Source organism: Streptomyces sp. NPDC001157 (genome assembly GCF_053598255.1).
Genome location: NZ_JBSFJW010000006.1, coordinates 113,682 through 341,743 on the forward strand (window position 1 = coordinate 113,682; position 228,062 = coordinate 341,743).

A 228,062-nucleotide genomic window follows, 5' to 3' on the forward strand; every position below is an offset into this window, starting at 1 on the left:
TCGCTGACCGCCCGGGTGGTGGGTGCGCTGTGGTGGGACCGTGAGCGGGGGGCCGAGCAGATCCCCGAACTCGTCGAGAAACGGGCCGAGTTGAGCCAGGGACGGTTCCGGGCCGGCTCCGTGAAGCTGATGCTGGACGGGGTCGCCGAGAACGGCACGGCCGCGCTGCTCGATCCCTATCTGGACAAGTGCGGCTGCGCCACCGCCAATCGCGGCAAGAGCTTCATCGACCGGGGTCAACTCCCCAAGTACGTGACCGAGTTGGATGCCCTCGGCTTCCAGTGCCACTTCCACGCGCTGGGCGACCGGGCCGTACGCGACGCCCTGGACGCCGTCGAGGCGGCGCGCTCCGCGAACGGGCCGAGCGACACCCGGCCGCATCTGGCACACCTTCAGGTCGTGCACCCCGACGACGTGGCGCGCTTCGCCCGGCTCGACGCGACGGCGAACATCCAGCCGCTCTGGGCGGCGCACGAACCGCAGATGGACGAGCTGACCATTCCCTTCCTCGGGGCCGAACGGGCCGCGTGGCAGTACCCGTTCGGTGCGCTGCTGCGCTCCGGGGCCCGGCTCGCGGCGGGCAGCGACTGGCCGGTCAGCAGCCCCGACCCGCTGCAGGGGATCCATGTCGCTGTCAACCGCGTGACGCCCGACGGCGACGACGCCCCGGTGTTCCTGCCGGGCGAACGCATCGGCCTCGCCGAGGCGTTGGCCGCGTACACCGCGGGATCGGCCCATGTGAACCATCTCGACGACACCGGCCGGATCCAGGCCGGTGCGCTCGCCGATCTGGTGGTCCTGGACCGCGACCCGTTCGACGGGCCGACCGAGGCGATCGCGCAGACGGGTGTGGCGCTGACCTATGTGGGAGGGGAGGCAGTGTACGCAGCTCATGAGGCGTAAGCAGTAACGCACATCACGGTGAGGTCACGCGTAGATCATTTAGGCTCTGGGCAGCCTCGTATCGCTTCTCGGTTCAACTTTCGGCCATAGAAGCTGAGTTCGAAGGCGCGGGTGGCCATGTCGGCCACCCGTTCGCAGGGCCGGGGGGACTCTGCATCGCCGTCTCCCGGAAGGAAGCGCATGCCTCAGGACGTCACGTTCGACCTCCCCTTCGAAACTCCCATCAGCAGACATCACGGGGTCCTCCGGACTTCCCCGAGCTGCGGCGCGCCCCAGATCCGGTGGCTGCGCCTCGCCTGACCGACCGCATGGGCGGCCGGTCGGGCCGCCGCGGAAGGCACAGAAAACTCTCGGACACGAACGGCCCACCACCACGGCCGATCGATTCATTTGTCATGTCCACAGCTTGATGGGAGACCGGTGTGAAATCCCGAGTCGCAGGTACTGTTCCGCAGGCGTCCGCCGACAGTTTGATCCCGGCGCAGCCAAGCGCACAATTCCAGCCCACGGAGGCGGCGAACGCCCTGGCCCGCCTCTTGGAGAAGCGCATCAAGGGGAGCACAGAGGAGTACCGCAGGAGCCGGAACGCCGCTCAGCAGCGGCTGGAAGACCTCGGCTCCCCGCACTCCAGTACCACGCTGCAAGTGGCGGGAGCGATCCATCTGGCGCGGCCCGCGTTCCTCCCGCCCGACGAGGAGGGCCACGCCAGGTTGCGGCACCTCGACGCCGCCCTGCGCGTGATCGAAGCAGCCTTCCCCCAGGTCGCCACCGACATAGAGATATGCCGGCTGACCTGCACGATGCTGGAAGGGGCCTGGAGGAGCCGGGCACTCACCCCGCCGCGCGAGGAGGAGCCGGCCACCGACTGCGCCTGCCCGTTGTGCCGGCGGCTGCCCACGCCCCCCGCACGCACGCTGGACGACTACCGCTGGCGGCAGAGCGCCGGTCGTCCCCTCACCGTCAAGACCTGGCCGAACCGCCGGGAACTCGACAGCGTGCTGACCGGTGGATGGTCCTGGACCCGGCAGATGAACGACCTCGAACGGGACCTCGGTCACCGCCACCGCTTCGAGGACGACATCCTCGTCTTCCACGAGTACAAGCGCGTGATCGACACCATCGACACGACGCGCCTGACCCAACACGTCGAAGAGCGGCTGGCCGAGAATTTCAGCACCAACAGCGCACGGGCCCTGGTATCCGGACTCTTCGCCGCCCACAAGCGATCCGTCGACGAGTACTGGCTCCAGCAGCACCACGCGGGCAATGTCACGCTCCCCCAGGCCAACCCGCTGAGCCAGTCCACCTACTCGGCCCTGCAGATGCTGGACTGCCTGTTCTGGCACGTCGCACCCGACACCGAACTCTGGCAGGAGGAGAACCTCGCCTCCCTGCTGCTGTGCCGCGTCATCGACGACATGGCCGACGTACGAGCCGACGCCCTCACCGGCGAGATCAGCAACTTCTGGCTCGCCGACATGCCCACCCACACCAAGGCCCTCTACGCCGCCTGCGCCATAGCCATCGTCAAGTACGGCTGCACGCCCGAGGCGCACGACCCGATGTGGAACACCTGGCTGATGACCACCACCGTCGTCTGGATGGGACTCACGGGCCGTCACGCCCTGTGGTTCGACGGCATCACCCAGGGCCTCCCCCCGGCCGAGGACTGCCCGCTGTGCGACCTGCAGCCCAACCCGTGCACCGGCATCCTCACCGACGGCACCACCCTCACCATCGCCCCGCGGCCCACCGCGCCGGCACTGAGCCCCCGGATCGCCGAGCTGTCCGCACGCTGCCGAGCCCAATCCCCCCAGGCCTGGCCCCTCTTCGACGCCGAGCTCCATGCCTTCGAGGCACTGCACGGCCCCTGGTACGGCAACATCGACACCGCATGGGAGATCTTGCGCCGCACCTACATCGCCGCCGTCGAGGCATCCGGCGCCGAGCCCTCCCCGGACCGCGCCCGGCAGGTCCAGCAGGACTCCGGCGTGGTCGGATCCGAGCAGTTCCACACCCTGCACGACCCTCGAACCGGGAGGGAGGACACCGCACTGCTCGCCTACATGTTCGGCGCCGCCCACCCGCACTTCCTCTGGAACGCCACGGGATACCGGCCCACGGCCGTCGAAGGCGACTGGCTCGACGGCTGACGCCTCGGTCCTGCTGCGGAAGCCGTGTGAGGAGACGGCGCTGCCCGGCCGGGGGTCCGGCCGGGCAGCGGGGGTGTCAGACGGAGAACTCGACCGGGAGGCTGTCCAGCCGGGACTCCCAGGTGGAGGCGGTCGAGGAGAGCTCCTCCGACGGCACGGCCAGCCGCAGGCCCGGCAGCCGGTGCAGCAGGACGTCCACGCCGATCTCGATGATGGACTGGCCGATGTTCTGCCCCGGGCACTCGTGCGGTCCGGAGCTGAACGCCAGGTGCGACTGGTTGCCCTGGACGGCGACGGCCGAGTCGGGCCGTACCTCCGGGTCGAGGTTGCCGGCGGCCAGGCCCATGACCAGCAGTTCTCCCTCCTGGATGTGATGGCCTCCGAGCTCCAGGTCGGCAGCCGCGAACCGGCCCGGCAGCACGGCCAGCGGCGGCGTGTCCCACATGACCTCCTCCACCACCGAGGAGATGTTCAGCTGCCCGCTGACCAGCCCGGACAGCCGGCCGGCGTCGGTGAGGACCAGTTGCAGGACCCGGGCCAGCAGATTGCTGGTGGTGGTGTGCGCGGCGATCAGCACCAGGCGCAGATGGCTGACGACCTCGTCGTGGTCGAGGCCGGCCGGGTGCTCAAGGAGGGCCGTGGTGAAGTCGGAGCCCGGCTCGGCCCGCTTGCGCTCGGCCAGTTCGGAGAGGATCTGCATGATCCGGCCGTTGTGCTCGAGGGCCCCCTCGCCGCCCTTGAAGACCTGGGCGCACGACTCGACCAGGCGTAGCGCGTCCGCGGCGGGCAGGCCGAGGATCCGGGTGATCACGAGCATCGGCAGGTACTCGGCGTAGTCGGCCACCAGGTCGGCGCGCCCGGTGTCGGCGAACGCGTCGATCTGCTTGTTCGCGAAGTACGTGGCGTGTCGCCGCACTCCGCGGCTGGAGGCCGCGAGCAGCCCGTCGGTGACCGCGCCCCGCAGCCGGCGGTGCGGTTCGCCGTCCTGGGAGACACAGTCGGGCCGCCAGCCGACCATCGGGATCAGGGGATGCGTCTCGGGGATGCGCCCCTCGCGCCAGTCCCGCCAGATCCGCGCGTCCCGGCTGAACTGGCGCGGGTTGTCCAGCACCCGCCGGTTGTCGCGGTAGCCGAGGACCAGCCAGGCGGGGACGTCGCCCTCCAGCAGTACCGGCGCCACCGAGCCGTGCTCCTTGCGCAGCCGCTCGTAGATGCCGTACGGGTCGGTCGACGCCTCCGGCCCGAACAGCCGGGTGAGGTCGGCCCCGTGTGCGACGGGGCACCCGCTCGGGGTGTCGGGATCGTTTAAGGGCTGGGCGTTCATCGGGACTCCATTGCGACGGCGGAGCGGGCCTTCAGATGCTGGATCAGCGTGACAAGCACGTCTCTGCTGGAGGCACGGTCGCGGGCGTCGCAGGCCACGACCGGGATGTGGTCGGCGATGTCCAGGGCGTCGCGGATCTCCTCCACCGGATACTCCTTGGAGTCGGGGAAGACGTTCAGCGCGACGACGAACGGGACGTCCTGCCGCTCCATCTCCTCGATGGCCCGGAAGCTGGAGGCCAGGCGCCGCGTGTCGACCAGGACCACCGCGCCGAGCGCGCCCTTGAACAGGCCGTTCCACAGGAACCAGAAGCGCTCCTGGCCGGGGGTGCCGAACAGGTACAGCATCAGGCTGTCGTTGAGGCTGATCTTTCCGAAGTCCAGGCTGACGGTGGTCTCCGTCTTGTCGGCGACGCCGATGAGGTGGTCGACGTCGGCGCTTGCCTGGGTGAGCGTCTCCTCGGTGGTCAACGGCTTGATGTCGCTGACCGAGCGGACCATGGTGGTCTTCCCGGTGCCGAAGCCGCCGGCGATCATCACCTTCACCGAGCGGGTGCCGCCGGCTGCCGGGCGGCCCGGATGGTCAAAGCCGTTCAAGTCCACTGAGTACCTCCTCAAGGAGCGCGAGGTCGGGCCCGCGACCGGCGCCGTGCGCCGGGATGGGGTCACGGGCTTCGACGCGGCCTGCCTCGAGCAGATCCGCCAGCAGCACCGCAAGAATGTTGAAGGGCAGTCCCAGGTGGGCGCCGAGTTCAGCCACGGACAGCGGATCGCGGCAGCGCCGGAGGATGTCCTCGTGCTCGTGCTGCATACCCGGTGCGGGGGCGGCCAGGGAGACGATGAGGGTCGCCACGTCGAGACTCGACGCCGAACCGCCCGGTCCGCTGCGCCCCCCGGTGAGGACGTAGTAGCGCTCGAGACCGGACGGGTCCGTGGGCCTGCGGGGAGCACTCATCCAGAGTGCTCCTCCAGGCGCGGAGTGGTGCCGAGGAGCTCGCCCATCCTCCGGGCCAGGTCCCTCATCTGGTGTCCGAGCAGCCCCTGGTCGAGGCCTTCGCGGGCCAGGACCCCGAGATACGTCTCCACACCGGCCCGTACGACGAAGAGGTGCCCGCCATCGACCTCGATCATCGCCAGCCGCAGCTGCCCCGCGTACCTGGGGAACTGCTCGGCGACCGGCTGGGCCAGCGCCTGCAGGCCGGCCACCACGGCCGCGAACCGGTCCACGTCGTCGGGGTCTTCGGCGCCAAAGGAGGTGATGGCCTTGCCGTCGCTGGAGGCCACGAGGGCGAAGCGGATCTCCGGGATGGACTCCACCAGATCGCGGAGCGCCCAGCTCACGTCGGTTCCCTGTTGCGTCATGTGGACTAGTCGCTCTCTTCAGTGCGGTGCTCGGTGGACGGGCGGCCGAGGGGCCCCGTGTCCTCCGTGGTGGACTCCTCGCCGGCCTCGCGGCCGGCGGTGGCAAAGGCAGCCAGGCCGGTGAACGAGGCGTCCGGCGGGACGACGGAGACCGCGGTCTCCTCCGTCCGCTCGGTGCGCTCGGCCGGCTGGTGCCGCGCCGTGGCCTCTGCCTCGTGCCGCTTGCTGCGGCGCCGGGGCAGTCCGCCGGGAGTGGTGTCCACCGCCTCGGAAGGCTCGGCCACCGGCTGGGCGGACGACGCCGCCGACACCGACGCGGCCACCGCGGGCTGGGCCGCCGGGCTCGACGCAGCGGTTGCCGCACCGGTCGTGGCAGTGGTCGCAGCAGCCGCGGGAAGCGGGCTGAAGTACTTGTGCGGAACCACGACCACCACCGAAGTACCGAGCCAGGGCGAGTCCGCGAAGGTGACGCGGATGCCGTAGCGGCGAGCGAGGGCGCCCACGACGCGCAGACCGATGTTGGCGTCCTCGGAGATTCCGCCGATGCCGGGTCCGGCCGCGATGCCGGTGAGGGCCTCCTCGGCCTCGCGCTTCTTCTCCTGGTTCAGGCCCTTGCCGGAGTCCTGGATCTCGATGCCGACACCGTTGGGCACCTCCTTGCCCGAGACGAGCACGGGCTCGCTGGGCGGCGAGTAGCGGGCAGCGTTGTCCAGCAGCTGGGCGAAGATCAGCGTGAGGTGGTCCACCAGGCCGCCGTCGACGCCGAGTTCGGGCAGATGACGGACCTCGACGCGGTGGAAGTCCTTGATCCGGCCGATACCGCCGCGCACCACGCTGAGCAGGCGCTGCGGCTCCTGCCACTGCCGGCCCGGCCGGTCCGAGCCGCCGAGCACGCCGATGCTCGCGGCGAGCGAGTCGGCGGGGCCGAGTTCCTGGTCGAGTTGCATCAGACCGCGGGCGACGGCCGGCAGCCGGCCGTGCTCACCCTGCATCTCGTGCAGCCGACCACGGAGCTTGCTGGTCAGCACATGAATGCGGTTGCCGATGCTGATCACGGCCTGCTCGGCGGTGGTGGAGCGGTTGAACTCCTCCTCGACGCCGATCAGGGCGGTGCGCAGCACCTTGCGCAGTTCGGCCTGGAGATCGGCGCTGACCTTGGCGCACTGGCCCGGCTCGGGCAGCAGGTCGTCGATGGCGTCACCGGCCCGCAGCCGCTTCAGCGCGTCGGGCAGCTGCTCGTTCGCGAGCCGGGCCACCGCGTCGTGCTGGTGGGCGAGCTGCTCCCGCCAGACCTCGGCCTGGTCGGCGAGCTGGGCCTCGTAGGACTTGGCCTGGTCGGCGAGGCGTCCCTCGAATGCCCGTGTCTGTTCGGTGAGTTGCGCCTCGTACGTCGAGCTCTGCTCCGCCAGCCGCGCCTCGTAGGCGCCGGACTGGTCGTTCAGCTGGGCCTCCAGCAGGCCGCGCTCGGCGGCGTACTTCCGCTCCAGGCCCGCGACATGCTGCTGCCACTGCTGCGAGTGCTCGGCCTGCGTGGCGCGGAAGGAGCCCTCGGTGGCGCTCAGCTGCGTGCGGGTGCGGATCAGCAGCCGGACGCACACGGCGCTCGCGGCAGTGGCCGCGACGCCCGCGACACCGGCGGCTATTCGCTCGGAGCTCATGAACGTGGCGGCAACCGTCCCGCCTCCTAAGGCCAGCGGCATCAACCACCAGCTGTACCAGGCGACAGGGGCCCGCGCCGCCGGCGGCGGAGTGGCGAGTTCCATCTGCATCCTTACAAGCAACACGAACGAACGGGGGGGTGTGCCAGGGGGGAGCGCACTGATGCATACGCACCACGGGATGACCGATCGCGATCGAGTCAACTCGCAGCGCCGCACAGGAGCTTATCGGGTTTGAACACGAAAGGATCAACCTCGAACAGCCGGTGGAAGTGAGGGTTCCGTCACTCTCAGGCAGCGGCCCACACATCGACAAATCCCTTTGTGGACCTGCGAACTTGTCAGGTGATGACAATTCACATGCCCATGCCTGTCCGCCGTTGATAAGCCCTGACGGATTACTGACGGGTATCGTCGCGGCCGTGCCGAAGAGAGCCGCTGTGCCGGTGGAGGAGCCGCGCGGTCCGTTCAACGCGTTGCCGACGGGCCTGCACCACCACCTCAGACCGTTCTTCGCCGACATCACGGAGGAGGTCGTACGGGCGATCAGAACCGAGATCCCCGAGTACGCGCGCCCCGCCGACGACACGTACATGCAGGGTGTGCACCGCGGCGTGGACCATGCGCTGCAGGGCTTCCTGGAGCGGATGGCGCAGCCGGACACGGACTGGGAGCCGGTGAAGGCGACGTATCAGCGCATCGGCCGCGGGGAGGCGGAGGAGGGGCGCAGTCTCGACTCGTTCCAGTCGGCGCTGCGGCTGGGTGCGCGGGTGACATGGCGGCGGGTGAACGCGCTGGTCGACGCGGATCTGCTGCCGCGCAATGTGCTGGCGGCCTTCGGCGAGGCGCTGTTCCTGCACCTGGACGAGATGGCGGCCGCGACGACCGCGGGCTACACGGAGGCGCGGCTGCACGCGGCCGGCGAGTTGCAGCAGCGGCGTACCCGGCTGCTCGACCTGCTCACCGCCGATCCGCCGGCCTCCGCGGAGGCCATCGCGGACCTCGCACACAGCGCACGCTGGCCGGTGCCGCGCGCGCTCGCGGTGGTGGCGATCGACCACAGCCCGCAGACGGGCGCCCAGCCGATCGTGGCGCCTGAGTTCCTCGCCCGCTTCGACGTCCAGCCCGCCGTGCTGCTCGTGCCGGATCCGGAGGGCCCCGGCCGGGCGCGGGCGGTGGCCGGGGCGCTGCACGGACGGCGGGCCGCGATGGGCCCGACGGTGGCCCTGCAGGAGGGGGCGCGGTCGCTGCGCTGGGCTTCCGAGGCGCTGGACCTGGTGCGGCGGGGCGTCCTCGCGGACACCGAAATGGTGCGCTGCCAGGACCACTTGGCCACACTGCTGCTCCTGCGCGACGACGCTCTCATCGACGCCATGACCGAGCACCGGCTGCGCCCGCTGGAGCAGGTGCGGCCGCCGCAGCGCGAGCGCCTGGCGGAGACCCTGCTCAGTTGGCTGCAGTGCGGCCACAACGCCAGCGAGGTCGCCGTCCGGCTGGCCGTGCACCCTCAGACGGTGCGCTACCGCATGCGCCAGCTGGACGAGCTGTTTCGCTCCCGACTGCACGACCCGGCGGCCCAGTTCGAGATGCAGCTGGCCCTGCGCGCCCTGGAGCTGCGCCGTGGCGCTACAGGGGCTGGCGCAGGGTGACCGTCATGGCGGTGAAGCCGCTGCGCTCGTAGAACCGGATGGCGTCCGCGTTCGCCGCGTAGGCGGTCACCTCGGCGTGCTCGGCTCCCTGCCGCCGGGCCCAGTCCAGGAACTCCTCCACCAGCCGGTCTCCGGCTCGGGCGCGCCGATGCTCGGGGCGGACGTAGATGCTGACCAGGGTCGCGGAAGTGACGGTCCGCATCGCCGTGGGCCCGGTGACGGATCCCATCAGGTGTCCGACGACCTGTCCGTCGTGCTCCACCGCGAGGACGAGTCGCGCCGGGTCCTCGAGCGCCGCGGCGAACGACTGCGCGCCTTGCTCGCGCGGCCAGTCGACGTTCACGCTGCCGTCCCGCGTACCGCCGTCCTCGGCGAACAACCCGGCGCTGGAGGCGACGAGGCCCGGTATGTCCTCGGCGCGGGCCCGTCGCACGATCACCTGTCGATCAGTCATGCGCGCAGGCTATCGGCGGGCACTGACAGTGACACTTCCTGGACACCTGTCCTGCTATATTGGACACCTGTCCAGGAAATCGAAACGAGAATGACGGAGCCCTGCAATGGAGACGGTCGCGAACGTACTGGTCGGTCTGGTGGCCGCCCTGCATGCCTACATCCTGGTGATGGAGATGTTCCTGTGGCAGAAGAAGCCCGGGCGGGCGCTGCACGGGTTCGACCGGGAGATGGCGCGGGCGACCGCGCCGATGGCCGCCAACCAGGGCCTCTACAACGGCTTTCTCGCGGCCGGCCTGGTCTGGGGCCTGATCGCGGCGGACCCGACCGGCTTCCGCGCCCAGGTGTTCTTCCTGTGCTGCGTCGTCATCGCCGGGGTCTACGGCGCCGTGACGGCCAACCGCCGCATTCTGTTCGCGCAGGCACTGCCCGGCGCGCTCGCCCTGGCCGCCGTCCTGATCGCGCAGTGACCCGCCGCGCGCCCCATGACCCGCGGGCCGCGCGCACCCGGGCGCGGCTGCGGGAGGCGCTGCTGGCGGAGTGCGCCGAGCGGCCCCTGGCAGAGGTGGGGGTGGCGGCGCTGGTGCGGCGGGCCGGGGTCGGACGGGCCACCTTCTACGTCCACTACGACGGTTTGGAGGCGCTGGCGGTCGACGCCTGTGCGGATGTCGTCCGCGAGGCCGTGGAGGCGCTGCACTCGTGGCAGGGCCGCCCGGACCCGGTGCACGCGCCGCCCGCGCTGGCCGAGTTCTTCGCCTCGCTCTCCCCGCACGCCGGCCTGTACCGCGAGTTGCTGGCCCCGGGCGGCGGCGGCCCCCTCGGCCGGGTGCTGCACCGGGACCTGCGCGCCTACAGCCTCCGCGAGCGGGAACGAGCGGGCGCCGCGGACGCACCACTGGTCGCATCGGCCGTGGCCGCCACCTTCGCGGGCGTGCTGGCCGACTGGCTGCACGGCCTGCTCGACGCCGACGCGGCCCAAATCGCCGACGAGGTCTGGCAGTTGCTGGTAGCCCTGCACGCGAGCCGGTGACGACGGCTCACGAGCGGCCCATGCCCGGAGGACTCCGTGGGGTTCTCGGCTCGGAGGCACTGACGGGGAACGTCTGCGGAACGCTCGCGTCTAGCGGGCGGCCGTCTGGAAGGTGCGCCGGTACGCCTGGGGAGAGACGCCGATCGCCGCGTGCAGGTGCTGGCGCAGGGAGGCGCCCGTCGCGAAGCCGACGTGGCCCGCGATCTGGTCGACCGACAGGTCGCTGGACTCCAGCAGATGCCGGGCGCGGGCGATGCGCTGCTGGACGATCCAGCGGCCGGGGCTGAGGCCCACCTCCTCGTTGAAGCGGCGGGCGAAGGTGCGCCGGCTCATCCGGGCGTGGGCGGCGAGGTCGGACAGGGTGAGCGGCTCGTCGAGGCGTTCGAGGATCCAGGCGCGGGTCGCGGCGGTGCTCGCGGCCCCGCTCTCCGGGACCGGCTGCTCGATGTACTGGGCCTGACCGCCGTCCCGGAACGGCGGGACCACGCAGCAGCGGGCGACGAAGTTCGCCAGCTCACTCCCGTGGTCCTTGCGCACCACGTGCAGACAGGCGTCGACGCCGGAGGCGGCTCCGGCCGAGGTGAGAATGCGCCCGGAATCGACGAAGAGTACGTCCGGGTCGAGCTCGACGTGCGGGTACAACTGCCGGAACCGCTCCGCGAGATGCCAGTGCGTGGTGGCCTTGCGCCCGTCCAGCAGTCCCGCCGCGGCGAGCACGAATGCCGCGGTGCAGATGGAGACGATGCGGGCGTCCGGGCGGATCAGGGCGAGCGCGGCGGCGACCTCGGCGGGCAGCTCGGTGGGAATGCGCGAGGTGGCCATGGAGGCGACCACCACCGTGTCGGCCGTGGCCAGGATCTCGGGGCCGTGCTCCACACCGATGGTGAAGTCGGCGCAGGAGCGCACCGGTTGGCCGTCGACGCTGCAGGTCAGCACCTCGTAGCGGCCGCCGGCGGCGCCGAAGATCCGGCTGGGGATACCCAGCTCGAAGGGGTACACGCCGTCCAGGGCCAGCACCACGACCCGCTCCACCTGCCGCTCACCAGTCATGGCACGATCTTATCGAAGGTTGGCAATCGTGCCATTTTCTTGTCGGGCGGGCCCCGGCAGGCTGGGTGACCATGAGCGATGTGAACACGATGCGAGCCATCAGCCAGGACGTCCTCGGCGGTCCCGAGGTCCTGAAGGAAGTGCAGCTGCCGCGCCCCGAGCCGCGCACCAACGAGGTGCTGGTGCGCGTGCGCGCCGCCGGCGTCAACCCGACGGACTGGAAGCACCGCGCCCTCGGCGCCTTCCTGGGCAAGCCGCCCTTCGTCCTGGGCTGGGACGTCTCCGGGGTGGTCGAGGCGGTCGGGATCGGCGTCGCCCGGTTCAAGCCCGGCGACGAGGTCTTCGGCCTGCTGTCGTACCCGTTCGGCCATGGCTCGCACGCCGAGTACGTCACCGGCGCGGCACGCTGGTTCGCGCACAAGCCGGCCTCGATCGACCACGTCCAGGCGGGCGCGCTGCCGCTGGTCTCCCTGACCGCCTGGCAGGCCCTGGTGGAGTACGCCGACGTCCAGCCGGGACAGCGCGTGCTGATCCACGCGGCGGCCGGAGGGGTCGGGCATGTGGCCGTGCAGATCGCCAAGGCGCGTGGCGCGTATGTGATCGGCACGGCGAGCGCGGGCAAGCACGACTTCCTGCGCGAGATCGGCGTGGACGAGGCGATCGACTACCGGGAGACGGACTTCACCGAGGCCGTGAAGGACGTGGACGTCGTCCTGGACACGATCGGCGGGGACACCTCGACGCGCTCGCTGCACGTGCTGCGCCCCGGCGGACTCGTGGTCTCGATCCTGCCGGTGGGCCCGAAGGAATTCACCGAGGAGGCGGAGCGGCTCGGTGTGCGTGCGCTGCGGATGCTCGTGGACGCCTCGCACTCCGGGATGACGGCGATCGCGGAGCTGGTGGATGAGGGGAAGCTGCGCCCCACGATCGCCGGTACCTTCCCGCTGGCCGATGCCGCCGAGGCACACAGGCTCGGCGACACCGGGCGGACCACGGGGAAGCTGGTCCTGACGGTCGACTGAGTCAGAACGTCAGCACGGGCTTGATCGCCTTGCCCGCGCCCATGTCCCGCACCGCCTGGTCGATGTCCGCGAACGGATAGGTGCTGATCAGGCGGTGCAACGGGAGCCGTCCCTCCTTCACCAGCCGCACCAGGGACGGGATGAACGACTGCGTCTCGGCGTCGCCCAGGGTGAGCCCGACGACCTGCTTGCCGCCCAGCAACCCGTTGACGTCCAGGGCCACTTCGCTGCCGAAGGGCGGTGCTCCCACGACGACCAGCGTGCCGCGCGCGGCGAGTGCGTCGACGCCCTGGCGCAGCACGGCGACGCTGCCGGTCGTCTCGACGACGCCGTCGGCGCCCTGGCCGCCGGTGATCACCGCGAGCGCCTCTCCGAGGTCGGCCTCGCCGACGTTGACGGTGTCGGTGGCGCCCAGCTCCTTGGCCAGGGAGAGGCGTTCGCCGACCTTGTCGACGGCGACGATCCGGGTGGCGGGGCTGAGCGCGGCGGCCATCACGGCGGAGAGGCCGACGGCTCCGGCGCCGAGGACGACGATCGTGCTGCCCGTCACCGGCTTCAGCACGTTCCAGACGGCGCCCACGCCGGTCTGCACGCCGCAGCCGAGCGGTGCGATCGACTCCAGGGGTACGTCCGCGTCGACCTTGACGAGGCTGCGCTCGTCCACCAGCGCCCGCTCGGCGAAGGAGGACTGGCCGAAGAAGTGGCCGCCGAGCGACTGCCCGTCCCGGCTGATGGTGCTGGTGCCGTCGGCGCGAACACCGCCGATCAGGTTCAGCGGCAGCCAGGTGGCGCAGTACGCGGGGTGGCCGCCGTGACAGTTGCGGCACTCCCCGCAGGAGGTGAAGGACAGCACGACGTGGTCGCCGGGCGCGACGCCGGTGACGGCCGGACCGACGGCCTCGACGATTCCGGCGCCCTCGTGGCCGAGCACGCCCGGCAGCGGGAAGGGCAGGCCGCCGCTCGCGACGCCGAGGTCGGTGTGGCACAGGCCGGCGGCCACCATGCGGACGACGGCCTCATGGGGGCCGGGCTCGTCGAGCTCGACATCGGCGAGCGTGAAGGGCGCACCGCCGGACTCGACGACAGCGGCGCGGGTGGTGATGGACATCGTACGAACTCCCTTGATGTGCAGGCGCGTTCGGGCGTGTTCGGCGTGTTCGGCCGGGCTCAGTCGAGCGAGACGACGACGGACTTGACCTTGGTGTAGGCGGCGAGGGCCTCGGGCCCGTACTCGCGGCCGAAGCCGGAGTCCTTGACGCCGCCGAAGGGCACCGCGGGGTCGAGCATGGCCCAGTCGTTGATCCAGACGATGCCGGCCTGGAGGCGGTCGGCGATGCGGTGGGCGCGGGCGAGGTTGCTGGTCTGGATTCCGGAAGCCAGGCCGTACGGAGTGGAGTTGGCGAGCTCGACGGCCTCGTCCTCGCTGCCGAAGGGCTGCACGGTCAGGACCGGGCCGAAGATCTCCTCCTGGACGACGCGGGAGTCGTTGGACAGGTCGGCGATGACGGTGGGCCGGTAGTAGTAGCCGCCGTCGAGGTCGAGCCGCTCGCCGCCGCAGACGATGCGTCCGCCCTCCTTGCGGGCGATGTCGACGTATTCCTCGACCTTCTTCAGGTGCTTCTCCCCCGCCATCGGCCCGACGACGGTCTCGGGGTCGCGCGGGTCGCCGACCGGTACGCCGGGCACGGCGTCGGCGAGGATGCCGAGCACGGTGGCGTACACCGGGCGGGAGACGAGCAGGCGCGGGCCGCCCATGCAGAACTGGCCGGTGTTGAAGACGAACGCCTTGATGATCGCGCCGACGGCCTTCTCCAGGTCGGCGTCCTCGAAGACGATGTGGGCGGCGTTGCCGCCGAGTTCCATGGTGACGGGCTTGAGGGCCTCACCTGCGGTGGCAGCCACGTGGCGGCCGATGGCGGTGGAGCCGGTGAAGGCGACCTTGTCGACTCCGCGGTGGCGCAGCAGCGCCTCGCCGGCGACCGGTCCGGTGCCGGTGACCACGTTGACGACGCCGTCCGGGACGCCCGCCTGCTGGAGCAGCTTGGCCATGTACAGGGCGCTCAGCGGGGTCTCGTCGGCCGGCTTGTGCACCACGGTGTTGCCGGCGGCGAGCGCGGGGCCGATCTTCGAGCCGGCGAGGATCAGCGGGAAGTTGAAGGGGGTGATCGCGGCGACCACGCCGATCGGCTCGCGCTTGGTGTAGGCGAGGGCGTTCATGGGGGTGTCGCGGACGGCACCGTCCAGGGAGTGGGCGAGGGCGGCGAAGTGCTCGTAGTCGTTGGCCGCGTTGGTGATGTCGACGGCGTGGCACAGCGAGATGGGCTTGCCGACGTCCAGGCTCTCCAGGCGGGCCAGTTCATCGGCGTTCTCGCGGATCAGCTCGGCGACGCGGTGCAGGATCCGGCCGCGCTCGCGGCCGCTCAGCCCGGACCAGGTGCCGCTGTCGAAGGCCTCCCGGGCGGCGCGCACGGCCGCGTCCACGTCGGCGGCGCCCGCCTCCGCGACGGTGGTGACGACCGCGCCCCGGGACGGGTCGACCACCTCGGTGCGCGCTCCGTCGGCGGCCTCGCGCCACTGGCCCCCGACAAACAGCCGTCCGGGTTCGATCTCGAAGGCGGTCATCACCACTCCTCAGCCTCATTGCCAAGATTTCAACTAACAGGATTCCTGTTGGTTCGCAGTCTCATTACAGACAGGTTTCCTGTCAATGCTCTAGGCTGAACTCATGCTCGACACCCAGGCGACCAAGACGTCCCCGTCCCTGCTCTACATGGTGAAGCAGGTGGAGCTTGTGGTGCGCTCACACCTGGACGAGCTGGTCAAGCCGTCCGGGATCACCGCGCTGCAGTACACCGCGCTCACCGTCCTGGAACGCCACGACGGACTGTCGGCCGCACAGCTCGCCCGCGACTCGTTCGTCACCGCCCAGTCCATCGCCGATCTCGTACGGTCCCTGGAGAGCCGCGGGCTGGTGCGCCGGGAGCGCAATCCGCGCAATCGGCGCGAGCTGCTGATCCTGCTGACGGATGCCGGCCGGGAGCTGCTGGAGCAGTTCGCGGCACCGGTGCGGGAGCTGGAGGAGCGGATGGTCCGGGACCTCACGGCACACCAGACCGAGCAGCTGCGCCAGGCGCTCTCCAAGGCCTGGCACGCACTGTCGTAGTCCTGCCGCACCCACTATGGAAGTGCTTCATCGCAATTCGAAGACATATGTCAATCGAACATGCTCAAATTCACTCTAACGAGGGTAACTTGCAGGGCGGAGAATCGGATTTGCGCTCACCAGGGACCCGGGGGACCTTCTGCGCTCGTACGCTCGCTGCACGATGTCACCCCGGCCCCCGGTGACCTGCAAGCCCGCAGCGGACGGAGCAGGTTGGAGGCGATGTCGTCGTGCACCAGGAGCCCGCACCGCTGACCCGGCATCTGCGTGTCCACCACGACCGGGGCCATACGGTGCTGGAGTTCCGCGGCGAGATCGACATCGCCGCGGCCATGGAGATCGCCCCCTTTCTGGACCGGGTCACGGCACGCCCCGATGTCCGCCTGGTGATCGACCTGGGGCCGGTCGACTTCTTCGACTGCTCCGGGTTACGCCTGCTCTACCGGGCCCGCGCCCGGGTCCTCGACCAGGACGGCGAGCTGCGGCTCGTGTGCACGCACCCGCTCACCCTGCGCATCATGCGGGTCACCGGACTGACCCGGCTGCTGCCCGCACACCCGACCCTGGACGCGGCCCTCGGCCAGCCCGAGGCCACGTCCGGGACGTTGTGAAGCTCCCTACTTGAGGATCTTGGTGACCTGACCCGCGCCGACCGTCCGGCCGCCCTCGCGGATGGCGAACTTCAGGCCCTCCTCCATGGCGATCGGCTGGATCAGCACCACATGGATGGCGGTGTTGTCGCCCGGCATGACCATCTCGGTGCCCTTGGGCAGAGTCACCACACCGGTGACGTCCGTGGTGCGGAAGTAGAACTGCGGGCGGTAGTTCTCGAAGAACGGCGTGTGCCGGCCGCCCTCGTCCTTGGACAGGATGTACGCCTGCCCCTCGAACTCCGTGTGCGGGGTGACCGTGCCGGGCTTGATCACGACCTGCCCGCGCTCCACGTCCTCGCGCTTGACACCCCGCAGCAACAGACCGACGTTCTCCCCGGCCCGGCCCTCGTCGAGCAGCTTGCGGAACATCTCGATGCCCGTGACGGTGGTCTTCGTCTTCTGCTCGTGGATGCCGATGATCTCGACCTCGTGGTTGACGTGCAGCACACCGCGCTCGATCCGGCCGGTGACGACCGTGCCGCGGCCGGTGATGGTGAAGACGTCCTCGATCGGCATGAGGAACGGCTTGTCCACGTCGCGCTGGGGCTCGGGGACCGCCGTGTCCACGGCGTCGAGCAGGTCCAGCACCGACTGGGTCCACTGCTCGTCGCCCTCCAGGGCCCTGAGGGCGGAGACCTTGACGACCGGGACGTCGTCGCCGGGGAACTCGTACTCGGTGAGCAGCTCGCGCACTTCCAGCTCGACGAGTTCCAGGATCTCCTCGTCGTCCACCATGTCGGTCTTGTTGAGGGCGACGACGATGTACGGCACGCCCACCTGCCGGGCCAGCAGCACATGCTCCTTCGTCTGCGGCATGGGACCGTCCGTGGCCGCGACGACCAGGATCGCGCCGTCCATCTGGGCCGCGCCGGTGATCATGTTCTTGATGTAGTCGGCGTGTCCGGGGCAGTCGACGTGCGCGTAGTGCCGGCGCTCGGTCTGATACTCGACATGGGCGATCGAGATCGTGATGCCGCGCTGCCGCTCCTCGGGCGCCTTGTCGATCTGGTCGAACGGCGTGAACGGGTTCAGGTCGGGAAACCTGTCGTGCAACACCTTGGTGATGGCCGCCGTGAGCGTCGTCTTGCCGTGGTCGATGTGACCGATGGTGCCGATGTTCACGTGCGGCTTGGTCCGCTCGAACTTCGCCTTCGCCACTGCAACCCCTCCTGAGCATCCCTGTTGATGCCGAGCGTTGCTCGCTATCTCCTGTCTATTCGCTTCGCGGCGCGTCGAACAGGGCGCTGACGGACTCCCCGTTGTGAATGCGGCGCACGGCCTCGGCGAGGGCGGGGGCGATGGACAGGACCCGCAGCTTCTCGGTGCGCTCCTCCTCCGGCACCGGCACCGTGTTGGTGCACACGATCTCCAGTACGTCGGGCTGCTCGCCGATCCGCTTGAGCGCCCCGGCCGCGAACAGCCCGTGCGTACAGGCCACCCGGATCGACCGCGGCCCCAACTCCCGCAGCCGGTCGAGCAGTTCGAGCACCGTACTGCCCTTGGCGATCTCGTCGTCCAGGATGATGACGTCCCGGTCGGTGACCTCGCCGATCACGGAGCTGATGGAGACCCGGTCGTCCGCGTACCGCTGCTTGGCGCCGGCGGCGACCTGGGCGCCGATCATCCGGGCGAAGGCGGCCGCCTCCTTGGCGTTGCCGAGGTCCGGCGAGACGACGGTCGTGCGGGACAGATCGTACTGCCGGAAGTACGCGGCCAGTTCGCGCCGGGCGTGCAGATGGTCGACCGGTACCGAGAAGAAGCCGTGCACCTGCGGCGAGTGCAGCGTCATGGCGAGGACACGGCTCGCGCCGGCCGCGACCATCAGGTCCGCGACGAGCCGACCGCCGAGGGAGATCCGGGGGGCGTCCTTCTTGTCGGAGCGGGCGTAGGAGTAGTGCGGCATGACGACGGAGATCCGCGCCGCCGACGCGCCGCGGGCCGCGTCGCACATCAGCAGCAGTTCCACGAGGTGTTCCTGGACGGGCCGCACCAGCGGCTGGATCAGGAAGACGTCCCGCTCCCGGCAGTTGGCCTGGAGCTGCACCTCCAGACAGTCGTTGGCGAACCGGCTGACCCGGGTGGGGCTGAGCGGCACACCGAGATGCGCACAGACCTCCGCGGCCAGGTCGGGGTGGGCGCTGCCGCTGAACACGGAGATGTCTCGCACGATCCGCTCCTCGCGTGATCATTCCGGGGGACGGGTTCATGCTACTGACCGCGGAAATTCGGTTGCGCCGCGCCACCGGCCGCGGGCCATGATGTGCCGGTCCGAGTCCCTCACCTCAGGAGATCCCATGCGCCGACTCCTCGGAATCAGCCAGCGCCCCCATCGGCCCACGGTTTTCGAGGACTCGACCCCGCATGCACACCCTGAACATCGGAATTCTCGCCCACGTCGACGCCGGTAAGACCAGCCTCACCGAGCGGCTGCTGTTCGACCACGGAGCGATCGACCGGCTCGGCAGCGTCGACGGCGGTGACACCCGTACGGACGACGGGGAGATCGAGCGGCAGCGCGGCATCACCATCCGCTCCGCGGTCGCCGCCTTCACCGTCGGCGACACCCAGATCAACCTCATCGACACCCCCGGGCACTCCGACTTCATCGCCGAGGTCGAGCGCGCCCTGGAAGTCCTGGACGGAGCGGTGCTGCTGCTGTCCGCCGTGGAGGGCGTGCAGGCACAGACGAGGGTGCTGATGAGGACCCTGCGGCGGCTGCGGCTGCCCACGCTCGTCTTCGTCAACAAGATCGACCGCGCGGGAGCCCGGTCCACGAGCCTGCTGGCCGACATCCGGCGCAGGCTGACGCCGTCCGTCGCACCACTCACGGACGTGACGGGCATCGGCACCGCCGGCGCCCGCGTGACCGTCCGCCCGCCCGGAGATCAGCAGCTGGCCGAGGCACTCGCCGAGGTCGACCCCGAGGTCCTCGCGGCGGTCGTCGACGGCCCCGCGCCCACGCCCGACGACCTGCGCAAGGTGCTCGCCGCGCGAACCGCCGACGGCTCGTTCCATCCTGTCTTCTTCGGCTCGGCCCTCGGCGGACAGGGCATCGCCGAACTCGTCGAGGGCCTGGTCGGGCTGATCCCGCCGGCACCTGCGGCCGACGGCAACGGCCCACGCGGCACGGTGTTCGCGGTACGCCCCGGACCGGGCGGCGAACGGACGGCGTATCTGCGGCTCTACGAGGGCGAGGTGACACCTCGTCAGCGCCTCACCCTGCTGCGGCGCGAGCCCGACGGCCGCACCACGGAGTTCCCCGGACGGGTGAACCGCCTCGACGTGATCGGCGGGACAGGACCGTCCCTCACCGCCGGGAACATCGCCGCGCTCACCGGCCTGGCAGGCGTACGGGTGGGCGACCGCCTCGGTGATCCCCCACGCTCGGACCAGACTCGCGCGGGGGGACCTCCATCCGACCGCGCACCGCAGTTCGCTCCCCCCACACTGGAAACCCTGGTGCGGGCCCGGCACCCCGAGCAGTCGGCCGCGCTCCGCACCGCCCTGCTCGCCCTCGCCGACCAGGACCCGCTGATCCACGCCCGCCCCGGATCCGCCGGCACCACCGCCCTCCTCCTGTACGGGGAGGTCCAGATGGAGGTCCTGGCGGCCACGCTCGCCCAGGACTTCGGCATCGAGGCCGACTTCGAGGCGGGCCGGGTGCGGTTCCTGGAGCGCCCGCGGGGCGTCGGCGAGGCCTCGGAGGAGATGCCCTGGCACCTCGGTACGCGCCACTGGGCGACGATCGGACTGCGGGTCGAGCCGGGGCAGCGCGGCTCGGGCGCGGTGTTCACCTACGAGACGGAACTCGGCGCACTCCCCCGCGCCTTCCACCAGGCCATCGAGGACACGGTGCACGCCACCATGGAGACCGGCCTGTGCGGCGCCCCCGTGACGGACTACCGGGTCACGCTGATCCGCTCCGGCTACTGCGCGCCGATCAGTACGGCCTCCGACTTCCGGGCGCTCACCCCGATCGTGCTGCGCCGTGCGCTGCAGCGGGCGGGGACCCGGCTGTACGAGCCGTACCACGCATTCGAAACGGAGGTCCCGCTCGACGCACTCGCCCCCGTTACGGCCCAACTCGCCTTGCACGGCGCGGAGTTCACCGGGACGACCGGCGGCTCGACGGCATGGCTGATCACGGGCGAGCTGCCGGCGCGGCGCGTACGGGAGGTCGAGCTACGGCTGCCGGGACTCACGCACGGCGAGGGGGTGTGGTGGTCTCGCCCGTCGGGTGACCGGGAGCTGCGGGCGCACTGAGGCGGGTTCGAGACGCGCGTCAACTGATCCGCCAGGGACGGAGCTTCTCGGGGTTGCGCACTGCCCAGATGCGCCTGATCCGGTCGCCCGCGATCTCGAACGAGAAAACGGTCGCGATGCTGCCGTCCTGCACCGCCACCAGGCCGGGAAGGCCGTTGACCGTGCACTCCAGGAACGTCGTGCGGTGGCCCGCCACCCGAGCGATCTCGGCGTAGGCATGTGCGATCTGCTCACCGCCCACGATCGGCTGCAGGTGGGTGACGGCCAGCCCGCCGCCGTCGGCGGTCGCGGTGGCGTCGGGATCGAGCAGGCCGATCAGGGAGTCGATGTCCTTGGCCTCCCAGGCCGTTCTGAACCGCCTGACGATGCCGGCCTGCCCGGCGCTCGGGCCCACCGGAGTCTGCGCGGTCCGGATGCGACGACGGGCGGACGAGGCCAGTTGGCGGCACGCCGCCGGAGTACGGCCGACTATCCCGGCGACCTCGCCGAAGGGGTAGCGGAACACGTCGTGCAGGACGAACGCGACGCGCTCGGCCGGTGTCATCGCATCCAGCACCACCAGGAAGGCCATCGTCACCGACTCGTCGAGGGTGACCCGGTCGACCGGGTCGACCCCATCGACACCGGAGCGGCCGGTGATCCACTCCGTGGGCTCGGGCAAAGGTTCCGGGATCCAGTCGCCCACGTACGTCTCACGCCTGGCCCGCGCCGAGCCGAGCAGGTTCAGGCAGATGCGACTGGCGACCGTCACCAGCCAGGCGCCGGGCGACTCGATGGCCTGCTGCTCCCGTGCGGACATGGCGTACCAGCGGGCGTAGGTCTCCTGCACGACGTCCTCGGCGTCGGCAAGGGACCCGAGCAGCCGATAGCCGAGGTTGATCAGCCGCCGCCGCTCGCTCATGATCGCATCGATGCCGACCTCACTCTGATCGTCGCCGGTCCCGGCTGTGGTGGTCATGGTCCGGACGTCTCCCTCGCTCGCTTCCGTGGCTCTACCCGATACGACAGGACAGCGGGCCGGAATGTGAGGCCGACGCGCCACCTCACATTCCGCAGGGCTGCGTTGTCGTACCGGCGAGGACGACAACACGATGCAGAGGGGACTTCGATGAACGACTTCCAGGCCGTCGCGGACCGCGTCGAGATCGAGGCGCTGCGCGGCGAGTTCACCGACGCGGCGATGATGCGCGACCGGCCCCGGCTGGCATCGCTGTTCACACCGGAGGGTGTCCTGCGCATGCCCAACATCCCTGTCGAGCAGGTGGGCCGCGAGGAGATCATCGCCGGGGGCGAGCGGCTGCAGAGCCAGTGGGACTTCTTCGTGCAGAACACACACCCCGGCACGATCCGACTCGACGGCGACACCGCGACCGGCCGCGCCTACATCCAGGAGATCGCGCGCACCCTCGACGGACGCCAGGGCCTGAACTACGCCGTCTACCACGACCGTTATCAGCGCACCGACGAAGGCTGGAGGTTCGCCGAGCGGGTGTACGAGGTCAGGTACCTCGACACCTCCCCGCTGGCGGGCACGGCGCCGCGCCCCGGGACGGAGCCGACGCACACCGCGGCCACCCCGGCTCCGGCCAGGTCCTTCACCGACCCGGCGTCGGCCGAGCAACTGGAGCGGGCGGCCGCCGCGCTGCGTGCAGGCGGCTTCGCCGCCGAGATCCTCGACGACGCCGCGGCCGCACGGGCCCGCATCAAGGACCTGCTCCCCGAGGGCGCCGGCGTGCTCACCGGCGCCAGCGAGACCCTCCGGCTGTCCGGCATCGACGAGGACATCAATGCCGGCGGCCGGTACGACGCCATCAGGCCGCGGGTCCTGGGCATCGACCGTGCCAGTGGCGCCGATGAGATCCGAAGGCTGGTCGCCGCCCCCGATGTCGTCGTCAACAGTGTCGCCGCGGTCACCGAGACCGGCTCGCTCGTTCTTGCCTCGGCCAGCGGCAGCCAGATCCCCGCCAACGCGGGCGGCGCCGGACGCGCGGTCTGGATCGTCGGCGCGCAGAAGGTGGTGCCCGACCTGAGCACGGCGCTGCGCCGCGTCGAGGAGCACGCCCTCCCGCTGGAGGACGCCCGTGCCCAGGCGGTGTACGGGATGCCCAGCGCGATCAACCGCCTGCTCATCCTCAACGCGGAGCCTCACCCGGGACGCGGCACCGTGCTGCTTCTCCGGGAGGCCATCGGATACTGACCCGGCTCCCTCAGGGCGTCTTCACCACGACACCGGCAGCCTCCTCGGGCTCCGTGTCATCTGGCCTTCCCGCCATTCGATCGTCGCGGGTGTGAACTCGGCGCGCAGGCCGGGGAAGCGGGCCGCGAGGCGGTGCAGGGCGAGGCCGAGTTCCAGGCGGGCGAGCCAGGCACCGAGGCAGTGGTGGGGGCCGGCGCCGAAGATCACACTGGGGGCGGTCAGCGGGGTGAACAGGTCGGGCGGGCCGGGCGGGAACACGTCGGGGTCCCGGCTGGCGGCGTTGGTCTGGACGGCGACCACGCTGCCCGCCGGGATCGTCACGCCGCCGACCTCGGTGTCCTCGACGGCGCGGCGGATGAGGCCGGGCAGCACCCGGCCCTCGCTGAGCGGGACGGCCCGCAGCAGCTGTTCGGCCGCGACGGCCGCCGCCTCCTCGTCCTCGGCGAGTCCGGGCCAGGCCTCCTGCCGGTCGGTGAGGAGGTAGACGACGATGTTGCCGAGCGCGGTCATGGTGGTCTCGTGGCCGGCGACCACCAGTCCGCACACCAGGGTCACCAGCCGCCGTTCGTCGATGTCCAGGCTGTCGCCCGCCGCCACCAGGCCGCTGACCAGGTCGTCGCCGGGGGTCTTGCGCCGCTGGGCGACCAGATCGGCGGCGAAGGCCCCGAACTCGTGCATGGCCGCGACGACTTGCTCCCGGGTGTGCGCGCCGCCGGAGAGCGCGTGGTCGGCCCAGTGCCGGATGCGCTCGCGGTCCACGTGGTCGAGTCCCATGAGCCGGGAGATGACGGAGACGGGCAGCGGGCGGGTGAAGCCCTCGATGATGTCCGCGGGACGGTCCTGTGCGGCGAAGTCGTCGAGGAGCGCTTCGACCACGGAGGCCACCCAGGGACGCCAGCGGGCGATCGCGCGGGGCGTGAACGCCCGCTGGACGGTGCCGCGCAGCCGCTGGTGGGCCTCGCCGTCCTGGTTGAGGAGCCCGTTCGGGTCGTCAAGCAGGTTCGGTACGAGGAGCAGCGGCGGCGCGTCCTCGGCGTGCAGGGAACTCCTGTTGAACCGGGGGTCCATGAGCACCTGGCGTACGTCGGCGTAACGGGTCACCAGCCACACCGGGGTACCGGTGGCGAGGGTGGCGGGGCGAGGCGGTCCGGGTTCGGGGAGGTCGATGCGGTGCATGGGGCAGAGGGGCCGGGACGTGCTGTGTGTACTCATCCGGGACTCCAGGCGCGCCGGTACGGAGAGTTCTCCACGCTAGTGCGCCCTGCGTGCCCCCGTCAGCGGTGCCATTCGGCCAACGGCCCGGTCTGACAAGGGTTTTGAGGGGCATGCGCACTGTAGGAAGGAGGGCCGTCGCCATGACGACTCCCATCAGGCGCATGTCCAGGCGCATGCCCGGCTGGGCGAAGGCGGTGAGCGCCGTCGTGCTGGTGCTCGTGGTGTTCTTCGCCGGGATCCGGCTGAGTGTGCTCCCTGGCCTCAAGGACCTGTTCGGCACCGAAACGCACGACCGCTCGGGACCCGCACTGCTCCAGTCCATCCAGGACATGAGCCGTTACGACGCCGCCTCCGGCAACTTCCAGGTCGTCGTCGACCTGGAAAAGGACACCAAGTACCTGCCCGACGCGATCCGCGGCTCCCGCACGCTGTACATCGGTGCGGGCACCGTCGACGCGTACGTCGACCTCGGCAAGGTCGGCAAGGACGACGTGACGGTCAACGGCGACCGTACGTCCGCCACGCTCCGGCTGCCGCACGCGGCGCTCGGCAAGCCGGCCCTCGACCCGGACCGTTCCTACGCCGTCTCCAAGCAGCGCGGTCTCCTCGACCGCCTCGGCGATCTGTTCTCGGACAATCCCAACAGTGAGCAGGCCGTGCAGAAGCTCGCGGTCAGGCACATCGGTGACGCGGCGAAGGACAGCGGCCTGACCCGGCGTGCCGAGACCAACACCACGGACATGCTCGACGGTCTGCTGCGTTCCCTCGGTTTCAAGGAGGTGCATGTCAGCTACGGCAGCTGATCAGCCACCCCCTGACACCCCTGGCAGGGCCAGTGCGCCGAGCAGTGCGGCTCCCACCAGGACCCAGGCCACATAGTCCCCCACGTGCCCGGACTGCAGGCGCCGCAGCGGCAGCGCCCAGTCCGGGGCGCCGAGCAGCTTCGGGCGGGTGACGGCGACGGCGGCAAGGCCCAGGGCGAACAGGGTCGAGGTCAGGCCCAGCAGCACGCCGGGCAGGGTCCACTGCGGGGTGGAGACCACCACGCCGCCGGATGCCGCCTCGCTCATTCCGTGCGCCACGAGCCGGGCGAAGCCGGGGACCACGCCGATGGCCAGCGCGGCGGCGAGCAGCACGGTGGGCACGACCGTCATCGGGCCCGGGACCCGGCTGAGGCGGCGGCCGGTCTCGGGCTGCTCGCCGGAGCCGGTCGTCTCGTACTCGCCGCGGTCGGGCGGTGTGGGCCCGAGGCCGAGGAAGACGCGGGCGGCGACCCGCAGCACCGCGCCGGCGGTCACCGCGCTCGCCGCGACGTACACGACGGTGAGGGGGCCGCCCACGGCCTCCTCCGTGACGGCCTTGCCGAGTGAGGTGCCGAACGGGGGCAGTCCGGCGAGACCGAGGGCTCCGGCGGTGTACAGGACGGCGAGCCCGTGCAGCCGTCGGGCGCGCCCGTGCAGGGCGTGTTCGTCGACGCTGCCGTACCGGTCGAGAAGGATGCCGGTGCAGGCGAACAGGGCGGCCTTCACACCGGCGTGGCCGAGCACGTACAGCGCGACCCCGTCGTCCCCCTCAGGGGTCAGCACGCCGATCCCGATGAGGAACAGGCCGGTGTGGGCCACCGTCGAATAGGCGAGCAGCCGTTTCAGGTGCCGCTGGTACCAGCACATGACGGCGCCGATCAGGGCCGTCAGCACGCCGAGCACGACTAGCACCCGCGTCAGGTCCCCGGCCGGCACCCCGCCGGGCCCGGAGAACACCGTTCCGTACACCCGCCAGACGCCGTACGTGCCGAGTTCGACCATCACGCCCGACAGCAGCATGCACACGGGCGTCGGCGCGACGGCGTGGGCGTCGGGGAGCCAGAAGTGGAAGGGCAAGGCGGCCGCCTTGACCAGCAGTCCGGTGAGGACCAGGACGAACCCGGCGAGGACGAGCGCGTCGGGCCCGCCGTGCCGGTCCAGGCCCCGCCCGATCTGAGTCAGCGCCAGTTCGCCGGTACGGGCGTACAGCAACCCGATGCCCATCAGCATGGCGTAAGCGCCGAGCGAGGTGACCACCGCGAAGGTCAGCGCGCCCTGCACGGCCTTGGCCTCCTCGACCCGGGTCCCGGTCAGTGCGTAGGCGACGACGCTCATCAGCTCGAACCAGACGAACATGTTGAACAGGTCGCCCGCGATCGCGAAGCCGCACATACCGCCCTGGAAGAGCAGCATCAGCGCGGGGAAGGAGCCCGCGTGGCGGCGGGGCGGTTCGTCGAAGTAGTGCCAGGAGTACGCCAGTGCGGCCAGGGTCAGCAGTGAGGCCAGCGCGGCCATGCCGAGGCCCGGCCCGTCGCCGGTCAGGACGATGCCGACGCTCTCGCCGTTCACGGGCTGCCAGCCGCCGACCCACTCGGTCATGGGCGGCGAGGAGTTCAGCAGCAGCACGATCGCGAGCCCGGCCGTGGCGGCGCAGACGGCGCACCCGGCGGACTCGGCGACCACCCGGGGCAGCCGGCGGCCCGCGGCGACCAGGAGGGCCGCCCCGAGCAGCGGCACGGCGACGATCAGGGGCAGCAGGTCGTTCATCAGCCGCGCAGCTCGGAGAGTTCGTCGGGGTCGACGGTGCCGTGGCGCTTGGCGATCTGCATGACGAGCGCGAGCAGCAGCGCGGTGACGGTGGCGCCGACGACGACGTCGGTGAGGGTGAGCGCCTGCACCACCGGGTCCACGACCGGCCGGGAGCCGGGCTTGACGTCGGAGAACACCGGCGCGGTGGCGCCGTCGCGGTAGCCCACGGACAGCAGCAGCACATACGTGCCCGCCTGGCACACGGACAGGCAGCCGACGGCGTGGATCAGGTTGCGGCTGGTGGCCAGGCCGTAGCAGCCGACCAGGAAGACCCAGGCGGCGACCAGGTACGGCAGGACGTCCATCACGGCTCTCATGTGCCGCTCCCCTCCTCGATCTCGACGGCCTGGTCCAGGAAGCGGGCGAGCAGCACGACGACCGCGCCGGCGACCTCCATGCCGATGGCCGCGTTCAGCAGCGGGACGGTGCCGCCGGAGGACAGCGTGTTGAAGGTGCCGTACGGCAGCGTGTTGGCGAGGAAGGCGGTGCCCCCGATCAGTCCCGCGATGCCCATGACGAGGTAGCCGGAGGCGGCGAGGGCGTCGGCGACCTCGTAGGCGCCGACCGGTCTGATGCGTTCCAGGGCCGCGTAGTCGGCGCCCAGGTACAGCAGGTGCAGGGCGGTCGCGGCGACCACTCCGCCTTGGAAGCCGCCGCCGGGGCTGAGCTGGCCGTGGGCGATGACGTACAGGCCGCTGAGCAGGGCGACGGGCAGGACGACGAGGGCGTAGCGGCGGACCGGCAGGGCGACTTCGGCGGGTTCGGGGCGGGCGCGGTGTTCGTCGCGGGTCTGGCGCAGCAGCATCACGCAGCCGAGGACGGCGGAGAACAGGATGGTCATCTCGCCGAGGGTGTCGAAGGCGCGCTGGTCGAAGTTGACGGAGGAGATGGTGTTGGCGGTCTGCCGGGCCAGGGAGGCGTGCACGGCCCGGTCTCCGTAGGGGTGGCGGTCGCCGCCGAAGTGCGGCAGGCGCAGACAGGCGGCGACGAGCAGAGCGGCCAAGCCCGCGCCGCCCGCGAGCAGCACCCACAGGCGGGCGCGGCGGCTCACCTCTCACGCTCCTTGCCCTGCGCGCGCCGCTTGACCTTGCGGACGGTGAGCATCAGCAGCAGCGGTGTCAGCGCGGAACCGACGGCCAGCTGGGAGAGCCCGACGTCGGGTGCCTGAAGCACGGTGAACAGGGCGGCGAGAACGACGCCCAGGAGCGACAGGACGAGGGCCTGGCGCATGGGGTCGCGGGTGGCCACGGCCACGGGCGCGCAGGCCGCGACCAGAAGGAGTGCCACGACGATCACCGCGTCAGCCACCGCGGACCCCCCGGAAGCCGCCGGCCAGGGCCCGCGAGGCGATGATGTTCCCGCCGATCAGCAAGGCGCCGATGACCAGGAGTTTCACCATGGCACGGCCGGGGCCGGTGGCGACGCACAGGGCGATCACGGCGGCGGCGCCGAGGCCGGCGACCGTCAGGGTCGGGCCCCAGGCGCGCGGCGGGTCCTCGGCGAGTTCCTCGGCGAGCAGCCGGGCGAAGACCAGGGTGCCGACGGGTCCGAGCAGGGCCAGGACGAGGCCGAGGTCGACGTAGGAGGGGCGGCTGTAGGCCTGCGAGAGGAGCAGCAGGCTCGGGCAGGCGAGCGCGGATGACAGGTTCTGGGCCACGACCCGGCGGCGCAGCGGACCGGTGGCCACCCCCCACAGGGCGGTGCCCAGTCCGCCGGCGAGGCCGACGGCGGCGGCGAGCGTCCAGCCGTTCACGTCCCGATCACCGCCCGTCGTGCGCCTCGCGCCACAACGGCGCCCACGCAGGAGCAGGCCGCCCCGACGACGAGTTCCAGCGTGTCGACGGTGCTGATGAGGACCAGCCACAGCAGGCCGAGCGCGATCCACCAGCCCAGCAGCTCGACCGCGGTGAACAGGGCCGTGCGCGGGGTCATGCGCCACCTCCTCGGGCTCTGTTCGCACACCGCCACGGGCGGGATGTCCGGTACCTCCGGTACGTCCGTCCCGCGGCATCCAAACATCGCGGCGGGCGCCTCGGGTGGCGGCGCGCTGGCTTCCACCGCCGGAGTGCCCCTACGGCGGGAAGGGAAACCGCGAGGCCGTCCGGGCGGAGTCGGCCGGGCGGCCGCATTCTCGGCTGCCGAACGGGTAACCGCCTTACAACGCAGGGAAGTTGAAGACTGGAGGACCTGATGGCCCGTGCAGCCTCACGAGCACGTTCAGCGTTGCGCCTGCGTACCACCAAGTCCGACGCGTCCGAGAAGCAGAAGAAGTCCGCGAAGGGGAAGAAGCCGGAGAAGGCGAGCAAGCCGGAAAGGGCGAAGAAGCCGGCGAAGCCCGGCAGCAGGTCGCAGCCCGCTCCTCGTGAACGGCATGTACTGCCCCTGCCGATCCGTCTGCTGGCGATGCTGTGCGCCTTCGGGGTCATGGTGGCGTTCGCCGTGGTGCTGGCCCGGCTGACCCTGGAGCCCTCCCCCGCCTCGGTGTCGATGGCGCACACGAACTTGCATCCGGGAAGCACGCTGCGGGCCTATCTGGATCAGCCCGCGCTGCGGGACGCGGTGAAGCAGATCGGCGGCAATGTGCTGCTGGGCGTTCCGTTCGGCATCCTGGTGCCGGTCGTCGCGCCGCGGGCGCGCGGGCTGCTGCGGGTACTGGCGCTGACCGCGGTGGTGATGCTGCTGGTGGAGTTCGCCCAGGGGGCGCTGGTCGAGGGCCGGGCCTTCGACATCGACGACGTCATCCTCAACACCACCGGCGCGCTGGTGGGTTACGTCCTGCTGGGGCGGCGGATGAGCCGGGCGGTGCACGCGCGCGAGCGGGTGCCGCGACCGGCGGCGAAGCGAACAAAGGGCACATAGCCCTACCACTCAACTCCTGGTCCGTACCAAGGTATTGACGCTCCCCTTATCTCACTCCTTAAATCAAGAGGCGACGCCTTCACCCCCCACCTCGGTCGGTGCCCCCTCCCTGTGCCCGGCCGCCGTACGGAAGGAAGTGCCGTGGCCTCCCCACGCCTGCTGCGCAGATGTCTGTTCGCCGCCCTGTCCGCCGTCCTGGTCACGTCCGCCGCGGCCGGTACGGCGCAGATGGATCCGCCCGAGTCGGCCGCCGCCGCGGTGGCGTTCTCCGACAATTTCGACGGGCCGGCCGGAGCCGCGGTCGACTCCTCGAAGTGGCAGACCGAGACCGGGGACAACGTCAACAACCACGAGCGGCAGTACTACACCTCGGGCACCAAGAACGCCGCCCTGGACGGCCAGGGCCATCTGGTGATCACGGCTCGGCGCGAGAACCCGGCCAACTACCAGTGCTGGTACGGGACTTGCCAGTACACCTCGGCGCGGCTGAACACCTCCGGGAAGTTCAACGCCCAGTACGGGCACGTCGAGGCACGGATGAAGATCCCGCGGGGGCAGGGCATGTGGCCCGCGTTCTGGATGCTCGGCACGCCCGTCAACTGGCCGGACTCGGGCGAGATCGACGTCATGGAGAACGTCGGCTACGAGCCGTCCACCGTGCACGGCACCATCCACGGCCCCGGCTACTCCGGCTCGGGCGGCATCGGCGCCGCCTACTCGCTCCCGAACGGGCAGGCCTTCGCGGACGCCTTCCACACCTTCGCCGTCGACTGGGCGCCCGACTCGATCACCTGGTCCGTGGACGGCAACGTCTACCAGCGGCGCACACCCGCCGATCTCGGCGGCAGGACCTGGGTGTTCAACAAGCCGTTCTTCCTGATCCTGAACCTGGCGGTGGGTGGCTACTGGCCCGGCGACCCGGACGGCTCCACGTCCTTTCCGCAGCAACTGGTGGTGGACTCCGTGTCGGTCACGACCAGCGACTCGGCCACCGGGGCGGCGATCAGGGGACTGGGCGGAAAGTGCGTCGACGTCGCCGGGGCGAACTCCGCCAATGGCACCCCCGTCCAGCTCTACGACTGCAACGGCACCGCCGCCCAGCAGTGGACCGCGGGCTCCGACGGCACCCTGCGCGCGCTCGGCAAGTGCCTGGACGTCACCGGCAACGGCACCGCGGACGGCTCGACCGTCCAGCTGTGGGACTGCACCGGCGGCCCGAACCAGAAGTGGACGGTCACCGGCGCGCACGACATCGTCAATCCGCAGGCCGACAAGTGCCTCGACGTGACCGGGAACGACTCGGCCAACGGCACCCGGCTGCAGATCTGGACCTGCTCGGGCGGCGCCAACCAGAAATGGACGGTCGGCTGAGCCGCCCCGTCAGTGCAGTTTCCAGGTGAACTTGTCGCCGCCGACCCAGCGCACCACGTCCGGGTCGTCCATGTCGTGCACCGTGATGCCGAAGGCGGCGGCCGCCTCCAGGACGTCGGTGACGGACTTGGCCTCGCCGATCACTTCGCCGTCGATCTCCACGATCCGGAACGGCGGAGTGCCCGGCTGCACCCGGAGCACCATGATCCGCGGATTGGAGATGTAGGGAGCTGCTTGTTCGGTCATGCAATAGAGCGTAGGACGCATCGGGCCCAGGTTGCTCGGGGGTGTCACCGCTGCAGCAGACCGAGCACGGCCGCGTCGACGGCGCCCTGCGTCGCGGGACGACCCAAAGTCCCCGTGTTCGCCCAGCCGGGTGAGCACGGGGACCCGCTCGAAGAGCTCCACGACACAGGAGTCGAGGTAGGAGGCGCGGCACACGGCGGGGGCCTCGTCGAGGGGGGGCATGCTGCGGATTGAGAGCGAGACCCGCGGCCCTGCGGAGATCGCGTTCAGCGACCCGGCCATGGGCGGCACCGAGGTCGTACGAGCCCTGCTGCGCCGCCGCGGCGGCGGGGACCGGCGCTGGTGAACCGGGAGCGGCGCTCTCGCGAGGAAGGCGATCACGGCGGCGACCTGACGGGCATGGCCTGGCCGTCCGGCGCGGACGCCGGGGCGTCCTCCTGGCGGGTCATCGCCGCGCCGCCCGCTGCCCGCGCAGGAAGGCGCCCATCAGGTCGACCTCGACGACCTAGCGCACCGTGCCGAGCTCAAGGTCGAGAAAGGGCGTCATGGTGCCCGTACCGGCGTCGTCGACCAGCATGTCGAGGCGGCCGGGCCGGTGGCAGAGCTCGTCGGCGGTACTGGCGGCAGGGACCCTCGTGAGGTCCATCCGGGCCACGGCAGCCTTGGCGGGAGCTGATGTGGGCATCGCCGGCCTCCTCATGGAGCGGTGCGGGGGAGCGGGCGGGGCACACCGTGCGGGGTGCGCGGCGCTGGGGAACCCTGGAGGAGGAGGTCGCCATGGATCCCGTCGAGGCACTGGAGCGGATCGCCTTCCTGCTGGAGCGGTCCCTGGCGCCGACGTACCGCGTCCGCGCCTTCCGTACGGCGGCCCGTGTGCTGACGTCCCTGCCCGCGGAGGAGGTGCGCGAGCGGGCGGCCGCCGGGTCGCTGGAGTCGCTCAAGGGGGTCGGTCCCAAGACCGCGCAGGTCGTCCGGGAGGCGCTGGCCGGAGAGGTGCCCGGTTATCTGCGCAAGCTGGAGGGCGAGGCGGAGGCGCCGAGCGCGGACCGGGCCGGTGCGGGGCTGCGGGCCAGGCTGCGCGGGGACTGCCATCTGCACTCCGACTGGTCGGACGGCGGCAGCCCGATCGAGGAGATGGGCCGGGCCGCGAAGGCCCTCGGGCACGAGTGGGCCGCGCTGACCGACCACTCCCCCCGGCTGACCGTGGCGCGCGGTCTGTCTCCCGAACGGCTGCGGGAACAGCTGGACGTGGTGGCGGACCTGAACTCCACGTGGGCGCCGTTCCGGCTGCTCACCGGCATCGAGTGCGACATCCTCGACGACGGCTCGCTGGACCAGGAGCCGGAGCTGCTCCAGCGGCTCGACGTGGTCGTGGTGTCGGTGCACTCCAAGCTGCGCATGGACGCCCGCTCGATGACCCGCCGCATGGTGGCCGCCGTGCGCAATCCGCACTCGGATGTGCTCGGGCACTGCACGGGCCGCCTGGTGACCGGGCGGGGGCGGCCCGAGTCGGAGTTCGACGCCGACGAGGTGTTCGCCGCGCTGGCCGAGACGGGCACCGCCCTGGAGATCAACAGCAGGCCCGAGCGGCTGGATCCCCCGCGGCGGCTGTTGCGCAGGGCGGTGGAGGCGGGAGTGCTGTTCTCGGTCGACACCGACGCGCACGCGCCCGGTCAGCTGGACTGGCAGATCCTCGGCTGTGCCCGGGCCGAGGAGTGCGGCGTGCCGGCCGGGCGCGTGGTGAACACCTGGAGCCTGGACGAACTGCTGGCCTGGACCCATTCGCGGCGCACGCCCGCAGGAGTGGCAGGTCCCTGACGTGGTACTCGGGCAAGGGAAGAGCAAGGGAGTACGCATGGAACGGGCAGCCGTGTTCGACGTCGACGGAACCCTCGTCGACACCAACCACCTGCACGTGGCGACCTGGTGGGAGGCCTTCCGGCAGGCCGGCCACAAGGTGCCCATGCACGCCATCCACCGGTCCGTCGGCCTCGGCTCCGAGGACCTGATCGCCCGGCTGCTGGGCGATCGGCGCAACACGGACCAGGACGCCGAACTCAGCGCCGCGCACAAGGCGTTGTACGGCCAGTACTTCGACCGGCTGCCCGCCTTCGAGGACGCCGGCCGGCTGCTGCGGCGCCTCGACCACGACGGCTGGGCGGTGGTGCTGGCCACCTCCGCGAGCGGATCGGAGCTCTCCGCGCTGCGCCGCGCGATCTCCGCCGACGACGCGATCACCGCCACTGCGAGCGCTGACGACGTCGAGGAGGGAAAGCCGGCCCCCGAGCCCGTCGAACACGCCCTGGAGCTGGCCGGGGTGCCCGCGGAACGGGCGGTCTTCGTCGGCGACACCGTGTGGGACATGCGCGCGGGCAGCCACGCGGGCGTGCGCTGTCTGGGACTGCTGTGCGGCAGCATCCCGCGCGCCGATCTGGAGGAGGCGGGAGCCGAGGCCGTGTACGAGGACCCTGCGCATCTGCTGTCCGCCCTGGAGAACAGCCCGCTGGCGTGAGTGAGCGCATCCGGGTGACGCAGATCACCGCCCAAGGCACCGAACCCCGGAACACCAGGCAGTAGTTCACCGTTGAACCAACCGTGGGTGCGGATGGGACAGTGTCCCCGGGCCTCACCATTCGCCCACAGGGACGATCGTTCGGCTGAAGCCCTGTGGAGCCTTTCGCCGAGAGGCGACCGCCATCCGTGCCCACCACTTGGCGAGCCCCGACCGGCCTCCCCCGTCCGGTCGGGGCTCTTTCACGTCCGCACCCGACCGCAGTGGTCCGCGCTTGACTTCGAGAGCACTCCAATCCGTAGCGTTCTCGGCATGAGCACTGGCACTGCACAGCACAAGATCGGATCCGGTTTCGGCGCCACGAGCACGGCCGACGACGTCCTTCAGGGCGTCGACCTGACCGGCAGCCTCGCCGTCGTCACCGGCGGCTACTCGGGCCTCGGCCTGGAGACCACCCGCGCGCTGACCAAGGCGGGCGCCCGGGTCGTGGTCCCGGCCCGCCGCCGCGCCACCGCCGAGGAGGCGCTGGCCGGGATCGACGGCGTGGAGGTGGACGAGCTGGACCTCGGCGACCTGGAGAGCGTGCGCGCCTTCGCCGAGCGGGTCCTCGCCTCCGGGCGGGCCATCGACATCATGATCGACAACGCCGGGATCATGGCGTGCCCCGAGACCCGGGTCGGGCCCGGCTGGGAGGCCCAGTTCGCCACCAACCACCTGGGCCACTTCGCCCTGGTCAACCGGCTGTGGCCGGCGATCGCGCCCGGCGGCGCCCGCGTCGTGTCCGTCTCCTCCCGCGCCCACCACTTCTCGGGCATGCGCTGGGACGACGTCCACTGGGCGCAGGGCTACGACAAGTGGGAGGCCTACGGACAGGCCAAGACCGCGAACGTCCTGTTCGCCGTCCACCTCGACAAGCTCGGCCGTGACGCCGGCGTGCGCGCCTTCTCCCTGCACCCCGGCGGCATCATCACCCCGCTCCAGCGGCACATCCCCAAGGAGGAGATGATCGAGCGCGGCTGGATCGACGAGGACGGCAACGTCCTCAACCCCTCGGGCTTCAAGACACCGCCGCAGGGCGCGGCCACCCAGGTGTGGGCGGCGACCTCGGCCCAGCTGGACGGCCTCGGCGGCGTCTACCTGGAGGACTGCGACATCGCCGAGCTCGCGGTCGACGGCGGGACCAGCGGCGTCAAGGAGTGGGCGATCGACCCCGAACAGGCCGCCCGGCTCTGGGAGTTGTCGGCGGAGCTGACGGGCGTGAACGCCTTCGCCTAGGAGTCACCCGGTTCCCTGGGCCCGTACAGGGCGGCGTGTGCGCCGGTGGTCAGGGCCCAGTAGCGGTCTCCGTAGGACCAGTGCCACCACTCGGTGGGGTAGTTGACGAGACCGCAGGCCGTCAGCACCCCGCCGAGCAGGGCACGGTTGGCGCGGGCCACGTCCGTGATGTCGGCGGCCGCCGTGTAGCAGGCGCCGTCGCTCTGCTCCGGGCTGGCGTTCATCTCCGTGCCCAGGTCGAGTTCGCGGCCGTCGGCGTCGGCCAGGGTCAGGTCGACGGCCGCGCCCGCACTGTGCGGAGCGATCTCGGGCGGGGAGACATAGCGGCTGGCGGCAGTGCGGATGCGGTCGGCCGACCAGTCGGGGTGTGCCGCGCGCAGTTCGTCGGCGTACTGCTCGAAGTAGCGGCGCTGGAGGTCCGGCGGCCGGTATCCCTCCACGAACAGAAGTCGCAGGCCTTCGGGGAGAAGGGCCTGCGCGGCGAGGAGGCGGTCGAGGACGCCCCGGCGCAGGAGGATCTCGGCGCCGTGGGAGTCCTTGTGCTTGCGGTCGTCGACCAGGAGCTCCTCTCGTACGTCGACGAGGGGTTCGGCGTTGTCCGACACCGGTACGGCGGCGACCCGGGCGTCGGACATCAGGATGATCTCGCTCATGTCCTGATCATCTCCCGGCGCCCGGCCCGGAGCCGCCGGGGCTCAGCCGGTCATGAACTCCCGCAGGTCGGCGGTGAGTTGCTCGGCGTGGGTGACGAACAGGCCGTGGCCCGCGTTCTCGTAGACCTTGAGGGTGGCGTCGGGTGCGAGGGCTGCGGCGCGGCGGCCGGTCGTCTCCAGGGGGGCGGAGACGTCGTGCGTGCCGTGCACGACGAGCAACGGCGGTTCGAGCTTGGCGAGTTCGGGGGCGACGTCGAGGGTGACGATCGTCTCCTGGACGGCGCTGGAGGCCCGCACGGTGGACACCAGGCAGCGGTCGCTGAGGTAGCGGACGTAGGCGGGCGAGACCTCGTTGCCCGGCCGGTGCAGGGCGAAGAAGTCGCGCAGTGCGTCGGGGTCGCTGAAGAACGCCGGCCGGTCGCGCAGGAAGGCCGCATTGCCGGCCCGCATGACCTCGGGGTCCCAGCCGTCCGGGTTGTCGGCCGTCCGGGCCACGCCCGGGGCGATGCCCGCCACGAGCGCGACGCGGTTCACCCGGCCGCTGCCGTGCCGTGTCAGACAGCGCACGATCTCCGCGCTGCCCACGGAGTGGCCGATCAAGGTCACCGCGCGCAGATCGAGGTGGTCCAGCAGGCCGTGCAGGTCGTCGGCGAGGGTGTCGAGGTCGTAGCCGTTCCACACGTCGTCGGAGCGTCCGTGCCCGCGCCTGTCCAGGCCCACGCAGCGGTAGCCCCGGGCCGCCAGGGGCAGCATCTGGAACTCCCACATCTCGGTCCCCAGGTAGGCGCTGTTGACGAAGACGGCCACGGGGCCGTCGGCCGGTCCGTAGTCGACGTAGTGCAGCTGCGCGGCGTCGGCGGGGCTGGCGAAATACGGCATGGGACGTCCTCCTGCGATCCTCTGGGGTGGGTACGTCCTCGATGGTTCCGGGGGCCGGTGCGGGCGTCGATTACCTCCGAGGTCATACGGCGGGGTCCGCGTGCCCCGCGCCCAGGCCGGGTACTCGGTCACCCCGTTCGGACCGTGCGGCCGGAAGGAGCCGAAGGTGAGCAGCGCAGTGGGCAGCAGGATCGTGGTCACGGGTGCCACCGGCAACGTCGGCACCAGCGTGGTGCGCCTCCTCTCGGAGGATGCGCAGATGGGGTCCGTGCTGGGTCTGGCCCGGCGGATTCCCGAGTGGTCACCGGCGCGGACGGAGTGGTCCGCCGTCGACCTCGCGTCCCAACAGGCGGACCTGGCAAGGGAGTTCGCGGACGCCGACGCGGTCATCCATCTGGCCTGGGCCTTCCAGCCGACGCATGATCCGGCGGCGACCTGGCGCACGAACGTGCTCGGGAGCATCCGGGTGTTCGAGGCGGTCGCGAAGGCCCGGGTTCCGACGCTCGTGCACGCGTCGTCGGTGGGTGCCTACTCTCCGGGACCGAAGGATCACGCGGTGGACGAGTCATGGCCGACGCACGGCTGGCCGGATGCCGCGTACTGCCGGGAGAAGGCCTATCTGGAGCGCGCCCTGGACACCTTCGAGCGCGATCATCCGGAGGTGCGGGTGGTCCGGATGCGGCCCGCCTTCCTCTTCAAGCGCCAGTCGGCGAGCGAGCAGCGCCGGATCTTCGGCGGCCGCTTCCTGCCGGGCCGGCTGGCACGTCCGGAGCTGCTGCCCTTCCTTCCGGACGTCCATGGCCTGCGGGTGCAGGCACTGCACACCGACGACGCGGCCAGGGCGTACGTCCTCGCGGTCGGCTCCGAGGTCCGCGGCGCGTTCAACCTGGCGGCCGAGCCCTGGGTCGACGCCGAACTGCTCGGCGAGATGATGGGCACCCGCCCGGTCCGGCTCCCCCGCGTCGCGGCCCGCTCGGCGATCGCCGCCGCCTGGGGCCTGCATCTGCTGCCCGCGTCGCCGCATCTCTTCGACGCGGTCCTGCGCCTGCCGCTGATGGACTGCACGCGCGCGCGTGCCGAACTGGGCTGGCACCCGGAGCATGCGGCGACCGAGGTCCTGGAGGAGTTCCTGCAGGGCCTGCAGCACGGCGAGGGTGCACAAACCGAGCCACTGCGGGGACGCAAGGTGGGCTGACCGGAATCCCCCGCCGAAGCGATACCCGCCGCGAAGACACCGAAGCGCGTGCACGCCCATCCCGCGAGCAGGACGAGCCCGGAGACGGCCACGCCACCGCGCCGACCCAACACAGCAAGGGAACACGGACCGAACCGCTGCCGGGACGCAGAGTGGGCTGGCCGTCCCGGAACGCGGCTACGCCTGCCCGCCGAGCCGTTCACGCTGCGGCACCACCGTGTACCTGGGATCCCGCGCCGAGGCCACGCCCGCCGCGAAGACACCGAAGCGCGTGCACGCCCATCCCGCGAGCAGGGCGAGCCCGGAGGCGGCCACGCCACCGCGCCGACCCAACACAGCAAGGGAACACGGACCGAACCGCTGCCGGGACGCAGAGTGGGCTGGCCGTCCCGGAACGCGGCTACGCCTGCCCGCCGAGCCGTTCACGCTGCGGCACCACCGTGTACCTGGGATCCCGCGCCGAGGCCACGCCCGCCGCGAAGACACCGAAGCGCGTGCACGCCGAACCCGCGAGCAGGGCGAGCCCGGAGGCGACCGCGGCGTCGCGTCGGCCGCCGAAGAGGGCGGCGGTGACCGCTCCGCCGGCGGTGAGTACCTGCGCCGTCCGGAGCAGTGTGCCCGCCCGGCCCTCCCGCCAGGTTTCGGCGACCAGGCCCAGGCGCTGCTCCGCCGCCTTCGTGGCCGCCGCGTCGGCCAGCGCCGCAAGCCCGGCGGCACACCGCGCCGGGGCGTTCTCGCTCGTGGGTCCGGCGACGAGGGCCATACCGGACGCCGCCGCGGTCGCGGACGCCGCGAAGAGGTACGGCAGCTCCCGGTGGGCGCCGTGCCAGGCCGGTACGGCCGTGTCGGCGGCCAGCACCGCGGTGTACGTGGCGACCACCGGGCCCAGCAGCGCGGCGGCGCCGGTCGCCGCGCCCCCGAGACGCGGCGCCCGGCCGGTCAGGGCGCCCGCGGCGGCCGCACCCGCCGCGGGCCCGTAGACGCCGAGCAGCCAGGAGCCCATGCTCATGGGCGAGGTCGGCTTGAACACCCGCAGCATGTTGGCGAACCGGCTCGGTTTGCCCAGGTCGTGGATCAGGGCGGCCGCCGACAGGGAGACGGAGGCCAACGAGGACACCTTCAGTGCCGTCGCGGTCTTCGTACGGCCGGTCAGGTGTGCTCCCGCCGCGAGCACCGAACCGGCCCCCGCGAGTCCGCCGAGGAAGAAGTACCCGGCGATGTCGGGGGCGGCCCAGGAGGGTGCCTTGATGACCGGGCGGCCGTAGTACGACTCGAACTCGGCCCGGGGGACGACGGGTTGCTCGCCGCGGCGGCGCCGCCGGCGTCCCGTGCGCTCGCTCGTGCTCATCGCCTGCCCCTTCCCGTCAGCGCGAAGCAGGCCGCGACGCCGCCCAGCAGGGACAGGGCCGCCGTGCCCGCGTGCTTCCACATCGCGGGCAGGTCCCGGGTGGTGACCACGGGGTCCGGTGGCAGCCCGTACACCTCGGGCTCGTCCAGGAGCAGGAAGAACGCACCGTCGCCGCCGACGCCGTCGTCCGGGTCGTGGCCGTAGAGGCGGGCGTCGGTGACGCCCGCCTCGTGCAGCTGGTCGACGCGCAGCGCGGCCCGCTCGCGCAGTTCGTCCAGCGGGCCGAACTGGATGGACTCGGTCGGGCAGGCCTTGGCGCAGGCCGGTTCCTGTCCTGCGCCAAGGCGGTCGTAGCACATCGTGCACTTGAACGCCCGTCCGTCATGCGGGCGTTGCTCGATGACGCCGTACGGGCAGGCCGGTACGCAGTAGCCGCAGCCGTTGCAGATGTCCTCCTGGACGACGACCGTGCCGAACTCGGTGCGGAAGAGCGAGCCGGTGGGGCAGACGTCGAGGCAGGCGGCGTGGGTGCAGTGCTTGCACACGTCGGAGGACATCAGCCAGCGCAGTTCGCCGTCGCCGCCGCCGACCGGTGTCTCCTGCGCGGTCGACTCGCCTTCGACCAGCGGGAGTTGAGTACGGCCCTCCGGGCGCGGCTGCTCGATGAAGGCCACGTGCCGCCAGGTCGAGGCGCCGAGCGCCTGCGTGTTGTCGTACGACATGCCCGTGAGCGACAGCCCGTCCTCCGGGATGGCGTTCCACTCCTTGCAGGCGACCTCGCAGGCCTTGCAGCCGATGCAGACGGAGGTGTCGGTGAAGAAGCCGACGCGGTCCTCGCTCACTTGCGTGCCTCCGTTCCGGTGTCCGGGGTGATGCCGGCCCGGCTGCGGTACTCGGCGACCAGCCTCGGCAGGTCCGGGCCGCGTGGGCGGCGGCCGGCGCGGATGTCCGCGGTCAGCGCCTTGTCCTCCTGGATGTGGGCGTTGGGGTCGAGGGCGATGGCCATCAGCTCGTTGGCGGCATCGCCCTTCGCGACGCCGTTCGGGCCCCAGTGGAAGGGCAGGCCGATCTGGTGGACGGTACGGCCCTGCACCCGCAGCGGCCGGATGCGGTCGGTCACCAGCACGCGCGCCTCGACCGCGTTGCGGGCGGTGACGATCGTCGCCCAGCCGCCGTTCTCCAGACCCCGTTCGCGGGCCAGCGCCGGCGAGACCTCGCAGAAGAACTCCGGTTGCAGCTCGGACAGATACTCCGACCAGCGGCTCATACCGCCCGCGGTGAAGTGCTCGGTCAGCCGGTGTGTGGTGACGACGTACGGGAAGACGTCGGCGCCCTTCTCGTCGCCGCTGGGGTGGTAGCGGTTGCCCTCGCGGGGCAGCAGTCGGCGTACCGGGTTGCGCGGGGTCGACGGGTGCAGGGCGTTGGGGAACGGCGAGTCCTGGGGCTCGTAGTGGGTGGGCAGCGGGCCGTCCTCCAGGCCCGCGGGGGTGAACAGCCAGCCCTTGCCGTCGGCCTGCATGATGAACGGGTCGTCGCCGCGCAGCGCGTCGGGGCCGACCGCGTCCTCGTCGGGCACGAAGTGCGGTGCGCGGTCGGGCACGAAGTCCGGGACGTCGCGCCCGGTCCACTTCCCCTCCTCCGGGTCCCACCAGACGTACTTCTTGCGTTCGCTCCAGGGCGTGCCGTCGGGGGCCGCGGAGGCGCGGTTGTAGAGGATGCGCCGGTTGGCGGGCCAGGCCCAGGCCCACTCGGCGGCCACCCAGTCCTGTTCCCAGTGGGGTTTCTTTCGGGCGGCCTGGTTGACGCCGTCGGCATGGACACCGCAGTAGATCCAGCAGCCGCAGCGGGTGGAGCCGTCGTCCTTCAGCTCGGTGTAGGCGCTCAGCGGGCCGCCGTCGGGCCCGTGCCCGCTGATCTCGGCGAGCACGGCGTCGGCGACGGGTTCGTCGAGATCCCCACTGACCGGGTAGTCCCACACGAGGTCGAGGACGGGCCGGTCCATGGGGTCGGTCGAGCCGGCCAGTTTCTCCTTGATACGGCGGCCCAGGTGGTACATGAACCACAGGTCGCTGCGGGCCTCGCCCTCGGGTTCCACGGCCTGGTGGTGCCACTGCACCCAGCGGTTGGTGTTGGTGAAGGAGCCGGACTTCTCGGTGTGGGCGGCGGCCGGGAAGAAGAACACCTCGGTGCCGATGTCCTCGGTGCGCAGCTCACCGGTCTCGATCTCGGGGCCGTCCTTCCACCAGGTCGCCGACTCGATGAGGGAGAAGTCCCGGACGACGAGCCAGTCCAGCTCGGCCATCCCGAGCCGCTGCAGACGGGTGTTGGCGGAGCCGACCGCCGGGTTCTCGCCGAGCAGGAAGTAGCCCTTGCAGTCGCCGTCGAGCTGGGCCATCACCGTGTCGTACGTCGAGTGGGAGCCGGTCAGCCGCGGCAGGTGGTCGAAGCAGAAGTCGTTGTCGGGGGTGGCGGCGTCGCCGTAGTAGGCCTTCAGCAGACTGACGAGGTACGCCCGCATGTCGGACCAGAAGCCCTTCACCGTGCGGGTGGTCTGGACGAAGTTGTCGAGGTTCATGTCCTCGTGGGCGTGCGGCATCGGGATGTAGCCGGGCAGCAGGTTGAACAGGGTGGGGATGTCGCTGGAGCCCTGGATGGAGGCATGGCCGCGCAGGGCCTGGATGCCGCCGCCGGTGCGGCCGATGTTGCCGAGCAGGAGTTGCAGGACACAGGCGGCGCGGATGAACTGGGCGCCGGTGGTGTGCTGGGTCCAGCCGACGGCGTAGCAGAAGGCGCCGGTGCGTTCGGGGCCGGAGTTGGCGGTCAACGCGTCGCAGACCTGCCGGAAGGTCTCGCGGGGAATGCCGCAGACCTCCTCGACCATCTCGGGGGTGTAGCGGGCGTAGTGCCGCTTGAGGATCTGGTAGACGCAGCGCGGGTGCTGGAGGGTCTCGTCGGTAGGGGCGCGGTGACCGGTGCGGGCGCCGCCGGAGCCGTGCGCCTCGGCGCCGGCGGACTTGCGGGTGCGCTCCTCGTAGAGTTCGTCGGCCTCGCCGGTCGGCTGCTGGATCTCGACGCCCTCGTACTGCCAGGTGGTCGGGTCGTAGTGCTTCTTCTCCTCGTCGAGGCCGGAGAAGACGCCGTCGAGGTCCTCGGTGTCGCGGAAGTCCTCGCCGACCAGGGTGGCGGCGTTGGTGTAGTTGAGGACGTACTCGCGGAAGTCCTTCTCCTCGGTCAGTACGTGGTTGATGATCCCGCCGAGGAAGGCGATGTCGGTGCCCGCGCGGATCGGCACATACAGGTCGGCGAGCGCGCTGGTGCGGTTGTAGCGCGGGTCGACATGGATGATGCGGGCGCCGCGCTTCTTGGCCTCCATCACCCACTGGAAGCCGACCGGGTGGCACTCGGCGAAGTTGGAGCCTTCGATGACGATGCAGTCGGAGTACTGCAGGTCCTGCATGAAGGTCGTGGCGCCGCCCCGGCCGAAGGAGGTGCCGAGGCCTGCGACGGTGGACGAGTGACAGACCCGGGCCTGGTTCTCCACCTGCACCACGCCGAGGCCGGTCAGCAGCTTCTTGATGAGGTAGTTCTCCTCGTTGTCGAGGGTGGCGCCGCCGAGGCTGGCGATGCCCAGGGTGCGGGCGGTGCGCATCCCGTCGCGCTCCCACTCCCAGGTCTCGCGCCGGGTGCGCAGGACCCGCTCGGCGACCATGTCCATGGCCGTGTCGAGGTCGAGCGACTCCCACTCCGTGCCGTGCGGGCGGCGGTAAAGCACCTGGTGCTCACGGGCGGGTCCGGTGGTCAGCTGGAGGGTCGCCGAGCCCTTGGGACACAGCCGTCCGCGGCTGACCGGCGAGGCGGGATCGCCCTCGATCTGCACGACCTTCTCGTCCCGCACATAGACCTGCTGGCCGCAGCCGACCGCGCAGTAGGGGCAGACGGACTGCACCACGCGCTCCGCGCTGTCGGTGCGGGGGCGCAGGCCTTCGGTGTACGAGGACTTCGCGGCGCTCCCCCGGCCCGTGCGGTCGGTGCCGGTGAGCTGTCGGTAGACGGGCCATCCGCGGACCCGGTCGCCGATACCCATGCTGGGCTCCTGTCACGGTCAGGCGGAGGACTCGTCCGGGTCGGGGTGCTCGGGGTGGACGGTGGCCGGACGGGGACCGTCCCGGCGCCCGGTACCGGCCTCGTCGGTGTCCGGCACCTCGTCGTCCGTCTCCTCGGCCTCCCCCTTCGGAAGCGGAATGTCCAGCGGATCCTCGCCCTCGCCGACCTGCTGGTCCGGCAGATCCCGCGGCACGGGCTCACCGCCCTGGCCTGTGTCGTGCCGGTCGGCCACGGCGCACTCCCTTCACGTCGTCGAGCGACTCGCGAGTACCTCCGCCGGTGACCTACGAAACCTCGGGGTGCGCCCCAAAAGGGGCACGGGGCTGTATCCGTATGCGGCTCCGCCGCGTGGGCGCGACAAGCCACGACGACGCCGCAGACGACACACAGCCTCCGCGGCACTCTCAGAGGCGCTCCTCCAACGCCGTCTGCCACGCCGGCACCGGCCCCTCGGGCACCGGCTCCAGCCGCCGCCCGCCGCGGGCGAAGAAGTCCGCCAGAGGCAAGATCGCCGCACCTACGGTCACCGCATCCGGCCCGAGCCGACCGAGATCGATGGTCACCTTCTCGGCCGGGTGACGCAGTGCGTACGAGGCCGCATGCCGCCGCACCGCGGGCAGGAACCGCGCCCCCAGCTGAAGCCCCGCCCACCCGCCGATGAGAATCCGCTCGGGCTGGAACAGGTTGATCAGATCGGACAGACCGGCCCCCAGATACTCGGCCGTCTCCTCCAGCACGGCCAGGGCAACCGGATCGGCCGCCCCGCCCCCGGAGGGATACGCCGCGGCGAGCATCGCCGTGAGCGCCGTCTCCTCGTCCGCCCCCTCCGGCGGCAGCCCACCCTCCTCGCGCCAGCGCTCCAGCAGGGACTCCGCCCCCGCATACGCCTCCAGACAGCCGAGCGCACCGCACCGGCAGCGGCGCCCCCTGACCCGTACGGTCAGATGACCCCACTCGACCGCCCGCCCGTGCTCCACCTCGGGCGTGACCAGACAGGCGCCGACGCCGGAGCCGAACAGCACGACGATCGCGTTGCGCGCCCCGCGCCCCGCGCCGAACCACATCTCGGCCTGGCCGAGGGTCTTGGCGCCGTTGTCGATGAAGTACCGGACCCCGTCCGGGAGTTGGGAGGTCGAGCGGAGCAGTGCCTCCAGCGGGACGGCTTCCCAGCCGATCGTCTGCCCGTGCACGACGGCACCGCGCTCCGGGGTGCGTTCGACGATGCCGGGAACACCGATGCCGACGCCCAGGAGCTGTTCGGGGCCGATGCCGGCGTCGGCGAGCACCTCGGCGATCCCGTCGCGGATGTGGCCGACGATGACCTCGACGTCGTAGCGCTGCTGTTCCAGCGGCCGCTCGGTGCGGGCGAGTTCGGTGAGAGTGAGGTCGAACAGCTCGACGCGCACCCGGGTCTCACCGACGTCGACGCCGATCATGTGGCCGGCGCCCGGCGCCACGCGCAGCAGGGTGCGGGGGCGGCCGCCGTCGGAGTCGACGCTGCCGGCCTCCTCGACCAGGCCGTCGGCGACCAGGTCGGCGACGACGTTGCTGACCGAGCCGGAGCTCAGCCCGGTCACCGGGCCGAGCTCGAAGCGGCTGAGGGGTCCGTCGAAGTAGAGCCGCTGCAGCACGACCGCGCGGTTGGCTCGCCGCAGGTCGCGTACCGTACGCCCGTTCCGCCCCGCCATGTGGTTCCTTTCGCGCCCTGTCCGACCTGCAACATACCTCCGATCGCAGGCCGGGCGCGACATTCCTCCAACCCTTAGTTCACGTTGTGAGCTAAGAGGTGGCCAGCTCCTCGATCTCTTCGAGGGCGAAGACGAGTTCCGGTGCGACCACCGCCTGGACCCAGCGTTCATGGTCCTGGTCGACCGCGCGCGGGACCGTCTCGGTGAGCATGATCAGGTAGAGGTAGGCGCGGTAGAGGGCCAGCCGCACCCGCGCCGGGACGTCGAACTCGGCCCGGCCGCCCGCCTCCCGGTATCCCGCGAGGAACGCCTCGTCCTTCTTGATGTCGCCGAGCAACGCGAGGGAGACGAAGTCCGCGAGGGGGTCGCCCCAGAACATCCGCTCCCCGTCGATGAGCCCGCCGATGCGGGGCTCCTCCCCCGCCGGACGGTCCAGCAGGATGTTCCCGTCCCACAGATCGAAGTGGACCAGTGCGGGGGTCGTGACCTCGTCGAGCGCGGGGAAGCCGGCCTGGAGTGCGGCCGCCACCTGGTCGACGGACCGGGGCAGCCGGGATCCGTAGTCCAGGGCGTCGTCCAGGACTGCCTCGATCATGGCTGCGAACGCGGTACGCCAGTCGGGGGCGAGCGGGCCGAGGGCACCGGAAGGGTAGCCGAAGGCCTCTCCGGTCACCTTGTGCAGACGGGCCACCTGGCGGCCCAACTCCCGGCGCAGCGGCGCCCGTTCGGCCTCGGTGACCGATCCGTCCCACGGCTCGCCGGGGCAGGCCGTCATGAGCAGGTGCGGTACGGCGGCGTCCTCGCCGACGGCCACGACGCGCGGCGCCGCGACCTCCGCCAGGGCGGCCGCACGGTAGAACTCCGCCTCGGCGGTCAGCAGTCCGCGCTCGTAGCGCATGCCGGGGACGGTGGACGCGGGCGGGACCTTGAGGACGTAGCGGGTTCCGTCGGTGAGGAGCAGCTCCTCGACGGTGTTGTACGTGCCCCCGCTCAACGGCCGGACCTCCACGAGGAGTTCGGGGTCGAGGCGTGCGCCCTCCAGTACCCGCCGAGCCCATTCCCACGAGTCCGCCAACGCCCCGCCCCTTCCGTCGCGTCACCCGGCGGCGTACACGTCCTCGACGTAACGCCCGCTTCCCACCAGCCCGTCGAGCCACCGCTCGGCAGCCGACTCGTCGGCGTCCGGCGTGTGCTTCCGGAACAGGGTACGGAACGCCTCCCGCACTCCCGGCGCCATTTTCGAACCGTCGCCGCAGACGTACACCCGGGCCCCGGCGCCGAGCAGCTGCCAGACCTCGTCGGCCTCGGCGGCGATGCGGTGCTGCACGAAGGTGCCCGCGGTGCTGAAGGCCGGCCGGATCGAGACGGCGCCCGCGCTCTCGGCGGTGCGCAGCTCCTCGGCGTGCAGGAAGTCCGCGTCGGGGGCGTCGCAGCCGAAGTAGCAGAGGGCGGGGGCGAGTTCGGCGCCCGTGGCGAGGGCGGCCGTGCGGTCGGCGACGGCTCCTCGGAAGGGAGCCAGACCCGTCCCCGCCGCGATCATGATCACGGGAGCGGAGTGGTCCAGTCGGAAGACCTCCCGGCACGGCTGGACCCGGGCGAGGATCGTCTCACCGGGAGCGACGGTGACCAGGTACCCCGACCCGGTCCCCCGGTACACGCCCTTGCCGGAGCGTGCGGGGGCTTCGAGCAGGGAGACCATGAGGTCGGCGTGGCCGGGATCGACGGCGGGCGAGGAGGAGATGGAGTAGTGGCGTGGCCGCAGCGGGGTCAGGATCTCCAGCAGCTGCGGCCAGTCGAGGGCGCCGCGCAGCGCGGGGTGGTCCTCGATCAGCTCGACGAGGGTGCGCGGGTCGTCGCCGGTGAGGGCGGCCAGGGCCGTGCGCTCGGGCGGGCAGGGGTTGGCGGCGGCGAGCGCGGCAAGCTGGGCGGGTGTCGGCCGCTCCTGCAACTCGACGTGGCGGGTGAGGAGTTGACGTACCGTCAGAGGCCGGTCGATGGCGAGGCCGTCGCGGCGGGGGCGGGCGGCACGGATGTCGAGGACGGTGTCGGGGTCGACGCCGAGTGCGGTGGCGGCGCGGTCGACGAGGGCCGGGGCGTTGACGGGCAGGACGGTGAGGTGGTCGGCGGTGCGGTAGGCGGTGCCGTCCGGGAGGGCGACGCGGACGAAGCGCTTGCGGCGCGCATGGCCCGGGGCGGTGAGGTCGTACGCCTCGGTGACCGTCATGGGAAGCAGCCCGTGCCGCTCGGCCAGGGCGTCCAGCGGACCGCCCGTGAGGGTGCGGACCTCGTACGCCGTGGTGGGCTCGTCGGCCACCGCGGTGGCGTCCGGGTCGCCGTACTGCGCGAGGAGGGCCGTGCGCAGGCGGGCAGTGAAGTCCCTTACGGCGCCGGTGAGATCGCCCGAGGCGTCGGCGGCGGCGCGGTCGACGAGACGGGTGGCGCCGAGTTCGGCGAGGCGGTCGTCGATGCGGGTGGGGACGTGCTGGTAGGTGGCGGCCCAGTTGCGGTCGCCGACGCCGAGGACGGCGTAGGTGACGTCCGTGAGGTCGTGGGTCTCCTCCAGCCGGGCGGCGAAGGCGGTGGCGTCGTCGGTGGGGCGGCCGTTGTAGGAGGCGGCGGTGATGACGACGGTCCGGTCGGTGGGCAGGCCGCCCGCGTAGGCGTCCAGCGGTGCGACTTCGGTCTCGCAGCCGATCTCGGCGGCCTCGTCGGCGAGCCCGGCGGCGAACTCGCGGCAGGTTCCGTAGTTGCTGCCGTGCAGGAGGAGGACGCCGGTGCCGGGGCGGACGCGAGCGGGGAGGGTGTGCGGGTCGAGGCTCTGCGGGGTCTCGGCCGGACGGGCCCCGGGGAGGACGCCGTGTTCGCGGTCGGCGGTGGTGCGCGGGGTGAGGGTCAGGGTGAAGCCCTCGGGCTTGAGGGTGAGGGTCTCCTTGACGTGCAGCGCGTAGTCGGCGTGGTCGTGCAGGCGGTAGCGGTGCACCAGCATCGCCAGCAGCATGGTCGCCTCGTGCAGCGCGAACTGCCGCCCGATGCAGGCGCGTTCGCCGGTGCCGAAGGGCTTGAAGGCATGCACCGGGCGGGCCGCCTCCGCCTCGGCAGTGAACCGGGAGGGGTCGAACAGCTCCGGGTTGTCTCCCCAGACGGGCTGGCGGTGCAGCATCGGGGCGAGCACGGTGACGGCCTGTCCGGCGCGCAGCGGGATCCGGCCGCCGAGCAGGGTGTCCTGGAGGGCGTGGCGGCTGAAGGCGGCGGCCGTGGGCCACAGCCGCAGGGCCTCGTTGAGGACCTGGCGGGTGTAGGTCAGCCTGCCGATCTCGTCGTACGTGGGCTCGGGGTCGGCCCGGTCCCCCCACAGGGCGTCGGCTTCGCGCTGGACGAGCTGGAGCGCGGTGGGGTGCTTGGCGAGGTAGTACAAAGCGAAGGACATCGCGCCGGAGGTCGTCTCGTGGCCCGCGATCAGGAAGGTGATGACCTGGTTGCGGATGTTGGCGGTGTCCAGGGTGGTGCCGTCGGCCGGGTGCGCGGCGGTGAGCATGAGGCCGAGCAGGTCCTCGGCGCCGCTCTGGTCGGTGCCCGCGCGGGAGGCGATGACCTCGTCGACGACCTGGGCGAGGTAGGCGGAGTCGTCACGGAAGGCGGCGTCGGCGGCCGAGTAGTCGCGGCCCGGGGTGCGGGCGAGCCGGGTCATGCTCCACTCCAGGCAGCGGACCATCGACTCGACGAAGGGGTGGGGTTCGTCGCGCCCGAAGGACCCGAAGTCGTAGCCGAATCCGGCGAGTCCGATGGTGTCGAGGGTCATCCGGGTCATGTCGTCCGGCACGTTCACGGGCTGCCCCTCGCGGGCGGCGCGGTCCCAGGACGCGATGAGCCGCTGGGCGACCTTGACCATCACGGGGTGGTAGGTGCGCATCGAGCCGAGCGCGAAGGCGGGCATCAGGATGTCGTGCGCCTTGGCCCAGTTGGGCTCGTCGTTGTACGCGGTGAACAGTCCGTCGGCGGTGAACTCGCGGACGTTCTCCAGCGCGGGCCCGACATGCTTGGCGAACCGGGTCTCGTCGGCGAGGTCGGCCACCAGGTCCAGGTCGCCGACGAACAGCGCGTCCCGGCCGTGCAGCCGCCGTACGAGGACCGGGCCGTGCTCGCGCATGAGGTCCATGAGCTGCTGGATGGGGGTGCGGCCGGGTCCGGTGGCGGTGATGTCGACGAGAGGGACGCCGGAGAGGGTGTCCGCGGTGTGGGGGGTCTGGGCGGTGGGGGGCATGGCGCGACAACTGCCTTTCGCGGTACGGGAGTACTGCGCTCAAGGTTGGTCGAGCGGACCCGGCCGTCCGCGCCACGGGACTACATGATCGTGTAGTCAAGAACGTGCCCGGGGGCTTGCGGAAGCCCTCAGGAGGGGTTCTCGTCCTGCGTCGGGGGTCCGGAGGGCGGAGCGGTCGTGCCCCGCGGGATCAGGCGGGTCGGCAGGACGATGTGCCGCTCGTGGTCCGCCTCGGGGTCGTTGATCAGCCGCAGGACCAGTTCGCCGGCGACCCGGCCCATCTCGGAGGGCGACTGGGCCACCGTGGTCAGGTCGAACCACTCGGCCAGCGGCTGGTCGTCGAAGCCGAGGACGGACATCGCATCGGGTACCTCGATCCTGGCCTTGCGCAGGGTCGAGATCAGGGTGGCGGCGAGCTCGTCCTGTTCGGCGAAGACCGCGGTGGGCGGCTCACGCAGGCCGAGCAGCTGCCCGAGCGCCTCGGCGACGGCACGCTTGTCCTCGGCGGGAGCGGCCACCACGAGGGAGTCGTCCACGGGAATGCCCGCCTCGGCGAGCGCCTGCCGGTAGCCGTGCAGCCTCGCATGCGAGCTGAAGGAGAAGCCGGTGGCGCCCGGGCTCTGCATGAAGGCGATGCGGCGGTGGCCCAGGTTCAGCAGGTGCCGGGTGCCGCTCAGGGCACCGGCCGCGTCGTCGACGTACACGCTGGGGCGTCCCTCGGCGTGCTGGCTGACGTAGATGACCGGCATCCCGAGGTCGTCCAGTCGTGCGCTCTCCTCCTCGGTGAGGTCGAAGCAGTGCACCAGCAGGGCGTCGGCGTTGCGGCGGGCCGGCAGCCGGGCGAAGAACGAGGCGCGTTCGGCCAGGTCGGGTATCACATAGAGGGCCAGCTCCATGTCCGCGGCGCGCAGCAGCGGGCCCAGGCTGGACAGGGCCGAGCCCATGAACCACGACTTGAGGGTGGGCACCAGCACCGCCACCACGCCGGTCCTGCCGGTCACCAGGCTGGAGGCCTGCCGGGAGACGGCGAAGTTCAGCTCGCGGGCGGCCTGTTCGACGCGGGCGCGGACGTCCGGCGAAACGCTCGACAGTCCGCGCAGCGTGCGGGAGACGGTGGATGCGGAGACCCCGGCCCGTTCGGCGACATCGGCCATCGTGGGGTGTCGTTGAGCTGCAGGCATGGGCGGACGTTAGCACAGGCGTGCACCGGCCCGGCTCAGTTTGTGACAGCGCTGTCACGGCATTACTTGCGCGTAACGCATTGACGATCCCTCTGGCTTGCTCCTAGCTTGCAAGCGTTGTCTCGTCGAGACTCATCCACTTGAGCAGATCTCATCCAAATGCCATTTGAGCTGCATGTTTCTCTCTGCAATCGCTGCCCAGGAGTGACCTTGAAGAAGAGGAAGACCAGAGCGCTGCGGCGCTCCGGTGCACTGTGCGCGGGGCTGGCCGCCGTTGCCGCGTGCGGCACCGGCGGCGGCTCCGTGTCGAGTACCGGCCGCGGCCCCATCACCTATGTCGCCGGTGCCGACAACACCGGGACCGTGCAGGCGGTGCTCGACCGGTGGAACAAGCTGCACCCGGGCGAGAAGGTCACCTTCGTCCAGCTGCCCACCGATCCCGACGCCCAGCGGCAGCAGATGATCCAGAACGCGGCGACGAGGTCGGACGCCTTCACCGTGCTGTCCCTGGATGTCGTGTGGACCTCGGAGTTCGCGGCGCACCGGTGGGTGGACCGGCTGCCCGAGGACCGCTTCCCGCTGGGCGAGATGCTGAAGCCGATCGTTGCGACCGGCATGTACCGCGGCGGCCTCTACTCCGTCCCGGCCAGCTCGGACGGCGGCATGCTGTACTACCGCACCGATCTGCTCCAGCAGGCCCGTATCGCTCAACCGCCGGTCACCTGGGCCGAGTTGAAGGCTGACTGCGCCGAGGTGCGCAGGCTGCCCGCGGCCAAGGGCGTGTCCTGCTACGCGGGCCAGTTCCAGAAGTACGAAGGCCTGACGGTGAACTTCGCCGAGGCGGTGAACTCCGCGGGTGGGGTCGTCACCGACGCCCAGGGACGCCCGCACCTCGACACCCCGCAGGCCAGGAAGGGCCTGGACTTCCTGGTCCGCTCCTTCCGGGACGGCACCATCCCCAAGGAGGCCGCCACCTACCAGGAGGAGGACGCCCGCCGCGCCTTCCAGTCCGGGAAGCTGGTCTTCGAGCGGCAGTGGCCGTACATGTATCCGCTGACGAACAAGAAGGACGGCTCCAGCAAGGTCGCAGGCAAGTTCGCCGTCGCACCGCTGCCCGGACTGAACGGGCCCGGCGCCTCCAGCCTCGGCGGCCACAACCTGGCGCTGTCCGCCTCGGCGAGGAACAAGGCGACGGCGCTGGACTTCATCCGGTTCTTCACCAGCCAGGAGACGCAGCGCTTCGCGCTGAACTACGCGCCGGCCGCTCCCACCTACCAGGCCCTGTACCAGGATCCGCGCCTCGTGAAGAAGTATCCGTACCTGCCCGTCCTGAAGCAGTCGATCCTGCACGCGGTGCCGCGGCCGCGGGTCTTCGGCTACGGCGATGTCACCGCCGCCGTCCAGCGGGAGGCGTTCGCCGCGCTGACCGGGGCCAAGAGCAGCGCGAGCGCGCTCAAGGACCTGCAGAGGGACCTGCAGCAAGAGGCGGCGGGGCAGTGAGGAGACACGACATGGTGACCACCCACAACCCGCCCGAGAGCCTCGACCGGCCGGAAGCGAAGACGCACGGACCCGCCGTCGGTCGCGCCTTCCCGGGCCGCCGCCGCACGGCCGACTCCGGCGAGGGCAGGATCGCCGCCCTCCTGGTCTCGCCGACGCTGCTGGTCCTCGCCGTCGTCGTGCTGTATCCGACGATCGTGGCGCTGAAGGACTCGTTCTACGGCACCCCGGGCCTCGACCCGAGGACCGGGTTCGTGCGCGACCATGACCCGTTCGTCGGCGCCGACAACTACACCGCGATCTTCGGGGCGGCGGGCGACCGGTTCTGGAACGCCTTCTGGAACACGACCTTCCTGACCGTCACCACGGTCGCCCTGGAGACGGTGCTCGGCATCGCGATGGCGCTGATCATGCACCGTGCGCTGCGCGGTCGGGCGGTCGTCCGCGCGTCCATCCTGGTGCCGTGGGCGATCCCCACCGCCGTCACGGGTCTGCTGTGGCGCTGGATCTTCAACAGCGACGGTGTGGCCAACGCCCTGATCGGCCGTCAGATCCTGTGGACCACCGAAGGGTTCCACGCGAAGGTCGCGGTCGTCGTGGCCGATGTGTGGAAGACGGCACCGTTCATCGGGCTGCTGGTGCTGGCCGGACTCCAGGTGATCTCCAAGGAGGTGTACGAGGCGGCCCGGATGGACGGGGCGGGCGCGCTGCGCCAGTTCTGGAGCATCACGCTGCCGCTGGTCAAGCCGGCGCTGCTGGTTGCCGTGCTGTTCCGCACGCTCGACGCGCTGCGCATGTTCGACCTGCCGTACATCCTGATCGGCGCGCAGAAGACGTCCGTGGAGACGCTGTCGATGCTCGCCCAGGACCAGGCCGCGAACGTGCGGTTCGGGCCGGCCGCCGCCTACGCGGTGATCCTCTTCGTCTATGTCTTCCTCATCGCGCTGGCGTTCGTGCGGCTGCTGGGCGCCGATGTGGTGCCGCGCCGCCACAAGGAGGTGGCCGCATGAACCCCACCACCCTGCATCCGGTCCTGCGCAGAGCACTGCTCTGGCTCGGGGTCGCCGCGGTCGTCGCCTACTGTCTGGCGCCCTTCTACTGGATGCTGGTCTCCAGCCTGCGCCGCACCTCGGACATCTTCGACAACTCCCTGTTCCCGGCGCGGATCTCGTTCGAGAACTACCGTGCCGTGCTCGACCCGTCAGAGAAGTTCACCCGTGCTCTGTTCAACAGCCTTGTCGTGGCGGGCATCACGACGGTGTGTGCACTGCTGCTGGCGACGTTCACGGCGTATGCGATGGCGCGGCTGGAGTTCCGCTTCAAACGGTTCGTGCTGACGCTCATCATCGCCACGTCGATGTTCCCGGTGGTGTCGATCGTGGTGCCGCTGCTGAAGATGTTCGTCGGCTTCGGCTGGATCAACACCTACCAGGCGATGATCGTGCCGAGCCTGTCCTTCACGCTGCCGCTCGCGGTGTGGAACCTGACGGCGTTCTTCCGGCAGATGCCCGACGAACTGGAGCACGCGGCCATGATCGACGGCTGCACCCGTGCTCAGGCCTTCCGCCGCGTCATCATTCCGCTCGCCGCACCCGGCATCTTCACCACCGCGATCATCACCTTCATCGCCGCCTGGAACGAGTTCCTCATCGCGCTGTCGATGACCAACAAGCCCGACATCCAGACCGCGCCCGTCGCGATCTCCAAGTTCGCCGGGGCGACCCAGTTCGAGACGCCGTTCGGCAGCCAGATGGCCGCGGGAGTCCTGGTCACCGTTCCGCTCGTGATCGTGGTGCTGCTGTTCCAGCGCCGCATCGTGGCCGGCCTCACGGCGGGCGCGGCCAAGTAGCCCCTACCCCACTGATGTACCCCACTGATGCACGAGGAGTACGCACCCCTATGTCCACCAGCACCGCACCTTGGTGGCGCGACGCCGTCATCTACCAGGTCTACGTCCGCAGTTTCGCCGACGGCAACGGCGACGGCGTCGGCGACATCGCGGGCATCCGCTCCCGGCTGCCGTATCTGAAGTCGCTCGGCGTGGACGCGATCTGGATCAACCCCTGGTACAAGTCGCCGATGGCTGACCACGGTTACGACGTCGCCGACTTCCGTCAGATCGATCCGCTGTTCGGCACGGTCGCCGAGGCGGAACTGCTCATCGACGAGGCACACCGGCACGGGATCCGCGTGATCCCCGACATCGTGCCCAACCACACCTCCGACCAGCACGCCTGGTTCCAGGCGGCGCTGGCTGCCGGACCGGGCAGTCCGGAGCGGGAGCGCTACGTCTTCCGGGCCGGCCGCGGGGCGGACGGCGCCGAGCCGCCCAACGACTGGGTGTCCTGCTTCGGCGGCCCGGCCTGGACCCGGCTGCCCGACGGGGAGTGGTATCTGCATCTGTTCGCCCCGGAGCAACCGGACCTCAACTGGCAACACCCGGACGTGCGGGCGGAGTTCGAGTCGATCCTGCGGTTCTGGTTCAGCCGCGGCGTGGACGGCTTCCGTATCGACGTGGCGCACGGGCTGATCAAGCATCCCGAGCTGCCCGACCTGCCGCCGCGCCCGGAAGCGGCACCCGACGGGCCGCGGCAACACCTCGACCACCCGCACTGGGACCGGGACGAGGTGCACGACATCTACCGCGCCTGGCGCCGGGTGGCCGACGAGTTCCCCGGTGACCGCTCCTTCGTCGCCGAGGCCTGGGCGGACACCCCGGAGCGGCTCGCCGCCTACGTCCGCCGCGACGGTCTGCACACGGCGTTCAACTTCGACTTCCTGATGTCCAGTTGGGACGCCAAGGACCTGCGGGCCGTCATCGACGACTCCCTCGCCATGCTCGGCGCGGTGGGCGCCCCGGCCACCTGGGTGCTGTCCAACCACGACGTGATGCGCCACCCCAGCCGCTACGGCCGCAAAGTGGTCCGGCGCTGGGTCGCCAACGAGCCCTACCGACCCGAGGGCCCCGTGGATCTGGCCCTGGGCACCCGGCGGGCCCGCGCCGCCGCCCTGCTGATGCTCGCGCTGCCCGGCGGCGCCTACATCTACCAGGGCGAGGAGCTCGGGCTGCCGGAGGTCGAGGACCTGCCCGAGTCCGTCCTCCAGGATCCGGTGTGGGAGCGCTCCGGGCACACCGACCGCGGGCGCGACGGCTGCCGGGTGCCGATCCCGTGGTCAGGGCGCAGCGCCCCGTACGGCTTCAGCCCGGAGGGCACGACGGCCCAGCCCTGGCTGCCGCAGCCGGACGCCTGGGCGGATCACAGCGTGGCCGCGCAGGACGGTGTCGAGGGCTCGATGCTGGAGCTGTACCGCGCCGCCCTGCGCCTGCGCCGCGACCACCCGGCCCTCGGCGACGGCGGCCTGAGCTGGCTCGACGCCCCGGCCGGGGTCCTCGCCCTCCGCCGCGAGCCCGGCTTCGTGTGCGTGGTGAACCTCTCGGCCGAGCCGTACCGGCTGCCCGAGCACACCTCGGTCCTGCTGGCGAGCGGCTCGACGGTGGACGGCCTGCTGGCACCGGACCACGCGGCCTGGCTCGCCACATGATTGTGTAGCGCATGCAGTGCGTGTCGCCGTCGTGCCGGGTGGCAGGAGGTTGTGGTGGAAGAGGGCCGTCGGGAGGCCGTGATGTGGCGCAACCGCGCCCTGACGCTCTTCGACCGGGTCTCCGTGCCCGTCGCGGTGTGCGATGCGTACGGCGCCGTCCTGCTGGCCAACCCGGCGATGGCGGCCGAGTGCGGTACGACTCCGGGAAGGCTGCGCGGCCGGGAGGTGCTGGAGCTGTTCCGGCCGCAGGAGGTCACGCAGGTGAAGCGGATCGCGCAGGCGCTGCGGCTGCGGCACCGGTCGCGGTATCAGGTGTCGGTGTGCTGGGAGGGGCCGGGCGGCGGCGAGCGTTTCGGGGAGCTGACCGCCGACCCGGTCAGCGACACCGTGGAGGAGACGCCCGCCCTGCTGGTGATGCTGCGGGTGCGGGGCGAGCGCGAGCCACTGGGCGAGGAGCCCGTGCGGGTCGCGCCCGTGGAGGCGCGCATCCTGGCGCTGCTCGCCGGGGGCGCCACCACCGCCAGGGCCGCCAAGGAGACCGGCCTCAGCACGGACGGCGTCACCTATCACCTGCGGCGGCTGTCGGCGCGCTGGGGCGCGTCGAACCGTACCGAACTCGTCGCGCGCGCCTATGCGCTCGGCGTCCTCACTCCCGGAGTGTGGCCGCCGGGCGCATAGGCGGTGCCCGCCCCTTCGGGTGCGCCGAAGCGGGCGAGGGTGTGCCAGACCATCTTCAGATCCTGCAGTTCGTGGCGGCCGGTGCGGGCGGCGTCGCCGATGATCCGCGGGTCGACGTGGCCGTCCTCGGCGATCCGGGCGGCCAGCTCCATGTACTCGGCCCCCCGGTAGCCGGCGTGCTCTCGCAACTCCTCCACGCTCAACCGGTAGCCGGGGTGCCACTCGACGGGGCAGGGCAGCAGACGGGCGGCGGCCTCGACGGGCGTGCCGCGGTAGCTCTCGTCCAGGACGAGGGCCTCCATGTGTGCGGCGAGGAGGACACCTCCGTGGACCTGGGCCTCGATGTAGTCGTTGAGGGCGTCCTGCTCGTCGGCCTCGGCGAGCGCGATCAGCGACATGCCGGCAGCCACCCCGAAGTCGGCCGGCTCGGCCGCACTGTCGGGGTAGCAGAAGGTGGTGCGGGCGAGGGACTCGGCGGTGAGCCGGAAGTGCGAGGAGCCGAACCGCGGGGCGGCGCCGACCACTTGGCGCCGGAAGTTCAGCGCGCCGTACACCGGCCTCTCGTGCGGGTCGGCGTCGTCGTAGGCGCCGCCGAAGATGCGGCTCTCCCAGCGCCAGCGGTCACCGCCGGGATGTGCGGTGAGCCCTCCGTTGCTGGTGCCGGTGACGAACTGCGAGTGGTAGGCGCCGTCCTGGGCCAGCGCCTGGAGGATGGGCAGCCCGCCGGTGAGCCGGTCGGGGTGGAAGTTCAGTGTGATCCGCAGGTCGGGCCCGAGGGCCGGTCCCGACGAGCGGGCGGCGACATGGCGCAGCGCCTGCCGCGCCCGCGGTGAGCCGACATTCCAGAAATCCACCCGTTCCCCTTCTCGAACCGGTGCCGAAGCACCCCGAGCTCCCCTGAGGCCCCCTCATGAGATCACTCAGAGGTCGGCCGCCGCCAACACGATTTTGTTCGAGGGGTGCGGGTAGGTGGTGGGGCCATCCGGCGGTGGCCCTCCCTCCCGGGGTGCGGACAGCCACGGGGTGAGGACGGGGGTCTTCCTCATGGATCACGGCAGGACTCGACAGCGACCATGACGACATGACGACTCAGCGGCACGGCAGGCCCTTTCGTACGGCGACGGCCGGCGCCGACCTGAGACTGTTCCTGCTGGCGGGCATCGCCACCGTGCTGCTGACACGGTGGCTCCTGGCCCGCACCGGCTATCCGAAACTCGGCGGCCACGGCACCGGTCTGCACATTGCGCACATGCTGTGGGGTGGGCTGTTGATGGCCGCCGGGCTTGTCGTGCTGCTGGTGTTCCTCGGCCGGCGCGTGCGGCTGTGGGGCGCGATGGCCGGCGGGGTGGGGTTCGGGTTGTTCATAGACGAGATCGGCAAGGTGGTCAGTGACGGTGGCGGGTATCTCTACCGGCCGGCCGCCGGGCTGATCTATCTGGCCTTCGCCGGGCTGGTGGTGGTGAGCCGGTGGCTGGTGCCGCGCGGCGGCCCGCCGGGGGCGCGGGCGCGTACGGCGCGCGCTGCCGACGTCGCCCTCTCCGGTGTCGTATCGGGGCTGACGGAGGGGCAACGCCGGTCGGCGCTACGGGCGTTGGAGGGCTCCACGCGGCCCGTGGACATGGCCTTGGTGGGGTTGCTGGAGTGCGTGGAGGGGGCGCCGGAGCGACCTCGGGTGCGCGTGCCGGATGCGGTGCGGGATCTCGTGGCCCGGGGCCGTCGGGTCGTCTCCGTGCTGTTCGCGCACCGCGTGACGCTCGGGGTGTCGCTCGGGTGGACCGTGCTGCAGGGCGCCGTGCTGCTGGTCGGGGTCGGCTGGGACCTGGCGGCCGGGCGGCTGCGGCACGAGCCTGAGTGGGGTGCGGTGACGGGGCTGGTCGTCTGCTCGGCGGTGATGCTGGGGCTGGCCGTGGCCGGGATGGCGCGGCTGCGCCGAGACCGGGTGCGAGGCCTCACGTTGCTGCGGGCCTCGCTGCTGGTGGATCTGCTGGCCGGGCAGGTCTTCGACTTCGTCGTCAACCAGTTCTCGGCGGTGACGAACTGGCTGATCGGGCTGTGTCTGCTGACGATCGTCTCGGGTGCGCTCGGCCGTGCGCGTCAGGACACCGCAGGCGACCAGTGCGGGTCGCGGCCCAGGAAGGCGAGCAGCGCCTCGGCGCTGTCGTAGCCCGGCGCGAGCTCACGCGCGGGCGCGAACACCTGGTACGCGTCCCGCAGATGATCGACGAGTCGCTCCGCCGCCGGCTGGATCCCCTCGGCGAGTTCGCCCGACAGCGGCCTGTCCTGGCCCGTGGCGACCGCGATGTCCCAGGCGTGCACGGCAGCGTCCATGGCGGCAGCCGCCGCGGCGAGCGGCACGGGCATGGGGCCCAGCGGCGTCGGTGCCTGCTCGGCGTCGGCGGGCAGGCCCGCGTAGGCGTCCGCCACCGCGCGCAGCACCTTGTCGAGCTCCGCCGCCGGATCTCCGTCGAGGGCGTCGGCGGGGTGGAACGGGTCGGAGTCCGGGCGGCCCCCGGTGATCGCGAGGCCGTAGGCCTGCTGGTCGATCCGCGCGTGGTTGAGGACCTGCCGTACCGTCCACTCGCTGCACGGCGTGGGTGCTCCCCACGCCCGCTCCGGCACTCCGGCGACCACCTCGGCGAGATAAGCGTGCGCCCGCGTGAGAACCTCGATGCCCTGGGTGTGCCCCACGATTGTTCCTCTCCTGTCACCCTTCGACCGACATGAACAATCTAGGCTGCCTTGCGGACAGTTACGGTCCTCAATGACAGGGTTCTCAAGTACACGAAAAGGACAGGAAGGGGCACGGCCCGAGGATGCTGGATGTACGTGAGTGGACGGCGTCCCTCGTGCGCTTTGTGAAGCGCCGCCGGGACCCGATGGTCGTGCAGACCCTGCGGGCGGCTGCCGCGGCGACGATCGCGTACGTCGTGGCACTGCGCCTCAGCCCCGAGCCGGCACCGCTCACCGCTCCGCTGACCGCGCTGCTGGTCGTCCAGGTCACTCTGTACGCCACTCTCACCAACGGCATTCGCCGGGTGAACTCGGTCGTGGCGGGCGTCCTCGTCGCCATCGCGTTCAGTCTTCTGGTGGGTCTGACGTGGTGGAGTCTGGCCCTGCTGATCGTGGCCTCGCTGGCGGTGGGACGGCTGGTGCGGGTCGAGGAGTACGTGCCCGAGGTGGCGATCAGCGCGATGCTGGTGCTCGGGGTGACGACCCATGGGGACACGGCCTGGGCCCGGGTGGTGGAGACACTGATCGGGGCGGTCGTCGGGTTCGGCTGCAATCTGCTGCTCGCGCCGCCCGTGTGGGTGGACGAGGCCGGCGAGTCGATCGAGGGTCTGGCCCGCCGGGTGCGGCAGCTGATGCTGCGCATGGGCGAGGAGGCCGCCGGCCGTACGCCCGTCGAGCGGGCGACGCAGCGGCTGTACGAGGCACGCCGGCTGGATCACGACATCGTCGAGGTCGACGCGGCCCTGAGGCAGGCCGAGGACAGTCTGCGGCTCAATCCCCGCGTGCGGGAGGGCCTGCTGCACCGGGTGGTGCTGCGGACGGGGCTGGACACCCTGGAGATCTGCACGGTGGTGCTGCGGGTGCTGGCACGCACTTTCACCGACCTCGCCAAGGAACGCGATCCCGAGCCGCTGTTCGCGCCGGAGACCGGGGCTGCCGTGGAGCTGCTGCTGTCGGAGATCGCCGACGCCGTGGTCAGTTTCGCGGTGCTGGTCACCAGTCACGTCAGTGCGAGCGCCGAGTCGGCGGAGTCCCGGCTGGCGGCGGAGCTGCGGCAGGCCGCGGCCACCCGCGACAAGCTGGCCCAGCTGCTGCTGGAGGAGGTCCAGCGCGACACCCGCAGCTGGCAGCTGTACGGCGCCGTGCTGACCGAGGTCAACCGCATCCTCGACGAGATGGACACCGAGCACCGCTCGCGCCGCCTCTTCGAGGAGCTGGACCGCACGTCCCGCGAGCAGGGCGAGCGGATGCCGCGGCTGACCAGGCTGCGGGAGAGCCTGCGCGACTCCGAGCGGCTGCGGGTTCCGGAGGTGCTGCGCAGGAACCCTGAGGGCGCCGAGCGTCGTTCTAGGTGACGGAGTCACCGGAGCGGCGCACGTTCCGGGGCCGGGTACAAAGGGGCGGGCGGATGACGGACACGAGCGTGCGGATCGACGGGAACACCCTGCGGTTGCCGGGCGGTGTGGCGGTGCGGTTCGTGCGCACCCTGCGGCTGCCCGAGACGGGCACCCATCCCCTGCCGCCGGGACTGGGTGAGTTCCCGGTGCGCCGAGTCGCGGACTTCCCGGACACGGTGCCCGAGCAGTGGCGTGCGCGGGGCGGTGTGATGCTGCCGGTGTATCTGCGGGAGGCGATGTGGCTGAGCTTCGGCGGGACCGTGGAGCCGGCCGCCCTGCAGGTCGGGGTCGGCAAGGTGTGTGCGGTCTCGGGGAAGCCGTGGAGCGACCGGCTGTCCCGGAAACCGCAGAACTACCTCGTGCTGCCCCGCCAGCCCTGGCTGGACGGCATCAACTCCGGGAAGGGCACCGTCCGCCAGTTCGTGGCGGTTCCGCTGGGCCTGGGGGCGACCGTCGAGGGCCAGGTCACGGGCGAGGAGACCTGGGGCGGTGTGCAGCTTCAGTCCTTCCCGCTGCGCGAGGCGAAGCTGGCCGAGTGGCGCGAGGAGGAGCGGCGCCGCTCGGAGCTACGACGCACGAGCATGTCGGCCGGGGGGTATGGGGCGGCGCTGCCCATGGCGGCGGCCGCGCCGGGCGGTCCGGTGGCGGCTCCGGCGGGCCGTGCGCGCCTCGCCGCGGCCATGGGGCTCGGCGTCGGCGGTTCGATGCGGCAGGAGGTCTACCGGGACGACCGGCCGCTCGGGGACTGGGTCGAGGAACCCGCCGGGCGGGTGTTCGTGCACCTGGTGCCCCCTCCGGAGTGGCGCCGCATCACCGGTGAGGCTCCCCCGCCGTCGCCCGTGAACCGTGCGGAGTACACCCGGGCCGGGCTGCCCTGGTACGACTACTACGACCAGGACGCGGAGGATCTCGCACCCACGGACGCGCTGGAGGGCGTGAAACCGGTCGGCGACTGGCTGGGCGACGACCACGAACCCTGGCAGGATCCGACGCCGCAGCAGGTCAAGCCGCTGAAGGACGCGCCGGGCAAGCCGGTGGAGGACGGCGACTGGTAGAACCGCGATCATTGCACCTTGCGCAACGCCTGTTGCCGTTCTTGCGGACAGCGGCCGGCACGGGTCATGGTGGCTTGTCACGAACGAGGCGAGCGACCACCTGAGGTGTGGACATGGGCAGTGGGACAGGAGCGGCGGGCGGCTCCTGGAGCAGGCGCCGCCTGGTCGGCGCGCTCGCGGGAGCGGCGGCGGTGACGGCACTGCCGGCACCCGCACCGCCCAAGAACGCGTCCGCCCACACCGCCGCACGCCCCGAGCAGGCGGCGCCCACTGCCGAGCAGCAGCCGACCACCAAGCCCTCCGCCCCGCACCCGGCCAAGAAGTCCGCCGGACCCCAGCCGCTCTACCTCGGCACCTACACCACGGTCGAGGGCGGCGGCACGGGTGTCGGCCTCGCCACGTACGACCCCGCCTCCGGCCGCATCACCGGCACCGGAACGCTGACGGACATCGTCAACCCGTCGTATCTCGCGATCCACCCGGACCGCCGCACGCTGTACATGGTGAACGAGCACGACGACGGGGCGGTGACCGCCGTACGCCTGGCCGACCGCAAGATCCTGGGCGCCCGCAGCACCGGCGGGGCGGGACCGTGCCATCTCTCCGTGCATCCGAGCGGCCGCTGGCTGCTGAGCGCCAACTACACCTCGGGCAGTGTGGCCGTGCATCCGGTCGACAAGTCGGGCGCACCGGGCGAGCGCACGGACGTGGTCACGCACTCGACTCCGGCACCCGGACCGGGCCAGCAGGGCCCGCACGCCCACCAGTTCATCACCAGCCCCGACGGCAGCCATGTGCTCGCCGTCGACCTGGGCACGGACACCGTCTACACCTACCGACTGGACGAGCGGCGGGGCACCCTCACCGAGGTCGCGCAGGCGCACACCCGGCCGGGTGCCGGTCCGCGCCACCTCACCTTCCACCCCGGCGGGCGGTACGCGTATCTGGCCAACGAGGTCGACGACACGGTCGCGGTCTGCGCGTACGAGCCCGCCACCGGGCGGCTGACGATCGGCGAACCGCAGTCCACGGGCTCGGGCCCGGGCACCAACTACCCGGCGCAGATCCTGGTGACCGCGAACGGCTCCTACGCCTATCTCGCCAACCGCGGCGACAACAGCCTGGCGCGCTATGCCGTCGAGGCGGACGGCGCCCGGCTGCGGCTGCTCGGCACGGTGCCGGTGTCGGGTGACTTCCCGCGCCAGATCGCCTTCTCTCCGGACGGGAGTCTGCTGTTCACAGCGAACCAGAAGTCCAGCACGGTCAGCGTCTTCCACGTGGACGGCAAGAGCGGTGACCTGCGGCTCGCGGGCGAGCCGTTCGTCTCACCCGTCGCCGTCTGTGCGCTGCCGCTGTAGGGTGCGCGGACACGAGGCGGCGCTCGCCCGGGTGAGCAGGGCGTGCATGCGTTCGGTGAGCTGTCCGACGTCGTCGGCTGGTGCGTGGAACGGCAGTCGTACGTCGCCGTGGGCGCGGTTGCGTTCGATGCGCAGTGTCAGTCCGTGCCGGTCGACGGCGACGGGCTGGACGCGGACCGCGCCGTGGAGACTTTCGTGGTCGACGAGCCGGCTGAGCCGCTCGACGGCGTCCGGGTGGCAGTCGGCGAGGTGGGTGAGCAGGTGCGCCTCGGCGAGGGCGAGCGGGTCGGGTTCGGCGGCGGCGAACTCGTCGAGGTCGACGGACACGGCCCCGGACGGCTGCCGGAGCACGATCCGGGTGGGCCGGAGCGCCAGGTGGCCGTCCTCGGGGAGGAAGTACCCGGCGAGCCAGAGCCGGGCGCGGATGCGGTGGCGTACCGGGACGGGAGCGACGTCGGCGAACTCCAGCACCGCATGGGGTTCTCCGCGGGGTGCGCAGATCGCGGCAGCGAGCAGGACGCTGTCCTCGGGCACCTGCAGCAGCACCCGACCGTCCTCGTCCACGCGGTGCGCGCCGACGAACTCCTCGCGACCGCCGTCCGCGGTCACCGCGCAGGACCAGGCGGCCGCGAGTACCGACCGGGCCCGTTCGGCCGCGGCAGGCGCGGCCGTCCAGTTGGGGCTGTCACCCATCCCAAACCTCCTTAGGTAAGCCTTGCCTAACCTATCGAAGATCAGGGCGCACGCCAACCATGGGGCGACCGGAGCGAGTATGCCTCAGGGTGCGATGACGCCCAGCAGCGCCCGGGCGCACAGGTCGCGCACCTGCTCCCGGGTCAGATCCGAACCGCGCAGCCACTCCAGGCAGACGGCCGTGGTGAAGGCCAGCCAGCCGCGGACGGCCAGCTGGAGGTCGGGGCGCTGCTGTGCGGCCGGACCGAGTTCGGGGTCGGCGGCGAGCGTCGCCAGGATCTGCCGTTCCTGGGCGGCCAGCGCCCGCTGGTAGACCCGGCGGATGGCCTGGTCCCCCGCCGCGTCCGCACGGTGGAAGGCGCGGAAGCCGTGGGCGTGGGCGTGGACGTACTCCAGAAACGTGTCGAGACCGGCATTGAGCTGCTCGCGCGCCGGGACACCCGGCACGGCCGCCGTCATCCGCAGCATCCGCTCGCTCTGCCGCTCGACGACCGCGGCGAAGAAGTCCCGCTTGGTCGGGAAGTAGTGGTACAGCAGCCCCCGCGACACACCGGCGATCTCGGCGACCTGCTCGATCCACACCTCGTCGTACGGGCTCTCCGAGAACAGCCGCGCCCCGACCGACAGCAGCTGCTCCCTGCGCTCCTCGGTGCTGAGCCGACGGCGCGTGCGCTCGCCCTGGTTCGCGGCCATGCCCGCACTTTACTTGACGCCGGTTCAACAGCGGGATCAGACTGGACCCGCTATTGAACCCACGTACAACAGATGCGCCGAACAGTTGCACAACCGCTCAACCTGCCGCTGATTCAAGGGAGAACGCGTCATGGCGGAGACGACGTCGGGGGCCGGACCGGAGACACAGGCCACGCTTCCCAAGGGGTTTCGGGGTGCCGAACAGGGCTGGCCCGAGCTGCACCGCATTCCGCATCCCCCGCACCGGCTCCCCCTGCTCGGCGATGTGCTCGGCGCCGACCGGCGCACGCCCGTCCAGGACTCCATGCGCTACGCGCGGCAGCTCGGACCGATCTTCCGGCGCAAGGCGTTCGGCAAGGAGTTCGTGTTCGTGTGGGGCGCCGAGCCGGCTGCCGACATGGCGGACGAGTCGCGCTTCGCCAAGCATGTCGGCCTCGGGGTCGCCAATCTCCGGCCGGTCGTCGGGGACGCGCTGTTCACGGCGTACAACCACGAGCCGAACTGGCAGCTGGCGCACGACGTCCTCGCCCCGGGCTTCAGCAGGGAGGCGATGGAGGGCTACCACCCGATGATGCTGGCGGTGGCCGAGCGGCTCACCGACCACTGGGACCGCGAGCTGACGGCGGGCCGGGCGGTGGACGTGCCCGGTGACATGACCAAACTGACGCTGGAGACGATCGCGCGCACCGGGTTCGGGCACGACTTCGGTTCCTTCGAGCGGGCCCGGCTGCATCCGTTCGTGACCGCGATGGTGGGCACACTGACGTACGCCCAGCGTCTGAACACGGTGCCCTCGCCGCTGGCACCCTTCCTGCTGCGAAGCGCCTCGCGCCGCAACGAGGCCGACATCGCGTATCTCAATCGCACGGTCGACGACCTGGTCAGGGCCCGTCGTGCATCGGGCGAGGGCGGGGACGGGGATCTGCTGGACCGGATGCTGGAGACGGCCCACCCCGGGACCGGGGAGCGGCTGTCCGCCGAGAACGTCCGCCGCCAGGTCATCACCTTCCTGGTGGCCGGCCACGAGACGACCTCGGGCGCGCTCTCCTTCGCCCTGCACTACCTCTCCCGCAACCCAGGGATCGCGGCCCGCGCCAGGGCCGAGGTGGACGCCGTCTGGGGCGATGCGGCAGTGCCCGGCTACGACCAGGTGGCCAAGCTTCGGTATGTGCGCCGGGTGCTGGACGAGGCGCTGCGGCTGTGGCCGACCGCGCCGGCCTTCGCCCGGGAGGCCCGCGAGGACACGGTGCTGGCCGGGGACCATCCGATGCGGCGGGGTGCGTGGGCGCTGGTCCTCACCGCGATGCTGCACCGCGACCCGGAGGTGTGGGGCAGCGACGCCGAGCGGTTCGACCCCGACCGCTTCGACCCGAAGGCCGTACGGTCCCGGGCCCCGCACACCTTCAAGCCGTTCGGGACGGGGGCGCGGGCGTGCATCGGGCGGCAGTTCGCGCTGCACGAGGCCACGCTGGTGCTCGGTCTGCTGCTGCGCCGCTACGACCTGCGACCCGACCCCGGCTATCAGCTGCGGGTGACCGAGAGGCTCACCCTGATGCCTGAGGGGCTGCGGCTGCACCTGGAGCGGCGCAGCGTCACCGCCCGGGTCTCCTCCGCACAGGCCCTGGACGAGGCTCCGTCAGAGCTGCGCTGTCCAGTGCACGGGGCGCGTGACTGAGTCCGGCAGCCGGGTGCCGGAACTGCCACGGGCGGCGTTGAGCTGGGGCTGGGTGAGGAAGAAGGCACCGGTCAGGTCGGCGTCGGTGAGGTCGGCGTCGCGCAGGTCGGCGCCGATCATGTCCGCGTCGCGCAGGTCGGCTCCGGTCAGGTCGGCGGCTATCAGGTAGGCGCCGCGGAGGTTGGCGCCGCGCAGGTCGGCGCCCTTGAGGCGGGCGCCCATCAGGTCGGCGCCACGGCGGTCCTTCTTGCGGCCGCGGGCCCCGGTCCCGGCACGCACCAGCTCGCTGGTCTTCAGCAGGAGGACATTGACCTCCTGCCGGTGCGCGCCCACATCCAACGCGGCCAGCTGCTCAGGGGGTCGGCGGGTGAGCTCCTCGGTTTTCGCCAGGGCTCGACGCAGATCGGCGTGGACCGGGCGGGCCGGGGGCAGGGCAAGGGCCTCGGTGAGGTACCAGAGCAGTTCGTGCAGCTGCCGTACGACCGGGAACACGTCGAACATGCGCCGGGCGTCCGCCCGCGAGCCCGTGCGCCAGTCCTGGCCGCCGAACGTGACCTGCGAGACCTTCTGGCCCGCACCGAAGCAGTCGTAGACCGTGCAGCCGCTGAAGCCCTGCTGCCGCAGGCGGGCGTGGATGCCGCAGCGGTGGTCCTCTCGCAGGTTCCGGCAGGGCGTGCCGGCCGGCTTGTCGATCGCGAAGTCGGCGGAGGCGGCGAAGGGCAGGGCGACACAGCAGAGCCCGAAGCAACGCTCGCAGTCGCCGCGCAGGTCCGCCCGGTCGGCTGTCTGATCTGGCATGACGCCAAGCCTAACGGGGTGCGACCGGCCGCTGTCGGTGGCCGTACGTACAGTCGTCCCATGGCACTTTCACGCGAAGAACGGGAAGGTTTCCTCGCTGAGCCCCATGTCGCGGCGCTGGGCGTCGCCGCCGGTGACGACCGGGGCCCGTTGGTCGTGCCGATCTGGTACGCCTACGAGCCCGGCGGTCTGCCGTGGATCCTCACCGGCGCGGACTCCCGAAAGATGAGGCTGATCAAAGCGGCGGGCCGCTTCAGCCTGATGGTCCAGCGCACGGAGCCGACCACCCGGTACGTCTCGGTCGAAGGACCGGTCGCCGAGGTGGCCGAGGGCAGCGGCGCGCTCCACCGTGAGATGGCCCGCCGCTACCTCTCGGGGACGGCACTCGACGAGTTCGTGGCCTTCGCCGAGGCCCAACTCGCCGATCACGTCGTGGTCCGTATGCGGCCCGAGCACTGGTTCACAGCGGATCTCGGCACGGCGGGATGACGAGCGGCGGCCGCCCGGGAAGCCCCCAGTACGACGGTCAGCCGGACAGCAGTGCTCGCTCCCACTGCTCCTGCCGCTCTTCGATGTATTCGGCATCCCCACGCCACGCGTCCCCGTGGCCCTCCGCCCAGAGCCTCGCCCACGGCTGATTCCCCCGGCGCGACTGCTCTCGCAGGAAGTCGTGCATGGCTCGGGTACGGCGACCCAGCATCGGTACGAGGGCGCGCCGTTCGGTCTCGTCGAGTCCGTAGGCGTCCGCGAAGAGGCGCAGGCGGGCGGCGGCGTCGGGGCTCTGCCAGTCGGGATGGGCGGACAGGGGCACGAAGCCGCGGACGGCGTAGGCGACGTCCCATAGGCGGGAGCCGGGGGCGGCCGTGTCCCAGTCGATGAAGGCCCACTCCTTCTCGCCGCCGACCACGAGGTTCCACGGCGCCAGGTCCTGGTGGGCGATGATGTCGGTGCCCTCGGCGGGAACGAGCACCTGCCAGCATGCGTCAGCCGGCGGCCTGAAGTCCTTTACGGCGTCGTGGAAATCCCGGATCAGCCGGGCCACTCGGACCAGCCCCGCTGCCGGCTCCACCAGGGCAAACCGGTCGGGCCAGATCACATCGCCCGGCACGAAAGTCAGCACCTCACGCCCCTGTTCGTCCATCCCGAGGGGGCGCGGTGCCGCACGGAAGCCGACCTCGTGCAGGTGCGTGAGCAGAGCGTGCACCGAGGGCGTCCAGGGCCCGGCAGGCCGGCGGACGGTGTCGCCGACGCGAACGACGCCGTCGCTGACGTTCCCGCCCGACAGCGGCTGTTCGTCGTCGTGCACTGATCTCTCCTGACGCTCCTGACACCGCCGACACCATATCGAGGCAACTCCCGGCGGCGCCCGACGACTTGGTCGAGGTCTACGGACGGCTGCAGGCTGCGGCGGTCATGACCCCAACCGCTTGCCCCGGTTCGGTCCGTGGTGACGTACGGCTTCGGTGTTCTCGGCCTTCTCGATCTTCTCCATGTTCCGTAGGCCCTCGACCAGCTTCGCGATCTTCGCCTGCTTCGCCTTGATGCCGCGGGCCATGAGCCGCAGGTGAGCCGACGACTCGGGCACGGTCGACTCGAGTTCCTCCAATCGCCTTCGTTCGAGGGCGAGTTCGGTCCTGAGGCGCGCTGCTCGGTCCGGCGGAGCAGGTGGGCTCTGGCCGTTGAAGATCACGTTGTACTTGGGGCGCTCGGTCCAGACGGCCTCGCGTTCGGCAGCCTCCGCGTCGGCCGGGTACTCGATCCGTATCCCGACGACCTGCGACGCCCATGGCTGCTCCCGAAGATGCGTGCGCACGCGGGTGAGGGGCGAGATCGAGATGCCGACATAAAGCAGCCCTTCCAGGCCGTACAGCCGGTACAGCGCCGTGCGGCCCGCGGTGTGCAGACTGCCCTCCTCGTCGAACAGGCCACGCAGGAACTGCGAATCGACGTCGGCCATGACGCGGCCCCCTTCGGCTCGACACGCACCGCTCGTCCATGTCCCACGCTCCCACGCGGGTGTGACAGAGGCTCAGCCACGGATCCCGCCGGAATCGGCCTGCCGGAAACCGAACCTCACCGATGAGTTTCCGGTGCTGTGGGGGTCTCCTCATTCAACGGAAAACAAGCTCGGCTATCACAGATACGAGCCCACTTCAGGCGGGAGCCAGACGGATCGAGGAGAGAGACCATGTGCAGTCACCGGCCACAATGCCCCACCGCAGACAGCCCGCACCACCACAGCGCCGTGATCGTGTCGGCCCATCCCGAACAGGGCTGGAGCCTGTTGTGCAACGGGACGATCGTGTTCGACGACACCGGCGAACTGCTGCCGGACGGGCGGGTCGTGGACCCGCACCGCACCCTTCGTCCGCTGGCCGTGGCCGCCTGACCCTCAGTCGAACGCGCCGAGGTCCAGGCGGGCGAGCCGCTCCGGGTCGGCCAGGATGTTCAGGGCCACAATCCGGCCGTCGGCGACGGTGACGCCCATCACCGACAGCGGCCGCCCCTCGGGCGCGTTGACGACGCCGATCTCCCCGTTGACCAGCACCACCCGCGCGAACTGCGCGAACTGCCGGAACAGCAGCGCCTGTTCGGCCACCGGCTTCGCGCCGCGCACCGTCTTGGAGGCGGCGGCGCCCCCGACCAGCGCACCGGAGTCGGCCCGCAGCACCACGTCGGGATGGAGCACCGCGACCAGCGCCTCGAAGTCACCGGCGCGGGCGGCCGCCATGAAGGCGTCGACGACCTGCCGCTGTCTGCCGAGGTCGGGTTCCGAGGACGGCGTGGCGCCCCGCACCCGGCGCCGGGCCCGGCTGGCCAGCTGTCTGGTCGCCGCCGAACTGCGCTCCACGATCGGCGCGATGTCGTCGAACGGCACGGCGAACATGTCGTGCAGCACGAACGCCAGCCGCTCGGCGGGTTCCAGTGTCTCCAGCACCACCAGCAGCGCCAGCCCCACCGAGTCGGCCTGCAGGACCTCCTGTTCGGGGTCGATCTGCGACAGGGGTCTGATCACGGGATCGGGCACGAACGTCTCGTCGATGGGATCCTCACGACGCGAGGCCCGGGAGCGCAGCATGTCGAGACAGACCCGTCCGACCACGGTGGTCAGCCAGCCGCCGAGGTTGTGGATCTCATCCGTGTCGCTGCGGCTCAGCTTCAGCCAGCTCTCCTGGACGGCGTCCTCCGCCTCGGCGACCGAACCGAGCATGCGGTAGGCGACCGCCTTGAGATGGCCGCGGTGTTCCTCGAACCGGTCGGCCAGTACGTCCGTGCCGTTCATGTGCTCCCCCATGTCGTCGGCTGTGCCTATCGGTTGAAGACCTCGAACGCGACCGCGGGCCGGCCCCCGAACCGCTCCCCCGTCGCCGTGGCGTGCGCCGTCAGGAATCCGCGGACGTACGTCTCCGGGTCCTCGTCGGTCAACGCCTTGATGTAGCTGCGGTGTTCGAGCAGCGAGTGCACCGCGCGCTCCAGCCCGGCGGAGGCGTCCGCCGCGTGCGTGGGCGAGGCGGAGCCTGCGACGGCGACCCAGCGGACGCCGTTCCAGGGCTCCAGGCCCTGTTCGAGGAGCTCGGGGAAGATCCACCGGTTGCCGGCGTCGCCCGCCGCGTCGAGCGTGGCGCGGCCGACGGCGACGTGGTCCGGGGTGTTCCAGGCGATGCCACCCCAGGTGTCCCGGTGGTTGAGGGTGATCACCAGCTCGGGCCGGTGCCGGCGGATCGCGGCGGCGATGTCGCGGCGCAGGGCGGTGCCGTACTCGATCACGCCGTCCTTGTGGTCGAGGAACTCCACCTGCGTCACCCCCACGACGGCCGCGCTCGCGCGCTGCTCCCGCTCGCGCTGGGGACCGCATTTCGCGGGCTCCAGGGTGTCGATGCCCGCCTCACCGCGCGTGGCCAGTACGTATGCGACCTCGCGGCCCTCGTCGGTCCAGGCGGCGACGGCCGCCGAGCACCCGTACTCGAGGTCGTCCGGGTGCGCGACGACCGCGAGGGCGCGCTGCCAGTCGGCAGGCATGGGCTGCAACTCGGTGATCTTCGGCTCGGTCATGGTCGAAGACTAATGCGTGACACCGACATCACTCCCGGTGAGTTTCATGCCTCGTCGCGTGTCAGCGCCAGCAGCCGGTCCAGCACCCGCGGCCCGCCCGCCCGTACCCCGTCGTGCTCGAACTCGTCGGTCACCCAGGTCCGCAGGCCCCGGACGGTGCGGGCGGTCTCTAGGGCGTGGGTGGTGTCGACGTACATGTCGTCATGGTAGACGGCCGCCGCGACCGGGATCTCGTTGACTACGAGGCGCGCGGGGTCGTAGAGGGGCGGCCAGTCGGTGCGGGCGGCGAGCAGGTCGGCGGTCTCGCGCAGGGGGCGCAGCGCCGGGTCGCAGTCGAACATCCAGGGGTGGACGGACTCGCCGGTGAACAGGAGCGGGCCGTCGCCCGCGAGGGTCTTGGCGGCGTCGAACTGCGGGAACTCGGCGCGGACGCGTTCGGCCGACCAGGCGGTGGGGCGCTCGTCCTGGCCGTAGATCGCCTCGTGGACGAGGGCGTAGAGGGGGTGGCTCGCATAGGACAGGAGGCCCTGGGCCTCCTCCTGGAACGCGTCGGAGAGGGCCGGGCCCAGGGGGGTGCGGACGAAGGCGTGTTCCAGGAGGTAGTGCAGGCGGTGGCTGCCCTCGCTGCCGCCGAGGACGATGCCGAGGGACTGGAAGGCCTCGGCGGTGAGGCGGTAGCCGTTCGGGAGGGTGACCTCGTGGCTGAGGAGGTGGTCGGCGATACGGCGGGCGCGTTCGACGTCCTGGGGGTAGCGGGCGTAGTGGGCGGTGACCTTGCGTTCGACGCGGGGGTAGGCGGCGCGGTAGACGTCGTCGGCGTGCGCGTGGAGGGAGGGCAGGCCGCCGGTGATCACGGCGGCGGCGAGGCCCTCGGGGGCGCTGGAGAGGTAGTGCACGGTGCAGAAGCCGCCGAAGCTCTGGCCGAGGACCGTCCAGCGGGCGCCGCCGGTGACCTGGGTGCGGATCGCCTCGCAGTCGCGGACGATCGCGTCGGCCCGGAAGTGCGCCAGGTAGTCGGCCTGTTGGGCGGGGCCGCCGCGCAGCGGGAGGGTCTGGCGGTTGGCGGGTGTGGAGTGGCCGGTGCCGCGCTGGTCGAGGAGGAGGACGCGGTACTCCTTGAGGGCGCGGCCCAGCCAGGACTGCCTGCCCACGAAGCGGTTCGCTCCGAAGCCGGGGCCGCCCTGGAGGTAGACCAGCCACGGCAGGTTCTGCTGGGCCTTGTCGCTGGCGACGACCTCACGTGCGTAGAGGTCGATCGTCTCCCCCGCCGGGTCGTCGTGGTCGAGGGGCACGGTGAAGTGGCGGTCGGTGAGGACGACGCCGGGCTGGCGGTAGGTGGCGGTCAACGGGTCTCCAGGGACGGACGGGTTTCTGGCCGCGTCCCACTTCACCACATGTTCGTCCGGCGGCGGACTCCCTGGATCATGAAAACTTACTGACCTGGCGATCAGCGGGCGGACAGGCTGGAGCGTCGTACGACAAGCTCCGGCTGGAGTACGACACGCCGATGCTCGTGTCGCTTGGTCCCGTTTTCCGCCTCCGTCTCCTCCAGCAGCAGCTCGGCGGCGAGGGCCCCCATGGTGACGGCGGGCTGGCGGACCGAGGTGAGCGGGACGGCCGCGGCGGCTGCGAACTCGATGTCGTCGTAGCCGACGATGGCGAGGTCGTCGGGGACCGTTATACCGGCCGCGTACATGGCCTGCAGGACGCCGAGGGCCAGGAGGTCGTTGGCGCAGAAGACGGCGGTGGGCCGGTCGGCGAGGCCGAGCAGGCGGGCGCCGGCGTCACGGCCGGCGGCCACATCGAGGCGTTCGGTCGGCAGTTCGCGCAGGCACTCCGGTCCGAGGCCGGCCTCGGCGAGGGCGTTCAGGGCGCCCGTGCGGCGGTCGCGCACCTGGTTCAGGCCGGGCGGGCCGCTGACGTAGGCGATGGTGCGGTGCCCGGCGTCGACGAGATGGCGCACGGCCAGGGCGCCGCCCGCCACGTCGTCGACGGAGACGGAGCACTCGGTCGTGCCCTCTGCGACCCGGTCGACGAGGACGAAGGGAATGTTGTGCCGCCGGAACGTCTCGATGTTGCGGCCGGTCGCGTCGGCGGGCGTCAGCAGCACGCCCCGCACCCGCTGCTCGGCGAAGAGCGAGAGGTACTCGGCCTCCTCGCCCGCGCTCTGGGCGCTGTTGCAGACCATGACGCCGAGCCCTGCGTCACGTGCGGCACGCTCGGCGCCGCGCGCGACATCGACGAAGAACGGGTTGCCCATGTCCAGGACGAGCAGCCCCATGATCCGGCTCCGGCCCGCGCGCAGCTGGCGCGCGGACTCGCTGCGGACGTAGCCGAGCCGGTCGATCGCGGACAGCACCCGCGCCCGGGTCTCCGTGGCGACCGTGTCCGGACGGTTGATCACGTTCGACACCGTGCCGACGGAGACTCCGGCGGCGCGGGCGACGTCCTTGATACCCACCGACTGGCTCATCGGGCAGGGACCTCCAGAGGGACGTGATTAGGCCGGAAGGCCTTCACATTACCGTCATCGTTCGGCGCATCATGCCCGGTCACACGGGCAGTGCGAAGTCGACGACGTGGAGTGCCGAGGGGGTCGTACCGCTCGACTTCTCCTGGTACATGAACGACAGGACGTTGTCCGCCCTGACCCGCAGCTCGTCGATCACGACCTCGCCGAAGGCGTTCAGGTCGCTGCCGTCGTACAGCAGCGTCCAGTCCGTGTACCCGGAGGCCTTCGAGGCGCCGGCGATCCGGCCGAAGGGGAAGATCGCGTACGCGTTGTCGTACTTGTCCAGGACCAGCTTGGTGCGCTGGCTGGAGCCCAGCGCGACGGGGATCTCGGTCTTCTGCCAGGTGCCGGAGGAGTTCTTGCGGAGGTGGAAAGCGCGGCCGCCTGCGGTGCGGTCGGCGACGTAGTCGGTGGTGCACTGGCCGAAGCGGCCGGGGACGTAGCTGATGATCGCGTGCGGGAGGCCGGAGGAGTCGGTGAACTGGCTCTCCTGGTTCATCAGCGAGTGGTCGGGGTTGAGCGAGTCGACGACCAGTCCGCTGTCCGTGACGGCCACCGTGTCGGAGCTGCCGGTGGTGCCTACGACGGTGCCGGCGTCGTTGCGCCAGGTGCGGCCGCGGTCGGTGGAGTAGACGTAGCCGGTGTCGTGATTGGTGATGCCGCCGCTGTCGCACATGACGGCGGCGTTCTGCTCACGCCAGGTGAAGAAGGAGTGCAGGCGGCCGTTCACGTCGTAGTCGATGCCGTGCAGGTACATGTTGCGGGCGGTCGAGGAGCCGTGCGAGCTGGTGTAGGTGCCCGTGGAGCTGGACCACTCCCCCAGTGCCGTCCACGTCGAACCGTCGTACTCGGCAAGGGCGTTGCGGCCGTTTCCGGAGATCCCGACCCGGTAGCTGAGCTGGAGCCTGCCCTCGGGGGTCGAGAGGAACTGCGGGTAGGTGAACTGCGAGGTGAGCGCGAGACCGTCGAGCGAGGTCTGCACCGCGCCGAAGACGGACGAGGTCCAGGACGTGGTCGCCGGGTTGTCGAGGAGCCCGGCGATCGACTTCACGTAGAAGTAGCCGTCGCTGTGGGAGTCCATGTTGAGGTGCAGGCGGCCGTCGACCTTGGAGACGCCCATGGAGATGACGTTGTGGGAGTCGCTGGTCTTGAGGACATGCGACAGCGTCACGGTCGACCAGTTGCTCCCGCCGAGCACGCGCCGACCGACCACGGCGTTGCCGGTGGAGGTGTACCAGGCCGCGTACTGGTGGTCCTTGTACGTGAACAGGCCGTTCTTCTGGAACGAGTTGTTGTTGACCAGCCCGTCGTAGGAGACGAAGAAGACGGCCTGCCCGTCGAGTTGGGTGGTGCCCTTCTTGCTGACGGAGGGGCCGGTATCGGCGGCCCGTGCGGTGCCCGGCGTTGCCACGGCCGCAAGTATGGCGGTCGCGAGCGCGGTACGTCTTCTCATGAGCGGCTCCAGCGAAGGCGAGGAGGAGATCAAGCGAGGTGGAAGACCTCGGTGAGCGGTTTCATGGCCTCGTCGGGCCGGGCGCCGTCCAGCGACTCGAAGAACGGCGCCATCTCGGCCTGCCAGCGGGCGTTGACCTCGGTGGCCTCCATGCCGGCGATCGCGGCCTCGAAGTCGTCGGTCTCCAGGTAGCCGACGAGCAGGCCGTCGTCGCGCAGGAAGAGGGAGTAGTTGTGCCAGCCGTTGGCGGAGAGCGCTTCGAGCATCTCCGGCCACACGGCGGCATGGCGTTCGCGGTACTCGGCGAGCTTGTCCTCGCGGACCTTGAGGAGGAAACAGACGCGCTGCATGAAGTACCGGCTCCCGCAGGGGTGGAAGGGGCTCAGAAGTTGAACTGGTCGATGTTCTTGGCGTTGAACACGGTCGGCTTGCCGAGGGTGATCACGCCGTCCTTGCCGATGGTGTACTCGGTGGAGCCGGCCTTGAAGGTCTCGCCCTCCTTGCCGGTGATCTGACCGGAGGCCAGCGCGACGGCGGTACGGGCGGCCAGGTCGCCGAGCTTCGCCGGGTTCCACAGCTCGAAGCCCTCGACGGTGCCGTTCTTGACGTACTTGCGCATGTCGTTCGGGGTGCCGAGGCCGGTCAGCCTGACCTTGCCCTTGTACTTGGACCCGGACAGGTACTGGGCGGCCGCCTTGATGCCCACCGTGGTCGGGGAGATGATCCCCTTCAGGTTCGGGTACTGCTGGAGCAGCCCCTGGGTCTGCTGGAAGGACTGCTGGGCGTCGTCGTTGCCGTAGGCGATCTTGACCAGCTTGATGTTCTTGTACTTCGGGTCCGCCAGCTCCTTCTTCATGAAGTCGATCCACACGTTCTGGTTCGTCGCGGTCTGCGCGGCGGACAGGATCGCGATCTCGCCCTTGTAGCCGATCTGCTGTGCCAGCAGCTGCACCTCGGTACGGCCCAGGTCCTCGGCGGAGGCCTGCGAGACGAAGGCGTTGCGGCAGTCGGGCTTGGTGTCGGAGTCGTAGGTGACGACCTTGATGTTGTTCTTCATGGCCTGCTTGAGCGCGGTGCACAGGGCGCCCGGGTCCTGCGCGGACACGGCCATCGCGTTGACCTGCTGCTGGGTGAGCGTGTTGACGTAGGAGACCTGACCGGCGGTGTCGGTGGCGCTGGAGGGGCCGACCTCCTTGTACTTGCCGCCCAGCTCGGTGAGGGCCTTCTCGCCGCCCTTGTCGGCGGAGGTGAAGTACGGGTTGTTGACCTGCTTGGGCAGGAAGCCGACGGTCAGGCCCTTCTTGAGGGCGGCGTTGGGGTCGGCCTTGGCGGTCGAGGTGGCCGCCGCGTCGTCACTCTTGGAGTTGTTCTTGGTGGTACCGCCGCACGCGGTGAGGGCGAGAGCGAGGGAGGTTCCGGCGGCGAGCGCCGCACAGGCATGGCGGAGGGACGACTTGCGCATGACGGGGTCCTTCTTACGAGAGGTGAGTGGAACGCCCCGTTAGGGGCGCGGGGAACTGCGCGACCGGCCACATCCGGCCCGCAGCCAACAAATGACCTATCCGGCGGAGCGAGCCGCCCTCGCGATGGAAATCTGGCGTGCGACTCGCGGCCCGAGCACGGAGACAACGAGCAACGCACCCGTGACGACGATCTGCGACTGCGCGGAAACATTGAGCAGACTCATCACGTTCTGCAGGGCGCCGAGCAGGAAGACTCCGGCAACCGCACCGCCGAGCGTGCCCTTGCCGCCGTCGAAGTCGATGCCGCCGAGCAACACGGCGGCGACGACGGAGAGTTCGAGACCGGTGGCGTTGTCGTAGCGGGCACTGGCGTAGTGCAGGGCCCAGAAGATCCCGGTGAGGGAGGCCATCAGCCCCGTCACGGTGAACAGGATCAACTTGTGCCGCCTGACCCGGATCCCGGCGAACCGTGCCGCCTCCTCGTTCGCGCCGATCGCGAACAGCGAGCGTCCGAACGGGGTGGCGTGCAGGACGACCACTGCGATGGCGAGCAGTGCCAGGAAGGGCAGGAAGGCCTGCGGGATGAAGGTGTTCCCGATGCGTCCGGCCGCGAAGTCCAGGTACTGGGTGGGGAAGTCGGTCACCGCGTCGGAGCCGAGCACGATCTGTGCGATGCCCCGGTAGGCGGCGAGGGTGCCGATGGTGACGGCGAGGGAGGGCAGTCCGAGCCGGGTGACGAGGAGCCCGTTGACGAGCCCGCACACCACGCCCAGCAGCAGGCACAACGGAATGATCGTCTCGATGGCCATGCCGTCGTTCCACAGCTTGCCCATCACGGCACCCGAGAGGCCGGCCGTCGAGGCGACGGACAGGTCGATCTCACCGGAGACGACCAGCAGCGTCATCGGCAGGGCGATCAGGGCGATCGGCAGGGTGTTGCCGATCAGGAACGACAGGTTCAGGGCGTTGCCGAAGCCGTCGACCGTACTGAACGACAGCAGCAACAGGACGACGAGGAGCGCGCCGACGACCGTGTCCCAGCGGACCGCGCGCGTCAGGGACTCAGGCATGGCGGGCGTTCCTCTTCTTCAGGGCGGAGGCCACGCGCAGCGCGACGACCCGGTCGACCGCGATGGCGAGGATGAGCAGGATGCCGTTGATGGCGAGCACCCACACGGAGCTGACGCCGAGGGCGGGCAGCACGCTGTTGACGGAGGTCAGCAGCAGGGCGCCCAGCGCCGCCCCGTAGACACTGCCGGAGCCGCCCGTGAAGACGACACCGCCGACCACGACCGCGCTGACGACGGTGAGTTCGTAGCCGTTGCCGGTCCCGGAGTCCACGTTGCCGAACCGGGCCAGGTACATCGCGCCGGCGAGGCCCGCGAGACCGCCGCAGAAGGTGTACGCGGCCAGGATCCGCTTGCGGACGGGGATGCCGGCGAGCCTGGCGGCCTCCGGGTTGGAGCCCAGGGCGTACAGCTCGCGGCCGCTGCCGAAGTGCTTGAGGTAGTACGCCGTCGCCACCAGCACCGCCAGGGCGATCAGCGCCAGCCACGGCACGGCGGAGAGACCGCCGGAGCCGAAGTCCACGAAGCCGCCCGGCAGGTCGGCCGCAGTGATCTGGCGGGAGCCGACCCAGATGGAGTCGACGCCGCGGATGATGTAGAGCGTGCCGAGGGTGACGACGAGTGCGGGCACCTGGCCGAGGCTGACGAGCAGGCCGTTGAGCAGGCCGAAGCCCACGCCCAGCAGCACCGCCAGCAGAATGGCGATGACCGAGTTACCGCCGCCGTGCAGATGGTCGCCGGCGGCGAAGGCGCTGATGCCGAGGGTCGAGCCGACCGACAGGTCGACGTTCCTCGTGATCACCACCAGGGACTGGCCGGTGGCGACCAGCACCAGGATGGTGGCGTTGAGGAGCAGGTCCTTGATGCCCTGCTCGGACAGGAACTCGCTGTTGCCCGCCTGCGTGATGCCGATCATCACCAGGAAGACGAGCAGGATGGCGAGTTCGCGCATCTTGAAGACGCGGTCGACGAGCCGGGTGCCGCTGGATCTGGGCACCTCGGCGACAGGGGTTTTGTCGGGGGTGGTCACCGTCATGCGGCGGCCCTCCCGGTGGCTGCGGCCATCACGGTTTCCTCGGTGGCTTCGGCGCGTGGGATCTCGGCGGTGAGGCGCCCCTCGTGCATGACGAGCACGCGGTCGGCCATGCCGAGGATCTCGGGCAGGTCGGAGGAGATCATCAGGACGGCCACGCCGTCGGCGGCCAGCTCGCTGAGCAGCCGGTGCACCTCGGCCTTGGTGCCGACGTCGATGCCGCGGGTGGGCTCGTCGACGATCAGCACCCGCGGGCCGGTGGCGAGCCACTTGGCGAGGACCACCTTCTGCTGATTGCCACCGGACAGGGTGTTGACCGTATCGGCGATCCGGGCGTATTTGACCCGGAGCTTGACGGCCCAGTCGAGTGAGCGGCTGCGTTCGGCGCCGCGGTCGACGAGGCCCGCCCTGACGGTGGTGCGCAGACCGGTCAGGCCGATATTGCGTTCGATGGACATGTCCATCACCAGGCCCTGGGCGCGCCGGTCCTCGGGGACGAGGGCCAGCCCGGCGGCCATGGCGGTGGAGGGGGCGCCGTTGGTGAGCTTGCGCCCATGGACCTCGACCTCGCCGGCGTCCCAGCGGTCGATGCCGAAGACGGCTCGGGCCACCTCCGTACGGCCCGCGCCGACAAGTCCCGCGAGGCCGACGATCTCGCCGTGCCGCACATCGAAGGAGACGTCGGTGAAGACGCCCTCGCGAGTCAACCGCCTTACGCTGAGGGCGACTTGGCCGGGCTTGACGGCCTGCTTGGGGTACAGCTCGTCGAGGTCGCGGCCGACCATGCGCCGCACGAGGTCATCCTCGGTCATGCCCTCGATCGGCTCGCTGGAGACCCAGGCGCCGTCGCGCAGGGTGGTGACCCGCCGGCAGATCTCGAAGATCTCCTCCAGTCGGTGCGAGATGAACAGCACCGCGGCGCCCTGTTCGCGCAGGGTGCGTACGACGCCGAAGAGACGGGCGACCTCACTGCCGGTGAGGGCGGCGGTCGGCTCGTCCATGATCAGGACGCGGGCTTCGAAGGAGAGGGCCTTGGCGATCTCGACGATCTGCTGGTCGGCGATGGACAGGCCGCGGGCCGGGCGGTCGGGGTCGAGCTCGACGCCGAGACGCCGCATCAGGGCCAGGGTCGCGGCGTGGGTGGCCTTGTGGTCGATACGGCCGAGGGCGCGCCGGGGCTGGCGGCCCATGAAGATGTTCTCTGCGATCGAAAGGTCGGGAAAGAGCGTGGGCTCCTGGTAGATGACGGCGATGCCGGCGTCGCGGGCGTCGCCGGGCCCGTGGAAGACGACGGGCTCACCATCGAGCAGCACCCGGCCGGCGTCGGGCCGGTGCACACCGGCAAGGGTCTTGATCAGGGTCGACTTGCCCGCGCCGTTCTCTCCGGCGAGTGCGTGCACCTCGCCGGGGAACAACTCCAGGGAGACGTCCCGCAGGGCGCGCACCGCGCCGAAGGACTTCGAGATGTCCTCGAGCGCCAGCACCGGGGCCGGACCCGTGTCGGACGGGTGGGTCATCAGGGGCTCCTCGACGACGCCGACAAGGGGCTCACGACGTCGTGAAAGGTTTCAACTTGGTTGCCGGGACGTTAGGCGCGTCGGCCATGTCACGTCAATGGGTGAGCCTCGAAAAAATTTCGAGACCCCTTCGAGAGCCAGAGGCCACGGCCGGGCCACGGGCAACAGCCTCTGCCGGAATGCTTGACACCCCCGCAGGGGGCTCTAAGCTTCCCGTCCTGAATCGATTCATCCATCGGCCGTTCCGGCCAGACGTCACAGGAGCCCTGAAGTGACCGAGCTCGCCGCGGTGAAGGCCGCGCTGAAGACCCAGGCAGTCGAGACGCCGTCGTGGGCGTACGGGAACTCGGGGACCCGGTTCAAGGTGTTCGCCCAGCAGGGCGTGCCGCGCACGCCGCAGGAGAAGCTGGCCGATGCGGCGCAGGTGCACGCGGTGACGGGTGTGGCCCCGACGGTCGCGCTGCACATTCCGTGGGACAGGGTGGAGGACTACGGTGCCCTGGCGAAGTACGCCGAGGACCAGGGCGTGAAGCTGGGTGCGATCAACTCGAACACGTTCCAGGACGACGACTACAGGCTGGGCAGCATCTGCCATCCCGATCCGGCGGTGCGGCGCAAGGCGCTGGATCATCTGCGGGAGTGCGTCGACATCATGGACGCGACGGGGTCCCGGGACCTGAAGCTGTGGTTCGCCGACGGCACCAACTATCCCGGACAGGACGACCTCCGCGCACGGCAGGACCGCCTCGCCGAAGGCCTGGCCCAGGTGTACGAGCGGCTCGGCGACAGCCAGCGCATGCTCCTGGAATACAAGCTCTTCGAGCCCGCCTTCTACGCCACCGACATCCCCGACTGGGGCACCGCCTACGCCCACTGCCTCAAACTGGGCGACAAGGCCCAGGTCGTGGTCGACACCGGACACCACGCACCCGGCACCAACATCGAGTTCATCGTCGCCACCCTGCTGCGCGAGAACAAACTCGGCGGGTTCGACTTCAACTCCCGCTTCTACGCCGACGACGACCTCATGGTCGGCGCCGCCGACCCCTTCCAGCTCTTCCGCATCATGCACGAAGTCATCCACGGCGGCGGCTACACGTCCCACGTCGCCTTCATGCTCGACCAGTGCCACAACATCGAAGCCAAGATCCCCGCCATCATCCGCTCCGTCATGAACGTCCAGGAAGCCACCGCCAAAGCACTGCTCGTCGACCGCGACGCACTCCAGGCAGCGCAGCGAGCCGGGGACGTACTCGAAGCCAACGCCGTCCTCATGGACGCCTACAACACCGACGTACGCCCGCTGCTGGCCGAGGTCCGCGAGGAGATGGGGCTCGACCCCGACCCGATCGGCGCCTACCGCCGCACCGGATGGGCCGAAAAAATCGTCGAAGAGCGGGTCGGTGGACAACAAGCCGGATGGGGAGCCTGAACACTGCCACCCATCCGCCAGAACCTGCCGTTTACAGACTGCGGGCCCGATGTGTCCGGTCACGCCCGCGCGGCGAAGCCGCAAATCAATACAACCCCACGCACCTGACAGGGCACGTCAGAGGTTCGCGAAGCGGTTCCGTGGACATGGCCCCGTGCCGTCAGGTTTCTCCCATCCCGAACGAGTCGTGGACGGACCGCACCTCTACCGCCACGACATGGAAGCCGGCACGCGTTCGGCGATCTCCCGCGCTCGTTCCGGGGTGGCGCAGTCGATCACGTAGTACGCGGTTCGTGTCGACGGAAGACGTCCGCGCGTTCGGACGAGGTACTTCATGCGACCACCTCGACAGGCGGGACCACCGACGTCGCCACCCGGACCAGTGCGGCGGTGGCCGTCGAGCAGGACTGCTGCGGCCAGGCGATCGACAGGGTGGCCGGTGGGGCGTCCGGGATCTCGCGGTAGGCGATGCCGGGGCGCGGATACCGGGTGGTGACGGATTCGGGCAGCAGGGTCACGATCTCGCCCAGTTCGACAAGGGTGAGCAGTTGGGGCAGGTCGGCGACGTCATGGCGCTCGACGATCATGTCCAGGTAGGCGGCCAGGCCGTCGAGACGGCCCGCCTCGACTCCCGGGATGGCCAGGTCGGCGAGGGTGAGGTGGTCGCGGGCGGCCAGGGGGTGGGCGGCCGGGAGGGCGGCCAGGCGGCGTTCGACGGTGACCGCTTCGCTGTCCAGGCCCGTGTGGTCGAAGGGTTCGTAGATCAGGGCCGCGTCCGCCTCGCCCTGGCGCAGCAGACGGGCCTGGTCACCCCAGCCGGACAGGCGGATCGTGACGGGGAGGGCGGCGGGCTCGGTCGCGTAGCGGGCCAGGATGGGTTCCAGCAGGCCCCCGTCGCCGTCGGCCTTGAGGGCCAGGACCAGCTTGGCGTCCTGGGCGGCCGCGCGCTGTGCCCGTCGGCCGGCCGCCTGCAGGGCGTCGAGCGCGATCCGGGCCTCCCCGAGCAGGACCGTGCCGGCGGGGGTCAGCTCGACGTTGTGGGTGGTGCGCTCGAAGAGGGTGACGCCGAGGTCGGCCTCGAGTTTGCGGATGGCGCGGGAGAGGGGCGGGGCGGAGATGCCCAGCCGTTCGGCGGCGCGGGCGAAGTTGAGTTCTTCGGCCACGGCGACGAAGTAGCGCAGTGCTCGGGATTCCACGGTCCGGCACCTCCGTTCGGTATTACCCAGAGGGTAACAAGCGGGATCCCTTCGGTCCTTCCGTCCCGCGGGGGTGCACCGCAGGATCGAAGCACGCGGTTCCCCGGTCCGTCCAGCTGGTCCTTCCAGCGGCGCGAGGGTGCCAACTGCCTTTCCAGCGAGCCCCCTTGGAGCTTTTCCATGCTTGTCATCACCACTCCCACCGGTCAGATCGGCCGCCAGGTCGTCGATGGTCTCCTCGACGGCGAGGAGCCGGTCCGTGTGATCGCGCGCGACCCCTCCCGGCTGCCTGCCCAGGTGCGCGGGCGCGTCGAGGTCGTCCAGGGGTCGCACCGTGACCTCGATGTCGTCATGGAGGCCTTCGCGGGCGCGGACGCCGTGTTCTGGGTGGTGCCGCCGGACCCGCGTGCGGAGGACGTCGAAGGCCACTACGTCGACTACACGCGTGCGGCCTGTCAGGCGATCGGGGACCGGGGCGTCAAGCGGGTCGTCGCCGTGTCGACCATGGGCCGCGGAATCGAGAAGAACGCCGGGCATCTGTCGGCGTCGCTGGCCAAGGACCGGATGCTCATGGACACCGGAGTGCACTACCGGGCACTGCAACCGCCGGCCTTCATGGAGAACCTGCTGTGGCAGGTGGCCGCGATCAGGGACCAGGGCGCGTTCCACTGGCCGCAGCCCGGCGACCGCGTCGTCGCGTCCGTCGCCACCCGGGACATCGCGGCCAAGGCCACGGAGCTCCTGCTCGACCGGTCGTGGAGCGGTCAGGAGGGTGTCCCCGTGGTCAGCCCCGACGCCCTCTCCCCCAACGGCATGGCACAGGTCCTCTCCGAGGTGCTGGGGCGGCCCGTCCGGTATCGGCAGCTGCCCCTCGACACCTACCGGGCGATGATGCTGGAGCACGGCGCGAGCGAGGCATGGGCGCAGGGCCTGGTCGACATGGCCGTGGCCCAGATCAAGGACGCCTACGACGAGGACCACCGCATCGCATCGCCCAGCCCGACCACGTTCCGCCAGTGGTGCGTGGAGGTGCTCAGGCCGGCCGTCCTGGCCTGAGCACCTCGCTCGTCCTACTCCTCCGGCTCGGCGAACGGATTCCGGATCGCGGCCGGCGGCCAGGCGGGCGCCGTATACGCCCGCCGGAAGGTACGGCGGCCCGAGCCGACCTCGAACGGCTCGTCATCACCCGGGAGTCGGACCTCGGCCCGGGTGTTCGGCGGGACGAGCACCTCCACCACGAGCGTGCCGTTCTCGATCCGCCAGCCCGCCTCGGCACGGCCGTACGGCGTGTCGTGGGCGGCCTTGGCGAAGGTGAGGTCTCCGCCGGGAACGGGTGCGATGCGCAACCTGCGCCAGCCCGGTTCGGCGGCTTCGAGGCCCGCGACCGTGCGGTGCAGCCAGTCGGCGACAGCGCCGAGGGCGTAGTGGTTGAAGGAGGTCATCTCGCCGGGGTTGATGCTCCCGTCGGGCAGCATCGAGTCCCATCGCTCCCACACGGTCGTCGCCCCCATGCTCACGGGGTACAGCCAGGACGGGCAGCCCTTCTCCAGGAGCATCCGGTACGCCAGCTGCGCTTCCCCGCCGGCGCACAGGGCGTCGCAGATCAGCGGCGTACCGGCGAATCCGGTGGCGATGCGGAAGCCCGCCTTGCGCACGATGAACGTCAACCGCTCAGCTGCGCCGAGCCGTTGACGCTCCGTCGGCAGCAGTGCGAAACACAGCGCGAGGGCGTACGCGGTCTGCGCGTCGCTCGACATCCGCCCACGCGGGGTGACGAACTCCTCGGCGAAGGCCGCCCGCACCGACCGCGCGAGCTCCTCGTACCGTACGGCGTCGTCCTTCTCCCCCAGCAGCCGCGCCGTCTCGGCGAGCACGTCGGCCGAGCGGGCGACGTACGCATTGGCGACGAGATCGCCGTCCGTACGGGCGTCTCCCGGAGCGTCCGGCGGGGCGGCCGGGTCGAGCCAGTCGCCGAGTTGGAAGTCCTGCCGCCACAGGCCGCCGCCCTCCTCGGTGAGGCGGGCAGCGGTCTCCACCCAGGCGCGCATGCTCGGGTACTGGGTGCGCAGCACCGCCAGGTCGCCGAAGCGCCGGTACAGCGTCCACGGGAGAAGCACCGCAACGTCCGCCCACACCGCGTGCGGGGTGCCGCCGAAGCCGGCGGGCAGGACGTCGGGCACGACCAGCGGGGGTGTGCCGTCTGCGCGGGCGAGTTGTTCGGCGGCCAGGTCGCGCAGCCAGCCGCCGAGCATGCCGGAACAGTCGTAGAGGAAGGAGGCGGTGGGGGCGAAGACCTGGATGTCGCCGGTCCAGCCGAGGCGTTCGTCGCGCTGGGGGCAGTCGGTGGGGATGTCGAGGAAGTTGCCGCGCATGCCCCACACGACGTTCTCGTGCAGGCGGTTGACGAGCTCGTGCGAGGACTCGAACCATCCCGTGCGCGCCATGTCGGTGTGCAGGACGACGGCTTCGACCGCGGACGGGTCCAACTCGCCGGGCCAGTTGTCGATCTCGGCGTAGCGGAACCCGTGGAAGGTGAAGCGGGGTTCGTACGTCTCCTCGCCCGCGCCGGCCAGGGTGTACGTGTCGGTGGCGGCGGCGAGACGCAGGGGCCGTACGCCGAGTTCGCCGTGCTCCAGAACTTCCGCGTGCCGCAGGGTGATGGTGTGTCCGGCCGGGCCCGAGACGCGGATACGCAGACGTCCGACCAGGTTCTGCCCGAAGTCGAGGACGGTCTTCCGGGACGGTGTGGTGAGGACGGCGGCGGGCGCCAGGGTCTGGGTGCGGCGCACGGGCGGCCCGGTGGGAGCCACCAACTGGGCCTCGGGGAGCGGGAGTTCGGAGACGGGTGACCAGTCGGAGGTGTCGTGGCCCGGTTCGGACCAGCCGGGGCGGGCCGACCGGGCGTCGTGGACCTCGCCGTCGTAGAGCTCGGAGCGCAGGATCGGGCCGGTCGTGGCGCGCCAGGCCTTGTCGGTGCCGATGGTGGTGACGGTGCCGTCGGCGTGGGTGACCTCCAGCTGGGCGAGGAGCGCGCGGCGGTCGCCGTAGAGGTTGCGCCGGCCGCCGTGGAAGCCGAGCCGGCCCGTGTACCAGCCCTCGCCGAGGAGCGCGCCGATCGCGTTGTCGCCCTCGCGCAGCAGGCCGGTGACGTCGAAGGTCTGGTAGCGCAGCCGGTGGCGGTAGGAGGTCCAGCCGGGGGCGAGCACGTGGTCGCCGACACGGTTGCCGTTGATCTCGGCCTCGTAGACGCCGTGGGCGGTGATGTGGAGCCGTGCCGACGCGACCGCCTTGGCGAGACTGAAGGTGCGGTGCAGCAGCGCCACCGAGAGCGGGGCGTCGGCGGGTTCGCGGTCGGGGGTGACGGGCCGGGCGGTCCAGTCGGTACGGGCGAGCAGTCCCGTCTCCGCCCAGGTGAGCGGCGACCAGGCGGACGGCTCGGCGTCCTCGCCCCACACCTGGACGCGCACCCCGACCCGGCTGCGGGAGGCGAGCTCCTCGCCCGGCCACTCCACCAGCACCGATTCGGCGCCGTCCACGCGGCCGGTGTCGGTCAGGACGGTGCCGCCGGCGCCGGTGATCTCCAGCCGGTACGCCTGCTGCGTCCAGCCCGGTGTGTCGGTCTCGGTGCGCCAGCTCAGGCGGGGGCGGGACTCGCCGATACCGAGCGGCTCGCGATGGTGTTCCAGGACGGGTGCGGTGACTCGCATCAGATCGCTTCCTTCGCGCGGACGGCGGATGTGGTCCCTGCGGCCGCAGCCCGCCCCTGCGGAGCGATGGTGCGAACAACCCACACACCGATCAGACCGGACACGGCCACACACGCCGTGATGATCCACAGGACGGCCGAACCGCTGGTCGCCATCAGGGTCGGAGTGGCCAGACCGGCGGCACCGCACAGGGCGCGGCTGAGGCCGTAGGTCACTCCCTGGGCGGTCGCGCGCAGTTCCTCGGGGAACGCCTCCTGAGACCAGACCTTGTAGTTGGCCTCACCGGCGAACTGGTTGACCACGTTGTAGAGGAGCAGGAAGAACACCATCGCCGCGAGCACGGCGCCTCCGGTTGCCGCGGCCACGGCGAAGGCAAGGACCTGGAGCACCGCGCAGACGTGGAACAGCCGGTCGCGCCAGGGGGTGTCGGCCAGCCGTACGAAGGCGAGCGAGCAGAGCAGTCCGATCGGGAGCCCGGCCAGGCCCATCCCCGTGGCGAGGGTCTGGGAGGCGCCGCTGACGGTGGTCAGGAAGTACGTGCCGTACTGGCCCATGGTGTTGGCGGCGAGGTTCCAGGCGAGGTAGAAGCCGCCCGTCGCGACAAGCGGGACGAGGACCGGCTTGGCACCGAGGCGGCGCAGCGCCCGTGCGTCGATGCCCTCGCCACCACCGCCGCGCTCGGCCTCTTCCATGACGGGAGAGAGCTGCATGCGGTTGCGCAGCACCCAGCCGACCAGGGCCACGACGGCGAGATGGGCGAAGAGCAGCTGAGCGGAGAGGTAGCCGAGCGTGGAGGTACCGAAGCCGATCATGATCGCGGCGGTGATGCCGACGACCCACATGGTCTGCGTCGCGCCGATCAGCCGGCCGCGTACCGAGCGCGGGGAGTGCTCGGAGACCATGGCCAGCGAGGTCGGCAGGTCGGCGCCGGCCGCGAGACCGCCGATGATCATGCCGGCGAAGAGGAACGCGCTGTTGGGGGCGAAGACCAGCAGGGCGGCGCCGACGGCGTAGACGAGGATGTCGATCCCGTACACACGCCCTCGGCCGAAGCGGTCGGCGAGGCGGCCGCCGACCAGCGAGCCCGCGGCGATGGAGAAGGTCAGCGCCGCACTCAGCGCGCCCAGACCCCAGGAGGACAGGTGGAAGCGGCTCTGCCACAGGCCCAGTGACAGGCCGGAGGAGACGATGATGCCGGAGTCCAGGTAGGAAGCCATGCCGGAGAGGACGGCCAGGCGCCACTGGGAGCGGGTCACTCGGGGTTCGGCGGGCCTGCGGGAGATGGCGTCGTTGCTCATCAAGGCGGCCTTTCGGAGGGGGAGTTCGGGGACGGAGGGCCGGTGAGCCATCAGGTGATGACACGTGTAAGCAGCCCTGAAAGGAGCCATGAAACGTTTCACGGCATCGTGAGGCCACAGGGGCGGTCCGTCAAGGGTTCCGGCAACGAAAATCTTGGCACTCGCATGAACTCGTCAGAGTGAGCGCGCCGACGCCTTGACGGCATCCCACCAGTGGGACTACTTTCGCTGAAACGATTCAAACATTGTTCAGAGGTGGTCATGCCAGACCAGTCCGCCGTGAAGGCAGCACTCGCGGCGCAGAAGATCGAGACGCCGTCGTGGGCGTACGGGAACTCGGGGACCCGGTTCAAGGTGTTCGCCCAGCAGGGCGTGCCGCGCACGCCGCAGGAGAAGCTGGCCGATGCGGCGCAGGTGCACGCGGTGACGGGTGTGGCCCCGACGGTCGCGCTGCACATTCCGTGGGACAGGGTGGAGGACTACGGTGCCCTGGCGAAGTACGCCGAGGACCAGGGCGTGAAGCTGGGTGCGATCAACTCGAACACGTTCCAGGACGACGACTACAGGCTGGGCAGCATCTGCCATCCCGATCCGGCGGTGCGGCGCAAGGCGCTGGATCATCTGCGGGAGTGCGTCGACATCATGGACGCGACGGGGTCCCGGGACCTGAAGCTGTGGTTCGCCGACGGCACCAACTATCCCGGACAGGACGACCTCCGCGCACGGCAGGACCGCCTCGCCGAAGGCCTGGCCCAGGTGTACGAGCGGCTCGGCGACAGCCAGCGCATGCTCCTGGAATACAAGCTCTTCGAGCCCGCCTTCTACGCCACCGACATCCCCGACTGGGGCACCGCCTACGCCCACTGCCTCAAACTGGGCGACAAGGCCCAGGTCGTGGTCGACACCGGACACCACGCACCCGGCACCAACATCGAGTTCATCGTCGCCACCCTGCTGCGCGAGAACAAACTCGGCGGGTTCGACTTCAACTCCCGCTTCTACGCCGACGACGACCTCATGGTCGGCGCCGCCGACCCCTTCCAGCTCTTCCGCATCATGCACGAAGTCATCCACGGCGGCGGCTACACGTCCCACGTCGCCTTCATGCTCGACCAGTGCCACAACATCGAAGCCAAGATCCCCGCCATCATCCGCTCCGTCATGAACGTCCAGGAAGCCACCGCCAAAGCACTGCTCGTCGACCGCGACGCACTCCAGGCAGCGCAGCGAGCCGGGGACGTACTCGAAGCCAACGCCGTCCTCATGGACGCCTACAACACCGACGTACGCCCGCTGCTGGCCGAGGTCCGCGAGGAGATGGGGCTCGACCCCGACCCGATCGGCGCCTACCGCCGCACCGGATGGGCCGAAAAAATCGTCGAAGAGCGGGTCGGTGGACAACAAGCCGGATGGGGAGCCTGAACACTGCCACCCATCCGCCAGAACCTGCCGTTTACAGACTGCGGGCCCGATGTGTCCGGTCACGCCCGCGCGGCGAAGCCGCAAATCAATACAACCCCACGCACCTGACAGGGCACGTATCTCCAGAAGGACTGAATGGACATGGCACCCCACCCCGAAGCCGCCGCACTGCTGGCTCGTTCCCACCGGCTCGGCTCTGATCCCCGCAATACCAACTACGCGGGAGGCAACGCCTCCGCGAAGGCCACCGACACCGACCCCGTGACCGGTGGTGACGTCGAGTTGATGTGGGTCAAGGGGTCCGGTGGTGACCTCGGCACGCTCACCGAGGCCGGGCTTGCCGTGTTGCGGCTGGATCGGTTGCGGGCGCTGAAGGGTGTCTACCCGGGTGTGGAGCGCGAGGACGAGATGGTCGCCGCGTTCGACTACTGCCTGCACGGGAAGGGGGGTGCCGCTCCCTCCATCGACACCGCGATGCACGGACTGGTGGAGGCCGAGCATGTCGATCATCTGCACCCCGATTCCGGGATCGCTCTCGCCTGTGCCGCCGACGGGGAGAAGCTGACCGCCGAGTGTTTCGGCGACACCGTCGTGTGGGTGCCGTGGCGGCGACCCGGCTTCCAGCTGGGCCTGGACATCGCCGCGGTCAAGGAGGCCAACCCCCAGGCCATCGGGTGCGTCCTCGGCGGGCACGGGATCACGGCCTGGGGCGACACCTCCGAGGAGTGCGAGCGGAACTCGCTGCACATCATCCGCACCGCCGAGGCGTTCCTGGCCGAGCGGGGGAAGGACGAGCCGTTCGGGCCGGTCATCGAGGGCTACGAGGCGCTGCCGGAGGCGGAGCGGCGGGAGCGGGCTGCGGCGCTGGCGCCGTATGTGCGGGCTGTCTCCTCTCAGGACAAGCCGCAGGTGGGGCACTTCAACGACTCCGATGCCGTCCTGGAGTTCCTGGCGCGCGCCGAGCATCCGCGGCTCGCCGCGCTCGGGACCTCCTGCCCCGACCATTTCCTGCGTACGAAGGTGCGGCCGCTCGTGCTCGACCTGCCGCCGGCCGCTCCCCTGGAGGAGGCGATCGCGCGGCTGAAGGAGCTGCACACCGAGTACCGCGAGGAGTACGCCGCCTACTACCAGCGGCACGCACTGCCCGACTCCCCCGCGATGCGCGGCGCCGACCCGGCGATCGTGCTGGTTCCCGGAGTGGGCATGTTCAGCTTCGGCAAGGACAAGCAGACCGCGCGGGTGGCCGGTGAGTTCTACGTCAACGCCATCAACGTGATGCGCGGTGCCGAGGCCGTGTCGACGTATGCGCCGATCGAGGAGTCGGAGAAGTTCCGCATCGAGTACTGGGCGCTGGAGGAGGCCAAGCTCCAGCGGATGCCGAGGCCCAAGCCGCTCGCCACGCGCATTGCGCTGGTCACGGGCGCGGGCAGCGGGATCGGGAAGGCCATCGCGCAGCGGCTGGTCGGTGAGGGCGCATGTGTCGTCGTCGCCGATCTGAACGCAAAGAACGCCGCTGCCGTGGCCGAGGAGTTGGGCGGTCCGGACAAGGCCGTCGCCGTGACGGTGGACGTGACGGACGAGGAGCAGATCGCGGCGACCTTCAGGGCGGCCGTGCTCGCCTTCGGCGGCGTCGATCTGGTGGTCAACAACGCCGGGATCTCCATCTCCAAGCCGTTGTTGGAGACTTCGGCCAGGGACTGGGACCTGCAGCACGACATCATGGCCCGGGGGTCCTTCCTCGTGTCACGGGAGGCGGCTCGGGTGATGATCGCGCAGGAGCTGGGTGGCGACATCGTCTACATCGCCTCCAAGAACGCCGTCTTCGCCGGGCCCAACAACATCGCCTACTCGGCCACCAAGGCCGACCAAGCCCATCAAGTACGGTTGCTGGCCGCCGAGTTGGGCGAGCACGGCATCCGCGTCAACGGGGTCAACCCGGACGGTGTGGTGCGCGGTTCCGGGATCTTCGCGGGCGGCTGGGGTGCGCAGCGGGCGGCCGTGTACGGGGTGCCGGAGGAGAAGCTGGGCGAGTTCTACGCCCAGCGGACCATCCTCAAGCGGGAGGTGCTGCCGGAGCATGTCGCCAACGCCGTGTTCGCGCTGACCGGCGGGGAGTTGACCCACACGACCGGGCTGCACGTGCCGGTCGACGCCGGTGTCGCGGCCGCCTTCCTGCGGTGAGCGCGCTCGTGAAGTCGTACGCCGCGATCGACCTCGGCGCGTCCAGCGGGCGTGTCATGGTCGGCCGCGTGGGCCCGGACAGCCTGGAGTTGACCGAGGCTCACCGCTTCCCCAACCGGCCCGTTCGGGTGCCCGAGGGACTGCGGTGGGACATCCTCTCCCTCTATGGGGGTGTCCTGGACGGGCTGCGGGCGGCCGGGCAGGTCGACTCCGTCGGTATCGACAGCTGGGCCGTGGACTACGGGCTGCTGGACGCGGACGGGGCGCTGCTCGGCAATCCCGTGCACTACCGGGACTCCCGTACCGAGCGCGTCGCGGAGAAGGTGTGGGCGAGCGTGCCCGCCGAGCAGCTGTATGTGGCGACCGGGTTGCAGTATGCACCCTTCAACACGCTGTATCAGCTGGTGGCGGCGCGCGAGACGGCCCAACTGGCCCATGCAGAGCGGCTGTTGCTCATCCCGGACCTGATGTCCTACTGGCTCACCGGCGAGCAGGGCACCGAGCTCACCAACGCCTCCACCACCCAGCTGATCGATCCCCGGACGCGCGACTGGTCGTCCGAGGTCGCCTCGCGGCTGGGCGTCGACCTGGGTCTGTTCGCGCCGCTGCGGCAGCCCGGGGATCCGGCGGGTGTGCTGCGGCCGGAGGTGCTGGAGGAGACCGGGCTGCGGGGTCCGGTGCCGGTGACGGCGGTCGGTTCGCACGACACGGCGTCGGCGGTGGCCGCCGTACCGGCCGGCGGCGAGCGGTTCGCGTACATCTGCACCGGGACCTGGTCGCTGGCCGGCCTCGAACTGGCGGCGCCGGTGCTGAGCGAGGAGAGCCGGGCCGCCAACTTCACCAACGAGCTGGGGCTGGACGGCACGGTCCGCTATCTGCGCAACATCATGGGGTTGTGGCTGCTCCAGGAGTGCGTACGGGCCTGGGGTGAGCCGGCTCTGGGCGAGCTGCTGCTGGAGGCGGCCAAGGTACCGGCGCTGAGGTCGCTGGTGGATGCCGGGGATGCGGCGTTCCTGGCGCCAGGGCGCATGCCGGAGCGGGTCGCCGAGGCCTGCCGTGTCTCGGGGCAGCCGGTGCCCGAATCCCCTGCGGAGATCACGCGGTGCCTCCTCGACTCGCTCGCACTGGCCCACCGCCGGGCGATCGAGGACGCCCAGCGGCTGGCCGACCACCCCGTGGACGTCGTACATGTCGTCGGCGGCGGGACGCGGAACGCGCTGTTGTGCCAGCTGACCGCCGACGCGTGCGGACTGCCGGTGGTGGCGGGTCCGACCGAGGCGGCCGCGTTGGGGAACGTGCTGGTCCAGGCCCGGGCGCACGGGCTGGTCGGCGATCTCGCGCAGGGACGGCGCCTGCTCACGCGCACCCAGCCGCTCACCCGCTACGAGCCGCGGGGCGATACCGCCCGGTGGCGTGAGGCACAGGCCCGGCTCATCGGAAGGTAAGTGGGGTCTCCCCCACGCCCCATCCCCCGGCTACTCTTCACTCATCCGATGATCGATCGCAAGGAGCCGCGATGCGTGTCGCTCTGTTCCTGACCTGTGTCAACGACACGCTCTATCCGGACACCGGGCGCGCCGTGGTGAAACTGCTGACCAGGCTGGGCGTCGAGGTCGACTTCCCGATGGCCCAGACCTGCTGCGGGCAGGCGCACTACAACACCGGGTATCGACATGAGGCGGAGCCGCTGGCCCGGCATTTCTCCGATGTCTTCGGGGAGTACGAGGCGATCGTGACGCCGTCCGGCTCGTGCGGGGCGATGGTGCGGGAGCTGTATCCGCGGATGGGTGAGCGGGCGCGGGCCGAGGGGCGCGGGGACACGCTCGCGGCGACGTTGGCTCCCGTCGTCCCGAAGACGTACGAGCTCACCGAGTTCCTGGTGGACGTGCTCGGTGTGACCGACGTCGGCGCGTACTACCCGCACCAGGTGACCTACCACCCGACCTGCCACGGACTGCGCGGTCTGGGGCTCGGCGACCGCCCGCACCGGCTGCTCCAGGCCGTGAAGGGTCTGGAGCTGGTCGAGCTGCCGGGTGCCGAGGAGTGCTGCGGGTTCGGCGGCACCTTCGCCCTGAAGAACTCCGACGTGTCGGCGGCGATGGGCGCGGACAAGGTGCGAAACGCCGAGTCGACCGGCGCGGAGGTGCTGTGCGCGGCCGACAACTCCTGTCTGATGCACATCGGCGGGACGATGGCGCGGCTCAGCAGCGGCATGCGGCCGGTGCACATCGCGGAGATCCTGGCGAGCACGGAGGAGGAGCCGGCCGTATGAGCGGGACGTTCGTAGGGATGCCGGCCTTTCCGAAGGCCGCGCACGAAGCGGTCAACAATCCGACGCTGCGCGGCAATCTCCGGCACGCCACGCACACCATCCGCGCCAAGCGGGCGAAGGCCGTGGCGGAGGTGTCCGACTGGTCGGCGCTGCGGGAGGCGGGCAAGCGGATCAAGGACCATACGCTGCGCCATCTCGACCGGTATCTGGAGCAGTTGGAGGAGTCGGTCACCGCCGCGGGCGGCATCGTGCACTGGGCGGCCGACGCCGACGAGGCCAACCGGATCGTGGCCGACCTGGTGAAGGCGACCGGTGAGACGGAGGTCGTCAAGGTCAAGTCGATGGCCACGCAGGAGATCGGCCTCAACGAAGCACTCGAAGCCGAGGGCATCCGCGCCTACGAGACCGATCTCGCCGAGCTGATCGTGCAGCTGGGCAAGGACCGGCCCTCGCACATCCTCGTCCCTGCGATCCACCGCAACCGGGGAGAGATCCGGGACATCTTCGAGCGTGAGATGAGCGAGTGGGGCCGTCCGGCCCCCGACGGTCTGACCGACACGCCCGCCGAACTCGCCGAGGCGGCCCGCCTGCACCTGCGGGAGAAGTTCCTGCGTGCCAAGGTCGGCATCTCCGGCGCCAACTTCATGGTCGCCGACACCGGCACGCTGGTCGTCGTCGAGTCCGAGGGCAACGGGCGGATGTGCCTGACCCTGCCCGAGACGCTGATCTCGGTCGTCGGCATCGAGAAGATCGTGCCGACCTGGCAGGACCTGGAGGTGTTCCTGCAGACCCTGCCCCGCTCCTCCACCGCCGAGCGCATGAACCCGTACACCTCGATGTGGACCGGCACCACGGACGGCGACGGCCCGCGCACCTTCCACCTGGTGCTGCTCGACAACGGCCGCACCGACACCCTCGCCGACGAGGTCGGCCGCCAGGCACTGCGCTGCATCCGCTGCTCGGCCTGCCTGAATGTCTGCCCGGTGTACGAGCGGGCGGGCGGCCACGCCTACGGCTCGGTGTATCCCGGCCCGATCGGCGCCATCCTCAGCCCCCAACTCCGGGGCACCGCAAGCGAGATCGACGCCTCCCTGCCGTACGCCTCGTCGCTGTGCGGTGCCTGCTACGAGGTGTGCCCGGTCGCCATCGACATCCCCGAGGTGCTGGTCCATCTGCGGGAGCGGGTCGTGGAGGGCGGGCAGGTCACCCGCGAGGGCAACAAGGTGGTGCTGCAGCCCGCGAAGGGGCACGCGGCCGAGCGGGCGGCGATGCGCGCGGCCCGCTGGGCGTTCACGCATCCGGGCGCCCTGCGCACCGGCCAACGGCTCGCTTCCCGCACCCGCCGCCTCCACCCACGGACGCTGCCCGGGCCGGGCAAGGCGTGGAGCGGCAGCCGGGATCTGCCGGCGGTGCCCGCGGAACCGTTCCGCGACTGGTGGCAGCGCACACAGGGTGGCAAGGGAGGCGCGAAGTGAGCAGCAGGGAACGGATCCTGGGCCGGGTGCGGCGCGCACTCGCGGACGTACCACAGGACGACGACACGCCGTACGAGCAGGCTGTTTCGCGCGACTATCTGCGGGAGCACGGAGAGCGGAGTGTCGCGCAGACGGTGGATCTGCTGGCGGAGAACCTTGCGGACTACCGGGCGATCGTGCACCGCACGGACCCGGAGGAGTTGCCGTACCTCATCATGCGGCTGCTCGCCGAGCGCGGTCCCCAGTATGTGCTCGTGCCGCCGGGGCTTCCGCCGGAGTGGATGTCGGCCGCCGATCCCACCCGCGTTCACGACCGTGCCGTGAGCACCCCGCACGAGCTGGACAAGGTCGGGAGCGTGGTCACCGGCTGTGCGATCGCCATCGCCGAGACCGGCACGATCGTCCTGGACGGCAGCCCGGACCAGGGCCGCCGCCGCATCACCCTCGTCCCCGACCACCACATTTGTGTCGTACGGGTCCCGGAGCAGGTCGTCTCGTCCGTGCCCCAGGCCCTCGAACGCCTGGACCCGGCCCGCCCGTTGACGTGGATCTCCGGTCCGTCGGCGACCAGCGACATCGAGCTGGACCGGGTCGAGGGGGTGCACGGTCCGCGCACCCTGGAGGTGGTGCTGGTCAGCGGCGGGGCGGGCGCCGACGTCGACACGTAGCCCCGTTCGCCGCCTCCGCACCGACAGACGCAGGCCTGCGCCGGAAGTCCGTCAATCCGTTTCGGGGAGGGTTCGGGGTAGTCCGAAGCGCGCCATGACGTCGGTGGTGAAGCTGGTGATGGCTGTGATGTGGTCGCCTGCGGTGGTGATCACCAGGAGGCAGTAGGCACGGTAGACCCCGGCGTGGGGGTCTGCCACGTACAAGCCGAAGGCCGGCTGGCCGTTGGCGCGGGTGGGTACCGCGCGGTAGGAGCGGCCGGGGCGGAACGTGACGGCGGCCAGGACGCGCTGGGCTGTTTCGATGCCGCGGTATTCCAGCATGCCCGGGGGCATGGAGAGTCTCACGTCGGTGACGAGCAGGTCGATCAGGGCGTCCAGGTCGGCTCGCTCCATGGCGTCGGTGAACCGGGCGACGAGCCGCTGTTCGGCGGCGGTGTCGGGGTGGGCTGCGGGCCTGTGGCTGCCGGTGCCGCTGGTGCCGCTGCCGCTGGGGTCGGCGAGATGGCCGTCGACGGTGGCGCGGGCGCGTTTCAAGGCGCTGCTCACGGCTTCCTGGGTGGTGCCGAGCATCTGGGCGACTTCGGCGGCGTGGTAGCCCAATACGTCGCGGAGGACGAGGGCGGCGCGCTGGCGTGGGGGCAGCAGTTGCAGGGCGGTGATGAAGGCCAGGTAGATGGCCTCGGTGGTCTCGTATCGGGCCTCCGGTCCGGGGCGCCGGTCGACGAGATGGTCGAGCAGGACGTCGGGGTAGGGCTCCAGCCAGGCCGGGGCGTCGCCTGCGCCGGTGGGTTCGGGCAGGTCGGCCTCGGGCAGCGGGGCGGCGATGCGGGGGCGTCGGCTGTCGGCGCGCAACATGCTCAGGCACCGATTGGTCGCGATCTTGTAGAGCCAGGTCCGGAGCGAGGACCGCTGGCCGAACTCGCCGAGGTTACGCCAGGCGGACACAAGGGTCTCCTGGAGCGCGTCCTCGGCGTCCTGCAGGGATCCCAGGATGCGGTAGCAGTGCACCTGCAACTCGTGGGAGTGGCCCTGCACCAGGTCGCGGAACGCGTTGTGGTCGCCGGCCCGGGCCCGGGCGATCAGGTCCGTCGTATCCATCTCCATCGGCATGCATCCTCGCTCTTCTTCTTCCCGCCGGGTGCGTTCGGCTCGCTCACCCATGAAGACGCCGTCGGTCCGGCGAACTGGGCGGCGGTGAGCCGACCAATTTCCGGCGGGCGGTGGCGTCTACCCGGTTGGAGGCGGTCCCGGTCCGGGGCGCGCCCGGACATAGAACGGGACCACAGATCATGACCAAGTACGTTTTCTTCTTCCGCGTGCCCTCCGACTACCGGCCCCACGCGGGGACGCCGGCCGAGTGGCAGGCCTGGTTCGGCGCGCTGGGCTCGGCCCTGGTGGACGTCGGCAACGCGGTGACCGACCACGCCTCGCTCGGCGACGTCGGCGACAGCGATTCCCGGGTGGTCGCCTACTCGGTGGTGTCCGCCGAGGACATGGACTCGGCACTGGCGCTGGCCAAGGACTGCCCGGTGCTGCGGGTCGGCGGCGGGGTCGAGGTCGGCCCCGTGCTGGAAGCCGCCGGGTCGTGAGCGACGCCATGACCACATCGACGGCACCGCCGCGGGGGTCGTTCCTGGCGACCGGGCGCGGCAGGGTCACGCTGGCGCTGCTGTGCGCGGTGACGTTCCTGGACGTCATGGACGGCGCGATCGTGAACGTCGCGCTGCCGACCATCCGTACCCATCTGGGGTTCTCGGTACAGAACCTGCAGTGGGTGGTCAGCGGCTATCTGATCACCTATGGCGGGTTCCTGCTGCTGGGCGGTCGGGCAGGGGACCTGCTGGGACGGCGGCGGCTGCTGATCGCGGGGACCGCGCTGTTCGCGGCCTCGTCGCTGGCCTGCGGGTTGTCCGACAGCCAGGGGTTGCTGGTCGGCGCCCGGCTCGCCCAGGGCTTCGGGGCGGCGATGATGTCCCCGGCCGCGCTGGCCATCCTGACCACCACCTTCCAGGGCTCCGACCGGCACAAGGCGCTGGGCGTGTGGGCCGGGATCAGCGGGATGGCCTCGGCGGTCGGCCTGCTCTTCGGCGGCGTGCTCACCCAGGACCTCGGCTGGCGGTGGGTGTTCTTCGTGAACCTCCCGCTGTGCGCGCTGGTGCTGTTCGGGGCGTACCGGATCCTGAAGGCCGACCACGGCCGGTCCGTGCCGGGCGGTTTCGACGCGGTCGGCGCGGTGCTGGTCACCGCCAGCATGCTGCTGCTCATCTTCACGTTGGTGAAGGCGCCGGACGCGGGCTGGGGTGCGGGTCGCACCATCGGCGGGCTGGCCGCCTCGGCGGGGCTGATGGCCGCGTTCGTGGTCAATGAGCAGCGGCGCGCCCATCCGCTGGTCCCGCTGTCGATCTTCCGGATCAAGGGCCTGGCCGCGGCCGATGCCACCCAGGTGATCGCCTGGGCCGGGTTCTACTCGATGTTCTTCTTCGTCACTCTGTACATGCAGAACGTCCTGGGCTACTCCCAGCTGCAGTCCGGGCTGTCGTACGTGCCGGTGAGCGTGGGCATCGGGTTCGGCTCGACCGTGGCGACGAAGATGTTCGTCCGGACCGGTACCCGTCCGATCATCGTCTCCGGTGCGCTGCTCGCCGCCGGTGGCATCCTGTGGCTGTCCCGCATCCCGGTGGATGGCACCTATCTCGGCAATCTGCTCGCCCCGCTGGTCATCATGGGAGCCGGGCTGGGGCTGTTGTACGCCGGTGTGCAGACCGCCGCGAACGCGGGCGTGCCGGAGGATCAGGCCGGGTTGGCCGCTTCCCTGATCACCACCTCCTTCCAGCTCGGGTCAGCGCTCGGTCTGGCGGTGTTCAGCGGGATCGCGACCAGCCGCACCAGCCACCTGCTGGCCGTCCACACCCCGCCCCCGGAGGCACTCACCGCCGGATTCCAGCGGGCCCTGCTCGTGAGCGCCCTGTGTCTCGTGGCAGCCGGGGCCATCGCGCTGCGCGCCTCCAACACCCGCGGCGAACCCGCCGCCACATCAGAAACCCAACAGGACCTGGAACCCACCTTCGACATCGCATGACACCACCCGCCGAAATCCCGGGACGGCGTTCAACGCCGTCCCGGGATTTTCAGGTCGTTGTCGTCAGGGATTTCCCTCTCAGCAGTACGAGATCGGGCAGCCGCGGCGCAGCGAGTGCTGGGCGGCCCGCAGATACACCGCCACGTAGAACGCGGCGTCCAGGTCCTCGCTCCACGGTCCGAGCCGGGTGGCGGCCAGGTCCTTCGCCGGTCCGTCCAGGAACCACATGGTCAGGTCCAGGTTGTCGCAGGCCGCCGGTATCTCGTCCACCGGGAGTTCGACGGCCGTCGCCAGTCGCTCGGCGAGGCGGAGCACCTGAGGAGCACCGGCGACCATGGTCTCGTCCGTGTAGGCGGAGCCGACGGGCAGCCGGATCTCCTCGTCGAGGGACAGCGGCACCAGCAGTGTCCAGCCGCAGAGCAGCTCCTCCTCCGCCCGTGACAGATGCGCCCGGCACAGCGCGCTGAAGCCGTCCATGGCTGGAACCAGCTTCTCCTCGAACGACATCCCCGAGCCGCGTACGAAGTCCGCCTGCTCGGGCACCGAGGTGTAGGGCGGCAGGCCGCGCCGTCTCAACTCCGCGTCGAGCGCGGAGGCGGCGGCTCCTCGGCCGCCCTCCTCCTCGTCGTCGTCGAACCACTCCCGCGCGTCGACGCTGACCAGATAGATCCCCATGACCGAAACGTACAAGGCGCCACTGACAACGGACTTCCTCCTCGCAGCGCCGCCCTGCACACGCCCACTCCGCTCGGAGCCGCCCTGGTGGAGGGCCGACGTCGCTCTGCCGCCTGAGCACCAAGGGTGACTGCTTCGGCGGCCGCCCCTTCGGTTTCGCGTGACAGAGTGGGTGAACAAGCGCTTAGATAGTAGCTCCGAGCCGTGCCGAGCTGGAGGCCCCGATGCTGTTCTCATCCGTCGACGACGTCTCCGCGCGGCTCGCCGCCACCGGCTATCTCGCCTCGCCCGCGGTCGCCACGACCGTCTTCCTCGCCGACCGCCTGGGCAAGCCGCTGCTGGTGGAGGGCCCCGCCGGGGTCGGCAAGACGGAGCTCGCCAAGGCCGTGGCCGAGGTGGCGGGCGCGCGTCTGGTCCGGCTGCAGTGCTACGAGGGCGTCGACGAGTCCCGGGCGCTGTACGAGTGGAACCACGCCAAGCAGCTGCTGCGGATCAGCGCGGGCCGCGACGAGACCTGGGACGAGACCCGCACGGACATCTTCAGCGAGGAGTTCCTGCTCACCCGCCCCCTGCTCACCGCCATCAGCGGCGACGACCCCAAGGTGCTGCTGATCGACGAGACCGACAAGGCGGACGTCGAGGTGGAGGGCCTGCTCCTGGAGGTGCTGAGCGACTTCCAGGTCACGGTCCCCGAGCTGGGCACGATCACCGCGACCCGCCGCCCCTTCGTCGTCCTGACCTCGAACGCGAGCCGCGAGCTGTCCGAGGCCCTGCGCCGTCGCTGCCTGTTCCTGCACATCGGCTTCCCCGAGGAGGAGCTGGAGCGCCGGATCGTACGGCTGAAGGTGCCCGGCCTGGACGAGGCGCTGGCCGCCTCGGTGGTACGGGTGGTCGGTGCGCTGCGCGCGATGGACCTGCGCAAGGTGCCCTCCGTCGCCGAGACGATCGACTGGGCGCGCACGCTGCTCGCGCTGGGGGCCGACACCCTCGACGAGAACGTCGTACACGACAGCCTGGGCGTCCTGCTCAAGCATCAGGACGACGTCCTCAAGGCGGCCGCCAAGCTCGACCTGGACGCCGTGTGACCGCCCCGGGAGTGGCGGAGCGCCTCACCTCTCTGGTCGGGGCCCTGCGGGCGCACGGCATGCGGATCGGCACCGGCGAGACCGTGGACGCGGCGCAGGCGGTGGCGGCGCTGGGCCTGGCGGACCGTGAACTGCTGCGGGAGGGGCTGGCCGCGACGCTGCTGCACGGCACGGTGCAGCGGCAGGTGTTCGACCCGGTCTTCGATCTGTACTTCCCGCGGGGCGTCGGCGCGCCGGAGACGCAGCCCGCGGACCGGGACGATCTGCGGGAACGGCTCGCTGCCGCGCTCGCCGCGGGCGACGTCGTCCTGATGGGGCGGCTGGCGGCGGAGGCGGTCGACGGCTTCGGCGGATACGGTGCGTCGCCGGGGTCGCAGGGCTGGTCGTCGCACCAGACGCTGGACCGGCTCCGCCCGCAGACCCTGCTGGCCCGCGTCCGCGAGAACGTCCAGGCGCGGAACGGCAGTTCCGGGTTCGCCGACCGGCTGCTCGACGACGAGATCAGGCGGCGCGTCGAGACCTTCCGCAGGCAGGTGGCCGTGGAGGCGCGGCGCCGGATCGCCGAACAGCGCGACCGGGACGAACTCGCCCGGCGGGCGGTGGCCACCACGCCCGACCGGGTCGACTTCCTGTACGCCGGCAAGCTTCAGCTCGCCGAGCTGCGCAGGACGGTTCAGCCGCTGGCCCGCAAGCTCGCCACCCGGCTCGCGGCCCGTCGGCGCCGCGCCTCGCGCGGCAGCATCGATCTGCGGCGCACCCTGCGCGGTTCCCTGTCCACGGGCGGGGTGCCGATGAAGCCGGTGCTGCGCAGGCGCCGTCCCGTACGGCCCGAACTGGTGCTGCTGTGCGATGTGTCGGGGTCGGTGTCCGGGTTCTCGGACTTCACGATGCTGCTGGTGCAGGCGCTGCACGACCAGTTCAGCAAGGTGCGGGTGTTCGCCTTCGTCAACCGGCTCGACGAGGTGACCCGGCTGCTTGAGCACGGTGCGGCCGACCCGGAGGGGCTCGGCGCCCGCATCCGGGCGGAGGCGACGCTCACGGGCTGGCACGGCAGCAGCGACTACGGGGGCGCGCTGGGCGAGTTCGCGGAGCGGTACGGGGACGCGGTGGGCCCGCGCACGACGGTGTTCGTGCTCGGTGACGCCCGTACGAACATGAGCGACCCGAACCTTGCGGCGGTGCGGAAGGTGGCCGAACGGGCCCGCCGCGTCTACTGGTTGAATCCCGAGCCGCACGCCCAGTGGGGCACGGGCGACTCCGCCGCACCCGAGTACGCCGAGTTGGTGGAGATGCACGAGTGCCGCAACGCCCGGCAGCTCGGCGCGCTCATCGCGCGCCTGCTGCCGGTGTGACCGCTAGCCCTTCTTCGCGTACTCCGTCGCCATCTGGCCGGCGAAGTCGTACACCACGCACGGTTCGTCGCTGACCACCCAGGCGTCGTGGCCCGGCGACACCACGAACACGTCGCCCGGTCCGACCTCCTGCTCCGCGCCGTCGTCCATGCGCAGGCGCATGCGTCCGGAAACGCAGTACCCGTTGTGATGGACCTGGCAGCTCTTGGTCCCGGCGATCGGTGCCACGGACTCCGACCACTTCCAGCCCGGTTCGAAGGTCCCCACCGCGAAGTCGAGTCCGGTCATATGGACGGCTTCGAGGTGTCCGCGCGGGAAATCGCGCCGCTCGTCGGGTTTCTCGACGGCCTTGATCTCAAGCATGACGGCTCCCTTCCTTGCGAGCCCCGCCCACCCCACCATCGTCCGCCGGTCAGGCTGGGACCGCCATCCGGGATGCGGAGAAAACGTCGACGAGCGGACAAGCCGGTCGAACGAGCGGAGAATGGTGCGAGGCCGCTTCGCCGAACCACCCAGAAAGGTGGCGATCACCGTGGCTGAACACCCCCACGCACAACTCGTCCGCACGGGCTACGAGGCCTTCTCGCGCGGCGACATGGACACCCTGCGCTCGATGATGACGGGCGACGCCACGCACCATGTTCCCGGAAGCCACCAGCTGTCCGGCGACTGCAAGGGAATCGACGCCGTCCTCGACTACTACCGCCGGCTCTACGACGAAACGGGCGGCACCTTCAAGGTCGAGCTGCGCAACGTCCTCGTGGACGGCCGCGGCCACGCGGTTTCCATGCACCACTTCACCGCCCAACGCGGCGACAAGCGGATCGACGAGGACGGAGCCATCGTGTTCCGGATCGTCGGGGACAAGATCACCGATCTCGACGAGTGTCTTGCGGACATCGACAAGGCCAACGAGTTCTGGTCATGACACCGTCGCCCGGCCGCACAGTCGGGCGAAGCGGTCCGCGTCCACATTTCCGCCGGAGACGACGACGCCGATCCGGCGTGGAAGGGAGCCCGCACGCCCGGCGAGCAGGGCGGCGATCGGCGTGGCCCCGCTGGGCTCGACGACGATCTTCAGCCGCTCGAAGGCGAACCGCATGGCATCGCGGATCTCGTCGTCGGAGACGAGGGCGATGCCGTCGACGAGCCGCCGGTTGACCGAGAAGGTCAGCTCGCCCGGCGTGTGCAGGGCCTGACCGTCGGCGATGGTGCGCGGCACGGGGATGCTGACGCGCCGGCCCGCCTCCAGGGACCGCTTGGTGTCGTCCCCGGCTTCCGGTTCTACGCCGAGGACGCGGATCCCGGGGTGCAGCCCCTTGGCTGCGGTGGCGGACCCCGCGATCAGCCCGCCGCCGCCGACGGGCACGATCAGCGCATCCAACTCCCCTGTTTCCTCCAGGAGTTCGAGCGCTGCCGTGCCCTGCCCGGCCATGACGTGCGGGTGTTCGTAGGGCGGGATGAGGGCGAGGCCCCGGTCGGCGGCCAGAGCCTCGGCGACGGCGACGCGGTCCTCGGAGTAGCGGTCGTACGTCACGATCTCGGCGCCGTAGCCGAAGGTCGCGTCCACCTTGGAGCGCGGGGCGTCCTCGGGCATGACGATGACGGCAGTCGTGCCCAGTTCGCGGGCGGCGAGGGCGACGGCCTGGGCGTGGTTGCCGGAGGAGTAGGCGGCGATGCCGCGGGCCAGCTGCTCGGGGGTGAGCCGGGAGGCCGCGTTGTAGGCGCCGCGGAACTTGAAGGCGCCGACGCGCTGGAAGTTCTCGCACTTGAGGAAGACCTCGGCGCCGACGAGGGCGTCGAGCGTGCGTGAGCGCAGTACGGGGGTGCGGTGGGCGACGCCCTTGAGCCGGTCGGCGGCGTCGCGGACGGTGTCGAGGGTGACCGGCGGGGTGGTGGTCGTCACGCGTGTCCTCCAGCGGGGGTCGGGTCGGTGGCGGCTCGGGCCTGGGCGAGGTAGCTGTAGGCGGAGGCGCGGGAGATGCCGAGCCGGACGGCGACCTGCTCGATCGCGCGGCGCACGGCGAACACGCCGTGTTCGTCGAGTCTGCGGAACAGGTCGAGGCGCTCGGCACGGTCCAGTGCGGCCCAGCTCTGGTTCCGCCCGAGTCGGTGGGCGTCGAGGATGGCGTCCACCACGGAGTCGATGTCGTTGCCGAAGGCGGTGACCGGCGGCTCGGCGGACCCGGCGCCGAGGCCGGCCAGGGCACCGAGCAGGGCATGGGCCTCGTTCACCGCGCCGATGTCCACATTGACGCAGAGCGCACCGAACACCGCTCCTGTGGAGTCGCGCAACACCATCGTGGACGACTTGACCAGCTTTCCGGTCCCGGTGCGGGTGACGTAGTTCAGGTCGTCGGCCGCCTCGTCGCCACGCGCGAGCACCTTCATGCCGATCTCGCTCATCGCCCCGCCCACGGCCCGCCCGGTCACCTCGCCTGCGACGGCGACGACCGACTCCTCCGGCTGCCGGTAGTCGTGCAGGACCACCTCGCACACCGGGCCGAACGTCGCCGCGATCCCGTCGACCACGGGCCTGAGCGCCGCGAGGATCGCATCCCGCTCGGCTTTGTGGACTTGCTCATCAGCCATGCTGATTAGACTACTGGTCCAGTCTCTGGACTGGAAGTCCAAGACTCCGTGTCATGGGTAGCCGCGTACGTCAGCGCCTCCCGTGCGGCATGACGGTCGCCGACCGTCTCCCACCAGGGGTGGGTGTGCATCTCCTCGGCGAGACGCCGGCAGCGCTCCCGCGCGTCTGCGAGGCGCTCCCGCTGCTCCCCGCTGATCTCGGCGCGCCCGGCCGCGATGTCCGCGCCGCTGGGCAGGCGCCCCGCGATGTCCGCACTGTGCTCCAGTGCCCGGGTGAAGGTCCGCCGGGCGGCCACCAGATCGCCGGGTATGACGAACTCGCCCACGGTGAAGGGCCGCGAGAATTCGGACGGTCCCGGCTCGGTGCGCCACAGCGAGGCGTCGATGGGACGTTCGTCGTCACGGGCCTGGGTGAGCTCGCTGCGCAGACCCGCCTCCACGTGGTCGGCGGTCTCCCACGCACCGGCCCGAGGCGCGGGCAGGAGATCCACCCCGCCCGCACGGGGCGCCGCCGACCGGCCGGGCAGGGGTTCGGGGCGGCCTTCGAGGAACTCCTCCTTGTCCGTCGGGGTGACCCACATGTGCCAGCCGCGCCGGCCCGCCGGGTGGGGCAGATAGAGCGAGACGAGTTCGCCGGTGGCCGTACGCCGGATGACGTCGTCGTAGTAGAGGCCGCGCACGGGTTCCCACAGCGCGTGACGTCCGCCGCACCGGCCGGCGCCCCGCTGCGGGCAGGGCACCGGGTTGCTCCAGTCGCAGCGGGACATGTGCAGTTGCTTGATTCCGCCGCGCACCGGCAGGGCCGCGCGGTCGGTCACGTCCCGCCAGCTCTGCACGTTCAGCCGGGCCCAGGGCGCGCGGTCGATGGGGATCGCGTTCTCGTTGTTGACGAGCCACAAGGGGGTGAGCCCGTCCCGGAATGCGCTACGGGTGCGCTCGTCGACGGAGCCGCCGGCTATCGCCGCAAGCTGTATTTCGTACGCGAGCCGGTGACTTTCGCCGCCTTCCACGGTCACGTCCGTTCGCTGCTTTCCGCGCTCGGCCTCCTCCGCTCCCGTGACCCGGAATCCCTCCCCCGAGGCGACCTTGACGGTGTATTCCCGCAGCGCCTTGTGGAGATCGCTCTCGGCCTTCGTCTCGGGGCGTTCCCCTTTTGCCACGTGCATGGCGTGCGGGCGGCCGTTGACCTTGCGGATGGCCATGAAGCCGGGGCAGATGAAGCCCTCGTCCTCATGGGCTTCCAGGCAGTACAGAAGATCCGGCTGGTAATTGCCGTAGATCTCGTCGAGCAGCCCCGGGTGTTCGGGGTGTCCGAGATCCGCCTCGGTCAGGTCGAGCGTGATGCCGAGGCCCCTGTGCCAGACGCAGTAGGTCATATGGCGAGAGTAGGACGCACCACTGACAATCGGCCTAAGTCATGATCGGTGACGCAGGTCGAACCGGCGGACATGCAGCCGTCGTCGGCATTCACATCTACCCGCGAACGAAATCTTGCGGTCATCTCGGCCACACACCTAAGATACTTTCGTTACTCCTCGTGACTGACGAAACATCTCCTGTTCGCGGCTATCGAGAGTAGGTGCCCCATGACGGTTGCAGCTGCGTCGACGATCCATCCGGGCGAGGTGCACGAAAGACTCGGCCGTCATGTGCTGACCGACGGTTTCAAGCTGGTGCTCGACCCCCTCGCCAGTCAGGGGTCGTGGATCGTCGACGCACGCACCAGCGAGAAGTTCCTCGACCTCTACTCCTTCTTCGCCTCCGCTCCGCTGGGCCTCAACGCGCCGGGCATCGTGGACGACCCGGAGTTCATGACCCTGCTCGCGCAGGTGGCGGCCAACAAGCCCGCCAACCCCGACATGTACACCACGCACTACGCCGAGTTCGTCGAGACCTTCGCCCGGGTACTGGGCGACCCGGACCTGCCCAGACTGTTCTTCGTCGAGGGCGGGGCACTCGCCGTCGAGAACGCCCTCAAGACGGCGTTCGACTGGAAGAGCCGCCGCAACGAGGCCGCGGGCCGGTCCCCCGACCTCGGCACGAAGGTGCTCCACCTGCGCCACGCCTTCCACGGCCGCAGCGGTTACACCCTTTCGCTGACCAACACCGAGCCCAACAAGACGGCCCGTTTCCCGCAGTTCGACTGGCCGCGCATCGACGTACCCGCGATGCGGTTCCCCCTCGCGCGCCACCTGGCCGAGGTGGAGGAGGCCGAGCGACGGGCCCTCGATCAGGCGCGGCGGGCGTTCGAGGCCAACCCGCACGACGTCGCCTGCTTCATCGCCGAGCCGATCCAGGGCGAGGGGGGCGACAACCACATGCGCCCGGAGTTCCTGCAGGCGATGCAGGCGCTCTGTCACGAGTACGACGCGCTGTTCGTGCTCGACGAGGTGCAGACCGGTGTGGGGCTCACCGGCACCACCTGGGCCTACCAGCAACTCGGCCTCGAACCGGACATCGTGGCCTTCGCCAAGAAGGTCCAGCTCGGCGGCATCATGGCGGGCCGCCGGGTCGACCAGGTGCCCGACAACGTCCTGCGGGTCTCCGGGCGGATCAACTCCACCTGGGGCGGCGGTCTGGTCGACATGGTCCGGGCCCGGCGCATCATGGAGATCATCGAACGGGACGACCTGGTGGCCCATGCCTCTGCCGTGGGATCGTGGTTCCTGGCCGAACTGCGTGATCTGGAGGTCCGGCACGCACCGGTGGCGTCCAACGCGCGGGGGCGCGGGCTGATGACCGCCGTCGATCTGCCGGACAGCGGCGCCCGCGACGAGGTGGTACGCCGGTTGCGCACCGAGGAGAAGGTGATCGCATTGCCGTGCGGTGAGCGTTCGGTGCGCTTCCGTCCCGCCCTGTCCATCACCCAGGACGAGCTCGGCGTCGCCCTGCGGGCTCTCGACCGGGTCCTGGCCGGCCTGCACTGACCCCTTCCGGCGGACACCGTCCCCTCCCTGCGGACAAGGAGCAATGTCATGGCTCGTTCCGTCGCCTCGATCGTTGCCGGCCACCCGGTCGCCGGCGCTCCCGGCGGGACTCTTCAGCGCCCCAATCCCGGCCGTATGACCGAGCTGGTCACCGAGATCTCGCTCGGGGACGCCTCGACATTCGTCGAGGCGTCCAAGGCGGCGAAGGCGGCGCAGCGGTCCTGGGCCGACGTCCCGGCGCCGGTGCGCGGATCCGCGATCGGAAAGATCGGCCGGCTCGTCGAGGCCAACAAGGAGCGGCTCGCCCGCATCGTCACCGAAGAGATCGGCAAACCGCTCGCGGAAGCGCTCGGCGAGGTGCAGGAAATCATCGACACCTGCGACTTCTTCCTCGGCGAGGGCCGTCGGCTGTACGGGCAGACGGTGCCCTCGGAGATGCCCGACAAGCAGCTGTTCACCTTCCGCAATCCCGTCGGTGCGGTCGCGGTCATCACCGCGGGCAACTTCCCGGTGGCCGTGCCGGCCTGGTACCTCGTACCGGCGCTCGTGACCGGCAACACGGTGGTGTGGAAGCCCGCCGAGTACGCCGCCGCGAGCGCCAAGGCCCTCTTCGAGCTGTTCACGCACGGTGGCGGCCTGCCCGACGGCGTGCTCAATCTCGTACTGGCCGACGGGGAGCAGACGTACGCCGGTCTGGAGGCCTCCCTCGACGCCGGTCTGGTCGACAAGGTCGGCTTCACCGGGTCCACGCTGGTCGGCCAGAAGATCGGCGCCCTGTGCGGAAGCCACCTGCAGACCCCCTGCCTGGAGCTGGGCGGCAAGAACCCCCAGGTGGTCACCCCGAGCGCCGACCTCGACCTGGCGGTGGAGGGGGCGCTGTTCTCCGGATTCGGCACCGCGGGACAGCGCTGCACCTCCCTCGGGACGCTCATCGTGCACGAGTCGGTGCACGAGGACTTCCTCGCCCGCTTCGACGCCGCGTGCCGCGCGGCCCGGATCGGCGACGCCTTCGAGGACGTGCTCTACGGCCCGATGCTCGACGAGCGGTTCGCGCAGCGCTACGAGACCTTCCTCGGCTGGATCAAGGACCACCACCGTACGTTCGGCTCCGACGGCGTCGGGCGGATCACGGCCGACAACCCTCGCAAGGGCTTCGTCGGCGACCCCGGGGCGGGCATGTTCTACCACCCGGTGATCGTCGACGGAGTGCGCCGCCATGACGATCTGTTCCTCACCGAGACCTTCGGCCCCATCGTCGGAGTGACCACCTACCGGGGCTTCGACGAGGCCCTCGACCTGGCCAACGCCCACGGCTACGGGCTGTCCGCCGCGATCTACACCACCGACCCGCACGAGGTGTGGACGTTCCGGCGCGGCATCTCCGCGGGCATGGTCAGCGTCAACAACACCACCTCCGGCGCCGAGGCGCACCTGCCGTTCGGCGGCAACGGCAAGTCGGGCAACGGCTCTCGCCAGTCGGGGCAGTGGGTGCTCGACCAGTTCACCCGCTGGCAGTCGATGAACTGGGACCACTCCGGCCGGCTGCAGAAGGCGCAGATGGACGTGGCCACCCTCGAACCCGACCTGGACTTCCGCCTGTGAGCGGCGTCGAGGACCTGGACCGGCACTTCCGCGAGGCGGTGTCCGGTCCGCGGTCTGCCGCCCAGGCCGTGGGCTCGCTGGATTCCCGTACCGCACTTGACCTGTTCGACGCCCAGCTGGAGAGCCGGCACGCCGACGCCGCGGCGCGCTGGATGCAGCAGCAGGGCCGCGGCTACTACACCATCGGATCCAGCGGACACGAGGGCAACGCGGCACTCGCTCTCGCGCTGCGGCCCACCGACCCGGCCTTGCTGCACTATCGGTCCGGTGCCTTCTACTGCGCCCGCGCCCGGCAGGCCGGCGGTGTCGACGCGGTCCGGGACATGCTGCTGGGGGTGGCCGCCGGGGCCGACGAGCCGATCGCCGGCGGTCGGCACAAGGTGTACGGGCGCCGCGAACTGGCCGTCATCCCGCAGACGTCCACCATCGCCTCCCACCTGCCGCGGGCGGTCGGGGTGGCGTGGAGCATCGCGCGCGCCAAGCGGCTCGGGACCGAATGCGCCTGGCCCGACGATGCCGTCGTCTGCTGTTCCTTCGGTGACGCCTCGGTCAACCACTCCACGGCGGCGGGCGCCATCAACAGCGCCTGCCACGCGGCCTACCAGGGCCTGCCGATGCCGATCCTGTTCGTCTGCGAGGACAACGGCCTGGGCATCAGCGTGCCGACGCCGCCCGACTGGGTGCAGCGCGCCTACGGCAACCGGCCCGCTCTCGCCTACTACGCCGCGGACGGCTGCGATCCGCAGGCCGCCTTCGACACCGCGCGCGAGGCGGTGGCCCACGTACGCAAGCACCGCCGGCCCGCGTTCCTGCACCTGTCGATGGTCCGCTTCCTCGGCCATGCGGGCTCGGACGCCGAAGCCGCCTACCGGCTGCCCACCGACGTCGCCGCGGACCTGCGACGCGACCCGCTGCTGGCCACCGCCCGGCTGCTCACGGCGGCAGGCGTCCTCACCCCTCAGCAGGTACTCGACCGCTACGACGAGGTGGGCGCACGGGTGTCGGCCGTCGCCAAGGAGGCCCTGGAGAGCGAGCCCCTGAGCACCGCCGCACAGATCGCCGCCCCCCTCGCACCCCGCCGCGCCGACCTCGTGGCGGCTGCGGCACACCGTACGAGCGAAGCATCCGCGGCGCCCGTGGGCGAGCCCGTCACGGTCGCCCAGGCCATCACCCACACCCTCGCCGACCTGCTCGCCGGCCACCCGGAGATGGTCGTCTTCGGCGAGGACGTCGGCCGCAAGGGCGGGGTCTACGGACTGACCAGGGGCCTGCAGCGGCGTTTCGGCACCGCCCGGGTCTTCGACACCCTGCTGGACGAACAGGCCGTCCTCGGCCTCGCGCTGGGGGCGGGCCTGTCCGGGCTGCTGCCGGTCGCAGAGATCCAGTACCTCGCCTACCTGCACAACGCCGAGGACCAACTGCGCGGCGAGGCGGCCACGTTGCAGTTCTTCTCCCAGGGCCAGTACCGCAATCCGCTCGTGGTCCGCGTCGCCGGCTACGGCTACCAGCGCGGCTTCGGCGGCCACTTCCACAACGACAACGCGGTGGGCGTCCTGCGCGACATTCCCGGCCTGGTCATCGCCTCACCGTCGCGCCCCGACGACGCCGCCGCGATGCTTCGCACATGCGTCGCGGCGGCGAAGGTGGACGGCACGGTCTGCGCCTTCCTGGAGCCGATCGCGCTCTACCACTCCCGAGATCTCCACTCCGACGGGGACAACGCCTGGCTCACCGCCTACCCGCCGCCCGCCGAACACGTACCGATCGGCCGGGCACGCACCTATGGGACAGGCACGGACCTGACCCTCGTGACCTTCGGCAACGGCCTGCGCATCTCGCTGCGGGCCGCGCGCCGGCTGGAGCAACAGGGCATCGACTGCCGGGTCGTCGACCTGCGCTGGCTGGCCCCGCTGCCGGTCGACGACCTGCTGCGGGAAGCCCGGGCGACGGGCCGCGTCCTCGTGGTCGACGAGACCCGCCGCACGGGAGGCGTGTCGGAGGGAGTCGTCACCGCCCTGGTCGACGCCGGATTCACCGGGGCCCTCCGCCGGGTCACCAGCGTGGACAGCTTCGTCCCCCTGGGGCAGGCGGCCCAGTTGGTGCTCGTGTCGGAGGACGACGTCGAGCGCGCGGCGACCGAACTGCGCTGAGCAGGCCCGCGCGCCGACCGGTGACGGCTGGTCAGGAGCGAGGAGCTCGGGGGCCTCGGCGTACCTCTTTGCGTGCGCCGATGCGTTTCTTGGGCAGGACCCGGTACGTATGTCCGCTCCCGTACACGTTCTGCCCTTCCCCTGTCGTTGTACCGTTCGCCGCCGCGGGCTCCCTCACCGCCATGGCCAACGAGCCCGCCTCGGCACACGCGCACGCTCGCGCCCGGCACGTCCTGCTGCTGTCCGTCGACGGCCTGCACCAGTCCGACCTGGCCTCGTACGTCGACCGCCACCCCGACTCGGTACTCGCCCGACTCGTCGGCGGCAGCCTGGAGTTCACCCACGCGAGACCCACCGTCTCCTCCGACTCGTTCCCCGGCATGGTCGGCCGGCGGGTCTGCCCGGCAGCATCCTGAAGATGACGGGAGACGCCGCGAGCCTCATCGACCCGTCGAAGCTGCCGGTCGACCCGAAGACCTGCAAGCCGCTCCGCCCGCACGGCTACCTCAGGGTGAACACGGTCTTCGACGTGGCCCGGAAGGCCGGGCTGCGGACCGCCTGGTCCGACAAGCACGTCGCGGACGACATCCTCAACGGCCCCTAGGGCATGGGCATCCAGGACCCGTTCGCCCCCGAGATCAACAGCCGGGCCGATGTCCTCGACCTCTCCGGCGAGGCCGACTCTGACGCACTGTCGGGCTTCGACGTGGTGATTGATGTCGTGGGGTGGACCTCAGCTGCCCCTGCTCCTGGACCGGTCGAACTCCAACGGGCGGTATGTGGACCAGGCAGTGCGGGCCCACCGCGAAATGGACGCAGGCAAGGTGTTCGGCAGGATGGTGCCGGCGCCCCGACCCGCTCGGGTTGTCGCTACGACTCAGGCCGACCGTTCCAGGGTGTAATGGCGACGGAGTTCCTCGACGTGCGGGAGAACGGCCGGGTCCGCGGCGGCGCGCGCAATATCGATCATGGTGTTCCAGACGAAATTCTCGCCCCCGTCGTACCGGAAGTGCCGTTTGATGACCATGCTGAAGACTTCGTTGACCGTCTCCAGCGTCAGCACATCGGCGAGCCGCATCAGGTTGGCATGGTCGGCGTCGGTGAGCGGCGGTCGTTTCACCGTACGGTCGGCCGGGATGCCGGCGTCCGGGCTCGCGCCCTCGACCGTGACCAACGGCTTCGCGGACGGCACGTCCACGAAGTCGAACATCAGATGGACTCGCTCCTGCGAGGAGAGCACCGCCACGGAGTGGATCTCCGAGGCGTCGAGGAACCACACTTCGCCTTTGCGCATACGGAAAACGGTGTCGCCCTCGTTGAAGAAGCAGTCCTCGTTGGTGGCAAGGGGAATGTGCATACGGTGGGCGTTGCGGGTCTCGTCGGCGAGCTCGCTGAGCTCCAGCAGATCCCGATGCGGGATGATCACGCTGTTCTGCACCTTCGCCAGGCGTACGAAGTTCAGCCGGTCCAGGTCGGCGACCCTCGTGATCAGCTCCCGCAGGTAGGGCAGCTGCTCGGCGAACTCGGTGAACGCGGCGGGCCGGTCGTGGTCGTAATTGGTGACCACACCGTCGCCGGCGTCGCCGCCCCGGGCCCAGAGCATGCAGCTCTTCCACGCGCCGCCGAAAACGTAATCGCTGTACGCCTCGGACCATGGAAGGGAATCGCTCTGCTCGAGATCCTTCGCCAGGCGGGAGTCGTCGAGAAAGGTGTCCCCTACGTAATGGGTTCGCATCGGATCAGGCAATCCTTCTCAGTCGAAACCAGGGTTCTCCTGGGACGGTAGAAAGGTTTTCCTCCGGGACGGAGTCACGTGATTCGGTGACGATCCAGGTCCTCGGCAACCTTTTCCAGGACTTCCACCCGGCCTTGGAAAGGCTCGTCCGGCCGCGGCCATTGCACGACGACGTCCGTTATTCCGGCCTCGGCGAATCTTCCTGCCGCGTCGAAGAACGCCGCCGGCGAATCGAGGACGCCGCCGACGGTGGGCCCAGTGACCAGCAGCCGGGACACGGTGGACGGGTCGCGGCCGATCTCCACGCAGGCCTTTTCCAGCGCCTCCACCTGTCGGCGCAGGACGGGCAGGGCCTGCGCGTACGGAGCGCTCGCGAACCGGTTGGGCTCGCCCGTGGTGACCCAGTACGAGGCGTACCGGGCCGCCAGGCGCATGCCGCGGGGCCCGGAAGCGGCGATCGCGAACGGGACGCGGGGCTGCTGGCGGCACAGGGGATGGGAGTGCACCTCGTTCGCCAGGTAGTAGCGGCCGTCGAACGTGGTCACCGGCTGGGTGAGGAGCTGGTCGGTGAGCTCGACATACTCGGCGAACCGCTCGGTCCGCTCCCGCCGACTCCACGAGGTCCGGCGGGTCATGGTGGAATCGAAACCCTCCGCACCGGCGCCGAGACCGAGGATGAGACGGCCGGCGGAGATGTCGTCGATGGCGGTGACGTCCTTGGCCAGGTGTACCGGGTGCCGCAGGTTGGGTGAGGCAACGAGCACGCCCAGCCCGATCCGCTCGGTCTCCACCGCCGCCGCGGTCAGCGTCGGCACCATGGTGAACCACTCCTTGGCGCGAAACGCCCGCCAGTTGAGATGGTCGTAGGTCCAGGCGTGATCGAATCCCATCTGGTCGGCCTGACGCCACTTCACCCGCGCCGTCTGCCACCGGTCCTCCGGGACGATCATGATGCCGAATCTCATGCGTCTCCCTCGTCCAGCAGGCCCGGGTCGATGTTGAAGTTGTAGCGGAAGAGGTTCTGCGGGTCGACCCTGCGTTTGAGCTCGACCAGGCGCCGCCACCGCTCGCCGTAGGCCGCGCGAACGCCGTCGCGTCCCTCGTCGTTGAGGAAGTTGACGTACTGTCCGACCGAGTGCGGCGCCATCGCCTCGCTGAACTCCCGAACCCAGCTGACGTGACGCTCCCGGTCGCCCCGGCCGGGCTCCCACGCGCCGAACATGTTGATGTTGTGCCCGGCGTGCCGGGAACCGAAGGCGGTGTCCGTGGCCGGCACCCGCCCGACCGCTCCGCCGAGGTGATAGATCGGCACGGCCGCCAGCGGCGAGGTGATCCGCGAGGCGTGCTCGACGACGGTCGCGATGACCCGGTCGCTGAGTTCCCCGAAGTCCACCGACCGCCAGTAGTACTGCTTACCGGGCGGGGAGGTGCGGTCGACCATCTGCTGCAGTTCGACGTACGGCATCGGGCCGACCGTGTCGAGCAGCGGACGTCCGAACTCCCGCAGCGGACGCAGGAACGACAGCCCGTCCTCGAGGTCACCGGACCAGCACACGTTGACGGCCACGACCGGAGAACCGTGCAGCCGTTCGGGGACGGCCGGGACCGGCGGGCACAACCGGAGGTTGAGGATCGTCCCGAGCGCGTCCGGAGCGTCCGCGATCAGGTCTCGGTAGTGGGACAGGAACTCAGGTGCGACGTCCAGCGGATGAATGATCATTCCGGCCAGGACGGTCGGTCCGATCTCGTGCAGTCGGAAGCCGAACCGCACCACGGTCCCGAAGTTGCCGCCCCCGCCACGCAGGCCCCACAACAGCTCCGGGTCCGTGGTGCCGTCCACCCGGAGGCAACTGCCGTCGGCGGTCACCAGATCGGCCTCCACCAGGTTGTCCACAGTCAGCCCGCAACGGCGCATGAGGTGGCCGATGCCGCCGCCCAGGGCGAGCCCGCCGACGCCGGTCTCGCTGACGATGCCGCCCGTCGTCGCCAGCCCGTGTGTCTGACTGGCCCGGTCGACGTCCTGCCAGAGCGCGCCGCCCTGCACATGGGCCAGCCGGCGTTCCGGGTCGATCTCGACCGCACGCATCCGGCGGAGGTCGATGACCAGGCCGCCGTCGCAGACCCCCTGCCCGGCCACGCTGTGCCCGCCGCCGCGGACCGCGATGGGCAGTCCACGCTCGGAGGCGAAGGTGACGGCCGCGGTCACGTCCGCCAGGTCCGCGCAGCGCGCGATCAGCAGGGGATGCCGGTCGATGTCTCCGTTCCAGACCTTGCGGGCCTCGTCGTATCGCGGATCGGCGCCGGTGATGAGATCGCCGTGCAGCGCGTCTGCGAGCTTCTCCGAGTCGCCGGGCGTGAGGGTGTCCAAAGCCGTCGTCCTCCGGTCCTAGTCCCGCGATGACGGGATGGTCGTCTTGCGGATCGTCGCGGCAACGTCGCGGAGCGTGCCGTTCAGGAGCTGGGTCACGTCGGGTTCGGCCCCCAGGGTTGCCCGGCACTCGTCGAGCAGCCGGAAGGTGAGCAACGAGTGGCCTCCGAGCTGGACGAACGTGTCCAGCACGCTGATCGGGGACCGGTCGAGGACGCGGTGGTAGATGTGGACCAGCGCCGCTTCCAGCTCGTCGGCGGGCGGCTCGACCGTACGTTCCCGCTCGGTGAGCTCCTGCCAGATCTTGATCAGCTCGCCCTGGTCGATCTTGCCGTTCACCGTCGCCGGGAGATAGTCGATCGGCACCACCCGGTCCGGGCGCATCTGCGCGGGCAGGACCTCGGAGGCGTGCTTGAGTATCGCGGTCGGGTCGAGGTCGGCAACGGATCCCTGGCCTACGGGCACGACGAAGGCGAGCAGGCGCAGCGGCTGCCCGTGGGCGATCACCGCGCAGTCGCCGACCGCGGGGTGTGCGGCCAGCACCGACTCGACCTCCCCCGGCTCGATCCGCAGCCCACGGATCTTCACCTGGCGGTCGATCCGGCCGAGGTGCTCCAGCGCGCCGTCCGCCCGGTAGCGGCAGAGATCACCGGTGCGGTACATCCGTGATCCCGGCGGTCCGTACGGGTCTGCGACGAACCGCTCGGCGGTCTGGGCGGGCTGCCGCCAGTAACCGTCCGCCAAGCCGACCTGCCCGCTGATGTACGCCTCACCGGGCGTGCCGATCGGCACGAGATCGAGGTTGGCGTCCAGCACGGTCACCCGGAAGTTGTCGGCGGGCCGGCCCACGGGAACGGACCCGCCGCTGGAGCCCGGGTCGACGACGTTGTCGGTGACCGGCCCGGCCTCGGTCGGACCGAAGGCGTTGACCAGGTTGCTCCCGGGCAGAACGGCGGCGAACACCTCGGGGATCCGCGGGCTCATCGGCTCGCCCCCGCACACCACCCACTTCAGGGCCTCGGCACCGGCCTGGGACAGCTCCTCCAGGAACGCCGTCATCATCGTCGGCACCAGGAAGATCAGTGATACGTCGTGGTCGCGGGTGAGCCGGGCCAGATGCCGGGGATCCCGCTCGCCGCCGGGCCGGCAGATCACCAGACGGGCACCGTGATAGAGCGGCCAGAAGATCTCCCAGATGGAGATGTCGAATCCCGGGGAGGCCTTGAACAGCGCCGTCTCACCGGGGCGGAACGGGTACTGCCGCTGCATCCAGAAGATGTTGGCCAGGGTGCCCGTGGTACGGGAGACCACGCCCTTGGGGCGGCCCGTGGTCCCCGAGGTGTAGAGGATGTGCACCAGCCCCGGACCGTCGTCCAGGACGGGATTCGTCGCGGGCCGGCCCGCCCCGGCCTGCTCCGTACCGACATCGTGGATCTCCCACGGGCCGTCGGGCAGGTGGCCGCGGCAGACCGGATCGGTCAACACCAGCCGGGGCGCCGAGTCCGCCAGTATCAGAGCGATGCGCTGATCCGGCAGGTCGGCGTCGAGGGGAACGTAGGTGGCGCCGGTCTTGACCGCGGCGTAGATCGCGACGACCTGGTGAATGCCGCGCTGCAGACAGATCCCGATCCGGGTGCCGGGGCCGGCGCCGAGCGCCCGCAGGTGATGGGCCAGCCGGTTCGCGCGCTCGTTCAGTTCCCGGTAGCTGACGGTGTCGCCGTTCTCGTCCTGCAGGGCGACCGCGTCCGGGGTGCGTTCGGCCTGCTCCTCGAACGGCTCCGCCATCGTGCGGTACCGGATCTCCGGGTCGCGGTGCGGGTTGAGGCCTTTGCGGATCCGCTCGCGTTCCTCGGGACCGACCAGCGGATGGCTGAGCATCGGTGCGTCCGGGTCGTGCGTCAGGCCGGTGAGCAACTGCAGGAAGGAGTGGGCCCAGGCCGCCGTGGAGGGGATGTCGGACGAGTCGGTCAGGGATTCGACGTACAGGTTCCGGCCGGCCCGGGTGATCAGCATGCTCAGGGCGACCGGGGGGTCGTCGTCGGATTCCGCCGTGGCGACGGCCTCGGACTGGGCGGCCTGCCGCAGCGCGTCGCGGAAACTCATCGCAGGGTCCGGCGTATCGGGCCGCGGCAGGATCGCCTCGGACTCCTGCTGGGTGACCCGGATGCGACAGTCCGTGCCGGGGTGCGGCAACCGTTCGGCGAGTACGCCGATACAGATCGACAGGGCGACGAAACCGTCGACCCCGGCCGCCGTGGCGAGAGCGTGCAGGCTGTCCCGTACGTCGGCGGGCACGACGATCGGCCCGATGCAGTCCGTCCTGGACAGCAGCCCGCTCACGGCGCGGTGCCTTCCAGGAGCACGCAGGCGCAGAACCCTGGTGCCAGGGACTGCGCCAGATACGTCTGCCCGCTGCGGATGCCGACGCGCTCGTGATAGTCGGCCAGGTTGATCATCCAGTCGGCGTTGCCGCAGTGCCCGTAGGCGGAGAGCGTCTCGGCGAAGTGCAGCCGGTCCGGCGACAGGCCGACCGAGGTCGCGTTGAACAGGGTCAGCGGCTTGTACAGGTTGGCCGCGAACACCTTGGTCACCTGCGCCGCCTTGCGCCCGCCGGTGCGCAGGACCGCGGACAGCGCACGGTCGGCGACGGTCTTGCGGGAGACGAACGAGTCGCGACCGCGCAGTCCGTCCGGGTCCACCTTGACGGCTGACGAGGACAGCCGCACCAGCCCCGGATCGTGCCGGGTGAGCAGGCAGCTGACCGCCGCGTCGCCGAACAGGGCGTAGGGCCGGACCCTGTCACGGTCGTCCGGCACGAAGTCCAGAGCGACCATGACCACGTGCGTCACGTCCGGATCGGCGAACAGGTCCCGGCCGTGCCGCAGAGCGGTCAGCGAGCTGCAGCACCGCTGGAAGGACACGAGGTGCGGGACGCAGTCGTCGAGTCCGAGGGCGATCAGCACCTGCTCCGCGAAGTCGGACGGCAGCAGGGCGAGAGTCGGGTCGCTGGTCGCGAGGATGAGATGGTCGATGTCCGCGGCACCGGCGCCGGAATCCCGCAGGGTCCGGCGCACGGCATCCACGACGTAGTCCTGCACCGGCCCGGACATCTTCCGATAGGTGGTGCAGCCCATTTCGGCGAAGTCCGTGCCGAAAGACGCGGTCTGCCAGAGGTCGTCGAAATCGGGAATGTTCTCCGGCTTGTTCTCCAGGTCACCGAAGGCGCACGCGAACGAGCCGATGCCGACATTTTCGAGATGCGAGATCATGGTTCCTTCGATCGGCCGAGCGGATGGGGGAATGCCGGCGCCGGGCTCTTGTCACGGATGTCAGGCCCGGGTCCGCACCACCGCGCTCGCGTCGATCTCGCTGAGCACGGAAAGGATGCCGTCCACGTCACCCAGCCGGGAAACCCATTCCGGGCGCATTGTCACGGTGTTGTCCGTGTACTCGTCGATGTAGTTCACGAGCACCAGGACCATGTTGAGCGAGCTGATCCCCAGTTCGTCGCGCGTCTTCGCCTGAGCCACCTGCTCGTATGTGATGTCGCTGGTCATCGGCTGCTTGGCGAGGAAGTCGGCGAACTTGCGCCGGTAGTCGTCGGTGTTCATCAGTCGACCTTCGGGAACGGGAAACCGTTGAGGTTGTTGGCGTGGATGCGGTTGTGACCCCACCGGTCCTCGCCGGAGACCAGAACGCTGCCGTGGTAGTCGAGGCTGATCGCGTCGCCGAACCCGCTGAGGCTGTCGATGTGCTCGTAGACCCGGACGGACGGCGAAACGTACCGGGTGGCGAGACCGAGCCGCTTGGAGTCGCTGATGTTCGGCAGCGAACCGTGGATGCACTTGGCCAGGAAGATGACGAACTGCCCCGGCTTCATCGGCATGGTGACGATCTCGCCGGCGTCCGGGTCCCAGTCCTTGTCGAGCTTCAGCTCCGAGTAGTCGTAGCCGAAGAAGTCGTGGGACTTGCTCTCCACGTTCCGCGACATCGGCTTGGTCTCGTCGTAGTACCACTTCTTGTGGCTGCCCGGGATGAAGCGGAGGCAGCCGTGCTCCTCGTCCGCCTCGGAGAACGCCGTCCACACGGTCAGTTCCTGCGTGGTCGCGGCGCTCTCCTCGGTGTAGCGCAGCGAGGGATAGGCGACCGTCTCCGACTCGAAAACGGTGAAGGCCTCGACCTGGTGCCATCCGGTTCCGGTCTCGCCCGGCTGCTTCTCGAAGATGTTCGTCTTCCAGCAGATGATGTCGTCACCCATCAGGCTGCGCAGCTTGTGCACGACCGTGGGATGGGCGATGTGCCGGGACAGGGTGTCGCAGTCCAGATGGCGGTCGTAATTGATGATGGTCGATTCGTGCGGCTTGTTGCGGGACGTGACCATCTCGATCATCGCCTGGTTCCACAGGAGTTGAGCCTCGTCCTCTTCGTAGAGGTCGAACGGTCCTAGAAAACCGTTCTCCTGAAAGGACTTCACCTGCTCGGCCGTCAGCCCTTGGGCTGCCGTTCCGCTGATGCTTTCAGCCACCATGTCTTCCTTTCGCCGACGGTGTCTGCCGGTCTGAGCCACCTGAGATGAGGGAGGAATGCGGGGCCGATCAGGCCCACCGTATGCGGGCCCGGGCGACGCGTCTTGTCACTGGAACGGGGGTCTGCGGTGGAGATGCGGAGCCGAACGGCGAGGCACACCACAGGAGTTGGTCGTCGACAAGGCCGACGCGCGATCGTCAGGAGCGGGCACTGTCGACAGTCGCCTGCCGCCAGCTGTGGTACAGCCCGGCGTACACGCCGTCCGCGACGAGCAGTTCGTGGTGCCGGCCACGCTCCACCAGCCGGCCGCCCTCCAGCACCATCACCTCGTCGGCCCGCTCGGCGACGGCCAGCCGGTGCGCGACGGTCACCGAGGTGCGCCCCGCGGTCAGCCGGCGCAGCGCCTCGATGAGCGTCAGCTCGATCTCGGGGTCCACGGCCGAGGTGGCCTCGTCGAGGATCAGGCAGGCCGGATCGGCCACGTGCGCGCGGGCCAGGGCGACCAGTTGCCGCTCCCCCGCGGACAGGCTCTCACCGCGCTGCCCCACGGGGGTGTCCAGGCCGTGTGGCAGCCCGGAGAGGAACGTCTCCGCGCCCAGTTCGCGAAAGGCGTGCTCGATCTCGGCTCGGGTGGCGGACGGGCGACCGTACCGGACGTTCTCCTCGACCGTGGTGTCGAAGAGGAACGGCTCCTGCGGTACGACCACCAGGCGCGAGCGCAGCGACTCGGTCGCGATCTCGCGAACGTCCACGCCTCCGATGAGGATGCGGCCGCGGTCCGGGTCGGCCAGCCGTGCGATCAGTCTTGTCAGCGTCGTCTTGCCGGATCCGGTGGCGCCGACCAGCACGACCTGGCGGCCCGCGGGCACCTCGAACGACACGTCGTCCAGAGTCACTCCGGTGCCCGGGTAGCCGAAGACCACGTTCTCCACGACCACACCGGGCGGACCGGGCGGCAGCTGCCGGCCGTCGGCCGGCTCGGCGATGTCCTCGGTTATGTCGAGCAGGGCCAGCACGCGGCGCCACCCGGCGACCGCGCTCTGGGTGAAGTCGATGACCTGGGTGAACTCCGTGATCGGTGCCAGGAACAGGGTCACCAGCAGGATGAACGCGACCAGTTCGCCCGCGCTGTGCCCGGTCGACGGGCCGATGGCCAGTCCCACCGCGATCACGCCGACCACGATGACCACCGCGAACAGGTCGGCGAGGGAGAACAGCAGGCCGCCCAGGTACCCGGCCCGGATCTTCGAGTCCCGCCATCGGTGGATGGAGGCCGTGGTCCGCCGCAGGCTCGGCTCCGCAACGCCGTAGGCACGGATGACGGTGGCGCCCTGGATCGTTTCCGAGATCACCGTCAGAAGGTCGGCGACACGCACCCGGACCGCGGTGTGCGCGGGGCCGAGACGGCCGACCACCATCCGCACCAGAAGCAGCAGCGGCACGGTCAGCACGACCGTGACCACCGTCAGCCCGATGTCGTAGAAGGCCATGCCGGCGAGGGCGGCCAGCATGATGGCGCCGTTCACCACCCAGGCGATACCACCCCACTGCAGGAACATGCTGAGGGTTTCGACGTCGGAGGTCACCCGGGACACCAGTTTCCCCCGCGCCTCGGCCGAGTGGTACGCCACACTCAGCCGGTGCACGTGGGTGAAGGCGCGGACCCGCAGGTCGAACAGCGCACGTTCGCTGGCGATCGCGAGCCGTGCCAGGCCGGCCCAGTTGACCAGCGCCGTGATCACCACCACCAGCGCGGCCACCGCGCTGAGCCGCAGCAGCCGGCCGGTGCTGATGTGCCCGGTACTGAGCCCCCGGTCGATGACCTGCTGGATCAGCACCGGCACGGCGAGCCGGCCGATCCCGCCGAGCAGGGCGAGAACGACTGTCAGCGCCAGGCCCTGACGAATGGCGGGGATGGCGGCCAGACCGCGGCGGATCACGGCGGTCGTCGACCCGGTGACGCTCTCGGGGTCGGCCGGTTCGATCGTGGTCATGCCTGCACCTGCTCTCGCTCGTAGGCCCGGATCAACCGGTCGTAGCCGTCGATCCGCAGCAGGTCGGCGTGAGCCCCGACGCCCGCCACCCGACCCTGGTCGAGGTAGACGACGGCGTCAGCGAGAGCCAGGGTCGCGGCGCTGCTGGTGACGACGATCGTCGTGGTGGAGGTCAGGCCGGTCGTGAGGCCGCTCATGATCTCCTGCCGGGTGGTGGCGTCGACGGCGGAGGTCGCCTCGTCCAGCAGCAGCAACCGCGGCCGGCGGGCCAGCGCCCGGGCGAGCGCGATGCGTTGCCGTTCACCACCGGAGAGCGTGACTCCGCGCTCGCCGATCGGCGTGTCCGGCCCGTTCGGCCGGCCGTCCACCAGCTTGCTCGCCCGGGCCAGGTGGAGCGCCTCGTCCAGCCGTGGATCGGTCCCGGCGTCGCCGTCGAAGTCGAGCAGTACGTTCTCGGCGAGCGAGCCGGCGAACAGGAACGGCTCCTGGAAGGCGGCCGCGATGGCCTTCGCCCGGTCGGCCGGGCTGATCCGGCTCAGGTCGGCCCCGTTCAACAGCACCGTGCCGCCGGTCGGCGGCAGCAGACCGGTCAGCGCCAGCAGCAGCGTGGACTTGCCCGACCCGGTGCCGCCGGTGATCGCGACGGTGGCGCCGGACGGCACGTGGAAGCTCACTTCGGACAGCGCGGTGGTGCCGCCCGGGTAGCTGAAGGAGAGGTCCCGGACCCACACGTCGAGCGGGCCGTCCGGCAGGGGCTGCGGATCCGCCATGGCCGGCGGCAGCGGTTCGCTGAGCACCGTCTGGACACGGGCGTACCCGGCCAGCATGCGCGGTACGTCACCGAGCACGTTGCCGATGGTGCGCACCGGAACCACCAGCAGGGCGAACACGTTGACGAAGCTGACCAGGGTGCCGACCGTGATGTCTCCGCTGTTCACGCGCAACGCACCGACGACGACCATGATCAGCGAGGTGGCCGACGGGATCGACTCGATCAGCGAGTCCAGCATCCAGTCACGGACGGCCAGTTTGATCTTCGCGTCGCGCAGAGCGGCCGCCTCGGCGGCGAAGCGCTCCCGCTCGACGCGGTCGCGGCCGAGCATCTTCACCAGGGCCGCACCGTCGAAGCTCTCGTGGGCGACCTCGGTCACGCGCCCCAATCGTTCCTGGACCGCCTGGGCGGGCGCCTCGACCTGCTTCTGGTAGACCGAGTTGACCAGCAGCAACGCCGGGATCATCGCGCCGCCGACCAGGGCCAGCACCGGGTCGACCGCCATCGCCCACCCAGCGGTGACCACGAACAGCACGAACATGCCGAGCACGTCCGGCAGTCGGGCCGGCAGCTCCGCGGCCGCCTCCGCGTCGGTCGTGACGTGCGCCAGCTTCTGACCGGTCGGATGAGCCTGGTGAAAGGTCATCGGCAGCTGGTGATACCGCTGGACGACGGCTTCCCGCAGCGTGGCGTCGAAGCGGGCCCTGGTCACGACGAGAGTCCAGCGCCGGATCAGGCCGGCGGCACCCTGCACCACGCCGACGGCGGTCACCACCAGCAGTACCGCGACGATCGTGCCGGTGGCGACCTGGCCGTTGTCGAACCGCGGGATCACCACATGGTTGACCAGCTCGCCGAGCGCCACCGACCAGGCGACCAGGCTCGTGCCGTACAGCAGCGATCCGACGAGTCCCCAGACGACCGGTCCGGGGTGGGCGCGGAAGGCAGCGAGCAGCAACGCCCGTGCTCGTCGGACCTGCTTGAACCGCCTGGCCGCCGTCTGATCTGCCATCGCGCCTTCCCTGCCCTTCGCTTTCGTCGGTCGAGCCGGGTCGGAGCAGCACCCGTACGCCGGCCGACGCCGGGACGACTTGCCGGACTCAGAGGTAGGACTGCAGCTCACCGCGCCGGCGAACGTCCGTGGTGGCGCAGTGGAAGGAGCCGCCGAAGCTGTTGAAGTTCCGGAACGGGCAGGGGATCGGCGTGATGTCCCAGCTCTCGGCGAGTTCCTGCATGGGCCGGTCCTCGGCCTCGACCAGCATGTGGGTCTCGTCCAGCATCAGGACGTTCATGTTGATCCACTTGCTGGTCATGTACAGCGGGTGGCCGTCCGGGATGACCGGCTGCGGCGCCCGGCGGACCTCCCAGTTCTTGAACTGGCGCGGCACCTCGATGACCCGGTCGGGGTGGATGAGCAGCTTGCCGGGTGCGAGCGGCATCAGGCTCGCGTCGATGTGCATCGGATGGTCGTCGACCAGATCGACCACGTGCAGCTGGTACTCGCCGCCGATCTCCCGGTGCACCCATTCGATGCCCATCATGTTGGTGACGTGGCTGCGTTGCACGAAGATGTCCCGGCCGCACCGGATGAAGTCGGCCGCGTCGAAGGTGGGCTCGAACTCGGTGATCACCGACCGGAACGGCTCGCCGTCCGGCTGGTCGGTCCAGCCCTCGACGTACAGCTCGTCGCTGAGCTCGGGGCGCGGTCCGGCGGACCAGCGGGCGCCCGCACGGAAGTACTCCTTGAGCAGCGGTCGGTAGGCGGAACTGGCGAAGTAGCGCGACCGCCAGGCCATCGGCGCCTCGATGATCTGCTCACCGATCACGAGCAACAGGTCGCGCGGCATCGCGTCGTAGAGCCCGGTGCTGGTCCAGCCCGGCGCGCCGTACGACTGGCCGTGGTCGCGCGGGTCCGGTCGGCGCACCCGCACACCGTGGTTCTTCAGGATCTCGACGAGCTGGTCGAGCTCGTCGCGGGCCGCGGCGATCCGGTCGGCCGGGAAGGGCTGACCGGCCCGCTCACGGAACACCGCACGCTGTTGCGGCGAGAGCGGTGCGGCGGTCACGGCGTCGTACGGCGGGAAGTGCGCCCCGTCGACGGTGCCGACGATGACCTCCTCCAACGGGTCCCACTCGTTGTAGGAACTGACCGGTGACCCGGTCGCCCCCTCTGACTCAGACACGGCTCGTCCTCCGCTCGTCGGTGTACAGGGTTCCGCCGGACCACACGTACGGTGTGCGGCCCCAGGCGGTGGCGGTGGCGACGTCGGGGAAGAACCCGTGTCCCGCCAGGTTGGCGCTCGTGTTGCACAACAGGGGGATCCCGCTGATCCGGTGGTACTCCTCCAGCACCCGGCCGACCCTGGTGTGCGGTGTGTCCGGCCGGATGGTCTGCAGCCGGGCCGTCCCGTCGAGGTGCCGCACGGCCGGCACCCGCTCCGCCCAGCCGGGACGCAGTCGGTGGTCGAAGAGCATGTACGGGTCGGCGCCGCCGGGGTCGAAGACGGCCGACGCCGCCGACTCCAGGCAGATCGGCGCGACCGGACGGTACGGCTCCCGGTGCTTGATCCGGTTCAGCTCGTCCTTCATGGCCGGCGCCACCGGGGCGGCGATGATGCTGCGGTTGCCGAGCGCCCGCGGTCCGAGCTCGGCCCGCCCGTCGACCACCACCACCGGCTCACCGGTGGTGTGCAGCAGGGCGGCCAGCTGCGCCTCGTCGCACGGCCGCGCCACCCAGCCGGGCGTCGGCCGGCTCGGAGTGACGGCGGGCCCGGAGTAGACGTTCCACTCCAACACGGGCTCGCCGCCCTGGCTCAGCGCCTCGCAGAGGGCGGTGCCGATGGCGGCACCCGAGTCGTTGGTGAACGGCGGCACCCAGACCCCGGTGAACAGCCCGCTGGAACGGATCATGCTGTTCCACTTGATGTTGAGCGCGCAGCCGCCGGCCAGGCAGATCGGCAGCGGTGCGGGCAGTTCGAGCCGGGCCACCGCGTCGGTGAGCGAGCTGACCAGCGTCCGGCCGATGAACTCCTGGCAGGAGGCGATCAGGTCGGCGCTCGAGTGCGACGGGAAGAGGGCGGCGCAGCGGGCGGCCAGCGTCGTGCCGACCTCTGGTCCCATCGATTCGACGCTCAGCTCGGCGACGAGTTTGTCGAGCGCCGCCAGCACGTCGTCGTCCACGGCGCCCAGGCCGGCGTATGCCATCGCCTTGCCCGCGGTGCCGAGATGGTGTTCGACGATCTGCACTTCGGTGAGCCCGTCCAGCGGCCGGTGGAACGGCTCCAGAGCCAGGCAGAAGTACGTGAACACATCGCCGACCAGCCCGAAGAGCGGACCCAGGTACTCGCCGGTCACGGGTTGGCCTGGGCGCACGAGGTACAGCCGGGGCAGCGTGCCGCCGTCCCAGACCAGACCCAGCGCGGTCCGTCCGGCGAACGGACCGGTGCAGTAGCCGGCGTACAGGTGGTGGCTCGCGTGCGGGTAGCTGCTGTATCCCCCGGCCAGCGGGCTGTCGGCGATGCCGGCGAAGGTGTACCGCGGCGGCGGGGCGGGGGCGAACGGGTCGGCGACGTACGGCGCGGTGGCGACACTGACCGGCTTTCCCCCGGACAGGGTGTCGATCAGGGTCGGCCCGTCGCCCTCCGACCACCACCCGTCGATCACGAAGCGGTCCACATCGGCGACGTCGAGCCCGTGGTCGCCCAGGACGGCGGGGATCCGGTCGAGGTCGCCGAGGGCGCTGTAGCGCCTGCCGTTGCCGAGCTTCTCCATCTCGGCGCTGAAGATCAGACGCTGCCCGTCGAGCACGGCGACCGCGCCGTCATGGGACACCTTGATGCCGCAGACGATCATGGCTGGGACCTGCTCATGGCCGCCCGCAGGCTGGCCGGCCGCATGTCGGTCCACAACTCCGCGATGCGGGCCAGGCAGTCCTCCCGGGACGCCGGCTCGCCGACCGGCGTCCACCCGGCCGGCACCGGTCGGTCCGACCGCCAGATCGAGTACTGCTCCTCGTCGTTGCGCACGACCACGTACGTCTCATCGGTGTCGGTGTCGGTCATGACTGCCCCTCGTTCTCGGTCCGGACGTCCTGGGACGAGTGGACGCGGCCGGACAGCATCTCGATCTCGATCTCGAATGCGACCCGGGCGCCGGGCGGGTCGGCGGACCCCGCCGGGTCGAACCGGGCCAGATGCGCGGCGATCCGGTCCCGATCGCTCACCAGCCGGACGTGCCCGCGGACGTCGACGGACATCGGTTCGCCGGCCGGCGGCCCGGCCGACGCCGGGTCCGGGTCGAACACCGCCAGCACCTTGCCGCCGTCGATCAGCGGCGTCGGATCCGTTCGATCCAGCACTCCGAACAGGACGCCCTGTCGGCCGCGGGTGCGGTCCAGGGTCAGCGGCAGCCGGGTCATGACCGGGAACTCCGAGGGGCCGGCACCGACCACGGTGCCGGAATCGCACCGCTGGATCTGCGCGACCATGGCCTCGGTGTCGTCCGGCGCGGCCGGGAACGCCCTCGACATCGAGCCGCCGTCCTTCACGATGGACGTGATGATCTGTTTGGACCGGAACGGCAGCAGCGACAGCAGCGTGTCTCCGAGTCCGTGCGTCGCCTCGGCGAGGCCCTGCACATACAGCCCGCAGGTCAACTCCTCTGCGGAACGCACCCGGTGGTCCTGGGAGACCACGGGCAGGCCGTCGTCGTCGAGTTCGAGGTACGGCAGGACGGACCGGTACATCTCCGCGTCGAGTTCCCGCCGGTAGCCGGTGGCCAGGACCAGCCCGTCCGTGCGCAACTCGTGGGATCCGGCGCCGAAGCGGCTGTGCACACCGACCCGGGCTCCCGCGCCGTCGTGATCGGCCCAGGTCACCCGGGAGCCGTCGTGCACCACGAGCCGGGTCCGGCCGCGTACCTCGTCCGCGTAGACCAGGCGGTACAGGTCGTCGAGGAAACCCGCCTCCACCACGCCGTAGTTGGTGTTGCGCAGTCGGGCGGCGTAGTCGCGCCGGTTCTCCTCGCTGCGGAAGTAGAACTTGTCGGCGTTGGCCTCGAAGAACTGCTCGTTGGCGAAAGGATTGTTGTCGGTGGCGCACAGTGAGTACCCGGGCAGGATCAGGTGGACGCGGGCGTTGCGGTAGTGGTCGAGCAGATAGTGGGTGATCTCGCCGGCGCTCTGCCCGTCCCCGGCGACCGCGAACTCCCACTCCCGGTCGTGGTCGGTGAAGGCGCCGGGGAACTTGGACAGGAACGCGCTGGAATGGACCACGGCCGGGCCGGTCGTCACGCAGGCGGGCACCATCGGCACGCCGCCGAGCGCGTGCACCACGTTGCGGGCGTGGTACTCGACCACCTCTCCGGAGGCGGTGTCGGTGGCCGTCACCCTCAGCAGTGAGAGCATGCCGTCGTCGTCGCGGACCGGGGAGACCGCGGTGACCGCGGAGCGGTACCGCACCATGCCGGTGAACTGACCGCCGACCCACCGCAGATAGTCCTGGAACTCCAGCCGGGTCGGCCGGAACTCGGCGAGGTTGACGAACTTCTCCAGCCGCCCCTTGGCCTTCTGGTACGCGAGGAAGGTGAACGGGCTCGCAAGATTGCGCAGGGACACCAGGTCCTTGAGGAACGAGATCTGCATGCGGGCCCCGTCGATGAGCATGCCCTCGTGCCAGCGGACGTCCGGCGAGCGCTCCAAGAACAGGCAGCTGCGATCGGGGGCGATCTCCTGAGCGGCGATCGCAAGCGCGATGTTCGACGGTCCGAAACCCAGACCGATCACATCGTACGGGTCGTCCCGCGTGCCGAGATCCTTCACGTACTGCTCCTTCCTCGACGACTCACCGGCTCATCCGGCGGGCGGTATCGCTGGCGAGCGCCGGCCGACGCGATCCGTGTCCAGGAAGCCGACCAGGGCCGGCACCGGGGAGACCACGCGACCGGCTTCGTCGAACTGCTCCTGGTACTGCTCGGCGACCTCGGGCAGCCGACTCCAATGCGCCGTGGGGCGCAGGTGATGCTCCTGGTGGTAGCCGTCGTTGAAGGTCAGCAGGTTGTACAGCCGGCCGTAGTGGCTCACCGAGTTCGCGTACCGGCTCTCCGGCTCCGCACCGAAGTGCCGGTAGTAGTTCTGGACATTGACCAAGGTGAACGCGAGCGCCACCGAGGGCAGGTAGCACAGCAGGGTCCACTGCCAGGACAGGACCGCCAGCAGCGCCGTGAACGCGAGGACCATGAGCCGGTCGTACCTGATCTGGTTGAGTTCGGCGGCGCGGCGGCTCGGGTTCCGTGCGGCGAGCCCCAGCAGCGTGGTCTCCCGCGGGCCGACCGCACACCCCCGGCGCAGCATCGCCCAGGTGGCCACCCACTCCTGGGCCGAGGAGGCCAGACCGCAGACCAGGTACCACCACAGCGGGGCGTGCCCGTCGTCGCGGCTGTACCGGTAGGTGGAGGTGATGTCGGCGGTGGTCCCGTCGCGCTTGCGGTCGTTGTTGTACCGGTGATGGTTGCGTACGTGGGTCAGGTGGTAGCCCTGCACCGACTGTGCGATGTTCGCCGAGCTCACGACCGACAGCACGGCATTGAGGCTGTTGTCGGTGAACCACGGCTGATGGACGAACAGATGCGTGACCACGATGATCGAATACGTCATCATGGCCGTGACCAGGGCCGCGGAGGCGAGCCGCGGCCACAGACCGTCCGGCGTCAGCGCGGCCAGCGCGATCGTGCCGGCGAACTGGGTCAGAGTGATTGCGAGCAGGATGGCGTCGGCCGGGCTGTTGCGCCAGAACTGCCGCGGCTTGGCATCGACCATTTCACCAGCACCTTTCGTACGCATGGCGGACCTGCCCGGCGATTTACCGAAGTAGCAATTCCCGGCGCACATGGGCATGCGTCGGGAATTGGGCCATGGATAACGGAGCCCGGGATATGTCGACGACGCTATCCATGGCCGGAACTGTCAACGATGCCGGTCTTCGAAGTTGAGCGGGGTTACGTGGCTGGAACCGACCCGCCGATTCAGACCGGATACTGGGTCTGCAGGGCCTGGTCGCGGGGCGGATCGAGTGGACGGCGCGGGTGAGGCGTTGGACCACTGTCCGGCCGCGGTGTCTGCCGCTGGGCGGGCGGCCGGTGCGGCAGTCGCCGACGCCGGGCGTACGATCGGGCGGGCCGCCCAGGGCCGTGGCGTCTCGTGGCCGTGTCATCGCCCGGGCGTTCACCGCTCATGGTGTTGCCAGGGGGAGCCGGAGCCCGTCGCTGTGCTCAATGGCATGTCGGCTTCGTGGATCTGGCCGGCGGCCAGGGGCTTCTCCCCCGGGTCCAAGGCCGCCCCCCTACCGCCCGACGCCGCCGCGGACACCTCGACCCCCGCCTGGCCTCGACGAGCCACCATGCCGCGCCCGGCGTCCAACTGTTCACTATCGGCATTTGGAACGGGAGAAGGGTGTGCACACAGCGACGCGCCGCGCGGTCGTCGGACACGCGCGGCGCAGTTGTCGTTGTCCCGGGCCCGGTCTGCGCGGATGCGCGCCGCGCCATGGGCGTCAGTCGGCCAGCTTGAAGATCAGCTCGGTGACCGTGGCCTGGCGGCCGGGAGCGAACGAGTCCTCGCTGCCCACGCGCACGAACCCGTTGCGTTCCAGCACCCGGACGGAGCCGGGGTTGTCCGCCACGACCCGGGCGTGGATCGGCCGCTCCGTCACCTCGCCGAGCAGCGCCGCGACGGCCGCGGTGGCCAGACCCCGGCCCCACCAGTCCTTGCGGATCCAGTAGGTGAGTTCCGTGTCGCCTTCGATCGGGAAGGTGGCCACGCTGCCGACGACCTCACCATGGATCTCTATGACCCGGTTGACGATCGCGTCGTCGGCCAGGATCTTCCGGTACTTCTGCTCGAAGGCCTCGGCGTCGCGGGCGGTTTTGGCATCGGTGAACGCGGCCAGGTGCTGGGCCTCCTCGTCGAGCTGGATCTCGAAGAGCGCCGGGATGTCGTCCTCGGTCAGAGGTCGCAGCGAGATGTCCCTGGCCGCGTTGTCAGTCATCACGCCTCCGCGTCGGACGGAACGACGGTTCGTTCCCCATCAGGATCGCGCCGAGGCTAGCACGCGGGCGGGTGGTTCAGGAGCCCGAAAAGCGGTCGACGGCCCGCAGCCCTTTTACGGGACACGCCGCCCCGCCGGCGCGGCATTAGGTTGCTTTACGGGAGTTCCGGCCGGAGGGCCTCCTGCTGGCGAATGGAGGTCGTCTTTTGGTGCGGCAAACCGAGCTGTTGACGCCTCAGCTGTCCGACTATCTCGAATTCCTGGACCGCGGGGAGATGAGATACCTCCCTTACCTGATGTATTTCAACAGGCCGAACTTCCGGTCGGCGGCGATCAACACCGACCGGCTGGGATTCCGGATCTCGCACGGGCCGGGCGGACCGGCGTCCGTGGGCGGCGACCGGCTCGACGGACCGGTCCGGCTGCTCGTGGGCGGCTCGGTTTCGCTGGGTTACGGCGCCACGAACGACGGGGCCACGATCGCCTCCCGGCTCTGGCTGAAGCACGCGCCGAGCAGGCCGTGGTTCACCTTCGGCGCCCCGTACCTCAACTCCACCCAGGAGTTGATGCTGTTCATGCTCCACCGGCACCTGCTGCCCCCGGTCGACGAGATCGTCATCATCAGCGGCTTCAACACGCTGGTCATGGGACAGCTGACCGGGGTGGACGTCGGTGGCCAGGAGCCCTTCTTCTTCTGCAACGAGTACTTCGAGAAGATGCAGGAGCTGCGCGCACGGTACGCCGAGCCGGCCAGGACCAAGCGGTGGCGGACCGGCCCGAGGCCACCGTCGCAGTCGGTGACGGCGTCAGCGGGCCGCCCGACGACAGCAGGCCTGATCCGGTCCGCCGTCGACGTCACACTGCGCAACCTCGACAACTGGCTCGTGATGGCCGCCGCGACCGGCGCCCGGGTGAGCTTCGCCCTCCAGCCGCTCGCGACCTGGCTGCGGGAGACACCGGCGCCGCAGGAAAAGCTGCTCTTCGACGAGTTCGACACGCTCTCCGAGTACGGGACCTGGGAGGAGCGCTACGGCGACGTCGGCAGCATCGCGACGGGCACCGCCTATGCCAAGGCCCTCGGCGAGGCCTGCGCACGCCGGGGCATCCCGTTCGTCGACACCCTCTCCCGGCTCGCCGCGGTGGTGAAGCCGTCGGACTGGCTGTTCGTCGACCGCGGTCATTACACCGACGAGGGCAATGACCTCGTCGCGCAGGTGCTGGCCGAAAGCCTCGAGCTGACGTGAGGTCCGGATGCCGCCCCGAAGTGAACTGAGGTGACTTCTCCATGTCGTTCCTGCGTACGGTGATTGCCAGGCTCTTCGGCCGCCGCAAGAAGAAGGCGAAGGGCGATGCCTCCATCTACCCGATGTTCTGATCAGGCGATGAGCGACGAGGCGCTGACGTTGCCGGTCCGGACGGTCTTCGCGCGGGCATGCGAGCCGGAGGACACGCCGCTTCCCGACACGTTGCGGTCCGCGATCACCGGAGAGCTGGACCGTGCCGGCCGCGACGGCGACCCGCGGTGCGATCTCGACGCGGTCGCCGCCTGGGCCGACGCCGAACGGGCGCGCTTCACCTCGCTGTTCGCCGACGCGGAGCTCGAGGGCTGTGTGGACGTGCTCGTCCGCCGGGCGGTGCTCGCCGGTGCGCCACTGGCCTCGATATCGGGTGCCTGGCTGCAGTGGATGAGCGAGCCGGGCAACGCCGAGGAACCGGTCACCCTGCGGGCGCTCGCGCTGTTCGCGGCCGATGTCGGCACCGGGCATCCCAGCGCGTCCCGGGGCGACGCCTACCTCGCCCTGATGCGGCACGTCCGCGTGGCCGTGCACGCACGCCCGGTCGCCCGCCTGGCACACGACCGCCGGATCGCCGACCCGTCCTTCCACCTGCCGGCTCTCGCACTGGTGATGAGCCGCCGCCCGGACACCTACCAGGGCGAGATCATCGGTCTTGACCTCTGCCTGCGCGCCGTCGGGCTACTGCCCCCACTCGCCGGTGTCCGGACCCGGCTTCGGGACGCGGCGGACTGGGCCGCGCTGGACCCGGGCAGTGCGCGCGGGCCGGGCCGCGCGCCGGCGGTGGAGGACGCACGAGGCGTCGCGGCCGCGTTCACCGCGGCGACCGGCACGGCCGGTACGACGGCGATCGAGCGCGGCTTCGCCTGGGCGTTCGCCGCCCTGCGCCGCTGGAGCGACGAGGTGTACCGGGAGCTCGACGCCGCTCGCGATCCCTCGTTCGAGATGGCCGAGCTGATGCGCTCCCGGGCACGCGAGGCGTCGGCCTATCACGACCGGTTCGTGATGCGCGGGCGGCCGCTGAAGGAGTGGCTCGCCGAGGCGCGCACCGACCCGGCTCCGTTCCTGGCCGCGCTCGCCGACAGCCGCCTCGTACGGCCGGGCCGTTCCGGGGCGAGCCGGCTCACCGGCGAACTGGTGTCGGAGAACGGCCCGATGTTCCGGGTGTTTCCCGAGGACGACCTGGACGTCATCAATCGTTGGATCGACGCGCTACCGGCCGATCCCGCGGAGCGTGCGCGGCTGCGGCCGGCCGCTCATCAGCCCCGGAGCATGGGATTCCGCACGGCTCCGGACACCGTGGGCGACGACGGCGCCGCTCCCACCGGTCTGCGGGAGGCGTACACCCGGCTGTTGCGGCGCACGATCACGCCTGCCACCCGGCGGTATGCCCTGCGCTATGTCGAGGGGTGGCTGGCCCGCTCCCGCCACGGTATGAAGCAGTCGGCCCAGTCGCTGCCGGCCGAGCCGCCGGCGGACGGGCTGCGGCCGTGGCTGCTCGACCAGCACGACCTGCACAACAGCGAGTTCCAGGAGGGCTCGGACGATCCCCTGCCGGACCGCGCCGAACTGATCGACTCGACGCTGCAGTTGGCGCCGCTCACCCTGATCGACGGCGCCTGGCTGGCCGGTCACACCGACTATCAGCTCGCCTCCGCCGAGCGCGGCCACTTCCTGTTCGAGACCTACTGGGACGAACTGGGCAACGGTGAACTGGAGTTGAACCATCCGCTGATCTACCGCACCGTGCTGCGGGAGATGGGCATCGATCTGCCGCCGACCCGGTCGCCGGAGTTCGCGGCCTGGCCGGCTTTCCGCGACCGGTCGTTCGAACTGCCGGTCTACTGGCTGGCGATCGGCCGGTTCCCGCGCACGTTCGAACCCGAGATCCTCGGCTTGAACCTGGCCATGGAGTTGTCCGGTGTCGGTGGCAGCTATCGCCGCGCCCGGCAGGCGCTCAAGCAGTACGGCTTCAGCACCACGTTCGTCGACGTCCACAACACCATCGACAATGTCGCGACCGGGCACTCCGCGTGGGCGGCGGACGCCGTCGACGGATATCTGGCGCAGCAGGCGCCGGTGGCTCGCACGGACGCGTGGGACCGGATCCGGGCCGGGTACCGCTCGCTGAACCCACCGTCCGGATTCTGGGCCCGCAACGCGGCTCGTCGCGCCCGAGTGGAGGCCTCCGCACATGTCTGACCTGGTTCTCGGTATCTCCGCGTACTACCACGACAGCGCCGCGGCGCTGGTGTCCGACGGCCGCCCGGTGGCGGCCGCGCAGGAGGAGCGCTTCACCCGCCGCCGCCACGACTCCGCGTTCCCGGGCAGGGCTGTCGCCTACTGCCTGGACGAGGTCGGCGCCACGCTCGCCGACGTGTCGGCGATCGCCTACTACGAGGATCCGGCGCTCAAGTTCCGCCGCGTCCTTGCGACTTACCTCGGCGCGGTCCCCTTCGGTCTCGCCTCGTTCCGCGACACCCTGCCGGGCTGGTGGTCGTCGAAGCGGCGGGTCGCCGACGTGGTCCGTCGCGAGCTCGAGGCACTGGACCGCGGACCCGTACCGGAGATCGTGTGCCGGCGCCACCACGAGTCGCACGCCGCGTCGGCGTTCTTCGCCGGCCCGTACGAATCGGCCGCCGTGCTGTGCATCGACGGCGTCGGCGAGTGGGCGACCACCTCGATCTGGCACGGGCAGGGCACCCGGTTGAAGCCGCTGGCCGAGATCCGCTTCCCGCACTCGCTCGGCATGCTCTACTCGGCCTTCACCTACTTCTGCGGATTCAAGGTGGACTCCGGCGAGTACAAGCTGATGGGTCTGGCGCCCTACGGCGAACCACGGTATGCCGACCTGATCCGTGAGCGGCTGATCGACGTCAAGCCGGACGGATCGTTCCGCCTGAACATGCGCTACTTCGAGTTCCTGCGCGGTCAGGTGATGACCGGTCGCGGGTTCGAGAAGCTGTTCGGCGGTCCGCGCCGCGAGCCCGAGGGTGAACTGACCCGGCGGGAGTTCGACCTGGCCGCGTCCGTGCAGCTGGTCACCGAGGAGGTCGTCCTCAAGCTCGCGCGGACGGCGCGTGAGCTGACCGGCGAGTCGAGGCTGTGCATGGCCGGTGGCGTGGCCCTGAACTGCGTGGCGAACGGAAAGATCGTCGCCGGCGGGCTGTTCGACGAGTTGTGGGTCCAGCCGGCGGCCGGCGACGCCGGCGGCGCGCTGGGCGCGGCGCTCGCGGTCGCGGTGGATCGCGGCGCCGGGCGACCCCACGTCGGGACCGGACGCGACGCGATGTCCGGGGCACTGCTCGGACCGGAGTACGACGACGACACGATCGCGGCCTATCTGACCGCCGCCGGCATCCCGCACCGCCGTCCGGAGCCGACGGAGCTGACTGCCGAGGTCGCGAAGTGCATCGCTGCGGGGATGGTCGTGGGCTGGTTCCAGGGCCGGATGGAGTTCGGCCCGCGGGCGCTCGGATCGCGGTCGATCCTGGGCGATGCCCGCGATCCGCGGACCCAGTCGGTCATGAATCTGAAGATCAAGTTTCGGGAGTCGTTCCGGCCGTTCGCGCCGTCCGTACGGGCCGAGGACGCCAAGGACTTCTTCGACCTCCCGCAGGACAGCCCGTACATGCTCGTGGTCGCGCCGGTCGCCGAGGCGGCCCGGCTCGCCGTCGAGACGGATGCCGGTCTGACCGGCATCGACCTGCTCAAGGTGGCCCGGTCGGTGATCCCGGCGGTCACGCACGTGGACCACTCGGCGCGCGTGCAGACCGTCGGGCCGCGGGACAACCCCGGCTACCACCGACTGCTCACGGCGCTCAAGCGGGAGACCGGCAGCAGCGTCGTGGTGAACACGTCGTTCAACGTCCGCGGCGAGCCGATCGTGAACACACCGCACGAGGCGTACACCTGCTTCATGCGAACCGACATCGACGTGCTCGCGCTCGGCGGGTTCCTGCTGTACAAGTCCGAGCAGCCCGAGTGGAAAGAGGACCTGGACTGGCGCGCCGAGGTCCCCCTCGACTGACCAACGGCCCTCCGTCCCCTACCGAAGGGGTTCCTGATGCGCAACGCCCTGCTCACCCTCGCGTACGTCCTGCTCGTGGTCCCGGCGGGCCTGGTGCTGCGGGTCCTGCGCGACCCGATGCGCCGCTCGTGGTCCCGGCGCAGGGCGAGTTACTGGCAGCAGCCGATCACGCGGGGCTGAAGACCACCTGGTCGGCGACGGCCCGCTCGATGGCGCGCACCGCGGTGAGCACCGCGTCCGGCCGCTCTGCCAGGCCCTCCACCACGCCGAGCGTGCCCTGGCTGCCCAGCCGCCAGTCGACCCGGTCACCGGGCTCGGCGGTCAGGACGACCGAGAGGACGTCGGGGCGCGCGGCGAGGTCGGCCACGTTGCCCCAGGAGGCCAGCCGCCAGTCACCGACCGGTGGCAGGATCTGGTAGCAGAAGGCGGCTGCGGCCGGTTCGCCCAGCCGCACCACCGGCCGGCGGCCGACGGCGACGTCGAACGCCAGCCGGACCACCTCCACGCCGAACGACCGGTGCAGCAGGGCGGCCGCATAGCCGCCGAGGCGGGCGTTCACCTCGATCACCACGGGCCCCTCGGCGGTCAGCTTCAGCTCGACGTTCACCCAGCCGTCCTGCAGGCCGAGAGCGTGGCAGGCCGCCGCGGTGAGCCGGTAGACCTCCGCCTCGACCGCCGCGGGCAGGAGGCCGGGCACGAAGAAGCCCTGCTCCCGGAACGGTTCCCGTAACGGCAGCCGTGAGTTGAGCACCTGGCACGCGACCGTGCCGCGCCAGAGCAGCATCTCGACCGACACGTAGTCGCCGAGGCCGGGGCCGGCCACCGACGGGCAGCCGACCAGCATCTCCTCGACCACGAACCGGTCGGCGTCTCCCGAGGCGAACGCGTCTTCGGCGTACCGCACCGCGTCCGCCGGGCTGTCCAGGCGATACGTCTGCCGGCTGGACGCGCCCCGGACCGGCTTGAGCACCGCCGGTGTACCCACCGCGGCGAGCGCCTCCACCGCCTGGCCGGGCCGCGCCAGCAGCCGGAACCGCGGCACCCGAAGCCCGGCCGCACGCAGCCGCTGCCGCTGGATGTGCTTGTCGGTGGCGGCCGACACCGCGCTCTGCGAGTGGTATCGCAGGCCGAGCCGGGACGCCAGCCGCGCCGCGAGCGGTAGGTCACGGTCGGAGAAGGCCACGATGCCGGCCGGACGGCGGGCCCCGAGCACCGCGGCGCCGGCCGCCTCGTCGGTCACGTCGACCACCTCACCGATGGCCGCCAGCAGATCGGCCAGTCCGTCCGCCAGCTCATGAACGGGCACCGCGAACACGAGGTCGTAACCCTCGGCGTCGGCGGCCAGTTCGAGCGGTGTGGCGGCGCCGGCCGTGTAGACCACGACCACCGTCTGCGTCATGCGCCGACCCGTGCGGTGCCGCCCAACTCGCGGTGCGCGGGCAGCGAACGGTAGATCTGTCCCAGCCCGCCCAGGGCGCCGCCGAGCCGAGGCAGTGCCGCGTACACCGGGTCGCGGCTCAGGATCGCGTCGACCTCGCGCAGCCGCCACATCGGTGTCCGCGGGAACAGGTGGTGGACCAGGTGGAAGCCCTCGCCGTCGATCTCCCCCAGCAGGAACCGGGTGCCCCACCCGTAGACCCGGTTCCAGGACATGTAGATGTCCACCCGGGGCGCGGTCTCGATCAGCGGGAAGTGCTCCATCAACTCGGCCACCGCACCGATCCACACCTGTGTGGTGACCAGCGGCACGAACCAGAGCAGCACCAGCCACAGCCACCAGCCGCCCACCACGGCCCAGATGACCACCCCTGCCAGCAGGACCACCCGCAACGCCCGTTCGGCGGGCCGCTCCCCCGCCGCCACGATGCGGTGCCGCAGCAGGTAGAGCACGTACGAGGCGGTCGCCTGGGGCGTCAGTATCGTACGCAGGTAGCGGCGTAGCGCCTGGCGGCTCAGGTCGTCCCCGCACAGCGCGTTGTCCCGGTACTGCCGGTAGTCCGGGTCGCGGTCCGGGTCGCCCAGCCGGCCGTGGTGCTCACCGAGGTGCGAGGCCCGGTAACCCGTGTAGCTCTGCAGCACGGGATATCCGCCGAGGACCGCCCCGATCACACTGCCGACCCGGTGGTCGGCCATGAACACCCGGTGTGTCGCCATGTGCAGCATCCCGGCGATGCCACGCTGCCGGCCCCCGATGAAGAACACCGCCACGAGATACACCGGCAGCGCCAGCCACCAGGGTGCGTGCTGCCAGGACAGCACCGAGGCCGCGCACCAGAAGGCGATCCAGGCCCAGTGCATGACGGCTTCGAGCGGACCGTGCCAGTTGTCCGGCCGGGACGCGGCCCGGACCGCGACCAGGATGTCCGGCGCGAAGCGGTACCGCTCTGCCAGATCAGAATCAGCCACGGTCCTTCTCCTCACTCAGTGATGTCCAACTGGCAGCTCTCCCCAGTCAGACATCCGGGCAACGATGTCGGCAACCAACTCGGCCTCCTGGGCCCGGAGGTAGAAGTGGTCGCCGTCGAACGCCCGGCACACGGCGCTGCCGGTGGTCAGCTCACCCCAGGCGGCCAGATCACCGTCCACGTCGCCGGAGTCGCCGCGACCCCCGTAGGCGGCGATCGGGGACCGCAGCCGCACCGGTTCGTCGCGGTGGTACGAGAGGGACGCCCGGACGTCGGCCAGCAGCGCCGGCAGCACCAGCTCGCGCAGTTCGGGGTGGTCGAACACCACGGGATCGGTCCAGCCGGACTCCCGGGCCTCGGCCTCGACGGTGGCGTCGTCGAGCGCCTCCCTGGGCGGTGCGGAACGTTGTGGGGCGTACTGGCCGGAGACGAACAGGCCGGCTGGATCCGGCCCTGGGCCGGCTTCCATGCGGATCGCGACCTCGTAGGCGACGAGGCTGCCCATGCTGTGCCCGAACAGGAACAGGGGCCGGTCGGCCAACGGCGCCAGCGCCGGGGCCACCGCGTCGGCGATCTGCCGGACCGACGACATCAGCGGCTCCGCCAAGCGGTCCTGGCGGCCCGGGTACTGCACGCCGATCAGCTCGATCCCGGCCGGCAGCCGGGCGCTCCACGGGCTGTAGGCGCCGGCCGTGCCGCCTGCGTGCGGCAGGCACACGAGGCGCGCCGTCGGATCCTGGCGGGGCCGGGGCCGGTGCAGCCAGCGCGCCGATGCGCCGTCGGTGCCCGATGTCGTGGGTGCGGTCATCGAGGGACTCCCGTCAGTCGCGGGTCTGAGGCCAGAATCCGCATGTGATTCTTTGCGAGGGATGCATCTGGGACGGACTTGCGATGGATAGTGCCCCGGCCGACGCGCCGGTCGCGATCGGTGGGCGGCTCGACCCGGCCACCGTTCTCGGCGGCTACCGCCACGGCACCTTCCCGATGCATGCCGCGACCGCGGCTCACATCGAGGCGAACCACGCCCTGTACGAGGATTCGGTGGCGTCCGGGGCGACCGTGGTGCTCGACTCGCCACTGCCCGACCCGTACGCGCTGGTCTGGTGGTCCCCGGATCCCCGGCCGGTCGTCCCGTACGGCGGGTTGACCAAGGCGCGCAGCCTGATGAAGCTGTTGCGCAACCGGCTGACCTGGACCACCACCGCGAACCAGGACTTCGCCCGCGTGCTTGCCGAGTGCCGCCGGGACCGCACCCCCGAGTGGCTGACCACCGAACTGTGCGCCTGCATGACGGCGCTCAACCAGCTGGGCTGGGCGCACAGTGTCGAGGTGTGGGAGGACGACGAGCTGGTGGGCGGTGCCATCGGCATCGGCACCGGGGAGGTGTTCGTCCTGGACACCTGCTTCCACCGGCGCAGCAACGCGTCGAAGGTGGCGCTGCTCGACATGGAGCACCGGCTGGCCGGCAGCGGCGTGACGCTGCTGGACGTCGAGTGGGACAGCGAGCGGAGCCGGCGGCTCGGCGCCGGGCCGGTGCCGCGCCACGAGTTCCTGGCGACCCTGGCCCGCGGCAGCGATCCGGTGCCTCTGGCCGGCGGTGTGGAGCCGGCCCGGCGCCTGGGGTTCCTCCGCACGCCGGGATAGCGGGTGTTGCCCCCAAAACTGGTGAGTCCCGCGCGTCCGGCCCCGTGGTCAGGATGATCGAAGGCCGTTTGTCTTCGTTCGATCAATGAGGCCGTGACAAGAAACGGAGCTGAACCAGTGCCGGTCAACACCTCCAGATCCACACATGAAGCCGGGACCTCCACCGGGGTGCAGCCGTGCACGCCGCCGCCCTGCGACCGGGACGACACTGTCGTACAACTGCCCCTCTCCGCCATCCGCGACGGCGACTCGCCGCGTTCCGCAGGCGTGGACCTGGCGCACGCGAGATCGATGGCGGAGATGGAGGCGGACCTGCCACCGATCGTGGTGCACCGGGCGACCATGCGTGTCATCGACGGCATGCACCGGCTCACCGCCGCCCGGCTGCGCGGCGAGCGGGAGATCCGCGCGCAGCTGTTCGACGGCGACGACCACGAGGCGTTCCTGCTCGCGGTCCGGCTCAACGTGTCGCACGGCATGCCGTTGACGCTCGCCGATCGGCGCGCCGCCGCGGTCCGGATCATCCGGAGCCACCCGCAGCTGTCCGACCGGGCGATCGCCTTCACCGCCGGGCTGGCCGCGAAGACGGTCGGCTCCCTGCGCCGCGGGATCGACGGCCCGCCGGTCGAGGCGCGCATCGGCCGTGACGGCCGGGTACGGCCGATCAACGGGGCGGCCGGGCGGCAGGCCGCGGCCGAGCTGATCGCCCTGCACCCGAAGGCGACGCTGCGTCGGATCGCTCAGGAGGCGGGCATCTCGGTGGAGACCGCGCGCAGTGTCCGAGCGCGTCTGCAGGCCGGCGAGGACCCCGTGCTGGACCGTCGGACGCGGCCGGAACGCAGCGACCGCGGAGTGGACCGGCAGATGACGGTGAAGCTGCCGGAGGCCGACCCCTCCGAGGAGCTGCGGTCGCTGCTGGACACCATCCAACGGGATCCCTCGCTGCGTTACACCGAGTCAGGCCGGGTGCTGCTGCGCTGGCTGGGCCCGCGGGTGCTGGTGCCCGACGAGATCCCGCTGTCGCTGAGCCACATCCCGCCGCACTCCAGGCTCAATCTCGGGTCGCTGGCGAGGTCCTGCGCGGCGGCCTGGATCCAGCTCGCGATGGGGCTCGAGGACGAGTACGGCAACACCGCCGCCGGCGAACTGTCGGGCTGAGAACGCGGCAGGAACGGGACGGGCCGGTGTCCACCAGGACACCGGCCCGTTTGCGTGCATGGCGCTCCGGGAACGGAGAGGTCTGCCGCTACGGCCCGTTCACCTCGGGTCCGGCTCGCTCAGGCGGGTGGCGAGGTCGGCCACGGTCGGCGCCTCGAAGAGCGTACGCAGAGCCACCGTGCGCCCGACAGCCTCCCCGACCTTGTTGACGACCGCGACCGCCAGCAGCGAGTGGCCGCCCAGTTCGAAGAAGTTGTCCCGCACGCCGACCCGGGGCACGGCCAGCACCTCCGACCAGATCGCGGCGATGCGCTCCTGCAGCGGCGTGCCGGGGGGCTCGTACTCGGCCGCCCCGGCCCATTCCGTCTCGTCGTCCGGCCGTGGCAGCAGCGCCCTGCTGAGTTTCCCGCTCGGCGTATGCGGCAGTTCCGTCACCGTCAGATAGGCCGCCGGCACCATGTAGTCCGGCAGCCGGTCGGCAAGGAAGGCGCGCAACTCGGCGGCGGCGGGCGGGGCCTGCGGGTCCGGCACTACGTACGCGACGAGGCGTCGGTCGCCGATGCCGTACCGGTGGGCGGCGACGGCGCACTCCAGCACCTGCGGGTGGCCGGCGAGGACGGTCTCGATCTCGGCGACCTCCACCCGGAACCCGCGGATCTTCACCTGGTCGTCGAACCGGCCGATGAACTCCAGCTGCCCGGCGGCGTTCCAGCGGACCTTGTCCCCGGTGCGGTACATCCGGGCGCCGTCGGCGAACGGGTCGGGCAGGAACCGTTCCGCCGTCAGCTCCGGGCGGCCCAGGTATCCGCGGGCCAGCGGGGTGCCGCCGACGAACAGCTCGCCGGCCACGCCGGGCGGCACCGGCCGCAGCTCGGAGTCGAGCACGTATGTGCGCGCGTTGTCGAAGGGCCGGCCGATCGGTGGCAGCGCCGGCCATTGCGCCGGGTCTTTGCCGAGCCGGTGCGAGGTGGTCAGGTGGACCTCGATCGGACCGTACTGGTTGAACAGCGTGCAGTCGGGCAGCCGGGTGAAGAACTCCCGGATCGCCGGGGTGGCCTGCAGTTGCTCGCCCGCCGTGAGCACCGCCCGCAGCGACGGCGGGAACCGGTCGAGGCGCACGGCCAGCTCGGCCATGCTCTGCAGGGCCACGAACGGCATGAAGACCCGCTCGATGCGCTGCGTCTCGATGACGTCGAGCAGACGCTCGAAGTCGTGCCGGACCTCCTCCTCGACCAGGACCAGCGTCTCGCCCACCGCCAGCGTGGTGAGCATCTCCTGATAGAAGATGTCGAAGCTGAGAGCCGCCCACTGCAGGGTCCGCCCGCGGCCGCCGGGGCCCTGGCGCTGCTGCCACCGCACCTGGTTGAGCAGGGCCCGGTGCGACATGGCCACGCCCTTGGGCCGGCCGGTGGAGCCGGAGGTGTAGAGCACCCAGGCGATGTTGCCCGGGTCGGCCAGGTTCACCGGGCCGGTGGCGTCGGCCGACGGGCTGAACGCCAGCACCGGCGCGCATCCGTCGGGACCGGCCTCGCCGCCGGCCGGGCGGATCAGCAGGCACAGCGCCGCATCCTGCGCGATCAACTGCTGGCGTGCGGCCGGGTAGGTGGGGTCGATCGGGACGCAGGCACCGCCCGCCTTGAGCACCGCCAGGTTGGCGACCACCATGTCGAGCGAGCGGGGCAGCGCGATGCCGACCCGCTCATCGGGGCCGACGCCCCGCTCCCGCAGCTGCCGGGCCAAACCGTTCGCCTGCTCGTCCAGTTCACGGTAGGTCAGCTCCCGGCCGTCGAACACCGCCGCGACGGCGGTCGGTGTGGCGGCGGCCTGCCGCTCGACCACCTGGTGCAGGCAGAGGTCGTCGTGTCGGGCGACCGGGCCGTTCCAGACTTCGAGCACCTCGTGCCACTGCGCGGCGCTCATCAGGGGCAGCTCGTCGATCGGCACGTCCGGTGTGGTGACCACCGCGGCGAGCAGGCTGACCAGGTAGCCGGCCAGGCGCTGCATGCTCGCGCGCTCGAACAGCGCGGTCTGGTACTCCAGCCCGACGCTCAACTCCCCCGTCTCGTTCTCCTGGGCAAAGAGCGTGAGGTCGAACATGGCCTTGCGCTCGTCCGGCTCGATCGGGGTGACGGTCAGCCCGTCGAGCATGTCGAACGGCTCAGCCCTCAGATAGGTGAACAGCACCTGGAACAGCGGCTGCACCGCCAGGTCCCGCTGCGGCCGGAGCTCGGCCACCAGGCGGTCGAACGGTGCGTGCCGGTGCTCGTAGGCCTCCAGCAGTCGCGGTCGGAGCTGGCCCAGCAGACCGGCGAAGGTCGGCCGCCCGGCCAGGTCGGCCCGCAGGACGACCGGGTTGACGAAGTGGCCGATGTTGGCCTCGACGTCCGGGCGCGCCCGCCCGTCGAGGACCATCCCGACGCTGACGTCGCTCTGGCCGCTCCACCGGTACAGCAGCGTGTGAAAGGCCGCCAGCAGCACCATGAACAGGGTGGCGCCCTCCTGTCGGGCCAGTTGACGCAGCCCTTCGGCCACGTCGGCGGGCACCGGCACCTCGACCGTGTCGCCGTCGAGTTCGGCGGTGGCCGCACGGGGCCGGTCGGTCGGCAGGTCGAAGATGTGCGGGGCGCCGGCCAGTCGCTGCGTCCAGTAATCCATGTGCCGCTTCGTCTCGGCGTCGTCCCGGTTGTTCTGCCACAGGGCGTAGTCGGCGTACTGCATGCTCAGTTCGGGCAGTTCGGGCGGGGTGCCGGTCCGGTACGCGCGGTAGAGCGTGCGCAGCTCCTGGTAGAGGTTGGCGTGCGAGGGCCCGTCGAGCACCAGATGGTACGAACGGAAGACCAGCACGTGCTCGTCCGGCGCGAGACGGATCAGCTCGGTCCGGAAGTTCTGCGCCACGGAGATGTCGAACCGGTATTCCGCATACATCCGCTTCCGCTCGTCCAGCCAGTGTTGCTGCTCGGCGGCGGACAGGTCGGACACGTCGAGAAAGGTGAAGCGGGGGTCACCGGGCGGCTCCACGACCTGGACGCCGATGCCGTCGCGCGCCGGGAACGCCGTACGCAGGATCTCATGCCGTCTCATGATCTCCGCGATCGCCGACCGCAGCGCAGCCACATCCAGGTCGCCGGTGATGCGGTGCAGCGCCGTCTGGTTGTACGCCGCGCCCAGCACGCCCATCTGCTCCAGGAACCACATGCCCTTCTGGTGGTCGGAGAGCGGGATGACATCCGGCCGGGCCCCGGTCGCAGGGTCGCCGAGCATCGTGGCGATCACCTCGTCGCGCCGCTCGCGCAGCACGGCCAGCCGTTCGCCGTCGAGCGCGCCGACCGGCCGATAGCGCAACCGGCCGTCCTGAAGCCACAGTTGTACGCCGGCCAGGCGCAGTTCTTCCAGGAAGTCGGAGATCGCGATCACGGGCTGCCCCTTCTCGGCGGACCGCTCAACGGGTGCTGAGCGGGCGCAGGTCGGTCCAGTGCTGCGTGACGTAGTCGAGGCACGCCTGCCGGCTGTCCTCGCCGTGGACGAGCCGCCAGCCGGCCGGCACCGCCCGGCGGCTGGGCCACAACGAGTGCTGTTCCTCGTCGTTGACGAGCACCAGGAAACGGCCTTCCGGGTCGTCGAACGGGTTCATTTCGACTCCTCTCTCACCAGGGGTGCGAACGCGTCGGCCGAGCGGGGTTCGCGGTCCGGCCCGGCCTGCTGCCGGGGGTAGACGAAGGGCAGCAGCAGACCCGCCATCGATGTGGTGATCAGCGCCATCAGGACCAGGAGCGAGTACAGGCGCTGATCGAGCAGGCCGATCTGCAGACCGACGGCCAGGACGATCAGCTCGGTGAGCCCTCGCGTGTTGACCAGCACGGCCAGTGCGGCGCTGTGCCGCGGGGCCACCCGGACGAGCCGCGCAGCCATGAAGGTGCCTGCCATCTTGCCGCCGATCGCGACCAGCAGGATCAACAGCAGCAGGCCGAACTCCCGGGCGTCCATTCCGGACAGGTTCACCGCGAAGCCGGCGACCACGAAGAAGGGCGGCAGCAGCACGGTACGGTCGATCCGCTCGACCCAGGGCAGTACCCGCTCACGCAGGCCGGCGGCGCCCGAACGGGGCATCACCGCGCCGAACAGGAACGCGCCGAAGATCTGGTGCAGTCCCATCCACGAGGTCGCCGCGGCCGACAGCCACAGTCCGCCGGCGAGCGCGGCCAACAGGCCGACGCCAAGGGCGATCCGGGCGGCGGACCCCCGCTGCTGTCCGACCGGGCGGCGCCGCGCCGGCCTGGCCAGCGCCGGTCTTACCACCCCGACGAGGAGAGCCACGAAGGGCACCACGAGCAGCATCCGCAAGGGTGGCTGGTTCCCGTGCGAGAGGGCGACCAGTACCGAAAGCACCGACCAGGCGAGGACGTCACCGACCGCGGCCACGGCCAGCGCCAGACCACCGATGGGCGTGCCGATCAATTGACGGTCGGTCAGGATCCTTGCCAGCACCGGGAATGCAGTGATCGACATCGCGGTGCCGAGGTACAGGCAGAAGACAACCGCGCTCTGCCCGGACCGGTCGCCCACGATGCCGATCGCGAAGAGACTGCCCAGGACGAACGGCACGACCACGGAACCGATCGACAAAGACATGACGATCCGGCTCTGCCCGCTCAGCGGACTGTCGGCCAGATGCAGCCCCACGAGGAACATGAAGACGCAGACGCCGACGCCGGCGATCGTCGTGAGCGAGGGACGAATATCGGTCGGAAACAGCGTGCGCGTGATCGCACCGTGGAACAGGGTCGGCCCCAGTAGGATGCCGCCGGCGATCTCGCCGATCACCTCCGGCTGCCCGATCCGCCGGCAGAGGAGCCCCAGGACCCGGGCGACGAGAATGATCACCGCCAATGCGAGGAGCAGCGCCGCAACCGTGCCGATAGCCACCGGTTCGTCCCTTCGCCAAGCCAGTGTGTGATCGACACTAGGCAGAACCGACCGGGGCCGCGCAGTCACGTGAACCGGCGACAGGATGCCGTCGCCTCGCGGGTCCCTCCCTTGCGGCTGCGTCACTTGCGTTCGGCAGAGGTGAGTGGAACCGATCAAAATAATCGATCTTACGGCTGCGGGTCCATGTCCCCGATTGGCGCGACGAGCGAGCCGCCGCGAAGGGTCCAATAATCGCTAGCGGCCGTAGATCACGGCCGCTTGTTCGATAGCTTTAGATCCTTCCGGAGGCTGGTCTCGGCCATGGACCACCCTGCCGTGTGCCAGTTCAGCGGTGCGCGACGGCAGGAAGGCCGATGATCCGCATACCGCTGGCTTGACGATGGAGAACATCATCCAGGTATCTACGGGGGAATAATGCTTCGCGTTGATGCTCTGATCAGCAGTCCGGTCTATCTCGTCGGCCTCATACAAATTCTCTCGGACGAAGGAATATCCATCGTCTCGACCCGTCAATCTCCGACCGAACAGGTTTCCTGGCTCGCCGATGCGGCTCTGATCGACGACGACGCCCTGGGGGCAGCGGACGGCCTGGACGACGTGGCCGAGGCGGCCCGGACCACGGCGGTCCTGGTCCTGCTCAACAGTTGGTCACTGCCGGCGGAGGAGTACCTCGAGGCGGGCGCCATCGGCGTGATCCACAAATGGCAGTCGAGCGAGAGTCTGGTCGCGGCGCTGCGAACCGTGACCGCCGGCGCCCGGGTGTTACCCGAGGGCCACATCGCGAAGTCCCCGGCGGAACGTCAGGATCCGCTCACGCTGAACCTCTCCGGACGCGAGGAACAGGTCCTCAGCCAGATCTCCCGGGGACTGACCCACGGACAGATCGCCACCCGGCTCGGCATCAGCCCGCACACCGTCGACACATATGTCAAGCGCATCCGCGCCAAGCTCGGCGTCGGCAACAAGGCCGAGCTCACCCGCGTCGCACTCCTCAGCCAGCTGGCAAGGCCCGTCGCCTGATCGAAGGCCGTAGGCAGAGCAGCACGGAGGCTGCATGCACGCCAGCGTTCACACGCCCGATGACCGGACCATCGCCGAACTGCATGCCGTCGAGGAGCTGCGGCAGCGGGCTCTCGTCGCCGCCGACCTGGACGCCCTGGACAGGATCTTCGACGACACTCTCGTGCACACGCACGCACACGGCATCACCCATACCAAGGCCCAACTTCTCGAGCACACCGCGAGTCGGCGCCCCTACCTCGGCATCACCAGGGGCGACCTGCTCATCCGGCTCGTCGGTGACGTCGCGATCATCACCGGCCCGCTCACCAACCTTCTGCGTACGCCGGACGGCGGCGAACGCACGCTCGCGGGCGTGGCCACCCAGATCCTGCACCGACACGACAGTGACGGCTGGCGGTTCGTCAGTTTCCAGATGACCCCGTTCGCGGAGCAGAAGTGACGTCGTCCTTCGGATTGTCGAAGGCAGGCACAGTCAGGAGGTACACATGACCGGCACCGGCATGCCCGACGGTGATCACGCGCCTGAGAGAGAGCACCTGCCGCCTGTCACATACGGGGTGCGGCGGATGGGCAGGGCGAAGGTCAACAACCCGTCGGGGGCCGGCCTGGAGCGGCACATCTGCGACCTGGCCGCGTACGGGAATCACGCGTTCCTCACCGCCTACCGCGAACCGACGTGTGAGCGAACCGGCGCCTATGTCATCGACATCAGCGATCCGCAGGCGCCCTTCGAGGTCGAAGGCGCGTTCATGGAGACGACGACGGGCAACTACGTCGGTGAGGGTCCGGGCGTCATCGAGATCGACAACGAGTACTTCACTGGCACGCTGTTCGTTCACGGCAACGAGATCTACGCCCAGGCCCACGCGCCGGACCCGACCGGGCCGGGCCAGCGGGGCGGCATCAACATCTGGGACATCACCGACCCGGAACACGCCAAGCTTCTGGCCGCCCACGCCGGCGACTACACGGACGTGGACGGCTCACCGCTGGACCAGGCCGTCGAGGTCTACTACGTGTTCCCGTGGACCAACGGCTTCACCGGCCGCACCTACGTCGCCATGGTCACTGTCAAGATCACGACCGACATCTGCATCATGGACATCACCGACCCGCGCAACCCGTCGATGGTGAACTCCCTCGACCTGCGCGTGCCGCCGTTCGGCGTTGCACAGGAGTCCCCCGCGGGCCTCAACTCGGTGTTCGCCCACGCCGTCGGTGTGCAGCGGACCGGCGACCGCTACGTCATGAACGCGACGTACTGGGACGGCGGTTACGTGCTGCTCGATGTGACCGACCCGACGCCGGGCAACGTGTCGATGATCGCTCAGTCCTTCTACCCCGAACTGGACGAGGAGCGGGCGAAACACGGCCAACAGGTCGCGCCGGAGGGCAACGCCGAACACAGTGCGCTCTCGCCCGACGCGCGGTATCTGGTGGGCGCCGACGAGAACTACGAAGCGGTGCGCCTGCTCGGCACCATCACGTCGGGGCCGGACGCCGGCCTGGAGTTCACCGCGGCCTGGAGCCCGGACACGGCGCCGATCGACGACGTCAACGGCATCTCCGGTACCCCGACCTTCGTCGGCGGCGGATGCCCGGGCACGGTGCCACCCGGCCAGGGGATCGCGCTCATGGAACGTGAGGCTTCGCTGCTGACCGCGGGGTCGAACCCCGGGTGCTCGTTCCAGGAGAAGCTGAACGCCATCGCCGCGGCCGGTTACTCGGCAGGCATCGTCTTCAACCGCCAGGGGCCGGACGCGCTCCACCAGTACCCCACGTCGGCCAAGGGACCGATCCCGCTGATCTTCGTCAACCGCCTGACCGGTCTGCGGCTGCTCGGGGTGACCGGCGTGACCGAGGAGACGGCCGGCTCGACCGCGACACCGGCCGCACCGGACATTCCCGCGATCGACCTCAGGTCGGTGTTCAACGGATGGGGTTATCTGCGGCTGTTCAAGACGGACATACCGGCCGCCGGCAGCGGCTCCATCGAACAGATCGACACGTACGCCATCCCCGAGTCGCAGGACCCGAAGTACGCGATCGGCTTCGGGGATCTCTCGGCGTCCCACGTCGCGATCGATCCGGACCGGAAGCTGGTGTACGCCACTTTCTACTCGGGCGGTCTCCGCGTCCTGAGCTACGGCCCGGACGGCCTGCGGGAGGTCGGCGCCTACTGCGAGCCCGGCAACGACTTCGTGGGAGTCGTGGTCCACAAGATCGGTGAGAAGAACTACGTCCTGGTCACCGACCGCAACTACGGTCTCTACATCTTCGACGTCTGATCACCCCACGGACAAACGCTGGTGGCGGGCCCTCCCGGAGGCCCGCCACCAGCGTCTTTTCCTGCTCAGAGATGTTGCGGCACTACGGCCAGGCAAGGCAGAAGGGGTGACCGGCCGGATCGGTGTAGACCCGGAATCCGGTGCGTGCGCCGGGATCGTCGGCCGACTTGACCAGCCTCCCACCCAGCTTGATCACTTTGTCGTGCGCGGCTTCGAGGTCGTCGAGGTAGAAGTCGAGATGGACCTGCTGCGACGAGGCCCCGTCCGGCCAGACGGGCGGCACATGATCGGGCGCAAGCTGGACGGCCAGGTGCCACTCCCCCTCGACCCAGACGTTGTGCCAGGTGTCCTTCGCCTCGACCGTGCCGTCCAGCAGCCCCGCCCAGAACGCACTTTCCGCATCAAGATCCGCCGTCTCGAAAACGATTGTCCGGCGCCTGAAATCCACAAGCCACACCCTCTCCGGCCGAATTCGTACCAAGCAAAATCATTCTGGCTACTTCATTCGGTGAAGAGCAGCCTCCGCGATGCCCCACGTTTTGGGGAATCGCGCGGGCGGCCCGCCCTGCCGGGTCCGGCGCGGACATCGCAGGCGGCCGCTAGTGTCGGCGCATGTCCAGTCCTGGAGACGTGCCGCCCGAGATCCTGAACCGGCTGCGGCCGATCTGTCGGCAACTGCCCGAGTCGTACGAGGAACCGGCCTGGATCGGCGTGCGCTGGCGCATCCGCACGAGGACATTCGCCCATGTCTACAGCCCGGACACGGATCGCTACCCGGTCTACGCCCCGTATGAAAAAGCAGGTCAGGCACCGGTCGTGATGACTTTTCGGGTGCCCGTCGACGACCTGCTCGGCCTGACCTCCGGCGGCTTCCCGTTCTTCCGTGCCGACTGGGGCCACAACGTCGTCGCCGCCGTTCTCGATGACCACACCGACTGGACCGAGCTCACCGAACTGATCACCGACAGCTACCGTGAGATGGCTCCGAAGTTCCTCGCCGCCCGTCTGCCACCGATCAACTGACCGGCGGCGGGCCTCGGCGTCCCCGGATTATGCGGCAACGCGAGGCTTCCTCTGCGGCATTGACTTCCCAACAATTCGATCATGCGTCGATTCTTCGTGCATTCCATTGTTCTGACTGCGGTCATGAGTCTGTCCGCCGTCATGAACACCGCCGTCGCGCCGGCGAGCACCGCGGCCGCCGATCCGTATGTCCGCGGAAACAGCACGGTGCCCGTCTACTCATACGCGGACGCGATCCGGGAGAGCGTCTGGGTTCAGACCCCCCTGGACGACGACTACGACGGAGTGCCCGACAAGGTGGCGGTGGATGTGGTGCGGCCCCGGGCCGGCAGTGTCCGGGTGCCGGTCATCATGCAGGCGTCGCCGTTCTACGGCTGCTGCGGCCGCGGCAACGAGAAGGAGCTCAAGGAATACGACGCGGGCGGCACGATCGTCAGGCAACCGCTCTTCTACGACAACTACTTCGTACCGCGCGGGTACGCCGTCGTCACCGTGGACCTGGCCGGCACCGGCCGGTCCACCGGGTGCACGGACACGGACGGGCGCGAAGACACGCTGGGCGCGAAGGCCGCCGTCGACTGGCTCAACGGACGGGCAAGGGCCACGTACGCCGACGGCTCACCGGCCGTTGCGACCGGCTGGACCAACGGCCGGGTCGGCATGATCGGCAAGTCGGCGGACGGGACGGTGGCCAACGAGGTCGCGGCCACCGGCGTCGACGGGCTGAAGACCGTCGTGCCGATCGCGGCCACCTCCAGCGGATACGACTACGCGCGCCACAACGGCGTGGTGGTCAGCCCGGACGCCAACGAGTCCCTCTTCGATCTGGTCACCAGCCGCCCGGCCGAAGCCTGCGCCCGGACACTGCGGGAACTCGACACCGGCAGCGACGACGCGACCGGCGACTACAACGCCTTCTGGGCGGAGCGCGACCTGCGACCGTACGCGTCGAAGGTGCGGGCCTCGGTCTTCCTGGTGCACGGGCTCAACGACGGCAACGTGATGACGAACCAATTCGCGCTGTGGTGGAAGGGGCTGGAGGTTCCTCGCAAGCTCTGGCTCTCCCAGGCGGGCAACGTCGACCCGTTCGATTTCCGACGCGCCGAGTGGGTCGACACGCTGCACCGCTGGTTCGACTTCTACCTGCAGGGCCTGCACAACGGCATCGACCGGGAACCGCAGGTGACCATGGAGACCTCGCCCGGCACATGGACCGATCAGCCTGCCTGGCCGGCCCCGGACGCGCACCAGGTGCAGGTCCCTCTGGGCAACGGCGACGGCACCACCGGCACCCTGGGCGAGCACACCGGCACCGGCGAGAGGACCTGGGTGGACAACCCCGACCTGTTCGAGGACGCCGCCACAGCCGACCCCAACGATGCGGTCGCCGGCCGGGCCGCCTTCCTCTCCGGGCCGCTGACCCGCGACGTACGGATCTCCGGAATCCCGGCCGTGACCCTGCGCGTCAAGGTGGACCGGCCGACCACCGAGCTCAGCGCCCGGCTCGTCGACTACGGCACCATCCCGCGGGTCAACACCATCTACCCCAACGAGGGCATCCGCACGCTGGACACCGAATCATGCTGGGGCGCGTCGACCGCAGCGGACGACGCGTGTTATCTGGACACCGCCCAGGACGTGGTGACCGGCGACCGCGGCATCCTGACCCGGGGCTGGCAGGACGCCGCACACCGGGTCTCCCTGCGCTTCCGGGTTCCGCTGGAGCCCGACCGGTGGTACTCGATCGAGATGCCGATGCAGGCCACCGACCAGACCGTCCGGGCCGGGCATGTGCTCGGGTTGATCCTGCAGCAGAGCGACCTCGAATTCACGACCCCGTCCACCACCGGCGCCACCGTACGACTGGACCTGCGCGGCAGCCACCTGACCCTGCCCGTGGTGGGGAGTGCGGGCCTGCCGCAGCCGGGGGCAACAGCTCCGCGGGTCAGGGCCGCCGACCGGCTCGGCCAGAAGGACATCCACCGCCGGAACTCCCTGGTCCCCTGGGGAGGTTGTCGCACCACCGCACGAATCCGGACACCCGACATATCTGGGTGCCCTGTTCGACATGCGCATTCCGTGATCGGTTGAGTTACGGCTGTTCAACATCGGCCCGGCCCAAAACCCGCTGGAGGACGGAGCAATTCCCCACCTGCGAAATCCAGGTCTAGCCTGCTGAAGCACTGCTCAAGGCACTGTCTGACCGCGCATTTCACACAGTTGGACACGGTGGCAGATCCCCGTTCCCCGCGCGATTCACGCCCTTTCGGATACGGAGGCAGGCGATTCATGTCCCATCGTTGCGTACACCATCTGATCGAAGCGCAGGCGGCACGGACACCGGCCGCGCCCGCGGTCGTGTCCCGTGACGGTGTCCTGAGCTACGCCCAACTCGACGAACAGGCCGGGCGGTTGGCCGGCCTGCTCGCCGCGCGTGGTGTGCGCCCCGAGATTCGGGTCGGGCTGGCCGTAGAGCAGTCGGCGCGCTGGCTGGTGACGCTGCTCGCCGTCTGGAAGGCCGGCGGAGTCTACGTCCCGATCGACGCCGCGCTCCCCGCCGAGCTGGCCGCTTCGATGCTGGCCGACGTCGGTGTCGAGCTGCTGCTGCACTCCGGATCCGGTCCGGTGCCGGCCGGTCCCGGCTTCTCGGTCGTGGAGCTGGTCGACCTGGACAGCGCGGACCCGGTCGCCGGCGCGGCGCCGACGATGTGGCCGGACAACCTCGCCTACTGCATGTTCACCTCCGGCTCCACCGGTCGGCCGAAGCCGATCGGGATCTCGCACGCCGCACTGGCCGGCCACGCCGCCGCGATCCGCGCCGAGCTGGGCCTGCAACCGGCCGACCGGCTCCTCCAGTTCACCTCGATGGCCATCGACGCCTCGCTGGAGGAGGTGCTGCCGGTCTGGCTCGCCGGCGGGACGGTCGTGCTACCGGACGCGCCACGGCCGACGAGTGTCGAGCTGACCGAACTGATCACCGCGCGCGGCGTGACCGTGGTGAGCCTGCCGAGCGCGTACTGGCACCAGTGGACGGACGACCTGCGGGACGGCGTGGTGGCGCTGCCGGAGACCTTGCGCACGGTCTTCGTCGGCGGCGACAAGATCCGCATGGACAAGTTCGCCGCCTGGTCGGCGGTCGTCGGCTCGCGACCGGTGGACTTCGTCGCCGACTACGGGCCCACCGAGACCACGATCAGCTGCACCACATACCGGCCGGACCCGGCACACCTGCCCGACGACATCGAGCTCGTGCCGATCGGCCGGCCGCTGCCCGGGGTGACGGTACGCCTGCTCGACGACGACCTGACGCCGGTGGCCGACGGTGAACCCGGGGGCGTGTGGATCGCCGGCTCCGGGCTGGCCCGCGGCTATCCGGGCGCGCCCGCGGCCACCGCCGACCGGTTCTGGCCGGACCCTTTCGGGCCTCCCGGCACGCGGATGTACCGGACCGGTGACCGGGCCTTGCGGCTGCCCGACGGGAACCTGCAGTTCCTCGGCCGCTCCGATCGCCAGGTGAAGATCCGTGGATTTCGGATCGAGCCCGGCCAGGTGGAGAACGCGGTGCGGGCCTGCGCCGGCGTACGTGACGCCGTCGTGGTCGCGGTCGACGACCCGGTCTCCGGCGCGCGCCTGATCGCGTACGTGGAGGCGGACGCGGCGCCGGATGCGGAGGCCGCTCTCCGGGACGAGCTGGCCGGCCGGCTGCCCGCCGTCATGCTCCCGCAGACCATCGTCCGGCTGGACCGGATCCCGCGATCCCCGCTCAGCGGCAAGGCCCTCCCGTCCGAGTTGCCGCCGCCACCGGCCGTCGCCGACCGGCCCGGCCGGATCCTGCCGTCCACCATGGAGCAGACCGTCGCAGGCCTCGTCGCACACGTGCTGGGCAGGTCGCCGGGCGCCGACGAGGACTTCTTCGCGGCGGGCGGCGACTCCTTGCGTGGCCTGCAGTTGCTCAGCCGCATCGCCCAGGCCACCGGGGCGGCGCTGAGCTTCGACCAACTGCGCTCGGCACCGACCGTGGCCGGCCTCACCGCGCTGGTGGAGGGGGCGCAACAGCACGAACCCGACGTGGGAGCCGTGACACCGACCGGCGAGCGCGACGAGTGGCGGCCGGTGTCCCGTGGCCAGGCCGCCCTCTGGTACCTGGACAAGCTGCATCGCGGTGCGGCGACGTATGCCGTGCCCCTCGGGTACTGGATCTCCGGTCCGCTCGACGTCGACCGGATGGACGCCGCGCTCACCGAGCTGCTGGCCCGCCACGAGGCGCTGCGTACCACCCTCTCGGAACGCGACGGCCGGGTCTGGTCCCGCCTCCAGCCGCCGGTGCCGGTCCGCACCCGGGTGACGGCGGTGGCCGACCGCGCCGCCGCGGCACGCCGGGCCGAGGCTGACGCGGCCCGGCCGTTCGACCTGTCCACCGGCCCGCTGCTGCGCTCCTCCTGCTACCGGGTCGACGACGAGCACCACCTCTGGTTGCTCAACGTGCACCACAGCGCCTTCGATGCCTGGTCGCTCGGTGTGTTCCGGCGCGAGTTCGCCGCGCTGTACCAGGGCCGCAGGCTGCCCGAGCCCGCGGTGCGGTACGCCGACTACGTCGCCTGGCAGGAGCGCTGGCTGGCTTCGGAGGAGGCGGCCGGGCAGCGCCGGTACTGGAGGGACCGGCTGTCCGGCGACGCGCCGGCGGTGGAGCCGGGCCGTCCGACCGGGTCACCGGGGCAGGCCGGGTTCTCGATACCGCTCAGGCTCGGCGGGCTCGTCCCGGGCCAGGTGGAGGACGTGGCCCGGGCCTGCGGATCGACCCCGTTCGGCGTGCTGCTCGCCGGATTCTTCGCCACGCTGCACCGGATGACCGGCGGCGCCGACGACATCGTGGTCGGCGTTCCGATGGCCGGCCGGGGGCGGGCGGGCACCGAGGAGCTGATCGGATACCTGGTGAACACCGTGCCGCTGCGGATGCGGTTCACCCCCCGGATGAGTTTCCGGGAGCTGGTGGAGCGGACCGATGCGGCGCTGGCCGAGGCACTGTCCCGGCAGGACCTGCCGTTCTCGGAGATGACCGACGGCATCGCCCAGGGCGGGGACGCCGCCGAGAACCCGGTCTTCCAGACCATGTTCGTCCTGCAGTCCACCCCGGTGGACTACGGCGGTGCGATCGACGGCCTCGAGATCACCGAACAGCTGATCCACTCGGGCACCGCCAAGGTGGCACTGACCTGCACACTGCGGCTGGACGACGGCCAGGTCACCGGCGAGGTGGAGTACGCCACCCGCCGCTTCGACCGCCCGTCCGCCGATCGCTGGCAGGACGCCCTGGTGACACTTCTCGAGTCGGCGCTGGCGGCCCCGTCGGCGCGGCTTGCCGAGTTGCCGCTGCTGCCGCTCGCCGCGGCCACCGCCCAGCTGACCGCGATCAACGCCGACCACCGGGACCGCGGCGCCGCCGGCACGCTGCTGCACGACGGCTTCCGCGCGGCGCTGGCCCGCGATCCGTCGGCCGTGGCCGTGCAGGCCGGAACGAACGCCGTCAGCTATGCCGAGCTGGACGCCCGGTCCGAGGCGATCGCGGCCACGCTGGCGGCCGCCGGCATCGGTCCGGAGTCGCTGGTCGGGGTCTGCGTCGAGCGCTCCGTCGACTCGGTCGCCGCGGTGCTCGGGGTGCTGCGCGCCGGTGCCGGGTTCGTGCCGCTGGACGCGGGATATCCGGCCGAGCGGTTGCGCTGGATCGCCGCCGACTCCGCGATGGCCGCGGTGATCACGTCCGCGGTGCCGGCCGGGCTGGAGGACGTGCCGGTGATCGACCCGGCCTCGGCCGGGTCGGAAGGCGGGCCCGATGCCGGGCCGGATGTGGGAATCCACCCCCGCAACACGGCGTTCGTCTACTACACGTCCGGGTCGACCGGCCGGCCCAAGGGCGTGATCATCGATCACGGTTGCGCGGCCTCGCGGGTGGAGTGGATCGCCCGCCGCTACGAGCTGGGCCCGGGCCATCGGGTGGTGCACAAGACCCCGCTGATCTTCGACGTCGCGATCTGGGAGATCTTCGCGACGCTCGGGGCCGGCGCGACGGTGCTGCTGGCCGAGGCCGGCACGGAGACCGACGTGCCGTATCTGGCCGAGCTGCTCGCCACGCCGGACACCGTGCTCGCCCACTTCGTCCCGTCGATGCTGGACATGTATCTGGCCACGGTCTCCGCCACCAAGTACCCCGGGCTCGATCGCGTGCAGACGTCCGGCGAGGCGGTCCCGGCCGCGTTGCTGCGGCGCTTCGCCGCCCACTTCGACGTCGCACTGGACAACGCCTACGGCCAGACGGAGACCTCGGAGGTCGCGCTGTGGAGCGGCCGTGACTGGCCGGACGGCGGCGTCCCGATGGGACGGGCGGTCAACGGCTACCGGCTGTTCGTGCTCGACGAGGCTCTGCAGCCGGTGGCCCCCGGCGTGGTGGGCGAGCTCCATGTCGCGGGCGTGGACGGCCTGGCCCGCGGCTACCTCGGCCGGCCGGATCTCACCGCGGAACGGTTCCTGCCGCACCCCTGGCCCGTGACGCCCGGGGAGCGGCTGTACCGCACCGGCGACCTGGCCGTCCGTGACGACGACGGCCTGCTGCACTACGCCGGGCGGTCCGACGGCCAGGCCAAGGTCCGGGGCGTACGGGTGGAGCCCGGCGAGATCGAGGAGGTGCTGCGCGGTCACCCTGCGGTCGAGCAGGCGGCCGTGCGGATCCGGGAGGACGAGCCCGGTGCCAAGGAGATCGTCGCCTATCTGGTGGGGCCCGACGCCGTCGTCCCCGACGTGGCGGAGTACGCGGCCGGCTACCTGTCCCGGTACCTGTTGCCCGCGGTCTACGTGAAGCTGGCCGCGCTGCCGCTCACTCCGTCCGGCAAGGTCGACCGGCAGGCGCTGCCGGCGCCGACCGCGCAGGATCGCGGGGCACGCGCCGGGATCTCGGAGACCACCTCGCTGATCGAGTCGCAGCTCGCCGAGGTGTGGCGCGACCTGCTGAACGTGGAGGAGATCGGCCGACGGCAGAACTTCTTCGAGGCCGGCGGCAGCTCGCTGTCGGCCCTGCAGATGCTGCACCGGGTCAAGACCCGCTTCGGGGTGGCGGTCACCGTACGACAGTTCTTCAGCGCGCCGACGATCGCGGGTGTGGCTGAGTACCTGGAGAAGGCGCTGGTCGCCGAGTTGGCCGCGCTGTCCGACGACGCCGCCGCGCAGAGCGACGGCCGGGAGGGATGATCCGATGACCACACTGGACGTGGACAAGCAGCAGAAGCTCATGAAGCTGCTGCGCGAGCGGAACAGCTCGGCGCGGGGCCCGCGCATCACGCCGGTACCGCAGGGCACCCCGGTGCCGCTCAACCCGCCCCAGGCGAGGATCTGGTTCTCCTGCCGCCAGTACCCGGACACCAGCGAGTACAGCCTGCCGGAGCTACGGACCCTGGACCGGGCACTCGACCTCCCGACGTTGCGCGCGGTCACCGCGGACCTGATGGCCCGCCACGACGTCCTGCGCGTACGGATGTTCGAACGCGACGGCGTGCCGATGCAGCAGGACGACGGCCCGATCGAGCCACCGGTGACCTGGCACGACCTGCGGCATCTGCCCGCAGGTGAGGCGGAGGCGAGGGCCACCGCGAGCGGCAACGAAGCCGCGCAGCGCCCGTTCCCGCTCGACGGGCCGTGCTTCTTCCAGGTCATCGGCTTCGCCCTGCCCGGCGACCGGACCATGCTGGCGGTCAACTTTCATCACATCGTCATCGACGGGCTGTCCCGGGCGATGGTCGTCGCCGAGCTCGACGCCCTGCTGGCCGGTCGTCCGCTCGATCCGGCCCCGCCGGTCGGCTTCCTCGACTACGTGGCCTGGGAGCAGGAGAACACCGACGAGACGGCGATCGGGCGCGACCTGTCCTACTGGACCGGCAAGCTGGCCGGTGACCTGCCGGTGCTGGACCTGCCGAGGGACCGTCCCCGGCCGGCCACGTCGAAGCGGACCGGGGGCACCGTGCCGGTCTCGGTCCCCGGCCCGGTGCTGGCCCGCCTGCGGCAGCTCGCGGCGGACGAAGGGGTCACCCTGTTCGTCGTCGTCATGGCCGCGTACAAGCTGTTCCTGGCCCGGATGACCGGGCAGCGGGACATCATCGTCGGCGCCCCGCTGGCCGGCCGGGATCATGAGGTCGCCGAGTCGATCGTGGGCTGTTTCGTCAAGTCGGCGCCGTTGCGCACCGACCTGAGCGGCGACCCCACGTTCCGCGAGGTCGTCCGCCGGGTGCACGAGACCGTCCTGGAGGCCCATGACCACCAGACGGTGCCCTTCGACCGGGTGGTGGCGGAACTGGGTCTGCCCCGGCTGTCCGGGGTGCAGGCGGTGTTCCAGACCATGGTCAACGTGCAGTCCACCGGAGCGGGCGGCACCGCCGACCTGGGCACCGAGTTGGACACGAACGCCGCGATGTGGGACCTGGCCGCAAGCCTGTTCACCGACGAGGACGGGATGAGCGGCGTCCTGATATACGACGCCGCCCTGTTCGAGAAATCGACCGCGCTGCGCTTCGCCGGCTTCCTGGAGAGCCTGCTGACCGCGGGCGCCGGGCAACCCGACACGCGGGCGTTCGAGCTGCCGCTGCTGGCTCCGGCCGAACGGGAGCGCAGCCTGCGCGAGCTGAGCGGATCCGAGCAGCCGGACGTCCGCTACCGGTCGATGGCGCAGCCCTTCGAGGAGCAGGTCCGCCGCACCCCGGACGCGGTGGCGGTCCGCACCGGCGAGGACGTGGTGAGCTACGCGGAGCTGAACACCCGGGCCAACCGGCTGGCGTGGGTCCTGCTCGGCGGCGGAGTCCGGCCCGGCACGGTCCTGGCGCTGTGCCTCGCCCCCGGCGCCGACGAGATCGTCGCCCGGTACGCCGCGGCCAAGCTCGGCGCCCCGTACACGGCGATCGAACCGGAGGAGCTGACCGACGCCGCTCCGGACGTGGTGATCACCGATGGGGCGACGGCGGCCCGGGTGCCGCCCGGATCGTGGCGGGTGGTCTCGTTCGCGGACGCCGAGCGGTGGGCCGAGACGGCCACCGACGACCCGCCGGTCGCGGAGACCGGCTGCGACCTGCTCCGCCTGGTCCGCGCCCCCGGTCGGCCGGGGCCCGTCGCCCACACCGTCGGCGGGGCGCTGGCGGAGATCGCGGAACTCCAGCGCGCCCATCCCCTCGGCGTCGGCGAGGTGATGCTTGCGGACACTCCCGACGGCGCGTTCTGGCCGCTGTCGTCCGGTGGCACGGTCCTGCTCTGCCCGCCCGTGGTGCACAAGCACCCGCGGCCCCTGATGGAACACATCGACACCCACGGCGTCACCACCCTCTGGACGACGCCGTCGGTGCCGTTGGACGGCACCGGTGGCGGGTCGCTGCGCCGGGTCTTCTGCGGCGGCGAACCGGTGACCGTCACCGGGTTTCCGGGCGAGGTCGTCACATGGCAGGGATGGCCGGAGACCGGCCGGGTCACCGAGAAGGGCCGGCGGACGGCGCCCCACGCCCTGTATGTGCTGGACGAGGCGCTGGAGCCGACACCGGTCGGCGTCGTCGGCGAGCTGTACGTCGGCGGGGAGGCCGGCCTGGCCCGCGGTTACCACCGGCTGCCCGCGGCGACGGCGGAACGGTTCGTCGCCGACCCTTTCGGCGTGCCCGGCGCCCGCATGGTTCGCACCGGCGAACTCTGCCGGCGCCGGGAGGACGGTGGGCTGGAACACCTCGGCCCGGTCGACCGGCAGATCACGGTCCACGGCATGCGCGTGGACCGGGCCACCGTCGAGGCGGCCTTCACCGGCCAGGGCGGGGTGGCCCTGTGCGCGGTCATCGCGGCGCCGGAGGGCGGCCTCGCCGCCTTCGTGGTGCCGGCCGGTGATCGGCAGCTGTCGGAGCCGGAGCTCGCCGACGGCGCCGCCCGACGGCTGCCCGACTACCTGGTGCCGGGCAGCGTGACGGTGGTGGACCGGATCGTCCGCAGCGGCGACGGCGGGATCGACGTCGCCGCGCTGCTCGACCTGCGCCACGAGGACGCACTCGTCGAGGACGAGCCCTTCGTCGCTCCGGAGACCGAGCTGGAGGCCCGGTTGGCCGCGATCTACGCCCGGCTCCTGCGGCGGGACGCGGTCAGTGTCACCGACAGCTTCTTCGACCTGGGCGGTCATTCACTGCTGGTGTTCAAACTGATCGAGGAGTGCGCGAGCGAACTCGGCCTGCGGCCGTCCGTCCAGGACGTCTTCACCGGTCCGAAGGTCCGTGACCTGGCGGCGACCCTTGGCGCGGCGCAAGCCGTCCCGGCGCTTGAGGACAACCTGATCAATCTGGTCGAGAACCCGGGCGCGCCACTGGTGGTCTTCGTGCACGCGGCGAGCGGCTCGGTGCTGCCGTTCTACGAGGTGGCCCAACGGCTCGGCGGCGAGTTCGCGCTGTACGCCCTGCAGTCGCTGCCGGACGACCCGCCGGCGACGATCGAGGAGATCGCCGCCCGGTATGTGGCCGCCGTCGACACGGTGCGCGGCGTCGCCCCCGTCGTGCTCGCCGGCTGGTCGATGGGCGGCTGCGTGGCGGTCGAGATGGCCCGGCAATGGCTGCTGCGCGGCGAGCGGGCCGCCGCGACGCTGCTGCTCGACACCTGGGCGCCGCCCTCGTTCATGTCCTCGGCGGCGGAGGCCGCCGAGGTGCGGGCGGCGTGCCTGGCGCTGGACGTGCTGCGCCTGGAGGGCGCCGAGGCCGGCGCCGCCGTGGCCCTGGGCGAGCTGACCGGGATGGTCGAGCGCAATCGCGCCGCGTTCCTCGACTACTGGCCGGAGTTCTACCCGGCCGAGGTGGACCTGCTGCGCGCCAGCGACCCGCTGCCCGCCGACGCGCCGGCGTTCCCCGCGGGTTACATGGACGACGACCGTGGGTGGGGCGCCTTCGTCGCCGAGTTGGAGACCACCGAGATCAAGGGCAGCCACCTGAGCCTGTTCGATGCCGAGCACGTGGACCACCTGGCCGCGGCGATCAGGGGCGCCATCACCCGGCGGATGGGTTACGAGGAGATCTGAGCGCCGGCGAACGCCGCCTGCAGCTCCGGGTACATCGACCCGTCGTACGCCGCGGCGACCTGCTTCATCGGCTCGACGGCAGCGTCGCCCGGCTGGTACGGCCACCAGTTCACCAGGACCGTCAGCCGTTCCCGATGCTCCGGAACGGCCGGCGGATCCCGGTGCACGTCGCCCCGGTTGCCCACGGAGTGCCACAGATGCCCAGGGAACGTGACGTACAGATTCTCGGCCGGGAAGACGAACTCGCGATCCTCCGCGTCCGGCGACGGCTCACCGCCGAAGACCACCAGCGGGCCGTCGTCGACGTCGGTCAAGTACATGACGCTGGACAGCATCGGGGAATCCAGCCCACCGGTCTGCGGATCCTCGCCGATGTCACGGTGCAGACCGAATTCGAAGTTCGAGGCGTACGGCGGGGCCAGCCGGCCGAGCCACCACTCGACGCCCTCCGCGGCCGCCCGTACCTCGGCGGGGATGTGGTGCACGAGATGGTTCCGGACTGCGGCCTCGACCACGTTGCGCGGCGGCGTCCCCAGTGCGTACCAGAAGGTGTAGTGGTAGGGGCTGCGGCCGCCCAGCCGTTCGGGCTGCGTGGCCATCGCGACAGCCGAACGCAGCTGGTCCAGCGTCTCGTCGGGGAGCGCCCGCGCGGTCTGAGCGATGAGTGCCATGCACCGGACATTACGGGGCACCCCGTGCTGTGGTCGATCAGTCCCGGCGCTATCCCGGATCGGTCAGAACGGGCAGACCCGGGCGGCCCCGTCCGGCGTCCGGTCAGGCAGTTCGGCCCCGGCCGGCTGACCCATCCCGGCCTCGCGCATCAGCCGGGCGATCGGCCGCCCGGTACCGCTGTCATCGGCCTCGTAGCGCCGGATCACCGACTCCTGGACGTTCGCCGGCTTCTCCTGGCTGAACTTGAACAGCCCCTCCACCGCGTCGATCCGGAGCCGGAAGGCACCCACGCCCGGCAGGATCCGGCGGAAGTAGTCGACCGACGCGGTCTGGTCCCAGCCGGCGCCGAAGCGCTCCTCCAGGCGCTCGGCCGTCCAGCGGACGACCTCGAGCGTGTCCTCCGGCTCGTGGATCAGCTGGAGCCGCCCGCACACATGCACGGCCGCGAAGTTCCACGTCGGGGCGGACGGGTCACCGGGGTAGACGGCCGGGGTGACGAACCCGCCAGGTCCGTCGAACATCAGCCGGGCGTATGTGCCGTCGGCCAGCGCCCGCCAGTGCGGGTTGGCGCGGTTGAGATGGCCGAAGAGCTCCGTGCCGGCGAGCGGGCCGGACTCAGGCTGGCCCGGAGCCACGAGGGCCGGCAGGCGGGACGCCCACGGCACCGTCGCACCGTTGGTGGTGAGCGTCGCCAACGGGTGGCCGTCGATGATCCGGCGGTGCCAGTTCTCGTCCTGGATCTGGTAGTGGCTGGGCACGAACATGGATACCGCCTCACACGATCGGGGTTAACGGCACACCGCGTACGCCTGGCGGCCGCGCGGACCGGCCGCGGCCCGCAGGAAGCCGGTGGCCGGGTCGACGCCGGCGGAGCAGACCTTGCCGAGCGTGGACTCCGGCACCACGTCGAGCCGGTGCCCTCTCCTCTCCAGCGCGGCAAGCACGGTGGGGTCGAACGAACGCTCCACGACCACCACGCCCGGCCGCGAGATGCGCGGCGCGAACGACTGCGCGAAGTGGTCGATGTGCCAGGCGGGCAGCTCGGCCGCCGCCTGCGGTTCGTATCCGAACTCGGCGACCGCGAGGAACGCATGGAGCGTCCACTGGTCCTGCTGGTCACCGCCCGGCGTTCCGAAGGCCAGGAACGGCGCGCCGTCGCGCAGCACGATGCTGGGACTCAGCGTGGTGCGAGGACGCCGTCCGGGCGCGAGCGAGTTGGGATGTCCCTCGGTCAGCCACGCCGTCTGTCCTCGGGTGCCGAGCGCGAAACCGAGTTCGGGGATCACCGGCGCACTCTTGAGCCAGCCACCGCTGGGCACGGCGACGACCAGGTTGCCCCATGCGTCGGCCACCGCCACCGTGCAGGTGTTCCCTGCGCCGGCCCGCGGACCGGCCGGGGTCACTGTGGGCAGGCCACTGCGCAGGTGGGCCATCCAGTCCGGCTCGTCCACGCCCGGCTCCTGCGGCTCCGCCTGCGGGATCCAGGGCTCGGCGCCGCCCGGCCGTCCGGGCTGCGGATCGAGGTTCGCCCGCGCACCGATGAGCGAGCGCCGCTCGGCGGAGTATCCGGGCGCCAGGAGCTCGGCCATCGGCACGGGCGTGTGCTCGGGGTCGCCGTACCACGCCTCCCGGTCGGCGAACGCGAGCTTGGCCGCCTCGGCGACGGTGTGGACGTACTCGTCGCTGCCCAGCCCCATGGAGCGCAGGTCGCATCCTTGCAGGAGGGCCAACTGCTGCAGGAACACCGGGCCCTGGGACCACGGTCCCGGCTTGTGGACGGTGAACTCGCCGTACGGCAGTGCGCACGCGGCCTCGACACCAGGCCGCCAGGTTGCCAGGTCGTCGCCGGTCAGCAGGCCGCGGTGCCGCCTTCCGGTCGAGTCGAACACCTCGGTCGTCCGCGCGAAGCGGTCGATCGCCTCGGCGACGAAGCCCTGGTAGAACGCGGTGTGAGCCGCCTCGATCTGGGCTTCCCGGTCCGCCGACTTCGCCCGCGCCTCGCGGATCAGCCGTCGATACGTGTCGGCCAGTGCCTCATTGCGCATCCGGGACCCGGCTGCCGGAACCGCGCCACCCGGCAGATAGGTGCGGCCCGACTCGGTCCACTCCGTCCGGAACAGGCCGGCCATGGCCTCGATCGTCGACGCGGCGGCGGGCAGCAGCGGGTAACCACGGGAGGCGTATCCGATCGCCGGTTCGAGGACGGACTCCAGCGGCATGGTGCCGTACTCGCCGAGCAGTCGCATCCAGGCCCCGAACGCGCCCGGCACGGTCGCCGGAAGCAGACCGCCCGCGGGCATCTGCTTGATGCCGAGTGCGGCGAACGCGCCGATGGTCGCCGCCTGCGGCATGGGTCCCTGGCCGCAGATGATGCGGACCGCGTCGTTCGAGCGCGAGTAGACGGCGATCACGACGTCACCGCCCGGCCCGTTCGAATGCGGCTCGACGATCTGCAGGGCGAACCCGGCGGCCACCGCCGCGTCGAAGGCGTTGCCGCCGCGCTCCAGGATGCCCATGCCTACGGTGGACGCGAGCCAGTGTGTCGCGGCCACGCCGCCGAGGGTTCCGGTCAGCGCCGGTCGCAGGACGGTCATCGGCTCACTCCTTGGCCAGGGTCGTAGGGAAGGTGGGGAGCGGCTGGGACGGCAGGTCGCATGCCTGCTGCGCGACGCCCAGCAGGATGTCGACGAGGCCGTTCTCGCACTTGACCACTTCGGCTTTCTGCAGCTCGGCCGGCTTCTCGTCGGTGTCGCCCGCCGCATACAGCCCGTTCGCGGCGACGTCCTGGGCGATGGCCACGAGCCGACGCAGTAACTGGGCCACGACCTCGTGCCGCGAGACCGGGGCCCGCAGCGTCGTGAAATACGAGTCGTAGATCAGCCCTGCGGGTCGGTGACCAGGACCGCGGACGGCGGCCTCACGCAGCAGCGACCGGCCGTTGGTGACCAGGCGCGCGGCGACCCCGTCGTGGACGAGGTGCAGCAGGGTGATGGAGTCCAGCAGCTCACCGGCGTCGGCGTCCGCCGTCCCGGGCAGTCGGCGGCGGCGGAAGAGGTCCCGGATCGGCCAGTAGTCCGGCGCCCAGGCGCCGCTGAACGCGCGGTGCCGCAATCGCATGCTCGGCCGGATCAGCACGTTGTAAAGGTCGGGGGGGCACGAGCCGGTGTAGAGCAGCATCGCGGAGTAGCCATCGACATAGCGGCTGATCTGCGGCAGCACCTCGTCGGCCGGCCGGCGGCCCTCGTTGAGGTCGTCCACGAGCTGAGCGATCAGCCGCCACACTATGAAGCACACCTGATGCCCGGTGAGCCACCGGAACCAGAACAGCTCGTCCGGCGATTCGCACGGCTGGACCTCCGGCGTCAGCAGGCCGCGTTGGCCGAGAGCCGCCAGACGCCGGCAGCTCTCGGCGTAGTGCCCGGCCGGAACCTTGCCCGCCGGGGCGTCGGGATCTCCCACTGCCGGCAGGACCAGGGGTTCGAGCCCGTACGCGAACCCGCCGAAGTCCCATCGCCCGACGGCCGGCAGGTCGCACAGCGCACCAATGCCGGACGGCTTCATGACAGGCCGTCCGGCACGAACGTGAACTCGAACTCCAGCCCGTTGACGTCGTACGTGTAGAAGCTCTGCACGCCGTCGTCGTCGATCACGATGTCGGTCGGCTGCTCATCGATCGCGAAGGTGTAGCAGCCGGACTCGTGGAGTTCGATCCAACGCCGCCGAAGCCGTACCAGGTCCTCGGCGGTGCTCACGCTGAAGCAGAAGTGCTGGAACTGCACGGCGCTCTCGGCCGGTTCGGACTTGCGGCCGGGCCGTTCGAAGAGGTGGAAGCGGACGTCACCGAGAACCATCTCGGTCAGCTCGCGAATCCCCGGCAGGCGGCTGCGGGTCAGTTCGGAGAACCGGTCGAGCGACCAAGCCCGCCGGCACCCGAGGAAGTCCTCGTACCAGCGGATACTGTTCTCAAGGTCAGTCGTCTGCACTCCGACGTGATGAAACCGTGGACTGGGAAATCGGGCCTGGGTCGCCACGGTGACGGCCGATGGCGTCTCTCTCATGTCTCATCACTCCAGCGGAGGAAGCGCATCCGGACACTGCTGTCGCCATGTCATGATGGCCGCCAATTACGGTTCGGAGAGTTCCCCGCTTTATGGGACAACCGGCGATGGAATTGCTATTGCTGTGCATCAGGCATGACGGATATTCAGGCCGCGACAGCAACGTGACCGGGCGTGGGGACAGGGGGCCGACGACAGCTGCGTCGATCGCTCCCTGGAGGGTGCGTCAGCAGCCGCCGCGGGTGCGGGCGGGGATGATCTCGCCACCGTCCCTGTGCGGAACCTGATCGCTCACATCACCGATTGGAGCACCGACCACGCCTCGGCACCGCACTCCCCCAGGGGCACGTGATCGACAAGGCGGACCGCCGCATCAGCTGTTCTTCAACGAGGCGGACAACAAAGGCTGTTCTCCCTCTACGGGAGCCGTAGGCACCCTTCGGGCAAGGAGACGCCGGTGCCGCGCAGGTGTTTGATGGCCGCTGCGAAGGAATAGCAGTCGAAGAGCGCCGAATGTTCCTTCCCGGCCGCGGGCTTGGGAAGACCGAGTACCTGCCACAGGCGACCTACGTTGGCCGTGGCTGTCTCAGGTGCGAGGGAGTTCAACCAGGGGCGGATATTCAGGAAATTGGCGGCGAGGAAACCGTTCTTGACTTCCTGTCCGCGAGCTCGTGCCCAGCCCACGTTCTCTCCGAGAACGACCATGTCGTTGCCGTAGGAGAGCACCGACTGACCTCGACAGAATCCCAGGAAATCGCCGAGTGCTGCTGTGGCCGAAACCCCTTCCCGGTCCACCATCTCCTGGTCGATTCCGGTCAGCTCGGTGAAGTATTCGGACAGCTGTGGATTGACCACGGGCCGCACCAGTGCTTCGTACTCCTCGACGACGGAGCAGTCCTCACGCAGACGCAGCGCGCCGATCTGCACGATCTCACGAAGCTGTCCCGGCGCACCCCAGTCGTGCTCAAGCGCCCCCGGCCACGACGTGAATTCAAGGTCGAACACAACGAATGTGGGCACGACCGGTCTCCCTCTGGCGCGAGTGGCTGACAGATTACCCTGAGCCCGCTTTACTGAGCTCGTCGCCCAGCAGACCGAATCAGCGCATCGTTTGAATCGGCTGCCGACGCACGGAACGCCGCTTCAGCGAGCAGTCGGAGTCGAGGCGAAAGGGCGGCACGCCACTGGAGCGCCTCCAGCGCGTTCTCGACCGGCGTGCGGCCCTGGCCGGCCCTCGGCTCTGCCAGTCGTCGCGCACCACGTACGGGATCTTGAGGCGACGAGCAGGCCCATGGCAGGCTCCTGCCGCATGATCGACGAATTCGCGAAAGACAACCTGCACCGGAGACTGCGGCGGGACCGCAAGGCGCTACTCTGGAAACTCGACGGCTTGTCCGAATACGACGCCCGCCGACCTTTGACAGCGACCGGGACCAACCTCCTCGGCCTGGTCAAACACGTGGCCACCGTCGAGGCCAGGTACTTCGGCGAGGTCTTCGACCGCCCTTCCCCGGAACCGCTGCCCCGCTGGCAGGACTACGACGGCAGCGATCAGTGGGCGACCGAGGACGAGACCCGCGATCAGATCATCGGGTTCTATCGGCGCACGTGGGAACACGCGGACGCGACGATCAACGAGCTTCCCCTCGACGCCCCCGGCCACGTGCCGTGGTGGCCGGAGCCTTCTCCCAACACCAACCTGTTCGCCGTCATGGTCCATGTCCTCGGCGAGATCAACCGGCATGCCGGGCACGCCGACATCCTGCGCGAGGGCCTCGACGGCCGGACCGGGATGCGCCCCGAACACGAGCAGCAGATCGACGAGGAAGCCCGTGCGGCCTACTGCGCGAAGATCGAGCAGGCTGCCAGGTCGGCCTCACCGGTCAAGGCCTAGAGGGCCCGGAGGTTGTCTCACGTGACGTATTTCTGGGCGGGTCGATCGACCACTCGCCAGTGACGGGCCCGGGCGGGTCGGTCGGCGTGGGTGAGGGAAGAGCGACCCGCCCGGGAGTTCGCGTCACTGGAACGACCCTGACCGTCAGGTCCGCGCGGTCACAGGCCCACGTCCCGGCCGCGGATGTCCTCCATGGACTCCCGCCGGACCAGCAGGCGGGCGATGCCGTCGCGTACCGCGGCCACCGGCGGGCGGCCGACCAGGTTGTAGCCGGAGGCCATGGACAGGTGGTAGGCGCCTGCCACGGGTACGGCGAGCAGGTCCCCGGGGCGTACGTCGGCGGGGAGTTGGGCGTCGACGGCGACGATGTCGCCCGCCTCGCAGTGGCGGCCGACCACGGTCATCCGGGCCTGGGCCTCGGTGCTGTGCCTGCCGATCAGGCGTGGGGCGTATCGGACGCCGTAGAGGGCCGGGCGCGGGTTGTCGCTCATGCCGCCGTCCACGGCGACGAAGACGGTCTCGCCCGAGCGCTTCACGGACAGGACGCGGTACAGCGCGATGCCCGCGGGGCCCGCGATGGCCCGTCCCGGCTCGATGATCAGGCGAGGGACGGGGAGTCCGGCCGTCGAACAGGCGTCGGTGAGTTCGGTGCGCACCCGGTGGGCCAGCGCGGTCAGGTCCAGGGCCTGCTCACCGGGGCGGTAGGCGATCCCGTGACCGCCGCCCAGGTCGAGTTCGGGCAGGACCAGGCCGTGTTGCTCATGCAGCCGGGCCATCAGGCCGACCATGCGGCGCACAGCGGCGACGTACGGCTTGACGCTCGTGATCTGCGACCCCAAGTGACAGTGCAGACCGGTCAGTTCGAGTTGCGGCTGGTCGAGTATCCGGGCGATGGCGTGCTGGGCGTAGCCGTCGGCGATGGACAGACCGAACTTCTGGTCGTCCGTACCGGTGCGGATCTTGTCGTGGCCGCCGGCGCTGATGCCGGGCACCACCCGGACCATCACCTTCTGGTGGCCGCCGGGTCCGACCGCCGCGGCCAGCCGGGCGATCTCCGAAGGGCTGTCGATGACGATACGGCCGACGCCCAGGCGCAGGGCGGTCTCCAGGTCTCGCGGGGACTTGGCGTTCCCGTGCAGCGTGATCCGCTCCGGCGGAAAGCCGGTCGTGACGGCGAGTTCGAGCTCTCCGGCCGAGCAGACGTCCAGGCCCAAGCCCTCCTCCTCGACCCAGTGGGCCACGGCCCGGCACAGGAACGCCTTGGCCGCGTACAGGACTTCGGCGTCGGGGAAGGCGTGCCGGTAGGTGCGGCAGCGGTCGCGGACCTCAGCCTCGTCGATGGCGTAGACGGGGGTGCCGAAGCGGTCGGCGATCTCGGCGAGCGGTACGCCGCCCACGGCGAGGTCGCCGTGCCGGAGCTCGGTGGTCGAGGCGGGCCACACCGACAGGTCGGCGGACGCGGTGGGGGCGGTGGGTTCGTGGATCGTGGTCATGTGTCTGCCTCCCTCAGGCTATCCGCAGCGCGAGAGCGGGAGCGGCGGGCTCGACCGGTGCGGGTGCCGGTGCCGAGAACTGCGGGTCCACCGTGACGGTGGTGATGCCGAGCGGGACGGTCAGCGCGCGCAGGGCCGGCCCGGCGAGGCGGATCCACGCCTGCTCTGGACCGAGCGTGGCGGTCAGTTGCTGTACGGAGGTGAAGCCGACCGCCGTACGGTCGCCGAGCGGGGTGCGGAAGAGCCGGGCCGCACAACCGCAGGGGCCCGGCCGGACGGGGACGTACAGGAGTCCGGCCGGGAATCGATCGGAGGGCTCGGGGTCGTCGTCGTAGAGGAGTTCTGTCATCGGGTGCCTCCGCTGGGGCAGCGAGCGAGTGGTCCTGGAAGCCCCGGACGCGGGAAGGCGGGCCGGGGCTCGCCTTCGACGTTATGCCCGGTCTCCCCGGCTTCCGGAAGTGCCCTGACGGGACTCTGACGATGATCCGGCCGACCTTGACGGAGCGCTGACGTCGCCGGTCGGAGGGGTGGAGAGGCCTTGCCGGAAGGGCGTCAGGAACGAGCCTGAGGGGTGGTCGGAAGCCTTGGAACGGAGGTGGTACGGAGGCGTTCCGAGGAGGAAGAGATGTCCGAGTTCCCCTGCCGTCGACCGCTCGCCTCGTGGTGGGAGTGAGAGCGCAGGCGCTTGTCGCCCGGGGCACCCCGGTACGGGTGCTGGTGCGGCTCGCCGACCGGGAGCGCGATGTGGTCGTGGTCGGTACCGGACGGCAGACCCGGCTGCACCGGGCGTTCTGGCCGTCGGTCGGCCGCCACTGCCTCGCCCACGCCGGCTGCCCCGTTCTCGCGGCGCCGCCGTCCCCGCTTCAGGCCGCGTGGGCCGACCAGCTCATCGAACTCGCCGCGGAACAGGGTGACTTCACCGGACTACGACGTCCGGCGGAACCAGGGCAGCACGACGGCCGCCGAGGTCCTCGACGAACTCGTCGACGAATGACATGTGCGGCGCCACCCGCGTCCAGCCCGTCTACACCTCGATGTGCGAGCCCATGATGACCGTACGGTCACCGGGCAGACCGAAGTACTCGGCGGCGTCGGCCGTGATGTGCGAGGTGGCGATGAACGGCCGTTTGCGCCACGGAGCCATCGTCGGGGCCTTCCCGCGCCGGAGCTCGATCTTCGACAGGAAGTAGGACGCCTGGTCGAGTTGCAACGGCCCTTCGGTATCGGCCGGGCGGACGCACGCGACCGACCCACTCATCGGATGTCCTGAGCAGCCGACCAGCGCACCTGACACCCCATCGGAACGGCGTCGAATGAACCCGTGTCGCGTCCCACCGACTCGACACGAGCCCGCCGCTCCGACGGAGAAACACCAGTCAGGGGCCTGATCCACTTTCGCGGATCGGGCCCCTGACTGGTTTCCGAGGTGTCTGTACGTCAGCTGGGTGTGATCTTCAGCGACGCTCGGCAGATCATGGAGTCGATTTTCCCTCTCGCGTGATCAGCCCGGCCGTATCGGCATTCGCCTGCAGCCCGGTCAACACGGCCGATCAGACACCGGTGCGCCGCCATCAGCGGAACAACCCACAGACCGTCAGCGACAGCCCGTGCTCCACCGGTTGGTCTCGCCATGGCGCACTGGTCGGCACCCGCCGGCGGCTCCCGTCGCTCAGTCTTCGCCGACGGACGGCCCGGCGATCTGCGCGACGGGCAACAGCCCTTCCAGCGCTGCCCATTGCCCATCCGAGAGCTCCTCATGCCCCGCACCGAGATCATCGCGGCACGAGACGTGGCGAGAAGCCCCCGCTCCAGGACAGGACCTAGAAGGCGCTGTCGTTGCAGCCCATGGACGAGCCCACGTGAGAGTTCTGCCCACCCGAGTTGCCCTCGCCGTTGAGCGCGTTGCCCAGCGCGCCGTTGAGGACACCGACCTGGCCGAGGACGTCGACGTTCAGGTCGTGCGACTTGCAGCGGGCGCTCTGCATGACGGTGCCGCTGTGACCGTCGCCTCCGTCGGCGGCGGCGGTGCCGACGCTCAGGAGTCCGGCGCTACCGAGCGCGACGGCCAGGACGACAGCCTTGTGAAGCTTGTGCATGTCATCTCCGATGGAGTGAGGTGGGTGCGATCCGTGAGAGATCGACTTCGTTCAGTTACTAGACGCTAATATGAAGAATGGTGATATTTGGATGATGACGCGCCGGAATTCGTGATCTCCTCCGCCGAGCACGTCCAACACGCCTACGCCCCCGAGCCGCGGATCTCAGTCCACCCGCCCCGCGTCCGCCGTCACCCGCGCACCCTCCTGCCCCACCCGACCCCCTTCGGCATCCGAGCCGTCCCCCATCCGGGGGGGGTGCGCCCCCGCTTCCCGGCGGGGGCGTTTCGGCCATCTGCCGGATGGGCGGCCGCACGCCGTGCACCGAGGCTTGCCGCATGGAACGTCACATACAGCGCCCAAGCCCACCGCTGACGGACACGGAACCGAACCCCTGACGCCAGTACGGCACCAGGAGGGTCAGCGGCGGTTCCCTCCCGTTGCGCGATCCTCGGCCGACGGTCACGCTCACTGCAACCAGACCGTCCAGCCCAACCCCTCCCGGCCTGCCCACACTCGACGAAAGCCCGACCACAGTGCTCCCCACCATCCTGGCCGCCGCGGTGATGGCCCTGATCCGTTCGCTCGCCGCGCTCCGGCTCCAGCGCTGGCACCTCGGCGCTCCGGCGACCATGGTGCTGGCCGGCGTCCTGGTGGGGCTCAGCGTGGAGGACTCGGTCGTCGCCGTGCTGAACACGGAAGTGGCCCAGCATGTCGCCGAGATCATCCTGGCCTTCCTGCTGTTCGTCGACGCCACGGAGGTGCGCGGCGGCCGGTTGTGGGGCAACTCGCCCCGGCTGGTCGGCAGGGTGCTGCTGGTGGCGCTCCCGGTGAGCCTCGGTGCGGCGATGCTCGTGGGCAAGCTGGCGTTCCCGGAGTTGCCCTGGGCTCTGATGCTGGTCGTCGCCTGCATCGTCGTACCGATCGACTTCGCTCCCAGCGAGCATGTCGTGCGCGATCCCCGGCTGTCGGCGCGGGTGAGGAGCGTGCTGAACGTCGAGAGCGGCTACAACGACGGCATCGTCTCGCCACTCTTTCTGTTCGCGCTGCTGCTGGCCGGCGGCAGCTCCACCGTCCACACGCCGGTCGACGCCCTGACGACCGCCGCCGCCCAGGCCGTGAAGGCCGTACTCGCGGGGCTCGTCCTGGGCAGCCTCGTCGCCTGGCTGCTGCACCTGGCCGCCCGGGCCGGGTGGACGACCGAGCAGTCGCGCCGGATCGCCGTGGTGCTGACGCCCCTGATCGCCTACACGGCCGGCGTCCAGATCGGCGGCAACGGCTTCGTCACGTCCTTCGTCTGCGGGATCGCCTTCCGCTACGTCCACCGCGTCCTCGCCGCCCGCCGGATCCGCACCTCGCCCGCGGCCCGACCGGCTCACCACTCGGGCGCCGGCCCCCAGGACGTCGGTCTCCTGGAAGACGTCACCGCCCTCATGACGATGACCATGTGGTTCGTGGTCGGCCTGGCGGCCGTGGTCACCTTCTCCATCGGCGTGAGCTGGCCGGCCGTTCTGTTCTGCCTGACGGCCCTCACCGTCGTTCGCATCGTCCCGGTCCTGGCGTCCCTCACCGGCTCGCCCCTGCCCCGCCGCGACCGCCTCCTGATCGGGCTCCTCGGCCCACGCGGCACCACCACCATCGTCTTCGGCCTCATCGCCTACAACGGCCTCCCCGACGGCACCGGCGCCGACACCGTCCTCCAGACGACCGTCCTGTGCGTCCTGGGCAGCGTTCTGCTCCATGGCATGGGTTCAGAGACCCTCATCAGACGCAGCCGGCCGACCCGCCGGCACACCGTGCCAGCCCTGGTGCAGTGACGTCCGAGCAAGGGGCACCTCCGGGGAGCAAGAACCCTGCCCCAGCCGCCCACCCCGAGTGACCGACGCGCGGGACACGAGCCCGGGTGTCCGCAGGTCAGCGCACCCTTCCCCGAGGCTTCAGCGGCACCGGCGGAAGTTCCGGGGCAGGCAGCGGCGCACCGTCGCACCCCTTCACCTCTCCGAATCGCGCCCCCGTCATCCAGTCCTCACGAGCCTGGACGATCTCTTCCTGGGACCGCCCGATCCAGTTCCGGAACACAGCGGATCCTGCGCGCATCAGTGCAGGTCAGCGCGGTTCCGAACCGGTGAGGGTCAGCAAGCTGCCGGCATCCGTCGTGGAGGAGTCAGCAGGAGTCCGGGTTCGCGACCCAGGATGCGGCCATCGAGCGATTGACAGAGATCTACAAGGCGAACAGGGCGGCGCCGCGGGGCCAGGCGAAGGCGGAGCGGATCGCCAGGTACGGCGCGATGCGGTTCGATGAGTACGCCTGCGAGTGGAAGGCCGGCCTTCGGCGTCGTGCGCGCCAAGCGATTGGGTCGGCACCGGCAGCTTCCACCTGACCGGCCTCTCCGACCGCGACCCGCGGCACAAACTGCCGGTCGTCGAGCACCTGGAGGCCGCGCTCTGCACCGACGCCCCGGTCACCCTCGCCGCCACGCGCACCTTCCCGGTGAAGGAGCCGCCCTCGGGGACGCTGATGAGCGCCATGCATCACGGCGTCCCCAACCGGCATTGGACCGCCCCGGAGCCGATCACCAATAGTGCTGGGCATGGGCGCAGACGCCGTGACGGAGGTTCGACGATGACCATCTCCCCCACACCCGCAACCGCCGAGCCGGCCCGTGCCGCCTCGCCGTTGACGATCAGTGAGCAAGGCGCGTTCTGGGTCGGTGTCGGGCGCAAGCCGACCGAGGCCGGGACCGCCGCCGAGGCCGCGATGTACGTCCAGTACCAGATCCCGGCCGAACTCCGGCATCCGCTGCCCGTGGTGATGGTCCACGGGGGCGGCGGCCAGGGCACGGACTACCTGTCGACGCCGGACGGGCGCCCCGGCTGGGCCACCCGGTTCCTCCAGGCCGGTTACGCCGTGTACGTGGTCGACCGTCCAGGTCACGGGCGCTCCCCGTACCACCCCGATGTCCTCGGGCCCATCGAGGGCGCGGCGCCGACGTACGAGTTCATCCGCTGGCTGTTCTGCGAGGGGGCGGGACGACCTGGCAGCCAGTGGCCCGGCAGCGGCGAGATCGGCGACGACTCCGTACTGGACCAGTTGATGGCGAGCCAGGGCCCGACGCTGCCCACCTTCGCCGAGAACGAGGAGCAGATGCGGCGCTGCGGGGCCGAGTTGCTGGACCGTATCGGACCGGCCGTGCTGATCACCCACTCCATGGGGGGGCCGTTCGGCTGGCTGGTCGCCGATGCCCGGCCCGGGCTGGTGAAGGCCGTCGTCTCCGTCGAGCCGATCGGGCCGCCGTTCACCGAACTGCCCGGCCTCGGAAAGCTGGAGTGGGGGCTCACCGCGGCCCCGATCACTTACGAGCCGCCGGTACGGACCCCGGAGGAACTGCGCCTTCGGCTGCGCGAGGCGGGGGGCGACGGGCTGCAGGACTGTCTCGTCCAGGACGAAGAGGCAGGCGCCGTGCGGTCCCTGCCAGGGCTCCAGGGCTTCCCGATCGCCGTGGTCGCGGCCGACACCTCGCCGTTCGCGGCGTTCCAGCACGGTGTCGCCGACTACCTCGCACAGGCCGGTGCCGACGTCGAGTTGCTGCGCCTGGCGGACCTGGGACTCACGGGCAACGGTCACCTGCCCATGGGCGAGAAGAACTCCGACGACGTGGCCGAGGCACTGATGACCTGGCTGGACAAGCGGCTGACGGATGTGGAGGAAACGTCCCGATGACCACCGTGGCGACCGTCGAGACCGATGTGCTCATCGTGGGAAGCGGGCCCGCGGGAGCGAGCGCCGCACTGGCCCTGAGCACCTATGGCGTGCCGAACGTCATGGTCACCCGCTACTCACGCCTCGCGGACACGCCCCGGGCGCACATCACCAACCAGCGGACCATGGAAGTGCTGCGTGACCTGGGTGTCGAAGAGGATGTGATCGCCCAGGCCACCCCGCAGCATCTGATGGGCAACACCGTCTTCTGCACCGCCATCGCGGGCGAGGAGCTCGGCCGGCTGAGGTCCTGGGGCAACGAACCGCTCGTGCAGGCCGCGCACGAGCTGGCGAGCCCGACCCGCATGTGCGACATGCCGCAGCACCTCATGGAGCCGGTGCTCGTGAACGCGGCCATCGCACGCGGAAGCCAACTGCGGTTCGGCACCGAGTACCTGTCGCACGAGCAGGACGCCGACGGCGTGACCGCCACGGTCCGCGACCGGCTGCGCGGCGACACGTACGCCATCCGCGCCAAGTACCTGATCGGCGCGGACGGCGGCCGCAGCAAGGTGGCCGAGGACGCCGGGCTGCCGATGGGCGGCCAGATGGGCGTGGCCGGCAGCATCAACATCGTCTTCGACGCGGACCTCAGCAAGTACGTGGCGCACCGACCCGCCACCCTCTACTGGGTGCTGGCGCCCGGCGCGACCGTGGGCGGCATCGGCGCCGGCCTGGTGCGCTGCGTACGGACGTGGAACGAGTGGCTGATCGTGTGGGGCTACGACGTCGACGCCGGGCCGCCGGACCTCACCGAGGAGTACGCCCTGTCCGTCGTCCGCAAGCTGATCGGCGACGACGAGATCCCGGTGACCATCAAGTCGTCCTCCGCGTGGACGGTCAACGAGATGTACGCCGAGACGTACTCCAGCGGCCGGGTGTTCTGCGCGGGCGACGCCTGCCACCGGCACCCACCGTCCAACGGGCTGGGCTCCAACACCTCCATCCAGGACTCCTACAACCTGGCGTGGAAGTTGAAGCTCGTCCTGGACGGCACCGCGTCCCCGTCCCTGCTGGACACCTACAGTGACGAGCGTGCGCCGGTCGGCGAGCAGGTCGTCACCCGGGCCAACCAGTCCATCGGTGAGACGGCACCCGTCTTCGAGGCGCTCGGCGGCCTGGCGCCGCAGACCCCCGAGCAGCTGTGGCGGAACATCGCCGCCCGCAAGGACGCCACTGCGGAGGCCGAGGAGCAGCGGGCGCGGCTGCGGGAGGCGATCGCCTTCAAGGCATACGAGTTCAACGCCCACGGCGTGGACCTCAACCAGCGCTACACCTCCGCCGCGATCGTCCCGGACGGCACCGAGGACCCGGGCTTCGCACGCGACCCCGAGCTGCACTTCCAGCCGAGCACCCGGCCCGGCGCCAAGCTCCCGCACGCCTGGCTCTCCGCGGGCACCCGCAATCCGTCCACCCTGGACCTGGGCGGGAACGGCCGGTTCACCCTGATCACCGGCATCGGCGGCGAGCCCTGGACGGAGGCCGCCCGCATCCTCGGCAAGGAGTTCGGCCTGGAGATCGCCACGGCGGTCATCGGCCCCGGCCAGGAGTACGAGGACCCGTACGGGGACTGGGCCCGGCTGCGGGAGATCGGCGACTCGGGCGCGCTGCTGGTGCGGCCGGACAACCACGTGGCCTTCCGCCGCCAGGACGCCACCGGTGACGTCACGGCCGCACTGGGGGACGCGCTGCGGCAGATCCTCGGGCGGGACTGAGCGGCCATGGACCTCACCGCGAAGACCGCGAAGACCGTGAAGGACGCGACGACGACGGCGGTGCTGGAAAGCTTCGCCCACACCTCCGATCCCCGACTGCGCGAGGTGCTGGTCTCCCTGACGCGCCACCTGCACGATTTCGTACGGGACATCGAGCCGACCCAGGCCGAGTGGGAGCGGGCGATCGACTTCCTCACCGCAACCGGGCACATGTGCGACGACACCCGGCAGGAGTTCATCCTGCTGTCGGACGTCCTGGGTGTGTCGATGCTCGTCGAGACGATCAACGACCACAAGGCCGCCGCCGCGACCGACTCGACGGTGCTCGGCCCCTTCCACATGACCGAGTCCCCGGTCCGTGACCTCGGGGCGAACATCGATCTGGTCGGCGGCGGCGAGCCGTGTGTGATCAGCGGACGGGTCGTCTCCGTCGACGGCACCCCGCTGCCCGGCGCGACGCTGGACGTGTGGCAGGCCGACGACCAGGGCTTCTACGACGTCCAGCAGCCGGAGAAGCAGCCGCCGGGCAATGGGCGCGGGCTGTTCACAGCGGACGCGGAGGGACGGTTCTGGTTCCGCTCGTGCGTTCCGAGCCCGTATCCCATTCCGACGGACGGGCCGGTCGGCTCGCTGCTGGAGGCGACCGGCCGCCACCCCTACCGTCCGGCCCATGTCCACTTCATCGTGGGCGCCGAGGGGTACCGCGCGGTGACGACACACATCTTCGTGGCGGGCAGCGACTATCTGGAGTCGGACGCGGTCTTCGCCGTGAGGGAGAGCCTGGTCGAGGAGTTCGTCGAGGTGGACTCCCCCGCGGAGGCCGCGGAGTTGGGCCTGGCCAACCCCTTCCGCCGGGCGCGCTTCGACATCGTGCTGCAACCGGTGATCGCGTGAGGGAACGCGCCCTGGGCTTCACCTACCAGGCCCAGCCGATGCGCGTCGTCTTCCGGTCGGGTGCCGTCCCGGACGCGGTGCCCGACGAGGCCGCGCTTCTCGGACTGCGCCGCGTCCTCGTGCTGTGCGACGACCACGGCCTGGACACGGCCCGTGCCGTCGCCGCGTCTCTCGGCGACGCCTGCGCCGGGCTGCACGGCGGGGGCGGTGACGCACGTCCCGATGGAGGTCGCCGACCTGGCCGTCGAAGCGGCTCGCGAAGCCCGGGCCGACGGCTGCGTGGCGGTCGGCGGCGGTTCCGTGACCGGCCTGGCCAAGGCCGTCGCGCTCAGGACCGGCCTGCCCGTCGTCGCCGTCCCGACGACGTACGCCGGATCGGAGATGACGCCCGTCTGGGGCCTGACCGAGGGCGCGGTCAAACGCACCGGGCGCGACCCGAAGGTGTTGCCGCGCAGCGTCGTGTACGACCCGCTGCTCACGCTCACCATGCCGCCCGTGGGGTCCGCGACGAGCGGCATGAACGCGATCGCGCACGCCGCCGAGGCCCTGTACGCCCCGGACTCCACCCCGATCGTCTCTCTCATGGCGGAGGAGGGTGTGCGGGCGCTGGCCGCGGCCCTTCCCGAGATCGTCGCCGACCCCTCGGGGCATGACGCCCGCAGCCGCGCGCTGTACGGGGCGTGGCTGTGCGGTGCCTGTCTCGGCGCCACCACCATGGGGCTGCACCACAAGCTCTGCCATGTGCTCGGCGGCACCTTCGACCTGCCGCACGCCGAGACGCACGCCGTCGTCCTGCCCCATGTGCTGGCCTTCAACGCGCCGGCGGTGCCCGAGGCACTGGCGGCGCTGCGCCGGGCGCTCGATGTCCCGGATCCGGTACGGGAGTTGCACGAGCTGGGCGAGCGGCTGGGCATCCCGCGATCGCTCGCCGACCTGGGCCTGACCGCCGCCGACGTGGACCGTGCCGTCGATGTCGCTCTCGGGGCGCCGTACGCGAATCCCCGCCCGGCCTCCGCCGACGTGCTGCGCGCCGTCCTGCACGCGGCCTGGGCGGGCGAGCCGCCGTACGGCGGCTGACCCCTGCTACTGGGAGATCTCGGCGTACGGAACGCCGGCCGCACGTCGGGCCACCCGGCGTGCGACCTCGGCGAACGCCGGGGCGGCGGGCGAGTGGCCCGTCCTCGGATAGGCGACCGCGGCCACCGCGTGGAGGGGCTCCTTCGGAGCGACGGTCTCCACTCCCGGGTGGTGCGGGAACATCCGGGCGCCCGACAGTGGCATCAGTCCCACCATGCGCTGGTAGGCGATCTTCGAGGTCATGTCCAGGACCGAGCGGGCGTGGGAGCCGACTGTCGGGGCCTCGTGGTCCCCGTGGTGTCCCCCCACCCACAGGTCGTCATCCGGGTGGGGGGTGACCCAGGGCTGGTCGTAGACCTCGGTCATGTCCACCGCGGCGGCCGAGGCCAGCGGATGCCCCTTCCACAGCACGAGGGAAACGGGCTCGGTGAAGATCGGTACGCGGGTCAGGCCCGGCATGTCGACGTTCAGACACATCAGCGCCACGTCCCACTCGCCGGCCAGCAGCGGGGCTTGCCCCTGGTGGAAGTCCGCTTCATGCACGCGGATCGTGGCTCTGGGATACCGCTCGCAGAACGCCTCGATGACCGGATGCGTCAGCTCCGCGAGAGCCACCCCGTAGAGCGCGACCCGCACCTCGTCCCGTCGCCTGGCCTTGATGGCGTCTGCGGCGGCGGCGAGCCGGTCGGCATCGGCCAGCACCTCGCCCGCCCGTTGGAGCAGTTCCGCGCCGTCGGCGGTGAGCGCCACATGCCGTTTGTCGCGGTCGAACAGCTGGACGCCCAGCTCACGCTCGAGGGCGGCGATCGATCGCGTCAGCGCGGGCTGGGTGAGGTGCAGACGCTCGGCGGCGACCCGGTAATTCAAGGTCTCGGCGAGCGCCGAGAAATGGCGCAGACTCCGGAGTTCCACTCAGCCCTCCAGAAAGGCGAGGTCCACGGCGTTGTGGTCCGCGCCACGTTACCGCGCGCTTCCCCGCACGTCACCAGGCAGAAATGTGCGGCATTCCCGCCGCCCCCTCCGACCTGCTGTGATGCACGGCACTCATCAAGCCCGCAGCTACCGGCATTGGACGGTCCTTCGCCGCGCTGCCAACACTCCCTTCAGGCCGACCCAGAACAGCAGCGGATGGGGTGCGAATTGTCCGAGACAACCGAGACAGCCGAGAAAATCATCGAGATTCCGCAGCCGGAGCCGGACCTGACACCGGAGGAACTGGTGCGCCGGGCCGCCGGCATGAGGGCCTGGCTTCGTGATCACCAGGACGAGACCGAACAGCGGACCGGTATCCCCGAGGACACGCACAAGGCGTTCCTGAAGGCGGGTTTCTACCGGTCCCTCCAGCCACGCCGCTTCGGCGGTTACGAGTTCGACCTGCGGACCTACTCCCGGATGGTCACCGAGCTGGCCCGCGGCTGCCCGTCCAGCGGCTGGAACCTGTGTCTGGCCGCCTCCCACAGCCTGGTGGTGGCCGGCCGCTTCCCCGAGAGCACCCAGCGCGAGGTGTTCGGGCCGGACGGTGACTTCCGGGCCCCGCTGCCGATCGCCCCGAGCGCCACCGCGACGAGGACCCCCGACGGGTACCTGGTCAACGGCCGCTGGGACTACTCGTCCGGAGTCAACGTCTCCACGCACTTCCTGGGTGGCGTACTCATCTTCGACGAAGAGGGCGGCATACCCACGCCGGGAATGGTGCTCGTGCCCTCCGGCTGGCGGATGCTCGACAACTGGGGCGAGATCCTGGGCTTCCGCGGCAGCGGCTCCAACAGCGTCGTGGCCGAGGACGTCCTCGTACCGTACGAGTACGTGTCCAGGACCCACCTCGGGGCAAGCGACGTCACCGACGGGCCGGGTGTGGAACTGCACGGCAACCCGCTGTACGCGGGCCGGCTGATGTCGTTCTTCAACATCCAGCTGTGTTCGATCGTGGCGGGCACCGCCTGGGCCGCGGTCGACGAGTACCGGCGGATCATCACCACCAAGAACACCACGCTGCCGCCCTTCAAGCCGCGCAGCCACGATCCGGAACACCAGCGCAACCTCGGCCTGGCCACGGCCCTGGCCGACAGCGCGCAGCGGATCATCCTGTCGGTCGCCGACGACTACCTCGCGTACGCCGCCCGGGGCCTGGCAGGGGGCGAGCCCTTCTCCGACCTGGACGACCAGGCCCTCTCCGTCACGGCCCGGCAGTCCGGCCAACTCGCCTGCCAGGCCGTCGAGATGCTGGCCTCGGCCAGTGGCTCCAGCGCGCTGGCGAACGGCCAGCGCATGCAGCGGTACCTGCGCGATGTCGCCACGTACAAGACCCACATCAACGCGCAGCACGGCTCGTGGGCCACGGCGTACGCCCGTTCTCTGCTCGGCGTGGAGAACCCGGCGTGAACCGGCAGACGCCCGCCGCGACGGCACCCGGCGGCGGCCCCGCGGACGACCCCGGCCGGTTCCGGCACGTGCTCGGCCACTACCCGACGGGTGTCACGGTGGTCACCGCGAAGGAACCCGACGGCACCCCGGTCGGCATGGTGATCGGCTCCTTCACCTCGGTGTCCCTGGACCCTCCGCTCGTCGCGTTCTTCCCCGGCTGCTCGTCCACGACCTGGCCAAGGATCATGGCCGGCGGCTCCTTCTGCGTGAACGTGCTGGCCGCCGGCCAGGAGGGCCTGTGCCGGGACGTCAGCGCCAAGGCACCCGACGTCTTCGACCGCCACCCGTGGCGCGGCGCGCCCTCGGCCAGCCCCGTTCTGGCAGGCGTCGCCGCCTGGATCGACTGCGACATCGCCGACGTGTGGACCCTCGGCGACCACTACTTCGTCCTCGGCCGCGTCCGGGAACTCGGGGTGGAGAAGACCGGCGTCTCGCCGCTGGTCTTCTCCCGGGGGCGGCTCGCCCCGCTGCCGCCCCGCCGGGACCACGGCGACTCGGCCGACTACACCTGGCCCGACTGGCTCTGAGAACTCTGAGAGAAGAGAGACGCACCATGCGCAATCAGGGGCTCGGCTCGTGGCCCGTGCGGCGTGCCCGCATGGCACCGGAAGCCACCGCCGTCGTGCACGACGGTGGATCCCTGTCCTACGGGGAGCTGGCCGCGCGCGTGACGCGGCTCGCGCACGCCCTGCGTGCCCTGGGGGTCGGGCACGGCGACCGGGTGGCCTACCTCGGCGCGAACCATCCGGCCCTGGCGGAGACCCTGTTCGCCGCAAACGCGCTGGGCGCCGTCTTCGTACCGCTCAACACCCGCCTCGCGGCGCCCGAGTTGGCCTTCATCCTGGGCGACTCGGGAGCGACGGTGCTGGTGTTCGCGGCCGAACTCACCGACGTCGTCGACGCGTTCAGGGACGACGTCGAGGTGAAGCACTACGTCGAGGTGGGGAGCGCGTACGAGGAGCTGTTGGCGAACGCACCCGACGACCCCCTGGACGAGACGGTCGGCCTCGATGAGGTGTGCATGATCCAGTACACCTCGGGCACCAGCGGCCGTCCCAAGGGGGTCATGCTCACCCACGCCAACATCGCCTGGAACTGCTTCAACATGCTGCTGGACGTGGACATCGCCTCCGACGACGTGGCTCTGGTGGTGGCACCGATGTTCCACACCGCCGCCCTCAACGCCGTCTTCCTGCCGGGCTTCCTCAAAGGAGGGACGTCGGTGCTGATGCGCGCTTTCGACCCGGAACGGGTGCTCGACGTCATCGCCGAGCACCGGGTGACGAGGATGTTCGGCGTGCCCGCGATGTACCAGGCCATGGCCCGGTCGTCGCGGTGGGCGACGGCCGACCTGTCGTCGATCCGGATCCTGCAGTGCGCGGCGGCACCCGTACCCAAGGCCCTCATCCACACATACCAGGGCCGCGGCCTGACCTTCCTCCAGGCGTACGGCCTGACCGAGACCGCCCCCGCCGCACTGGGCCTGCGCGCACAGGACAGCATCCGCAAGGCCGGCTCAGCAGGCACACCCTGCTTCTTCACCGACGTACGCGTGGTGCGGCCCGACCTCACCGATGTCGCACCGGGCGAGGTCGGCGAGGTGATCATCGAGGGCCTCAACGTGATGAAGGGCTACTGGCAGTGGCCCGAAGCGACCAAGGACGCCTTCGTCGAAGGAAGTTGGTTCCGCTCCGGAGACGCGGCCACCGTCGACGAGGAGGGGTACGTCACGATCGTCGACCGCATCAAGGACATGTACATCTCCGGCGGGGAGAACGTCTATCCGGCCGAGGTCGAGCAACTCCTCTACCAGCATCCCGCGGTCGCCGAATGCGCGGTGATCGGCGTACCCGACGAACGATGGGGCGAAGTGGGCAGAGCGCTGGTCGTGCCCCGCGCGGGCGCCGACGTGTCGCCCGACGACATCATGGACTCCCTGTCCGGCCGACTCGCCAAGTACAAGCTCCCCAAGTCGGTCGTCCTCGTCGACGCCCTGCCCCGCAACGCCACCGGCAAGATCCTCAAGGCCCGCCTGCGCAGCCAGTACGGCTCCCTGTCGGACCGCGGCGCCGAGGAGGCATGACGCCAGGCCAGGGAATCCGAACACGCCACGCCACACGGTCACCACATCGTCCGCCGACAGTGGCGGGGCCTCGCCTCCCTGCGGGCCCCCGCGAAGGCGGGTCTTCGAACTTGAGCGGTGCGTCGTCCCGAGTGGACTGACTGGCTGTCACGTTGCGTGAGGACCACGGTGTCGAAACCCATGGCCACCAGCAGCCACCCGGTCGCCGCCGCCCCGAGGGCAGCCGGGGTGAAGGACAAGGACACGGACACCGGGCGGCCATCACCACAGCGGACCTGCCGAGGGCCGAGCGACCATGCCGTACCACCGCAACCCGCGGCTGTGACGCCTGCTCCCGTCTCTGCGTCGGCCGCAACAGCGTCAGCTGACCGGCCGAGGACTTCTTCTGACGCCCAGCCGAACGGTTCCTCGGCCTCCCGGCTTCACCCGGTGAACCGCAGGTGCTGGTCCAGCACCTGCGGTCGCGCCGCCGGACACCTGCATGCCCGAGGAAGGCGTGCCGTACGGTCGGACTTTGCGGTCAGGCCCTTTGAAGATGCTCGTCATTGCCGCTCCGGGGGTCGGCGCAGGAGAGCTTGAGCTCATTCACCGTATCGTCGGAGGCCTGCGGTGACGCCTGCGCACGATGGGCCGCGAGGAGTCGCCGCAAGGCGGCGACGCTCTCGTCGATGCGGTCCGGTGCGCCGGACGTGACCTGGTGAAAGACCAGGCCGTCCAGGGCCGCGAAAACGATGCCCGTCATCTCCTGTGACACGTCGAGGCAGACCAGCGCCTCGCGGACAGCATTGCGGTAGGCGTCGTAGAGCAGGTCGACGTGATGGCGCAGTTCAGGCCGCCGGCTGGATTCGAGCTTCAGCTCGTACTGGAAGATCTGGAGGTCGGGGTCGGCCGCGACGAAGTCGGCCAGGGTCGCGGCGAAATCCTCCAGCCTTCCACTCGCGGGTACCAGCGAGGACGTCTCCACGCTGCGGGCGACGCACCACCGCAGCGCCTCTTCGAGCAGCGTGTCGCGCGAACCGAAGTGGTGGGCGACCAGCCCGTGCGTGACACCGGCTTCCGCTGCGACGGCACGATATGTCAGCTTTCGCAGGCCACCACGGACCACCACCCTGACCGCCGCCTCCAGGAGAGCCCCCCGCCCCTCGCCATAACCGGGCCGGGCGTCCTGACCGGCATCTCCGTCCCTTTCCGCCTCGGCAGTCACTCGCCCTCCTCCTGTCCGGCTGTTCCCCGAAGGTCAATCTATCCTATTGACAAGTTATCCAGATGGATAGATTCTCGCTCCAGCGCTCGTCTCCCCTCTGCACTGGAGTTCCCATGGCCATTCCCGAAGGACTGAGCACCACCCCGTTCGCTCCCCGCTACGCGGACCACGTCCAGGAGTGGATCGACGTCTACGGCAACGCCGTACCGCTGGCCATCGGTGATCCGGCAGAGGAGTACGAGGCCATCCGCACCGCCGTCGGCGCCTCCGAGTACTCGATGCTCTACAAGTGGCACGTCGAGGGCGAGGACGCGGTCCCCGCCGTCGACGCCGTCTTCTCACGCAGCGTCAAGGGGCTGGGTGCCGGACGCATCGCCTACGGGGTCGTGGTCGACGACGACGGGATGATGGTGGACGACGTGACCGTGGCCGTCCTCGCGCCGGACCACGTCGTCGTCACCGGCGGCGATCCGGCCACTCAGCAGTCGCTGGCCGCCCATGCGCCCGACGGGACCACGGTCACCGAGCGCCGCGACGAGTCCGCCGTCCTGACCTTGCAGGGCCCGCGCAGCCGCAACGTCCTGCAGCGCCTCACCCACGTGGATGTGTCCAACGCCGGGTTCCCCTACTACACCTTCCTGCGCGACACCCTCATCGCGGGCATCCCCGCACAGGTCAGCCGGCTCGGGTTCACCGCCGAGCTCGGCTACGAGATCCAGGTGCCGCGGGAGCGCGCGCTGGAACTGTGGGACGCGGTCTTCGATGCCGGAACGGACCTGGGGATCAGGGCCTTCGGCGCCCTCGCCCTGCTGACCTGCCGCACCGAGGCCGGGATGATCATGGGTGAGCTGGAGTACGACCACACGGTCACCCCGTTCGAGTGCCGGATGGGCTGGGCGCTCGACTTCGACAAGGGCCCCTTCCAGGGCCGGGACGCGCTGCTGGCGAAGAAGGACAGCGTCACCGGCCGTGTCGTCAGCGTCGTCGTGGACGCGGCGCCGGAGAGCGCCGAGGGCGCCCGGCTGGAGCTGGACGGCCGGGACATCGGCTACGTGACGATGGCGGTACCCTCCCCCGCCCTCGACGGCGCCACCCTCGGCCTGGCCCGGGTGCACCGCGACGCCGTGAAGTCCGGCACCGCACTGACCGCCGTCGCCGCCGACGGCTCCAAGGCTGACGCCACGGTGAGGCCCACACCCGTGTACGACCCCGAGCGCGCCCGCGTCCGGGCCTGACCCGACGGAGATCCTGACGTGCAACGCTACATACTCACGCTCCGCTGCCCCGACCAGCCCGGCATCGTCCACGCACTCGCCGCGGGCGTCGCACAGGCCGAGGGCAACATCCTGGAGAGCGCCCAGTTCTCCGATCCCGGCACCGGCATCTTCACCATCCGTGTGAGCCTGGAGACACCCGCGGCCGACACCGAGAAGCTGCGGGACGAACTCGCGCTGCGGCTGGCCCGCTTCGACCCGGTGCTGACCGTCCGGCCCGAGGAGCAGCGCCGCCGGGTGCTGCTGATGGTGTCGAAGTTCGACCACTGCCTTGTCGACCTGCTGTACCGCTGGGACCTGGGCGAACTGCCCGTCGACATCCCGCTGATCGTCTCCAACCACCCCGACCTCGAACCGGTCGCGAAGCGGTACGGCATCCCCTTCGTCCACCTCCCCGTCACCCGCGACACCAAGCCCGAGGCGGAGGCCGAGCTGCTGCGGCTGGTGGCCGACCACCACGTCGACTTCGTGGTGCTCGCCCGCTACATGCAGGTCCTCTCCGACGACCTGTGCCGCAGGCTCTCCGGGAGAGTCATCAACATCCACCACTCGTTCCTGCCGGGCTTCAAGGGCGCCAAGCCCTACCACCAGGCCCACGACCGGGGCGTCAAACTCATCGGCGCCACCGCGCACTTCGTCACCGCCGACCTGGACGAGGGCCCGATCATCGAGCAGGACGTCGTCCGCGTCGGACACCGCCACACCGCACCCGAGCTGGTCGCGATCGGCCGGGACGTCGAGCGGATCGTGCTGGCCCGGGCGGTCCGGCTGCACGCGGAGGACCGCGTCGTCCTCACCGGCTCCCGCACCGTCGTCTTCGCCTGACGACCGCACCGAGAGGCTCGTACGACATGACCACCGCGACGCTGCTCGACGGGAAGGCCGCGGCAGCCGAGACCAAACGTGAACTCGCCGAGCGGGTGCAGCTGTTGAAGGAACGGGGCATCGCTCCCGGGCTGGGCACCATCCTGGTCGGCGAGGACCCCGCAAGCCGCTCCTACGTCGGCGGCAAGCACCGCGACTGCGCCCAAGTCGGCATCGCGTCGATCCGGGTGGAGCTGGCCGCCACGGCGACCCAGGCCGATGTCGAGGCCGCCGTGCTCCGGCTCAACGCCGACCCGTCCTGCACCGGCTTCATCGTCCAGCTGCCGCTGCCGGCCCACATCGACACCCACGCCGTACTGGAGCTCATCGACCCGGCCAAGGACGCGGACGGGCTCCACCCCGCCAACCTGGGCCGACTCGTGCTGGGGATGCCGGGGCCGCTGCCCTGCACCCCGCGCGGCATCATCGACCTGCTGCGGCGCAACCGCGTGCCCATCACCGGACAGCAGTTCTGCGTCATCGGCTGCGGGCTCACCGTGGGCCGCCCGCTCGGCCTGATGCTGACCCGCAGCACCGAGCACGCCACGGTGACCCTGTGCCACGAGGCCACCCAGGACACCGCCGCCCACGCCCGCGTCGCCGACGTGGTGGTGGCCGCGGCAGGCGTGGCCCATCTGGTCAAGCCCGACTGGATCAAGCCGGGCGCCACCGTCCTGTCCGTGGGCATCACCCGGACGGTCGAGGGCATCCTCGGAGACGTCCACCCGGACGTCGAGCAGGTCGCGGGCTCCCTCGCACCGCCGGTCGGCGGTGTGGGGCCGATGACCCGGGCCATGCTGCTGACCAACATCGTCGAGGCGGCGGAGCGCAGCGGCTGACGTCGGCGCAGAGCGTGGGGGCAGGACCGTGCGGTCCTGCCCCCACTCCGCTGCGGCGCCGTGAGGTCGGAGAGCCGCACCCACACCTACCAGCGGCCTGAGTAGTCGAGGTAGCACTCCACCGGGTCGCCCTCGTAGCTCCAGGGCCACGGCGTCACCAGTCCGCCGGCCGCGGAGAAGACCGGGCCGGCATCACCGCTGCGGCCTGCCCGGATCAGGGCGTAGGCGAGGATTCCCAGGTCCGCGACCGCGGCCGCGTGACGCAGGTGCCCGGGTTGCAGCCAGTAGGCCGTGCCCTGGTCCAGCAGCCGTGCGGTGTGCGGCTGCGACCAGTACCGGCTGACCCCCAGCGCCTGGAGTCCTCCCCCGCTCCTTTCGCGGTGGTACTGCCGCACAGCCGCCGTCAGCGGCAGGCATGCCGTCGGCGCGTCCCACGGCATGACCGCGATGGCATCGTCGAGGAAGTCCCGCAGCGCGGCCTGGCTGCCCCGCTCCTCCGGGGGAGAGGTAGCCCAGGATCTGCAGATGCGCCTCCCGGTGCCATGGATCACGCGCGCGTATCTCCCGCCAGACGGGGGAAAGTTCAGAACTCGGCCGCCCCAGAAGCCGAAGCGCCGCCAGCGCACCCACCCACGGAGTCGGATCAGCAGGGCGGGCATCGGCGGCGACGCGGCAGAGCGCCAACGCCCCATGCGGGTCGGTCGCCAGTTCGGACCACACGGCCAGCGCCAGGGCATCCGGGTCGCGGGGCCGGCGCGCGCGCCAGGTCCGGGCCAGCGCGGGCGCGGCCTGCGCGAGGACGCCGATCCGGTGGCAGCGGCGGTCCCAGTCGTCACCGGTGTTCCGCAGGAGCCGCTCCACCGGGGCGACGGCGAGGTCCTGCGGCCCCGGCCCCCGGGCGGCGGCGATACCTCTCAGCACCCGGCCCAGCGCGACGTCGTCGAGTTCGGGGGCGAGGCGGAGTGCCTGTCGCTTGTGGACGAAGAGAGCCATGTCCTTTTCAGTGTCTTCGGTGGGCGGCGTCAACCAGTGCGTCGAACAGGGCCTGCTGGGCCGGGTCCCGGTCCGCGGTGTCCTCGGGGTGCCACTGCACCGCCGTGAACCACCCGGGGTGTCCGGGCAGTTCGAGTCCCTCCACGGTGCCGTCGGCGGCCCGCGCGGTGGCCGTGAGCCCGACACCGATGCGGTCGACGCGCTGGTGGTGGTAGCAGGAGGCCTCCGTCTTCTCGGCGCCGGTGGCCTGTTCGAGCAGGGTGCCGCGCTGGATCGCGACCGGATGCACGATGTGCCGGTGTTCGCGGTCCGCGCCGCCCATGTCCTGTTCCAGGCTGCCGCCGAGGGCGACGTTCACCACCTGCAGCCCTCGGCAGATCGCGAGCAGGGGCAGCCCCAAGTCCAGGGCCCGCCGGGCGACTTCGAGGTCGAACACGTCCTGGAGGTCGTTGACGTCATAGACGCTGTCGTGGGTGTCGGTGGCTCCGTACCGGTGCGGTGCCAGGTCTCCGCCGCCCGGGAGCAGCACGCCCTCGAAGCGGGCGAGCCGCTCGGCCACGTCGGCTCCGGCCGGGTCGGCGGGGTGGATGCTCACCGGCTCGCCCCCGGCCCGCCACACGGCTTCGACCAGCGCGCGGGCGTTGACCTCGGCGGCGTAGCGGAGCGCGGACGTGGTGGCGGCGAACCGGGCCGGAATGGCGATCAGGGGTCGCGGGTGCGTACGGGTCACAGCTGGATCCAGGTGGTCTTCAGTTCGGTGTACTTCTCGACGGCGTGGGCGGACTTGTCGCGGCCGTTGCCGGACTGCTTCATGCCGCCGAAGGGGACGGTCAGGTCGCCCTCCTCGTAGCAGTTGACCCAGACCGTCCCGGCCTTCAGCGCGCGCGAGACCTTGTGGGCGGTGGACAGGTCGGAGGTCCACAGACCGGCGGCGAGGCCGTACTCGGTGGCGTTGGCCAGCCGTACCGCCTCGTCGAGGTCGTCGAAGGCGAGGACGGACAGGACGGGGCCGAAGATCTCCTCGCGGGCCAGCCGCATGCCGGGGTCGACCCGGTCGAACACGGTGGGCCGCAGGTAGCTGCCGCCGGTCTCGGCCAGGGCCCGGCCCCCGCCCACGCGCAGCCGTGCGCCCTCGTCCAGACCGGAGGCGACATGCTCCAGGACCCTGCCGAGGTGGCTGTCGCCGACCAGCGCACCCATCTCGGTGGCCGGATCGAGCGGGTCGCCCACCCGCAGCTCGCGCGCCCGTGCCAAGACGGCCTCCGTGACCTGTTCGGCGATGGAGGAGTGGACGAGCAGCCGGGAGGGTGCGGTGCACATCTCTCCCTGGTTGAAGAAGATGCCCCAGGCGGCGGTCGCCGCGGCCTTCTCCAGGTCGGGGGCGTCGGGGAGGATGATGTTCGGTGACTTGCCGCCGAGTTCGAGCCAAACGCGCTTGAGGTTGGAGTCGGCGGCGTAGCGCAGGAAGTGACGGCCGACGGCCGTGGATCCGGTGAAGGCCAGGACATCGACGCCGGGGTGGAGGCCGAGCGCCCGGCCGGCCACCGGACCGTCGCCGGTCACGACGTTGAGGACACCCGGCGGCAGTCCGGCGTCGGTGGCGACGCGGCCGAGCAGGAGGGCGGACAGCGGAGAGGACTCCGACGGCTTCAGGACGACCGTGCAGCCGGCGGCGAGCGCGGGAGCGACCTTCCAACTCGCCAGCGTGAGCGGGAAGTTCCAGGGCACGACGGCGCCGACGACACCGGTCGGCTCCCGGGTGATCAGGGCGAGCGAGTCCGGCGCGGTGTGGGGGGACTCGTCCGTGAGTTTGTCGGCGAGCTGCCCGTACCAGCGGAAGGTGTTGATCGCGGCGCGCAGCTCGATGGAGTACGCGTCCGTGATCGGTTTGCCCATCTCCAGGCTCACCGTCAGTGCCAGTTCCTCGCGCCGCTCCTCCAGCAGCTCGGCGATCCGCAGCAGGACCCGGCCGCGCTCGGCGGGCGCCAGGTGCGGCCACGGCCCGGTGTCGAAGGCGCGGCGCGCCGCCGCGACGGCGAGATCGATCTCCGCCTCCCGCGCGTCGGCGACCTGGACCAGGCTCTGGCCGTCGCGCGGGGAGATCACGGCGAACGATCCACCGTCACCGGCTTCGCTCCTGCCGTCGATGTGGTGCTGCGATGGCAGGTCGAGTTCCTTGGCGCGGCGCAGCAGTTCCTCATGGGTGGCGTTCAGCACGCGCTCTCCCCTTCACTTCCTTTTATTTCGTTTGATGGCAAACAACTCGTACTGCTCGACAGAAGGCCCGATACGGCCGGGGCGCAGGCTCCGGCCGTATCGGTAAGGCATGGGGGTGTTCAGTCGGTGATCTCCGCCCGGGTCCGCGTCAGCCGGGCACCGACGACACCGAGGACCAGCACCACCGGAACGGTGATCTCAAGCCACATGGCCGTCGTCTGGTCACCGCCGATGAGCGTCGTGAAGTTGTCGACGATGATCCAGATGGCCCCGGCGATGCCGAGCGCGCCCAGCACGGGGGCGATCAGGGTGTTCCACGGGCGGGTGTCGGCGCGCGAGCGGCGGAAGAACACGACGACCGAGACCGAGGTCAGGAAGTACAGCAGCATGACGCCGAGGACGGAGACGCCACTGAGCCAGGAGAAGAGGGTCAGCACCGGGTCCTTGCCGAGGACGGCGAAGGGCATCACCAACAGCACGGAGATCACGGTCTGCGCGGCGCCGGCACCCCAGGGCGAGTGGCGCCGGTTGACAACGGTCAGCCCGCGGGGCAGCAGACCCTCGCGGCCGAGGGAGAACAGGTAGCGGTTGGAGGAGTTGTGGAAGGCCAGGATGCCCGCGAAGAGGGAGGTGACCAGCAGGATCGGCAGCACGTCGTCCGCCCAGCCGCCGAACAGGGTGGCGATCGGGGCGAAGACGAAGCTGGTCGCGTCGCCGCTCTGCAGCGCCTTACCGGCATCGCTCGTCGCCTGGGATGCGCCGTGCGCCGAGACCAGCATCCACGTGGTGAAGGCCAGGAAGGCGGTGATCAGCGTGACGGAGGCGTAGGCGGCGCGGGGGACGGTCTTGCGGGGCTCGCGGGCCTCCTCGCCGTAGATGGCCGTGGACTCGAAGCCGAACATCGACGCCACGGCGAACATCAGGGCCACACCGGGAGCGCCCTGGAGCGCGGCAGCCGGCGAGAAGCTCTCGGTGACGCCGAGCCCCTCGGGACCGCCGCCCTTGAAGAAGGTCACGAGGGCGAAGGCGACCAGGATGCTGAACTCGGCCAGCACGAAGACGGCGAGGATCTTCGCGCCCATGTCGATCCCCAGGGCACCGAGTATCTCCACGATCGCCATGGTGACCAGGACCCAGACCCACCAAGCCACGTGGGCGCCCGAGTAGTGCTCGACCAGGGCGCTCACCGTGGCGCCGTACAGCCCGTACATGGCGGCCTGGACGGCACAGTAGGCCAGGAGGGCGAGCCCGGCGCCGCCGGAACCGGTCGGCCGGCCGAGGCCCTTGCCGATATAGGCGTAGAAGGCTCCGGCGTCCACGACATGACGGCTCATGGCGACGAATCCGACGGAGAACAGCAGGACGATGACGCCGGCCGCGACATAGGCGGTAGGAGCGCCTGCGCCGCTGCCGATGGCGACGGCGAAGGGCACAGCCCCGGCGATAGCCGTCAGCGGGGCCTGGGCGGAGAGAACGAAGAAGAGAACGCCCAGGACACCGAGAGAATCGGGCTTGAGCCTGCCTGCCATGGATGCATCATGACCCGCTTGCGTAAGAGACACGGTCTGACTGTCCACTCGAATCACCTGCCGGGGGACGGGGGGCGGAGTTTCGTTTTAGGCCAAACGAGTTGCCTCATGTTGGGCTGGAACTATCCGTTTGGCAAGGGGTTTCGGGGAGATCCTTCTGCGGCCTCGGAGGTCTTTGCGAGACCGTGACCCAGGCGACGCGCCGGTCGGCCGCACCCCGGCGCAGGAGGCGTACCAAGACGTTGGCCTCGGGGAAGTAGGCGGCTCAGCAGCCGTGCGCGGTCGGGCAGGACACGACCCGCGTCGTCGGGGTGGACGTAGATCACTCGGCGCCCGCCGCGGATGCCGCGGCAGCGATCGTCGAGGCCGTAGAGGGGGGTTGACGCTCAGCAGGGTCGGCAGGGTCCGCTTGGCGCCCGTCCGGCAGCCACCGTGCCGCAGCGACTGGACGACGGCCGCGATGCAGGCCGCGTACTCCTTGGGCGACCGACGGTCAGACAGCTGTCGCCGGAGTTGTTCCCCTGCGTCCCGCACGCCATCGGTGACATGCCGCGCTCCCGTCCCTACTCGTGGACCGTGATGGCCTGCAGCGGGCAAACCTCGGCGGCCTCGTACAGTTCCTCGGCGCTTGCCTCGTCCACGTCGGCCACGTAGACGTCGGTCGCCTGCGACCGCAGGGACAGGCGTCCCTCGTCGTCCAGCGCGAACAGGTCGGGGGCCGCGTACACGCACTGGCCGTGGTCCTGGCACTTGTTGAGGTCGACTTCGACCTTCATGACGGCTCCTGTCTCTCGAAAGGGGTCGGGGGATCAGAGAAAACGGACGGGGAGGTGGGTGATCGTGCGCAGGAACTCGGTGTGCGCACAGGCGGGCTCGCCCGCCAACTCGACACCGGAGAACCGGTTGACGATCGAGCTGAAGACGATGTCGGCCTCGGCGCGGGCCAGGACCTGGCCGGCGCAGCCGTGCATGCCGGAGCCGAAGGCCAGGTGCTGGCTGGCGGCGACCGGGCGGGTGTGGTCGAAGGTGTCGGGGTCGGCGAAGACCTCGGGGTCGCGGTTGGCGGAGGCGATGAGCAGGGCCAGCGCCTCTCCGGCCGGCACGGTGGTGTCACCGATGACCGTGTCCTGCGTGGTCAGGCGCACCACCATCGACTCGGGCGTGTCGATCCGCAGGATCTCGTTGATGATGCCCGGCCGCGCCTCCGGCTCGTCGCGGTAGGCGGCGAACAGCTCGGGCCGCTGCGTCATCAGCCAGATGCCGTGGTTGATCAGGTGCTTGACGTCGAGGTGGCCCACGGCGAAGAACAGGAAGATCGTGTAGATGACCTCTTCCTCGGTCATCCTGCCTTCGTCCTGCGCGGCGATGAAGGCGTCGATCAGTCTCTCGCCGGGGTGGGCGCGCTTGTCGGCCACGAGCCGGCGGATGTGCTCGGCGAACCAGGCGAACGCCTCCGTGGTGGCGCGGGCCTCCTCGTCGTTGCCGCCGGGGCCGAGGCTCAGCCCGATCTCGTAGGTCTTGCGCTGGATGGTGTCCATCTCGGTCGGCTCGATGCCGAAGATGTGGCAGGTCGTCTCGAAGGTGCACTTCAGGGACAGACCTTCGGCCGCGTCCAGGGTGCCGTCGCCCTTCTCGACCTCGTCGAGCACGGTCTCCACGCAGGCGCGCATCACCTTGGACCACTCCTCGACGGCCTTGGGCGTGAACCAGCGGTTGGTGATCCGGCGCAGCCGCGTGTGGTCGGGGGCGTCCTTGCCGAGCATGGTGTGGTGGATGGGGTCGGCGACCCCGAAGTCGAGCTGCTGCACGCTCAGGGTGGGGTTGCGGATCAGCCGGGCGACGTCCTCGTAGCGGGAGACGACGTGCAGGCCCACCGGATGCCGGTAGACCGGGTGTTCCTGCCGCAGCCGCGCGTAGTACGGGTACGGGTCCGCTCGGAAGTCGGGGTCGCGGAAGGGAAGCAGATCGTCGGTTGCGGACGCGGGTCCGGCGGTGGTGACGGTCATGTCGTGGCACTCCTCGTATCGGGCGCGAGACGGGGGGAAATGGAGATGGGAAGAGGGAGGGACGACCAGAGACCTCGTACCGCGAGAATTATCCAGTCGGATAATTTCGTCACTACTTCGCGGGCACGTAATCAACTCTTTACGCCGCCGGAAACGGACGAGCCCCCGTCGCCATGCGACGGGGGCTCAGTCTTGACCTGCTGTTATGGCAGGGGTTGCCATAGGGGGCGGCTACTCTGCGCCGCCACGCTGCCGGGTCAGCAGTGACCGCAGCTCCTTCATCGCGGCCTCGGTGACGTCCGGCTCGTCGAGGACCAGCTGATGCAGCACGAGACCCTCCAGGGCGGCGAAGACGAGCCGGGTCAGGGCAGGGCTGGTGCCGTCGGGCAGGCTGCGGGACAACTCCCTCTCCGTGGCCTGGAAGTACTCGTCGTACAGCGCGCGGATCTGCGGCAGCAGTTCGGGCCTGCGCCGGGATTCGAGCATGAGCTCGTACTGGAAGGTCTGCATGGCCGGCTCGCGGGTGACCATGTCCGCCAGTCCCGCCGCGAAGTCCGCGATGTCGCCCGTGCCGGGTTCCAGGGAGCTGATACTCGTGCTGGTGCGCACCGCATGTTCGAGGGCCGCCTCGATCAGCGCGTCCCGCGAACCGAAGTGGTGCACCACGAGCCCGTGCGTGACACCCGCCTCTTCCGCGACGGCGCGATAGGTGAGCTTGCGCAGCCCGCCCCGGGCCACCACGCGCACGGCCGCGTTGAGCAGGGCCTCGCGGCCGGTCCCGTAGTCCACGCGCTTGCGGGGCCTGGCGGGGGGCTTGTCGGAGGAATCGCTCATGGACGCGACCCTACCCGCACACGGAGGTCGGCGGACCGTCGCAGGGGCGTCAGCGCTTCGGCGGGCGGATGCCGCGGAACTCCCAGTCGCCGCCAAGCGCCGTGGACAGGACCTCCTCGGACTCGGTGGGCTGGGCGCCGACGTCGGTGCGGATGGGAGTGGGGCCGGTGACGATGTGGTTGGTGAGCCGCCCGAGGCCCTCCACCTCGACCTCGACGACGTCACCGGGCCGGACGGGGCGGGAGTTGGCGGGGGTGCCGGACAGGAGTACGTCGCCCGGGTAGAGGGTGATGGTGCGCGCGATGTCGGCGACGAGGTAATGCATGTCCCACTTCATCTCGTCGGTCGTACCGTCCTGCACGACCTCGCCGTTGACGTAGGTGCGCAGGCTCTTGCCGTGGAAGTCCCAGTCGGTGACCAGGCCGGGGCCGAGGGGGCAGAGGGTGTCGGAGCCCTTGACCCGGAGCATGGAGCCGGCGTCGGTGTCGCGGAAGTCGTGCAGGCCGTAGTCGTTGGCGATGGTGTAGCCGGCGATGTACTCGCCCGCCTCGGCCGGGGAGATGTTCCGCGCGGTCCTCCCGATGACGATGGCGACCTCTCCCTCGTAGTTGAGCCACTTGCAGCCCTCGGGGCGGACGATGGCGCCCTTGTGGGAGTTGAGGGAGGAGGTCGGCTTGTGGAAGTACGTGGGGGTGTCAGGGAGGTCGATCTGGAACTCGTCGACGCGGCTGCGGTGGTTGAGGTGGACGGCGATCACTTTGGACGGCACGACCGGCGGCAGATGCTGTGCGTCCTCGGTCTTGACGCGGCGGCCGTCCCCGGCGACGAGCTCATCGCCTTCGACGGTGACCTGGACGGCGGCGCCGTCGAGGAGGATGCGGCGGTACTCGGGCATGTTCCGGGCTCCTAGATACGACTGTGAGGGGTGCGCGGGGCGGGGGTCGCGGACGGGCCGGTGCCGGTCCAGCCGTCGGCCGGGCGGTCGAACCACAGGTGGACCTGGCCGGTGCCGATCGAGTTCTCGTACTCGCCGTACTGGCGGGCCTTGGCGACGCACGCCTGTTCGCCGAGGGCACCGGCCATCATCAGGTAGTGGAAGAACTTCGCCTCGGGCCTGTACTTCGAGAACTCCGGCATGGTGTCGAGGACCTTGTCGTGACGGCCCTCCTTGAACCAGGCGATACGCTCCTGGTCGGCCTCGCGCGCTTCCGGCGTGAAGATGTGCACGGGGTCGCTCGACTCGTGGTCGCGCAGTTCGCGCAGCGGCCAGAAGGTGTGGGAGAGCGCACCGGAGGCGATGAGCAGGACCCGGCGGCCCGGGGTGGCGGCGATGCCGTCGGCCAGGGCGCGGCCGAGGCGCAGGTGGTCCTCCATGTCGCCGGTCTGGCAGACCCCGATGGTCACCCACCGCTTGTCCGGCAGACCCTCGCCGAGGAACTTCCAGAGGTTGATGGTGGCGTAGTAGATCGGCAGGTAGTCGTCCTCGATCGCGGTGATCCAGGTGCCGTGCTTGTCGGCGAACTTCTCGATGTTGTGGGCGAGTTCGGGGTCGCCCGGGAAGTCGTACGGCATCCGGCACATCCCGCGCGGCAGCTCCTCGGAGGTGAAGAGCCCGGCCCTGCGTGCTTGCGCGGTGACGACGAACTCGACCGTCGTGGCCCAGTGGGAGTCCAGGACGACGACGGTGTCGTAGTCGTCGCGCTCGAAGACGTCCTTACGGAGCTGGTGCAGGCCGGTGACGAGGGTGATCTCCTTGCCCTCGTTGAGCTCCAGCCGGGTCTCCCGCGGAAGCACGATGGTGGGGACGTGAGCGAGCAGGCCCGCCCCGACGATCTCACCCATGGTTCCTCCAACCGTGCGGCGCGGTCACGGTGTTCTTCACGTCGCAGTAGAAGTCGAAGCTCCAGGTGCCGCCCTCGCGGCCGACGCCGGAGTGGCGGGAGCCGCCGAAGGGCGCCTGGAGGTCACGGACGAAGAAGCAGTTGGTCCAGACCGTGCCCGCGACCAGCTGGGCGGTGACGCGTTCGGCGCGCTCCGGGTCACCGGTGGCGAGCGTGGCGGCCAGCCCGAAGCGGGTGTCGTTGGCGAGGCGGACGGCCTCGTCCTCGTCTGTGAAGGTCTGCAGGGTCAGGACGGGGCCGAAGACCTCCTCCTGCACGATCTCCGAGTCCTGGGCGACGTCGGTGAGGAGGGTGGGCGCGTAGTACTGGCCGTCCCCCCGGTGGCCGCCGATGACCGCGCGGGCCCCGGCCGCGAGCGCCCGCTGCACAAAGCCGTCGATCTTCTCCAGCTGGCGCGGGTGGATGTTCGGGCCGATGTCGGTGGCCTCGTCACGCGGGTCGCCCTGGGTGAGCTGCCCGGCCTTCTCGACGAAGCGGCGGGTGAACTCCTCGACGACCGACTCCTCGACCAGGAAGCGCGTCGCGGCCAGACACACCTGCCCGGCGTTGTCGTACTGCTCCACCGCCAGGTCGACCGCGAGGTCCAGGTCGGCGTCGGCGAACACCAACAGGGGTGACTTGCCGCCGAGTTCGAGGCTGAGCGGGGTCAGGTTCGCGGCAGCCGAGGCCGAGATCCGCTTCGCCGTCGGCACCGAACCGGTGAAGCTGATCCGGCGCACGTCGGGGTGCGAGGTCAGGGCGTCGCCGATCTCCGAGCCGTACCCCTGCACGACGTTCAGCACCCCGGCCGGCAGCCCGGCCTCGACGGCGATGTCGGCCAGCAGGGACGCGGTCAGCGGGGTCCACTCGGCGGGCTTGAGGATGACCGTGTTGCCGGCCGCGAGAGCCGGGGCGACCTTCCACGTGGCCAGCATCAGGGGGGCGTTCCAGGGGGTGATCAGTACGGAGGGGCCCGCCGGGTCCCAGCTGACGTGGTTGGTGTGCCCGCGCGTCTCGAAGTCCTCGTGCTCCAGCTTCAGCAGCCAGTCCGCGAAGAAGCGGAAGTTGTGGGCGACGCGGGGCATGACGCCCCGGCGATGGGAGCGGAGCAGGGCACCGTTGTCGGTGGTCTCGACGATGGCGAGCTCCTCCAGCCGCTTCTCGACGCCGTCGGCGACGGCGTGCAGGATGCGGGCCCGTTCGGCGCGGGGGGTGGCGGCCCAGGAGGGGAAGGCGGCCTTCGCCGCGGCCACCGCGGCCGAAGCCTCCATCGCGGTCCCCCGGGCGATCTCCCCCAGAACGCTGCCGTCGATCGGCGAGACATCGGGGAACGTATCGGTGGAGGCGACGCGCTCGCCGCCGATCCAGTGCCGGGTGTCGACGGCGACCCCGGCCACCGTGAGGGTGTGCTCGGTCATGTCCGGTCTCCAAGTCCTTTGGTGCGTACGGGGGTTACTCGGCGCCGGACGTGCCGGACTCCAGCAGTCGGCCGCCGTCCCAGACGACACCGACCTGCCGGTAGTAGGCGGCGATCGGCTCGCGGATCTCCAGGCGTGCCAGTTCCTCGGTGGGCGCCTCGAACAGCTCCAGCTCGGCGTCGCCGCGCCACGGCTTACCGCCCTCGAAGGAGGCGGCACCGGACTCGATCAGCTCGTCGAGCGCCAAGCCCTTGCCCTTCTCGATGGAGGGCAGCCAGCGGTGGTGAGCCATGGGGTGGGCGTTGACGAATCCGTTGGTCTCGGACGGCTCGCGCAGGGTGACCACGGCCTGGGCCAGGCGCCGGTCGGCGGCGGCGAGGGTGGCGCCGAAGCGGGCGCCGGCCTCGATGCGCGGGGCGGGCCCGTAGGGGTGCGGGCGGGTCTGGTGGATCGAGCCGAGCTTCTTCGGGTATCCCTGGTGCAGCCCGCGCGCGATGGCGAAGTCCTTGTCGACCCAGATGTACACGCAGCGGGTGTAGGTCTGCCCCCGGTACTTGCAGCGCACGACCGCGAACGCCTCCTTGTACTGGGCCAGTACCGGGTCCAGCAGCTCCTGACCAGAACCCGAGCAGGACTGCCAGTCGGCCCAGATCAGCGCCACGGCGCCCGGGTCCTCGTCCGCCAACTCCAGCGGCTCGGGCAGCAGTTCACGCACCCGGGAGGGGTCGGTGCGGTACTCGACGGTGAGCAGGTCCCCGGAGTACCGCCAGGGTGGTGAGGGGATCAGCGACGAGGCTCCGCTCGCCGTCTTGGGGGAGAAGAATCCACGGACGGTGGTCATGGTCAGCAAGGTCCTTAGGAGATGAGGGCGGGCTGCGTGAGCAGTTCGGCGCGGTAGCGGGAGGCGGCGGCCGCCGCGGCCTGACCGCCGAGGGCGACGACACCGGCCAGCCGGCCGCCGGCGTGGTAGCCGACGACGACGTCACCGTCGAGGTCGCCTTCGAGTACGCGCACGTCCTCCTTGCCGAGCAGCGGTGCCCCGAAGGACTGCAGGCGGAAGTCGTGCTGGTCGCTCCAGAAGGTGGGCAGCGGCGCGAACGGGGTCAGGTCGTGGCCGGCGCCGGTCAGGTGGGCGACGAGGGTCTTCGCGGCGTGCTTGGCGGTGTCCGTGGGGATGCACCAGTGCTCCACACGGCGCGGTACGCCGTCGTAGCGGGCGTTGGGGAAGCGGGCGACGTCGCCGACGGCCACCACGTCGGGCCGTCCGCCGACGCGCAGGTGCTCGTCGGTGGGCACGCCGTCGCTCAGGTCGAGGCCGTTGCCGTCCAGCCACTCGGTGTTGGCGACCGAGCCGACGGACTCGACCACCACGTCGGCGGGCAGGACGGTGCCGTCGGCGAGGGCGACGCCGGTGACGTGGTCGTCGCCGGTGAAGCCGGTCACCCCCGTGCCGAGGGCGAAGCGCACACCGCGTTCCTCGTGGCGCTTCAGCAGGGCCCTGGCGAGGAGTTCGCCGAGGGGGCCGACCATCGGCAGGGGCAGCGGGTCGACGACGGCCACCTCGCGGGCGCCCAGGGCCACGGCGGTGGCGGCGACCTCGCAGCCGATGAAGCCGCCTCCGACGACGACCACCCTGGCTCCGGGCCTGGTCAGAGCCTGCCTCAAGCCTTGCGCGTCGTCGATGGTGCGGACCGTGTGCCGGCCGGCGAGCGGGCCGGGGCAGCGCAGGCGCCGGGGCCGCATTCCGGTGGCGACGACCAGACCGTCGTACGAGAGTGCCTCGCCGTCGTCGAACTCGACGATGTTCTGCGCGAGTCGCGCGGCGACGACCTTGGTGCCCAGCCGCCACTGCGCGTCGGCCACGCTTGCCCGCGGGCGGAAGGCGAGGGACTCGAAGGGCGCGTTGCCGGCCAGGACCTCCTTGGACAGGGGCGGCCGGTTGTAGGGCATGTGCGGCTCGTCGCCGACGAGCGTGATGGCTCCGGTCCAGCCGGCGGCCCGCAGCTGCTCGGCCGCGCGCAGGCCGGCCATGGAGGCGCCGGCCACGACGATGCGTGCGTGCGTCGACGTCATGGTCAGTCCTCGATACGGATGGCCTGGAGCGGACACACGTCGGCGGCTTCCTCGACCTCGTCGCGCAGCGCGTCGTCGGGGTCGGTGACGTAGGCCAGGTGGCCGCTGTCGTCCATGGAGAAGACATCGGGGGCGGCGAAGACGCACTGGCCGTGGTCCTGGCACTTGTTCATGTCGACGACGACCTTCATGGCCGGTCCTCCTGAAAGTGAGGGCTTCGGGGCGGGGGCGAGGAGAGGAAGAGGGGCCCGACCGCTGCGGCCGGGCCCCGGCCAAGGGCCTGGCGACTGACCGGACCCTAACTCATTTGGCTTCAAACAACATAGGAAGCGACCTGCCCCTGGTCAATACCTATCCATGCGGATAATTTTTTTCCATCCCCTCTTGCGGGGTGCCCGTAGCGCCCATACCGTTTGGCACCAAACAAGTAGGCCGTGCCCCCACCAGCACCGGCCCTCCGACTTCTCTCGCCACCCACACCCCCAAGCGCCCGAGGAGACATCGGTGAGCGCAGCCCCAACCCCCAGCCTCCGTCAGCACATGCAGCGGCTCGCCGCCGAGGGCATCGACGTGGTGCGCGTGACCTATCCCGACCTCATCGGCGTCGACCGCGCACGCGACGTCCTGCTGGACCACCTGCCGTCGGCCTGCGACCACGGCCTGGCCTTCTGCCGGGCCGTCTACCACACCAGCCCCCAGGGCGACGTGGTCCCCGTCTCCGGCGGTCTCGACGCCGGCCTGCCCGACATCACCGTGCGACCCGACCTGGACAGCCTGGTCCCCCTCCCCTGGGAACCCGGCGTTGTCTCCTGCCTCGCCGACGCCACTGACCCGGCCACCGGCCTGCCCGCGCCCGAGTCACCGCGCGATCTGCTGCGCACGGTCCTCGCCCGGTGCGCCGAATACGGCCTGCGTCCGGTGGTCGGTCCGGAACTCGAGTACTTCCTCTGCGACGAGGACCCTGCCTCCCCGAGCGGCTGGAAGCGTTACGCCGGGACCACCGGCGCCGTCTACACCGCCGGTCTGCGCGCCGACGGCGACAACCACCTGCTGCGCACCCTGCGCCTGCTGCGGGACATGAACATCGGCGTGACCAGCGGCAACCACGAGTTCGACGGCGGCCAGTTCGAGATCAACCTCACCCACTCCGACGCCCTGTCCGCCGCGGACCGCGCCTTCCGCTTCAAGTCCGCGATCAAGGAGCTGGCCCGGAAGGAGGGGAAGCTCGCGACCTTCATGGCCAAGCCGTTCAACGACGCCGGAGGCTCCGGTTTCCATCTCCACCTGTCCTGCGAGAACGACGAGGGAGGCAACGCCTTCGACGACCCCACCGGGCCGTACGGGCTGTCCGCCACCGCCCGCCACGCCGTCGCCGGCATCCTCGCCCACGCCCCGGCCCTGGCCGCCCTGGCCAACCCGACGGTGAACTCCTACAAGCGATTCGGCCCGGACACCCTCGCCCCCTGGCTGATCGACTGGGGCCTGGACAACCGCAGCGCCATGGTCCGCATCCCGCCCGAGCGCGGCTCCGGCGCCCGCTTCGAACTGCGTCTCGGTGACGCCAGCGCCAACCCGTACCTGCTGATCGCGGGCGCGGTCGCCGCCGCGCTGCTCGGGGTGTCAGCCGGCGAGGAGCCCCCCGCCCCACTGGAGGGCTACGGCTACGACACCGCAAGGGCAGCCGTGCTGCCCATGAGCCTGCCGGCCGCGCTGGACGCCCTGGAAGCGGACACGGAACTGACCGACGTCCTCGGCAAGGACTTCACCGCATCCTTCCTCTCCTACAAGCGCAACGAGATCGAACGCTTCCAACGGCACATCACCGACTGGGAGTTCACCGAGTACGCCTACCACCTGTGACGACTGGGAGCCATGCGATGACGACCGAGACCCCGACCGCCGCCGTGACCGACCCGATGCCGCTGGCGGACGTCAACCTCGCCGACCTGGACAACTTCACCGACGGGACCACCCCGTGGCGCATGTTCCACACCCTGCGTCACCAGGACCCGGTGCACTGGCAGCCCGAGGAGGCTCCCAACTCCGGCTTCTGGGCGGTGACCCGGCACGCCGACATCGCCCGCGTCGACCGCGACGCCGAGACCTTCACCTCGACGAAGTTCGTGAACCTCGAAGAGGTCGACGAGGACCAGATCAAGAAGCGCGCCTCCATCCTGGAGATGGACGGCGTCCGCCACCGCGCCCTGCGCAACGTGATCCAGCGGCAGTTCGGCGCGAGCGTCATCAACAGCTACAGCGACTTCCTGCGCGGCCTGACCGCCAAGACGCTGGATGCGGCCCTCGCCAAGGGCACCTTCGACTTCGTCGCCGACGTCTCCGCCGACTTCCCCATCAACGTCCTGGCCCGGCTCCTCGACGTGCCGCCGGAGGACAACCAGCAGCTCATCGACTGGGGCAACCGCATCATCGGCCACACCGACCCCGACTACGCCGACGTCCTGCTGCACAGCGAGGAGAGCGAGCAGTACCGCGATCTGCCCTTCCGCTCCCCCGCCTCGCTGGAGGTCTTCGAGTACGGCCGTGAGCTGGCCCGGCAGCGGCGCGGCGGCGACGGCACGGACCTGGTCTCGAAGCTGGTCAACACCACGCCACGCGACGGCATCCCGCTCTCGGCCGAGGACTTCGACAACTACTTCCTGCTCCTGGTCGTTGCCGGGAACGAGACCACCCGCCACACCATCTCCCACTCCATGCTGGCCCTCCTCCAGCACCCCGAGCAGCTGGCGAGGCTGAAGGACGACCCGTCGCTGATCCCCACGGCGGTCGAGGAGTTCCTGCGCTGGGCCTCCCCCGTCTACCACTTCCGCCGCACCGCGACCCGCGACGTCGAACTGGGCGGCAAGCAGATCAAGGAGGGCGACAAGGTCGTCATGTGGTACGCCTCCGGCAACCGCGACGAGGAGGTCTTCGGCAACCCCTACGACTTCGACGTCACACGCCGGGACAACGACCACGTCACCTTCGGCAAGGGCAGCCCCCACCTGTGCCTGGGCAACCTCCTCGCCCGCACCGAGATCCGCATCATGTTCGAGGAGCTCATCCCGCGCATCGCCGACATCCGGCTGGTGGGTGACGTCCCCCGGGTGCGCTCCAACTTCGTCAACGGCATCAAGAAGCTGCCGGTCGAGGTCACCCTCGTCTGACCGCCTGACCGCCTGACCGCCTGACCGCCTGACCGCCTGACCGCCTGCCGCAGCCGTCCGGACGGCTGCGGCTGCCGGGCGCCCCGGCCCGAACGAGCGGCGCCACTCACGTCTGCCCTCAACCACTCGTCCCGAGGACCACCACGATGACCACTCCCCGCATGCAGCTCGTCCTGAGCGAGAACTGGACCATGACCGCAGGCCGCGCGGATCTGCCGACCGTGATCCGCTGGGCTCGCGAGGCCGAGGACGCCGGATTCGACTCCGTCATGATCAGCGAACACATCGTGCTCGGCCCGGACGCCGGAGCCAACGGCGTGATGGGCAACCCCCGCGACTACGCCCTGCCCGGCAACCAGGACCCCCATACACCCTGGCCCAACTCCCTCATGCTGCTCAGCGCGATCGCCGCCGTCACCCAGCGCCTGCGTCTCGCCGCCTCGGCGGTCATCGCTCCCCTGCGGCATCCCCTGCTCCTGGCCCGTGAGCTCGGCACCCTCGACCTTCTCTCCGAAGGCCGTCTGATCGTGCTGCCCAACGTCAGCTGGAGCCGGGACGAGTACGCGGCGCTCAATGTCCCGTTCGCCCGGCGCGGCAAGCTCCTCGACGAACACCTGGAGATCTGGGCGAAGTTGTGGGGCCCCTCTCCCGTGTCCCACGAGAGCGAGTACTACACGTTCCAGGACGTGTACTTCGAGCCCAAGGCCTACCGCCCGGACGGCCCCCGACTGTGCTTCGGCGGCGCGGGCATGCACGAGGCGATGGTGCGCAGGATCGTCCGGTACGGCCACGCCTTCAACCCGCTGGGCAAGGTGACGCCCGAGCAGATGCAGACGCTGAAGGCCGCGATGGCCGCCGCGGGCCGCGACATCGCCGACCTGGAGATGATCGGCAGCACCCGAGCCGTGTTCCCCGACGACGACTCCTGCGCCGACCTGGCACAGGCTCTCGACCCCATCCCCGAGCAGATGGCCCAGGGATTCACCACCTTCTGCGTCAAGCCCTCGCAGTTCACCGACGATCCGAACGGGGTGGGCGTGTTCTGCCGCGAGGTGATGCGCCGCGTGGAGTTGCTGACCGCCTGACGGCGCCGCCGACGTCCCGCATAGCGGCCCGAGCGGCCCGCTGACGACAAGCGACACCGGGCCGCGGAAGAACGAACCGAACGAGCCAAGGACCACAGCATGACGACTCCCGACGAAGCCGCCGGCGCCCGCCCCGCCACTCCCGCTGAAGCCACTCGAAACGATCCCCATCGCCTCCCCGATGTGTCCGGCCTGGTCGTGGGCATCCTCGGCGGCACCGGCCCACAGGGGCGCGGCCTCGCCTACCGGCTCGCCGGCGCGGGCCAACAGGTCATCATCGGCTCACGGGACGCCGCCCGGGCCGCCTCCACGGCAGCAGCCATCGGCGCTGACGTCCGCGGCGCCGACAACGCCACGACCGCACGGGAGAGCGACCTGGTGATCGTCGCCACTCCCTGGGAGGGACATGCCGAGCTGCTGGCCACGCTCCGCGCGGAACTCGCCGGCAAGATCGTGGTCGACTGCGTCAACCCGCTCGGCTTCGACAAGCAGGGCGCCTACGCGCTCAGACCCGAGGAGGGCAGCGCCGCCCAACAGGCTGCCGCGCTGTTGCCGGACTCCCGGGTGACCGCCGCATTCCACCATCTCTCCGCCGTCACTCTGGAAGACCGGCAGATCGAGAAGATCGACACCGACATACTCGTCCTGGGTGACGAACGCGCCGCCACCGACACCGTCCAGGCACTCGCCTCACGCCTCCCGGGCGCACGCGGCCTCTACGGCGGACGACTGCGCAACGCCCACCAAGTGGAGTCACTGGTTGCCAACCTGATCTCGGTGAACCGCCGGTACAAGGCCCACGCCGGCCTGCGCCTCAGCGACGTCTGAGAAGACTCCCAGCGTCTTTCACCGAGCCCCGCCCTCGCGTTTCGCCTCCGATCCGGTGCGGCCATGGGACGCAACCAGACTTCATCTGCACCGGACGGCACCGTCCCCCGTCGTGCCCCACGGCGTGGTGTAAGCATGTGGACGGCGCGCTGACACAGAGCCTGTAGCCGGGCCGCACCGTGGAGCTTCCTGTGCGGCCGGCCGCCTGGTCACAGCGGCATGACCCACAAAGTTCCCGGCTGCCGAGCGGATCACCGCCGCGATCTGCGGCATCACCAAGGTGGCTCGACTACACCGCACCACCCGCCAGGACATCATCTCTCCGTGGTCGCCGCGCGCACCGTGAACAGCCACCGCCGCCGCACGCCACCGATCCCCATAGCTGGGCGCGCTGTGGCAGGCCCGCGGTGGCGCGGACGACCACGCCGAGCAGGCCCTGCGCGAGGCCTACCCGGCACTGGAGCGGCTGCGCGACGAAGGTGTGATCGGCGCGATCGGCGTCGGGATGAACCAGTCCGCGCTGCCCGCCCGGTTCGTGCGCGAGACCGACATCGACGTGGTGTTGCCCGCCGGCCGTTACACCCTCCTCGAACAGGACGGGCTGACCGAACTGCTCCCGGAGGCAGCCGCCCGAGCGCCGCAGGCGTGAGCGAGTGGACGATCTGGCGAAGCGGTATCGACCTCTTCCATCTGCTGGACGTCGCGGACTACCCGGCGATGATCGCGGAGCTGGACAAGCTGCCCGTCAACATCATCCTCGGGCACGTCGGGTGCGATCTGATCGGCCCGGACCAGGCAGATGTGCTGGTCCGGGAGCAGCGTCAGAGCCCGCCGCCCCTGGCCCTGACCGTGGTCGAGGGCCACGGTGCCGGTGACGGCGATGGCCGCGGCGACCGTGGTGAGGACGGCGTCGGCAGCGTCGAGATGTCCGACGGTCAGCGGCGGGACGTCCGCCAGCAGCGACCAGGGCCCGCCGGGACCAGGTCGTCGTCAAGCCCGGACGGCACCACCAGGGAGCGTGCTCCGGTACGGGCGAGCGCGCGGCGTACGGCCGCCGCGGCGCGCTGCACCGCCTCGCCCCGTCGCGGCCGCTGACGCTGATCTCAGGCCCCTCGGCGACCAGCGACATCGAGCTGGAGCGGGTGGAGGGCGTGCACGGGCCCAGGACCCTCGACATCGTCGTGCTGGAGGGCGCGTAGCCGCCGGAGACGGGACAGCACGGAACGCGCCCGGCCGGATGGCCGCGCTGCGCTCCGTGCTGTTTTCTGCGCACACAGGGCCGCGATAGATCCCATCTATTCGGTGCATCGAGTTCGCTTGGCAGGTTGCGAGTTGGGGCTCTTCCTCGTTCTTTGCATGATTTTTTCGCTGACTCTAGACAGGACATGGAGATGTGCCTCTTAATACATCCGATGTCCGAGTGAGTAGCTCTGGCCTTAAGCGGACGCGAGCCGCGTACCCGCCGCCTGGTCTGTGCTGTGGACAAACAGTAGTTGCCGACACTCCTTGTGTCCTTCACGTGTCCTGGAGCCGCATGATGTCTGCGCTCACCAGCAGGCGCTCCCTGGTGAGGGCCACCGCCCCCCTCCACTGGACGATGTCCGGCGGGCTGACAGTCACGGTCCTCAAGACGACGAGGTCCGCGTCCGCCGGGCGTTCCGGCCATTCCCGAAGGAGCACCCCTATGTTCCGTTCCAGAGCCACCGGCCTCTACGGTGTGCTGGGGACGGTCGGCGCGATCATCTGCGCCGCTCTGTCCTCGGCCGGCCCGGCGTACGCCGCCACGCCGACCGTGCTGTATGCCTCACCCTCCGGGTCCGGCAGCACCTGCTCGCTGAGTGCGCCGTGCAGCCTGGACGGTGCCAGGAGCAAGGTGGCGGGCCTCGCCCCTGCCATGGCCGCCGACATCGACGTCTTTCTGCGTGGCGGTACCTACCGCTTGTCCCAGGCGTTCGCCCTGGGTGCGTCCGACTCCGGGCGCAACGGCTTCAAGGTGGTCTACGCCGCCTACCCGGGCGAGAAGCCCGTCCTCAGCGGGGCGGCGAAGATCAGCGGGTTCTCCCTGTACGACAGCGGCAAGAGCATCTACCGCGCCGCCGTGCCGGCCGGCACGCAGAGCAGGCAGCTCTTCGTCGACGGAGTGCGGGCCCAGCGTGCACGCGGTCCGCTGAACCCCTCGGGGTTCACCCTCTCCGGGTCCAGCTTCACCACCGGCGACTCCTCCTACACGTCGTTCACCAACGCCTCCTCCGTGGAGGTCGTGAACAACAACTCCTGGAAGCAGATGCGCTGCCCGCTGGCGAGCATCACCGCGCCCGGCGGCGGCGGGTCCAGCCTCAACGTCGACCCGACCTGCTTCACGAACAACAACACCTCGGTGCCCAACCGGGGCTTCCCCTTCAACGGCGCCGGGCTGCCCAAGCTCAACGCGATCAGCTACGTGGAGAACGCCTACCAACTGCTCGACGCCCCGGGCGAGTTCTACCTCGACAGCTCGGCGGGCTTCCTGTACTACAAGCCGCGCAGCGGTGAGGACCTCAGCACCGCCGACGTGGAACTGCCCACCACGGAAACGCTGCTGAATGTGAAGGGCACGCCCGGACACCTCGCCCCGGTCAACGACACGGACCCGGCCGTCACGTACACCGGCTCCTGGAGCTCCTCCAGCGGGCGCAACTTCGGTGACCTCTACAACGACGTGCACGCCACCACGACCAACGGCGACTCGGTGAGCTACACCTTCACCGGCACCGGGATCGACGTGCTCTCGGAGACCAACAGCGACGAGGGGACCTTCGACGTCTACGTCGACGGCACGAAGACGCAGAGCCTGACGGCCGCCGGTTCCTCCCGGCTCGCCCAGCAGGTCGTCGCCTCCGTCAGCGGCCTCACCAAGGGCCGGCACACCATCAAGCTGGTCAAGACCGGCGGGACGTCCATGCTCCTGGACGGCTTCACCGTGGTGCCGGACGCGATCGCGCCCGCGCACGACATCACCTTCCAGGGCCTGACCTTCGCCTACACCACCTGGACGCTGCCCTCCACGGCCGGCTACATCGACAACCAGGCCGGCGTGCTGTGGGATCCCGGAAACGACCACGCCCCCGTCCGGATACCCGCCGCCGTCCAGGTCCACCGAGGCTCGGACATCACCTTCACCGGCGACGAGATCACCCACACCGGCGGCACCGGCATCGACCTCGCCGACGGCACCCAGGACTCCACGATCACCGGCAGCTACATCCACGACACGTCCGGCGGCGGCGTCTCCGTGGGCGAGGTGGACGACTACTACCTCACTGACACCGGCCGCATGACCACGGGCGACACCGTCTCCCAGAACTGGATCTCCGACGTCGGCCAGGACTACTCCGACGCGGTCGGCATCTGGGCCGGCTACACCCGGAACCTGACCATCTCCCACAACGACATCGGCCACACCCCCTACTCCGGCATGTCGGTCGGCTGGGGCTGGGGCTACGCCTCACCGTGCTCCATGCAGTCCGCCCAGGGCCTGCGCACCTGCGCACACGGCACCATCTACGCCGGCGGCAACCAGGTCCTGAACAACCACGTGCACGACGTGATGAACATCCTCCACGACGGCGGCCCCATCTACACCAACGGCGGCCAGGGCAATGGCGACGGCTCCACCACGTCCGTGCTCGCGGGCAACCTCGTCGAGGTCGGCAACCACACCAACGTCATGCTGTACCAGGACGAGGGGAGCTCGTACTGGAACACCCACGACAACGTCATCCGCATCAACCCCCTCTACTGGATCGGCATGTGGACGCCGACCATCCACGACATCAACATCCATGACAACTACTCCGACAGCACCAACTACAAGAACAGCGGCACCAACATCACCTTCAACCAGGCCACGATCGTCTCCGGCGGCGCCTGGCCCTCGGCCGCCCAGGACATCATCGCGGCCGCCGGCCCCGACGCCGCGCACCAGCCGCTGACCGGCTGGATCGACGACGACGACACCGCGATCTCCTACACCGGCAGTTGGACGGCGAACGGCAACCGCGGAGTGGGCGACTACGAGGACGCGGTACACGCCACGAAGACCAACGGAGACACCGCCTCACTGACGTTCACCGGCACCGCTGTCTCGGTCATCGGCGAGAAGAACACCGACCAGGGACAGGTCGAGATCTTCATCGACGGCACCTCCAAGGGCCTGGTCGACACCAACGCCACCACCCGCCAGGCCCAGGCGGTCATCTACAGCACCGGCGGACTGAGCACCGGCAGCCACACCGTCCAGTTCGTCAAGCGCAGCGGCACCTGGGCCACCCTGGACGGCTTCAAGGTCACCGGCGTCCACAACGACACCAACTCCTCCATCACCTACACCGGTGCCTCCTGGCGCTACTACGCCAACCGCGGCTTCGGCGACTACAAGGACGACGTCCACGCCACCACGGCCAACGGCGACTCGGTCACCGTCACCTTCACCGGTACGGGGATCAGCCTCGTCACCGAGACCAACTCCGACGAGGGCACCATCGCCGTCTCCCTCGACGGAGCCTCCCAGAGCAGCCTCAACGCATCCTCCGCGAGCCGCCAGGCCCAGCAGACCGTGTACTCCGTCAGCGGCCTGCCCCTCGGACGGCACACCCTCACCCTCACCAAGACGGGAGGCAGCTGGCTGGTCATAGACCGGTTCGACGTGCGCTGACGCACCACCGCGTACGACACCTCAGCCGCCCGTGCCGGGCCCACCGGCACGGGCGGCTCCGGTGAGCGCGGGTGGCTCGTCCGGAGGCTCCGGATCGATGCCCCCGGGGCAGCTAGTCGGTACCTCTCACAGCGGGTCGTTCCCCCATATACCGACGTCATCGCTTCTGGCCGCCGGGCCCCACAGCGGCACCACGTTCGACATCATCGGCAACATCGGAGTCGCGATCCCCGTGACCGTCGGTACGAGGTGACGATGGACCGCCCGCCGCGACCGGGCCGCCTGGCCAAACCCGTGATCGCCGTCGGCACCATGTCCCTGACCGCCTACGTGGGCCACTTCGTCGCACAGCCCGTCTGTCCGTGCCGGCCGGGACCGGTACCCAGCAGTCCTGGGTACCGCTGCTCATGTTCGTCCCCGGAGCCACCTGTTCGCCGCGACTGGTCGACCCCGTTGGTCGCCGGATTGCCCCAGGGGCTCGTCAAGATGCGCCGTCAACCTGGCGGTCGGCCGGTCGTGCCCGGGTGGCGGGCCTTCGGCGGCTGTCGGCATCTGCCGGGCGGGCCTGGGCGTCAGTCGAGATGCACGTTGAGCCAGTGCATGGCGTCCAGTGCGAGGCTCACGTTGGCCCCTTGCCGGTCGAGCGTCGTGGGGAGGAGCTGTTCGGCACGGCGAATGCGCTGGAGGACCGTGTTGCGGTGGGTGTGGAGAAGGCGTGCCGTTCTCGTGGCGTTGTAGCGTTCGCGGACGAAGACCCGCAGTGTTTCTCGAAGCTCCGCATGCCCGGTGGCCAGAGGGCCGAGTGTCGCGTGGATGAACTCGCGCAAGCGCGCCGCTTCGCCGGCTACGAGGAGCACGGCCGCGACGTCCTCGTAGAAGGCGATCCGGTGCGTTCCGTGGTCGTGGACCAGACGCTGGACTTCCAATGCGCCATGGTGGCTGCGTCTGAACCCGTCCACGCCCTTGTCGACCGGGCCGACGGCAAGTCTCACGTCAGGAAGGGGCGTGGTGGCGAGATCGTCGGGGGTCATGCGGATGCGTGGGGTCACCCAAAGCCACAGTGCGGACGCGCTGGCGTGGACGAGGAGTTGGCTCGCCGACTCGGTGAGCCGGCAGACGATGTTCGCGGCCTGTACCAGGCTGGCGCGGTCGGCCAGCCGCAGCGGTGTTGAGACGATGACGCTCATGTGCGACGCCGCAAGGGGATAGGCGAGGTCCCGCTCCATCTTGTCCGTCGGGGCGGCTCCTCCGAGGAGCAGATTGACCAGTTCGAGCCGTCGAACCTGTTCGTCACCCGACAGCGCACCGCGCTCCTTCTCCAGGAGGTCCAGCAACGCACCGCTGGTGCTCTCGATCCACCGAGCGAGCGAACTGTACGCGCGATCCAGGGCCGGCTGGAGGGTCTCGGGGTCATGGCACAACGAGAAGGCGAGCTTCAGCCAGAGGGACCACATGGCCTCCTCGCCGGCACGGTAGGCCGTGCGAAGGTTGTTCTCATCACCCCATCGGAACCCTTCTCGCGCGACGCCGATGACCTGAGCGCTCAGGTGGGGTGCGACGCACTCGCCAGGGTTCTCCAGCATCGACCGGGTCCAGTGCAGTGTGTTCTCCCGGGTCGCCTCGCCGATCGCTTCGATGACGGACGGGTTCGACGCGAACGGACGGCCGGTCGCACCGATGACGGCCTCCTGGATCGGTGTCAGCAGGTTCGGATCAGCGAGTATCGCTTTCGAGACGCTGCGGATGAGCTCCTCTGCGTCGGCCCCGAGCTTGGCAGAAGTCATGCCCGCACCCTACTCCGGGCTGTGCACAGTGCACTGTCTGAACGCGACAGGCTGTGCTTGGAGCCTGTCGCTTGAGGATGTACACGGTGGGCGCCAGTCGACGTGGCTCGCCGTCACTCGTGCCGGCCTGATCGACGACGGATCCGACCGCCACCTCTTCAGGAGTTCCGTACCGCTGGGGCGGCTGAGGAGCCATGAGGAAGACCCGTTCGCCCGCGCAGAGCCGTGCCACCGTCGGCGTGGCGATCGAACGCCCCGGGTGCCACGGCATTGCGCAGCAGCACCGAGCGCTGGGGATCTTCGCTGCGCGACCACAGGAGTCCGCCGAGCCGGTCGTTCGTCGAGGCGGCCGCCTTCTGACTCTTCGTCAGCGCGGTGCGGTGGTGCCGATGGGCACGTGGCGTTCGATGAACTCGATCTGGTCGGCGACCACCGTCTCGAACAAGTCACCCACGTAGATGTCGAAGTGGCTGGCGTCGTAGCGCTTGATCTCGCCGCGCGGCGCACGGCGGGCCAGCTCCTCGGTCTGCCTGGCGGGGGTCACCACGTCCCGTTCGCACAGCGAGATCAGCAGCGGCGACGTCACGTCGACCGCGCGACGACCGGGGCGGTAGCCAGGAACCTGGAGCATGACCCGAGCCGGGATCCGGGGGATCTCGAAGGGCACTCCGGCGGCCTCGTAGATGGCACGGAAGCCCACGAGGGAATCCGGGGACGTCATCACCGCCATCTCACCCGGGGCTCCGACGATCGCCATGCGCATCGGTGGACGGCCGAGCATCGCACCCACCCGGTCCCTCACCGCGGCGCTCATCAGGCGCAGCCCCGTCTTCGGAGGCGTCGATCTCATGGTGGCCAGTCCGTCGGAGAAGGGGCACTGCGCGATCACCGCGACGACCCGGTGGTCGTCCGCTGCCGTGGCCATCACGTGTCCACCGCCGAAGGAGGTGCCCCAGAGGATCACGCGCTCGGGGTCGGCGCCGTCAATGGTCCGGGCGAAGGCCACTGCGTTGCGCCAGTCCTCCAGCTCCAGCCGGAGGTCGACGAACTCTCGCGGCTCGCCCGTGCTCGCACCGAAGTGGCGGTAGTCGAACGTCATCGCCAGGTAGCCGCGTTGTGCGAACCTCTCGGCATAGGTGTCGAGCCGGAGGCTCTTGACTCCTGCCAGCCCGTGCGCGAGCACGACGATCGGCAGGAGCGCCTGATCGCCGGAGGCGACGGGACGGAAGATCGACGCTTCGCACTCGCCGTCGCCGGACGTGAATCGCACTACTTCCGCCCGAGACCTTGGCACACCAGTCACCTTTGACTCCTGTCGGGGTTCGCCTTGTCCGATCGCGGGGCGTGGCCGCGAGAGCCTCCGACCAGCACCGGCTCACACATCATCGATCGGCGACGGGCGACACTCAATGTCGGGCTGCACACTGTTGGCCGCGCGAACTGTGCTAGTTGCACCTTCAGCCAGGTCGCGGGATGCGAAGGGAAATGCCCGGCCTCCAGCCCAAACTTCTGGACAACTCCAGCCCGCTCGCGACCGGTGAGGGAGACCACCTGCGCGACGGCCTCACACCCCTGCAAGTGGCGCGCACCTGCCGCCTCGGCTCCTTCGCCGACCTGCCCGACGCGAAACGCATCGTCCTCGACCTGCACCGCGCCTACGCCGACACCACCGGCCAGCCCTTCGACCTGCCCCAGGCATTCGCCGACGCGATCACCTACAACTCGGGCCCCTGCGCACGCGGGTCTGACCGGTGTCGACCTGCCTCACGAAGCGCGCATCGCCCACCACCGCAAGCAAAAGCCGCACGCGAACAAAGTCCGCGACGTCCTCATCCGCGCCCTCCACGCACAAGGCGCGGGCGAGCTGCGGGGCGTCTCCAACAACTGCGGCGCGGACGGCCGCGGCCTCGGTGTCCTGCTCGCCGCGGACCGGATCGCCCGCCTCACCGGCTCCTACGTGGGCGAGAACAAGGAGTTCGCCCGCCTATGCCTGTCCGGCGAACTGGAAGTGGAACTCGTGCCGCAGGGCACGCTCGCCGAACGTTCGGGCTTCGTCGCAAAGGACCTGTCCTCAGGAATTCTCGCCGTGCGGCCCCGATCCGGGTCATCGATCCAGGACCTGGGCAGATGCAGCTCCCGCTCCACCAGAGCCCGCCCCCTTGGCCGAGGCGTAGGCGGCGAACACGCCGATATGGCTGGGGGTACCCCCTCTGGGGGATCTCTGTGCGGCCGGCTGTCCCGAGTATTGGCGCTGGGTATTGGCGCTGCACTCCGGCTGAGACCGTGCCTTTCTTCAGGAAGCCGGTGTCGTCCACGATCAGGACACCGTCAGGCCGGCCGAGCCGATCGGCGACGTATTCCTGCAGGTCATCACGGATCTCGTCTGGATCCCACTGACACCACGACAGCAGCCGCTGCAAGCCGTACGGGGTGGCATGGCCCGCGTGCTCGGCGAGCTGCCAGCTGTTCTTCCGGCCTACCGGGCCGTCCGCCGCCGACCAGGCCGCCCGGCAAGGCACGACCGGCGCGTTTTGCGCATGCGAGAGCGCGGCCGATCGCTCAGCCCGCACTCGGCGGCAGCTGTGCAGGGCTGACCAGCTCCCCCAGAACATCAGCCATGAACTGCACCAGCCACCGCTGGGACGGACTGCGTGATGCCTCGTGCCGGGCGTAGAGCGCCACTTCGATCGGTTCCGTGTCGAACGGGAGACTCACGAGGCGGAGGCGGTGGGAGGCGGTGAACACCTCACCGGCGTACTCGGGGACGATCGCGATGAGGTCGGTGTGTTCCAGCAGGTAGGGCAGCACCGTGAAGCGGGTCGCGTCCACGGCGACGCGCTCCAGGAGGCCGTGCGTGGCAAGGAGCGAGCGGGGCAGGACGTGGCCGTGGGGGCCGTACACCGTCGCGTGGTGCTCGGCCGCGAGGTCCGCCAGCGTGACGGAGGCGCCGCGAATGCGGGGATGGTCGGAGGCGACCACACCGACGTAACGCTCGTGGAAGAGCGGGATGCGGACGGTGCGGTGGGACGTGAGGACCGGCGTGGCGACGAAGGCGTCGACTTCACCGCGGCGCAGCTGGCTCTCGACGGCGTCCACGTCCAACGGGCGGACGGTGAAGGACACACCGGGAGCCCGCTCGCGGGCCGCCGCGACCAGCCGGGGCAGCAGGGTGGCCTGGCCCAGGTCGGAGAGGGCGACGGTGAAACGCCCTGACATGGCGGTCAGGTCGAAGTCGTTGTCCTGGCGGATCACGGCGTCCATGCCGGCCAGCGCGCGCTGCAAGGGCTCGTAGAGGCGCTGGGCGCCGGCGGTCGGGGTCAGGCCGCGGCCGGTGCGCCGGAAGAGCTCGTCGTCGAAGTGCCGGCGCAACTTGGCCAGGCTGTAGCTCACCGTGGGCTGGGTGACGTGCAGCGTCTCCGCCGTCGCCGTGACGCTGCCGGTCTCGTAGAGCAGCACGAAGACGCGGGCGAGATTGAGATCGAAGCTGCTCATATCGAGCGAGTCTATATCGCATCCCGCCAACATCTATTGGTCCGAATGTCGTGCGGTGCCTAGCGTGGCCTGCGTCACTTCGACGTCGCTGCGAAAGGAACGTCTGTGCCCTCCGTGCGCAGTGTCTGCCATGAGTTCCTCCAACGCCAGGAGCTCACCACCGTCTTCGGCAATCCCGGCTCCAACGAGCTGCCCTTCCTCGCCGACCTGCCGGAGCGCTTCCGGTACGTCCTGGGGCTGCACGAGGGCGCCGTGGTGGGCATGGCGGACGGCTACGCACAGGCCACGGGGCGTCCGGTGCTCGTCAACCTGCATGCCGCGTCCGGTTCCGGCAACGCGATGGGCGCGCTCACCAACGCCGTGGCCTCGCGCACTCCGCTGGTCGTCGTGGCCGGCCAGCAGGTGCGGCCGGCCATCGGACCGGAGGCCAACCTCTCCAACGTCGACGCCCCGTCCCTGATGAAGCCGCTCGTCGGCTGGGCCGCCGAACCGGCCTGCGCCCAGGACGTGCCCCGGGCCCTCGCCCAGGCCGTCTTCGAGGCGCGGTTGCAGCGCCGACCCACCTACCTCTCCGTCCCCTATGACGACTGGGCGGTGGACGCGGGCGAGAACGCATCGGCCGTACTGGACTGGCAGGTGCACCGCGCCGCAGTGCCCGGCACGGAGCAGGGGCGTCGGCTGGCCGATGCGATGACCGCCGCGCGCAGGCCCGCGCTGGTGCTGGGCGGTGACATCGACTCCGCCGGTCTCTTCGACGACGCGGTGCGGCTGGCAGAGCGGCTCGGCGCTCCGGTGTGGGCGGCGCCGTCGCTGTTCCGGCTGCCCTTCCCCAACCGCCACCCGCAGTTCCGCGGGGTGCTGCCGGCGGGGATCGAACCCGTCTCCCGGGCTTTCGAGGGTCACGACCTCGTGCTGGTGCTCGGGGCACCGGTCTTCCGCTATCACGAGTACCTGCCCGGCCGGTATCTGCCCGAGGACACTCGGTTGATCCAGGTCACGGAGGACGCCTCCGCCGCCGCCCGCGCGCCGATGGGCGAGGCTCTGGTCGCCGACCCGGCCGCCGTCATCGACCTGCTGCTCAAGGAGCTCGGCGAGGCGACGGAGCCGACGGGCGACTACCGGCCCGTCCCCGCGCCGGCCACCGGACAGGGGACGCGGCTGCATCCCGAGGAGGTCTTCGCCTCCCTCCGTGACGAACTGCCCGACGACACGGCGTACGTGGTGGAGTCGACCTCGACGAACTCCTCGTGGTGGCGGCAGATGGACCTGCGGCGCCCCGGCTCCTACTACTTCCCGGCAGCGGGCGGACTCGGCTTCGGCCTGCCCGGCGCCGTCGGGGTCGCCATGGCCCAGCCCGACCGGCCGGTCGTCGGCGTGATCGGGGACGGCTCGGCCAACTACGGCATCACCGCCCTGTGGACGGCCGCCCAGCACCGCCTGCCCGTGACCGTGGTGCTGCTGCGCAACGGAACCTACGGCGCGCTGCGCTGGTTCAGCGGCCTGCTGGGAGTCCCGGACGCACCGGGCATGGACATCCCGGGCCTGGACTTCACCCGCATCGCGGAGGGCTACGGCGTGTCCGCCCAGCACGTCGAGAGCGTGGACGAACTACGGGCGGTGCTGTCCCGGCGACCGGACGGACCCCGGCTCGTCCAGGTCGACACAGCGCTCACGACACCGTCCTGACCACGATGCCCACCCCACGAACACACCTCGCAGAAGTCATCCCCCTCAGGTAACGGAAGGAAGAACGATGACCCTCCTGGACAACGACGTCTGGAGCAAGAAATTCCTCAGCGACGGCTGGCAGGACGCCACCCGCGAGCTCCAGGTCACCGAGCCGGCGACCGGCGCGCTGCTCGGCACCGCCGGCCTGGCCACGCCCGAGGACGTGCGCCGCGCCGCCACCCGGGCCGCCGAGGCGCAGCGGTCCTGGGCGGCAACTCCCCCGCAGCAGCGGGCGGCTGTACTGCGCCGCGCGGGCGAGTTGTTCACCGAGCACGCCGCCGAGATCGAGGACTGGCTGATACGCGAGGCGGGCTCGGTACGGGCCAAAGCGGCGTTCGAGGTGCAGCTGGCGATCGGCGAGTCATTCGAGTGCGCGGCACTGCCCACGCACCCCCAGGGAGAAGTACTGACGTCCGAGGAGGCCCGTTGGTCGTTGGCCCGGCGCCGCCCCGCCGGCGTCGTGAGCGTGATCGCGCCGTTCAACTTCCCGCTCGCGCTCGGCCTGCGTTCGGTGGCACCCGCGCTGGCGCTCGGCAACGCGGTCCTGCTGAAGCCCGATCCGCGGACGGCGGTGAGCGGTGGCGTGGTCATCGCCCGGATCTTCGAGGAGGCCGGGCTGCCCTCCGGACTGCTGCACCTGCTGCCGGGCGACAGCGAGGTCGGCCAGGCGGTCGTCGAAGCACCCGAGGTACGGGTCATCTCCTTCACCGGCTCCACTCCGGTCGGCCGCGCGATCGGTGAGCAGGCGGGCCGGCTGCTCAAGCGCGCCCACCTCGAACTCGGCGGCAACAACGCGCTGGTGGTGCTGCCGGGCGCGGACGTGCAGAAGGCGGCCTCCGCCGGTGCGTTCGGCTCGTATCTGCATCAGGGGCAGATCTGCATGACCACCGGCCGCCACATCGTGCACGAGTCGCTGCTCGACGAGTACAGCGCCGCGCTGGCCTCGAAGGCCCGGGCACTGCCCGTCGGGGACCCCGCCCGCGAGGACGTGGCGCTCGGCCCGATCATCGACCGGCGGCAGCTGGAGCGGGTGCACGGCATCGTCACCGACAGCGTCGCGGCGGGCGCGACGCTGGCCGCGGGCGGCGAGATCGACGGCGCCTGCTACCCGGCCACCGTCCTGACCGGCCTCACCACCGACATGCGGGCGTGGCGCGAGGAGATCTTCGGCCCCGTCGCACCCGTCATCGGCTTCTCCACGCTCGAGGAAGCCGCGCGGATCGTCAACGACTGCGAGTACGGCCTGTCCGTCGGCATCCTCGGCGACGTCGGTACGGCGATGAAGCTCGCCGACCAGATCGACTCCGGCAAGGTCCACATCAACGAGCAGACCGTCAGCGACGAGCCCAACGCCCCGTTCGGCGGAGTCAAGGCCTCCGGCACCGGCTCCCGCTTCGGTGGAGCCGCCGCCAACGTCGAGGCCTTCACCGAGGCCCAGTGGGTCACCGTCCGCCCGGACATCGCCGACTACCCGTTCTGATCCCCGCCCCCCGTCTCCATCCCGTCCCCGTAGCCGCTACAAAGGGAACGCAGCCATGACACCCATCACCTCACCCAACACCACCGACGCCGCCTCGAGAACAGGCACGTCCGACCGCAACGTCTGGACCGTGGTCCTGTGCTGGATCACCGTCATGCTCGAGGGGTACGACCTCGTCGTCCTCGGCGCCATCATCCCCACCCTGCTCAAGACCCATCACCTGGGCATGACGGCCGAGGACGCCACCACGGTCGCCACGCTTTCCCTCGTAGGCGTCGCCATCGGCGCCGTCCTGGTCGGCCCGCTCGCCGACCGCTTCGGACGACGCCTGCTGCTCATCGGCTCGGTGGTGGAGTTCTCCGTCTTCACCCTCCTGTTGCCCCAGGCCACCTCCGTCGGGATGTTCGCCGCGCTCAGGCTGGTCGCCGGTATCGGTCTCGGCGCCTGCATGCCGGCGTCGCTGACCATGATGGCCGAGCACATGCCCGCCGCACGCCGGGCTCGCGCCAGCACCCTGACCATGACCGGCTACCACACCGGTGCCGTGATCACGTCCCTGCTGGCCCTGCAGGTCACCGACAACTGGCAGGTCCTCTTCTACGTCCTCGGCATCGCCGGACTCGTCATCGCGGTCATCCAGTGGTTCCGCCTGCCCGAGTCGGAAGCGTTCGTCCGCGCCAAGGAAGCGCCCGCCTCCCAGCGCGTCGCATTCAGCGAACTCCTCAAGCCGGCCTACCTCCGCGCCGGCATCGGCATCTGGGTCGCATCCTTCATGGGCCCGCTCCTGGTCTACGGCCTCAACACCTGGCTGCCCAAGCTCATGAACGAGGCCGGCTACCCCATCCCCACGGCGGTCACCCAACTGCTCATCCTCAACGTCGGCGGGGTCGCCGGCCTGCTGCTGGGCGGCTTCGTGGCCGACCGGCGCGGCATCAAGCCCACCACGCTCGGCTGGTTCGCGATATCGGTGGCCATGCTGGCCTGCCTCAGCATCAGGATGCACAGCAACCTGCTCCTCGACACCGTCGTCTTCCTCACCGGCGTGTTCGTCTTCTCCGCCCAGGTGCTGATCTACGCGTACGTGACGAACTTCTATCCGGCCTCGGTCCGCAGCACCGCCCTCGGCTCGGCCTCGGGCATCGGCCGTATCGGCTCCATCGTCGGCCCGACGATCACCGGTGCCCTCGTGGCGGCAGGCATCGGCCACCCCTGGGGCTTCTACTTCTTCGCCGCCGTGGCGGTCGCCGGATTCCTGGCCGTGCTCACCCTGCCCGGCCGGGCCGCCGCGGCACAGGCGGAGGCAACCGCGGCCGCGCCGGCCGCCGAACCCGCCGTCTGACCCATCACGGAAGGGCGGTACGGCACCGAACGGGCCGTACCCCGCCGACTCACCGGTGTCGCCCCAGTGCACGGCCTGGTTCTACGGCAACGTCAAGGCGGACCTGTGGATCGCCACCGGCAGCGGCGGCACCGACTGCTGCACCGGCCTCGTCGGCGGGGTGCCCACCCTGCCCGTGTACGCCGGTGAGATGCAGGCCCGCTCGCTGGGGGTCGCCGCGTACGCCTACGACGAGCACGGTCTCCAGGTCGTGGACGAGGTCGGCGCGCTGGTGATCACTCAGCCGCTGCCGTCCATGCCGGTCACGTTCTGGGGCCCGGACGGGGACGAGCGGTACCGCCGTACGTACTTCGAGGACTTCCCGGGCGTCTGGCGCCACGGCGACTTCTTCAAGGTCAACGCGCGCGGCGGCTGCTTCGTCCTCGGCCGCGCCGACGCCACGCTCAACCGGCAGGGCGTGCGCATCGGCACCGCGGAGATCTACCGGGTCGTCGAAGCCCTCGACCAGGTCGCGGGAGCCCTGGTGGTCAGCCTCGACCTGCCGGACGAGAAGTTCTTCATGCCGCTGTTCGTCGCCCTGACCGACGGCGTCACGCTCGATGCCGGCCTCCAGCAGACGATCCGGGACCGGCTTCGCCGCGAGTACAGCCCCCGGCACGTACCGGATCGCATCATCCAGGTCCCGGCCGTCCCGACCACCCTGACCGGCAAGAAGCTCGAAGTGCCGACGCGCCGCATCCTGCTCGGCACCCCTGTCGAACAGGCGGCCGACCCACCTTCGTGCCCTCAGGTGACAACGGCTCCAGTGCCGCCCATTGCGGGTGCCCGAGCACAGCGATCTCCTTGGGACTCCCAGCGGCGGCACCTATCGCGCCCGAGACTTGTCGACCTTCCACAAGGCGCCAGGTAGAGCACCGAACTCCCCCGCCAACGTGCGACCGAAGTGACTGCCGGGTCAACATCCACCCAGCCATGGCCCAACTCGGAAACACCACTGCGAGCAACGAAGCTGCGGCATGGGCCCCCCAAGACCAGCTGACGAAGTGTCGGCAAAGGTGGCATCGGGTTAGCAAGAGTCCTGCCACAGCTGCCCACAGACGATCAGACCCTGGAATAACTCGTCACCACACATCGGACCTGCGACAGACCCAGCCACCCTCCCCCGCGTGATCGATGGGTGGGCGCGGAGCCCCGACGACACGTCACCCACCCATCGCCACTAGATCCGCCATTTCCGCAGGTCAACGCGCCCTTCCTCGCGGCTTCAAAGGCGTCGGCGGTAGTTCGGGGGCAGGCAGCGGATCCCCGTCATACCCCTTCACCACCCCGAATCTCGACCCTTGCATCCAGTCCTCACGAGCCTGGACGATCTCTTCCTGAGTCCGTCCGATCCAGTTCCAGAACATGATCAGCTCCTCCTCGAAGGGCTCGCCGCCCAGGAGCATCAGGCCTGCGTCCGACTCGGCCCGCAGCGGGAGTTCGGTGCGGCCGCAGCCGAGGTAGAGCATCGAGCCGGGCAGGACCGGCACGCCGTCGACGTGGGCCTCACCGGACATGGACAGTACGGCGTACTCGAAGTCCGGCTCCAGCGGAAGGCGTACGTCCGCGCCTCGGGCGAGAGTCAGGTCGGCGCCGACGATCGGGGTGTACGTCGTTCCGGGCGAGGTCGCGCCGTCGAGGGTGCCGAGGATCAGCGTGGCCTTGAGGCCGGGGGCCGTGACGCGGGGCAGTTCGGCGTGGTGCTCGAAGTGGGGGTCGGTGTGGCGGTGACCGTCCGGGAGGGCGACCCACAGCTGCGCGCCGTGCAGGAAACGGGCGTGCGGCCGAGGGCTCTCCTCGGAGTGGCTGATGGCCCTGCCGGAGGTCATGAGTCCCAGTTCGCGGGGGCGGATCGTCTGCAGGCTGCCGGTTGAGTCGCGGTGCAGCACCTCGCCCTCGTGCAGCCAGCTGACCGTCTGCAGGCCCATGTGCGGGTGCGGCGGCACCTGCATACCGGGCTCGTCGGCGATGTCGTCGGGGCCGTAGTGATCGACGAAGCACCAGGCGCCGACCATGCGGCGGCCCAGGTTGGGCAGCAGGCGGCGCACTTCGGTCGACTCGCCGAGCTTGACGCGGCGAGGACTGAGGAGTTCACGCACGGGCTCCGCCACCACGAATCCACGGCCGCCGCACACGGCGGGAACCGGCTCGCGATCAAGATTGCTCATGGCGCCCAACCTAGCCCGGCCGAGGGCGTCCCGTCAGTCCGTCACCCGGGCGTTCTCGCCTACCCTCCCGAAATAGTAGCCATGGATATAATATCCATGTATGGTATCTGCCATGAGTACAGGTTCCGAGAAGGCCACGCCCGGCTTCCTGGTGTGGCGTCTGTCGATGAAGTGGCGGGTGGCCGTCGACCGGGCGGTGTCCCCGCTCGGGCTCACCCACGCGCAGTACTCGCTGGTGGCCTCGCTGTACGGCATGCGGCGCGGCGGCGAGCGCCCCAGCCAGCGCCGCCTCGCCGACATGACGGGACTCGAACCGCTGTACGTGTCCAAACTGGCCCGCGCCCTGGAAGCGGCCGGCCTGATCGAGCGCACCCGGGACCCCAAGGACCCGCGCGCGGTGCAACTGGCCCTCACCGAGCAGGGCCGCGAGGTCACCGGGCGTGCCATCAAGGTCGTACAGGGGCTTCTGCAGCAGTTGCTGCAGCCGCTCGGCGGCCTCGACAGCCCCCGTACGCGGGAGTTCACCCGGGAGCTGGCGACCCTGCTCGATGCGCCTCTTGATCCGTTCGGCGAGAACACTCAGAGCGAGAAGGAGTAGTCATGACCACCACGGCACCCACCACCACATACAACAGCGCACCGCCCGCCGACCCTCGCGTCATCGCCCTGGCCCACTACGCCGGCCGCGCCGTCCTGGAGCATGTACTGGCCCGTCACGGCGCCGCCTTCCAGCAGCAGATCACCCTGCGACCCCTCGCCGCCGAAGGGCCTCTCGAGCGCGCGGAGCTCGTCGGACAGATCTCCGGCGCGCTCAAGGTCGACGCGGCCGAAGTGCAGGGCGTCATAGAAGAGCTGATCGCCAAGGGGCTGGTGGCCACCGAGGCGACCGGCGTCCACGCCACGGATGCCGGACGGGCTTTCCACGCCGAAGTCAGCAGTGAGACCGCGGCGATCTCCGCCCGGATCTATGCCGGTGTCCCGGCGGAGGACCTGGCAGCGGCCGGGCGCGTGCTGGCCCTGGTGGCCGAGCGCGCCAACGCAGAGCTGGCCGCGCTGACGGCCTGAGCGCACCTGCGCGACGTCCCGCATGCGTAGTGGAATGTTCAACGACCTCGTTCGGTTGGAGTGCACGAAGGAGGTCACGAGTGGAGATGACGTACTACGACCACGGAACACCGGCGGAGCGCTGGGAGCGCGCGCAGATGTTCTTCGACGCCAAGGACTACGCCGCCGCCGCGCGCGTGCTGGGCGGGCTGGTCGAGGAGGTGCCGGAGCAGACCGGACCGCGGCTGCTGTTGGCGCGGGCCTACTACCACTCGGCCCAACTGCGGCGCGCCGAGAGCGAGTTGCGTGTCATCGTCGAGCGCGACCCGGTGGAGCACTACGCCCGGCTGATGCTCGGCCGCACGCTCCAGCGGCAGGGGCGGCACGAGGAGGCCGAGTCGCACATGCGGATCGCCTCGGCGCTCGCGGGCGACTTCGAGCAGGTCTGAGCGACACCGTACGGCTGCGCGGTCGGGGCCCGGTTCCACCAGGGAACCGGGCCCCGGCCATGTCTCCGCCCTGCGCCGGCGCGCTACTTCACGGCCGGGCCGGTGCAGGTGTGGACCGCCCCTTCCGGTGGGCGACCTCGCCGAGGAGGACGTCCACAGCGACGAAGGCGGCCAGCGGAACACCGAGCAGTGGGACGAAATATCCGAGGACGGCGATGGCGGCGACCGCCGGGACGAGGATCTGCGGGGGCACCTGCTGCCAGGCGCCGCGTGGGATCGGCCGCCCGAAGGCGGACCCGCGGCCGCGCTGCCACCACATGCGGTAGCCCCAGACGATCAGCAGGACGAGGGAGAGGGCGAGCAGCATCAGGGCGATCTGGTTGACCAGGCCGAACAGGATGCCGGTGTGCAGGTCGATGCCCCAGCGGGTCAGTTTGGCCAGCAACGGGTAGTCCGCGAAGCGCAGTTCGTCGGTGACCTTGCCACTGGCGGGGTCGACCGCGACCGAGTCCTGCTTCTCGGGCCAGCTGCGCTGCACCTGCTTGACGGCGTACGCGGAGTTCGCGTCGGCGGGGGGCACGATCTCCACCGGGTCGGTCAGGCCCTCGGCCCGGGCAGCCGCCAGTACCTTGTCGAGACCGACGCCGTGTTCGCCGGACCCGGTGGCGGCGGAGGTGCCGTGCCCCGCATGCTCGCCGCCCGCCGTCGCCGAGACCGACGGGGTGGCCTGGCCGAGCGAGGTGCGCAGCGTGTCGACGTTCGCCCCGGCATAGGTCGACCAGGTCAGCCCGGTCGCGGACAGGAAGATGAACCCGGCGGCGGCCCACACGCCGACGGTGCCGTGCAGACCGAGCGTGCGGCGGCGACCGTTGGTGCTGCGCACCTTGCGCAGCGCCCGGCGGCGGGAGAACCACAGCACCAGGCCACCGCAGGAGATCACCCACAGCCAGCTCGCGGCGAACTCGCTGTAGAGCCGGCCGGTGTCGCCGAGGTGCAGGTCCCGGTGGAACTCGTCGATCCATGTCCGCAGCGGCAACGCCCCCGTCGAGCCGTACTGTTCGAGGGCGCCGCGCACCTTGCCGGTGTACGGGTCGACGAAGACGGCGAGGGAGTGGTCGGCGTCGATGCCCTTGACGCCGGACAGCATCACGCGGGTGGTGGCGTCGGCGTCCGGGGAGGGCCGTACCGCCGAGACCGTGCCCTCGGGGTGCGCCCTGCGGGCCGCGGTGACCTGCTCGGATATCGGCAGCTTGGTGTCGCCGACCTTCGCGACGGTCATCTCGTGGGCGTACACGAGCTTCTCGGCCTGGAACGCGCCGGCATACAGAAAGCCGGTGACGGCGGCGATGAACAGGAACGGTGCGACGAACACGCCCGCGTAGAAGTGCAGTCGCAGCACCAGGGGGCGCAGCGGTGCCAGGCGGCTGGGGGACGGCGCCGGTGCGGCCGCCGGTTGCGGGGCCTCGTCCGGTGGGGGTCCCCCCGCCGGAGCGGAGCCGGAAGTGGGGGAGGTCGAGGGAGCGCTGGACATGGGCGGGCTTCTCCGGAAGACGGGGACGAGGTGTGGCGTAGCGGTTCAGTAGTCGGGGGCAGGGGGCGCCGAGTTCCCGGAGACACAAGTGGCCTGCGTCACAGCGTGAGGTGTCTGAGTCCGAAGTCCGTGACATCCTGGCCCGATGGCAACTCCCCGTGACCACGCGCCCCTTGCCGAGCAGGTCGAGGAACTTCTCGCCGTCGGTGGCCCGTTGCCCATCGTCGCGGCGGGCGACCCGGTTCTGAGGCGCGGGACCGAGCGCTTCGAGGGTCAGCTCGATCCCGCTCTGCTGGCCCGCTTCATCGAGGCCCTGCGCGTGACCATGCACGAGGCACCGGGCGTCGGCCTCGCCGCGCCGCAGGTGGGTGTGCCGTTGCGGATCGCGGTGATCGAGGATCCGGCGCCGGTGCCGGACGAGGTACGGCTGGCGCGCAGCCGGCTTCCGCAGCCGTTCCGGGTACTGGTCAACCCGACGTACGAGCCCGTCGGTGCAGCTCGGGCCGCCTTCTTCGAGGGTTGTCTGAGCGTGCCGGGGTGGCAGGCGGTGGTGGCACGGCACGCAGAGGTGCGGCTCACGGGCGAGGACGAGTTGGGACGACCGGTGGACGAGGTGTTCAGCGGCTGGCCGGCACGGATCGTGCAGCACGAGACCGATCATCTCGACGGCGTTCTGTACCTCGACAGGGCGGAGCTGCGCTCGTTGTCGTCGAACCAGGCGATGGTGGAGCGGTGGACGCAGGCGACGCCGGAGGAAGCGGCGCAGGCTCTGGGTTTCGATCTCCCGTGACCGCCGTGAAGAACGTTTCTGCAGGTGCGGGCGCTGCTACTGTGGCCGCCGTGACTCAGATCAAGTTGCTGGCAACCGCCGCGTCGTGCATCAGCGAAGGCACTTGTCCGGCCGTGTTCGAGCTGCCGAACGGCGACCTGGCCCTCATCGGCTCCGAAGCACCTGGCGAGTTGCACGACCAACTCCCCGCGGGCACCGGCGTAGGGCCGGGTGAACGCCTTGTGGTGGTACCCCGCGGCGTCGCCCTCGCAGCGGGATGGCAGCCTCCTTCAGCTTGAGGGCTTCACTCGGCTGCTGGCCCGCCCGCCTTGTGCTGTTGGTAGGCCAGTTCGGCCGTCTCGTAGAACTTCCACATGGCTCCACCAGGCGCCGTGCCTCCCATGCGTATCGGGCGCGACTGCTCCCAGAACTCGCTGATCACCTCACTCTGGAACAGCCGGAACATGCTCGCCTCCACCTCGTCGGCCGATGTGTAGTTGACCATGTACACCATGTACTGGAATGAAATGATCAGGTTGGCGTAGAGGAACTGCTTCCTCTTCTCCTCAGAGACATCGGTCCCCCAGCCCGGCCACACGTCGGCAAGCAGGGGATCCTCGATGGCCGCACTCAACAGGGCGTAATGCTGCTCCCGCACAGCTGCCTCGGCCATTCGCTGAGCGCACTCGTTGTTTATACGCGCGTACTCGCTCTGCGACATCACCTCGTTGAGCTGGGCGTCGAGCAACTCCCGCTGCATCTGCGTCTCTTGGCGTTGCTGATGGAACGTCCGGACCATGAAGACGAGCACGATCATCGACGTCACACCGGCGGCCGCCCCGAACGCCTGGCCCGCGTTGCCGCTCTGCGGAGACTGCAGCCCCGGTACGCGCACCAGGAACACGGTGACCAGAATCGAGGCGACGCAGGCCGCCACGACCAATGCGGTCGCGGCGGCCAGTTCCTTGAGCACCCTGAGCCCAGACATCGCCCCAGCTCCCCCCTGTGACGGCAACAGCGGCCGATCGGCCTGCTGTTCCTGTCCCTGCTCTGAAATGCCCTGGTGGCGTCACTGCGAACTGGCGCACCCACGGCGCAAAGGGGCACATGCCGGCAACACATCCCAGGAGTCCATCCGGCAGCTGTCGTACGTCAGTTGTCCCGGTACGCCTCCAGCAGCCGCAGCCACACCTCGCTGATCGTCGGGAACGACGGGACCGCGTGCCAGAGCCTGCTGATCGGGACCTGGCCTGCGACCGCGATGGTCGCCGAGTGGATGAGTTCGCCGACGCCGGGGCCGACGAAGGTGACTCCGCGCAGGATCTCCTCGTTCAGGTCCACGACCATGCGGGCCCGGCCGCGGTAGCCGTCGGCGTACAGGCCGGCACCGGATGCGGAGGTCATGTCGACGTCCACGGCCCGTACCCGGTGGCCGGCCTGTTCCGCCTCGGCGAGGGAGAGGCCGACGGCGGCCGCCTCCGGATCGGTGAAGACGACCTGGGGGACGGCGTGGTGGTCGGCGGTGGCGGCGTGGGCGCCCCAGGGGTCCGACTCCGGGAGCGGGACGCCGGAGGCGCGGGCGGCGATGGCGGCACCGGCGATGCGGGCCTGGTACTTGCCCTGGTGGGTGAGGAGTGCGCGGTGGTTGACGTCGCCGACCGCGTACAGCCAGTCGCTGCCGGTCACGCGGAGGCTGTCGTCGACCGGGAGCCAGCCGCCCGGCTCCAGGCCGACCGTGTCCAGGCCGATGTCGCCGGTCTTCGGGCGGCGGCCGGTGGCGAAGAGGATCTCGTCGGCCTCGATGCGGTCGCCCTGGTCGGTCACCACGACCAGCGTGCCGTTCTCGCGGGTTACCGACTCGACGGACGTGCCGGTGCGGACGTCCGCACCGGCCTCGGTGAGCGCCTCGGCCACCAGTTCGCCGGCGAACGGCTCCATCCGGTTGAGCAGGCCCTTGCCGCGGACCAGGACGGTGACCTGGGAGCCGAGGGCCTGCCAGGCGGTGGCCATCTCGGTGGCGACCACTCCCCCGCCGACCACGACCAGACGGCCGGGCACCTCCTGCGCGCTGGTGGCGTTCCTGCTTGTCCACGGTTTGACGTCGGCCAGGCCCGGCAGGTCGGGCAGTACGGCGTCGGTGCCGGTGCAGACGGCGACGGCGTGCCGGGCGGTGAGCACCTTCTGCCCGCCGTCGGAGCCGGTGACGGTCACCGTGCGCGGGCCGGTCAGGCGGCCGTGGCCGCGGTGGAGGTCCGCGCCGATGCCTTC

Annotated in this window: 198 protein-coding genes and 9 pseudogenes (2 of these 207 cut by a window edge); 92 read left to right on the forward strand and 115 right to left on the reverse strand. The window is 70.5% G+C overall.

Annotated elements, in window-relative coordinates:
- Together ACWDAG_RS13070 and ACWDAG_RS13075 are read left to right on the forward strand one after the other, a co-directional pair.
- Positions 1–903, forward strand: partial view of an amidohydrolase gene (locus tag ACWDAG_RS13070; RefSeq protein WP_450695671.1) — the 3' portion only. The gene continues 732 nt to the left of window position 1, outside the view; only the last 903 of its 1,635 coding nucleotides appear in the window; the start codon falls outside the window, past its left edge; it ends in the stop codon at positions 901–903.
- A gap of 422 nt (positions 904–1,325) precedes the next feature.
- Entirely contained in the window at positions 1,326–3,056 is a 1,731-nt protein-coding gene (locus tag ACWDAG_RS13075) for a hypothetical protein (RefSeq protein ID WP_450695672.1), read from the forward strand.
- Between the two features lie 76 nt (positions 3,057–3,132).
- Here ACWDAG_RS13075 and ACWDAG_RS13080 read toward each other — a convergent pair whose 3' ends face one another.
- From ACWDAG_RS13080 to ACWDAG_RS13100, 5 genes are read right to left on the reverse strand one after another with little or no spacing between them, the layout of a single operon-like run.
- Positions 3,133–4,380 (reverse strand): cytochrome P450, encoded by a 1,248-nt coding sequence (locus ACWDAG_RS13080; RefSeq protein ID WP_450695673.1) that lies wholly within the window; start codon positions 4,378–4,380, stop codon positions 3,133–3,135.
- Positions 4,377–4,982: a GTP-binding protein gene (locus ACWDAG_RS13085; RefSeq protein ID WP_450695674.1), complete on the reverse strand. Its 606-nt coding sequence runs from the start codon at positions 4,980–4,982 to the stop codon at positions 4,377–4,379. The genes ACWDAG_RS13080 and ACWDAG_RS13085 overlap by 4 nt, the downstream gene beginning before the upstream one ends.
- Positions 4,963–5,334, reverse strand: coding sequence for a DUF742 domain-containing protein (locus ACWDAG_RS13090; RefSeq protein ID WP_266951094.1), 372 nt, complete (start codon positions 5,332–5,334; stop codon positions 4,963–4,965). Before ACWDAG_RS13090 ends, ACWDAG_RS13085 begins: the two co-directional genes overlap by 20 nt.
- Positions 5,331–5,741, reverse strand: coding sequence for a roadblock/LC7 domain-containing protein (locus ACWDAG_RS13095; protein WP_099933429.1), 411 nt, complete (start codon positions 5,739–5,741; stop codon positions 5,331–5,333). Before ACWDAG_RS13095 ends, ACWDAG_RS13090 begins: the two co-directional genes overlap by 4 nt.
- 5 nt (positions 5,742–5,746) lie before the next feature.
- Positions 5,747–7,504 carry an ATP-binding protein gene (locus tag ACWDAG_RS13100; protein WP_450695675.1) on the reverse strand — a complete coding sequence of 586 codons (1,758 nt, stop codon included), beginning with the start codon at positions 7,502–7,504 and terminating at the stop codon, positions 5,747–5,749.
- A 317-nt stretch (positions 7,505–7,821) separates the two neighbouring features.
- Here ACWDAG_RS13100 and ACWDAG_RS13105 point away from each other — a divergent pair, with 317 nt between their 5' ends.
- Entirely contained in the window at positions 7,822–9,048 is a 1,227-nt protein-coding gene (locus ACWDAG_RS13105; RefSeq protein ID WP_450695676.1) for a PucR family transcriptional regulator, read from the forward strand.
- Here the strand turns inward: ACWDAG_RS13105 and ACWDAG_RS13110 are convergent.
- Positions 9,026–9,502, reverse strand: coding sequence for an N-acetyltransferase family protein (locus ACWDAG_RS13110; protein WP_450695677.1), 477 nt, complete (start codon positions 9,500–9,502; stop codon positions 9,026–9,028). The genes ACWDAG_RS13105 and ACWDAG_RS13110 overlap by 23 nt on opposite strands.
- Before the next feature lie 106 nt (positions 9,503–9,608).
- Between ACWDAG_RS13110 and ACWDAG_RS13115 the strand changes: the two genes are divergently transcribed.
- Together ACWDAG_RS13115 and ACWDAG_RS13120 are read left to right on the forward strand one after the other, a co-directional pair.
- Positions 9,609–9,971 (forward strand): DUF1304 domain-containing protein, encoded by a 363-nt coding sequence (locus ACWDAG_RS13115; protein WP_390668008.1) that lies wholly within the window; start codon positions 9,609–9,611, stop codon positions 9,969–9,971.
- A complete protein-coding gene (locus ACWDAG_RS13120; protein WP_450695678.1) occupies positions 9,968–10,531 on the forward strand; it encodes a TetR/AcrR family transcriptional regulator in 564 nt (187 codons plus the stop codon). Before ACWDAG_RS13115 ends, ACWDAG_RS13120 begins: the two co-directional genes overlap by 4 nt.
- A 90-nt stretch (positions 10,532–10,621) precedes the next feature.
- Here the strand turns inward: ACWDAG_RS13120 and ACWDAG_RS13125 are convergent, their stop codons facing one another.
- Positions 10,622–11,581 carry a GlxA family transcriptional regulator gene (locus tag ACWDAG_RS13125; protein WP_450695679.1) on the reverse strand — a complete coding sequence of 320 codons (960 nt, stop codon included), beginning with the start codon at positions 11,579–11,581 and terminating at the stop codon, positions 10,622–10,624.
- A gap of 71 nt (positions 11,582–11,652) precedes the next feature.
- On the opposite strand from ACWDAG_RS13125, the gene ACWDAG_RS13130 reads away from it, so the two are divergent.
- Complete coding sequence (locus ACWDAG_RS13130; protein WP_450695680.1) at positions 11,653–12,603, forward strand: NADP-dependent oxidoreductase; 951 nt, start codon at positions 11,653–11,655, stop codon at positions 12,601–12,603.
- A 1-nt stretch (position 12,604) separates the two neighbouring features.
- On the opposite strand, the gene ACWDAG_RS13135 is transcribed toward ACWDAG_RS13130, so the two are convergent.
- Together ACWDAG_RS13135 and ACWDAG_RS13140 are read right to left on the reverse strand one after the other, a co-directional pair.
- Positions 12,605–13,711, reverse strand: coding sequence for an NAD(P)-dependent alcohol dehydrogenase (locus ACWDAG_RS13135; RefSeq protein WP_450695681.1), 1,107 nt, complete (start codon positions 13,709–13,711; stop codon positions 12,605–12,607).
- Between the two features lie 59 nt (positions 13,712–13,770).
- On the reverse strand, positions 13,771–15,225 hold the full coding sequence (locus ACWDAG_RS13140; protein ID WP_450695682.1) for an aldehyde dehydrogenase family protein: 1,455 nt from the start codon (positions 15,223–15,225) through the stop codon (positions 13,771–13,773).
- A gap of 103 nt (positions 15,226–15,328) precedes the next feature.
- Between ACWDAG_RS13140 and ACWDAG_RS13145 the strand changes: the two genes are divergently transcribed.
- On the forward strand, positions 15,329–15,766 hold the full coding sequence (locus ACWDAG_RS13145; RefSeq protein ID WP_450695683.1) for a MarR family winged helix-turn-helix transcriptional regulator: 438 nt from the start codon (positions 15,329–15,331) through the stop codon (positions 15,764–15,766).
- Positions 15,767–15,996: 230 nt separating this feature from the next.
- Entirely contained in the window at positions 15,997–16,377 is a 381-nt protein-coding gene (locus ACWDAG_RS13150) for an anti-sigma factor antagonist (RefSeq protein WP_450695684.1), read from the forward strand.
- Positions 16,378–16,383: 6 nt separating this feature from the next.
- Here ACWDAG_RS13150 and tuf read toward each other — a convergent pair whose 3' ends face one another.
- Both tuf and ACWDAG_RS13160 read right to left on the reverse strand, forming a co-directional pair.
- Entirely contained in the window at positions 16,384–17,577 is a 1,194-nt protein-coding gene (tuf, locus tag ACWDAG_RS13155; protein WP_450695685.1) for an elongation factor Tu, read from the reverse strand.
- Positions 17,578–17,632: 55 nt separating this feature from the next.
- The gene (locus ACWDAG_RS13160) at positions 17,633–18,586 is read right to left on the reverse strand and encodes a ribose-phosphate diphosphokinase (RefSeq protein WP_450695686.1); all 954 of its coding nucleotides are present in this window, start codon (positions 18,584–18,586) and stop codon (positions 17,633–17,635) included.
- Between the two features lie 194 nt (positions 18,587–18,780).
- Here ACWDAG_RS13160 and otr(A) point away from each other — a divergent pair, with 194 nt between their 5' ends.
- On the forward strand, positions 18,781–20,682 hold the full coding sequence (otr(A), locus tag ACWDAG_RS13165) for a tetracycline resistance ribosomal protection protein Otr(A) (protein WP_450695687.1): 1,902 nt from the start codon (positions 18,781–18,783) through the stop codon (positions 20,680–20,682).
- Between the two features lie 19 nt (positions 20,683–20,701).
- Here otr(A) and sigJ (ACWDAG_RS13170) read toward each other — a convergent pair whose 3' ends face one another.
- Positions 20,702–21,640, reverse strand: a complete 939-nt coding sequence (sigJ, locus tag ACWDAG_RS13170; protein WP_450695688.1) for an RNA polymerase sigma factor SigJ — start codon at positions 21,638–21,640, stop codon at positions 20,702–20,704.
- 150 nt (positions 21,641–21,790) lie between these two features.
- Here sigJ (ACWDAG_RS13170) and ACWDAG_RS13175 point away from each other — a divergent pair, with 150 nt between their 5' ends.
- Positions 21,791–22,879: a nuclear transport factor 2 family protein gene (locus ACWDAG_RS13175; RefSeq protein ID WP_450695689.1), complete on the forward strand. Its 1,089-nt coding sequence runs from the start codon at positions 21,791–21,793 to the stop codon at positions 22,877–22,879.
- 21 nt (positions 22,880–22,900) lie between these two features.
- On the opposite strand, the gene ACWDAG_RS13180 is transcribed toward ACWDAG_RS13175, so the two are convergent.
- Positions 22,901–24,091: a cytochrome P450 gene (locus ACWDAG_RS13180; protein WP_450695690.1), complete on the reverse strand. Its 1,191-nt coding sequence runs from the start codon at positions 24,089–24,091 to the stop codon at positions 22,901–22,903.
- Positions 24,092–24,234: 143 nt separating this feature from the next.
- Between ACWDAG_RS13180 and ACWDAG_RS13185 the strand changes: the two genes are divergently transcribed.
- Positions 24,235–24,897 (forward strand): DUF4230 domain-containing protein, encoded by a 663-nt coding sequence (locus tag ACWDAG_RS13185; protein WP_450695691.1) that lies wholly within the window; start codon positions 24,235–24,237, stop codon positions 24,895–24,897.
- Here the strand turns inward: ACWDAG_RS13185 and ACWDAG_RS13190 are convergent, their stop codons facing one another.
- Genes ACWDAG_RS13190 through ACWDAG_RS13215 form a run of 6 tightly spaced genes read right to left on the reverse strand, consistent with a single transcriptional unit; the run spans position 24,898 to position 28,638 of the window.
- Positions 24,898–26,664, reverse strand: coding sequence for a complex I subunit 5 family protein (locus ACWDAG_RS13190; protein ID WP_450695692.1), 1,767 nt, complete (start codon positions 26,662–26,664; stop codon positions 24,898–24,900).
- The gene (locus ACWDAG_RS13195; RefSeq protein ID WP_450695972.1) at positions 26,664–27,011 is read right to left on the reverse strand and encodes a sodium:proton antiporter; all 348 of its coding nucleotides are present in this window, start codon (positions 27,009–27,011) and stop codon (positions 26,664–26,666) included. The genes ACWDAG_RS13190 and ACWDAG_RS13195 overlap by 1 nt, the downstream gene beginning before the upstream one ends.
- An 8-nt stretch (positions 27,012–27,019) precedes the next feature.
- A complete protein-coding gene (locus ACWDAG_RS13200; RefSeq protein WP_450695693.1) occupies positions 27,020–27,757 on the reverse strand; it encodes an MnhB domain-containing protein in 738 nt (245 codons plus the stop codon).
- Positions 27,754–28,014: a Na(+)/H(+) antiporter subunit B gene (locus ACWDAG_RS13205; RefSeq protein WP_450695694.1), complete on the reverse strand. Its 261-nt coding sequence runs from the start codon at positions 28,012–28,014 to the stop codon at positions 27,754–27,756. The genes ACWDAG_RS13200 and ACWDAG_RS13205 overlap by 4 nt, the downstream gene beginning before the upstream one ends.
- Positions 28,007–28,459, reverse strand: coding sequence for a monovalent cation/H+ antiporter complex subunit F (locus tag ACWDAG_RS13210; protein WP_450695695.1), 453 nt, complete (start codon positions 28,457–28,459; stop codon positions 28,007–28,009). Before ACWDAG_RS13210 ends, ACWDAG_RS13205 begins: the two co-directional genes overlap by 8 nt.
- Positions 28,456–28,638 (reverse strand): hypothetical protein, encoded by a 183-nt coding sequence (locus ACWDAG_RS13215; RefSeq protein WP_450695696.1) that lies wholly within the window; start codon positions 28,636–28,638, stop codon positions 28,456–28,458. The genes ACWDAG_RS13210 and ACWDAG_RS13215 overlap by 4 nt, the downstream gene beginning before the upstream one ends.
- Before the next feature lie 258 nt (positions 28,639–28,896).
- Here ACWDAG_RS13215 and ACWDAG_RS13220 point away from each other — a divergent pair, with 258 nt between their 5' ends.
- Together ACWDAG_RS13220 and ACWDAG_RS13225 are read left to right on the forward strand one after the other, a co-directional pair.
- Positions 28,897–29,565: a VanZ family protein gene (locus ACWDAG_RS13220; RefSeq protein WP_450695697.1), complete on the forward strand. Its 669-nt coding sequence runs from the start codon at positions 28,897–28,899 to the stop codon at positions 29,563–29,565.
- Between the two features lie 141 nt (positions 29,566–29,706).
- Positions 29,707–30,936 (forward strand): RICIN domain-containing protein, encoded by a 1,230-nt coding sequence (locus ACWDAG_RS13225; protein WP_450695698.1) that lies wholly within the window; start codon positions 29,707–29,709, stop codon positions 30,934–30,936.
- Positions 30,937–30,945: 9 nt separating this feature from the next.
- Here the strand turns inward: ACWDAG_RS13225 and ACWDAG_RS13230 are convergent, their stop codons facing one another.
- Positions 30,946–31,182, reverse strand: coding sequence for a hypothetical protein (locus ACWDAG_RS13230; RefSeq protein ID WP_450695699.1), 237 nt, complete (start codon positions 31,180–31,182; stop codon positions 30,946–30,948).
- Positions 31,183–31,402: 220 nt separating this feature from the next.
- On the opposite strand from ACWDAG_RS13230, the gene ACWDAG_RS13235 reads away from it, so the two are divergent.
- On the forward strand, positions 31,403–31,528 hold the full coding sequence (locus ACWDAG_RS13235; protein ID WP_450695700.1) for a hypothetical protein: 126 nt from the start codon (positions 31,403–31,405) through the stop codon (positions 31,526–31,528).
- 162 nt (positions 31,529–31,690) lie between these two features.
- Here the strand turns inward: ACWDAG_RS13235 and ACWDAG_RS13240 are convergent.
- A pseudogene (locus ACWDAG_RS13240) lies at positions 31,691–31,846 on the reverse strand (SDR family oxidoreductase); the annotation flags it as partial.
- Positions 31,847–31,959: 113 nt separating this feature from the next.
- On the opposite strand from ACWDAG_RS13240, the gene ACWDAG_RS13245 reads away from it, so the two are divergent.
- From ACWDAG_RS13245 to ACWDAG_RS13255, 3 genes are all read left to right on the forward strand, one after another.
- Positions 31,960–33,000 carry a PHP domain-containing protein gene (locus ACWDAG_RS13245; RefSeq protein WP_450695701.1) on the forward strand — a complete coding sequence of 347 codons (1,041 nt, stop codon included), beginning with the start codon at positions 31,960–31,962 and terminating at the stop codon, positions 32,998–33,000.
- 37 nt (positions 33,001–33,037) lie between these two features.
- The gene (locus tag ACWDAG_RS13250) at positions 33,038–33,694 is read left to right on the forward strand and encodes an HAD family hydrolase (RefSeq protein ID WP_450695702.1); all 657 of its coding nucleotides are present in this window, start codon (positions 33,038–33,040) and stop codon (positions 33,692–33,694) included.
- 312 nt (positions 33,695–34,006) lie between these two features.
- Positions 34,007–34,969 carry an SDR family NAD(P)-dependent oxidoreductase gene (locus ACWDAG_RS13255; protein WP_450695703.1) on the forward strand — a complete coding sequence of 321 codons (963 nt, stop codon included), beginning with the start codon at positions 34,007–34,009 and terminating at the stop codon, positions 34,967–34,969.
- On the opposite strand, the gene ACWDAG_RS13260 is transcribed toward ACWDAG_RS13255, so the two are convergent.
- Both ACWDAG_RS13260 and ACWDAG_RS13265 read right to left on the reverse strand, forming a co-directional pair.
- A complete protein-coding gene (locus tag ACWDAG_RS13260; RefSeq protein ID WP_450695704.1) occupies positions 34,966–35,622 on the reverse strand; it encodes a M15 family metallopeptidase in 657 nt (218 codons plus the stop codon). The two genes, ACWDAG_RS13255 and ACWDAG_RS13260, sit on opposite strands and share 4 nt — an antisense overlap.
- Positions 35,623–35,664: 42 nt before the next feature.
- Positions 35,665–36,501, reverse strand: a complete 837-nt coding sequence (locus tag ACWDAG_RS13265) for an alpha/beta fold hydrolase (RefSeq protein WP_450695705.1) — start codon at positions 36,499–36,501, stop codon at positions 35,665–35,667.
- Between the two features lie 166 nt (positions 36,502–36,667).
- Here ACWDAG_RS13265 and ACWDAG_RS13270 point away from each other — a divergent pair, with 166 nt between their 5' ends.
- Entirely contained in the window at positions 36,668–37,696 is a 1,029-nt protein-coding gene (locus ACWDAG_RS13270) for an SDR family oxidoreductase (protein ID WP_450695706.1), read from the forward strand.
- Between the two features lie 177 nt (positions 37,697–37,873).
- Here the strand turns inward: ACWDAG_RS13270 and ACWDAG_RS13275 are convergent, their stop codons facing one another.
- The 9 genes from ACWDAG_RS13275 to ACWDAG_RS13315 all read right to left on the reverse strand — a co-directional run bounded on the left by ACWDAG_RS13275 (position 37,874) and on the right by ACWDAG_RS13315 (position 50,278).
- A complete protein-coding gene (locus tag ACWDAG_RS13275) occupies positions 37,874–38,029 on the reverse strand; it encodes a hypothetical protein (protein ID WP_450695707.1) in 156 nt (51 codons plus the stop codon).
- A gap of 67 nt (positions 38,030–38,096) precedes the next feature.
- On the reverse strand, positions 38,097–39,044 hold the full coding sequence (gene nrfD / locus ACWDAG_RS13280; RefSeq protein ID WP_450695708.1) for an NrfD/PsrC family molybdoenzyme membrane anchor subunit: 948 nt from the start codon (positions 39,042–39,044) through the stop codon (positions 38,097–38,099).
- Positions 39,041–39,886 carry a 4Fe-4S dicluster domain-containing protein gene (locus ACWDAG_RS13285; protein WP_450695709.1) on the reverse strand — a complete coding sequence of 282 codons (846 nt, stop codon included), beginning with the start codon at positions 39,884–39,886 and terminating at the stop codon, positions 39,041–39,043. The genes nrfD and ACWDAG_RS13285 overlap by 4 nt, the downstream gene beginning before the upstream one ends.
- Complete coding sequence (gene fdh / locus ACWDAG_RS13290) at positions 39,883–43,128, reverse strand: formate dehydrogenase (protein WP_450695710.1); 3,246 nt, start codon at positions 43,126–43,128, stop codon at positions 39,883–39,885. The genes ACWDAG_RS13285 and fdh overlap by 4 nt, the downstream gene beginning before the upstream one ends.
- A gap of 18 nt (positions 43,129–43,146) precedes the next feature.
- The gene (locus ACWDAG_RS13295) at positions 43,147–43,380 is read right to left on the reverse strand and encodes a hypothetical protein (protein WP_450695711.1); all 234 of its coding nucleotides are present in this window, start codon (positions 43,378–43,380) and stop codon (positions 43,147–43,149) included.
- A gap of 172 nt (positions 43,381–43,552) precedes the next feature.
- Positions 43,553–44,836: an ROK family protein gene (locus ACWDAG_RS13300; protein ID WP_450695712.1), complete on the reverse strand. Its 1,284-nt coding sequence runs from the start codon at positions 44,834–44,836 to the stop codon at positions 43,553–43,555.
- 91 nt (positions 44,837–44,927) lie between these two features.
- On the reverse strand, positions 44,928–45,911 hold the full coding sequence (locus tag ACWDAG_RS13305; RefSeq protein WP_450695713.1) for a phosphotransferase family protein: 984 nt from the start codon (positions 45,909–45,911) through the stop codon (positions 44,928–44,930).
- Positions 45,912–45,932: 21 nt separating this feature from the next.
- Entirely contained in the window at positions 45,933–49,097 is a 3,165-nt protein-coding gene (locus tag ACWDAG_RS13310) for a bifunctional cytochrome P450/NADPH--P450 reductase (RefSeq protein ID WP_450695714.1), read from the reverse strand.
- A 128-nt stretch (positions 49,098–49,225) separates the two neighbouring features.
- Positions 49,226–50,278, reverse strand: coding sequence for a LacI family DNA-binding transcriptional regulator (locus tag ACWDAG_RS13315; protein WP_450695715.1), 1,053 nt, complete (start codon positions 50,276–50,278; stop codon positions 49,226–49,228).
- A gap of 210 nt (positions 50,279–50,488) precedes the next feature.
- Here ACWDAG_RS13315 and ACWDAG_RS13320 point away from each other — a divergent pair, with 210 nt between their 5' ends.
- From ACWDAG_RS13320 to ACWDAG_RS13340, 5 genes are all read left to right on the forward strand, one after another.
- A complete protein-coding gene (locus ACWDAG_RS13320) occupies positions 50,489–51,778 on the forward strand; it encodes an ABC transporter substrate-binding protein (protein ID WP_450695716.1) in 1,290 nt (429 codons plus the stop codon).
- An 11-nt stretch (positions 51,779–51,789) separates the two neighbouring features.
- Entirely contained in the window at positions 51,790–52,788 is a 999-nt protein-coding gene (locus ACWDAG_RS13325) for a carbohydrate ABC transporter permease (protein WP_450695717.1), read from the forward strand.
- Positions 52,785–53,627, forward strand: a complete 843-nt coding sequence (locus ACWDAG_RS13330; protein WP_450695718.1) for a carbohydrate ABC transporter permease — start codon at positions 52,785–52,787, stop codon at positions 53,625–53,627. Before ACWDAG_RS13325 ends, ACWDAG_RS13330 begins: the two co-directional genes overlap by 4 nt.
- Before the next feature lie 50 nt (positions 53,628–53,677).
- Entirely contained in the window at positions 53,678–55,321 is a 1,644-nt protein-coding gene (locus tag ACWDAG_RS13335) for a glycoside hydrolase family 13 protein (RefSeq protein WP_450695719.1), read from the forward strand.
- A gap of 81 nt (positions 55,322–55,402) precedes the next feature.
- Positions 55,403–55,999, forward strand: coding sequence for a PAS domain-containing protein (locus ACWDAG_RS13340; protein WP_450695973.1), 597 nt, complete (start codon positions 55,403–55,405; stop codon positions 55,997–55,999).
- On the opposite strand, the gene ACWDAG_RS13345 is transcribed toward ACWDAG_RS13340, so the two are convergent.
- A complete protein-coding gene (locus tag ACWDAG_RS13345) occupies positions 55,951–56,853 on the reverse strand; it encodes a DUF3626 domain-containing protein (protein WP_450695720.1) in 903 nt (300 codons plus the stop codon). The two genes, ACWDAG_RS13340 and ACWDAG_RS13345, sit on opposite strands and share 49 nt — an antisense overlap.
- A 227-nt stretch (positions 56,854–57,080) precedes the next feature.
- Here ACWDAG_RS13345 and ACWDAG_RS13350 point away from each other — a divergent pair, with 227 nt between their 5' ends.
- Positions 57,081–58,163: a hypothetical protein gene (locus ACWDAG_RS13350; protein WP_450695721.1), complete on the forward strand. Its 1,083-nt coding sequence runs from the start codon at positions 57,081–57,083 to the stop codon at positions 58,161–58,163.
- Here ACWDAG_RS13350 and ACWDAG_RS13355 read toward each other — a convergent pair.
- A complete protein-coding gene (locus tag ACWDAG_RS13355; protein ID WP_450695722.1) occupies positions 58,094–58,687 on the reverse strand; it encodes a TIGR03086 family metal-binding protein in 594 nt (197 codons plus the stop codon). The two genes, ACWDAG_RS13350 and ACWDAG_RS13355, sit on opposite strands and share 70 nt — an antisense overlap.
- 125 nt (positions 58,688–58,812) lie before the next feature.
- On the opposite strand from ACWDAG_RS13355, the gene ACWDAG_RS13360 reads away from it, so the two are divergent.
- The 3 genes from ACWDAG_RS13360 to ACWDAG_RS13370 all read left to right on the forward strand — a co-directional run bounded on the left by ACWDAG_RS13360 (position 58,813) and on the right by ACWDAG_RS13370 (position 62,539).
- Positions 58,813–60,084: an FUSC family protein gene (locus tag ACWDAG_RS13360; protein WP_450695723.1), complete on the forward strand. Its 1,272-nt coding sequence runs from the start codon at positions 58,813–58,815 to the stop codon at positions 60,082–60,084.
- Positions 60,085–60,137: 53 nt separating this feature from the next.
- Complete coding sequence (locus ACWDAG_RS13365; RefSeq protein WP_450695724.1) at positions 60,138–61,181, forward strand: hypothetical protein; 1,044 nt, start codon at positions 60,138–60,140, stop codon at positions 61,179–61,181.
- A 113-nt stretch (positions 61,182–61,294) separates the two neighbouring features.
- Positions 61,295–62,539 carry a lactonase family protein gene (locus ACWDAG_RS13370; RefSeq protein WP_450695725.1) on the forward strand — a complete coding sequence of 415 codons (1,245 nt, stop codon included), beginning with the start codon at positions 61,295–61,297 and terminating at the stop codon, positions 62,537–62,539.
- On the opposite strand, the gene ACWDAG_RS13375 is transcribed toward ACWDAG_RS13370, so the two are convergent.
- Together ACWDAG_RS13375 and ACWDAG_RS13380 are read right to left on the reverse strand one after the other, a co-directional pair.
- Positions 62,507–63,232: a DUF2470 domain-containing protein gene (locus ACWDAG_RS13375; RefSeq protein WP_450695726.1), complete on the reverse strand. Its 726-nt coding sequence runs from the start codon at positions 63,230–63,232 to the stop codon at positions 62,507–62,509. The genes ACWDAG_RS13370 and ACWDAG_RS13375 overlap by 33 nt on opposite strands.
- An 84-nt stretch (positions 63,233–63,316) precedes the next feature.
- A complete protein-coding gene (locus tag ACWDAG_RS13380) occupies positions 63,317–63,925 on the reverse strand; it encodes a TetR/AcrR family transcriptional regulator (RefSeq protein WP_450695727.1) in 609 nt (202 codons plus the stop codon).
- A gap of 130 nt (positions 63,926–64,055) precedes the next feature.
- On the opposite strand from ACWDAG_RS13380, the gene ACWDAG_RS13385 reads away from it, so the two are divergent.
- Positions 64,056–65,600 carry a cytochrome P450 gene (locus ACWDAG_RS13385; protein ID WP_450695728.1) on the forward strand — a complete coding sequence of 515 codons (1,545 nt, stop codon included), beginning with the start codon at positions 64,056–64,058 and terminating at the stop codon, positions 65,598–65,600.
- Here ACWDAG_RS13385 and ACWDAG_RS13390 read toward each other — a convergent pair.
- Entirely contained in the window at positions 65,562–66,398 is an 837-nt protein-coding gene (locus tag ACWDAG_RS13390) for a pentapeptide repeat-containing protein (RefSeq protein WP_450695729.1), read from the reverse strand. The two genes, ACWDAG_RS13385 and ACWDAG_RS13390, sit on opposite strands and share 39 nt — an antisense overlap.
- Before the next feature lie 60 nt (positions 66,399–66,458).
- Between ACWDAG_RS13390 and ACWDAG_RS13395 the strand changes: the two genes are divergently transcribed.
- Positions 66,459–66,887, forward strand: coding sequence for a pyridoxamine 5'-phosphate oxidase family protein (locus ACWDAG_RS13395; RefSeq protein WP_450695730.1), 429 nt, complete (start codon positions 66,459–66,461; stop codon positions 66,885–66,887).
- Between the two features lie 37 nt (positions 66,888–66,924).
- On the opposite strand, the gene ACWDAG_RS13400 is transcribed toward ACWDAG_RS13395, so the two are convergent.
- Complete coding sequence (locus ACWDAG_RS13400; RefSeq protein WP_450695731.1) at positions 66,925–67,704, reverse strand: phosphotransferase enzyme family protein; 780 nt, start codon at positions 67,702–67,704, stop codon at positions 66,925–66,927.
- Positions 67,705–67,809: 105 nt separating this feature from the next.
- The gene (locus ACWDAG_RS13405) at positions 67,810–68,355 is read right to left on the reverse strand and encodes a GIY-YIG nuclease family protein (RefSeq protein WP_450695732.1); all 546 of its coding nucleotides are present in this window, start codon (positions 68,353–68,355) and stop codon (positions 67,810–67,812) included.
- 231 nt (positions 68,356–68,586) lie between these two features.
- On the opposite strand from ACWDAG_RS13405, the gene ACWDAG_RS13410 reads away from it, so the two are divergent.
- Positions 68,587–68,787 carry a DUF5999 family protein gene (locus ACWDAG_RS13410; protein WP_450695733.1) on the forward strand — a complete coding sequence of 67 codons (201 nt, stop codon included), beginning with the start codon at positions 68,587–68,589 and terminating at the stop codon, positions 68,785–68,787.
- Between the two features lie 3 nt (positions 68,788–68,790).
- Here ACWDAG_RS13410 and sigJ (ACWDAG_RS13415) read toward each other — a convergent pair whose 3' ends face one another.
- From sigJ (ACWDAG_RS13415) to ACWDAG_RS13460, 10 genes are all read right to left on the reverse strand, one after another.
- Positions 68,791–69,681, reverse strand: a complete 891-nt coding sequence (sigJ, locus tag ACWDAG_RS13415; protein ID WP_450695974.1) for an RNA polymerase sigma factor SigJ — start codon at positions 69,679–69,681, stop codon at positions 68,791–68,793.
- A gap of 26 nt (positions 69,682–69,707) precedes the next feature.
- Positions 69,708–70,451 carry a PIG-L deacetylase family protein gene (locus tag ACWDAG_RS13420; protein WP_450695734.1) on the reverse strand — a complete coding sequence of 248 codons (744 nt, stop codon included), beginning with the start codon at positions 70,449–70,451 and terminating at the stop codon, positions 69,708–69,710.
- A 44-nt stretch (positions 70,452–70,495) separates the two neighbouring features.
- A complete protein-coding gene (locus ACWDAG_RS13425; RefSeq protein WP_450695735.1) occupies positions 70,496–71,797 on the reverse strand; it encodes an alpha/beta fold hydrolase in 1,302 nt (433 codons plus the stop codon).
- A 101-nt stretch (positions 71,798–71,898) separates the two neighbouring features.
- Positions 71,899–72,924, reverse strand: a complete 1,026-nt coding sequence (locus ACWDAG_RS13430) for a LacI family DNA-binding transcriptional regulator (protein WP_450695736.1) — start codon at positions 72,922–72,924, stop codon at positions 71,899–71,901.
- A 79-nt stretch (positions 72,925–73,003) separates the two neighbouring features.
- Positions 73,004–74,416, reverse strand: a complete 1,413-nt coding sequence (locus ACWDAG_RS13435; RefSeq protein ID WP_450695737.1) for a BNR repeat-containing protein — start codon at positions 74,414–74,416, stop codon at positions 73,004–73,006.
- A gap of 29 nt (positions 74,417–74,445) precedes the next feature.
- A complete protein-coding gene (locus tag ACWDAG_RS13440; protein WP_450695738.1) occupies positions 74,446–74,766 on the reverse strand; it encodes an L-rhamnose mutarotase in 321 nt (106 codons plus the stop codon).
- Positions 74,767–74,798: 32 nt separating this feature from the next.
- Positions 74,799–75,878, reverse strand: coding sequence for a rhamnose ABC transporter substrate-binding protein (gene rhaS / locus ACWDAG_RS13445; RefSeq protein ID WP_450695739.1), 1,080 nt, complete (start codon positions 75,876–75,878; stop codon positions 74,799–74,801).
- Between the two features lie 96 nt (positions 75,879–75,974).
- Complete coding sequence (locus ACWDAG_RS13450; protein ID WP_450695740.1) at positions 75,975–76,949, reverse strand: ABC transporter permease; 975 nt, start codon at positions 76,947–76,949, stop codon at positions 75,975–75,977.
- Complete coding sequence (locus ACWDAG_RS13455) at positions 76,942–77,982, reverse strand: ABC transporter permease (protein WP_450695741.1); 1,041 nt, start codon at positions 77,980–77,982, stop codon at positions 76,942–76,944. The genes ACWDAG_RS13450 and ACWDAG_RS13455 overlap by 8 nt, the downstream gene beginning before the upstream one ends.
- On the reverse strand, positions 77,979–79,496 hold the full coding sequence (locus tag ACWDAG_RS13460; protein ID WP_450695742.1) for a sugar ABC transporter ATP-binding protein: 1,518 nt from the start codon (positions 79,494–79,496) through the stop codon (positions 77,979–77,981). The genes ACWDAG_RS13455 and ACWDAG_RS13460 overlap by 4 nt, the downstream gene beginning before the upstream one ends.
- A gap of 271 nt (positions 79,497–79,767) precedes the next feature.
- On the opposite strand from ACWDAG_RS13460, the gene rhaI (ACWDAG_RS13465) reads away from it, so the two are divergent.
- Positions 79,768–80,928 (forward strand): L-rhamnose isomerase, encoded by a 1,161-nt coding sequence (gene rhaI / locus ACWDAG_RS13465; protein WP_450695743.1) that lies wholly within the window; start codon positions 79,768–79,770, stop codon positions 80,926–80,928.
- A 332-nt stretch (positions 80,929–81,260) separates the two neighbouring features.
- Here the strand turns inward: rhaI (ACWDAG_RS13465) and ACWDAG_RS13470 are convergent, their stop codons facing one another.
- Positions 81,261–82,124: a LysR family transcriptional regulator gene (locus ACWDAG_RS13470; RefSeq protein ID WP_450695744.1), complete on the reverse strand. Its 864-nt coding sequence runs from the start codon at positions 82,122–82,124 to the stop codon at positions 81,261–81,263.
- A 180-nt stretch (positions 82,125–82,304) separates the two neighbouring features.
- On the opposite strand from ACWDAG_RS13470, the gene ACWDAG_RS13475 reads away from it, so the two are divergent.
- Positions 82,305–83,180, forward strand: a complete 876-nt coding sequence (locus ACWDAG_RS13475) for an NAD(P)H-binding protein (RefSeq protein WP_450695745.1) — start codon at positions 82,305–82,307, stop codon at positions 83,178–83,180.
- 14 nt (positions 83,181–83,194) lie between these two features.
- Here ACWDAG_RS13475 and ACWDAG_RS13480 read toward each other — a convergent pair whose 3' ends face one another.
- Positions 83,195–85,831, reverse strand: a complete 2,637-nt coding sequence (locus ACWDAG_RS13480) for a family 78 glycoside hydrolase catalytic domain (protein WP_450695746.1) — start codon at positions 85,829–85,831, stop codon at positions 83,195–83,197.
- Positions 85,831–87,129, reverse strand: coding sequence for an MFS transporter (locus ACWDAG_RS13485; RefSeq protein ID WP_450695747.1), 1,299 nt, complete (start codon positions 87,127–87,129; stop codon positions 85,831–85,833). The genes ACWDAG_RS13480 and ACWDAG_RS13485 overlap by 1 nt, the downstream gene beginning before the upstream one ends.
- A gap of 261 nt (positions 87,130–87,390) precedes the next feature.
- On the opposite strand from ACWDAG_RS13485, the gene rhaI (ACWDAG_RS13490) reads away from it, so the two are divergent.
- The 6 genes from rhaI (ACWDAG_RS13490) to ACWDAG_RS13515 all read left to right on the forward strand — a co-directional run bounded on the left by rhaI (ACWDAG_RS13490) (position 87,391) and on the right by ACWDAG_RS13515 (position 95,147).
- The gene (gene rhaI / locus ACWDAG_RS13490; RefSeq protein ID WP_450695748.1) at positions 87,391–88,551 is read left to right on the forward strand and encodes an L-rhamnose isomerase; all 1,161 of its coding nucleotides are present in this window, start codon (positions 87,391–87,393) and stop codon (positions 88,549–88,551) included.
- A gap of 141 nt (positions 88,552–88,692) precedes the next feature.
- Complete coding sequence (locus tag ACWDAG_RS13495) at positions 88,693–90,732, forward strand: bifunctional aldolase/short-chain dehydrogenase (RefSeq protein WP_450695749.1); 2,040 nt, start codon at positions 88,693–88,695, stop codon at positions 90,730–90,732.
- Between the two features lie 8 nt (positions 90,733–90,740).
- The gene (locus tag ACWDAG_RS13500; protein ID WP_450695975.1) at positions 90,741–92,177 is read left to right on the forward strand and encodes a rhamnulokinase; all 1,437 of its coding nucleotides are present in this window, start codon (positions 90,741–90,743) and stop codon (positions 92,175–92,177) included.
- Between the two features lie 71 nt (positions 92,178–92,248).
- Positions 92,249–93,004 (forward strand): (Fe-S)-binding protein, encoded by a 756-nt coding sequence (locus tag ACWDAG_RS13505; protein ID WP_450695750.1) that lies wholly within the window; start codon positions 92,249–92,251, stop codon positions 93,002–93,004.
- Positions 93,001–94,479, forward strand: a complete 1,479-nt coding sequence (locus tag ACWDAG_RS13510; protein WP_450695751.1) for a LutB/LldF family L-lactate oxidation iron-sulfur protein — start codon at positions 93,001–93,003, stop codon at positions 94,477–94,479. Before ACWDAG_RS13505 ends, ACWDAG_RS13510 begins: the two co-directional genes overlap by 4 nt.
- Entirely contained in the window at positions 94,476–95,147 is a 672-nt protein-coding gene (locus tag ACWDAG_RS13515; protein WP_450695752.1) for a LutC/YkgG family protein, read from the forward strand. The genes ACWDAG_RS13510 and ACWDAG_RS13515 overlap by 4 nt, the downstream gene beginning before the upstream one ends.
- Before the next feature lie 51 nt (positions 95,148–95,198).
- Here ACWDAG_RS13515 and ACWDAG_RS13520 read toward each other — a convergent pair whose 3' ends face one another.
- Positions 95,199–96,245 carry an RNA polymerase subunit sigma-70 gene (locus tag ACWDAG_RS13520; RefSeq protein WP_450695753.1) on the reverse strand — a complete coding sequence of 349 codons (1,047 nt, stop codon included), beginning with the start codon at positions 96,243–96,245 and terminating at the stop codon, positions 95,199–95,201.
- Positions 96,246–96,436: 191 nt separating this feature from the next.
- Here ACWDAG_RS13520 and ACWDAG_RS13525 point away from each other — a divergent pair, with 191 nt between their 5' ends.
- Positions 96,437–96,736, forward strand: a complete 300-nt coding sequence (locus ACWDAG_RS13525) for a hypothetical protein (protein ID WP_450695754.1) — start codon at positions 96,437–96,439, stop codon at positions 96,734–96,736.
- A gap of 8 nt (positions 96,737–96,744) precedes the next feature.
- Positions 96,745–98,226 (forward strand): MFS transporter, encoded by a 1,482-nt coding sequence (locus ACWDAG_RS13530; RefSeq protein WP_450695755.1) that lies wholly within the window; start codon positions 96,745–96,747, stop codon positions 98,224–98,226.
- Between the two features lie 78 nt (positions 98,227–98,304).
- Here ACWDAG_RS13530 and ACWDAG_RS13535 read toward each other — a convergent pair whose 3' ends face one another.
- Positions 98,305–98,901 carry a hypothetical protein gene (locus ACWDAG_RS13535; protein WP_450695756.1) on the reverse strand — a complete coding sequence of 199 codons (597 nt, stop codon included), beginning with the start codon at positions 98,899–98,901 and terminating at the stop codon, positions 98,305–98,307.
- Between the two features lie 224 nt (positions 98,902–99,125).
- Between ACWDAG_RS13535 and ACWDAG_RS13540 the strand changes: the two genes are divergently transcribed.
- Positions 99,126–99,986, forward strand: a complete 861-nt coding sequence (locus ACWDAG_RS13540; protein WP_450695757.1) for an AAA family ATPase — start codon at positions 99,126–99,128, stop codon at positions 99,984–99,986.
- Positions 99,987–100,045: 59 nt separating this feature from the next.
- Positions 100,046–101,338 (forward strand): VWA domain-containing protein, encoded by a 1,293-nt coding sequence (locus tag ACWDAG_RS13545; protein WP_450695976.1) that lies wholly within the window; start codon positions 100,046–100,048, stop codon positions 101,336–101,338.
- 3 nt (positions 101,339–101,341) lie between these two features.
- Here ACWDAG_RS13545 and ACWDAG_RS13550 read toward each other — a convergent pair whose 3' ends face one another.
- Positions 101,342–101,701 (reverse strand): cupin domain-containing protein, encoded by a 360-nt coding sequence (locus ACWDAG_RS13550; RefSeq protein ID WP_351483510.1) that lies wholly within the window; start codon positions 101,699–101,701, stop codon positions 101,342–101,344.
- A 169-nt stretch (positions 101,702–101,870) separates the two neighbouring features.
- Between ACWDAG_RS13550 and ACWDAG_RS13555 the strand changes: the two genes are divergently transcribed.
- On the forward strand, positions 101,871–102,266 hold the full coding sequence (locus ACWDAG_RS13555; protein WP_450695758.1) for a nuclear transport factor 2 family protein: 396 nt from the start codon (positions 101,871–101,873) through the stop codon (positions 102,264–102,266).
- On the opposite strand, the gene ACWDAG_RS13560 is transcribed toward ACWDAG_RS13555, so the two are convergent.
- The 3 genes from ACWDAG_RS13560 to ACWDAG_RS13570 are packed head-to-tail and all read right to left on the reverse strand — an operon-like array spanning position 102,261 to position 105,306.
- Complete coding sequence (locus tag ACWDAG_RS13560; protein WP_450695759.1) at positions 102,261–103,244, reverse strand: threo-3-hydroxy-L-aspartate ammonia-lyase; 984 nt, start codon at positions 103,242–103,244, stop codon at positions 102,261–102,263. The two genes, ACWDAG_RS13555 and ACWDAG_RS13560, sit on opposite strands and share 6 nt — an antisense overlap.
- Positions 103,241–103,930 carry a helix-turn-helix transcriptional regulator gene (locus ACWDAG_RS13565; protein ID WP_450695760.1) on the reverse strand — a complete coding sequence of 230 codons (690 nt, stop codon included), beginning with the start codon at positions 103,928–103,930 and terminating at the stop codon, positions 103,241–103,243. The genes ACWDAG_RS13560 and ACWDAG_RS13565 overlap by 4 nt, the downstream gene beginning before the upstream one ends.
- Positions 103,931–103,935: 5 nt before the next feature.
- Positions 103,936–105,306, reverse strand: coding sequence for a competence protein CoiA family protein (locus tag ACWDAG_RS13570; RefSeq protein ID WP_450695761.1), 1,371 nt, complete (start codon positions 105,304–105,306; stop codon positions 103,936–103,938).
- Positions 105,307–105,516: 210 nt separating this feature from the next.
- Here ACWDAG_RS13570 and lat point away from each other — a divergent pair, with 210 nt between their 5' ends.
- From lat to ACWDAG_RS13595, 5 genes are all read left to right on the forward strand, one after another.
- Positions 105,517–106,857, forward strand: a complete 1,341-nt coding sequence (gene lat, locus ACWDAG_RS13575; RefSeq protein WP_450695762.1) for an L-lysine 6-transaminase — start codon at positions 105,517–105,519, stop codon at positions 106,855–106,857.
- Between the two features lie 48 nt (positions 106,858–106,905).
- Positions 106,906–108,459, forward strand: a complete 1,554-nt coding sequence (locus ACWDAG_RS13580) for an aldehyde dehydrogenase family protein (RefSeq protein WP_450695763.1) — start codon at positions 106,906–106,908, stop codon at positions 108,457–108,459.
- Positions 108,456–110,609 (forward strand): thiamine pyrophosphate-dependent enzyme, encoded by a 2,154-nt coding sequence (locus tag ACWDAG_RS13585; RefSeq protein ID WP_450695764.1) that lies wholly within the window; start codon positions 108,456–108,458, stop codon positions 110,607–110,609. Before ACWDAG_RS13580 ends, ACWDAG_RS13585 begins: the two co-directional genes overlap by 4 nt.
- Before the next feature lie 182 nt (positions 110,610–110,791).
- The gene (locus ACWDAG_RS13590; RefSeq protein WP_450695765.1) at positions 110,792–111,025 is read left to right on the forward strand and encodes a hypothetical protein; all 234 of its coding nucleotides are present in this window, start codon (positions 110,792–110,794) and stop codon (positions 111,023–111,025) included.
- 2 nt (positions 111,026–111,027) lie between these two features.
- A complete protein-coding gene (locus ACWDAG_RS13595) occupies positions 111,028–111,213 on the forward strand; it encodes a hypothetical protein (RefSeq protein WP_450695766.1) in 186 nt (61 codons plus the stop codon).
- 273 nt (positions 111,214–111,486) lie between these two features.
- Here ACWDAG_RS13595 and ACWDAG_RS13600 read toward each other — a convergent pair whose 3' ends face one another.
- The 15 genes from ACWDAG_RS13600 to ACWDAG_RS13670 form a co-directional block, all read right to left on the reverse strand.
- The gene (locus tag ACWDAG_RS13600) at positions 111,487–112,344 is read right to left on the reverse strand and encodes an aspartyl/asparaginyl beta-hydroxylase domain-containing protein (RefSeq protein WP_450695767.1); all 858 of its coding nucleotides are present in this window, start codon (positions 112,342–112,344) and stop codon (positions 111,487–111,489) included.
- A 74-nt stretch (positions 112,345–112,418) separates the two neighbouring features.
- Positions 112,419–113,309, reverse strand: coding sequence for an LLM class flavin-dependent oxidoreductase (locus tag ACWDAG_RS13605; RefSeq protein ID WP_450695768.1), 891 nt, complete (start codon positions 113,307–113,309; stop codon positions 112,419–112,421).
- Entirely contained in the window at positions 113,306–114,712 is a 1,407-nt protein-coding gene (locus ACWDAG_RS13610) for an FAD-binding oxidoreductase (RefSeq protein WP_450695769.1), read from the reverse strand. The genes ACWDAG_RS13605 and ACWDAG_RS13610 overlap by 4 nt, the downstream gene beginning before the upstream one ends.
- An 18-nt stretch (positions 114,713–114,730) precedes the next feature.
- On the reverse strand, positions 114,731–117,052 hold the full coding sequence (locus ACWDAG_RS13615) for a non-ribosomal peptide synthetase (RefSeq protein ID WP_450695770.1): 2,322 nt from the start codon (positions 117,050–117,052) through the stop codon (positions 114,731–114,733).
- Positions 117,049–117,981 carry a hypothetical protein gene (locus tag ACWDAG_RS13620; protein WP_450695771.1) on the reverse strand — a complete coding sequence of 311 codons (933 nt, stop codon included), beginning with the start codon at positions 117,979–117,981 and terminating at the stop codon, positions 117,049–117,051. Before ACWDAG_RS13620 ends, ACWDAG_RS13615 begins: the two co-directional genes overlap by 4 nt.
- Positions 117,982–118,041: 60 nt before the next feature.
- Positions 118,042–118,323 carry a hypothetical protein gene (locus ACWDAG_RS13625; protein ID WP_450695772.1) on the reverse strand — a complete coding sequence of 94 codons (282 nt, stop codon included), beginning with the start codon at positions 118,321–118,323 and terminating at the stop codon, positions 118,042–118,044.
- Positions 118,323–119,237, reverse strand: coding sequence for a chlorinating enzyme (locus tag ACWDAG_RS13630; RefSeq protein WP_450695773.1), 915 nt, complete (start codon positions 119,235–119,237; stop codon positions 118,323–118,325). The genes ACWDAG_RS13625 and ACWDAG_RS13630 overlap by 1 nt, the downstream gene beginning before the upstream one ends.
- Positions 119,238–119,436: 199 nt before the next feature.
- Complete coding sequence (locus ACWDAG_RS13635; protein ID WP_450695774.1) at positions 119,437–121,233, reverse strand: ABC transporter ATP-binding protein; 1,797 nt, start codon at positions 121,231–121,233, stop codon at positions 119,437–119,439.
- Positions 121,230–123,017, reverse strand: a complete 1,788-nt coding sequence (locus tag ACWDAG_RS13640) for an ABC transporter ATP-binding protein (protein WP_450695775.1) — start codon at positions 123,015–123,017, stop codon at positions 121,230–121,232. The genes ACWDAG_RS13635 and ACWDAG_RS13640 overlap by 4 nt, the downstream gene beginning before the upstream one ends.
- A gap of 88 nt (positions 123,018–123,105) precedes the next feature.
- On the reverse strand, positions 123,106–124,188 hold the full coding sequence (locus ACWDAG_RS13645; protein WP_450695776.1) for an amidinotransferase: 1,083 nt from the start codon (positions 124,186–124,188) through the stop codon (positions 123,106–123,108).
- The gene (locus tag ACWDAG_RS13650) at positions 124,181–125,857 is read right to left on the reverse strand and encodes a carbamoyltransferase N-terminal domain-containing protein (protein WP_450695777.1); all 1,677 of its coding nucleotides are present in this window, start codon (positions 125,855–125,857) and stop codon (positions 124,181–124,183) included. Before ACWDAG_RS13650 ends, ACWDAG_RS13645 begins: the two co-directional genes overlap by 8 nt.
- Positions 125,854–126,066, reverse strand: coding sequence for an MbtH family protein (locus ACWDAG_RS13655; protein ID WP_450695778.1), 213 nt, complete (start codon positions 126,064–126,066; stop codon positions 125,854–125,856). Before ACWDAG_RS13655 ends, ACWDAG_RS13650 begins: the two co-directional genes overlap by 4 nt.
- On the reverse strand, positions 126,063–127,823 hold the full coding sequence (locus ACWDAG_RS13660) for a SidA/IucD/PvdA family monooxygenase (RefSeq protein ID WP_450695779.1): 1,761 nt from the start codon (positions 127,821–127,823) through the stop codon (positions 126,063–126,065). Before ACWDAG_RS13660 ends, ACWDAG_RS13655 begins: the two co-directional genes overlap by 4 nt.
- Before the next feature lie 30 nt (positions 127,824–127,853).
- Complete coding sequence (locus tag ACWDAG_RS13665; protein WP_450695780.1) at positions 127,854–128,819, reverse strand: fatty acid desaturase family protein; 966 nt, start codon at positions 128,817–128,819, stop codon at positions 127,854–127,856.
- Positions 128,820–129,552: 733 nt separating this feature from the next.
- The gene (locus ACWDAG_RS13670; RefSeq protein WP_450695781.1) at positions 129,553–130,047 is read right to left on the reverse strand and encodes a GNAT family N-acetyltransferase; all 495 of its coding nucleotides are present in this window, start codon (positions 130,045–130,047) and stop codon (positions 129,553–129,555) included.
- Positions 130,048–130,256: 209 nt separating this feature from the next.
- Here ACWDAG_RS13670 and ACWDAG_RS13675 point away from each other — a divergent pair, with 209 nt between their 5' ends.
- The 4 genes from ACWDAG_RS13675 to ACWDAG_RS13690 all read left to right on the forward strand — a co-directional run bounded on the left by ACWDAG_RS13675 (position 130,257) and on the right by ACWDAG_RS13690 (position 135,552).
- Positions 130,257–131,291 (forward strand): Inducer of phenazine A, encoded by a 1,035-nt coding sequence (locus tag ACWDAG_RS13675; RefSeq protein WP_450695782.1) that lies wholly within the window; start codon positions 130,257–130,259, stop codon positions 131,289–131,291.
- Positions 131,292–131,429: 138 nt separating this feature from the next.
- Complete coding sequence (locus ACWDAG_RS13680) at positions 131,430–133,544, forward strand: iron-containing redox enzyme family protein (RefSeq protein WP_450695783.1); 2,115 nt, start codon at positions 131,430–131,432, stop codon at positions 133,542–133,544.
- Entirely contained in the window at positions 133,537–135,372 is a 1,836-nt protein-coding gene (locus ACWDAG_RS13685) for a carbamoyltransferase family protein (protein WP_450695784.1), read from the forward strand. Before ACWDAG_RS13680 ends, ACWDAG_RS13685 begins: the two co-directional genes overlap by 8 nt.
- A gap of 36 nt (positions 135,373–135,408) precedes the next feature.
- On the forward strand, positions 135,409–135,552 hold the full coding sequence (locus tag ACWDAG_RS13690; RefSeq protein WP_450695785.1) for a hypothetical protein: 144 nt from the start codon (positions 135,409–135,411) through the stop codon (positions 135,550–135,552).
- Here ACWDAG_RS13690 and ACWDAG_RS13695 read toward each other — a convergent pair.
- Genes ACWDAG_RS13695 through ACWDAG_RS13705 form a run of 3 tightly spaced genes read right to left on the reverse strand, consistent with a single transcriptional unit; the run spans position 135,539 to position 138,585 of the window.
- Complete coding sequence (locus ACWDAG_RS13695) at positions 135,539–136,771, reverse strand: ATP-grasp domain-containing protein (protein ID WP_450695786.1); 1,233 nt, start codon at positions 136,769–136,771, stop codon at positions 135,539–135,541. The two genes, ACWDAG_RS13690 and ACWDAG_RS13695, sit on opposite strands and share 14 nt — an antisense overlap.
- Positions 136,768–137,778: a fatty acid desaturase gene (locus ACWDAG_RS13700; RefSeq protein WP_450695787.1), complete on the reverse strand. Its 1,011-nt coding sequence runs from the start codon at positions 137,776–137,778 to the stop codon at positions 136,768–136,770. Before ACWDAG_RS13700 ends, ACWDAG_RS13695 begins: the two co-directional genes overlap by 4 nt.
- 15 nt (positions 137,779–137,793) lie before the next feature.
- Positions 137,794–138,585, reverse strand: coding sequence for a thioesterase II family protein (locus ACWDAG_RS13705; RefSeq protein WP_450695788.1), 792 nt, complete (start codon positions 138,583–138,585; stop codon positions 137,794–137,796).
- 83 nt (positions 138,586–138,668) lie between these two features.
- Between ACWDAG_RS13705 and ACWDAG_RS13710 the strand changes: the two genes are divergently transcribed.
- Positions 138,669–139,421, forward strand: a complete 753-nt coding sequence (locus tag ACWDAG_RS13710) for a leucyl/phenylalanyl-tRNA--protein transferase (RefSeq protein WP_450695789.1) — start codon at positions 138,669–138,671, stop codon at positions 139,419–139,421.
- Positions 139,422–139,538: 117 nt separating this feature from the next.
- Positions 139,539–140,579 (forward strand): hypothetical protein, encoded by a 1,041-nt coding sequence (locus ACWDAG_RS13715; protein WP_450695790.1) that lies wholly within the window; start codon positions 139,539–139,541, stop codon positions 140,577–140,579.
- 99 nt (positions 140,580–140,678) lie between these two features.
- Here ACWDAG_RS13715 and ACWDAG_RS13720 read toward each other — a convergent pair whose 3' ends face one another.
- Genes ACWDAG_RS13720 through ACWDAG_RS13730 form a run of 3 tightly spaced genes read right to left on the reverse strand, consistent with a single transcriptional unit; the run spans position 140,679 to position 145,628 of the window.
- Positions 140,679–143,993: an amino acid adenylation domain-containing protein gene (locus ACWDAG_RS13720; protein WP_450695791.1), complete on the reverse strand. Its 3,315-nt coding sequence runs from the start codon at positions 143,991–143,993 to the stop codon at positions 140,679–140,681.
- A gap of 25 nt (positions 143,994–144,018) precedes the next feature.
- The gene (locus ACWDAG_RS13725; protein ID WP_145766821.1) at positions 144,019–144,210 is read right to left on the reverse strand and encodes an MbtH family protein; all 192 of its coding nucleotides are present in this window, start codon (positions 144,208–144,210) and stop codon (positions 144,019–144,021) included.
- On the reverse strand, positions 144,207–145,628 hold the full coding sequence (locus ACWDAG_RS13730) for a cation:proton antiporter domain-containing protein (RefSeq protein ID WP_450695792.1): 1,422 nt from the start codon (positions 145,626–145,628) through the stop codon (positions 144,207–144,209). Before ACWDAG_RS13730 ends, ACWDAG_RS13725 begins: the two co-directional genes overlap by 4 nt.
- Before the next feature lie 291 nt (positions 145,629–145,919).
- Between ACWDAG_RS13730 and ACWDAG_RS13735 the strand changes: the two genes are divergently transcribed.
- Genes ACWDAG_RS13735 through ACWDAG_RS13745 form a run of 3 tightly spaced genes read left to right on the forward strand, consistent with a single transcriptional unit; the run spans position 145,920 to position 148,816 of the window.
- On the forward strand, positions 145,920–146,525 hold the full coding sequence (locus ACWDAG_RS13735) for a LuxR C-terminal-related transcriptional regulator (protein WP_450695793.1): 606 nt from the start codon (positions 145,920–145,922) through the stop codon (positions 146,523–146,525).
- A gap of 34 nt (positions 146,526–146,559) precedes the next feature.
- Entirely contained in the window at positions 146,560–146,967 is a 408-nt protein-coding gene (locus ACWDAG_RS13740) for a nuclear transport factor 2 family protein (RefSeq protein WP_450695794.1), read from the forward strand.
- Between the two features lie 46 nt (positions 146,968–147,013).
- Complete coding sequence (locus ACWDAG_RS13745) at positions 147,014–148,816, forward strand: hypothetical protein (protein ID WP_450695795.1); 1,803 nt, start codon at positions 147,014–147,016, stop codon at positions 148,814–148,816.
- A gap of 82 nt (positions 148,817–148,898) precedes the next feature.
- On the opposite strand, the gene ACWDAG_RS13750 is transcribed toward ACWDAG_RS13745, so the two are convergent.
- Complete coding sequence (locus tag ACWDAG_RS13750; protein WP_450695796.1) at positions 148,899–149,264, reverse strand: VOC family protein; 366 nt, start codon at positions 149,262–149,264, stop codon at positions 148,899–148,901.
- A 164-nt stretch (positions 149,265–149,428) separates the two neighbouring features.
- On the opposite strand from ACWDAG_RS13750, the gene ACWDAG_RS13755 reads away from it, so the two are divergent.
- The 4 genes from ACWDAG_RS13755 to ACWDAG_RS13770 all read left to right on the forward strand — a co-directional run bounded on the left by ACWDAG_RS13755 (position 149,429) and on the right by ACWDAG_RS13770 (position 160,904).
- Positions 149,429–149,839, forward strand: a complete 411-nt coding sequence (locus ACWDAG_RS13755) for an MmcQ/YjbR family DNA-binding protein (RefSeq protein WP_450695797.1) — start codon at positions 149,429–149,431, stop codon at positions 149,837–149,839.
- 81 nt (positions 149,840–149,920) lie between these two features.
- Positions 149,921–151,930 carry a Xaa-Pro dipeptidyl-peptidase gene (locus tag ACWDAG_RS13760; protein ID WP_450695798.1) on the forward strand — a complete coding sequence of 670 codons (2,010 nt, stop codon included), beginning with the start codon at positions 149,921–149,923 and terminating at the stop codon, positions 151,928–151,930.
- Between the two features lie 198 nt (positions 151,931–152,128).
- Positions 152,129–157,078 carry an amino acid adenylation domain-containing protein gene (locus tag ACWDAG_RS13765; protein ID WP_450695799.1) on the forward strand — a complete coding sequence of 1,650 codons (4,950 nt, stop codon included), beginning with the start codon at positions 152,129–152,131 and terminating at the stop codon, positions 157,076–157,078.
- Positions 157,079–157,082: 4 nt separating this feature from the next.
- Positions 157,083–160,904, forward strand: coding sequence for a non-ribosomal peptide synthetase (locus ACWDAG_RS13770; RefSeq protein ID WP_450695800.1), 3,822 nt, complete (start codon positions 157,083–157,085; stop codon positions 160,902–160,904).
- Here ACWDAG_RS13770 and ACWDAG_RS13775 read toward each other — a convergent pair.
- The 6 genes from ACWDAG_RS13775 to ACWDAG_RS13800 form a co-directional block, all read right to left on the reverse strand.
- Positions 160,889–161,575 (reverse strand): hypothetical protein, encoded by a 687-nt coding sequence (locus tag ACWDAG_RS13775; protein ID WP_450695801.1) that lies wholly within the window; start codon positions 161,573–161,575, stop codon positions 160,889–160,891. The genes ACWDAG_RS13770 and ACWDAG_RS13775 overlap by 16 nt on opposite strands.
- Before the next feature lie 63 nt (positions 161,576–161,638).
- Entirely contained in the window at positions 161,639–162,340 is a 702-nt protein-coding gene (locus ACWDAG_RS13780; RefSeq protein WP_450695802.1) for an FMN-binding negative transcriptional regulator, read from the reverse strand.
- A 24-nt stretch (positions 162,341–162,364) separates the two neighbouring features.
- Entirely contained in the window at positions 162,365–164,170 is a 1,806-nt protein-coding gene (locus ACWDAG_RS13785) for a gamma-glutamyltransferase family protein (protein ID WP_450695803.1), read from the reverse strand.
- 4 nt (positions 164,171–164,174) lie between these two features.
- Complete coding sequence (locus tag ACWDAG_RS13790; protein ID WP_450695804.1) at positions 164,175–165,137, reverse strand: hypothetical protein; 963 nt, start codon at positions 165,135–165,137, stop codon at positions 164,175–164,177.
- Complete coding sequence (locus ACWDAG_RS13795; RefSeq protein ID WP_450695805.1) at positions 165,134–165,634, reverse strand: VOC family protein; 501 nt, start codon at positions 165,632–165,634, stop codon at positions 165,134–165,136. The genes ACWDAG_RS13790 and ACWDAG_RS13795 overlap by 4 nt, the downstream gene beginning before the upstream one ends.
- Positions 165,635–166,051: 417 nt before the next feature.
- The gene (locus ACWDAG_RS13800) at positions 166,052–166,654 is read right to left on the reverse strand and encodes an exonuclease domain-containing protein (RefSeq protein ID WP_450695806.1); all 603 of its coding nucleotides are present in this window, start codon (positions 166,652–166,654) and stop codon (positions 166,052–166,054) included.
- Between the two features lie 289 nt (positions 166,655–166,943).
- Between ACWDAG_RS13800 and ACWDAG_RS13805 the strand changes: the two genes are divergently transcribed.
- Positions 166,944–167,528: a DinB family protein gene (locus ACWDAG_RS13805; RefSeq protein WP_450695807.1), complete on the forward strand. Its 585-nt coding sequence runs from the start codon at positions 166,944–166,946 to the stop codon at positions 167,526–167,528.
- A gap of 158 nt (positions 167,529–167,686) precedes the next feature.
- Here the strand turns inward: ACWDAG_RS13805 and lysA are convergent, their stop codons facing one another.
- Positions 167,687–169,021 (reverse strand): diaminopimelate decarboxylase, encoded by a 1,335-nt coding sequence (gene lysA / locus ACWDAG_RS13810; RefSeq protein WP_450695808.1) that lies wholly within the window; start codon positions 169,019–169,021, stop codon positions 167,687–167,689.
- A gap of 13 nt (positions 169,022–169,034) precedes the next feature.
- Positions 169,035–169,370, reverse strand: a complete 336-nt coding sequence (locus ACWDAG_RS13815) for an SAV_915 family protein (RefSeq protein ID WP_450695809.1) — start codon at positions 169,368–169,370, stop codon at positions 169,035–169,037.
- Positions 169,371–169,690: 320 nt separating this feature from the next.
- Between ACWDAG_RS13815 and ACWDAG_RS13820 the strand changes: the two genes are divergently transcribed.
- On the forward strand, positions 169,691–170,071 hold the full coding sequence (locus ACWDAG_RS13820) for a universal stress protein (protein WP_450695977.1): 381 nt from the start codon (positions 169,691–169,693) through the stop codon (positions 170,069–170,071).
- Here ACWDAG_RS13820 and ACWDAG_RS13825 read toward each other — a convergent pair.
- Together ACWDAG_RS13825 and ACWDAG_RS13830 are read right to left on the reverse strand one after the other, a co-directional pair.
- Positions 170,046–170,279, reverse strand: a complete 234-nt coding sequence (locus tag ACWDAG_RS13825; protein WP_450695810.1) for a KUP/HAK/KT family potassium transporter — start codon at positions 170,277–170,279, stop codon at positions 170,046–170,048. The genes ACWDAG_RS13820 and ACWDAG_RS13825 overlap by 26 nt on opposite strands.
- A 562-nt stretch (positions 170,280–170,841) precedes the next feature.
- Positions 170,842–171,117 carry a hypothetical protein gene (locus tag ACWDAG_RS13830; protein ID WP_450695811.1) on the reverse strand — a complete coding sequence of 92 codons (276 nt, stop codon included), beginning with the start codon at positions 171,115–171,117 and terminating at the stop codon, positions 170,842–170,844.
- Between the two features lie 536 nt (positions 171,118–171,653).
- Between ACWDAG_RS13830 and ACWDAG_RS13835 the strand changes: the two genes are divergently transcribed.
- On the forward strand, positions 171,654–172,934 hold the full coding sequence (locus tag ACWDAG_RS13835; RefSeq protein ID WP_450695812.1) for a cation:proton antiporter domain-containing protein: 1,281 nt from the start codon (positions 171,654–171,656) through the stop codon (positions 172,932–172,934).
- Between the two features lie 97 nt (positions 172,935–173,031).
- On the opposite strand, the pseudogene ACWDAG_RS13840 reads toward ACWDAG_RS13835, so the two are convergent.
- Positions 173,032–173,196: pseudogene (locus tag ACWDAG_RS13840) on the reverse strand (pirin family protein); the annotation flags it as partial.
- Between the two features lie 235 nt (positions 173,197–173,431).
- Here ACWDAG_RS13840 and ACWDAG_RS13845 point away from each other — a divergent pair.
- From ACWDAG_RS13845 to ACWDAG_RS13860, 4 genes and pseudogenes are all read left to right on the forward strand, one after another.
- Positions 173,432–174,838, forward strand: a complete 1,407-nt coding sequence (locus tag ACWDAG_RS13845; RefSeq protein WP_450695813.1) for an alpha/beta hydrolase — start codon at positions 173,432–173,434, stop codon at positions 174,836–174,838.
- Positions 174,835–176,592, forward strand: a complete 1,758-nt coding sequence (locus tag ACWDAG_RS13850) for an FAD-dependent oxidoreductase (protein ID WP_450695814.1) — start codon at positions 174,835–174,837, stop codon at positions 176,590–176,592. The genes ACWDAG_RS13845 and ACWDAG_RS13850 overlap by 4 nt, the downstream gene beginning before the upstream one ends.
- Positions 176,593–176,598: 6 nt before the next feature.
- On the forward strand, positions 176,599–177,486 hold the full coding sequence (locus tag ACWDAG_RS13855; RefSeq protein ID WP_450695815.1) for an intradiol ring-cleavage dioxygenase: 888 nt from the start codon (positions 176,599–176,601) through the stop codon (positions 177,484–177,486).
- 38 nt (positions 177,487–177,524) lie between these two features.
- A pseudogene (locus ACWDAG_RS13860) lies at positions 177,525–178,563 on the forward strand (maleylacetate reductase).
- A gap of 6 nt (positions 178,564–178,569) precedes the next feature.
- On the opposite strand, the gene ACWDAG_RS13865 reads toward ACWDAG_RS13860, so the two are convergent.
- Positions 178,570–179,475 (reverse strand): LysR family transcriptional regulator, encoded by a 906-nt coding sequence (locus tag ACWDAG_RS13865; protein ID WP_450695816.1) that lies wholly within the window; start codon positions 179,473–179,475, stop codon positions 178,570–178,572.
- A 228-nt stretch (positions 179,476–179,703) separates the two neighbouring features.
- Between ACWDAG_RS13865 and ACWDAG_RS13870 the strand changes: the two genes are divergently transcribed.
- The 3 genes from ACWDAG_RS13870 to ACWDAG_RS13880 are packed head-to-tail and all read left to right on the forward strand — an operon-like array spanning position 179,704 to position 183,070.
- Positions 179,704–180,945 carry an acyl-CoA dehydrogenase family protein gene (locus ACWDAG_RS13870; protein WP_450695817.1) on the forward strand — a complete coding sequence of 414 codons (1,242 nt, stop codon included), beginning with the start codon at positions 179,704–179,706 and terminating at the stop codon, positions 180,943–180,945.
- Positions 180,942–181,514 (forward strand): flavin reductase family protein, encoded by a 573-nt coding sequence (locus ACWDAG_RS13875; protein WP_450695818.1) that lies wholly within the window; start codon positions 180,942–180,944, stop codon positions 181,512–181,514. Before ACWDAG_RS13870 ends, ACWDAG_RS13875 begins: the two co-directional genes overlap by 4 nt.
- Positions 181,515–181,540: 26 nt before the next feature.
- On the forward strand, positions 181,541–183,070 hold the full coding sequence (locus ACWDAG_RS13880; RefSeq protein ID WP_450695819.1) for an acyl-CoA synthetase: 1,530 nt from the start codon (positions 181,541–181,543) through the stop codon (positions 183,068–183,070).
- 520 nt (positions 183,071–183,590) lie between these two features.
- Here the strand turns inward: ACWDAG_RS13880 and ACWDAG_RS13885 are convergent.
- Positions 183,591–184,274 (reverse strand): TetR/AcrR family transcriptional regulator, encoded by a 684-nt coding sequence (locus ACWDAG_RS13885; protein ID WP_450695820.1) that lies wholly within the window; start codon positions 184,272–184,274, stop codon positions 183,591–183,593.
- A gap of 113 nt (positions 184,275–184,387) precedes the next feature.
- Between ACWDAG_RS13885 and ACWDAG_RS13890 the strand changes: the two genes are divergently transcribed.
- Genes ACWDAG_RS13890 through ACWDAG_RS13900 form a run of 3 tightly spaced genes read left to right on the forward strand, consistent with a single transcriptional unit; the run spans position 184,388 to position 187,251 of the window.
- Positions 184,388–185,509 carry an aminomethyltransferase family protein gene (locus ACWDAG_RS13890; RefSeq protein WP_450695821.1) on the forward strand — a complete coding sequence of 374 codons (1,122 nt, stop codon included), beginning with the start codon at positions 184,388–184,390 and terminating at the stop codon, positions 185,507–185,509.
- 18 nt (positions 185,510–185,527) lie between these two features.
- On the forward strand, positions 185,528–186,373 hold the full coding sequence (gene purU / locus ACWDAG_RS13895; protein ID WP_450695822.1) for a formyltetrahydrofolate deformylase: 846 nt from the start codon (positions 185,528–185,530) through the stop codon (positions 186,371–186,373).
- 26 nt (positions 186,374–186,399) lie between these two features.
- Entirely contained in the window at positions 186,400–187,251 is an 852-nt protein-coding gene (locus ACWDAG_RS13900) for a bifunctional methylenetetrahydrofolate dehydrogenase/methenyltetrahydrofolate cyclohydrolase (RefSeq protein WP_450695823.1), read from the forward strand.
- Between the two features lie 86 nt (positions 187,252–187,337).
- Here the strand turns inward: ACWDAG_RS13900 and ACWDAG_RS13905 are convergent, their stop codons facing one another.
- The 13 genes from ACWDAG_RS13905 to ACWDAG_RS13965 form a co-directional block, all read right to left on the reverse strand.
- Positions 187,338–187,802, reverse strand: coding sequence for a hypothetical protein (locus ACWDAG_RS13905; protein WP_450695824.1), 465 nt, complete (start codon positions 187,800–187,802; stop codon positions 187,338–187,340).
- Between the two features lie 449 nt (positions 187,803–188,251).
- Positions 188,252–188,974, reverse strand: a complete 723-nt coding sequence (locus ACWDAG_RS13910) for a gamma-glutamyl-gamma-aminobutyrate hydrolase family protein (protein WP_450695825.1) — start codon at positions 188,972–188,974, stop codon at positions 188,252–188,254.
- Positions 188,971–190,461: an aldehyde dehydrogenase gene (locus tag ACWDAG_RS13915; RefSeq protein WP_450695826.1), complete on the reverse strand. Its 1,491-nt coding sequence runs from the start codon at positions 190,459–190,461 to the stop codon at positions 188,971–188,973. Before ACWDAG_RS13915 ends, ACWDAG_RS13910 begins: the two co-directional genes overlap by 4 nt.
- Before the next feature lie 119 nt (positions 190,462–190,580).
- Complete coding sequence (locus tag ACWDAG_RS13920; protein ID WP_450695827.1) at positions 190,581–192,038, reverse strand: APC family permease; 1,458 nt, start codon at positions 192,036–192,038, stop codon at positions 190,581–190,583.
- A gap of 515 nt (positions 192,039–192,553) precedes the next feature.
- Complete coding sequence (locus ACWDAG_RS13925; protein WP_189786213.1) at positions 192,554–192,766, reverse strand: ferredoxin; 213 nt, start codon at positions 192,764–192,766, stop codon at positions 192,554–192,556.
- A 33-nt stretch (positions 192,767–192,799) separates the two neighbouring features.
- Positions 192,800–193,996, reverse strand: coding sequence for a cytochrome P450 (locus ACWDAG_RS13930; protein ID WP_450695828.1), 1,197 nt, complete (start codon positions 193,994–193,996; stop codon positions 192,800–192,802).
- Between the two features lie 231 nt (positions 193,997–194,227).
- Complete coding sequence (locus ACWDAG_RS13935; protein ID WP_450695829.1) at positions 194,228–194,830, reverse strand: TetR/AcrR family transcriptional regulator; 603 nt, start codon at positions 194,828–194,830, stop codon at positions 194,228–194,230.
- A 49-nt stretch (positions 194,831–194,879) separates the two neighbouring features.
- Positions 194,880–195,725, reverse strand: coding sequence for a fumarylacetoacetate hydrolase family protein (locus ACWDAG_RS13940; RefSeq protein WP_450695830.1), 846 nt, complete (start codon positions 195,723–195,725; stop codon positions 194,880–194,882).
- A gap of 11 nt (positions 195,726–195,736) precedes the next feature.
- Positions 195,737–196,672, reverse strand: a complete 936-nt coding sequence (locus tag ACWDAG_RS13945; protein ID WP_450695831.1) for a 3,4-dihydroxyphenylacetate 2,3-dioxygenase — start codon at positions 196,670–196,672, stop codon at positions 195,737–195,739.
- Positions 196,665–198,128, reverse strand: a complete 1,464-nt coding sequence (locus ACWDAG_RS13950) for an aldehyde dehydrogenase (RefSeq protein ID WP_450695832.1) — start codon at positions 198,126–198,128, stop codon at positions 196,665–196,667. The genes ACWDAG_RS13945 and ACWDAG_RS13950 overlap by 8 nt, the downstream gene beginning before the upstream one ends.
- A gap of 34 nt (positions 198,129–198,162) precedes the next feature.
- Positions 198,163–198,969, reverse strand: a complete 807-nt coding sequence (locus ACWDAG_RS13955) for an acetoacetate decarboxylase family protein (protein WP_450695833.1) — start codon at positions 198,967–198,969, stop codon at positions 198,163–198,165.
- 14 nt (positions 198,970–198,983) lie between these two features.
- Entirely contained in the window at positions 198,984–200,201 is a 1,218-nt protein-coding gene (locus ACWDAG_RS13960) for an NAD(P)/FAD-dependent oxidoreductase (RefSeq protein ID WP_450695834.1), read from the reverse strand.
- Positions 200,202–200,203: 2 nt separating this feature from the next.
- Complete coding sequence (locus ACWDAG_RS13965; protein WP_062019341.1) at positions 200,204–200,392, reverse strand: ferredoxin; 189 nt, start codon at positions 200,390–200,392, stop codon at positions 200,204–200,206.
- Between the two features lie 349 nt (positions 200,393–200,741).
- Between ACWDAG_RS13965 and ACWDAG_RS13970 the strand changes: the two genes are divergently transcribed.
- From ACWDAG_RS13970 to ACWDAG_RS13995, 6 genes and pseudogenes are all read left to right on the forward strand, one after another.
- Positions 200,742–202,061 (forward strand): glutamine synthetase family protein, encoded by a 1,320-nt coding sequence (locus tag ACWDAG_RS13970; RefSeq protein ID WP_450695978.1) that lies wholly within the window; start codon positions 200,742–200,744, stop codon positions 202,059–202,061.
- Positions 202,062–202,078: 17 nt separating this feature from the next.
- Positions 202,079–203,365, forward strand: coding sequence for a cytochrome P450 (locus ACWDAG_RS13975; RefSeq protein WP_450695835.1), 1,287 nt, complete (start codon positions 202,079–202,081; stop codon positions 203,363–203,365).
- A 146-nt stretch (positions 203,366–203,511) separates the two neighbouring features.
- Entirely contained in the window at positions 203,512–204,450 is a 939-nt protein-coding gene (locus tag ACWDAG_RS13980) for a TIGR03619 family F420-dependent LLM class oxidoreductase (protein ID WP_450695836.1), read from the forward strand.
- A gap of 99 nt (positions 204,451–204,549) precedes the next feature.
- Entirely contained in the window at positions 204,550–205,278 is a 729-nt protein-coding gene (gene npdG / locus ACWDAG_RS13985) for an NADPH-dependent F420 reductase (protein WP_450695837.1), read from the forward strand.
- Positions 205,279–205,693: 415 nt separating this feature from the next.
- Positions 205,694–205,912 (forward strand): annotated as a pseudogene (locus tag ACWDAG_RS13990) (aldo/keto reductase); the annotation flags it as partial.
- A gap of 2 nt (positions 205,913–205,914) precedes the next feature.
- Positions 205,915–206,031, forward strand: a pseudogene (locus tag ACWDAG_RS13995) (L-rhamnose mutarotase); the annotation flags it as partial.
- A gap of 63 nt (positions 206,032–206,094) precedes the next feature.
- On the opposite strand, the pseudogene ACWDAG_RS14000 reads toward ACWDAG_RS13995, so the two are convergent.
- Positions 206,095–206,142, reverse strand: a pseudogene (locus ACWDAG_RS14000) (hypothetical protein); the annotation flags it as partial.
- A 197-nt stretch (positions 206,143–206,339) separates the two neighbouring features.
- On the opposite strand from ACWDAG_RS14000, the pseudogene ACWDAG_RS14005 reads away from it, so the two are divergent.
- Positions 206,340–206,477: pseudogene (locus tag ACWDAG_RS14005) on the forward strand (LUD domain-containing protein); the annotation flags it as partial.
- A 485-nt stretch (positions 206,478–206,962) separates the two neighbouring features.
- Positions 206,963–209,971: a hypothetical protein gene (locus ACWDAG_RS14010; RefSeq protein ID WP_450695838.1), complete on the forward strand. Its 3,009-nt coding sequence runs from the start codon at positions 206,963–206,965 to the stop codon at positions 209,969–209,971.
- 572 nt (positions 209,972–210,543) lie between these two features.
- Here ACWDAG_RS14010 and ACWDAG_RS14015 read toward each other — a convergent pair.
- The gene (locus ACWDAG_RS14015; protein WP_450695839.1) at positions 210,544–211,755 is read right to left on the reverse strand and encodes a PucR family transcriptional regulator; all 1,212 of its coding nucleotides are present in this window, start codon (positions 211,753–211,755) and stop codon (positions 210,544–210,546) included.
- A 367-nt stretch (positions 211,756–212,122) separates the two neighbouring features.
- Positions 212,123–213,025, reverse strand: coding sequence for an alpha/beta hydrolase (locus tag ACWDAG_RS14020; RefSeq protein WP_450695840.1), 903 nt, complete (start codon positions 213,023–213,025; stop codon positions 212,123–212,125).
- Positions 213,026–213,580: 555 nt separating this feature from the next.
- Here ACWDAG_RS14020 and ACWDAG_RS14025 point away from each other — a divergent pair.
- Positions 213,581–213,799, forward strand: a pseudogene (locus ACWDAG_RS14025) (CoA-transferase); the annotation flags it as partial.
- 2 nt (positions 213,800–213,801) lie between these two features.
- Here ACWDAG_RS14025 and ACWDAG_RS14030 read toward each other — a convergent pair.
- Both ACWDAG_RS14030 and ACWDAG_RS14035 read right to left on the reverse strand, forming a co-directional pair.
- Positions 213,802–214,238 (reverse strand): annotated as a pseudogene (locus ACWDAG_RS14030) (IS701 family transposase); the annotation flags it as partial.
- Positions 214,239–214,314: 76 nt separating this feature from the next.
- The gene (locus ACWDAG_RS14035) at positions 214,315–215,247 is read right to left on the reverse strand and encodes a LysR substrate-binding domain-containing protein (RefSeq protein ID WP_450695841.1); all 933 of its coding nucleotides are present in this window, start codon (positions 215,245–215,247) and stop codon (positions 214,315–214,317) included.
- A gap of 105 nt (positions 215,248–215,352) precedes the next feature.
- On the opposite strand from ACWDAG_RS14035, the gene mdlC reads away from it, so the two are divergent.
- From mdlC to ACWDAG_RS14055, 4 genes are all read left to right on the forward strand, one after another.
- Positions 215,353–216,933 carry a benzoylformate decarboxylase gene (gene mdlC, locus ACWDAG_RS14040; protein WP_450695842.1) on the forward strand — a complete coding sequence of 527 codons (1,581 nt, stop codon included), beginning with the start codon at positions 215,353–215,355 and terminating at the stop codon, positions 216,931–216,933.
- 67 nt (positions 216,934–217,000) lie between these two features.
- Positions 217,001–218,455 carry a benzaldehyde dehydrogenase gene (locus ACWDAG_RS14045; RefSeq protein WP_450695843.1) on the forward strand — a complete coding sequence of 485 codons (1,455 nt, stop codon included), beginning with the start codon at positions 217,001–217,003 and terminating at the stop codon, positions 218,453–218,455.
- A 55-nt stretch (positions 218,456–218,510) separates the two neighbouring features.
- Positions 218,511–219,794 carry an MFS transporter gene (locus ACWDAG_RS14050; RefSeq protein WP_450695844.1) on the forward strand — a complete coding sequence of 428 codons (1,284 nt, stop codon included), beginning with the start codon at positions 218,511–218,513 and terminating at the stop codon, positions 219,792–219,794.
- Positions 219,795–219,849: 55 nt separating this feature from the next.
- A complete protein-coding gene (locus ACWDAG_RS14055; RefSeq protein WP_450695845.1) occupies positions 219,850–220,704 on the forward strand; it encodes a hypothetical protein in 855 nt (284 codons plus the stop codon).
- 331 nt (positions 220,705–221,035) lie between these two features.
- Here the strand turns inward: ACWDAG_RS14055 and ACWDAG_RS14060 are convergent, their stop codons facing one another.
- Positions 221,036–222,001, reverse strand: a complete 966-nt coding sequence (locus ACWDAG_RS14060; protein ID WP_450695846.1) for a pirin family protein — start codon at positions 221,999–222,001, stop codon at positions 221,036–221,038.
- A gap of 112 nt (positions 222,002–222,113) precedes the next feature.
- On the opposite strand from ACWDAG_RS14060, the gene ACWDAG_RS14065 reads away from it, so the two are divergent.
- The 3 genes from ACWDAG_RS14065 (at position 222,114) to ACWDAG_RS14075 (ending at position 223,494) form a co-directional block, all read left to right on the forward strand.
- Positions 222,114–222,599: a MarR family winged helix-turn-helix transcriptional regulator gene (locus ACWDAG_RS14065; RefSeq protein ID WP_450695847.1), complete on the forward strand. Its 486-nt coding sequence runs from the start codon at positions 222,114–222,116 to the stop codon at positions 222,597–222,599.
- Between the two features lie 2 nt (positions 222,600–222,601).
- A complete protein-coding gene (locus tag ACWDAG_RS14070; protein WP_450695848.1) occupies positions 222,602–223,066 on the forward strand; it encodes a MarR family winged helix-turn-helix transcriptional regulator in 465 nt (154 codons plus the stop codon).
- Between the two features lie 80 nt (positions 223,067–223,146).
- Positions 223,147–223,494: a tetratricopeptide repeat protein gene (locus tag ACWDAG_RS14075; RefSeq protein ID WP_123969347.1), complete on the forward strand. Its 348-nt coding sequence runs from the start codon at positions 223,147–223,149 to the stop codon at positions 223,492–223,494.
- An 88-nt stretch (positions 223,495–223,582) separates the two neighbouring features.
- On the opposite strand, the gene ACWDAG_RS14080 is transcribed toward ACWDAG_RS14075, so the two are convergent.
- Complete coding sequence (locus ACWDAG_RS14080) at positions 223,583–225,025, reverse strand: PepSY-associated TM helix domain-containing protein (RefSeq protein ID WP_450695849.1); 1,443 nt, start codon at positions 225,023–225,025, stop codon at positions 223,583–223,585.
- A 145-nt stretch (positions 225,026–225,170) separates the two neighbouring features.
- Here ACWDAG_RS14080 and ACWDAG_RS14085 point away from each other — a divergent pair, with 145 nt between their 5' ends.
- Together ACWDAG_RS14085 and ACWDAG_RS14090 are read left to right on the forward strand one after the other, a co-directional pair.
- Positions 225,171–225,815: a peptide deformylase gene (locus ACWDAG_RS14085; protein ID WP_450695850.1), complete on the forward strand. Its 645-nt coding sequence runs from the start codon at positions 225,171–225,173 to the stop codon at positions 225,813–225,815.
- 50 nt (positions 225,816–225,865) lie between these two features.
- On the forward strand, positions 225,866–226,093 hold the full coding sequence (locus tag ACWDAG_RS14090; protein ID WP_450695851.1) for a hypothetical protein: 228 nt from the start codon (positions 225,866–225,868) through the stop codon (positions 226,091–226,093).
- Between the two features lie 5 nt (positions 226,094–226,098).
- On the opposite strand, the gene ACWDAG_RS14095 is transcribed toward ACWDAG_RS14090, so the two are convergent.
- Both ACWDAG_RS14095 and ACWDAG_RS14100 read right to left on the reverse strand, forming a co-directional pair.
- Complete coding sequence (locus ACWDAG_RS14095) at positions 226,099–226,782, reverse strand: DUF6082 family protein (protein WP_450695852.1); 684 nt, start codon at positions 226,780–226,782, stop codon at positions 226,099–226,101.
- Between the two features lie 164 nt (positions 226,783–226,946).
- Positions 226,947–228,062, reverse strand: the 3' portion of a protein-coding gene (locus ACWDAG_RS14100) for a dihydrolipoyl dehydrogenase family protein (RefSeq protein ID WP_450695853.1). The gene runs 318 nt beyond the window's last position; the window shows 1,116 of its 1,434 coding nt (coding positions 319–1,434); its start codon lies off the right edge, out of view; its stop codon occupies positions 226,947–226,949.

Excerpts from the sequence above, each read along its gene's own strand:
- ACWDAG_RS13110 (WP_450695677.1), bottom strand. The coding sequence starts at position 9,502 with ATGACTGATCGACAGGTGATCGTGCGACGGGCCCGCGCCGAGGACATA.
- ACWDAG_RS13360 (WP_450695723.1), top strand. The coding sequence starts at position 58,813 with ATGCTGGATGTACGTGAGTGGACGGCGTCCCTCGTGCGCTTTGTGAAG.
- ACWDAG_RS13260 (WP_450695704.1), bottom strand. The coding sequence starts at position 35,622 with ATGAGCGAGATCATCCTGATGTCCGACGCCCGGGTCGCCGCCGTACCG.
- ACWDAG_RS13430 (WP_450695736.1), bottom strand. The coding sequence starts at position 72,924 with ATGAGCCAGTCGGTGGGTATCAAGGACGTCGCCCGCGCCGCCGGAGTC.
- ACWDAG_RS13545 (WP_450695976.1), top strand. The coding sequence starts at position 100,046 with ATGCGGATCGGCACCGGCGAGACCGTGGACGCGGCGCAGGCGGTGGCG.
- ACWDAG_RS13710 (WP_450695789.1), top strand. The coding sequence starts at position 138,669 with ATGGATAGTGCCCCGGCCGACGCGCCGGTCGCGATCGGTGGGCGGCTC.
- ACWDAG_RS13525 (WP_450695754.1), top strand. The coding sequence starts at position 96,437 with ATGACCAAGTACGTTTTCTTCTTCCGCGTGCCCTCCGACTACCGGCCC.
- ACWDAG_RS14060 (WP_450695846.1), bottom strand. The coding sequence starts at position 222,001 with ATGAGCAATCTTGATCGCGAGCCGGTTCCCGCCGTGTGCGGCGGCCGT.
- ACWDAG_RS14095 (WP_450695852.1), bottom strand. The coding sequence starts at position 226,782 with ATGTCTGGGCTCAGGGTGCTCAAGGAACTGGCCGCCGCGACCGCATTG.
- ACWDAG_RS13785 (WP_450695803.1), bottom strand. The coding sequence starts at position 164,170 with ATGACCGTCCTGCGACCGGCGCTGACCGGAACCCTCGGCGGCGTGGCC.
- ACWDAG_RS13125 (WP_450695679.1), bottom strand. The coding sequence starts at position 11,581 with ATGACTGGTGAGCGGCAGGTGGAGCGGGTCGTGGTGCTGGCCCTGGAC.
- ACWDAG_RS13220 (WP_450695697.1), top strand. The coding sequence starts at position 28,897 with ATGGCCCGTGCAGCCTCACGAGCACGTTCAGCGTTGCGCCTGCGTACC.
- ACWDAG_RS13540 (WP_450695757.1), top strand. The coding sequence starts at position 99,126 with ATGCTGTTCTCATCCGTCGACGACGTCTCCGCGCGGCTCGCCGCCACC.
- ACWDAG_RS13420 (WP_450695734.1), bottom strand. The coding sequence starts at position 70,451 with ATGACCGAGCCGAAGATCACCGAGTTGCAGCCCATGCCTGCCGACTGG.
- ACWDAG_RS13600 (WP_450695767.1), bottom strand. The coding sequence starts at position 112,344 with ATGCGAACCCATTACGTAGGGGACACCTTTCTCGACGACTCCCGCCTG.
- ACWDAG_RS13640 (WP_450695775.1), bottom strand. The coding sequence starts at position 123,017 with ATGGCAGATCAGACGGCGGCCAGGCGGTTCAAGCAGGTCCGACGAGCA.
- ACWDAG_RS13850 (WP_450695814.1), top strand. The coding sequence starts at position 174,835 with ATGACCACCGTGGCGACCGTCGAGACCGATGTGCTCATCGTGGGAAGC.
- ACWDAG_RS13310 (WP_450695714.1), bottom strand. The coding sequence starts at position 49,097 with ATGCCCCCCACCGCCCAGACCCCCCACACCGCGGACACCCTCTCCGGC.
- ACWDAG_RS13375 (WP_450695726.1), bottom strand. The coding sequence starts at position 63,232 with ATGGGTGACAGCCCCAACTGGACGGCCGCGCCTGCCGCGGCCGAACGG.
- ACWDAG_RS13480 (WP_450695746.1), bottom strand. The coding sequence starts at position 85,831 with ATGCGAGTCACCGCACCCGTCCTGGAACACCATCGCGAGCCGCTCGGT.
- ACWDAG_RS13980 (WP_450695836.1), top strand. The coding sequence starts at position 203,512 with ATGACCACTCCCCGCATGCAGCTCGTCCTGAGCGAGAACTGGACCATG.
- ACWDAG_RS13435 (WP_450695737.1), bottom strand. The coding sequence starts at position 74,416 with ATGAGAAGACGTACCGCGCTCGCGACCGCCATACTTGCGGCCGTGGCA.
- ACWDAG_RS14035 (WP_450695841.1), bottom strand. The coding sequence starts at position 215,247 with ATGAGCAGCTTCGATCTCAATCTCGCCCGCGTCTTCGTGCTGCTCTAC.
- ACWDAG_RS13725 (WP_145766821.1), bottom strand. The coding sequence starts at position 144,210 with ATGAACCCGTTCGACGACCCGGAAGGCCGTTTCCTGGTGCTCGTCAAC.
- ACWDAG_RS14085 (WP_450695850.1), top strand. The coding sequence starts at position 225,171 with ATGGCAACTCCCCGTGACCACGCGCCCCTTGCCGAGCAGGTCGAGGAA.
- ACWDAG_RS13235 (WP_450695700.1), top strand. The coding sequence starts at position 31,403 with ATGCTGCGGATTGAGAGCGAGACCCGCGGCCCTGCGGAGATCGCGTTC.
- ACWDAG_RS13080 (WP_450695673.1), bottom strand. The coding sequence starts at position 4,380 with ATGAACGCCCAGCCCTTAAACGATCCCGACACCCCGAGCGGGTGCCCC.
- ACWDAG_RS13685 (WP_450695784.1), top strand. The coding sequence starts at position 133,537 with ATGTCTGACCTGGTTCTCGGTATCTCCGCGTACTACCACGACAGCGCC.
- ACWDAG_RS13230 (WP_450695699.1), bottom strand. The coding sequence starts at position 31,182 with ATGACCGAACAAGCAGCTCCCTACATCTCCAATCCGCGGATCATGGTG.
- ACWDAG_RS14010 (WP_450695838.1), top strand. The coding sequence starts at position 206,963 with ATGTTCCGTTCCAGAGCCACCGGCCTCTACGGTGTGCTGGGGACGGTC.
- nrfD (WP_450695708.1), bottom strand. The coding sequence starts at position 39,044 with ATGAGCACGAGCGAGCGCACGGGACGCCGGCGGCGCCGCCGCGGCGAG.
- ACWDAG_RS13955 (WP_450695833.1), bottom strand. The coding sequence starts at position 198,969 with ATGACCACCGTCCGTGGATTCTTCTCCCCCAAGACGGCGAGCGGAGCC.
- ACWDAG_RS13855 (WP_450695815.1), top strand. The coding sequence starts at position 176,599 with ATGGACCTCACCGCGAAGACCGCGAAGACCGTGAAGGACGCGACGACG.
- ACWDAG_RS13595 (WP_450695766.1), top strand. The coding sequence starts at position 111,028 with ATGACGGGAGACGCCGCGAGCCTCATCGACCCGTCGAAGCTGCCGGTC.
- ACWDAG_RS13625 (WP_450695772.1), bottom strand. The coding sequence starts at position 118,323 with ATGAACACCGACGACTACCGGCGCAAGTTCGCCGACTTCCTCGCCAAG.
- ACWDAG_RS13940 (WP_450695830.1), bottom strand. The coding sequence starts at position 195,725 with ATGCCCGAGTACCGCCGCATCCTCCTCGACGGCGCCGCCGTCCAGGTC.
- ACWDAG_RS14070 (WP_450695848.1), top strand. The coding sequence starts at position 222,602 with ATGACCACCACGGCACCCACCACCACATACAACAGCGCACCGCCCGCC.
- ACWDAG_RS13605 (WP_450695768.1), bottom strand. The coding sequence starts at position 113,309 with ATGAGATTCGGCATCATGATCGTCCCGGAGGACCGGTGGCAGACGGCG.
- ACWDAG_RS13130 (WP_450695680.1), top strand. The coding sequence starts at position 11,653 with ATGAGCGATGTGAACACGATGCGAGCCATCAGCCAGGACGTCCTCGGC.
- ACWDAG_RS13100 (WP_450695675.1), bottom strand. The coding sequence starts at position 7,504 with ATGGAACTCGCCACTCCGCCGCCGGCGGCGCGGGCCCCTGTCGCCTGG.
- ACWDAG_RS13745 (WP_450695795.1), top strand. The coding sequence starts at position 147,014 with ATGACCGGCACCGGCATGCCCGACGGTGATCACGCGCCTGAGAGAGAG.
- ACWDAG_RS13960 (WP_450695834.1), bottom strand. The coding sequence starts at position 200,201 with ATGACGTCGACGCACGCACGCATCGTCGTGGCCGGCGCCTCCATGGCC.
- ACWDAG_RS13380 (WP_450695727.1), bottom strand. The coding sequence starts at position 63,925 with ATGGCCGCGAACCAGGGCGAGCGCACGCGCCGTCGGCTCAGCACCGAG.
- ACWDAG_RS13530 (WP_450695755.1), top strand. The coding sequence starts at position 96,745 with ATGACCACATCGACGGCACCGCCGCGGGGGTCGTTCCTGGCGACCGGG.
- ACWDAG_RS13485 (WP_450695747.1), bottom strand. The coding sequence starts at position 87,129 with ATGAGCAACGACGCCATCTCCCGCAGGCCCGCCGAACCCCGAGTGACC.
- ACWDAG_RS13795 (WP_450695805.1), bottom strand. The coding sequence starts at position 165,634 with ATGAGAGAGACGCCATCGGCCGTCACCGTGGCGACCCAGGCCCGATTT.
- ACWDAG_RS13950 (WP_450695832.1), bottom strand. The coding sequence starts at position 198,128 with ATGACCGAGCACACCCTCACGGTGGCCGGGGTCGCCGTCGACACCCGG.
- ACWDAG_RS13790 (WP_450695804.1), bottom strand. The coding sequence starts at position 165,137 with ATGAAGCCGTCCGGCATTGGTGCGCTGTGCGACCTGCCGGCCGTCGGG.
- ACWDAG_RS13590 (WP_450695765.1), top strand. The coding sequence starts at position 110,792 with ATGGCCAACGAGCCCGCCTCGGCACACGCGCACGCTCGCGCCCGGCAC.
- ACWDAG_RS13140 (WP_450695682.1), bottom strand. The coding sequence starts at position 15,225 with ATGACCGCCTTCGAGATCGAACCCGGACGGCTGTTTGTCGGGGGCCAG.
- ACWDAG_RS13735 (WP_450695793.1), top strand. The coding sequence starts at position 145,920 with ATGCTTCGCGTTGATGCTCTGATCAGCAGTCCGGTCTATCTCGTCGGC.
- ACWDAG_RS13680 (WP_450695783.1), top strand. The coding sequence starts at position 131,430 with ATGAGCGACGAGGCGCTGACGTTGCCGGTCCGGACGGTCTTCGCGCGG.
- sigJ (WP_450695688.1), bottom strand. The coding sequence starts at position 21,640 with ATGACCACCACAGCCGGGACCGGCGACGATCAGAGTGAGGTCGGCATC.
- ACWDAG_RS13755 (WP_450695797.1), top strand. The coding sequence starts at position 149,429 with ATGTCCAGTCCTGGAGACGTGCCGCCCGAGATCCTGAACCGGCTGCGG.
- ACWDAG_RS13535 (WP_450695756.1), bottom strand. The coding sequence starts at position 98,901 with ATGGGGATCTATCTGGTCAGCGTCGACGCGCGGGAGTGGTTCGACGAC.
- lysA (WP_450695808.1), bottom strand. The coding sequence starts at position 169,021 with ATGACCACGATCCACGAACCCACCGCCCCCACCGCGTCCGCCGACCTG.
- ACWDAG_RS13665 (WP_450695780.1), bottom strand. The coding sequence starts at position 128,819 with ATGGTCGATGCCAAGCCGCGGCAGTTCTGGCGCAACAGCCCGGCCGAC.
- ACWDAG_RS13095 (WP_099933429.1), bottom strand. The coding sequence starts at position 5,741 with ATGACGCAACAGGGAACCGACGTGAGCTGGGCGCTCCGCGATCTGGTG.
- ACWDAG_RS13550 (WP_351483510.1), bottom strand. The coding sequence starts at position 101,701 with ATGCTTGAGATCAAGGCCGTCGAGAAACCCGACGAGCGGCGCGATTTC.
- ACWDAG_RS13930 (WP_450695828.1), bottom strand. The coding sequence starts at position 193,996 with ATGACCGTCACCACCGCCGGACCCGCGTCCGCAACCGACGATCTGCTT.
- ACWDAG_RS13350 (WP_450695721.1), top strand. The coding sequence starts at position 57,081 with ATGACGACTCAGCGGCACGGCAGGCCCTTTCGTACGGCGACGGCCGGC.
- ACWDAG_RS13115 (WP_390668008.1), top strand. The coding sequence starts at position 9,609 with ATGGAGACGGTCGCGAACGTACTGGTCGGTCTGGTGGCCGCCCTGCAT.
- ACWDAG_RS13090 (WP_266951094.1), bottom strand. The coding sequence starts at position 5,334 with ATGAGTGCTCCCCGCAGGCCCACGGACCCGTCCGGTCTCGAGCGCTAC.
- ACWDAG_RS13455 (WP_450695741.1), bottom strand. The coding sequence starts at position 77,982 with ATGACGGTGACCACCCCCGACAAAACCCCTGTCGCCGAGGTGCCCAGA.
- ACWDAG_RS13265 (WP_450695705.1), bottom strand. The coding sequence starts at position 36,501 with ATGCCGTATTTCGCCAGCCCCGCCGACGCCGCGCAGCTGCACTACGTC.
- ACWDAG_RS13495 (WP_450695749.1), top strand. The coding sequence starts at position 88,693 with ATGGCACCCCACCCCGAAGCCGCCGCACTGCTGGCTCGTTCCCACCGG.
- ACWDAG_RS13770 (WP_450695800.1), top strand. The coding sequence starts at position 157,083 with ATGACCACACTGGACGTGGACAAGCAGCAGAAGCTCATGAAGCTGCTG.
- ACWDAG_RS13390 (WP_450695729.1), bottom strand. The coding sequence starts at position 66,398 with ATGCCAGATCAGACAGCCGACCGGGCGGACCTGCGCGGCGACTGCGAG.
- ACWDAG_RS13335 (WP_450695719.1), top strand. The coding sequence starts at position 53,678 with ATGTCCACCAGCACCGCACCTTGGTGGCGCGACGCCGTCATCTACCAG.
- ACWDAG_RS13510 (WP_450695751.1), top strand. The coding sequence starts at position 93,001 with ATGAGCGGGACGTTCGTAGGGATGCCGGCCTTTCCGAAGGCCGCGCAC.
- ACWDAG_RS13805 (WP_450695807.1), top strand. The coding sequence starts at position 166,944 with ATGATCGACGAATTCGCGAAAGACAACCTGCACCGGAGACTGCGGCGG.
- ACWDAG_RS13705 (WP_450695788.1), bottom strand. The coding sequence starts at position 138,585 with ATGACCGCACCCACGACATCGGGCACCGACGGCGCATCGGCGCGCTGG.
- ACWDAG_RS13815 (WP_450695809.1), bottom strand. The coding sequence starts at position 169,370 with ATGACAGAACTCCTCTACGACGACGACCCCGAGCCCTCCGATCGATTC.
- ACWDAG_RS14080 (WP_450695849.1), bottom strand. The coding sequence starts at position 225,025 with ATGTCCAGCGCTCCCTCGACCTCCCCCACTTCCGGCTCCGCTCCGGCG.
- ACWDAG_RS13825 (WP_450695810.1), bottom strand. The coding sequence starts at position 170,279 with ATGAGTGGGTCGGTCGCGTGCGTCCGCCCGGCCGATACCGAAGGGCCG.
- ACWDAG_RS13740 (WP_450695794.1), top strand. The coding sequence starts at position 146,560 with ATGCACGCCAGCGTTCACACGCCCGATGACCGGACCATCGCCGAACTG.
- ACWDAG_RS13505 (WP_450695750.1), top strand. The coding sequence starts at position 92,249 with ATGCGTGTCGCTCTGTTCCTGACCTGTGTCAACGACACGCTCTATCCG.
- ACWDAG_RS13175 (WP_450695689.1), top strand. The coding sequence starts at position 21,791 with ATGAACGACTTCCAGGCCGTCGCGGACCGCGTCGAGATCGAGGCGCTG.
- ACWDAG_RS13880 (WP_450695819.1), top strand. The coding sequence starts at position 181,541 with ATGCGCAATCAGGGGCTCGGCTCGTGGCCCGTGCGGCGTGCCCGCATG.
- ACWDAG_RS13830 (WP_450695811.1), bottom strand. The coding sequence starts at position 171,117 with ATGCACAAGCTTCACAAGGCTGTCGTCCTGGCCGTCGCGCTCGGTAGC.
- ACWDAG_RS13300 (WP_450695712.1), bottom strand. The coding sequence starts at position 44,836 with ATGGCGGGGCGGAACGGGCGTACGGTACGCGACCTGCGGCGAGCCAAC.
- ACWDAG_RS13255 (WP_450695703.1), top strand. The coding sequence starts at position 34,007 with ATGAGCACTGGCACTGCACAGCACAAGATCGGATCCGGTTTCGGCGCC.
- lat (WP_450695762.1), top strand. The coding sequence starts at position 105,517 with ATGACGGTTGCAGCTGCGTCGACGATCCATCCGGGCGAGGTGCACGAA.
- ACWDAG_RS13970 (WP_450695978.1), top strand. The coding sequence starts at position 200,742 with ATGCAGCGGCTCGCCGCCGAGGGCATCGACGTGGTGCGCGTGACCTAT.
- ACWDAG_RS13580 (WP_450695763.1), top strand. The coding sequence starts at position 106,906 with ATGGCTCGTTCCGTCGCCTCGATCGTTGCCGGCCACCCGGTCGCCGGC.
- ACWDAG_RS13460 (WP_450695742.1), bottom strand. The coding sequence starts at position 79,496 with ATGACCCACCCGTCCGACACGGGTCCGGCCCCGGTGCTGGCGCTCGAG.
- ACWDAG_RS13245 (WP_450695701.1), top strand. The coding sequence starts at position 31,960 with ATGGATCCCGTCGAGGCACTGGAGCGGATCGCCTTCCTGCTGGAGCGG.
- ACWDAG_RS13395 (WP_450695730.1), top strand. The coding sequence starts at position 66,459 with ATGGCACTTTCACGCGAAGAACGGGAAGGTTTCCTCGCTGAGCCCCAT.
- ACWDAG_RS13370 (WP_450695725.1), top strand. The coding sequence starts at position 61,295 with ATGGGCAGTGGGACAGGAGCGGCGGGCGGCTCCTGGAGCAGGCGCCGC.
- ACWDAG_RS13385 (WP_450695728.1), top strand. The coding sequence starts at position 64,056 with ATGGCGGAGACGACGTCGGGGGCCGGACCGGAGACACAGGCCACGCTT.
- ACWDAG_RS13570 (WP_450695761.1), bottom strand. The coding sequence starts at position 105,306 with ATGACCTACTGCGTCTGGCACAGGGGCCTCGGCATCACGCTCGACCTG.
- ACWDAG_RS13975 (WP_450695835.1), top strand. The coding sequence starts at position 202,079 with ATGACGACCGAGACCCCGACCGCCGCCGTGACCGACCCGATGCCGCTG.
- ACWDAG_RS14065 (WP_450695847.1), top strand. The coding sequence starts at position 222,114 with ATGAGTACAGGTTCCGAGAAGGCCACGCCCGGCTTCCTGGTGTGGCGT.
- ACWDAG_RS13180 (WP_450695690.1), bottom strand. The coding sequence starts at position 24,091 with ATGAGTACACACAGCACGTCCCGGCCCCTCTGCCCCATGCACCGCATC.
- ACWDAG_RS13620 (WP_450695771.1), bottom strand. The coding sequence starts at position 117,981 with ATGATCTCGCATCTCGAAAATGTCGGCATCGGCTCGTTCGCGTGCGCC.
- ACWDAG_RS13890 (WP_450695821.1), top strand. The coding sequence starts at position 184,388 with ATGGCCATTCCCGAAGGACTGAGCACCACCCCGTTCGCTCCCCGCTAC.
- rhaI (WP_450695748.1), top strand. The coding sequence starts at position 87,391 with ATGCCAGACCAGTCCGCCGTGAAGGCAGCACTCGCGGCGCAGAAGATC.
- ACWDAG_RS13195 (WP_450695972.1), bottom strand. The coding sequence starts at position 27,011 with ATGGACGTCCTGCCGTACCTGGTCGCCGCCTGGGTCTTCCTGGTCGGC.
- fdh (WP_450695710.1), bottom strand. The coding sequence starts at position 43,128 with ATGGGTATCGGCGACCGGGTCCGCGGATGGCCCGTCTACCGACAGCTC.
- sigJ (WP_450695974.1), bottom strand. The coding sequence starts at position 69,681 with ATGAACGGCACGGACGTACTGGCCGACCGGTTCGAGGAACACCGCGGC.
- ACWDAG_RS14050 (WP_450695844.1), top strand. The coding sequence starts at position 218,511 with ATGACACCCATCACCTCACCCAACACCACCGACGCCGCCTCGAGAACA.
- ACWDAG_RS13450 (WP_450695740.1), bottom strand. The coding sequence starts at position 76,949 with ATGCCTGAGTCCCTGACGCGCGCGGTCCGCTGGGACACGGTCGTCGGC.
- ACWDAG_RS13565 (WP_450695760.1), bottom strand. The coding sequence starts at position 103,930 with ATGGCTGATGAGCAAGTCCACAAAGCCGAGCGGGATGCGATCCTCGCG.
- ACWDAG_RS13520 (WP_450695753.1), bottom strand. The coding sequence starts at position 96,245 with ATGGATACGACGGACCTGATCGCCCGGGCCCGGGCCGGCGACCACAAC.
- ACWDAG_RS13935 (WP_450695829.1), bottom strand. The coding sequence starts at position 194,830 with ATGAGCGATTCCTCCGACAAGCCCCCCGCCAGGCCCCGCAAGCGCGTG.
- ACWDAG_RS13965 (WP_062019341.1), bottom strand. The coding sequence starts at position 200,392 with ATGAAGGTCGTCGTCGACATGAACAAGTGCCAGGACCACGGCCAGTGC.
- ACWDAG_RS13945 (WP_450695831.1), bottom strand. The coding sequence starts at position 196,672 with ATGGGTGAGATCGTCGGGGCGGGCCTGCTCGCTCACGTCCCCACCATC.
- rhaS (WP_450695739.1), bottom strand. The coding sequence starts at position 75,878 with ATGCGCAAGTCGTCCCTCCGCCATGCCTGTGCGGCGCTCGCCGCCGGA.
- ACWDAG_RS13775 (WP_450695801.1), bottom strand. The coding sequence starts at position 161,575 with ATGGCACTCATCGCTCAGACCGCGCGGGCGCTCCCCGACGAGACGCTG.
- ACWDAG_RS14045 (WP_450695843.1), top strand. The coding sequence starts at position 217,001 with ATGACCCTCCTGGACAACGACGTCTGGAGCAAGAAATTCCTCAGCGAC.
- ACWDAG_RS13440 (WP_450695738.1), bottom strand. The coding sequence starts at position 74,766 with ATGCAGCGCGTCTGTTTCCTCCTCAAGGTCCGCGAGGACAAGCTCGCC.
- ACWDAG_RS14015 (WP_450695839.1), bottom strand. The coding sequence starts at position 211,755 with ATGACTTCTGCCAAGCTCGGGGCCGACGCAGAGGAGCTCATCCGCAGC.
- ACWDAG_RS13185 (WP_450695691.1), top strand. The coding sequence starts at position 24,235 with ATGACGACTCCCATCAGGCGCATGTCCAGGCGCATGCCCGGCTGGGCG.
- ACWDAG_RS13405 (WP_450695732.1), bottom strand. The coding sequence starts at position 68,355 with ATGGCCGACGTCGATTCGCAGTTCCTGCGTGGCCTGTTCGACGAGGAG.
- ACWDAG_RS13635 (WP_450695774.1), bottom strand. The coding sequence starts at position 121,233 with ATGACCACGATCGAACCGGCCGACCCCGAGAGCGTCACCGGGTCGACG.
- ACWDAG_RS13650 (WP_450695777.1), bottom strand. The coding sequence starts at position 125,857 with ATGATCGTCTGCGGCATCAAGGTGTCCCATGACGGCGCGGTCGCCGTG.
- ACWDAG_RS13760 (WP_450695798.1), top strand. The coding sequence starts at position 149,921 with ATGCGTCGATTCTTCGTGCATTCCATTGTTCTGACTGCGGTCATGAGT.
- ACWDAG_RS13365 (WP_450695724.1), top strand. The coding sequence starts at position 60,138 with ATGACGGACACGAGCGTGCGGATCGACGGGAACACCCTGCGGTTGCCG.
- ACWDAG_RS13780 (WP_450695802.1), bottom strand. The coding sequence starts at position 162,340 with ATGTTCGTGCCCAGCCACTACCAGATCCAGGACGAGAACTGGCACCGC.
- ACWDAG_RS13215 (WP_450695696.1), bottom strand. The coding sequence starts at position 28,638 with ATGACCCCGCGCACGGCCCTGTTCACCGCGGTCGAGCTGCTGGGCTGG.
- ACWDAG_RS13410 (WP_450695733.1), top strand. The coding sequence starts at position 68,587 with ATGTGCAGTCACCGGCCACAATGCCCCACCGCAGACAGCCCGCACCAC.
- ACWDAG_RS13925 (WP_189786213.1), bottom strand. The coding sequence starts at position 192,766 with ATGAAGGTCGAAGTCGACCTCAACAAGTGCCAGGACCACGGCCAGTGC.
- ACWDAG_RS13900 (WP_450695823.1), top strand. The coding sequence starts at position 186,400 with ATGACCACCGCGACGCTGCTCGACGGGAAGGCCGCGGCAGCCGAGACC.
- ACWDAG_RS13695 (WP_450695786.1), bottom strand. The coding sequence starts at position 136,771 with ATGACGCAGACGGTGGTCGTGGTCTACACGGCCGGCGCCGCCACACCG.
- ACWDAG_RS13190 (WP_450695692.1), bottom strand. The coding sequence starts at position 26,664 with ATGAACGACCTGCTGCCCCTGATCGTCGCCGTGCCGCTGCTCGGGGCG.
- npdG (WP_450695837.1), top strand. The coding sequence starts at position 204,550 with ATGACGACTCCCGACGAAGCCGCCGGCGCCCGCCCCGCCACTCCCGCT.
- ACWDAG_RS13765 (WP_450695799.1), top strand. The coding sequence starts at position 152,129 with ATGTCCCATCGTTGCGTACACCATCTGATCGAAGCGCAGGCGGCACGG.
- ACWDAG_RS13145 (WP_450695683.1), top strand. The coding sequence starts at position 15,329 with ATGCTCGACACCCAGGCGACCAAGACGTCCCCGTCCCTGCTCTACATG.
- ACWDAG_RS13325 (WP_450695717.1), top strand. The coding sequence starts at position 51,790 with ATGGTGACCACCCACAACCCGCCCGAGAGCCTCGACCGGCCGGAAGCG.
- ACWDAG_RS13475 (WP_450695745.1), top strand. The coding sequence starts at position 82,305 with ATGCTTGTCATCACCACTCCCACCGGTCAGATCGGCCGCCAGGTCGTC.
- ACWDAG_RS13655 (WP_450695778.1), bottom strand. The coding sequence starts at position 126,066 with ATGACCGACACCGACACCGATGAGACGTACGTGGTCGTGCGCAACGAC.
- ACWDAG_RS13135 (WP_450695681.1), bottom strand. The coding sequence starts at position 13,711 with ATGTCCATCACCACCCGCGCCGCTGTCGTCGAGTCCGGCGGTGCGCCC.
- ACWDAG_RS13690 (WP_450695785.1), top strand. The coding sequence starts at position 135,409 with ATGCGCAACGCCCTGCTCACCCTCGCGTACGTCCTGCTCGTGGTCCCG.
- ACWDAG_RS13315 (WP_450695715.1), bottom strand. The coding sequence starts at position 50,278 with ATGCCTGCAGCTCAACGACACCCCACGATGGCCGATGTCGCCGAACGG.
- ACWDAG_RS13340 (WP_450695973.1), top strand. The coding sequence starts at position 55,403 with ATGTGGCGCAACCGCGCCCTGACGCTCTTCGACCGGGTCTCCGTGCCC.
- ACWDAG_RS13250 (WP_450695702.1), top strand. The coding sequence starts at position 33,038 with ATGGAACGGGCAGCCGTGTTCGACGTCGACGGAACCCTCGTCGACACC.
- ACWDAG_RS13330 (WP_450695718.1), top strand. The coding sequence starts at position 52,785 with ATGAACCCCACCACCCTGCATCCGGTCCTGCGCAGAGCACTGCTCTGG.
- ACWDAG_RS13670 (WP_450695781.1), bottom strand. The coding sequence starts at position 130,047 with ATGACTGACAACGCGGCCAGGGACATCTCGCTGCGACCTCTGACCGAG.